This is a genomic window from Pseudomonas sp. Z4-7, assembly GCF_051131965.1.
Lineage (GTDB): Bacteria > Pseudomonadota > Gammaproteobacteria > Pseudomonadales > Pseudomonadaceae > Aquipseudomonas.
Genome location: NZ_CP071642.1, coordinates 4,944,825 through 5,175,510 on the forward strand (window position 1 = coordinate 4,944,825; position 230,686 = coordinate 5,175,510).

Here is a 230,686-nt window from a genome sequence, read left to right on the forward strand (position 1 = left end):
CCGGTATCCGGCATCCACGCGCTGGACAACATCACCGTCAACGACATCCTCGTGCCCCGCAGCGAGGTGGACGGGATCAACCTCGACGACCCTATCGGCGAAATCATCGAACAGCTGCGCCTGAACCGTCGGACCCGCCTGCCGGTGTTCCACAGCGATATCAACCAGGTCGAAGCGGTGCTCAACACTCGCCAGATCCGCCACCTGCTGGCGGACGCGAGCCTGACCAAGGAAGCGCTGCTGAGCGCTTGCCACGAGCCTTACTTCGTCCCCGAGAGCACGCCGCTGCAACTGCAGTTGCTCAACTTCCACAAGCAGCAGCGACGCCTGGGCATGGTGGTGGATGAATACGGTGAAGTACTGGGCATCGTGACCCTGGAAGACATCCTTGAGGAAATCGTCGGCGAGTTCGAAAGCGAGCACAGCCTCGACAATCCTCATGTCCATCCCCAGCCCGATGGCCGCCTGATGATCGAGGGCGCGGCGTCGATCCGCGAGTTGAACAAGACCCTCGGCTGGCACCTGCCTTGCGATGGTCCCAAGACGCTCAACGGCCTGGTCACCGAAGCGCTGGAAACCATCCCCGAAAGTCCGGTCTGCCTGAAAATCGGCCGCTACCGGCTGGAGATCATCGAGACCGTCGACAACCGCGTCAGCCAGGTGCTGGTGTGGCATAACAGCTCGGTGCCGGTGGTTATCTAACCGCCGTACCCGTGGCGAGGGAGCAAGCTCCCTCGCCACAAAAGCTCAGCACACGCTTCAATATTGTGCGCAGGCTCTCTTGTCGATTCGTTAGCCCCCTTCCTATACTCAACCCGCTTACCCAGCCCCGCCCGAACCCAGTGCTTACCCGGCACTCAGACCGTTCCGGGCAGCCCACCGGCAATATCCGCTGTAACCCTGCGACTGTTCCTACCCGAAACAGCGACAGCGCCCCAACCCACATCCCTGGGTGTTCGACCATAATAATTCGCTCCAACGGAGCACATGACTGTCAGGGATAACCGCATGACCACCACCACTTGCAATGACGCCGTGGCGAACCAACCGACCAACTCGGCCACCCGCGTGGCAACCGCGAGTTTCATCGGCACCGCCATCGAGTTCTACGATTTCTACGTCTACGCGACCGCTGCCGCCCTGGTGATCGGGCCGGTATTCTTTCCGCAAACCTCGGGCACGGCACAGATGCTGTCGTCCTTCCTGACGTTCGGCATCGCCTTCCTCGCCCGGCCGCTGGGCTCGGCGCTGTTCGGCCATTTCGGCGACCGGATCGGGCGCAAGTCCACCCTGGTGGCGTCGCTGCTGCTGATGGGCGTGTGCACCACTCTCATCGGCGTGCTGCCCGGCTACGCCAGCATTGGCGCGTGGGCGCCGATTCTCCTGTGCCTGCTGCGTTTCGGCCAGGGCCTGGGGCTGGGCGGTGAATGGGGCGGCGCGGCGTTGCTCGCCACCGAGAACGCCCCGAAAGGCAAGCGCGCCTGGTTTGGCATGTTCCCCCAACTGGGCCCCTCCATCGGCTTCCTGGCGGCCAACGGATTGTTCCTGACCCTGGCCATGACCCTCGACGACGAGCAGTTCCGCTCCTGGGGCTGGCGGATTCCGTTCCTGCTGAGCGCCGCCCTGGTCATCGTTGGCCTTTATGTGCGTCTCAAGCTCCATGAAACGCCGGTCTTCGCCAACGCGGTGGCCCGTCAGGAACGGGTGAAAATCCCCTTGGTCGAGCTGTTCAGCCAGTATTGGGCGCCAACATTGCTCGGCGCGGCCGCGATGGTGGTGTGTTACGCCCTGTTCTACATCTCGACGGTATTTTCCCTGAGCTATGGCGTGTCCACCCTCGGTTACAGCCGCGAGACCTTCCTCGGCCTGCTGTGCTTTGCCGTGCTGTTCATGGCCGCCGCCACGCCGCTATCGGCCTGGGCCAGCGACCGCTACGGGCGCAAGCCGGTACTGGTTATCGGCGGCGTCCTGGCGATTGCCTCGGGTTTCCTCATGGAACCGTTGCTGACCCACGGTTCTACCGCTGGCGTGGCATTGTTCCTGTGCATCGAACTGTTCCTGATGGGCGTGACTTTCGCCCCCATGGGTGCGTTGCTGCCGGAGCTATTTCCCACACACGTGCGCTACACCGGCGCGTCGGCGGCCTACAACCTGGGCGGCATCGTCGGTGCGTCGGCGGCACCGTTCTTCGCCCAGAAACTGGTGGCGATGGGCGGCCTGAGCTACGTCGGCGGATACGTTTCCGCAGCGGCGGTGCTCAGCGTTATCGCGGTGCTGTGTCTGAAGGAAACCCGCCATAACGACTTGAATCGCATCGGTTGAAGCGGTGGCGAGGGACCATTCCCTCGCCACATCAACCTGTCGCCTGCCTGAACGCAGACCATTGAAATAACCCCTGACAATTATCCAGCATTGAAACAACCCCTCACCTGCCCCATCTAAGACCCATACTCCATTGCGCAGGTGCCCCATGAGCGACCAGCACTCGACTGAAGCAAACGACGAATACGCAGACGCCGAACAGATCGAACACACCGTTTCCGGTACGGGCCTGGCCCTGCCCGGCCAGAGCCTGCCGGACAAAGTCTACATCATCCCGATCCACAATCGTCCGTTCTTCCCGGCCCAGGTACTGCCGGTCATCGTCAACGAAGAACCGTGGGCCGAGACCCTGGAGCTGGTGGCCAAGTCCGATCATCATTCCCTGGCGTTGTTCTTCATGGACACGCCCCAGGAAGACCCGCGCCACTTCGACACCTCGAAACTGCCGCTGTACGGCACGCTGGTGAAGGTCCACCACGCCAGCCGTGAGGCCGGCAAATTGCAGTTCGTTGCCCAGGGCCTGACCCGCGTGCGCATTCGCACCTGGCTCAAGCACCATCGCCCGCCGTACCTGGTGGAAGTCGAATACCCGCATCAGCCAAGCGAGCCGACCGACGAGGTCAAGGCCTACGGCATGGCGCTGATCAATGCGATCAAGGAACTGCTGCCGCTCAACCCGCTGTACAGCGAAGAGCTGAAGAACTACCTCAACCGCTTCAGCCCCAACGACCCTTCGCCGCTGACCGACTTTGCCGCCGCGCTCACCTCCGCCACCGGCAGCGAATTGCAGGAAGTGCTCGATTGCGTGCCGATGCTCAAGCGCATGGAAAAAGTCCTGCCGATGCTGCGCAAGGAAGTCGAAGTGGCGCGGCTGCAGAAAGAGATTTCCGCCGAGGTCAACAGCAAGATCGGCGAACATCAGCGCCAGTTCTTTCTAAAGGAGCAACTCAAGGTCATCCAGCAGGAGCTGGGCTTGACCAAGGACGATCGCAGCGCCGACCTGGAACAATTCGAGCAGCGCCTGGAGGGCAAGGTGCTGCCGGCCCAGGCACAGAAACGCATCGAAGAGGAAATGAACAAGCTCTCGATCCTGGAAACCGGCTCGCCGGAATACGCTGTCACGCGTAACTACCTCGATTGGGCAACATCGGTGCCGTGGGGCGTGTATGGCCAGGACAAGCTTGACCTCAAGCACGCCCGCAAGATTCTCGACCAGCACCACGCCGGCCTGGACGACATCAAGGACCGCATCCTGGAATTCCTCGCGGTGGGCGCTTACAAAGGCGAGATCAGCGGTTCGATCGTTTTGCTGGTTGGCCCTCCGGGTGTGGGCAAGACCAGCGTCGGCAAGTCCATTGCCGAATCCCTCGGGCGGCCGTTCTATCGTTTCAGTGTCGGCGGCATGCGCGACGAGGCCGAAATCAAGGGCCACCGGCGCACCTACATCGGCGCCCAGCCGGGCAAGCTGGTGCAGGCGCTCAAGGACGTCGAAGTGATGAACCCGGTGATCATGCTCGACGAAATCGACAAGATGGGCCAGAGCTACCAGGGCGACCCGGCTTCCGCACTGCTGGAAACCCTCGACCCGGAACAGAACGTCGAATTCCTCGACCATTACCTGGACATGCGCCTGGACCTGTCGAAAGTGCTCTTCGTGTGCACCGCCAACACCTTGGACTCGATTCCCGGCCCGCTGCTGGACCGGATGGAAGTGATTCGCCTGTCGGGCTATATCACTGAAGAAAAAGTCGCCATCGCCAAGCGCCACTTATGGCCCAAGCAACTCGCCAAGGCCGGCGTTTCCAAGGGCAGCCTGAGCATCAACGACAGCGCCCTCAAGGCACTGATCGACGGTTATGCCCGGGAGGCCGGCGTCCGTCAGTTGGAAAAACAGCTGGGCAAACTGGTGCGCAAGGCGGTCATGAAGCTGATCGACGAGCCGAAAGCCGTGATCAAACTCGGGCCGAAGGATCTCGAGGCGTCCCTGGGCAAACCGGTATTTCGCAATGAGCAGGTGCTGTCCGGCGTGGGTGTGATCACCGGACTGGCCTGGACCAGCATGGGCGGCGCGACCCTGCCGATCGAGGCAACGCGTATCCACACGCTCAATCGCGGCTTCAAGCTCACCGGGCAACTGGGCGAAGTCATGAAGGAATCGGCTGAAATTGCCCACAGCTACGTCAGTTCGCACCTGAAGCAATTCGGCGGTGATCCGAAGTTTTTCGATGAGGCTTTTGTTCACCTGCACGTACCGGAAGGCGCCACGCCCAAGGACGGCCCGAGTGCCGGCGTGACCATGGCCAGCGCCCTGCTGTCCCTGGCGCGTAACCAGCCGCCGAAAAAAGGCGTGGCCATGACCGGTGAACTGACCCTTACCGGGCATGTCCTGCCGATTGGCGGCGTGCGCGAAAAAGTCATCGCGGCGCGTCGGCAGAAGATCAATGAATTGATCCTGCCGGACGCCAACCGGGGCAATTTCGAAGAGTTGCCGGATTACCTCAAGGAAGGTGTCACGGTGCACTTTGCCAAGCGGTTTGCGGATGTGGCGAAGGTGTTGTTCTGAGGGTCCTGTAGCGCCTGTGCTGGCGCCTTCGCGAGCAGGCTCGCTCCCACATTGGATAAGTGTCGTTCACAGCGTTTGTGATCCACACCGAACCCTGTGGGAGCGAGCCTGCTCGCGAATAGCCTTCAGCATCAACACACCCTCATCTGACACACCCGGTAGCATCTTCGGTTATGCTCGCCGTTCGTCGTGAACGCCGGAGCCCTTATGTCTCTCACCCGCCTGCTCGTACCTGTCAGCCTCGCCTTGTTGAGTGCCTGTGCCATGCAACCGAAACACAACGTGACGGTCGAGAAGCTTAGCCAATGCCCGGTGCAGCTCAATAACGGCCAGAACCTGATCCTGAGCCTGCCGACCAACCCCAGCACCGGCTACCGATGGACGGTTCAGGATTCAGCCGGCGGCGTGTTGAAGGCGTTGGGCCCGGAGGTCTATCGCAACCCGGAAGACGCCGGCATCGTCGGCGCCGCCGGGGTGTCAACCTGGCGCTTCCAGGCGTTCAACGCCGGCACCGGGCGCTTGCGCCTGACGTACCAACAACCCTGGGCGCCTGAAGTACCGCCCGTGGAAACCTTCGACTGCGCCATTTCGGTGAATTGAACGTGGGTTGGCTGATACTCGTGCTGATGGGTGCGGCCACCTTTCTCCACCAAAAACATCACTAAACAGAGATCAAATGTGCGAGCGAGCCTGCTCGCGATAGCAATCTGTCAGCCAACCGAACGACTGGCTGAACCATCGCAATCGCGAGCAAGCTCGCTCCCACAGGTTTTTTGGTTAAAATGCCGGCCTTTTCACTATCCCTGCCGCCGGAACCGTCGTGAGCAAAGAACCCGATCGCCTATTCGCCCAGCCCTTGGCCCAGGTGCCCGACTTCGCCTTCAATGAAGACGTGGTGCGAGTGTTCCCGGACATGATCAAGCGCTCGGTGCCAGGCTACCCGACCATCGTCGAGAACCTCGGCGTGCTCGCCGCACAGTTCGCCCAGCCCAACAGCGTGCTGTATGACCTCGGTTCATCCCTGGGCGCGGTGACCCAGGCGCTGCGCCGTCATGTGCGCACCGACGGTTGCCGGGTGATCGCGGTGGATAACTCGGCGGCCATGGTCGAGCGCTGCCGCGAGTACCTCAACGGCCAGGACTCGATGTTCCAGGAGCTGTTGCCGGTGGAAGTGATCGAAGGCGACATCCTTGCGCTGGCGTTCCAGCCGGCCTCGGTGGTGGCGTTGAACTTCACCCTGCAATTCATCGCACCCGAACAACGCACCGCGTTGCTGACCCGTATCCATCAGTCTTTGCTGCCCGGCGGCGCCTTGATCCTCTCGGAAAAATTGCGCTTCAACGATGCCGAGGAACATGCCCTGCTGACCGACCTGCACGTGGCGTTCAAGCGCGCCAACGGCTACAGCGAACTGGAAATTGCCCAGAAACGCAGCGCCATCGAAAACGTCATGAAGCCCGACAGCCTCGAAGAACACCGCGAGCGCCTGCTGGCGGCCGGCTTTTCGAAAGTCGTGCCGTGGTTCCAGTGTCTTAACTTCGCCTCGTTGATTGCCTTGCCATGATTGATCTGTCCCCCCTCGCCCGCCATCTGGCCGGCACGCCCCTGGCCGACTGGGCCGCGACACTGCAAACGCAGCTCGATATCAAAATGGAAAAGGGCCACGGCGACCTGGAGCGTTGGCAAAGCGCCCTCGATGCGCTGCCGGCCTTGCAGCCCACCACCGTGGATCTGCTGAACGGGCTGACGTTGGACGCAGATTGCTCTGACGAAATCCGCGCCCAGATGCGTACCGCGCTGATGGGTCTTTCTCCGTGGCGCAAGGGCCCATTCGATCTGTTTGGCGTGCACGTGGACACCGAATGGCGCTCGGACTGGAAATGGTCACGCGTCGCCCCGCACCTGGACCTCAAGGGCAAGCGCATCCTCGATGTCGGCTGCGGCAACGGCTACTACATGTGGCGGATGCTCGGTGCCGGCGCGGACACGGTGATTGGCGTCGACCCGAACTGGCTGTTCTTCTGCCAGTTCCAGGCGGTGCAGCGCTACCTGTCACAGCCCAACGCCTGGCACCTGCCGTTCCCATTCGAAGCCCTGCCGCCGGAGCTGGAAGGTTTTGACACGGTCTTCTCCATGGGCGTCTTCTACCACCGCCGCTCGCCGATCGAGCATCTGTTGGCCTTGAAGGACTGCCTGGTAAAAGGCGGTGAGCTGGTGCTCGAAACCCTGGTGATCGAAGGCGACGAACACCAGGTGCTGGTGCCCGAGGACCGCTACGCGCAGATGCGCAACGTCTGGTTCCTGCCGTCGGTCCCGGCCCTTGAGCGCTGGCTGCGCCGCGCCGGGTTCAGCGATGTGCGCTGCGTGGACGTCAGCCTGACGACCGTGGAGGAACAGCGCAGCACCGAGTGGATGAAGTACCAGTCACTGAGTGATTTCCTTGATCCTGCGGACCACAGTAAAACCATCGAAGGACTGCCGGCGCCGATGCGGGCGGTGATTGTGGCGCGTAAGTAAACAGCCCAAGCAACACGACACCCTGGTAGGGAGCAATGGGACTCTAAAGGCTTGCCTATCATTGTGGCGAGGGAGCTTGCTCCCGCTGGGCTGCGCAGCAGCCCCAAACCCGCCAACACGATGCACCTGGAATAACCGGTCAGCAGGTTTTACGACTGCTGCGCAGCCGAGCGGGAGCAAGCTCCCTCGCCACAGGGTTGTGTATTCAATTTTGGGATCTGGCTCGCCTGGCCTTGAAAAACTCGCTCAACACCGCGCTGCACTCCTCTGCCAACACCCCGCCCTCGAACATCACTCGATGATTCAAGAATCCCTGGCTGAAAAACTGCCCCTGGCTCTGCACGATCCCAGCCTTGGGTTCCAGCGCCCCGTAGACGACCCGGGCGATGCGTGAGTGGACGATGAGGCCGGCGCACATGCTGCAGGGTTCCAGCGTCACATACAGCGTGCTGCCAGGCAGGCGATAGTTGTTCACCGCCTGGGCAGCGGCGCGGATGGCGACCATCTCCGCGTGGGCGCTGGGGTCGTGGCCACTGATCGGGCAGTTGAAGCCACGCCCGATGATCTCACCATCCTGCACCAGCACCGCGCCCACCGGGACTTCGCCCAGCGCGGCGCCTTGGGCGGCGAGGGCCAGGGCTTCACGCATGAAATCCTGGTCACGGCTGCGGTCGATGATCCGCGCGGGACGAATCTGGCGCATCACGCCACCTCGATGGCGGCCATCAGGCCGGTTTCCATATGATCGATCACGTGGCAGTGGAACATCCACACGCCGGGGTTATCCGCCACCAGCGCCACCTGCGCCCGCTCGTTCTTGCCCAGCAGGTAGGTGTCGGTGAAATACGGCACGACCTTGTGCCGGTTCGACGCAATCACCTTGAAGCTCATGCCGTGCAAATGGATCGGATGCTGGTACTGGGTCATATTCTTCAATTCGAAAATGTAGCTCTGGCCTTTCTTCAGCGTGGCGATCGGCCGGTCGGCGCAGGTCTTGTCGGTGATGTCCCAGGCCTTGCCATTGATTTGCCACAGGCTCGGCGGCTTGCCATTGTCGACATTGACCGAGACCGAACCGACCCACTCGAAATTGAAGTTGAGTTTCTGCGCATTGGCCAGGTCCGGCTCGGCCACCGGGTTAGGCGGTAGCGCCGGCGGCCACTGGGTCGGTGCGTCATTGTTGGGCACCGAACGCAGAGTCCCCAGGCGCACCGGGCCATTGCGCAACGACAACTCTTCACCGGCCGGCGGCGCCTTGATCGCCAGGCAGATGCGCATGCCCGGGCCCAGCCAGTACTCCTTGCCCAACGGGCGCGGCGCGACGGGATTGCCGTCGAGCGCATAGATCTGCGCCTCGACGCCGGGGATATTGATGCGGTAAGTGAGCGTGTTATCAAGGTTGAGCAAACGCACCCGGGTAATCTGCCCGGCCGGCAAATCAATCACCGCCTGAGGCACGCCGTTGATCGTCGACAGCCGCCCGGCCGTGCCGCCACGCGCCGCCTCGCGGGGGATACTGAACGCGACGAACTCGCCCTGCTCGTCCACATGCCAGCTCTTGAGGCTCAACGTCTGCTCGTATTTGAAGCCGGTAGGCTCACGCTCTTCGATGATCAGCGGCCCCACCAGCCCGCGCCCGAGTTCTTCGCTGCTGTTGACGTGCGGGTGATACCAATAACTGCCAGCGTCCGGCACGCGGAATTTGTAATCGAAGTACTCGCCTGGCAACACCGGCAGTTGCGAGACATACGGTACGCCGTCCATCTCCAGCGGCAAGCGGATGCCGTGCCAGTGAATGGTCGTCGCGACCGGCAAATGGTTGATGAATCGCACCCGCAACCACTCGCCCTGGCGCACCCGCAACTCGGTGCCCGGCGCTGACGGACCAAAGGCCCAGGCCTGGGTCTTGTGCCCGGCCACCAGCTCCACGTCCAGCGGCGCCGCGATCAGTTCATAGTCGTGACCGGCCTCGGCATCGGCCATCTTGCCCAACCAGTACCGCGACGCGCCTCCCGCACCTACGCCAACGACAACAAGACCGGCCAGGCCACCGAGTATTTGGCGACGGGTAAAGGACATGAACGCGACTACCTCTTGAATCTGGGACGGGCCGGTGGGGCCCGGAAAAGGCGAATACGATACACCTGCAATTGAGAAATATTAAGTGAAGGATTGTCGCGGGGCGCGCTCGGGCGATGAACCCCTTTTTCAAACTTGATGTCCAGGCAATGGATTTGTGTTGCTTCGTCCCACCGGAAAATGTTCGGATACCGGTCTAAGCGGGACCGCACGGTATCTTTCATACAAAGGGATTTATTCATGAGCAAAATTGGCGCTTGCATCACTCTGTCTGCAACCCTGGCATTTGCCGTATCCACAGCTTTCGCGGCGGTTCCCACCGATATTTCGGGTGTCGCCCTTGGCTCGACTCTGGAAGAAGCCAAAGATGCGATCATGAAAGCCAACCAGGCCTATACGATCAGCCCGCTGAAAACTGTCGATGGCACCGAGGCCGGCGTGACAGCCGTGACCAACAAGACTCTTGCCCAAGCCGACCAGTTTGCCGCGCTTCAAGACGATGCTGGCAAGGTATGGTTTGTCGGGCATATGAAGCACTACGAAGAAGGGTCGCGTATCCCACTCGACAATCTGGTGGCATCGCTGACCGAAAAATTCGGCCCGACCTCGTTCCGCAATTCCCAGATGGGAGAAGTCATGTACTGGGAGTTTGACCGAAACGGCAAGCTGTATAAGGGTGTAGACCAAGTCTTTAACGACCGTGGCATTGGTCCTTGCGCGCAGGTGCACTTTAGCAATATGCATATTCCTGGCGTTTCCTTCCCTGCACCACAAAACTTCCCATCCGAGTGCAGCCTTCTGATCATGGCTTATTCACAACCTGATCAGGACAAGATGGTGCGTGAGTTCTCTCTGAGCGTAACCGATGTCAAGAGCATGTATGACCAGTTGAATGCCAAAGAGACGCAAGCAAAGGCGGAACAGGCCAGGAAACTGGAGGAAGAAAAATCCAAGGCGGCCAAACCGAACATCTGACCCCCCGGGACGCAAAAGGCCCGCATCATCCGGGCCTTTGCTTTTTTGCTAGCGACTACCGCTCAAAACATTCCCAGTCAATCGTCGTCGGCGGCTTGCTCGACACGTCGTATCTCAGGCGAGACACGCCTTCGATTCGTTGACGAGTTCAGGACTGCCTCCCAACCAAAGCCTCCAGCTCTTTGAAAGCCATGCCAGGCATTCACCGGCCTTCTTTCGCCACGCTGACCTGCAACGCCACCTAGGCCACATCCAATACGTTCCCGGTAGGCGGACAGTTGCCTCTGGCCTGCAGCCGATCAACACGATGCGCAGAGGGCGACTCCTTGAATCTCGAAATTGGCGGGGCTCCTTTCTCCGCTCTTGTGCCGGTAATGGTTCAAGATATGTGAGCAGCCTGACAAACAGGAACAACCTCCCTTAGAATGCCTCCGTGGCTATGGAACACCTTCCTTCTAACCTCCTATGATCTAGGGGTTCCGCTCTCCACACCGCGCCTGCTTCTTGCAGGCGTTTTTACATCGACGCGACGTGACGCTGCCACTCACTCACTACGACGGCCAAGGAAAGACATCAAGCATGGATCAGGAGCTGTTTTTGCGTCGTCGTACAAAGGTTCACGTTCCTGAGGGCACCGGCGGTGCAACTCGCGCTCAGGTCGCGTCGGCTGTCCAGGAAATAGCAGCGTTCCGATGCGTGCTATCGGAGCCACTGATCGAGCAAATCGGCATGCTCTCGGCGGCAGAACTCACGAACTGGCTGCGCGACGTTATCGGAGTGCTTCGGCGACAGACCGGCGCTCATGTGCACCACCAGCCATTTTATCCTGACTTTCCAGAGCAGGTTCTGTCAGCCTCAGCGGCGGAGTTGTACCTTAACGCCGTCATTCACTACCTCACGCTTTGGCGTTTGCCTCCGAGCGAACACTCTCGACCTGTGATGCTTGAAGGAAACTTCATATCCCGAGTTCTCGAACTGGGCAGCGTCTCCGAGTTCGAATCATTGCTCGAGCCGCTGGTTTCATCGCGCACCTCGCTCTCCGAAGTGGAAACAGCCGATGTCGTCTGGTTTATCCGAGCGTACAGAAGCGATGTGTTCCGTCTGCTGCCTGAGGCCGTCCCGTTCCGGGAGATTCGCGCACTGGTTGGCGGCGCATTGCTCCTGCATGTAGCCGGCGATGCACGGGTGGACGTATTCCTGGAACAAAACGTCGAAACGGCGACAGATGTGCTACGACTGGCGGTCGCGCTGAGTGGAGGCGACGTGTCACTGGCGACAGCTTCGTCACGTTTCACAGCGATGAAGCGCGCGACGCGCCGTCTGCTGTTGCGCCTACTCGATCGCGCACCCAACGCCGGGGAGGATGTGATGCGTCATGCCGAACGCTGGAAACGCTTGGCCGAAGTACTGCATCCGGGGGAGTACGCCGATAAGTATCCACGAGCACTCGCCGCCATCACGGCAGCGCGCCGCAACGACCCGCCGGCCTCGTTTGGATCACGTGTCGAAACAATGCTTGCCCAGCGTCAGATCGCCGCGCTTACGCCCTTATTGCAGGAGCGTCCCGGTGAGTTCGCACGACGACTGGATGTGACCTTGCGCCGCGCGACCGAAGCAGACGCTGTACTCGACGCGTTCGAGACCGTCGCGGTACAAGTGTCCACACCTATCCTGTTGCAGCTGCTGGCCCAAGTACGAGCCCCGCGCCCCCTGCCCTTGCGGGCTTTCACGCCGAAAGGGGCGTTGGCCAAGATCTACGGCATCGAGGATCGGCGCGAACCTCTCACACCAGAAGTGTTGGCGCGTGCAGCCCAAATTTGCCAGGACGCTCTCATAAAGCGTTTTGCATCGCTGCTGCCGCTAGGCCGCTGTTTCATCGATCCCGCACTGCGCGAATACAGGGTGCCGCTGGCACAACGTGCCGCATCGAAGTCGCTGCGTACACTGGTGCGAGGCAGCCGGTTGCCTATGCCTGACACGCGTTTCATTCGCCTGTTCCTGTGGTGGAAGAACGGCCGTGAGCGCACGGACATCGACTTGTCCGCCGCATTTTTCGACGCCAATTTCGTGTTCACGCAAACTGTCGCGTACTACAACCTGAAGGGGTTCGGCGGCTATCACAGCGGTGATATCATCGATGCACCCCACGGGGCTTCGGAGTTCATCGATCTCGACCTTGACGCCCTCGTCGAGAAGGGAATCCGCTACGTGGTCACGTCGATCAACTCATTCACCGAGCAGCCGTACTGCGATCTCCCCGAGTGCTTCACTGGCTGGATGGCCCGTGCCGACGTGGCATCGGGTGAAGTATTCGAACCGCGATCCGTGATCGACCGTCTCGATATCGCATCCGACACCGGGATCTGCCTGCCATTCGTGATGGATTTGCAGGAGAGGCGCGTGATTTGGGCCGATCTGGGGCTCACGTCATCGCCGCGGTGGAACAACGTTCAGAACAACCTGAGTGGGATATCGTTGATGCTGCGGGCCTTGGTGCATACACCACGTCCGGATTTGGAGACGCTGTTCGATTTACATGCACGAGCCCGAGGAGAACGGGTGGCTTCGCCACAACAGGCACAGGCGGTATTTGCGCCTCATCAAGGGGTAACTCCGTTCGATACGGACTTGATTCGATCACAATTTCTCTAATAGCTAAGCCAGCCGTTGCCATCCAATCCGGGCGTAACGAACTTCGCATGAAGGGCCTCAGCGGTCGACGGGCTTCCCCGGACGATATCGATCAATCACAGCAACCCCCGCTCCGCCGTCCTCCGCAAACGCCCGCGAGACGGCGTCAACGATTTCAGCCCACACCCCGACCTGTTGCAGGACAGGCATTTCCTTGGCAAGCACATTGCTCAACTCGCCGCGATTCTGCTCGATTGAGCGCAGCACTCGATCCGCCTGGTGATCGGGCATCTCGACCACCTCCTTCAGCACCGCCCGCGCCCGCGCGTGGCTGCGCAGATAACGAGACTCTTCGCGCATCTGCTCAGTCAACGTCCGGCCAATGATATTGGCCAGAAACACGGTATGAGGTCCGAGATCCGGATAACGCCACAGCGGTCGGGCCTGGTCAGCGCCCTGAAAAGAGAAGTTCGACACCACACCATCTGGATAGGTGGCCTGCATGGGCTCGAAGACTACTCGCTCGCGTACAGCCTGCATGAGCGGCTTGGACACCTGGTCCAGCACCCGGTCGTAGCTGCGGCGCTCGCCCACGTCATCTGTAATGACCGCTGAGATCGGCAGAATTACCGGATCCGGAATCGCGCCGTCGCGTCGCAGTACGTCGTTGACCAAAAACCGGTGCACACGACCGTTGCCGTCAGCGAGCGGGTGTATATAGACGAAACCAAAGGCTGCGACTGCGCTGCGCATTACCGGCGACTGGCCCTGCGTCCTTTCGAGGAACACTCCCAGCCCTTCAAGCATCGCGTCGATTTCATCGGCCGCCGGGGCGACGTAATGAACGACCTGCTCGTAGCGCACCGTTTCGCCGACGAAAACCGGAGACTGACGCACGCCGAAGTGAGTGATCGTCGTCCGATCACCGAGAATTTCCTGCTGCAACTCTGCCAGCGCGGCATTGCTCAATGGGACCGCACCTTGCCCTGTACGACGCGCCATTACGTCGGCAAAGCGTTGCACCCGCCCTACCCGGTCGGCCTCGCCTTCGATGGCGAAGCTGGCCTTGCTCTCGCGTAGCGTCATCCAGACCGCCGACCGCATCAGCAGATCCTCGCCGAACTCGTCTGTCAGTTCAACGAACAGGCGTGGAACGTCCAGTTCGACCGCACGCATTACCGCCTCGGTCTTGACCACGCAGGGGCAGAATTCACGCGTGCCGGGCAGGTTGTCATTTACCCGCCAGCGCTGCACTTTCACCACTTGGTCGCGGGATGCCGACACCAGCTTGGCTTCGTCAATGGCATCGACATAATTGCCGCCTAAGCGCTCGGGCACGACCAGAGCGTCTCCGGTCAGCCATTCATATAGAAACGCAGCACGACGCGCGTACTGCCCAGTAGGCTCGACCGTAACCCAGTCCTGGACGAAAACAGGCCCGGTCTTCTCGAACAGACGGGTAAGGAACTCCAGATGCGGGACTTCATGGCGCAGATGGAACTGCAGATGTGCAGCAATCTCCGCATCCGGGCGCATCGCCTCGGTGTAGGTCTCCAGACGAAAGCCATCGGTGACTTGAGTTGCGCGTCGCCCGCCTACTTGACTCATCACTGGCAATCGCCCCAAAGGCTGCACATCATAGATTTGGGCCAGCCAGGCGGCGCCTATCGCGTCTGCGGGCAAATCGGTCATATAGGGCCTCCGCGGACAAGTTGAGTTTTAGGGGCTAAAAAATGATGTCGTGCCGCCTGATCTGGTCAGCTAACGATTAAGATGGGATAAAAACGATTAGATAACAAGATCTGTGCGCAAAAACGATTATTTCCAACAACCGGCTCGTCAGAGCTGAGAAAGAGGCTGAACCCGCCCCTTTCTCCCTCCGATCAAAATCGACGTTGCATCGATTTCAGGACAACAGGGGGGTTACCCCTGTTGAGGTTCCGTTATTCCCACTCGATCGTCGCCGGCGGCTTGCTCGACACGTCATAAGTCACGCGGGAGATGCCTTCGATTTCGTTGATGATCCGCCCGGACACGGTTTCCAGCAGCTCGTACGGCAGGTGTGCCCAGCGAGCGGTCATGAAGTCGATGGTTTCCACGGCGCGCAGGGCCACGACCCAGGCGTAGCGACGGCCATCGCCGACCACGCCGACCGATTTCACCGGCTGGAATACCACGAATGCCTGGCTGACCTTGTGGTACCAGTCGGCCTTGCGCAGTTCTTCGATGAAGATGTGGTCGGCGCGACGCAGCAGGTCGGCGTATTCCTTCTTCACTTCACCGAGGATCCGCACGCCCAGTCCCGGGCCGGGGAATGGGTGGCGGTAGACCATGTCGTAGGGCAGGCCCAACTCCAGGCCGAGGCGACGTACTTCGTCCTTGAACAGTTCGCGCAGCGGCTCGACCAGTTTCAGGTTCATCTCTTCCGGCAGGCCACCGACGTTGTGGTGGGACTTGATCACGTGGGCCTTGCCGCTCTTGGCGCCGGCCGACTCGATCACGTCGGGGTAGATGGTGCCCTGGGCCAGGTACTTGATGTTGTCCAGCTTGCAGGATTCGGCATCGAACACGTCGATGAAGGTGCGACCGATGATCTTGCGCTTCTTCTCCGGGTCGGACTCGCCGGCCAGGTTGTTCAGGAACTGCTCTTCAGCGTTGGCGCGGATCACCTTGACGCCCATGTTCTCGGCGAACATGGCCATCACTTGCTCGCCTTCGTGCAGGCGCAGCAGACCGTTGTCGACAAAGACGCAGGTCAGCTGGTCGCCAATGGCCTTGTGCAGCAGCGCGGCAACCACCGAGGAATCGACACCGCCGGACAGGCCGAGCAATACGTTGTCGGTGCCGACCTGGGCGCGAACCTGGGCGATGGCATCTTCAGCAATCTTGGAAGGCGTCCACAGGGCTTCGCATTCGCAGATGTCGAGGATGAAGCGCGACAGGATGCGGCCGCCCTGCTTGGTGTGGGTCACTTCCGGGTGGAACTGTACGCCGTAGTAGCGGCGATCGTCGTTGAACATGCCGGCGATCGGGCAGCTCGGGGTGCTCGCGAGGATGTGGAAGTCTTCCGGCATCTTCGTGACCTTGTCACCGTGGCTCATCCACACGTCGAGGCCGAACAGGCCGTCGGCGTCGATGTGGTCTTCAATGCCGTCCAGCAGGCGGCTCTTGCCGACCACGTCGACACGGGCATAACCGAACTCACGCAGGTCGGAACCTTCGACCTTGCCGCCCAATTGCTCAGCCATGGTCTGCATGCCGTAGCAGATGCCGAACACCGGTACGCCGAGGTCGAACACCGCTTGCGGGCAGCGCGGGCTGTCGGCTTCGTGCACGGACTCGGGGCCGCCGGCGAGGATGACGCCTTTGGGAGCGAACTCGCGAATCGCTTCTTCATCCATGTCGAACGGATGCAGCTCGCAGTACACGCCGATCTCACGCACGCGGCGGGCGATCAGCTGGGTGTACTGGGAACCGAAGTCGAGGATCAGGATGCGGTGAGCGTGAATGTCGAGGGCCATGACTCATTCTCATGTAGTGAATCAGAAACAACTCGGGGCTGAATGAACAGCCCCGGTGATTAACGTTTTGCTGGAAGCCTTAACCTACACGGTAGTTCGGCGCTTCCTTGGTGATCTGTACGTCGTGGACATGGGACTCGGCCATGCCGGCGCCGGTGATGCGCACGAATTCCGGCTTGGTGCGCATCTCTTCGATGTCCGCGCTGCCGGTGTAGCCCATGGAAGAACGCAGGCCGCCCATCAGTTGATGGATGATCGCGCTCAGGGTGCCCTTGTACGGCACGCGACCTTCGATGCCTTCCGGCACCAGCTTCTCGGCACCCGCGGAGGAGTCCTGGAAGTAACGGTCGGAAGAGCCCTGGGCCTGGGACATGGCGCCCAGCGAACCCATGCCGCGATAGGCCTTGTAGCTACGGCCCTGGAACAGTTCGATCTCGCCCGGCGCCTCTTCGGTACCGGCGAACATCGAACCCATCATCACGCAGTAGGCACCGGCGACGATGGCCTTGGACAGGTCACCGGAGAAGCGGATACCGCCGTCGGCGATCAGCGGCACGCCAGTGCCTTCAAGGGCGGCGGCGACGTTGGCGATGGCGCTGATCTGCGGCACGCCGACACCGGCAACGATGCGGGTGGTGCAGATCGAGCCAGGGCCGATACCGACCTTGACCGCGTCGGCGCCAGCTCCGGCCAGGGCCTTGGCGGCTTCGCCGGTGGCGATGTTGCCGCCGATCACCTGTACGTCAGGGAAGTTCTGCTTGACCCAGCGAACGCGGTCGATCACGCCTTTGGAATGACCGTGGGCAGTGTCGACCACCACCACGTCAACGCCGGCATTGACCAGGGCGGCGACGCGATCGCCGGTGTCCTTGCCGGTGCCGACCGCCGCGCCAACGCGCAGACGACCCTGGTCGTCCTTGCTTGCCAGCGGATAGGCCTTGGCTTTTTCGATGTCGTTGACGGTCATCATGCCTTTGAGGGCGAACTTGTCGTCGACGATCAGCACGCGCTCGATGCGGTGCTTGTGCAGCAATTCGCGGACTTCGTCCTTGCTGGTGCCTTCCTTGACCGTGACCAGACGCTCTTTCGGCGTCATCACCTGGCGAACGCTGGCGTCCAGGCGATTCTCGAAACGCACGTCACGGGAGGTGACGATGCCGACCAAGTCGCCATCGTGCAGCACCGGAACGCCGGAGATGTTGTGCATGCGGGTCAGTTCGAACAGATCCCGGACCGTGGCGTCAGCCTCGATGGTGATCGGATCCTTGACTACGCCAGCCTCGAACCGCTTGACCTTGCGCACTTCGGCGGCCTGCTGTTCGATGGTCATGTTCTTATGAATGATACCGATACCGCCTTCCTGGGCCATGGCAATGGCCAGACGGGCTTCGGTCACGGTGTCCATGGCGGCGGAAACCAGCGGGATATTCAGTTCGATGCCACGGGTGAGACGGGTTTTGAGACTGACTTCGTTAGGCAGTACCTCGGAATAACCGGGCACTAGGAGAATGTCGTCGAAGGTCAGAGCTTCTTGGCTGATACGCAGCATCGCGGGGGCTCCCGAGCGGGAAAATGGAAGCGCGCCATTATACTCATGGACCCCGTCTGGCTCAATGTAAAACTCTGTCTATTATCGGCGGGGTGATTCAGGGGCTGAAACATTTCTGATTTACCAACACATTCCCTGTAGGAGCGAGCCTGCTCGCGATAGCGGTGGATCAGCCAACTCAGTATTGAATGTGCCGCCTTCGCGAGCAGGCTCGCTCCCACATGGGTTACTGCGTTTGCCCTTACAACTCCACCCTCACCCAACTCACCGGCTGGTCCAGCCAATCGGCGAATTCATCGACGAACTCCTGCTTGAACCCCGCCTCCAGCCAGTTATTGAAGATGAATCCCAGGTTGGAGAAGGCGCAGGGTTGCAGGAACAGGAACCCGTTGATGTCATCTTCATGCCCGCATTCAGGGCAGGTGAAGTTGTCGGTGCGACCCGGCATCCACTCCTCCAGGCTTTCGAACAGCGCTTCGCCAATTTCCTTGCGGCACTCGGCGCAGCCGGCCTCTTCAAGAAAGCCTTTGGCCGGCGTGTAGATGCAGCGCTTGGTGATGATCTCCAGGCCGTTGGCCGGTTCGCCGAACGGCAACGCGTCGGGATGCAGGACCACCTGGCGGGCGCCGGGGGCGATGGCGTGAGCCATGCGATTGCCAGTGCGACCGCAAGTGGTCAATTGCTCTTCGACGATGTTCTTGCGCACCAGCCAGCGCACGATCGCCCGAGCCCGAGGCTCGTGAACCGGCAAGGTGGAAATTTTCGGGACGATGATGCTTTGCGAATTCATGGCGAGGCCTGGCTGTTTCCCTGGCGGGTCTTATAAAAGGCCGGCAGCTTAATCCCTGGCCCGGCCAGGTCAAGCACTCAGATAGCGCCCGATCAATGCCAGGCCGCTGGCGAGCACCAGCCAGGTGACCAGTCGCACAAACGCCTCTCGCGACATCTTCATGGTCAAGCGGCGCCCAACCCACAGCCCTAGCGCCATGGCCGGCAACAAACACAGCGCCAGTACCAGCAAGGGTAGCTCGGCATACACCCCGGCGACGATGAACAGGCTCAAGCGCACCACCGTGCTGCAACTGATCAGCGCACTCTGGGTCGCCCGGGCCGCCTCCTTGGATAACCGGCTATTCAAATAAATGGCATATAAAAAGCCACCGCTGCCAAACAGCGCGCCGAACATTCCGCCGACCGTGCCCATCGGCAGCGCCCACAGCGCCGACAGCTGCGTCGGCCGGGTCTTTATCCACAGGCTGTAGACCGCATAGGCGCTGATGAACAGGCCCATCAACAACAGCAACAGGTCGGACTTGAGGTTGAGCAGGAAAATCACCCCGAGGGTGCAACCCACTGCCATGCACGGCAACAACCGCAGCAACTCGGGCCGGGCGACATCCCGACGCGACGGCAACAGGTTGCCGAATGCCGCGACAAAATCCAGTAGCACCAGCAGCGGGATGATTTTCGCCAGCGGCATGTACAGCAGCAGGATCGGCGCGGCCACCAGCGCCGTGCCGAACCCGGCGATGCCGAACACGATGTAGGCCAGGGTAATGGCCAGCCCGATCACCAGCCATTGCGTGGGGGCGAACGCCCACTCACCCAACCACGAGAAAAGATCCATCCGGCACGTCCTTGTTGAGAGCACCGGCGACTTTAGCCAGATTTATTGCGGCATATCCACTATTACCGTGGTGCGCCATCGCGAACACACGGCTTGCCGCAGGCGCCCGCGTGCCAGATGCCCCCTGCGCTCAATGCGCCAACATGTTGTGATGCACGCTGTACATGATCCACAGCGACAGCCCCACCAACAGCGCAATCACCACGGTCGAGAACACCAGGGCCGTCAGGTTCCAGCGTTGTTGCGGTGAGAAGTTCAGGTGCAGGAAATAGATCAGGTGCACAACGATCTGGATCACCGCAAAGATCGCCACGATCCCGGCCGTCATGGGCTTGGGCAATGTGGGATACATCACCAGGGCGAACGGGATAACGGTGAGGATGACCGACAGAACGAACCCGGTGAGGTAGGATTTTGCGCTGCCGTGGCTGGCATCGACGCTGCTCTGATGACTGCTCATTTACATCACTCCAAACAGATAGACCACGGTAAACACACAGATCCAGACCACGTCGAGGAAGTGCCAGAACAGGCTCAGGCAGCCCAGGCGGGTGGCGTTGACGGTGGTCAGGCCGTTGCGTTGCACCTGGAACATCAGCACGGCCATCCACAGCAGCCCCGTGGCGACGTGCAGGCCGTGAGTACCCACCAGCGTGAAGAAGCCGGTGAGAAAGGCGCTGCGGTTGGGGCCGTAGCCTTCGGCGATGAGTTTCTGGAACTCATGGATTTCCATGCCGATGAACGCCAGGCCGAGGACAAACGTCAGGCCCAGCCAGGCCAATACCTTCTGCTTGTTCCCGGCGCTCAGCGCGAGCATGGCGAAGCCGTAGGTGATGCTGCTGAACAGCAGGATGAAAGTTTCCGTGAGGACGTAGGGCAATTCGAAGATATCGGCGGCGCCGGGCCCGCCGGCGACGCTCTGACCGAGTACCGCATAGGTCGCAAATAGCGTTGCGAACAGAATGCAGTCGGTCATCAGGTAGATCCAGAACCCGAACAGGGTCATGGAGCTTGCGTCCGAGTGACCGTGTTCGGATTCCGGCGCGGTGGCGTGTGGCTGAACGAGATTGGACATGGATCAAGCCTCCGCCAGTGCCTTGATACGTTGGTTTTCGATGCGCGCTACCTCTTCGGCGGGCACGCAGTAATCGATGTCGTCATCGGCGCTGCGCCAGATCACCCCACCGATGGTCGCAACCAGCCCGACGATGGCCAGCCACCAGATATGCCAGACCAGGGCGAAGCACATGATCAGGCTGAACAGGCTGATGACCAGGCCCATCGCGGTGTTACGCGGCATGTGGATGGCTTGGAAGTCGGCTTCGACGGCGGTCTTCTGGCCGCGTTCCTTCATGCCCCAGTAGGCGTCGATGCCCTCCACCACCGGTTGTTGGGCGAAGTTGTAGAACGGCGGCGGCGAGGCGGTGGACCATTCCAGGGTGCGACCGTCCCACGGATCGCCTGTCAGGTCACGGTTCTGGTGACGCTGGCGAATGCTGAAATAGAACTGCAGGATCTGGCAGACCACGCCGCAGAGGATAATGCCGACGCCGAGCAACTCCAGCTCCAGCCAGGGCCGCCATTCGGGTACGTCGAAATGGTTGAGGCGCCGGGTCATGCCCATGAAGCCAAGGAAGTAGGACGGCATGAAGGCGAAGTAGAAACCGACAATCCAGCACCAGAACGCCGCCCGGCCCAGGCGATCGTGAAGCTTGAAGCCGAACGCCTTGGGGAACCAGTAAGTCAGGCCACACAGGTAGCCGAACACGGCGCCACCGATGATCACGTTATGGAAGTGCGCGATCAGGAACAAGCTGTTGTGCAGCAGGAAATCCGCCCCGGGCACCGCCAGCAGCACCCCGGTCATGCCGCCGATGCTGAAAGTGACGATGAAGCCGACGGTCCACAGCATCGGCGTTTCGAAGCGCACGCGCCCCCGATACATGGTGAACAGCCAAGTGAATATCTTCACCCCGGTGGGCACGGCGATGATCATGGTCATGATGCCGAAGAACGCGTTGACGCTCGCCCCCGAACCCATGGTGAAGAAGTGGTGCACCCAGACGATGAACGACAGGATGGTAATGACAATCGTCGCCCACACCAACGAGTGATAACCGAACAGGCGCTTGCGGCTGAACGTGGAGGCCACCTCGGAGAAAATACCGAACGCCGGCAGGATCAGGATGTACACCTCCGGGTGGCCCCAGGCCCAGATGAGGTTGACGTACATCATCGGGTTGCCGCCCAGCTCGTTGGTGAAGAAGTGCATGTCCAGATAGCGGTCGAGGCTGAGCATGAACAGCGTCGCGGTGAGGATCGGGAATGACGCCAGGATCAGCACAGCCGTGCACAGTACCGTCCAGGTAAACACCGGCATGCGGAAAAGGGTCATGCCCGGCGTACGCATTTTCAGGATGGTGACGAAGAAATTTACCCCGGTGAGCAACGTCCCGACGCCGGATATCTGCAATGACCATATGTAGTAGTCCACCCCGACCCCGGGGCTATAGGACAACCCGGATAACGGCGGATAGGCGACCCAACCGGTGCGCGCAAACTCGCCGACCGCCAGGGAAACATTCACCAGCATCGCGCCGGCCACGAACAGCCAGAAACTCAACGCGTTGAGGAACGGGAACGCCACGTCCCGGGCGCCAATCTGCAACGGCACGACGATGTTCATCAAGCCCACCACCAGCGGCATCGCCATGAAAAAAATCATGATCACGCCGTGGGCAGTGAATATCTGGTCGTAGTGTTCCGGCGGCAGGTAACCGGGCGAACCGTCGGACGCCATGGCCTGTTGCGTGCGCATCATGATCGCGTCGGAGAAACCGCGCAGCAGCATCACCAGCGCCACGACGATGTACATCACGCCGATGCGTTTGTGGTCCACCGAGGTAAACCACTCTTTCCACAGATAGGTCCATTTGCGGTAGTAGGTGATGGCACCCATGCCGGCCAAGACGACCAGTCCCACCACCGCCAGCGTCCACATGATGATCGGCTCATCCGTCGGGATCGCCTCAAGCGTCAGTTTTCCAAACATGTCCTACTCCTGCGCTGATCTTTGAGTCCCGACGGGAGACCCGATGCTGCCCTGCATGTCGTGCATGCGATGCTCGACTTCACGGGAACGATTCATGCCTTCGTATTTGTCGATAATGCTCTGGAACAAGTCCGGCTGGACCGATGAGTAATGTTCAACCGGGTGCTTGAACGTCGGCTTGGCAAGTCGGGCATAACTGTCCTTGTCCAACCGTCCTTGCCCTGCCCGCACGCCGGCGACCCACTTGTCGAAGCCCGCCGCATCGGTGGCGAGGGTCCGGAAATGCATGTCGGAGAAACCCGGGCCGTTGTAGTTGGCGGCGATGCCCCGGTACTCCCCGGCCTCGTTGGCGATCAGGTGCAGTTGGGTCTGCATGCCGGCCATGGCATAGATCTGCCCGCCCAGCGCCGGAATGAAAAACGAGGTCATGGCGCCGTCCGAGGTCACGCGAAAATTCACCGGTGTGTCCAGTGGCATGGCCAGTTCGTTGACCGAGGCAATGCCCAGCTCCGGATAGATGAACAGCCATTTCCAGTCGGTCGCGATGACCTGCACCACCAGCGGCTTGACGTCCGAATCCAGCGGTCGGTACGGATCCAGCGCATGGGTCGACTTCCAGGTAACCACGCCGAGAATGATGATGATCACCAACGGGACGCCCCAGACCACCGTTTCGATCTTGCGTGAATGGGCCCACTCCGGCGTGTACCTGGCCTTGGTGTTGGAGGCGCGATACTTCACGGAAAAGACCAACGCCATGACGATGACCGGCACCACCACCAGCAACATCAACAGCGTCGAGAGAATGATCAAGTTGCGTTGGTCAACGCCGACCTGTCCCTTGGGATTGAACAACACCATGTCGCAACCGCCAAGCAACAGCATCCCGCCGACCAGCAACAACCTTGATAAATGCCAAGGCAGTCGAGTTCGCATGTCTACGCTTCGCTTATTGAGTGGCTGTCAGTTGCTGAGCGATCTTGTCTTTTATCGACAGACGCTGTTCCTTGAGTCTGCGGATGTCATCATCCTCGACGTTGCCCGCCGATATCGATTCGGCGGCCAGGACCTGGTTATCCACGTCCGTGTATTCGTCCAGCAGCCGAGCAAGTTCCGGGTCTTGCTGGCGACGCTGTTGGACCGTCTCTTTGCTGCAATTCAAATCTTGGTAGAGATCATGAGAAGCAGGCATGGCCTTCTCCTTTAGCAGTGTTGTTGGGTACACGATTTTTAGAATTGCCCCCTCCGGCTAAGTTGAGAGAAACATCCGGAAACGGTGACGAACGGCACTGCCGACAAAAAAAAAGCCCACGAGACGTGGGCAAAAGGGAAAGCTGTTTTTTCGCCTGGGCGGCTCAGGAAGATTGTCTGCCAGCGGCCGGCGACATAGCGGTGGAATCCACCCGCACCGTGTGCGCCTGGTTTACGGCCCGCTCCCATTCCCTGGCATCGTGACTGCAGAAAATCTCGACGTGCCCGTTCTGGACTTGCGCCAACTCGCGAAGGCGATCCTGGTTGCGCATCCGTGCCGAACGGTAGGTGTCCATCATGTATTGGTAGAACCTCAGCCCCGGTGGGCAATGGCGCTCGGGTTGATGGACCTCGTCATGGAAAAAATAGGCATCACCGGCGTGCAGCAGCCAACCGTCCGGAGTGCGCAGGGCAATCCCGGCATGTCCGGCGGTGTGCCCCTGAAGCGGCACCAGGAAAATGTCCTCTTCCTCGGCGCCGATCAGCGCGCGCACCGAATCGAAACCGAACCAGGTATCGCCTTCGGGGGCATAGAACTCCCAGCTATCGACGCCCTGCCACTGCCGCGCCTGGAACCGTCGTCGACTTATCCAGGTGTCGGCGCTGCGGGCCGTCGCCATCTCGTCGCGCATCACATGCACCCGGGCCTGGGGAAAATCCTGGAGCCCGCCGGCGTGATCGAAATCCAGGTGCGTCAGCAGGATGTGCCGTACATCGTTGGCCTCGAAACCCAAGCGCCGCACCTGCTCCAAAGCCGTGAGGCGATGCTCGAACTGGATGTTGTTGAACACTCGAAAGAATCGGCTCAGCCGTTGCGGCGTCTGCACATCCCGCTGGCCAAACCCGGTGTCCACCAGGACCAGGCCGTTGGTGTCGGTTTCAATCAGCAGGCAATGACACACCAGGCACGCCGTCAGCCCCCGGCTGTAACCATCGAATAGCGCCCCGCCTACCGGGCACATGCATCCGCAGTTCAGGTGATGGATACGCATGGATGGCCTCCTTTCGCGGGGATATTTGTCTCTTGAAATCGACTGGAAGCAGGCGCGGTGAATTCCGCGCAGGCGACGGGCGGCGCAACACACAAGCGGTGGGAACGGGCTCGCTCGAAGCAGACGACTCCGCTTGACTGGCGGTACGCAGGAGGAAATTTCTACATACATGGAGATTCGCAAGCGAATCCCCTTATCATGCCGCCCATGATTAAAGATCCCTTTGCCCGACTGGGCCTGGACCGCGAGGTCCTGACTGTCAGCCAGCTCAACGGCCGTGCGCGGGTGTTGCTCGAAGACGTGTTCAGCAACATCTGGGTCGAGGGCGAGATTTCCAACCTCGCCCGCCCCGCCTCCGGCCACGTGTATTTCACGCTCAAGGACAGCGGCGCCCAGGTGCGTTGCGCGCTGTTCCGACAGAACGCCGCGCGGGTGCGCCAGGCATTGAAAGACGGGCTGGCGGTGAAGGTACGCGGCAAGGTCTCGCTGTTCGAGGGCCGTGGCGACTATCAGCTGATCCTCGACACCGTGGAGCCGGCCGGCGATGGTGCCCTGCGCCTGGCGTTCGACGCCCTGAAGGAAAAGCTCAGCGCTGAAGGCCTGTTCAGTGCCGAGCGCAAGGTACCGCTGCCGGCCCATCCGCAACGCATCGGCATCATCAGTTCGCCCACCGGCGCGGTGATCCGCGACATCATCAGCGTGTTCCGTCGCCGCGCGCCGCAGATCTCCCTGACCTTGATTCCGACAGCCGTGCAGGGCCGTGAAGCCACCGCACAGATCGTCCGCGCGCTGAAACTGGCCGATGCCCGAGGCTTCGATGCGCTGATCCTGGCCCGGGGCGGCGGTTCGCTGGAAGACTTGTGGTGCTTCAACGAAGAAGCCGTGGCTCGTGCGGTAGACGCCTGCGTCACGCCCATCGTCAGCGCGGTAGGCCATGAGACCGACGTCTCCATCAGCGATTTCGTCGCCGATGTGCGTGCCCCGACTCCGTCCGCCGCCGCCGAACTGCTCGCACCGGACGCCGGCGACCTGGTGCGCCGGGTCGAAAGCCTGCACCGGCGCCTGGTGATGCGCATGCGCGACCGCCTGATGCGCGACCAGTTGCGCCTCGAAGGCCTCACTCGCCGCCTGCGTCACCCCGGTGAACGCCTGCGCCAGCAAGCCCAGCGCCTCGACGACCTGGACATGCGCATGCGCCGGGCCTTCGAACGCAGCCTCAATACCCGCCGCGAACGCCTGATTCGCCTGGAAACCCGCCTGGCCGGGCAACATCCGGGCCGTCAGCTGGCCATGTTGCGCCATCGCCTCGACAGCCTCGCCGAACGCCTGCCCCGAGCCATGCGCGAAGGCCTGAAAACCCGCCGCGTACAGTTGCACAACCAGATGCAGACGCTGCATATCGTCAGCCCGCTGGCGACCCTTGGTCGCGGCTACAGCATCCTGCTCGACGAACGCGGCCATGCGATCCGCAACGCCGGGCAAACCCGCACCGGCCAGCGCCTGACCGCCAGGCTCGGCGAAGGCGAACTGCTAGTGCGGGTCGAAGACAATCACCTGACACCGGTCACCCTTTCTCTATTGGATTGATTCATGCCGCGATTTCTCGCTCCGCTGCTCTTGCTGTGCCTCGCCGCCAACGCCCAGGCTGACAGCTACATCACTCGCCTGCTGAACAAGCCGGTGCCCGGCGGCGTGGCCGTGGTGGATCTGGGCAGCGCGGCCCAGGCGCCGAAAGCCACGTACCAGGGCAAACCGGTGCTGGTGGTCAAGGAACAGCAGAACTGGCTGGCAATTGTCGGCATTCCGCTGACCGTCCAACCCGGCACCCAGCAGATCAGCAGTGGCGGCGCCACCCAGCCCTTCGTGGTTGGCTACAAGAAATACCCCGAGCAGCACATCACCCTGAAAAACAAGCGCCAGGTCAATCCGGACCCGGCGGATCTGAAGCGCATCGAGGCCGAGCTTGCGGTGCAGTTGAAGGCCTACCGCAGCTTCAGCCCCAATATCCCCAGCAACCTGCTGCTGGACAAACCGGTGAACGGCCCGCTGTCGAGCAAGTTCGGGGTGCGCCGCTTTTTCAACGGCGAAGAGCGCAACCCTCATTCCGGCCTGGACTTCGCCGTGCCCGCCGGCACGCCGATCAAGACCCCGGCCGCCGGCAAGGTGATCCTCACCGGCAACTACTTTTTCAATGGCAACACCGTGTTCGTCGACCATGGCCAAGGCTTCATCAGCATGTTCTGCCACATGTCGAAGATCGACGTGAAGGTCGGCCAGCAACTGGCGCGCGGCACCGTGGTCGGCAAAGTCGGCGCCACGGGCCGTGCGACCGGGCCGCACATGCACTGGAACATCAGCCTGAATGATGCGCGGGTGGATCCGGCGATCTTTATCGGGGCGTTTCAGCCCTGAGTAATTGCGGTGCGGCTACTGGCCTCTTCGCGAGCAGGCTCGCTCCCACAGGGATCCGCGTCGCGCTACGGACCTGATGTGGGAGCGAGCCTGCTCGCGAAGACGGCAGTCGTATCGCCTCCATCTCAGAAATTGCCAAGCTCAAAACATCAACGCAATTTCCATAATATTTAATCGAGAAACCAGCGATTAAATCTCGCAAACCCACCCAAAAACAGAACTTCTCCCAATTTTTCCCGACTGCTTGCAACCCCTCGGCCACGCGGTTAGGGTTGAGGGCATGAAAACCTCTCACACCCTCATTCAGCTTCGCCAGCACCGCAGCCTGTGCCTCGTCAGCGCACGACTGCCGGGCTGAATCGCGGCACCTCGTCCAGGCGTGAAGCCAACCCGTTCGAACCACCGGCAGGCCGCCTCTTTCCGGCCACGACAATAAGGATTTCCCCATGAGCATGCTCAAAGACCCGTCTTCGAAGTACCGCGCCTTCCCGACCATCAACCTGCCGGATCGCACCTGGCCATCGAAGACCATCACCGCCGCGCCGATCTGGTGCAGCTCCGACCTGCGCGATGGCAACCAGTCGCTGATCGAACCGATGGATGCGGCCAAGAAACTGCGCTTCTGGAAAACCCTCGTTGCAGTGGGCGTGAAGGAAATCGAAGCATCGTTCCCGGCCGCTTCGCAGACTGACTTCGACTTTGTGCGCACCCTCATCGAAGAAGGCCACATCCCGGACGACACCACCATCCAGGTGCTGACCCAGGCCCGTGAAGACCTGATCGCTCGCACCTTCGAGTCCCTGCGTGGCGCGAAGAAAGCCATCGTCCACCTGTATAACGCCACCTGCCCGTCGTTTCGCCGCATCGTGTTCAACCAGGACAAGGAAGGCGTGAAGGAAATCGCCGTGAACGCGGCCAAGCTGTTCGTCAAATACGCCGCCCAGCAGCCGGAAACCCAATGGCAGTTCGAGTACTCGCCAGAAACCTTCAGCGCGACCGAACTGGAGTTCGCCAAGGAAGTCTGCGACGCGGTGATCGAAGTGTGGAACCCGACGCCTGAGCGCAAGGTGATCCTCAACCTGCCGGCCACCGTCGAAGTCGCCACCCCGAACATCTACGCCGACCAGATCGAGTGGTTCCACCGCAACATCACCCGGCGTGACAGCGTGCTCATCAGCCTGCACACCCACAACGACCGTGGCACCGGCGTGGCCGCCACCGAGCTGGGCCTGATGGCCGGCGCCGACCGTGTCGAAGGCTGCCTGTTCGGCAACGGCGAGCGCACCGGCAACGTCGACCTGGTGACCGTGGCGCTGAACCTCTACACCCAGGGCATCAACCCTGAGCTGGACTTCTCCGACATCGACGGCGTGCGCAAAGTCGTCGAGGAATGCAACCAGATCCCGGTCCATCCACGTCACCCGTATGTCGGCGACCTGGTCCACACCGCGTTCTCCGGCTCGCACCAGGACGCAATCCGCAAGGGCTTCGCCCAGCAGAAACCGGACACCCTGTGGGAAGTACCGTACCTGCCGATCGACCCGGCCGACATCGGCCGCAGCTACGAAGCGGTGATCCGCGTGAACAGCCAGTCGGGCAAGGGCGGCATCGCCTACCTCTTGGAGCAGGAATACGGCATCAGCCTGCCGCGTCGCATGCAGATCGAGTTCAGCCAGGTGGTACAGCGTGAAACCGATCGCCTGGGCCTGGAAATGACTGCCCAGCAGATCCACGCCCTGCTCCAGCGCGAATATCTGCAAGCCAACACTCCGTACGCGCTGGTCAGCCATCGCCTGCAGGAAGAGAACGGCAACAGCGCCGTGGAAGTGGAAGTCGCCAGCAAGGGCCAGGGCGAGACCAACCTGCACTGGCGTGGCCGAGGCAACGGCGCGCTGGAAGCGCTGGTGGCCGGGCTGCCGATTCCGGTGGAGATCATGGACTACAACGAACACGCCATCGGCGCCGGCACCAACGCGAAGGCTGCGGCGTACATCGAACTGCGCGTCAACGGCGAACGTGCGGTGCACGGCGTGGGAATCGATGAAAACATCACCACGGCGAGCTTCAAGGCGCTGTTCAGTGCGCTGAACCGCTCGCTGAGCCAGCCGGAAGCCAAGGCGGCTTGATCGGTCGCTGAAAAACAAAAGGCCCCGGGGTGTGAACCTCGGGGCCTTTTGTTTGGCTGGTGGTTTGTGCTGTCTGTCAGGGCCTCATCGCGAGCAAGCTCGCTCCCACAATGGTCGGCGTTATGCAAAACAATGTGGGAGCGAGCTTGCTCGCGATAGCGGCCTAACAGGCAACACAAATATCAGGCATGGGTATCGATCGAAACCGTCATCGCCTGCAGCAGCGCGGCCTGAAGGGTCTGCAATGTGGCCTGGGTCCCCATGATCTGGGTCTGGATCGCCATGGCCTGCTGGGCTTTCTGCTCCTCGTCGGCCCGGCTTTTCTGCACGCGGGCCAATTGGGCCTGCTGATCGGCCAGCAACTTTTCGGTCCGCTCGATCTGCTTCTTCAACTGCTCAATGATATTGCTGCCATTGCTGCCGCCAACACCAGCGATATTCGCCCCGCTGGTGTCGACTTTCAGTTCCTTGTCCTTGTCTTCGCCGGTGTCAGGCGATACCACCGGACTGACGGCTTTCTCTTCCTCGGCGCCCCTGATGGAGACTTTGGGGGCCGACAGCGGATATGGGTTTACGGTCGTTGCGCTGATACTGGTCATGGGGACTCCTCCTTGGCTGACCTGTTATCGGCGTGCAATACCGTTCCTTGAGGGCTGAATCGTTTCAATATACGAATTCGAAGCGATCAGCGTCCAGGTTCGCCGGAAAGCGTGTGCGATACGCTGCCAGGTCCGCCGCGCTCAGGCACACCATGAACACGCCGTCGGCCTCGCCGGCACTGAGCAGCGTCTCGCCCTGGAAGTCCAGCACCTGACTGTCACCGGTATAAGCGAAGCCCTTGCCGTCGGTGCCGATCCGGTTCACCGCCGCCACATAGCAGAGATTTTCGATGGCCCGTGCCGGCAGCAGCCGGTTCCAGTGCTGACGCCTGGCGCCCGGCCAGTTGGCGGTATACAGCAACAGGTCGGTGTCCTCGGCATCGCGACTCCACGCCGGGAAGCGCAGGTCGTAGCAGATCAGCGGCCGAATCCGCCAGCCCTTGAGCTCGAACAACACCTGCTGGTCACCCGGTGTGTAATGGTTGTGCTCGCCGGCCATGCGAAACAGATGACGCTTGTCGTAATGCAGCACCTCGCCATCCGGACGCGCCCACAGCAAGCGATTGCGATGGCTGCCGTCGGCGGCCTGGATGATCACGCTGCCGGTGATCACGGCGTCCAGCTTTGCCGCCTGGGCCTTGAGCCATTGGCTGGCGGGGCCGTTCTCCGGCTCGGCCAGGGCCTCGGACTCCATGGAAAAACCGGTGGTGAACATTTCCGGCAGGATGATCAGGTCCGCCCCGCGCGCCTGTTCGAGCAGCGCGTCGAAATGTTCCAGGTTGGCCCGGCGGTCATGCCAGGCCAGCGTAGTCTGGATCAAGGCAATGTTCAGGTTGGGCAACGCGCTCAGATCACGCATAGTTTTTCCGCCGCTTCGCGCAGCGTCTCCTCGCGTTTGGCAAAACACAGGCGCACCAGGCGCTGGCCCTGCGGCGGGTTCTGGTAGAACACCGAGATCGGAATGGTCGCCACGCCGTGTTCGCGGGTCATCCAGAGCGCCATGTCGACGTCATTGAGGTCCGGGCGGATCTGCGAATAATCCACCAACTGGAAATACGTACCGGCGACACGCTTGAAAGTGAAGCGCGACGGCGCCAGCAGATCGCAGAACAGGTCGCGCTTGGCCTGATAGAAATCCGGCAGTTCATCGACATGCTCCGGATGCTCGGCCATGTAGTCGGCCAACGCGTATTGCAACGGTGTCACGCCGCAGAAACTGACGTACTGGTGCACCTTGCGAAGCTCCGCCGTCAGGGCCGCTGGCGCGACGACGTAGCCGGTTTTCCAGCCCGTGACGTGGTAGGTCTTGCCGAACGAACTGACGACGAAGGCACGGCGGTAGAGTTCTTCGTGGGCAAGGACGCTGACATGGGGCACGTCGTCGAATACCAGATGCTCATAAACCTCATCGCTGATCAGGTAGATGTCGCGATCGCGAATCAACGCCGCCAACTGGTCCAGCTCGGCGCGGCTGATCAATGCGCCGCTGGGGTTGTGCGGCGTGTTGAGGATGATCATCCGTGTGCGCGGGCTCAGGGCTTCGCCAAGCTTCTGGAAGTCGATGGCAAAATCATCCAGGCCCAGTTGCACATGTACGCAACGCCCGCCGGCCAGTTGCACGGCAGGTTCGTAGCTGTCGTACGCTGGGTCGAAGACGATCACTTCGTCGCCGCTGTGTACCACCGCCGCGATGGCGCAGAAAATCGCCTGGGTCGCGCCGGGGGTCACGGTGACTTCCTGATCGGCGTCGACGCTGGCGCCATAGCTGCGGGCGATCTTTGCCGCGATCTGCTGGCGCAGGGCTGGCAGGCCGGTCATCGGCGAATATTGATTGTGGCCTTGGGCGATATGCCGGCCCACTGCATCGCGCAGGGCCTGCGGGCCATCGAAATCGGGAAACCCCTGGGACAGGTTCAGCGCACCGGTCTGCGCGGCAAGCTGGGACATCTGGGTAAAAATGGTGATGCCGACATTCGGCAACTTGCTGGTGATCATCGAGGGTTCCCTGGGTCTGCACCCGGCTCTGGCGCGGCGCGGGAGAGGTCGAGGATAGCCCAATCGCCGGGCATGAAAAAGGGTGCCCCGTGGGCACCCTCTTCAATTGTTGCCGAACACCGTGGCGAGGGAGCTTGCTCCCGCTGGGTTGCGAAGCAGCCCCAAGATGTATCCACCACAGCGGTGCATCAGACAAAACGCAGGGGCTGCTGCGCAGCCCAGCGGGAGCAAGCTCCCTCGGCACAAAAGCGGTCCTGAGAAGCCAGGATCAGCGCTTGTCGCGGCGCTTCTTGTCGGCCTTCTTGTGGTGCGACATCAAGCGGCGCTTCTTGTTGACCTGGCGGTCGGTGAGCGTGTTCTTGTTGCCTTCGTACGGGTTCTCGCCGCCCTTGAACTCGATGCGGATCGGCGTACCGACCAGCTTCAAGACGCGACGGTAAGTGTTTTCCAGATAACGAACGTAGGACTTGGGCACCTTCTCGATCTGGTTACCGTGGATCACGATGATCGGTGGGTTGGCACCGCCCAAGTGGGCGTAGCGCAGCTTGATCCGGCGGTTGTTGACCATCGGTGGCGCATGCTCGCCGACCGCGTCTTCGAGGATCTGGGTCAGGCGGTTGGTCGGCCAGCGGGTAACCGCCGACTTGAACGAGTTCTGCACCGAGGCGTAGAGGTTGCCCACGCCGGTACCGTGCAGGGCCGAGATGAAGTGGATGTCGGCAAAGTCGACGAAGAACAGCCGACGCTGCAGTTCGACCTTGACGTAATCGCGCTCGCTCGGCGTCATGCCGTCCCACTTGTTGATCGCGATGACCAGTGCACGACCGGCTTCCAGGGCGAAGCCCAGCAGGTTCAAGTCGTGATCGACCACGCCTTCGCGGGCGTCCATCACAAAGATCACCACGTTGGCGTCTTTGATCGCCTGCAGGGTTTTGACCACGGAGAATTTTTCGACTTCTTCGTGGATCTTGCCGCGCTTGCGCACACCGGCCGTGTCGATCAGCGTGTACTTCTCTTCGTTACGCTCGAAGGGAATGTAGATGCTGTCACGGGTAGTGCCGGGCTGGTCGTAGACGATGACCCGGTCTTCACCGAGCATGCGGTTGACCAGCGTCGACTTGCCGACGTTCGGGCGGCCGATGATAGCGATCTTGATGCCGTCCTTTTCGCTCGGACCCGGAATGCGCTTGGCTTCCTCGCCCTCGGCAACGACTTCTTCCTCGCCCTCTTCCGGCTCGTCTTCATCGTCCTTGGGGAAATCAGCCAGGGCGATTTCAAGCATCTGGGTGATGCCGCGACCGTGGGCACCGGCGATCGGAATCGCCTGGCCCATGCCCAAAGGTGCGAACTCGGCACGAGCCATGTCGGGGTCGATATTGTCGACCTTGTTGGCAACGACGTATGAACGCTTGTTACGTTTGCGCAAATGCTCGGCGATCATCTGGTCGGCGGCGGTAAAACCAGCCTTGGCGTCTACCAGGAACAGCACCACATCGGCTTCTTCGATGGCGAGCAGCGACTGCTCGGCCATTTTTTCGTCCATGCCGTGTTCATCACCGGAGATGCCGCCGGTGTCGACCAGAATATAGGTACGCCCTTGCCACTTGGCCTCACCGTATTGGCGATCACGGGTCAGACCGGACAAGTCGCCGACGATAGCGTCGCGAGTCCTGGTCAGGCGGTTGAACAAGGTGGACTTGCCGACGTTCGGTCGGCCCACCAGGGCGATTACGGGAACCATGCGGCTCTCCACTTCGTTATTTCAGAAAATACAAAAGCCGCTGCGAGGCAGCGGCTGGTGCTCGGGGGCCACCTTGTGAGAGCGAGCCTGCTCGCGAAAGCAGTGGGTCAGTCGACATACAGGCCGCTGGACCAGCGCATTCGCGAGCAGGCTCGCGCCTACAAAGGTGAAGCCGCTTGGGAATTAACCCAAGCATAGTCTTACTTGATGGTCAGGGCTTCCAGTTTGCCGCTGTTGCCATACACATAGATCATGTTTCCCACCACCAGCGGACGGGCACGCAGGCCGTCGCTGTCGATGCGCTCGCGACCGACGAAACGACCGTCGACCTGGCTGAGCAGGTGCAGGTAACCTTCCAGGTCACCCACTGCAACGTAGCTGGAGAACACTTCCGGGGCCGACAATTGGCGACGGGCCAGGGAGTCGTTGCTCCACAATGCGGTAGTGGAACGCTCGTCAACGCCTTCGACGGTGCCCGAGGACAGGCTCACGTAGACGCTGCCGAAACCTTGGGCGACACCGGCGTAGCTCGACGCATCGCGCTGCCACAACGGACGACCGCTTTCCAGGTCCAGCGCCGCAACGCGGCCCTGATAACTGGCGACGTACAGCGTACCGCCGGACAGCAGCAGGCCGCCGTCGATGTCGACCACACGCTCCAGCTCCGAACGACCTTGCGGGATTGCTACGCGCTGTTCCCAGACCGGTACGCCGTTGGAAATATCCAGGGCCACGACTTTACCGGTCGACAAGCCAGCCACCGCGAGGCGGTTGGTGACGATCGGCGCGCTGGTGCCACGCAGGGTCAGTACCGCCGGAGTGCTGTCGTACAACCAGCGCTGGTTGCCGGTAGCGGCATCCAGGCCGATCAGGCGGTCATCCTGGGTCTGTACCACGACCACATCACCGTTGGTGGCAGGCGGCGCGAGGACTTCGCTGGTCACGCGGGCGCGCCATCTCTCTTCACCGCTGCTCGCGTCCAGGGCGACGATCTCGCCCTTGAGCGTGCCGATCATGACCAGCCCGTAACCCACGCCAACGGCGCCGGACACAGGCAGCTCAAGATCCTTTTCCCATTTGACGTCGCCGCTCATGCGATCCATGGCCATGACGACGCCAGTCACGTCGCCGGCATAGAGGGTGTCGCCGTCGATGGCCGGCACCAGCATGTTGTAGGTTTCACCCTGGCCGTCCCCGATGGAGCGGCTCCATTGCTTCTGCAGCACGACTTCTTCTTTGAAATCGGTCAGTTCGGCCGGAGGCAGTTCTTTCTTGCTGTTGCTGCTGCAACCCGCGGCCAGAATGGCCAGGGCCAGCAATGCTGCATGTTTCCAACGGATCACGTCACGCATCCCCTTTGGCCAGGTCGTCCAGCTTGATTTGCAGGCCACCGACTGCGGCTTCATCCGACAGCGCAGCCTTGGCTTTTTGGTAGGCCGCATGGGCCTCATTGGCACGGCCCAGCTGTACCAGCAGGTCGCCCTTGAGTTCTTCGCGGGTCGCCAGGAACGCCTTGTCGGCGTCGCCGTCGAGCAGCTTCAGCGCGTCTTCGGCCTTGTTCTGTGCCGCCAGCACCTGCGCCAGGCGCTGACGCGCGACTTCGCCCAAGGTCGGGTTGGCCGGTTTGTCGACGATGGCTTTCAGCTCGGTGACCGCGTCGTCCAGCTTGCCGCTGTCGACCGCGACCTTGGCCACGAACAGGCTGCCGTACTGGGCGTAGGCGGTGCCGCCGAACTCTTTGTTGAGCTTGCCGGCCAGGTCCGCCACGCGCGCCGCGTCAGGCTTGCCGTCGGGGGTCAGGGTGGTTTCCAGCAGTTGCTGGTAAAGCACCGAGGCACCTTGCGACTGGTTGCTCTGGTATTTCTGGTAGGCCTGCCAGCCGAACACGATGACCAGCGCCAACAGGCCGCCAGTGACCAGCGGCTTGCCGTTGCGCGTCCACCAGTCCTTCAAATCCGCCAGCTGTTCATCTTCGGTACTCGACACCCCAATACTCCTTAATCGCTAAATCGGCTGTTTGACAGCTTCAACCCTGCACGACGCAGGTGGCCAGGTGTGCAGCAAGCGCATCCCAGGCAATGCTTTGTTGTTCGCCCTGGCCACGCAGGGGTTTGAAACCTACCACTTGTTGAGCCAGTTCGTCGTCACCAAGAATCAGTGCGTACAGTGCACCGCTCTTGTCGGCCTTCTTGAATTGGCTCTTGAAGCTGCCGGCGCCGGCGTTGATCTGCAGACGCAGGTTGGGCAACTGATCGCGCACTCGCTCGCTCAGGGCCAGGGCGGCCAGTTCGGCGGCCTCGCCAAAGGCGCAGAGGTACACATCGACCTGGCGGGCCAGTTCTTCCGGCACCTTGTCCAGCGCTTCAAGCATCAGCACCAGGCGCTCGATACCCATGGCAAAACCCACGCCCGGGGTCGGCTTGCCGCCCATCTGCTCCACCAGCCCGTCGTAGCGGCCACCGGCGCACACGGTGCCCTGGGCCCCGAGCTTGTCGGTGACCCATTCGAAGACGGTCTTGCTGTAGTAATCCAGGCCACGGACCAACTTGGGGTTGATCACGTAAGGGATGCCGACGGCGTCCAGACGTGCCTTCAGCCCTTCGAAATGCGCGCGGGATTCGTCGTCGAGGTAGTCGGCCATTTTCGGCGCGTCCACCAGGATCGCCTGGGTCTCCGGGTGCTTGGTATCAAGCACGCGCAGCGGGTTGGTCTTCAGGCGGCGCTGGCTGTCTTCGTCGAGCTTGTCGACATGGGCGGACAAAAATTCCACCAACGCCTCGCGGTAGCGGCCACGGGATTCGCTGGTGCCCAGGCTGTTGAGCTCAAGCTTGACCGCATCGCGCAGGCCCAGCTCGCCCCACAGGCGCCAGGTCATCACGATCAGCTCGGCATCGATGTCCGGACCTTCCAGGTTGAATACTTCAAGGCCGATCTGGTGAAACTGGCGATAACGACCTTTCTGCGGACGCTCGTGGCGGAACATCGGACCGATGTACCAGAGTTTCTGCACCTGGCCGCCGCCGGTGATGCCGTGCTCAAGCACTGCACGCACGCACGCTGCCGTGCCTTCGGGGCGCAGGGTCAGGGAATCGCCGTTGCGATCGTCGAAGGTGTACATTTCTTTTTCGACGATGTCGGTCACTTCACCGATGGAGCGCTTGAACAGCTCGGTGAACTCGACGATGGGCATGCGGATCTGCCGGTAACCGTAGTTATCCAGCAGGCGCGCGACGGTGCCCTCGAAATAGCGCCACAAGGGCGTCTGCTCGGGCAGGATGTCGTTCATGCCACGAATGGCTTGCAGAGACTTGCTCACGTGTATTCCTTAATCTTGCGACTTAACCGCGCGCGATGACCGCTGCGTCGGCTTCGACCTTTTCGGCCGCTTTCTGGCGGATCAGCTTTTCCAGCTCATCCACCAGATTGTCATTCGTCAGTTTCTGCGACGGCTTGCCGTCGATGTAAATCAGGTTCGGCGTGCCGCCCGTCAGGCCGATATGGGCCTCCTTGGCTTCGCCGGGCCCGTTGACCACGCAACCGATCACCGCGACATCCAGCGGCACCAGCAGGTCTTCAAGGCGCCCTTCCAGCTCGTTCATGGTCTTGACCACATCGAAGTTCTGCCGCGAGCAGCTCGGGCAGGCAATGAAGTTGATCCCACGGGAACGCAGGTGCAGGGACTTGAGGATGTCGTAGCCGACTTTCACTTCCTCGACCGGGTCCGCCGCCAACGAGATGCGGATGGTATCGCCAATCCCTTCGGCGAGCAGCATACCGAGGCCGACGGCAGATTTCACCGTACCCGAGCGCAACCCACCGGCTTCGGTGATGCCCAGGTGCAACGGCTGGACGATTTCCTTGGCCAGCAGGCGGTAGGCTTCGACGGCCATGAACACGTCGGAGGCCTTCACGCTGACCTTGAAGTCCGGGAAATTCAGGCGTTCGAGGTGCTCGACATGGCGCAGCGCCGATTCCACCAGCGCGGCCGGAGTCGGTTCGCCGTACTTTTTCTGCAGGTCTTTTTCCAGGGAACCGGCATTGACCCCGATACGGATCGGAATGCCGCGATCGCGGGCGGCATCCACCACCGCGCGCACGCGATCTTCGCGACCGATGTTGCCCGGGTTGATGCGCAGGCAGTCGACGCCCAGCTCGGCCACGCGCAAGGCAATGCGGTAGTCGAAGTGAATATCGGCCACCAACGGCACCTTGACCAGCTGCTTGATCTTGCCGAACGCCTCGGCGGCGTCCATGTCCGGCACGGATACGCGCACGATATCGACGCCGGCGGCTTCAAGACGATTGATTTGCGCGACCGTGGCGGCCACGTCATTGGTGTCGCTGTTGGTCATGCTCTGCACAGCGATTGGCGCATCGCCGCCCACGGGCACGTTACCGACCCAGATCTTCCGGGATTCGCGACGCTTGATAGGAGATTCGCCGTGCATGACTTATTGACCCAACTTCAGGCGAGCGGTCTCGCCACTGGTGAACGGAGCCACATCGACCGGCTGGCCGTTGTAGCTGACCTGCGCGCCACGGGCATAGCCCAGGCGTACGGCAAACGGCGGCCTGCCGTTGACGGACGTGCTGTCGCCCTTGCGCTTGAGGCCGCTGAACAGGACCTTGCCGTTGCCGTCGGTAATCTGCGTCCAGCAATCGGCAGTGAACTGGATCTGTACCTGGCCATCGCCGGGCGCAGGAGCCGGGGCCGCCGGGGTTGCTGGCGCTGCTGGCACGGCCGGAGCGGCCACGGTTGGCGCTGGCGTGACGGGGGCTGGAGCCGTGGGGGTGGTCGGCGCGCTGCCGGCATGGGCCGGAGCCGTCGGTGCGGCAGGCGTTGGGGCTGGCGCGGGAACGGATGGCACGACAGGCTCGGCACCCGCGGCGGCATCGGTCTCGCCGTTATCTTGGCCTTGAGGCAATGCCAGGGCGGTTTCACCCTCGGTCTGCCCTTCGACAACAGCCTGGTCTTCCGGCTCATCCAACGGATGAATCTGGGTGGTGCCGTCAGCGCCTTCGACTTCGACATGCTCAGGGTTCATCGCAACCGGCTCCTTGCTGCGCAAGGAAGCCTGATCCTGCCACCAGACGAAACCGCCACCGATCACCGCGATCAGCAGCAACAGGCTGACGATACGCAAAATGGTGTGGGAGACGCGCACTGGCTCCTCGATACGGCCCAGGCTGTGCACACTGCTGCCCTGGGCGTCGGAACCGGTGTATTGATCGAATTGCTGGACCAGCACGGTCTGGTCCATGCCAAGCAACTTGGCATAGGCGCGGATGTAGCCCCGGGCGAAGGTATGCCCTGGCAATTTGTCGAACGCGCCGGCTTCCAGGTTGCTCAGGGAAGTCACGGTGAGATTGAGCTTGAGGGCCACTTCGGCCAGCGACCAACCATTGCTTTCGCGGGCTTGACGCAGGGTCTCACCGGGATTTACGCGAGTCGCTGCTACAACTTCGGGATGCGCCGCTTTCATCATTGCTCCGACAGGTATTGCTGATATTCCGGCGTACCGGGATAGAGTCTTTTGAGTTGCAGGCCATAACTGGCGGCCTTGTCACGATCTTCAAACACATGCGCCAGCCGAACGCCGAGCAATAGACTACGTGCATTTTGCTCGCTGAGCAGGCTAAACCGCTCGTAATAGTCGCGAGCGGGCACATAATGCCTGTCTTCGTAAGACAACTCAGCCATTTCCAGCAACGCGCGCGGTTGCTGGCGGTTGAGCCGCAGCGCCTTTTCGAGCTGCTGGCGGGCCAGGTCACGCTGGCCGAGTTTCGCGGCGGTCATGCCGAGGTTCTCGAACACCCGCGAACGCTCAGGGTAAAGGGTATCGGCGGCCGCTTGCTCGAAGCGCTCGTAGGCTTCCTTGTAGCGTGCCTGCTCGTAGAGGAAGCTGCCGTAATTGTTGAGGATCCGGGCGTCTTGCGGGCGGGCGGACAACGCCTTGCGAAAGTGTTCGTCGGCCAGTTCCGGCTCCATCTCGGCCTGGAACACCAAGGCCAGCGCCGCATTGGCATCGGCGTCCGAGCTGTCCAGCTCAAGGGCCTTCTTGAGCGGCACCTTGGCCCGTTCGGTCATGCCCTGTTGCAAATAGCCGATGCCCAGCTGCACATAGGCCTCGCGCGCTTCGTCACGGCCCTTGCTGGTTTTCATCGGGTTATAGTCGCCCGACAGAACACAACCGGAACAAAGGCCGGCCAACAGCAACAGCAGCGCAAAGCGCAGGGACATAGAGTTCCTCTCTTAGTGACTGTTCGCAGCGTTCTGTACTGCATCGTCCGCGGCGTTCAATTCGCGCACGGCAATGTAGCGTTCGCTGCGACGGGTGCGATCCAGCACCTGTCCTACCAATTGGCCACACGCGGCATCGATGTCTTCGCCACGGGTGGTGCGCACGGTGACGTTGAAGCCAGCGTGGTGAAGCTGATCCTGGAACCGACGAATCGCATTGTTGCTCGGACGCTCGTAGCCGGAATGCGGGAACGGGTTGAACGGGATCAGGTTGATCTTGCACGGGATGTTCTTGAGCAGCTCGATCATCTCGACCGCGTGTTCAACCTTGTCATTTACGTCCTTGAGCAAGGTGTACTCGATGGTCAGCACGCGTTTTTCGCCCAGGGACGACATGTAGCGCTGGCACGACTCGAGCAGCATCTTAAGCGGATATTTCTTGTTGATCGGCACCAATTGGTTACGCAATGCGTCATTCGGTGCGTGCAGCGACAACGCCAGCGAGACGTCGATGTGCTTGGCCAGCTCATCGATCATTGGCACCACGCCTGAGGTGGACAGGGTCACGCGGCGCTTGGAGATGCCGTAGCCCAGGTCATCCATCATCAGGTGCATGGCGGCGACGACGTTGTCGAAGTTCAGCAGCGGCTCACCCATGCCCATCATCACCACGTTGGTGATGGCACGGTCGACGGTTGCCGGGACGCTGCCAAAGGATTTGTTGGCAATCCACACCTGGCCGATCACTTCGGCGGCGGTGAGGTTGCTATTGAAGCCTTGCTTGCCGGTGGAGCAGAAACTGCAATCCAGGGCACAGCCTGCCTGGGACGAAACGCACAAGGTGCCGCGCTTGCCCTGGGGAATGTAGACGGTCTCGACGCAGCTGCCGGACGCCACGCGCACCACCCACTTGCGGGTGCCGTCGCTGGAAATGTCCTGGCTGACCACTTCGGGGCCGCGAATCTCGGCAACGGCCTTGAGCTTTTCGCGCAGGGCCTTGCCGACATTCGTCATGGCGTCGAAATCGTCGACGCCAAAGTGGTGAATCCATTTCATCACCTGACCGGCACGGAAACGCTTCTCCCCGATCGAGTCGAAGAATTTCTCCATTTCCGGCTGGGTCAGGCCCAACAGGTTGGTTTTGCCGTTCGATGTAGTCATGGATTCACCTTCACTCAAAAGCCTGGGCTTAGCGAGTGGTTACTTCAGTAGCAGAGAAAAAGTAAGCGATTTCGCGAGCAGCGGCGGCTTCGGAGTCCGAACCGTGGACGGCGTTGGCGTCGATGGATTCAGCGAAGTCAGCACGGATGGTGCCGGCAGCAGCTTCTTTAGGGTTGGTAGCGCCCATCAGCTCACGGTTGCGAGCGATGGCGTTTTCGCCTTCCAGCACCTGAACGACAACCGGACCGGAAGTCATGAAGGCAACCAGTTCACCGAAGAAACCGCGCTCGCTGTGCTCAGCGTAGAAGCCTTCGGCTTCGGCTTTGGACAGTTGCTTCATTTTCGAAGCTACAACGCGCAGGCCAGCGTCTTCGAAGCGGGTAACGATCTTGCCGATCACGTTTTTAGCAACGGCGTCAGGCTTGATGATGGAGAAAGTACGTTGAACAGCCATGGTGTAACTCCAGAAACGGTAATTTACGAAAAATTAAACCCGCGAATTATACGCGGGTTCTTGGGTATTGCCTAACCTGCGAGGCGATCAGTCCAATTCTGCGGCCCAGAGCTCCTGAACCGCTTCCAACACCTTCTCGCCGACTCGGCCAGAGGTGGCATCGAAGTCAGGCAGCTCAAGGATCATCTGCTGCAGACGGACGAAACCTAAGGAGTACGGATCGAGACCCTCGTGGGCTTCGGCCAATTCTTCCGCGATGCGTTGTACATCATTCCAACCATAGCTCATGACAGTGTCACCATCAGTGCGGCGCTTCGGCCGCATGGTTAAGTGAGTATCTCGGGATTTCGACGGTCAGGTCTTCAGTGCCGACGATGGCCTGGCAACCCAGTCGCGATTGCGGCTCAAGCCCCCAGGCGCGGTCAAGAAAGTCTTCTTCCAGCTCGTCCGCCTCTTCCAGCGACTCGAAACCTTCACGAATGATGCAGTGGCAGGTCGTGCAAGCGCAAACGCCGCCACAGGCACTTTCCATCTCGATGTGGTGTTCGTGGGCCAGGTCAAGAATGGACGTTCCGGGCTCGGCTTCCACGACCATGCCGTCCGGGCAGAACTTCTCGTGGGGCAGAAAAATCACCTGCGGCATCAGTTATTCCTCGATTTCATTCAGGTTGCGCCCCGCCAGGGCGGCTTTCACCGTCGAGTCCAGGCGGCGGGCAGCAAAGGCATCGGTGACTTGCGACAGACGCTTGGTCTGCTGCTCGATGGCATAGCCATCGGTGCCCTTGATCAATTCGGAGAGTTCTTGCATCTGCATTTCGATGACCATGCGCTCCTCGGCGTCGAGCAAGCGCTCGCCGTCGGCTTCGAGGGCGGCCTGCACGGCTTCGATCAAGCGCTGGGCGTCGACCTGTTGCTCGCGCAGCACACGGGCGACCTTGTCGTCGCTGGCGTGCTGGAACGAATCCTTGAGCATCTTGGCGATTTCGCCGTCGGTCAGGCCGTAGGACGGCTTGACCTGGACGCTAGCCTCGACGCCCGAACCAAGCTCGCGGGCAGAGACATTGAGCAGGCCATCGGCGTCGACCTGGAAGGTCACGCGAATCTTCGCCGCGCCAGCGACCATCGCCGGGATGCCGCGCAATTCGAAACGCGCCAGGGAGCGGCAGTCGCTGATCAACTCACGCTCGCCTTGCAGCACATGAATCATCATGGCCGACTGGCCGTCTTTATAAGTGGTGAAATCCTGGGCGCGGGCGACGGGGATGGTGGTGTTGCGCGGGATCACCTTCTCCATCAGCCCGCCCATGGTTTCCAGGCCCAGGGACAACGGAATCACGTCGAGCAGCAGCAATTCGCCGCCATCGCGCTTGTTGCCAGCCAGGGTATCGGCCTGGATCGCGGCGCCGATGGCGACCACCTGGTCCGGGTCGATTTCAGTCAGCGGCTGGCGGCCAAAGGCTTCGGCAACGGCTTCGCGAACCCGAGGCACGCGGGTCGAACCACCGACCATGACCACGGCCTTGACATCTTCCAGCTCGACGCCGGAATCACGCACGGCACGGCGGCAGGCCTTGAGGCTGCGAGCGACCATGGGTTCGATCAGGGCATTGAAGGCTTCGCGGGTCAGCGTGGCTGTCCACTCGCCGTAAGCGACTTCAACGCTGGCGGCGTCGGTCAAGGCTTCCTTGGCGGCGCAGGCGGTTTGTAGCAGATGGCGCTGGGTACCCGGATCGAGATCAGCGGACAAGCCCGCCTGCTCGATGATCCAGCCGGCAATAGCGTGATCGAAATCGTCGCCGCCCAGGGCGCTGTCGCCACCGGTGGCGAGGACTTCGAAGACCCCGCCGGTCAGGCGCAGGATCGAAATATCAAACGTGCCGCCGCCCAGGTCGTAAATGGCGACGAGGCCCTCGGCATGCTGGTCCAGCCCGTACGCCACCGCAGCCGCCGTCGGCTCGTTGAGCAGACGCAGCACGTTGAGACCGGCGAGCTTGGCCGCGTCCTTGGTGGCTTGGCGCTGGGCGTCATCGAAATAGGCCGGGACGGTGATCACCGCGCCCACCAGTTCACCGCCCAACGCGGCTTCGGCGCGCTGACGCAGGACCTTGAGGATATCGGCGGAGACTTCTACCGGGCTTTTCGGGCCCTGCACGGTTTCGATGAACGGCATGTGGGATTCGCCGCCGACGAAACGGTACGGCAGTTGATCACCCAATTGCTTGACGTCGGACAGACCACGACCCATCAAGCGCTTGACCGACACGACGGTATTGAGTGGATCGGTGGCGGCGGCCAGCTTGGCCGACTCGCCAACTTCGACGCGATCGGCGTGGTAGCGCACGGCAGACGGCAGGATCACCCGCCCCTGCTCGTCGGCCAGCGGCTCGGAAAGACCGCTGCGCAAAGCAGCGACCAGGGAATTGGTGGTACCCAAGTCGATCCCGACAGCCAGGCGACGCTGGTGCGGTTGTGGACTTTGGCCGGGTTCGGCGATCTGCAGTAGGGCCATCGTAATCAGGACTTATCTGTAATCAGGCGTGCGACCGGAGCGGCACTGGGTTAATCGTCGAGGCGCTCTTCCAGCTGGCGCACTTCGTAGGTCAGCTTGTCGAGGAACTGCATGCGCCGCATCAGGCGTTCGGCCTGTTCGCGTTGCGCAGCGTCGTTCCAGCAGGCGGCGAAGCTCTCGTTGAGTTCTTGCTGGGCGTCTTTCAGGCGACGCTTGAAGACCGCGACACCCGCCAGGTCGGCGCTGTCCTGCAGGTCTTCGAGCTCCTCGCGCCATTGCATCTGCTGCAACAGGAACTCGGGATCGTGCACCGTGACTTCCAGGGGCAGCTCATGACCGCTAATGGCGAGCAGGTACCGCGCGCGCTTGGCCGGACTCTTGAGCGTCTGGTAGGCCTCGTTGAGGTTCGCCGACTGCTCGAGCGCCCGCCGCTGCTCAGCCTCGGAGGCATCGGCAAAGCGGTCGGGGTGGACACCACGGGCCAGTTCCAGATAACGCGCGGACAACTGATCGAGGTCCAGCTGGAAAGCAGGCTGCAACTGGAACAACGCAAAATGACAAGGAGTACCCACGAGCAGCCTCAGATATTGAAGCTTTCGCCGCAGCCACATTCACCGCGCACGTTGGGGTTGTTGAACTTGAAGCCTTCGTTCAACCCTTCCTTGACGAAATCCAGCTCGGTGCCGTCCAGGTACGTCAGGCTCTTGGGGTCGATGATCACTTTCTGACCATGACTCTCGAACACCTGATCGTCTTCACCGACTTCGTCGACGAATTCCAGTACATAGGCGAGGCCGGAACAACCCGTGGTGCGAACACCCAGGCGGATACCCTCGCCCTTGCCGCGCCCCGCAAGTGAGCGCTGGATATGGTTAGCTGCCGCTTCTGTCATCTGGATAGCCATGGAAACTCCTTACCGTAACGCGGATCAAATCAAGCCTTTCTTCTGCTTGTAGTCGCGAACGGCGGCCTTGATGGCGTCTTCAGCGAGTACCGAGCAGTGGATTTTCACTGGCGGCAAGGCCAGTTCTTCGGCCAACTGAGTGTTCTTGATGGTTTCGGCTTCGTCGAGGGTCTTGCCCTTCATCCACTCGGTGGCCAGGGAGCTGGACGCGATGGCGGAGCCGCAGCCGTAGGTCTTGAACTTGGCATCTTCGATGATGCCTTGCTCGTTGACCTTGATCTGCAGACGCATCACGTCGCCGCACGCCGGGGCGCCGACCATGCCGGTGCCGACGTCAGGATCCTGCGCGTCCATCTTGCCGACGTTGCGCGGGTTCTCGTAGTGGTCGATGACCTTTTCGCTATATGCCATTTGCTTTAATCCTCATCAGTGGAGCCGCTCTGGTGGCGACTTCTCAGTGCGCCGCCCATTCGATTTTCGAAATGTCGACGCCGTCTTTGTACATGTCCCACAGCGGCGAAAGAGCACGCAGCTTGGTAACGGCCTCGCAGACTTTCTGCGCGGCGTAATCGATTTCTTCTTCGGTGGTGAAGCGGCCGAAGGTGAAGCGGATCGAGCTGTGAGCCAGTTCGTCGTTGCGGCCCAGGGCACGCAGTACGTAGGAAGGCTCCAGCGACGCTGAGGTGCACGCCGAACCGGACGACACCGCCAGATCCTTGAGCGCCATGATCAGCGACTCGCCTTCAACGTAGTTGAAGCTCAGGTTCAGGTTGTGTGGAACGCGGGCGGTCATGCTGCCGTTGACGTAGAGCTCTTCGAGGTGCTCGACCTGCTTGAAGAAACGGTCGCTCAAGGCTTTGATGCGGACGTTCTCGGCGGCCATGTCTTCCTTGGCCACGCGGAAGGCTTCGCCCATGCCGACGATCTGGTGCGTCGCCAGGGTACCGGAACGCATGCCACGCTCGTGACCGCCGCCGTGCATGGTCGCTTCGAGGCGAACACGCGGCTTGCGGCTGACGTACAGGGCGCCGATGCCTTTAGGGCCATAAGTCTTGTGGGCCGAGAAGGACATCAGGTCGACTTTCAGCTTGGACAGGTCGATGTCGACCTTGCCAGTAGACTGCGCGCCGTCGACGTGGAACAGGACGCCCTTGGAACGGGTCAGTTCGCCGATGGCCGCGATGTCGTTGACGGTGCCGATTTCGTTGTTCACGTGCATGATCGAAACCAGGATGGTGTCGTCGCGCAGTACGGCTTCGACCATGGCCGGGGTGATGATGCCGTCTTCACCGGGCTCGATGTAGGTGACTTCGAAGCCTTCACGCTCCAGTTGGCGCATGGTGTCCAGGACAGCCTTGTGCTCGATCTTGGAGGTGATCAGGTGCTTGCCCTTGGTGTGGTAGAAATGCGCGACACCCTTGATTGCCAGGTTGTCGGACTCGGTGGCACCGGAGGTCCAGACGATCTCGCGGGGGTCGGCATTGACCAGGTCAGCGACTTGGCGACGGGCGTTTTCGACCGACTCTTCGGCTTTCCAGCCGAACACGTGGGAACGCGAGGCCGGGTTGCCGAAGTTTCCGTCGACCAGCAGGCATTCACTCATCTTTTGCGCGACACGCGGATCAACCGGGGTGGTCGCAGAGTAATCAAGGTAAATCGGCAATTTCATGGACTCTCTCCTAAATCAGGCTGGCTGGCGTTCCGCGTGCTCTGCGGCAGTCATTCGACGGCGGACGCTTCAATCTTGTCCAGGTGCGGCGCCTTGCCATTGCAACGGCGCTGGTCCTGACGCTGGGCTACTTCTTGCACCTCACGGCGAGTCACAAGGTCGGCCAAGCTGATACCACTCAGAAATTCGTGAATCTGCAGGCTCAAGTCGCACCACAGATGATGGGTCAGGCAAGTATCGCCGCCGTGGCAGTCGCCCAGCCCTTGGCATTTGGTCGCATCGACCGATTCGTTCACGGCATCGATCACCTGGGCGACCTGGATGCCTTGCATCTCGCGCGACAGCTGGTAGCCGCCACCGGGGCCACGAACGCTGGAGACCAGGTTGCTGCGGCGCAGCTTGGCGAACAGCTGTTCGAGGTAGGACAGGGAGATGCCCTGGCGTTCGGAGATATCGGCCAGGGACACCGGCCCGTGCTGCGCATGCAATGCCAGATCGAGCATTGCGGTCACGGCGTATCGGCCTTTTGTAGTCAGTCGCATGGACAATTACCACGAAGTTCGGAATGGGGGCGAGTATGCAATTCCCGAGTATTTAAGTCAAGTATAAGACCTAGTGCTTTACTCGGGTTTACCCGCAAAAGAGCGCGCGCATGATAGCAAAGGCAGGCGGCTAACGACCAGCTGTACCGCGTTATCGTTCTTCGCGAGCAGGCTCGCTCCCACAGGGGCTGGCGGTCCAGTGTGGGAGCGAGCCTGCTCGCGAAGAGGCCTGCCGGGTTTCAGCTAGCCTGGCTTTGGTCCTTGTCCTTCACACACGCAAAGTCTTCCTCGCGCAGTTCCGGCAGATCCTTGGCACAATAATCACTCCCCAGCTCCTTCAGGGCGCCGCACATCCCCTCCAGGCGCCCGTCCACCGCTTGCAGGTGATCGAGCAACTGGTTGATGGCGCGCGCCACCGGGTCGGGCATGTCTTCGCCGACACCGTAGGCATCGAAGCCGATCTTCTCGGCCATGGCCTTGCGCCGGGCGTCCTGCTCTTCGTCCGACTTGACGATGATCCGCCCCGGAATACCCACCACGGTCGCGCCGGGCGGCACGGCCTTGGTGACCACGGCGTTGGAGCCGACTTTCGCCCCCGCGCCCACGGTGAACGGGCCGAGCACCTTGGCGCCAGCACCGACGACAACGCCGTTTTCCAGGGTCGGGTGGCGCTTGCCTTTGTTCCAGCTGGTGCCGCCGAGGGTCACGCCCTGATAGAGCGTCACGTCGTCGCCGATCTCGGCGGTCTCGCCGATGACGATGCCCATGCCGTGATCGATGAAAAACCGCCGGCCGACCTTGGCGCCCGGATGGATCTCGATGCCGGTCAGCCAGCGGCCGAAGTTCGAGACCAGCCGCGCCAGCCATTTCCAACCCATGCTCCACAAGGCGCCGGACAGGCGATGAATCCAGATTGCGTGCATGCCGGGGTAGCAGGTCAGCACTTCAAAGGCATTGCGCGCCGCCGGGTCACGATGGAAGACGCTCTGGATATCTTCACGCAAACGTTCGAACATTTTATACCTTCCGCTTAATCAGCTCGCCACGGGCCGCTTTCTGGGTTTCCGTGAGGATGCCGCGCAATATATTCATTTCCGCCCGGCTCACCGAGCTTCGTCCGTACAACCGACGCAGGCGCGCCATCAAGTGCCGAGGCTTGTCCGGGTCAAGGAATTCGATGTCCACCAGGGTCTGCTCCAGGTGTTCATAAAATCGCTCCAGCTCGTCCATGGTCGCCAGTGTCTCACTGCGCGGCGACGTCGCCTCGAATTTTTCCACCTTGCTGGGCTGGCCTTCGGCTTGCAGCCAGGCCATGCGCACTTCATAGCTCAATACCTGCACCGCCGCCCCGAGGTTCAGCGAGCTGAAGCCGGGGTCGGAGGGGATATGCACGTGAAAATGACATCGCTGCAGCTCTTCATTGGTGAGGCCGGAATCTTCACGGCCAAACACCAAGGCGATTTCCGCGCCCTGCCCCGCTTCCTCGACCACCTTGGTGCCGCATTCGCGGGGATCGAGCAGCGGCCAGGGGATACGGCGGTCGCGGGCGCTGGTGCCGAGCACCAGGTTGCAACCCACCAAGGCGTCTTCCAGGGTGGCGACGACCTGGGCATTGGCGAGAATGTCACCGGCGCCGGATGCCCGCGCGTCGGCTTCGTGATGGGGAAACGAGCGCGGCTCGACCAGCACCAGCCGCGACAGGCCCATGTTCTTCATGGCCCGCGCAGCTCCGCCGATGTTACCCGGATGGCTGGTATTGACCAGGACGACACGAATGTTCTGCAACAAGGGAGGCGCTCTCGAACATATAAAAGGGAGCAAATCTTACCTAAGCACCTACCGTTAAGCTATGAAAGCGAACACCAACCTTCTCCTGTGAAAACTTTCTGATAGAATGCGCGGCTTTCTTTAACAACCTTAGGTGACACATCCATGCAGCCCATGCTGAATATCGCGCTGCGCGCCGCCCGCAGCGCCAGTGAACTGATCTTCCGCTCCATCGAGCGCCTGGATACCATCAAGGTCGACGAAAAAGATGCCAAGGACTATGTGTCCGAGGTTGATCGCGCCGCCGAACAGAAGATCGTCGACGCCCTGCGCAAGGCTTACCCGAACCACTCCATCCTCGGTGAAGAGACCGGCATGCACGCCGGTACCGGCATCGAAGGCGAAGAGTACCTGTGGATTATCGATCCGCTGGACGGCACCACCAACTTCCTGCGTGGCATTCCTCACTTCGCTGTCAGCATCGCCTGCAAGTACCGTGGCCGCCTGGAACACGCCGTCGTGCTGGACCCGGTTCGCCAGGAAGAATTCACCGCCAGCCGTGGCCGTGGCGCCCAACTGAACGGCCGTCGCCTGCGCGTCAGCGGCCGCACCAGCCTGGACGGCGCCCTGCTGGGCACCGGTTTCCCGTTCCGTGATGACCAGATGGACAACCTCGACAACTACCTGGGCATGTTCCGCGCCCTGGTCGGCCAGACCGCCGGCATCCGCCGCGCCGGTGCCGCGAGCTTGGACCTGGCTTATGTAGCTGCCGGTCGTTTCGATGCGTTCTGGGAATCGGGCCTGTCCGAGTGGGACATGGCGGCAGGCGCCCTGTTGATCCAGGAAGCGGGTGGCTTGGTGAGTGACTTCACCGGCGGCCACGATTTCCTTGAAAAAGGCCACATCGTTGCCGGCAACACCAAATGCTTCAAGGCTGTGCTGACGGCGATCCAGCCGCACCTGCCGGCCTCGCTGAAGCGCTAAGCCGCTCGGCTCGAGAGAAGCACCCTTCGGGGTGCTTTTTTTATGCCTGTCACTTTACCCGGATACAGGTAATCCGTGGCGAGGGAGCTTGCTCCCGCTCGGTTGCGCAGCGACCGCAAGATCTTGGGTCTGCTGCGCAGCCCAGCGGGAGCAAGCTCCCTCGCCACGATGGGTTACACCTTGAATATGAAGCAGACTGAGCCACCGCCTTCGCGAGCAGGCTCGCTCCCACAGGGAATACGGGGTGGGCGCGGGACAGAAAATACGGGCACAAAAAAAAGCACCCCGGAGGGTGCTTTTTCATAGCGGTTCGATTACTGGGCCGGTTCGTTCTGGCCCAGGATCAGTTGGCCTTCCTTGCTGACCGGGATCTGGTTGCCCGGGTCGCGGTCCATGCGGACTTTGCCTTCCTTGCCGTCGAGCATGTAGCGAACGTCGTAGCCTACAACCTTGTCGCTGATGTCATTGACGGTGTTGCAGCGAGTCTGGGTAGTGGTGTACGTGTCGCGTTCCTGCATGCCTTCCTGAATCTTGTTACCGGCATAACCGCCGCCAGCCGCACCCGCCACGGTGGCGATCTTCTTGCCGGTGCCGCCGCCGATCTGGTTGCCCAACAGGCCACCGGCCACGGCGCCGAGCACGGTGCCGGCGATCTGGTGTTGATCCTGAACCGGCTTCTGCCGGGTCACTGTCACGTCCTTGCACACTTCACGCGGGGTCTTGATCTGGGTCTTGACCGGTTCCACGGCCAGTACTTGCGCATACTCAGGGCCACTTTTTACCAAGCTGTAGGTGGCGACCGCACCACCGGCTGTTACACCGACAGCACCCAATACCGCACCAACCAGCATCGATTTGTTCACTTGAACCTCCAGGCCATTACAAGCGGAATAATCCGCGCTTCTCCCAGCCTTGGAGCACAAAAAAAGGCGCGAGTTCAACTCGCGCCTTTTGAGCGGTGACGGACGGAAAACCGAGCCTTACGGGCGGTCGTCCACCTCGGTCTCGGTGGCCGCCGGAGGAATCAGGTCCTCGGAACTCAGGTTCAGCCAGATCAGCACCACGTTGGCGATATAGATCGACGAGTAGGTACCCGCCATCACACCGATGAACAGCGCGATGGAGAAGCCGAACAGGTTGTCGCCGCCAAACACCAGCAGCGCGACAATCGCCAGCAAGGTCGAGATCGACGTCGCCATGGTCCGCAGCAGGGTCTGGGTGGTCGAGATGTTGATGTTCTCGATCAACGAGGCCTTGCGCAGCACTCGGAAGTTTTCGCGCACCCGGTCGAACACGACGATGGTGTCGTTGAGCGAGTAACCGATGATCGCCAGCACCGCCGCCAGCACCGTCAGGTCGAAGGTGATCTGGAAGAACGACAGGATGCCCACGGTCACGATCACGTCGTGGATCAGCGAGACAATCGCGCCGACCGCGAACTTCCACTGGAAGCGGAAAGCCAGGTAGAGCATCACGCCGCCCAGCGCCAACAGCATGCCGAGGCCGCCCTGGTCGCGCAGCTCCTCACCCACCTGCGGGCCGACGAACTCGACGCGCTTGACCTGGGCCGGGTTATCGCCACCGGCCTTCTGCAAGGCTTCGGCGACCTGGTGGCCCAGTTGCGGGTCTTCGCCTGGCATGCGCACGAGCAAATCGGTGGTGGCGCCAAAGCTCTGCACCACGGCATCGCTGTAGCCCGAGCTCGCCAGTTGCTCACGCACCTTGGTGACGTCGGCCGGACGCTCGTAGGTCAGCTCGATGAGCGTACCGCCGGTGAAGTCCAGGCCGTAGTTCAGGCCCTTGGTGGCCCAGCTGAACAACGCCAGTGCCGTGAGGAACAATGTGACGCCGAACGCAATGTTGCGAACGCCCATGAAGTTGATTGTACGTAACATGGCAGCCCCTTAAATCCACAACTTCTTGAAGTCACGACCGCCAAAGATCAGGTTGACCATTGCGCGGGTCACCATGATGGCTGTGAACATCGAGGTAAAGATCCCGAGGGACATGGTCACTGCGAAGCCCTTGACCGGGCCGGTGCCCATGGCAAAGAGAATCCCGCCGACCAGCAACGTGGTCAGGTTGGAGTCGAGAATCGCGGTGAATGCCCGGCCGAAGCCTTCGTTGATTGCCCGCTGGATCGACATGCCCGCGGCAATCTCTTCACGTATCCGCGAGAAGATCAGCACGTTGGCGTCCACCGCCATACCCATCGTCAAGACGATACCGGCGATACCCGGCAGGGTCAGCGTGGCGCCCAGCAACGACATCAGGGCCAGCAACAGCACCATGTTCACCGCCAGCGCAACCGTGGCGATCAGGCCGAAGAAGCGGTAGATGGCGATGATGAACAGCGACACGAACAGCATGCCCCACAGGGAGGCATCGACGCCCTTGGTGATGTTGTCGGCACCCAGGCTCGGGCCGATGGTGCGTTCTTCAGCGAAGTACATCGGCGCGGCCAAGCCACCGGCACGCAGCAGCAGGGCCAGCTCCGAGGATTCGCCCTGGCCGTTCAGGCCGGTGATGCGGAACTGGCTGCCCAGTGGCGACTGGATGGTCGCCAGGCTGATGATCTTCTTCTCTTCCTTGAAGGTCTGGACCGGTACGTCTTTCTCGACGCCGTTGACTACCTGTTTGGTGTAGGTGGTGGTCGGCTTCTGCTCGATGAAGATCACCGCCATGCTGCGACCGACATTGCTGCGCGTGGCGCGGCTCATCAGTTCGCCGCCGTGGCCGTCGAGACGGATGTTCACCTGTGGACGACCTTGCTCGTCGAAGCCCGCCTGGGCGTCGGTCACCTGGTCACCGGTGATGATCAGGCCGCGCTCGATCTGCGCCGCCGGACGACCGCCCTCACGGAACTCGAAGCTCTCGGAAGTCGCCTTGGAAGCACCCGGCTCAGCGGCCAGGCGGAATTCCAGGTTGGCGGTCTTGCCGAGGATACGCTTGGCTTCGGCAGTGTCCTGCACACCCGGCAACTCAACCACGATACGGTTGGCGCCCTGGCGCTGGACGATCGGCTCGGCCACACCCAGCTCGTTGACGCGGTTACGCACCGTGGTCAAGTTCTGCTTGATGGAGTATTCGCGGATTTCCGCCAGCTTGGCCGGGGTCATCGCCAGACGCAGCACCGCCTGACCATTGAGGTCGGCCGGCACAATGTCGAAATCATTGAAATTCTTGCGGATCAGGGCTCGGGCCTGTTCGCGGGCATCTTCATCGCTGAAGCCCAGCTGAATGGCACCTTCGAACTGCGGCAGGCTGCGATAACGCACGCGCTCTTTACGCAGCAGGCTCTTGACATCGCCTTCGTAGACTTTCAGTCGCGCGTCGAGGGCTTTTTCCATGTCCACTTCCAGCAGGAAGTGCACACCGCCGGACAAGTCCAGGCCCAGCTTCATTGGGTGGGCGCCAAGATTGCGCAGCCATTGCGGGGTGGTCTGGGCCAGGTTCAGGGCCACAACGTAATCGTCGCCCAACGCCTTGCGTACCACATCCTTGGCCGGCAACTGGTCTTCAGACTTGACCAGGCGCAACAGGCCGCCCTTGCCGTTTTCGGCGATGGACGCAGCCTTGACCTCGATATTGGACGCCTTGAGCGCAGCGCTCGCGCGGTCCAGATCGGCCTGGGTGACCTGCAACGCCGTGCTGGCGCCGCTGACCTGAATGGCCGGGTCATCCGGGTAGAGATTGGGAGCGGAATAAATCACACCGACCGCCAGCACCGCCAGGATCAGTAGGTATTTCCACAGAGGGTATTTGTTCAGCATCACGCCGCCCGCTTATGACGCGGGGCGCCTTGCGCGCCCCGTCGATTGAAGAGAAGTTGTTACTTAGATCGCTTTCAGCGTGCCTTTTGGCAGCGTGGCCGCGATGGCGCCCTTCTGAAACTTCATTTCAACAGTGTCGGACACTTCCAGAACCACGAAGTCATCCGCCACTTTGGTGATCTTGCCGGCGATGCCGCCGGTGGTGACCACTTCATCACCTTTCTGCAGGCTGCTGAGCAGGTTCTTCTGCTCTTTGGCGCGCTTGGCCTGTGGACGCCAGATCATCAGGTAGAAGATGACCAGGAAGCCGACCAGGAAAATCCACTCGAAACCGCCACCCATAGGGCTGGCAGCAGCAGGTGCAGCCGCGTCAGCCATGGCATTAGAGATAAAAAAGCTCATTTAGCACTCCAGTTGCAAATATTGAATCTAGGGATCGGAAAACTCAGTCCAAAGGCGGAACAGGCAACCCGCGCTTGGCATAGAAGGCCTCGACAAAGGCGGCCAATGTACCCTGTTGGATAGCCTCGCGCAAACCAGCCATAAGCACCTGATAATGGCGCAAATTGTGGATGGTATTGAGCATGCTGCCGAGCATTTCGCCGCACTTGTCCAAATGATGCAAATAAGCGCGGGAGAAGTTCTGGCAGGTATAGCAATCGCACGTCGGATCGAGCGGCGAATCATCATGGCGATGGAACGCGTTACGGATCTTCAGCACACCAGTGTCGATGAACAGATGCCCATTGCGGGCATTACGGGTTGGCATCACGCAATCGAACATGTCCACCCCGCGGCGCACACCCTCAACCAGATCTTCCGGTTTGCCAACGCCCATAAGGTAACGAGGTTTGTCAGCGGGCATCTGACCCGGCAGGTAATCGAGCACCTTGATCATCTCGTGCTTCGGTTCGCCCACCGACAGGCCGCCAATCGCCAGGCCGTCGAAGCCGATCTTGTCGAGGCCTTCGAGCGAGCGCATGCGCAAATCCTGGTGCATGCCGCCCTGCACGATGCCGAACAGCGCCGCGGTGTTTTCGCCATGGGCATTCTTCGAGCGCTGGGCCCAACGCAACGACAGCTCCATCGACACCCGCGCCACGTCTTCATCGGCCGGGTACGGCGTGCATTCGTCGAAAATCATCACGATGTCCGAGCCCAGGTCGCGCTGCACCTGCATCGACTCTTCCGGGCCCATGAACACCTTGGAGCCATCGACCGGCGAGGCGAAGGTCACGCCCTCCTCCTTGATCTTGCGCATGGCGCCGAGGCTGAACACCTGAAAGCCGCCGGAGTCGGTCAGAATCGGGCCTTTCCACTGCATGAAATCGTGCAGGTCGCCGTGGGCCTTGATCACTTCCATGCCCGGACGCAGCCACAGGTGGAAGGTGTTGCCGAGAATGATCTCCGCGCCCGTGGCAACGATGTCACGCGGCAGCATGCCCTTGACCGTGCCGTAGGTGCCCACCGGCATGAACGCGGGGGTTTCCACCGTACCGCGGGGGAAGGTCAGACGACCGCGACGAGCCTTGCCATCGGTAGCAAGCAACTCGAAGGACATGCGACAGGTGCGACTCATACGGTTTCCTCGGGCCCGCGTGGCGCGGGGTTACGGGTGATGAACATCGCATCACCGTAGCTGAAAAAGCGGTACCCATGCTCGACGGCGGCCTTGTAGGCGGCCATGGTCTCGGGATAACCGGCGAACGCCGAAACCAGCATCAACAGCGTGGATTCGGGCAAATGAAAGTTGGTGACCAAGGCATCGACCACATGAAACGGCCGGCCCGGGTAGATAAAGATGTCGGTGTCGCCACTGAACGGCTTGAGCACGCCATCGCGCGCGGCGCTTTCCAGGGAACGCACGCTGGTGGTCCCCACCGCCACCACCCGCCCACCGCGGGCGCGACACGCCGCCACGGCATCGACGACTTCCTGGCTGACTTCCAGCCATTCGTTGTGCATGTGGTGATCTTCGATGCGCTCCACGCGCACCGGCTGGAACGTGCCGGCGCCGACATGCAGCGTCACGAACGCCGTCTCCACGCCCTTGGCGGCAATCGCCTCCAGCAACGGCTGATCAAAATGCAGCCCCGCCGTCGGCGCCGCCACCGCCCCCAGGCGCTCGGCGTACACGGTCTGATAACGCTCGCGGTCCGAACCTTCGTCCGGGCGGTCTATATAAGGAGGCAACGGCATGTGCCCGACGCGGTCGAGGAGCGGCAACACCTCTTCGGCAAACTCCAGCTCGAACAACGCATCATGCCGCGCCACCATCCGCGCCTCACCGCCGCCGTCGATCAAGATCGACGAGCCCGGCTTGGGCGACTTGCTCGACCGTACATGGGCCAGCACCCGATGCCCGTCCAGCACGCGCTCCACCAGAATCTCCAGCTTGCCGCCGGAGGCCTTCTGGCCAAACAACCGCGCCGGAATGACTCGGGTATTGTTGAACACCATCAAATCGCCCGGGCGCAAATGCTCAAGCAAATCAGTGAATTGACGGTGAGCCATGGCACCGCTGACCCCGTCCAGGGTCAACAGTCGACTGGCGCGACGCTCGGCCAGAGGGTGGCGAGCGATCAGCGAATCCGGGAGTTCGAAGGTAAAGTCAGCAACACGCATGATGGGGTTCGTCTAGCAGGGCCGGAAAGTCTAGCGGAATTATCAAAAATTCACCATGAAACGTGATTGACCAACGGTAGGCACCTCTCTATACTTCGCCGCCATTGAGCCCTGATGGCGGAATTGGTAGACGCGGCGGATTCAAAATCCGTTTTCGAAAGGAGTGGGAGTTCGAGTCTCCCTCGGGGCACCATCTTAAAAAAAGACCTTGAAATTCAAGGTCTTTTTTTTCGTCTGCAGGAAAGTGGCTTTGCCGCGAGCAACGTAAATCCCACCCCAGGGCGCCCGCTGTTGTAGCGAGGGGATTTATCCCCGCTGGGCTGCAAAGCAGCCCCAAATACCCAACCCCTAATGTAAAAGGATCTGTGGCAAGGAAGAACTGGTGTAGGGAAAAACCCGTGTCGAGGGAGCTCGCTCCCGCTTGAGCGCAAAGCGCTCACAAAAAAGTCACTGCCCACGCCGATACTCCGAATTGCCACCGCCAAGGCATAAACCACCACCCCACCCTCCTCACCCAGTCACCAAGGATTTCACCTCATGGAACTGCTGCTGGAAACGGTCGCTCTTTACTCGCTCAAGCTGGCTTATGAGACGGAGGGTCACAGTCCGATTTTGCGGGATGATCCGTTGATGGGGGGTTGTGATCGGGAGGTTTTTGGGTTGTTGGCGCGTAGAGAGGATATTCAAGGTATTCAGACGAAAGTGCAGCGCTGCCTGGACTTGGCACTGGAGGCAATTGGGGGCAGCAATACGATTTTGGGGCGGGAACTGGGGCGGTTGGCGGCTGAATTTGGCGCTACCCAGACGATGGAGGAGCTTCAGGGTCCGCTTCTCAAACTTAGGGATTACCTGAAAGATATCCAGTGAACCTTTGGGGCGCTGGGGGAAAAGTCCGTTTCTTCTCCCACATAGTGCGCGCCTGGCGCAACCGTAAATATTGGAGAAAAACGCTTTGCTGAAATGGATCTCTGCACTGTTAGATAGAAGCAAAGAGTACGACACTCTGGGTGAGTTAGTGATGGAAAATCGACGCTGGCGCATGTTCGCCAAGGTCGGGTTCACGATACTGACATTGATGCCCATACTCACATACTGCTCATGGATAGCCCCTCGCTTTGAGGACTCGGGCGTCACCAATCCCGCAGTGCTTGAGGTGATCAATAGCGAGGAGTATCAGCAGGCAACCCAGGAAATTTTTGCTCTGCTCGACCTTTATAACCGGGGGGAGATTGGTCTAGATTCGCTACATGGTTTACAGGGCGTTCACCGAGTTGGCGGGGTGATGGTCACTTTTAACCTGAAACTGGTACCACGAGACGAGCCTAGGCAGGGAGGAGGCAGTAAATACAAGCTTGATGGCCAGTACAAAGTTACAGTTGCTATAGGCTATCTGGTTTTGTTTCTGACCATCGAATTGCTTCTGATCGGGATAGCAACCTGCGCAATTTTCCAAGGACCACCAAAAGCGCAACGCAGGCTTGAAGAACAGATATTACAAGATCACTTCTCCCTCGATACGCCTGTGCTACCCGCAACCGTAGAGCAAGCCGATCAGATCATCGAGCGAATGCTGCTGCGTTTTCATCGTTTCGCGAAAGATCTGGAACACCGCCCACGCGGCCGAAAGGGAGTTCAGCTCGACGATGAATACGACGTCCAGTTCCTGGTCAATGCATTGCTAAGATTGCAGTTCGATAATGTAAAACCTGAAGAGCCGTCCCCGAGCATGGCAGCAGGCGCCACCCGCGCAGACTTCCTCCTACCTGAACATGGGCTCTTTCTGGAGCTCAAGATGACGCGCGATGGTATGACTGCAAGATCGCTAGCCGACGAGCTTATTCTGGATATCGCACGCTACCGGGCCCATCCCGAATGCCATGCAATCATTTTCTTCGTTTATGACCCTCGCGGCCTTGTTAAAAACTCTGTGGCATTGCAAACGGAGTTATCGGAAATTGCAGGCGAGCTACCTGTCAGCCTAATCGTTTCGCCTAGCCATTAGGAGAGAGTAGCTCGTGGAGACTGCCCTAAATGCTCAAATACACAGGTACGACGTCACCGCTCGCTCAAGCATGTCCACCAGTTCAGGATCCATGAAGCAATAGTCATCAGGAATATCCAGAACATGCAGCCGCTTGTGCTCAAGCAGCCGAGCGTACTCTGCTCGTAGCCGATGCTCGTGCTTGCGCTCCATTACAAAAATGACATCGGCCCAACGGATATCCGCTGGGCCGATAGGTTTGCGTGCATTGGGGCTGGTGCCCGCCGAACGGGCCTTGAAACCAGGACGCCGACGCCAGATCGACTCCCCGGTAGGGCTACGCCATTGGTTACGACTGCAAACGAACAGGAGATTGGTCACATTTGATCCAACAGTTGGCGAGTCGTGCGAATGGGATAAGTCATACCGAGCTGACGCGCCCGGTGCAGCTTGTCGGCACGGGTGTAGATCAGCTTCCAGTTCTTTTCTGGCTTGAAGTCCTGCGGACTAATCGCTACGCGCCCACCGTGTTTGCAGGACTGTGCGCGTCTCCAGCTACGGATTCTTTTCATGGTCATTTCCTCGTGAGTACCGGGTTCAGCAGCCGCGGTATTACGAGTTGGAGAAATGGTAAGCGTGAATTGGGGTTGTGGCTAGTGTGGGCGGTGTTGGATAGCTGCGTTTGGAGGTCCGTACTGGCTATCGATTCGGGATGCAGACGCAAAAAAGAAGGGACGGACTACTCCCGGCCAGGACTACTCCCAGCCAAGGCTAAGTAAATAAATCCGTCCCCTTTTTCTTAATCTTCTGGACCAGTACGGCTTCAGCTTGAAGCACATCATCAACCTGCTAGACCCACAGAGCACCACACGTCGCCAAGCGTCTACCCGAACAACCGCCACTCGCAAACCACGGGAGCTGAAGACGTACAAAAACCCCAATACCGGAGAGGTCATCGAAACTAAGGGTGGAAATCACAAAGCTTTGAAAGAATGGAAAGAAAAGCACGGTGCCGACGTCGTCGAGGGATGGCTGAAGAAGTAAAATAGCCACACCAAAAAAAGGGCCCATGTGGGCCTTTTTTTACAAAAAACTTACAAGCAACTTGTGAATGGCAGCTTCATAAATCTCTCTTGATGCTTCTCGCTACAACAAATTCAGCTTCACGCTCATACGACTCCGCCATATCACGCAGCGAGGTTGAAAGGCGATGATACCCCGCCTCCTCTAAATCGCTTGCTTTGGACCTGCACCCTTCGGCTAAAACCTTCTCCCCTGCACCCGTGGGATCAACCCAATGTGCTCCGCGCTGATTGTACAAAGCGGTTCTATAACCATCCCTCATGGGCTCTGCATATTTTGCGTTTAATACTGTGGCTACCGAGCGATGAATCCAAAGTCCATCGGGATCCTGCGGTGCATAGATGAGGCAATGGCCGGTCATGGACATTGCCACTTCCAGATGCCCAGACGTGGTGCATATCTCTTTCACGGTGATAATCCAATTCTTGAAAAAGTCTCCGTCAAATTCATCGTCTAGCACCAACCCCGGCAGATGCTGCCAATTATTTAAAAGGCGGTAGGCATTGGTCGCGACCCTTTGCTGCCCTTCATCAAGAGGAGTTGAATCATCAGTCTCGTTCTGATTCTTAGGTTTGAAAACAAGACGTATGACCTCACAGAAAAAATCAGGTTCTTGGGCGAGTTTTTTCCACAAAAAAACAGGTGAGGCATCGCTATGTTTGTCCAGCAATGGCAAGTATGCCCATTCGACACTAATTACATCATTCAAATTCACGCCAGAATGACACTGTAGCGCTTTAATAACTTTCGTAGTCTGATATGAGTCAATAGAACTTTGAGGCTCGTCTGAGCGAAGCGCTGCCAAAAGTGCTTTCACTGCTAATTGAGGATTGAATGGCGATTTTCTATGGATGCAAACACTAATACACCTTAAAGCTGCGTTCGGGCGATCATTAATGATGAGCTTCTCAATGGCAAAATCAATATTTTCAGACTCCTCAAAAAAATGAGCAGATGTGGCCTGCCAATACTCACCATCGTCAGATTCGAGTAATCGCGCCACGTACTCCCAAGTTTTTTCATTGAAAGGTAAATATGATAAGAAAAGCCCCTTGTCAAATGGTGTCCATTTCGATAATTCAAGTTTGTCAACCCAAGGCCAACCTAGCGAGTTAAACCGACTTAACACAAACCCTTCGACAAAACTTACAATCTTGCTATCACTGCTACTTATTAAGTCGGGGAGAATTATCGAATCCACTTGACCAGAAGCAATTTTTCCATATGCGAGCCCCACTCGCCAAGAAGACTTTACAACTAAAGAAAAATTTATGATGGATGCATAACCACCTAAAGTTTCGATTTCGACCAAAGCATTTTCACGCCTTAGACTAAGGCGCTGGCTTTTTTCTTCAAAGCTCCCTTCTTCCTCATAAAAATCAAAATCCCTTTCACTGAATAGGCGGCGATGGATAAAGGCTGGCGATGTTGGAGATAGTTTTTCCGCCGTGCCAGCGATTCTATTGATTCGTCCCAATGACATTGCCCATTCAGAATCAGTAAATCTTCGATGTTTAGAAACGACATCAACCAACTTGTTCCACAAAACAACGATATCGTCCTCAGACAAAAGTGTAAGCGCCTCGCTTTCTAAATAACTTAGAAACCTTTCACCGGCCTCTGTAGGTAGGCGTTCAATGCAATCTAGTACATCTAAAAATCTTGCAGGATCACTTGTCACTTCGTCCACGAGCATATCTGCATATCGTAGAACCTGAGAATGGTATTCTGATGTTCTTACTCCATCCGCCCAGTCATCTGGAATCGTTTCTCTCCACTCAGGTTTCCGAGTGCCCGAAGATGATGAGTGGGAGCTAGGCAAGAGAGCCAATAGAAGCTTCCAGCCCACGATGGGCTGTTCATCTACTATAAGTGATACTGCTACATATCTTTGTTTTAAAGAAGCACATGTTTGTGGATACCAAGGGAGAAAAATATCTCTTAGTGAGTTTGCTGGACGATTTGCCCACTGACCACCTGGGTCAAGCATGCATAATTCTGCAAGGCAACATACCGCCCTATTTAAATAAACAGGATCCCATGCTAACGTCTCTAACGACCACAACAAGGCGCTAATATAAGTTCGACCCGTTATTCCGTCGCCCTCTTGGCGAAACAATATCTCGAGTGGACCATTTTCATGTGCCAATGCATCCTCAACAGCCTTGAGAAAAATACCGGGGGCAGCTTCCGCAAACAAGGGCAATAAATCCCCTAAACTAGCCCACTGCACCCAGCCAGCACCGGATAGCGTTTCATAAACGATACTAGATACAGTTACCTCCGCTTTATTAGGCTTACAAGAAATCAATGCTTTAGCATGATTACCTAATAGAGCCAGGGTTTCGGCCAACCCTCTTCTTAGTTCTTGCGAATGAAGTAAAACCTTTCCGTGGACAGCTGCCGCGTAACGTTCCCCAACAGGAAGATCAAATTGAGGATCTGCCTCTATGAATACCGAAACAGCGACAGTTCTAAAACGCTCGAGATGTTCGTCAAATATTCTTGGACCTAACGCATACCAGCCTTCAAAGCGTAAGCTAAATTTCCAATCTCCATATTGATGAATTAGGGGAGTGCCCGAGGCGAGTGCTGCAATTCGCATTAACTCAATCCACTCCCCGTAAATTTTTCCCGTTAGGTTTTCCACAATAGTACGATCAGCGGAGCATTCATCAGCCCAAGTCCCAAGCATCATCGCAACTGCTAATTCCGATGCGACAGATCCTTCAGCCCATTCAGGCATCGATGAAAGGTTTTGGAGGCACCGGAGTAGGGATCCGAGATTTCCGGCACACTTTTGGGCCAACGAGCGCGCTCGTTCCTCTCCGTATCCCGAGAGAGTGAGTGCTTCTTTAACATCCTGCGAACGAGGATTGGGCAACGACGCACTCGCAGGGTCTGGAATACCGCCCGCGGCGCCTCCAAAAATAACTGCGTGTCCTGCACGCCTTGCCATTTGGATCAACCTGGTGCCTGAATCTCCGCTCAGATCTAGCCCTGAGTCTGCAATCAAGAAGAGTTTTTCTCTCTGAAAGGATAAAGCCTTCCAACTTTCCACCGTCGACACAACGAGACAGCGTCCAGCGGCATCAGCTCTGAACTCTTCACTCTGCTCAGCCAAATATGCAGAGACAAAATCCACAACCTGATCTGGGTAGCGCGTGCTGAGTTTTAATTGAATTGCATTCCCAACAAAAATTTCATGAATTTTTGAGCAGGCTTCATCCCTGCCTGTAAGAAAGACGCGGGGCATCAAGGATGGTGGCTCACCAATAGAGCGAATCGAGTTCCAGCGCTGGTCGGGTGTCTCGATGGCTTGGGGCAACCCATTGATTATATTTGCAAGCCATAGCTCCACCGCCGGGAACTGGCAAATCCAGTCAATTAGCTTTGTGCCGTCAATGACTCTTACTTCGGCCCATTCATCTCTGGCTATTCGATCCTCTAGCCACCGCCCTTGAGCGTCCTCCTTCCAAGTGTGTTCCCAATCCCTTCTGCCAGAGAGGGGCGTGACAAATACAAAGCTCGACTGTCGCCGAATATTTTCGGGGATTGCCTCGACCAAGCCGTTGTAGTCAGCGGTAGCTTTATCACCCGCTTTGAGCCCAGTGCCTACCTCCCAAAATGATCTTCCTTCCGGTACGAACGGATCAAAAGATAGATTCACACGCAACACACCATCCGGACCGTGTTGACCGATGCTATCTCCCAATGGAAACCGGCGCTCCAGCGGGGCCGGACATGACGCAGCCACCAAACGCCAAATTAATTCAACTATTACTCCCTGAGCATCACGAGCGTTTCCACGAACCCATTCGTCCAGCTGATTTTCGGTAAGGATCATCCCTGCCTGCTCCTAGATTTTTTCGCCCAATACTCGATGCCCAATAACGTGCCTCGCATGGAGAGATAGCACCAAGTCCATATAACAACCTAATCAGTACCTCGCACAGGCATTCAGACAAGAAGAACTACCTATAGCGCATACTTGGTAGCAAGGCCAGTGGGGCAGGTGCGAACGAGCTTCTTTTTTCCAAGTCATATGCCTATTTATCGAGAATCCTTACCCCCCTGAACTCCCATCGCCGTGAGTAGCTTCCCTGGAGAGGCCACAACCTGCGTCCCAAACTGTTTGGGGACAATCGGCTGTATAACACTGCACATGTATCTGTCGGCCCTGAAATAGGAAACGTAAGGGGTGTAGATAGCGTGAATGATATCCACGAAGTCGCTGGCTTTCATCACGCGGGGACACTCTTTAAAAGAGTTCTGAAGCGAGTCATAGAACGTATTGATGCAGACATAAAGGCCAGGACAATAATCCTCAATATCTTTTGTGTTATGGCATGCCGATGCACCGGGCACAAGAAGTGTGAGCAAGCGGTTCACTATGTCGATCATTCCTTGCTGTTTCAATTTCTCCCACCTTGTGCCGCTTACGCCTTTAATGGCTGCAGCACGATCACTCTCTGGTAGTCTGGCCATTTGCTCCCGTAATTCCGTGATCGTCACGCCGCAGCTCTCCATCAGTTGCCGAGCAGGACGCCTCACCCATTCCACGATAGGGCCCAATTGCTGATGATGGTGGATAAACCATTGGACCATGTAACTGGGGTCGCGCAGGCTTTCTAGAAAAGCTTTATCGGCTTCCTCCCGAGTCGCTCGGCCTAAAACGTAGTTCTTAAGCACCGCAAAATCACGAGGCCGCATCGGCGCCTTACTGATCAGCTCGCTGTAATCCGCCTGACCGAAGCGTTTTTCAACATCGCCACGAAGTCTGCCATTTTTGTTGGTTGTGCCTGCCTTGACCATCCTCCGCATTTTGCGATTGAGCACATGTTTTTCCATTTCCTGCCGTAATTTTCCAGCAACGTCTAGCTCATCGATAGGGTTCATGAGTGACCCCATTTCTGGAAACCACTCACCATTTCTATCAAGAGCGTTCACAGGTTGCGAGCTTCGCGTGACCAATCTGGAAAGCTCAGCCTTCATAAGCCGATCAAACGAGATCAATGTATTACGTCCGCATAGGTCCACCATCAAGCTAGTGCGCGCCACTGCGGCAGCGGAATACTGCTGATCCAAAGGAGACATCTCTGAGATGTGTGCTCCGGAGAACACGAAAAGAACCTCTCCACTAAGCCTGAGCGCTTTTAGAGTTGCCAAGTGCTCCGCTTCCGACTCACTGAGGTGAGGTTTACTCAACGCGGAGTAATCGCAACTATCGAGATAGACGAGCGTTGGTTTGATAGGCTGCAATCGTCAATGTCCATATGGATTCGAATTTGAACAAGTGCATGCGGTGCACTAGATCTCCTGTGCTGCTATAGACCCTTAAAATAAATGCTTTTGGCCGATAGTAGACCGTGGCAACCTCTGCGTTTAACCGGCTGCAAACCTTTCGCTAATTTTCCTTCGAGCCTGGATTGACTATAGCGTTACACCGCTCGACATCGTTACACCTTACACGCCGGGAGCTTCCATCATGTGTAACTCTAAAATTATCTATTAAATTCAACGGGTTAATCGATTCTGTTACACCAGTTACACCAGTTACACCAGTTATACGACACTCCATAGGTACCTGCCCCGCCCCCCGTAAGCGATGGGGTCCATCAGCGGAGAAATTCCAGCAGGAGTCGGGGTCCCTGAGGCAGTGAGTATCACACGGGGTCGGAAACCCGCGTGATCGTGTTAGCGAAAAAGTGCACAGCTTAGTGAACAGGTGAACCTGGTGAACTGGTGGTTCACCTGAGCATTTGCCCTATCGCTTGGTAGCTCCGCCGGGGACCCTGGGCATTTCGAATGGGTACGGGGCAAAGAACCCGCAGCATCTTGTTAGCGACTGAGTTCTCTACGTCGGTTGACAGGTTGACGTGGTTGACAGCACCCCCAAGGTTGGCCGGGTTCAACCGTTCGCTATCAACAACACAATGGCTCACCTTTACCGTTGCGGTAACGATCCCCTTTTTTCGTCAGGATCCTTTCAATTTCAACGTTGAAATTTCAGTAAGCTGCAATCTCTGTTGCTACCAAGATCCCGCGGGTTTCCGACCCCGTGAACCACGTAAATCCCAGGGTCCCCGGCGTCTTTCCCGCATACGAAATCGACGTGGTGTGCTAAAAATCGCACCCAGCTCGTAAATGGATATTACCGTCCATCCACCTACTTGGAAGAAGGTGCACCATGACTGACTCTCTAGCTGACATCGACGCTTTAGCGTTGAAGTGCAGAGCGGAACGCTCTCGGGACTACATTGCAGAATCTATTCAGTGTTATCGAGCTGGGGCTTATCGCTCCTCCATTGTCCACACCTGGATCGCCGTAGTATTCGATCTGGTGGACAAGATCAGAGAGCTTGCTCTAGCCAACGATCCCATTGCGGTTCGTATCAATGCAAAGTACGAAACCTACATTACCCAGATCAACCAAGGTAATGATCAGGGGGTCAAAAATGCACTTGAGTTCGAACGTACGATTCTGTCGATATGCAGAAGAGAGTTGGATTTTTTCAACCACCAACAAATTACGGATCTTGAGCGCCTGCGTGAAGACCGTCACCAGTGCGCACACCCTTCGTTCCAAAGAGCCGGCGTGCCGCATCGCCCCTCAGCCGAGCTAGCCAGACTACATCTCAGAAACGCGGTCGAACACGTGCTCTCCCAACCTCCGATCCAGGGTCGTCCTGCTATCGCAGAGATCATCACAACCATCGCATCAGAGTATTTTCCTAAAGATCGATATCAGGCTGCGACCGCACTGCGCCAGACACCTTTGGCCAATCCCTCAGAAGCATTGGTTCGGGGACTCGTTGACGAATTAGTATTTAAATACGCTGAGGCAGATAGCCCTTTGTATGGAAAAATTCAGGTCGGGGCTGCCTTATCTTCACTGCTGGATACCCACCGGGACATTGCAGAAACCAGAATTGCCCAAAAAATGAGCACACTTGTTCGCCGTGTTGACGACAACGGACTTCCTGCCGTAGCACGTCTTATTGCGGCAATACCCGAAGCAGTTGCTCTCATCGACGAGGCAGCGCGCCTCCGGCTGCGTGAGTTTGTGCGGGTAGGTCCAGACCTAGACGTTCTCCCAGCAATGGCGGGATTGGGGCGTCATCCGTTAATAACCGAAATTGTCCGAGCCAGGATTCTTCGTTTTGGGACAGGTTTGCTCGTGACCGCTATTCAGGAATACGAGCTCGCTGACCTAGCAAAGGAACGCGTATTTGTCATAATTTCAGAATCCAGCAACTGGCACGAGACGAACGACGTCTTTGATCGGTTGGTTTCGCCTTTGTTTTCCCATCTGACAAGGGATGACATCGAGAGAGTGATCCGCATGCCTACTGAAACGACCGCGGATCTAATTGGCTCCAACAGATTCGAACAATTCATCGACCAGGTAAGTCGCACGGGAATCATCCCAGAAGCAGAACTGGATACGTTACTGGGTAACAATCGCATGGAGTACCTCGTGCGTGAACGGCAACGTGAGCGTCAACGTGTTGTGCCTCAAGCCTGAGTGAGTCAGGAGCTAGCAGCATGTATCCCTACCTGTATCCCTAATAGTATAATTCCGCTACAAGGCACGAATTATATGAAACGCTCGAGTCTCCCTCGGGCACAAAAAAGGTCTTGCCGGGCAAGACCTTTTTCGAATCTAGATTTCGCGTGACGCTACCGCCTACCTCCCCTCAACAATATCCAAAGCCCTATTCGCCAACAGCTCACTCAACTCAATCACCTGCAAAATCCCCAACGCAACATGCCGCCTCGATCCCTCCAGATCAAACGCCAAATCACTGATCATCGCATTCGCCGAAGCCAGGCTCTCGCTCAGATTCGCAAGCAAACACTCCGTATCCACATCAGGATCAATACGAAACAGCGTGCTGGAATTCTCGGACGTTTCGCCCTCGGGCTTGGGTTTCAGGTAGAAATTCAAAGCTCGGTTGGTGGCGTCTTCGAGTTTCTTGTTGCGGGCGGATTGGGCGCGGGATACGGATTCGTCTGCCGCAGGTGGGTTTGGAGTAACTTTTGCCATCGTCTTGCTTCCTGTAGTTGGAGCCATCACCCGCTCGCGACTAAACGATGGGAGGCAGCTGTACGCAGGTTAGTCGACCGGGGAAACAAGAAACCGGCGCGTCCGAGGACGCCCTGCGCACAGCCACCATCGAGTGCAGGATGGGAATCCTGACTGGATGACGCCTTGCACAACCTGTTTCACCCTGGGCGACTAAACCCGATCACTGATGAGCAGTGACAGGACTCAAACTACCGACGCGGCCCGGGGCGCACAAGCCGGCGGATTCTGGCGTAGTTGTAGGTAAAGGCGCAAGGTGATGTGGGCTTACGGGCGGGGGGCGTCCGGTGTCTGACAGCCCCGGCTGACGCGATGGCCATCCACCGCTCCTGATCCATGAGGCAGCACTCCGGTTCGCCTGGGCGGTTATTGTTTCAGGTCTTCAATCAGCTTGCCGACTGCCAGATCGGACACGCGGGAAAACGCCGCGCGCAGTGCTTCGGGATCGGTGGCGTACTGTTCAGGGGTGTAAGCGAGGGTGTTGCTCTCATTGAATGGCGAGATTGTATTGAAGTTGCGCCAAACCGATGTACCGCCGCGCTTCATGAATCCGTTCACGCCGATGACCGGGTAAAGCACGGTGCTGTAGTTTTTCAGGCTCAGCCCCCACTGCATGACCATGATCTCAACGTCGGCGTCCGCTTTCTCGCCTCCGGCCACAAGGGTGAACAGCCCTTCTTGCTTGATGCGCCTTTCGAAGCTTTCACGCACCAGCTTGCCCACATCGATACCGTGGGCCTGCATGTTGTTCAGAATCGCTTGGGAAATATCCACCGTCGCGCCGTCTGCCGCCTTGGTGCCCGCGACCGAGCCGGCGCCGGTCAATGCGCTGGTGGCGGCGCTGGATGCTCCGGCCGCCATGCCGGTTGCGGCACCTGCTCCGGCACCCAAGCCTGCTCCCCAGGCCTGAGTCATGCTGGTGTACTTGAAGTTCTGCACGGCAAAGTACACCGGAAGGATCCTGATGGTTTTGATCTGGTGACGGTCTTCGACACTCAACGACTTGGTGACACACCCGGAAAGCAGGGCGACGGAAAGCAAGGCGAGAAACAGCTTTTTCATGGGAGGGAAAACCGATTACATGGATGAATGAAAGCCCTGGGGTGCAAGACCTACCAGTCTTTCAATAGAGGCGGTCTTCTTCCTTCATCCGATAAATCTGACCGAACGTCATGAAGGAGATCCCGAGAAACACTAACGTCAGCAACACCCCGCCAGCCATGATGATGAAGCCAGAGCGATACGTATGAAGCTCGGTGGCGATGCTGCTGATTCGAGGAAACCAACGTGAGTAAAGCAGCGGAACGTCCCCGCCTACTTCGAACTGATGGTGTTCGTTATAGCGTTGGTCCGCGTAATCGTCTTCGTGGACTTGCTGGTCACTGTCGGTATATCGGTAGTGAATGATCATGCCGTTTTCATTCATCGGAATGCTTTCAAGTTGCGTCACGGTGCCTTTCACCTCGACAGCACTCCATTGAATGGCCCCATAGATGGTCCCGGAGTGTTTTGCCAAGGAGGCCAGGAGCAGCAGCACACAGCAAGCCACGGTCAGCAGAACTATTCGGTTATAGAGATGATCTTTTTCAGCTTCACGTGGGTAGAACATGCTCGATCCTTCGTTTGATGTTTCTTGCGCAACACTATCGGCGTCCGATCCGACTACTTGAATTTTTGAGTTCGTGCTTCGCCCCTTTTGTCAGGGCGCCGGGGATGGGAGATCAGGAGGACTGGTGCTCTTCGGATAAGAAAGATCCCGCTGTACACGCAATGCGGTTCACTTGAGAGAATGATGTACCTGTGGCGAGGGAGCTTGGTCCCGCTCGGCTGCGAACCAGTCGCAACCGGCGGGGGCGTCGTGCCTGATGCTCAGCATTTGGCAGGTTTTGGGCCCGCTTCGCGGCCCAGCGGGAGCAAGCTCCCTCGCCACGGGGTCCGGCGTTTACTCAACTGAGCAGGTAGTAATAAATAGATCTGGTCCCTTTTGGACAGTTTCTGTCAGGCGTTACTGACAGGGCTTCATTTGGCTGGCGTGAGCGGTTGCCCGATGGAGGAAGAGGGGCTGCTGCGCAGCCCAGCGGGAGCAAGCTCTCTCGCCACGGGGTTCAGCGTTTACTCAACTGAGCAGCGTAGTAATAAATAGGTCTGTCCCTTTCTGGACACAGCACCTACCCCGGGCAGCTCAAATGTTCAGGACGAAGCTCAATGGAAAAGAGTGTGGTATTCCTGGCCAGATAGAAATGCTCCTGGTGAAACTTGAACCGACCCATCATCGCCAGGAGCTGCGGTTCCTTGCAGACCAGTTGCTCCAGACCACGCCGTATTCCCGCCTCCATGCTGGCCTTGCGTTCCTCGGAGAGGCTGCTTGCTGCCAAGTCGATCCTGTAGCGGTAGAAGATCGTGTCGCCGTAGATGAAACCGACGTATTCAAGTGTGGTTATCGCATCCACTTGCTTTGGGAGGGTCGCGTCAAACTGGGCGAGGTGCTGGACCAGCTGCGCCTGTTGAGCCACCTTCTCCCGCTCGGCCTTGAGCGCGAAATAGCGTCCAACCCCGGCAATCAGTACCACCGCAGCGATACCCAGATAGAATTTACGCGGGTTGCGCCGCTTCTTCGGCGCTAACTTCATCAACATACTAATGACTCGTCCTGAGCATGAAAAAGTCCCTAGCGAAACCAGGGAACGGCATAGCCTGACACAATCCTCCGACAGCCTATAGCCGTTGCCGCGACAGAATGGTTTTCAAGGCGTCACAAAATATCTCTCCACTCCATCCCCTCCCGCAAAGCCCCCATCCCCTCCAGCAAACGCCCCTCCACTCCCCCACCCCGATAATGCCCACATCCACTCACCCCCAACCGCTGCAACCCGAGCACCGTGTACCTCCCATGAACCTACGCACCTTCATTCGCAGCTATTGCCTCAATTCCAGGCTCGCTACGAATGCGCTGACCCGCCTGCATAAATCCCTTTCTTCCCTGGCCGCCTATCTGGCGCAGCAGGGTTTTGATTCCAGGACTTGGCCCGCGCCCCGTGAGGAAGGCGCGCTGGACCGTTATCTCAGCGACGTTTGCCCGGAGCTGGCCGCGACGGTGTTCAGCCATGCCCGCGACGGGGTGATCATGGTCGATGCGTTCGGTCGGATCATCGGCGTGAACGAGGCGTTTACACGGCTTACCGGTTATGGGCAGGACGAGGTGCTGGGGCGGGAGTTGAATTCTCATCGCATGGTGCGGCGGCTCGCGGCGTTTTATGCGCCGATGAAAAATGCGCTGGATTTCCACGGGCATTGGTCCGGTGAGATTCAAAGCAGCCACAAGGATGGCCGGGAAATGACGTCGCGGATCAGCATCAGTGCGGTACATGACCGTCACGGCAACGTTCAGCACTACGTGGCGCTGTGCAGCGACATGACGCAGATGAAGCAGCGCTTGCAGTTGCTGGAGCGGGATGCGCGGTATGACGCGCTCACGCAGTTACCCAATCGCTTGTTGTTGGCCGAACGGATGCGCCAGGCGTTGGGCAAGGCGCGCTTGCATCAGCAGAAGGTGGCGATCGCATTTATTGACCTGGATGGGTTCAAGGCGCTGAACGACAGCTATGGCCATGACTGGGGTGATCGGGTGTTGCAGATTGTCGCGGCGCGGATCAACGCGACGTTGCGTGAGGGCGATACGTTGGCACGCCTCGGCGGTGACGAGTTTGTCGCCGGGCTGGTGGGTTTGCAGGAGGTGCAGGACAGCGAACCGTTGCTCAAGCGGATGCTGGCGGCGGCGAATGCGCCGATCCTGATTGGTGCGCAGACGGTAGAGATCGCCGCGAGTATCGGCGTGGCGTTTTACCCGGAGCATGGGCTGGAGGTCGATGCGCTGATCAGCAAGGCGGATCAGGCGATGTACCTGTCGAAGAAGGCCGGCGGCAATCGTCTGGCGTTCTGCCCGACGCGGTTCATTTCGGTCAATAGCGAAGTCTGACGGTGGTGCCGAGGGTGCGTTCGCTGCCGGTCATGACGCCGTAGTCCCCGGCGCCGAGCAGTGAATACACGGCGGTGATGTAGTTACGGTCGAAGACGTTGCGCACCCAGCCTTCCACTTCCCAGGCGCGGTCCTGGCTGCGCAGGCCGAGGCGCAGGTTGGTCAGGCCGTAGCTCGGTTGATAGCTGCCTTCGCCACCTTCGAGGGTGCCGTAGTAGCCGGTGCGAAAGCTGTAGTCGATGCCGCTGAAAGCTTCCAACCCGTAGGGCAGCGGATGGGTGTGGTCGAGGCCGCTGCTGAGGTTCCATTCCGGCGCGTTGTAGAGCCGGTCGCCGCTGAGGTCGCAGGTCCACTGGCCCGAGGCCGGCGGGCACGGCGCGTTGGGGAAGCTGCGGTAGCGCGCATCGCTCCAGGCCAGGCCGAGGCGCCCGGTGAGTTGCGACGTGAGTTGCCAGGCGGAATCCAGTTCGATGCCGCGCAGGCGGACTTTGCCGACGTTGATCAGGTTGTCCCGCAGCGGCGGCGCGAACAGCGAGGTCGGCGGGCTGTAGGTGAGCGCCTGGTAGTTGTCGACGTCGGTCTGGTAGACGGCAAGGTCGAGCAATGCGCGCTCGTCCCAGAAGCGCGTTTTCACGCCCAGTTCCAGGGAGGTGGCCCGCTCCGGCTCGAAGGTCGGCGCGGTGAACGGGCCGACCACGTCGAAGTTGATGCCGCCGGCCTTGTAGCCCCGCGACCAGCTGACGTAGCCCATCACCGCTTCGCTGAAACGGTAGCTGGCGCTGGCGAGGCTGGAGACGTTGTGTTCTCCGATCGAGTCCTCGCGGTAATAACCACGGCCGAGGGCGATGTCGCGCAGCAGTTGACCACCGGCCTGGAACACCGGCGGCAAGCCGGTCAGCGGGGCGAGGTTGCTGACGTCGCGGGAGATCCAGCCGTCCTTGCGCTCATGGCTGTAGCGCAGGCCGCCGGTGAGTTCCAGCGGGTCGATCGGGCGCCAGGATAGCTGGCCGAAAATCGCTCGGCTGTCGCCCTTCTGCTCGCCGTCGAAATGTTGTCGGGCGTCGTTGAGCAGCATCGAAGGCACCTGCCTTGGATTGGTGAAATTGATGCCGAAGAGTTTTTTCAGTTGGTCGAGTTGATCGCCGACGAACCAGGGCGCGGCGTCCTTGCCGAATTCGGCATCGATCTCGCGGTCGAGCTGCTGGCGCAGATAGTAGAGGCCGGCGACATAGTCGACGGACGAACCGGCCGTGCCGGACAGGCGCCATTCCTGGCTGAACTGTCGATGGCCGAGCTCGGTTTCGGACTGGGCCACCGCCAGCGCGGTGCTGTCGCCGTCGCGGGTGGCGCGGTAGTCCCAGTCGCGATAAGCGGTGATGCTGGTGAAGCGCATCGTCTCGTCGAGGTTCCAGTTCAATTCCAGCGACACGCCGTTCTGCAGGGTTCGCGGACGGCCCGGCGCGTCGATGCGGGTCTCGCGTTTGTAAGGGTCGGGCTCCGCCAGCGGATAACCGACGAACTGGGCGCGCTTGCGGGTTTGCTGGCTGTATTGATTGGCCAACAGGACGTTGCCGGCTTCGTTTTGCTCGGCGTAGTCGGCGATCAGGCGAGCACTGAAATCGGTGTTCGGCGTCCACAACAGTTGGCCGCGCAGGCCTTGGCTGTCGGCACCGCCGAGGCGGCTGCCGTCTTGCAGGTTTTCGACGCTGCCCTCGGAGGCGCTGTCGAAAACGTTGAGTCGGCCGGCCAGAACGTCGTCCTGCAGCGGCCCGGAAATCGTCCCGCGAAACTCACGCAAACCGCGCTCGCCATAGCTGGCTTCCAGGTTGGCTTCGGGCTGGAAGGTCGGCTGGCGGGTGATGATGTTCAGGGCGCCCGCGGTGGTGTTCTTGCCAAACAAAGTGCCCTGCGGCCCGCGCAGGACTTCGATGCGCTCGATGTCCATCAGCTCGGTGAAGGCCATGCCCTGGCGTGCCTGGTAGACGCCATCGACATAGGTGCCGACGCTGCCTTCCAGGCCATCGTTGTAGGCGGTGGCGCCGAAGCCGCGCAGGCCGAAACCGGCGTAACGGGCGTCATGGCCGGAGACGATCAGGCCGGGCACGCGCTGTTGAATGTCTCGAAGCGAGTGCAGGCCGGCCTCGTCCAGCTGTTCGCCGTAGAGGACGTTGATCGGGATCGGCACGTCCTGCGGGTCTTCTTCGCGGCGTCGGGCGGTCACCGTGGTTTCGTCGAGCGTGAGGGCGCCGGGCGCCTCTTGGCCGGCAGTCGCCACCGTCCAGGGCCATGCCGAAAGACTGCCGATCAGGAGCAACCGGTAACTCAAACCCGGCATCCTAGAACTCCCGAGCCAACGCACGACGCGCCGTGTCCGGGCAGGCCAGTGCCTTGACCCACGCCAGCAGTTCGCGGCTGTCGGCGGGTTTGAGCAGTACCGCGTTGAACTCCAGATCCTCTGGATAATCCTGCGGCCTGCGTGGCGGGACCGCCGAATAAAGCATCACGGGCAGAGGGTGCCGGCGCTTGCGCACTTGTCGCAGCAGTTCCCAACCGTCCATGCCGGGCATCATCTGGTCGCTGATCAGCAGGTCGACCGGTTGTTCCGCCAGGCAGGCCAAGGCCGCTTCGCCGTTGGTCGCGATGCTCACGTCAAAGCCGTAGCCGGCCAGCAGGTCGTAGAGCCACTCGCTGTTCTGCTCGATGTCGTCCACCAGCAGCACATGCTTGCCATGGCCATCAAACGGCGCGGCGTTGTTGTCGACGATGCCGTTTTCGAGGTCGTGTTCCTCGGCGCATTTGAGTTGCAAGCGAAAACTGAAGTGACTGCCCTGCCCGGTGGCCTGGGGTTCGAGGCGGCTGTCCATGCGTTCGAGCAATTGCGTGACGATGGACAGACCAAGCCCGCTGCCTTCGTAGCGCTGCGCGTTGCGGCCGCGGCGGAACGGTTGCAGCAGTTGTTCGAATTCTTGCGGGTCGATGCCGATGCCGCTGTCGATCACGTTGAAGTGCAGTTCCACGGTGCCGGCGGTGGCGCCTGGACCTGCGCTCACTTCGAAGCGGATCTGGCCATCGCGGGTGAATTTTGCCGCGTTCGCCAGCAGGTTCATCAGCACCTGCCGAAGGCGTTTGAAGTCGGCTTCCACCAGCGGCGGCAGGTCATCGGCCAAGTTCGCCTCGAAAGTATTGCCCTGGCGCGCGGCGAGGAAACCCGCCTCATCTGCGATCTCGTGGAGGAAGCCGTACAGGTAGCCCGGTGCGAGGGTCAGTTGCATCTGCTCCAGCTCGCCACGGGAAAACTCGAGCATTTCGTCGATCAGCTCCAGTTGCTGGCGGGCGTTGCGCTCGATCGTCGCTTGATAGTCGCGGTTGGGCCCGGCGTGCAGCAGGCGTGCGTAGTCGATGATGCGCACCAGCGGCGAACGCAGGTCGTGGCTGATCCGTGCCATCAACGCGCTGCGGGCCGCCAGCGATTCACGCAGTTGCGAGGTGCGCAGCGCAACGGTGCTTTCCAGCCGTTCGTGTTCGGCCTGGCGTTGTTGTTCGAGGGTGGACAGGGCGTGCTTCTCGCGATTGCGGCTGCGGGCAACTTCCATGAGCAACGTACACACCAGCAGGACCACGCCGGCCAAGGTGGACGACAAGCTGTACTTGCTTTGCGGCGACTGCCAGGGCAATTGTTCCTGAGGGAAAAAGATCCGCATCAGCAGTTGCCCAAGCAATAGCGCCGGCACCAGCCAGGCCATCCAGCTGTAGCTCAGGCGTGCGCGCCAGGCCATGAACAGCGTGACGAGCAGCACGCCATAAAAACTGAACAGGGCCACCTGAACCATCTGCGCGCCCTGGACCGCATCGACCTTGAGCCACCAGAGCCGGCCGAAGATGCAGCCCAGCAGCGGCACCCAATAGCTCCAAGCGATGATCCTGGGCAGTTGGGATACCTGCAGCAGCACGCGGAAGTAGGCCAGAAACAGGACGAAAGAGATCGCGCTGGCGCAGGTCAGCAGCTCACGCGTCCAACCCAGCGCGCTCGGCCAGTAGATCAAATATCCGTTGAGGATGCAGGTCAGCAGGATATAGCTGAGGACCGCGCCGGCGTTCACGCTGAGCAGTCGCGAACGGAGGATCCCGCCGACGATCAGGCCGAACGGGACGACCAGCAGGACGATGCCGAGGGTGAGCCCGTCGCTCAGGTAGGTCTGTTGCTGACTGCGCAGCAGCGCCGCTTCGGACCACAGTTCCGGCTCCAGCAGCATCTGGAAGTTGCTCGTCACCCGGACCAACACCGTGGTGCGCTGCCCTGCCGCCAACGTTACCGGAAATGCCGGCTGACGCGCCGCCGGCTGCGGCCATTCGGCCAAGGGATAGGCGCCGCCGGCATGGGCGTCATGCCCCGGCTGATAGACGCGAATGTCTTCCAGGCGCGGCGCCCCGACGACCAGCATGCGCGAGCACGCCTCAGCGCTCGAATTGGTGAACTGCCATTTCAACCAGAACGCGGACCGGCTATAGCCCTGGGTCGGCCAGTGCGCGGTTGCAGAGTTGAAATCATTTTCGGGCAGCTGGGCGACTTGTTCCAGGCTCAGATTGGCCTGGGCGTCTTCGAAAATCTGCGCCGAGGGCATCAGGTCCAGTTGGTCAGCCCGGCAGATATCCACAGGCGCCGCGCGCAGCAGGCCTGTGGATAACAACGTTATCGTCAGCAAGAAAAACTGTAGTAGCCGCATCAGGCGCGCCCGGCCGACTCGATTTCGCTGGTGCCCAGGGTCTGCTGGCGAAACTGACTGGGCGTCATGCCGATTCGCTGGCGGAACGCCGTGGTGAAATTGCAGGCGTTGCGAAAACCCACCAGTTCGGCGACGTCTTGCACGCTCATGGCGCTTTCGGCGAGCAGATCCTGGCCGCGCCGCAAGCGGGCGTCGCGGATATAGGCAAACACGGTCATCCCCAGGTGTTCGCGAAAAATCGCCGAGAGGCGTTTTTCATGGGTGCCGACTTTTTGCGCGAGGATGCCGAGGGACGGCATGTCGTCCAATTGGTTTTCGATCAGGCGCATCGCCGCGCGCAGCACGATTTCATCGCCTTGCGGTTCCGGATCGGCCGGCCTTTCGTGGAGAGCCGGTGGTGCTCGCCAGGTCAGTTGCAGGTGGATCTTGATCCGCGCCAGCACTTCTTCGGGGGCGCAGGATTTGGGGATGTAATCGACCGCGCCGACCGTCAGCCCTTCGAGGCGCTCCAATGAAGTATTGGCCGATGACAGGAACAGGATCGGCGTCTGCCGTGTGGCCGGTGCCTCGCGCAACAGCCGGCACAGGCTGAAGCCATCCATTTGCGGCATGTGCACATCCAGCACGATCAGGTCCGGGCGCAGGGCGAGTGCCCGTTGATAGCCTTGATAGGCATCGCTGGCCAGGGAGATGCGCCAGGGCTGGGTCTTCAACAGGATGAGCGTGGCGCGGATGTCTTCAGGGACATCGTCGATCAGCAGAATATGCGGCAACGCGTCGGACACCGCCGAGCCCCCCGCCGCCGCTGCCGGCCTTTCGTATCGTCCGTTGTCCATTCGCCAGGTCTCTTGTTGTGTTCAGCCAGGTCACTGTCGCGAATTGCCAAGCGAGGAATTATGTACCGGGCCGGCAACAAATCGATATAGCGGCAGGTAAAGCGAGAACTGAAGCTATCAAATTTTTGAGGGGCGATAAACGGTCGTACGATTTGGGGCGTTCACTGATGCGGGGGATGCCGTTCGCTAAACCCCGTGGCGAGGGAGCTTGCTCCCGCTGGGCAGCGCAGCAGCCCCAAAGCAGCAAACCCAATTTACCTGACACACCGAGGTGCTGGTTCAGGGGCCGCTTCGCAGCCCAGCGGGAGCAAGCTCCCTCGCCACGGGGGCTTTATGCAATCAGAACGAGTAGCCGATCTGAGCGAGCAGTTGCGGGTTTTCCTGGCGTGTATCGCTTTGCGCTTCGCCGCCGGAGTGGCGCCATGCGACCGTTGCGTCGAACGACAGCTGGCCGTATTGAGCGCGCAAACCGACACCGCCGCCGGAGATGCTGCGGGTGTTTTCCTCATCGGCCCACTCGTTGTGGTTGATGCGCACCTTGCCGGCGTCCCAGAACAGGTAAGGCGTGAGCTTGTCGATCGGGTAGCGAAGCTCGATCTGGGTCAGCATGCCTTCGTCGCCCGAGCCTTCGCTTTGTGGATAAGCGCGTACGCCATCGATACCGCCGAGGCTGAAATCTTCTGAGGAGTCGAGGTTGTCGTTGCTCCACTGGCCGAGGAAACGGGCGAAGAGCGTGAAGTTGGCTGGCAGCGCTTGCAGGCGGGCGAGGTCGACATTCACTTTGCTGAAATCGCCTTCGGTCTGGGCAGTCTGACGGTCGCCTTCGCGCAGGGCCGAATCCAGCTTCAGGTCACCGTAGGTCAGCGTTGCGCCGCCGTAGGTGATGCCGCCGCCGAACAAAGTGTCCCTGACGTCAAACTGCAAGCTGATGGGCAGCGAGTTGCTGCTTTTTTCAAAGCTCAGGCCGAGCACTTCGTATTTGTCTTCAAGGTCCTTGTGCTGGTACTGCCCGGCCAGCATGAGGTTCGCCTGGTTGCTGCGCAGCAGTGGATAGCTCAGGCCGATGCTGCTGACTTCGGCAGTACCGGTCGCACCCAGGTCGGCGAATTCGGCGCCCAGGTCATAAGAGCTCTGGGCGTAACCGACGTTGCCACGCAGGCCAGAGGTGCCCAGTGGCATCGAGTAACCGAGGCTGCCGAAATACAGGTCTTCATCGGTGGCCATCACCGCGGCGCTGACGCGATCGCCCAACATCAGCGGGCTGTTCCAATCGCCTTGTACCGTCAGGCGGTTGCGCCCCGAATAGCGGTTGCCGTGGTTGTCCAGCGTGGCCTTGCCCTCGAAGGCCTCGGTTTTGCTCACCTGGGCATTGAGGTCACCGGTGCCAAGCGCTTCACCCGGACGGATGACCGGACGAACAGCCACGCCCGGCAAGTCGGAGAGCACCAATATGCTGCGCTCCAGGCGCTCACGCTCGATCACGTCGCCCGGCTGCAAGTCATCCAGGAACGGCTGCGCCTGGGCGGCCAGTTTTGCATCGTCGTTGACGGCGGTGACTTTGCCATAGCGGCCTTCGACGACGGCGATGGTCAGCTCGCCTTTTTCCATGCGTTGTGCCGGCAGGTAGGCGCGGGCGAAGGGGTAGCCTTGCTCGCGGTAGTAAAGCGTGACCTGCCGGGCCACTTCGCGCAGCGCATCCAGATCAAGGGCCTGACCGATGGCCGGGGCAACGACGCGTTGCAGGCTGGCCTCGTCGATGCGGGTGTTGTCGGTGAAGCGCACGGCGTTGAGCTGGACTTTGGCGCCGCCGACTTTTTCCTGTGCCGGCTGTGGTGCCTCGACATCCAGGCGAATGCTTTGCGGCAGCTCCTGCTGCGGAATCGGCAGTTCCTGCAGGATTCGGCCGGCGTCGGGAATCGGGCGTGCCGGCAGGGTCGCCGCCCAGGCCGGAGAAGTGGACAACAACGCCAGACCGGCGGCGCAGGACATCAGTTTGTTATGCATTGGATCAATCTCGAAAAATTCGGCTTGCCTGAGCCCATGACCACGTCCGCGGACGTGGCCAGGGGGCTCCTTCAAATGAAAAGGTGGATTTCAGGGTTCAGGGACGCATGGCCAGGCTTGGCAAGCGCACACCGCCACGCACGACGAACACGGTCTGCGGCGGATAGGCCGCACACGCGCCGCCGGCGGATACCCCGCCGTCGGAGCAGACGTTCCCGGCCAGTTCCCGCTCGCTGGCGGTGTCCTCGGCCTGGGCGGCCGAACCGCTATCGCCCGCATTGCTCTTCGCCCGAGTACCGCCCTGGTCCACCAGCAGAAGACCGCCGTCCTCGACGCCGTAGTCAGACCAGTCAGCCGGTTTCGGCTGGGCCGGATCGAGCTCCGGGGCATGCGGCGAATTCTGCTGCGCGCCAACGCGGGTTGCAAAGGCGACGCTCTGCCGGACGGCCTCATAGTCAATGGAGGAGGTCACGGTGAGGTTGGCGTTGGCCGGATTGCTGACGATCAGGTAACCCAGGTCAGCCAGCCCACCGATGTTGATCAGGTGCGAGCCCGGGCCGGAAGTCCCCACCGAGTACAGCGGGTTGCCGAGCATCTGCTTGGTGTCGCCGTTCCACAGACCGTTGGCGTCATAACCGCCGATACCGCCGCCGTCGAAGGTGGTGCTGCCGTCGAACACCTTGGTCTGGGTGGTCGTACCGTTGGTTGAAACCACCAGGGCCGGTTGCTCGCGGTACACGGCATGCACGCCGCTGTTGCCCAACGCCCTGCCGAAGTTGCTCTGCTGCTCGTCGCTGTTGTAGCGGAAATTGCCGCTGCCATTGCCGACCACATCGACCATCCGGGTGCTACCGGCAAGGCTGCCGGTGTAGATCACCGCCCGGCCACCAACGCCGGTAGACACCGTCACGCCGGCATCAGCCTTCACATCACCGCCCGCGGCCACGCCCGCCGAAGCCGATTGACCGGCGTTGAGCACGATCGCATTGGAAGCGTTACTGGTGGTGCTGACGTTCTCGGCCAGGGTGATGTTGCCGGTCGTCGTTACGACCTGGACCTTGCCAGAGTTGCCGATGCCGACGATCTGGTCCAGCTGGGTGCCGTCCAGTGCCGTCTCGGTCAACCTGCCGACGATGACGTCGCTGCGGTTGACGAAGTTGACGTCCTTCGCTCGGCTGGCGATATCGCCGACCCAGTTGCTGGCATTGCGCAGGTCGAAATCACCACCCTTGAGCGCCAGGCCATCGGCGGTGATATTGCCGTTGGCATCCTGGGTGGTCTTGCCGCCGATGTTCAAGAACACATTGCCGCTGGTGGCCAGCCCTTCGTTGATCGCCAGATCGCCTTGGGTGCCGATGCTGACGTCGCCGCTGTTGTTCACTCCAGTCGTGGTTTTGACCAGATTGCCGTTGCCATCGGTTTCAGTCAGCGTGCCGACCTTCAGATTGCCGGTGTTATTGAACGCGACCTTGCCCGCCTCACTGGCGATATCGCCGACCACGTTGCCGTTGTTGCGCAACTCGAAATCGCCACCGTTGAGAGCCAAACCATCGGCAGTGATGTTGCCGTTGCCGTCCTGGGTGGTCTTGCCGCCGATGTTGAGGAACACGTTGCCGCTGGTCACCAGCCCTTCGTTAATTGCCAGATCACCTTGGGTGCCGATGCTCACGTCGCCGCTGTTGTTCACGCCAGTCGTGGTCTTGACCACGTTGCCGCTGCCATCGGTTTCAGTCAGCGTGCCGACCTTCAGGTTGCCGGTGTTGTTGAACGCAACCTTGCCCGCCTCGCTGGCGATATCACCCACTACGTTGCCGTTGTTGCGCAACTCGAAGTCACCGCCGTTGAGGGCGAGGCCGTCGGCAGTGATGTTGCCGTTACTGTCCTGCGTGGTCTTTCCGTCGACGTTGAGGAACACGTTGCCGCTGGTGGCGAGCCCTTCGTTGATTGCCAGATTGCCTTGGGTGCCGATGCTGACATCACCCGTGTTGTTCACGCCGGTGAGGCTGGTCTGCGTGCCGTCGGCATGGGTCGCGGTCAGCGTGCCCACCTTGAGGTCGCCGCTGTTGTTGAAGCGGACTTTGCCCGCCTCGCTGGCGATATCGCCAATCACGTTGCCCGAATTGTTCAACGCGTAGTTGCCGCCCAGCAGTACCAGGCCGCTGGCATCCAGCTTGGCCCCGACGTCGCTGGACTGGGTGGTGTTGCCCCCTACTTCCAGGGTGATGATGTCGTCGGCACGGGTTTCGCCATTGTTGGCGTCATCCCGTGGGCCGTTATCAATGGTGATGCCTTTGGCCAGCGTCAGGTCGTGATCGGTTTTCAGGGTGACCGCCTCATCGGAGGTGATCCCCACGGTACCGTCCACGACGCCCACCGTCAGGTCGCCGTTGCCGGCGAATTTCAGGCTGCCGACATCCGCGGCGATGACACTCACGTCATGCCCGCCCTTGCCCAGGTTGAAGTCACCTTCGCCGCGCAAGGCCAGTTCGTCCGCAGTGATGGTCGCGCCAGTTGCCTGGGTCGCGCCTTTGCCCGCGTCGACGCTCAGGGTCAGGCCCTTGCCGGTGGCGCCGTCCTCATCGCTGCCTTCGGGGTCCTTGAGCGCCAGATTGCCCAGCAGGTCCAGGACGCCGTTGGCGACCAGGGCCAGGTCGTCCTTGAAGGTCGCGCCTTCATCGTCGACGGTGATGTTGCGCGTCTTGTCGTTACCGATGACGACCTTGTCGAAGCCATCCTGGATATTCGCCAAGTCAGCGTCGGACAGCACCAACGGATCGTTAGGCCCGGTCACTTCCGGATCATCGCTGCCGCCCAGGTGGATATCCAGGCCATCGGTCTTCTGCTGCAGGGTGAGGCTGCCGCCACCGGAGACGCTCGCAGCGAGGTCGATTTCGTCGGCGGTCAGGCTGGTATCGCCCTGGGTGACCAAGGCCTGGCCGACGGTGAGGGTGTCGGAGACAAGGTTCAGGTCGCCGGTCTGGGTCATGCCGGCAACCGGTACGCCTTGCGGGTTTGCCGGAGTCTGGCTGTCGGGAATGGTCACAACGCCAACGGTCAGGTCATCGACATCGGCAAAGCTGACCGTGCCGGTGTTGCTGGCGATGGTATTGACGTCGTTGCCGGCGTTGTCCAGGTCCTGGACGGCACCGTTACCCAACAGCACCAGGCCATCGGCAATAATGGCGCCGCCAGCGGTCTGGTCGATCTTGCCGCCATTGCTTTGCAAGGCCAGCACCGGAGCCGGCTTGTTGTCGTCGTTACCGGTGCCCGGTGCATCCGCCACGGTCAGTTGGTCATTGATATGGATGTTGCCGGTACCGGCATCGAGGATCAGGCTGTCGTTGAAGCGGGTTTGCTCGATGACGTTGATGTCACCGGTCATGTCCGCGCCGCCGATCTTGACGGAGGTGAACCCATCGCCCAATGCGCCGATGTCGGTGCCGGTCAGCTCCAACGCTCCGGGGGCATCGCCGGTGCTGCCGCCCACGGCGATGTCTTTGCTCGGGGTGTTGGTTTCCAGAGCGATGCTGCCGTTGCCGGTAACGCTGCCAACGCCACCGTTGAAGTTGATATCGTCCGCCTTGATGGACAGGTTGTTGTCGGTGCTGTTGAGGCTGCCGTTGAACGTGATCGAACTGCCCTGCAGGCCCTTGCTGCCGGAGGTGTTGGTCTTGATGTTGTCGACGTACAACGAGCCGCCGACCTGCTTGCCGGCGGTCTGGTCGAAGCTGCCGGAAACGAAGACGAACTTGTATGTGCCAGCCCTATCAGCCGTTGCCGTGCGGGTTTGCCAATTCACCGCGCCGGTACCGTTACCCGTTTCGTTCAGGATGATCTGGTATTCGCCGGTGTTGACGTTCAACAGATAGCCGAAGACATCGTAGGTGTCGCCGCCCGCGACCGGTTTGTAATCAAAACTGACCGCTTCCCCTGCCGCCAGCGAAACCGTGCCCTCGCTCACGACCGAAGGGCCGCGCATGATGCAGCCGGCGGGCGCGTTGAGGCAGTTGGAATTGTTCTCTGTACCCAGCAGCAGCGCAGCGCCGCCGTCCTTGCCCTGGCCAGCGGCGGCAACCGGGGTGAGCGGTTTGTAGTTCATGTCGCCCTGGTCGCCAGGCGAAACACTCGGCGCATTGCCGTTGGTTGGCGAGGTGGTCGGGAGCGTCGGGTCATCCGGCGATACCACGCCGTCGACCACGGTGACGCCGGTGAAGAACTGGGCGATGGACGTCTGCCAGCCGACCAGGCCGTTTTCGAAGTCGGCGTTCAGGAACTGCGAAGTGCCCAGCTCGACGGCGCCGGTGTAGACCTGCTCGCCGCTGGTGAAGACTTTCGCGCCGTTGATATAGGTTTTGCCGGCGCCGCTGGTGGTCGCGTACAGCGAGCCCAACGCGCTGTTACCGCCGACCATGTCGCTGAAGATGATCGAACCTGAACCGGCATCGACACGCAGTTGGCGGTTGTTGGCTACCGCGTCGGAGTCCACCACGCCGGCAAACACGACGTTGCCGCCGTTGCTTTTCAGGCTCACATCGGTGTTGAGCGCGACTTTGCCGTTGAGAATCAACGCGAGGCTGTTGCCATTGCCGGCGCCACTGGCGTCGATATCACCGTTGAGGAAAATATTGCCGAAGACGTAGCGGCCGGTTCCGCCGTCGTTGTGCCCGGACTGCAAGGTCAGCGTCCGCTCGCCGCTGATGCTCGACGGGGTGTAGTCGCCATTCCAGTGGATGCTGTTGTCAGCCTTGATCGCCACATCGGTGCCGCCGGCCAGGGCCGTATCGATCGCGTTGAAGCCAACCGTGGCTTCTGTCCCGTTGGCGCCGCCGGTCAACCCTCCGTTACCCGGCCCCACCGTGACGCTGTCCGGGTCTAGCAACCACAAGCCGCCCTTGCCGTTTTTAGCCGAAGCATCGGCCGCCTTGCTCACCGCCAGCTTCGCACCGCTGGTCTCGATCTTGCCGCCGTCGCCGCCCTTGGCGCCGCCGGTGGCTTTCAGGGTGCCGTCCACGCGGGTCACGCTGCCCGGCCTCTTGACATCCGACCAGGCCACCACGGTACCGCCCTTGCCGTTGTCGGTGGCCGATGCGTCGAGCACGGCACCTGCGGCGATGGTGGTCTGGCTGGCCTGTTTGATCGACGGGTCCTTGCCTTGCCAGCTGCCGCCCACATTGATTTCGCCGCCACCCTTGGCGCCGGTGGCGTCGAGCACGGCGCCTGCCTTGATCGCCACGCGCTCGCCAGTCACGACGATCTTGCCGCCCTTGGCGGTGTCGGAGGACACATCGATACGCCCAGCGACTTGCACATCGCCATGGTCACCCATCAGCGTGACCAGACCGTTTTCACCGATGTCCAGGGAGCGTGCTTCGATCAACCCGGTGTTGTTGATGACGGTGCTTGCGAGGGTTTCCGCCGCACGGGCGGTCAGCAGGATGCGCCCGGCATCGGCACGAATGGCGCCGCCGTTTTCGATCAACGCTTGAAGCGCGCCTTCTTTCACTTCCAGTTGCACCGGCCCGCCCAGGTCGAGCGTCACGACACTGCCGGCGCCGAGCAGGACATTGCCCTTGTGCGCGGTGATATTGCCTTCGTTGACGATTTTTGCGGCGATCAAGGCAACGGTGCCGCCTTGCGCTGCATTGATGTTGCCCTGGTTGACCACCGAGGCGGCACTGTTGCCACTGAAACGGTAGTTGCCAGCGAGAAAATCTTCGGTGCTCAAGTTGAGCGTGGAGGCCACCAGGCCGCCCACATCAACCTGTGCGCCGGGGGTAAACAGTACGCCGTTGGGGTTGACCAGGAACACCTGGCCGTTGGCTTTCAGCGCGCCCTGGATTACCGATACATCCGAGCCCAGCACACGGTTCAAGGCGACCGACGCCTTGCCAGGCTGGACGAATTCGACGGTGTTGCCTTTGCCGATGGAAAAGCCCTGCCAGTCGATCGCGAGCTTGTCGCTGCCCTGGTGAATGGCCATGTTGTTGCCATTCTGCTGAATGCTGCCGTTACCCGCGACGATGTTGCCGCCGGTGGGCAACGCTCCCGCCGCCGCTACCGAGGCGAAAAGTCCGCCGCCCACGCCGATGACGAGGCTGAGCGAGGTACGGCTTTTATCCTTGCCGTGGCTCTTGACCAACTCGGATGCCACCTGCCATGCGCCCATCACGGCATTCCAGACGACTCGGTAAACTCTGTTCATTTTTGTTCACTCATCCTTAATACGGCGGGCCGTGCCATGACGACCAGGCGGTTCGCTGTCGACAAATCAAATGGAAAAACCGCCTCCGGACGGATGACGGCTCGAAAATCCCACAGTGCTCCGCGCCATCATCTCTGCCGCCTGCGGAGCGCACCTTTGCTTGAGCGCCCGCGGCTTTTGATTGAAGGGATCGAGTGAACTTTTTTTCACAAAGGGTGGGTAAAGTGCGCTGGAAGGAGGCTGGTCGCCTCGTCGTGGGCGACCTATGCTGAGGCGGTCCCACTTCGACAGGCAGACGTTGATGATCCGATGCAAGCGCGCCTACGAAACCGCCAGCGCCGAGGACGGCGTGCGGGTTCTGGTTGATCGCCTATGGCCGCGTAATTGCCGCAAGGATGCGCTGGCGATCGATACATGGCTGCCAGAAGTTGGGCCTTCTCATGAATTGCGCAAGGCGTTCAAGGCGGGGGCGGTTTCGTTTGCCGAGTTCGATGTGGCGTATCGACGAGAGCTGGCGGCCCGGCCGGAACATTGGTGGAAGTTGGTGGATATCGCCAGGGACGGGACGCTGACGTTGGTGTATGCGGCCAAGTCGCCGGTTGAGAATAATGCAGTGGTGCTGGCGCGGTGGCTGGAGGACGAGGTGGAGAAGCGGGCGGATTCGAGTTCGCCGGTTTGTTATCTGGGGGAGTTTCCGGGGCGTTGAGTGGGCCGGGTTGGGGCTGCTGCGCAGCCAAGCGGGAGCAAGCTCCCTCGCCACGGGGTCGGTGGCTGTCCTTGTCACCTGTGGGAGCGAGCTTGCTCGCGATGGCGGTAAACCAGCCGCCATTCAGGTTGCCTGTCCTGCCCCTATCGCGAGCAAGCTCGCTCCCACAGTAGTCTGTGCTCGACCAATCAATCAAAATCGGCTTATTGGTTTGCTTGAGGTTGGTGGTGTGCAGCTGGGATACGCAGAGAAACCATAAGGAAACAGACGTGATGGCAGCTCGTTTTGATCCATTGGTTCATATCGATTGGAAAACACCGGGCAGCGACTTGCTCGGGCTGTTGCAGCATTACTATCCCGACGTCGGTGTGTTTGCCGGCCCGGGGTTCGAGGCGTTGTTGGATGAGCTGTCCAACGAGATGCCCGAGGTCTGCTTCGAGGCGTTGGCACCGGTGTTGGCGGGTCAGGGTTATGACTTGTGGAACCTGGATGCCGGTGGCGATGACTATCGGCCGGTGATTTTTCCTTCCGATCAGCGTGAGGCGTTTGCCCAGCATTGGCAAAGCCCTCGCGGGGAGCCAAGGTTCACGGCGACGTTGATCGAGCCATCTGCGGTAAAAGCACCCAAGCCGGCCAAACCCAAGCGCGGCAAAGTCAAGTGGTTGCAGGAAGTCCATGACTATCCAGGCCCCACCTATGTGCATGAATACAACTACCGCAACGGCTGGGCCGCGATTACAGAGCAGGACGAAAACCGTTGGCTGTGCTTCCTGATCGACTACAACCAATGGCCGCCCGCCGAGCAGGACATGCTCGATCAGCGCACCGATGGCGTGGACGGCGCCGATCTGCGGCTGATCGACGCCAACGCCCAGCGCAGCCTGTGGAGGCGCCAGATCAAACACGGCGATTACAGTGCGGATGATCGGTTCAAATACGAGGTCCTCCGGGGCGATGCCATCAAGGATTTCGGCCCTGCCGAAATGCAATGGCAGGCATTCGAAGAGCCTTGTGTCGTGATGGATGAGGAGATTTTCGAACGTCAGCGCATTTACCAGCCCGAGCATCTGACGCGAATCTGGCGGATCACGGGGGACAGCAGCGAGGTGATCTTCGAGGATTCGGAGGAGCTGACAATCCTGCCCATCGGCCCCCGTCGCTTGCTGTTCATGCAGCACAACGGGAAGCGCTGCTGGGTCTGGAACCTGGACCCGCCGCACCAGGCCGTCCCCGCCAAACCGATGCCAGCCGAAGCCTACAAGCTGCGGCCAGCCACGGCGTATCTGGGCGGTGACGAGATTCTGCTGTTCAGCGAAGGCGCGCGGCAGAACCTCGAGCACGCGGGGTATCAGGAGACGGTGTTGCTGGCGTGGCGCTTCAACTTCATCACCGGCGCCAAGACCCAGGCGACGCTGGACGGCTTCGGCAGTGAGCTGCGCCAGGACACCCGCCTGCTGGTCACCCAGCCCAAGCAGGTGATCACATTGCGCACGTTTCATGGACAACTACACGTCGCGCGTGGGCATGGCGACTGGTGGGTTTGGAGCTATCGCGCCAATACTTTCGGCACACACACGCTGGCGTGGTTGTGGAACCAACGGAGCAACCAGGTGCTTAAGCTGACGTCCAAGGACCTGCCGCGGATCAAACCGGAGATTCGTTATGTGCCGGCGCAGGATCGGTATCTGGCGTTCGAGACGGAGTTTGTGGCGCGCTTGCCGGTATTCAGCGACATGGTCGAGGCTAAGGGTTGCGAAGTGTTGAGCTTCGAGTGAGCCACCGCTGCCGCACCGCGATCCGTTGAACCACATCAATCCCGTGGCGAGGGAGCTTGCTCCCGCTCGGCTGCGCAGCAGTCGCAAACCTGCCGACGTTTTTTTCCTGACACACCGCCAGGGGGCTGCTGCGCACCCCAGCGGGAGCAAGCTCCCTCGCCACGGGGGATAATGTGCTGCCAAGCAACCTGCGAAACCCGCGCGCCGGTGCGACCGGCCAGACATATGCCGCAACGGTCCTTGCATTGCCGGTCATGGAGCGCCTCACCAGAATGGCCCGCCTACTTGAAACGCAAAGGAACGCAATGCGCTTGATAAGGTAGGGGGAAAAAGGCTTTGAGTCGACCGTGGCTGCCGATGTTGCCGCGCTTACGGTCGAAAGCGCGCTGATGAACGGCTTCACCGTCTATGGGCCGGATCAGTTTCGAATACATTCGAGAATCCACGGAGGCATCGATATCGTCAAGGCCGTCAGGAACGGCGACTTGTTATTGGTGAGCATGGCGTTCGTCGGCTCGGGCGCTGGTTCGATGCCGCGCCAGAAACCGGAGCCTGAACCGGTTCGCAGGCGCCCGGAACGATGGCCGCAGCCCAAGCCACGCGAAGACCTGGTGTTTGCCAAATCCTGCAGCGCGGAAAACTGGTGCAACACAGGCGCCGGCACCGCCCGCGAACCGGCCTCGAATTTCGGCCGGATCATGGTGGCGGGCGCCATGCTCATGCCCTCGGCGAGTACCGCCATTGCCTCGGCCCTTGGCGCTGACCTGGCGCTGGGTCGCATCGCCGGCGGCGGGATCATGCAACAGCGCCTGACCTGGGCGCTACGCGGCGCCGGCGGCCCAGCCAGCGTCTTCGTCCTGGGCATGCTCCCGGCCAAGATGAACGACGGCACGCTGTACACCGATGACCAGCTACGCCGCCTGAGCCACGCCACCACCCGCGTGCGCTTCCAATTGCGCCGCGATGCCGAAGGCGTGCTACAGGTATACGGTATCCACAGCGGCCCGTCCGGCGACGACTCGGTGCGCACCGCGCAGGTGACCTGGAACGCCGACCAGACCGCCATGGAAGCCAAGCTCAACGACATCACCCTTATCTGGACGCCCCAGGAGACCCCGCATGGCTCGCTTCCACCGCTGACCTATCCGGAGGATATTGGCAAACAGCTGGACACGATCTTCGTCCATCCGATAGCGGAGGATGTCGACAGCCAGATTGATGGACTGCCGGGGGAAGACATCACGGCCGAAGACTGGATTCTGGTGTTTCCGGCGGATACGGGGCTGAAGTCGCTTTATGTGGTGTTTACCCGGCCTTTTGGTGGGGATCATAGTTATCATCCTGCTCCGAAATTGCTGGCTGCTTTTCCTGATGCTAAACGAGCGAAGAAAATGTCTAGTGTCCAGGGTGGAGGTCAGAAAAGGAGTCGTTGGAAAGACCGTAAAGGCAGGATTTATGAATGGGATTATGAAAATGGAAGAATTGAACTCTACGACAAACAGGGATCGCATCTAGGCGAATTCAACCCCGATACGGGCGAACGCACAAAAGACGCCGAGCCAGGACGAACCACCCCGAAGTGAAGGAGTCGAGCAGTGTATTTAGAAATTACCGGTTTTTTTTCAGAAGACCACGAGGACGATTTTATTCAGTTCGAACTCGACGTGGACTCCAAGTTTGAGCCAGCGATCATGGCTATTTTGGGCTGGGAGAGCTTGGCAGACGAGGTCGTCGGCGAATTGCCCTTAAGCATTGCGCAGGTTCGACAAATAGAACGCGTAATACAGCAACCACTACCTGAAAATCTCGACTTGTTTATCGGGGTACGGGCATAACATTGGGGCTGCTACGCAGCCCAGCGGGAGCAAGCTCCCTCGCCACGATGATGTGCTGGTTAGATCTGCGACAACCCGCGAAACCCGCGCGCGGCGTAATACGACTGCAAGCAATGTGGCAGATAAATACCCGCCATAACGCCATTTCCCAAACAACGTCCCGCCCAGCGCACGGATTAATAAGGAGCGATTATGCATTTGTGTATAAGTGGTTTTTTAATAGACAGTGAGAAAGATGACTCAATTAAATTCGAATTTGTTCCTGACAAAAAATTTAACGATCAAATCGTGCAGCTCTTAGGCCATAAGGATTTTTACGCCATGCCCGCAGGGGAATGGTTGCTTGCGGTGGAACAGGCAGATCAAATATCAGAGCTCATTGGATATTCGTTACCAACAGAATTAAAGCTGTACATCGGAGTCGAGGCCTAGCTCGAAATGGAAGTGGTTCGACAAACAGAGGAAGTTATTTGCCAAACATTGCCTGAAACCTGGACCTTTTTATCGGAATAAGAGCGTAACCCAAGAGCAGCGAAGAGGCGGACGATACATACGAGGTGGAACCTTGAAATACATTGTTGAGGCTTTTGACAGATCGAGCGAGTTCCTGGCTTTTGAGGTTGAGCTCCCCGAAAACTGCGACGTACGACTGAAACAAATCATGGGATGGACGGCGCCCCAGCGTGGCGATGAAGGTTATGACCTGAGCCCTAGCCAAGCCGCGGCTATTGAAGTACTAGTCGGCAAACCATTTTACGACCACGATCATATCTTCCAGCTCACCTGCAACATTGATTGAGGAGATACGTACCGAGTGAATTGAGAAATAGGAGCTCTATGTACATATCTATCAGTGGATTCTTACCGGACGAGGAAGAAGATGATTCGCTTCAATTCGATCTCGATTTGGATGAATCCTTCAACGGTCAAATCGTGCAGCTTTTAGGCCATGGAAGTCTTAACGCAATGGCTAAAGGGGAATGGCTGCTGACGAATGAACAGGTCACAGAAATTTCTAAAATTATCGGCGTACCTCTCCCAACAAATCTGGATTTGTTTATTGGTGTCCTAGCCTAGCTGGCGTCCAGCTACCGCACCGCCTCCCCCTGTGGATAAACATCACTGACATTCAGCGATAACTGCGCAGCCACTTCGTAGCCATCGGCCTTGGTGAAGTTCAACTGGAATTCCTGGTACGCCGGGCCCTTGGTCCAGCGGTTGACTTGCAGGTCCTGATACCGGGAGCTTTCTCCCGGCGCAAGCTGGCCGAACTGTGGATAACCCGCGTCGGCAAAAATCCTGTCTGCATCGAACCAGTCCAGTTCTTTTCCGAGACTCACCGCGGGTCCCACCGCCGCCCACGCCTCTGGCGTGACTTTCTGGCCAACGTCCAGGAAGAGCACTTTGCTTTCTTTCGCAGCGATCAGGAATGGCAAGGTCATCGGCATTCCCGTGGAATCGAGCAGCTTGGATTTCATGCCGATGTACTGCCCGCCGCCCTCCTCTCGGCGCTCCCATATTCGCCAGTCAATGACGCTTTCCGGATTGAAGCTGTTGTTGGTGAGGATGATCTTGTAACGCTGTTTGAAGAGCACCGGGAAGTCGGCGTGGGGCTTGAAGAACGAGATTTTGTCGTGTTCAGCACCGACACGGACGATGATCGGCGTCTTTCGACTGGCGATGCCGTCCTGGTATTGCTGGTAGCTGAAGAACGCGGACGCGATGGAGACGACCAAGGCGAGTGTTGCAATGACATCCGTTCGGGTGAGGGTCTTGAACCATTTGATCATGGGTGGCTTATCCAACACTGAGTGAAGTCCATCGCCTATTTCCCCCGACCACTGCTGCGCGCCGCTGTGGCCGCACGCTCCAGCGCTTCGCTGAAGACTCGCTGCTGGTCGTCGTCGAACTGCGCCAGGAACAATTCGTCCACCGCCTCTTCGTAGATTTTCCACATTTTCTTGCGCAGCACTTTCCCGCTCTCGGTGATGGCGGCGTACGCCCCTCGGCCGTCATCGCTGGCGCGGCTGCGGGTGACCAGGCCTTCCGCCTCCAGGCGGTCCACCAGGCGGGTGAGGTTGTAGCGCTCGATGGCCATGACATCGGCCAGTTCGCTCATCCGCCGGGCGCCGTCGGGGCCGCTTTCCAGGCCCCATAACGCGTCGTACCAGGCGTAGGCCGGCAGCCCGGCGGCCGCCAGCCGACGCTCGATTTCGCGGATCAGGCAACGGTGGGCCCTGACGAATCTGAACCAGGTATCCGGCTCGCTGGATGACATGCAGCACCTTTCTCAAGAAATCGATTTAGTTGCAATTGTAGCGCGCGGCAGGCTAAGTTCTGGCACATAGTTGCAAGTGCAACTACAAAATTCTCGAAGGTTGGCGTCGACCCACGCCCCTTAGTCAGGCACCAAACGACTCGGTGCTGCTGCACTGTCCAGGAGACGACAACGATGGCACAACAATCCATGTTTCTCGACGAGGATCCACAAGAGACTCGCGAATGGCTCGAATCCATTGAATCGGTGGCGAGTGTCGAAGGGCGCTCTCGTGCCCACTACCTGATCGATCAGATGCTTGATTTCGACGCCAACCGCCACGGTGATTTCTACGGGCGCGTGACGACGCCCTACGTCAATACCATCCCGGCCGACCGCCAGCAGCCCTACCCCGGCGACCTGGCCGTGGAGCGCCGGATCAATGCCTATATCCGCTGGAACGCGCTGGCCATGGTGCTGCGCGCCGGCAAACATTCGAACGTCGGCGGGCACATCGCCTCCTACGCGTCGGCGGCGGTTTTGTATGACGTTGGCTTCGAGCATTTTTTCCGTGGTCGCACCGAGCAGTTCGCCGGTGACATGGTGTACATCCAGGGCCACTCGTCACCGGGCATCTATGCACGCGCCTATCTGGAAGGACGCCTGAGCGAAGAACAGTTGGATAACTTTCGCCGCGAGACCGACCGCGACGGCGTTTCGTCCTATCCGCATCCACGGCTGATGCCTGACTTCTGGCAGTTCCCGACAGTGTCCATGGGGCTGGGGCCTATCACGGCCGCGTATCAGGCCCGGTTCATGCGCTACCTGGAAGATCGCGGCCTGAAGGAGCACCAGGGCCGCAAGGTTTGGGCGTTTCTCGGTGATGGTGAAATGGACCAGCCGGAATCCCTGGCGGCGATTTCCCTGGCGGGCCGGGAGAAGCTCGACAACATCATCTTTGTCGTCAACTGCAACCTGCAACGCCTGGACGGCCCGGTGCGTGGCAACAGCAAGGTGATCCAGGAATTCGAAAGCCTGTACCGGGCGGCCGGCTGGAATGTGATCAAGGTGATCTGGGGCAGCGGCTGGGATGCCCTGCTCGAGAAGGACAAGAGCGGCCTGCTGCGCCAGCGGATGATGGAGTGCGTGGACGGCGATTATCAGAACTACAAATCCCAGAACGGCGCCTATGTGCGCGAGCACTTCTTCGGCAAGTATCCAGAGCTGCTGGAGCTGGTCAGCGACCTGAGCGACGACGATATCTGGAAGCTGTCTCGCGGCGGCCACGACCCGGAAAAAGTCCACAACGCCTATGCCGCCGCCATGCGCCACACCGGCGGGCCGACCGTGATCCTGGCCAAGACCGTGAAGGGTTTCGGCATGGGCGAAGCCGGCGAAGGCCAGAACATCAACCACCAGCTCAAGAAAATGGGCGACGACGCGGTCAAGGCGTTCCGTGATCGGTTCGGTCTGGAACTCAGCGATGACCAGCTGGGCGACATGCCTTACCTCAAGCCGGCCGCGGACAGCGTCGAGGCGCTGTACCTGCAAGCCAGGCGCAGCCAGTTGGGCGGCTATATCCCGGCCCGTTTTAATGCCGTGGCGCCGTTGCAGGTCCCGCCTTTGTCGTCGCTGGATACACAACTCAAAGGCACTGGCGAACGGGCGATCTCTACCACCATGGCGTTCGTGCGCATCCTCGGCACGCTGCTCAAGGATCCGAACATCGGCAAGCTGATCGTGCCCATTGTCCCGGACGAATCACGGACCTTCGGCATGGAAAGCCTGTTCCGCCAGATCGGTATCCATTCCCACGTCGGCCAGTTGTATACGCCGCAAGACGCCAGCCAGTTGAGCTATTACAAGGAAGCCCGGGACGGCCAGATCATGCAGGAGGGGCTAAACGAGTCCGGCGGGATTTCTTCATGGATCGCCGCGAGTACGTCCTACAGCACCCACGGCGTGATGACGGTGCCCTTCTACATCTTTTATTCGATGTTCGGCTTCCAGCGCGTCGGCGACCTCGCCTGGGCCGCCGGTGACGCCCGGGCTCGCGGCTTCCTGCTCGGCGCCACCTCCGGCAGGACCACGCTGATGGGCGAAGGCCTGCAACATGACGACGGCCACAGCCATGTGCTGTCCTCGACCATCCCCTGCTGCGTGTCCTACGACCCGACCTACGCCTATGAATTGGCCGTGATCATCCAGGACGGCATGCGGCGGATGTATGCCGAAAACGAAGACATCTTCTATTACATCACCGTACTCAACGAAAACTACGCCCACCCCGCAATGCCCGAAGGTGTCGAGCAAGGCATTCTCAAGGGCATGTATCGGCTCTCGGCGCCTGAAAAGCCTGTCGAAGGCAAGCATGTCCAACTGATGGGCTGCGGTTCGATTCTTCAGGAAGTGGTCGCGGCGGCGCAGTTGCTGGAGCAGGACTTCGGCGTCAGCAGCGAAGTCTGGAGCGTAACCAGCCTGACCGAACTGCGTCGCGACGGCCAGGAAGCCGAACGCTGGAACCTGCTGCATCCCGAGCACGCGCCGCGTATCGGTTATGTGGAAAGTTGCCTGCAGGACAAACAGGGGCCGGTGGTGGTCGCGACTGACTATATGAAGATATTCGCCGACCAGATCCGCCCGTTCGCACCCAATCGACGCTTCGTAGCCCTCGGCACCGACGGTTTCGGCCAATCGGATACCCGTGAGTCATTGCGCAGGTTTTTCGAAGTGGATCGTCACTTCATCGCACTGGCGGCGTTGAAGGCCTTGGCCGATGACGGGAAAATTCCCCGGGAAAAAGTAGCGGAGGCAATCAGGCTCTACGGTATCGATCCGCAAAAGCAGAACCCTGCGAAGGTTTGATTCTGAGCCGCATGGCGGTGACCGTCGGGCACAACCATGCACATTGACCAACGTTGTGGGAGCGAGCCTGCTCGCGAAATCGGTCTGTTAGTCAGCGCAGAGGTTGATGTGGATTCCGTGGCGAGGGAGCTTGCTCCCGCTCGGCTGCGCAGCAGTCGCAAAAAAAAGCGGGGGCCGCTTCGCAGCCCAGCGGGAGCAAGCTCCCTCGCCACATCAGCCCCCCGCCGCTGCAGAGAAGCACTCCATGCGGGCTTGTTCGCGAGCAGGCTCGCTCCCACAGTGGTGCGCGGTTACGGCGCCTTCGACTCCACCACACCCCGGACCCGCTGCTGCATGTTGATCAGATGCAACCGCATCGACGCCCGCGCCGCTTCGCCGTCCCGTCGCGCCAATGCCGCGTAGATCTGCTCGCGTTCACGCACCACCAATGCTCGATTTTCAGTTGCCATCGCTGGCAGCGCCTGCTGGACCACGGCGATCAGGGTATTGCCGACGTGCGCCATCGCGTCGATAAAAAAGCTGTTGCCGGTGCATTGGGCAATCTGCCGATGAAATTCGAAATCCATCCGGGCGCTGTTGTCGTCCGTTGCGTCGGCGGCATTCGCCGCATCCAGCGCTTCGCGTATTGCCAGCAACTGCTCCGGCGTGGCGCGTTGCGCAGCGATGCCGGCCGCTTCCACTTCCAGGCTCAGGCGCAGTTCGATGACGGCCAGCGCGTCATGGGCGCCGCCCTTGATGTGCTTGCCGCCCTGGAAATCACCCGGGCGCGCGGTGTCGACGACGAAGGTGCCGATGCCATGGCGCGTCTCGACCAAGCCTTCGGCCTGCAGCCGCGACATGGCTTCGCGGACCACGGTCCGACTGACGCCGCGCTCCTTGATGATCACCTGTTCGGTCGGCAGTTTGCTGCCCGCCGGCAGCTCGCCTGCGAGTATCTGCTGCGTCAGGTCGACCACCAGTTGCTGAGTCATGCTCAGGCGTCGATCGGTTGTGACACGCTCCATTGCACCTATCCATCAAGCCAGACGATCGCGGCATTATAGCCGCGACCTTGGGCCAAAACTCACTATAATGCCCGCTGATCACACTAGAGCACGCCGATGACGGACCAAGCGTTATCTCCATTGAACAAGCCGCGCCGCCTGGCCGAAACACTGGTCGACCGTTTTGCCCAGCGCATGCGCGACGGCATTCTGAAATGCGGCGAAAAGCTCCCCACCGAAGTGCACATCATGGAAGCCGAGGGCGTCAGCCGTTCGGTGGTGCGCGAGGCGCTGTCGCGCCTGCAGGCGGCGGGGTTGGTCGAGACCCGCCATGGGGTCGGTACGTTTGTCCTGGATATGCCGGCGCCGGAGGGGTTCACCCTCGGGCCGGCGACGATTGCGACGTTGTCGGACGTACTCAATTTGCTGGAGTTTCGCCTGAGCCTGGAAGTGCAGGCCGCCGGCATGGCCGCCGAACGCGCCACGCCCGAAGCCCTGGCCGAACTGGCCCAGGCGCTGGAGGCGTTGCTGCAAGGGCCGGAAAAATCCGGCACCACGATCAACGCCGATTTCCAGTTCCATCTGAAAATCGCCAAGGCGGCCGGCAATTACTACCTGATCGACATCATGAAGCACCTGGGTACAAAGCTGATCCCGCGCACCCGGATGAACTCCGCCTACTCCGGGCAAAGTGATCGCAGCGCCTACCTGCAGGGGATCAACGCCGAACACCAGCAGATTTTCGATGCCATCGCCAGCCGCAATGCCGACGCGGCGCGGGCGGCCATGTACCTGCACTTGAGCAACAGCCGCATGCGCCTGTGTGAAACCCAACAACGCCAGGCGTTCTACAACGAATAACCTTTGTTCCCTGTGGGAGCGAGCCTGCTCGCGAAGACGGGGGCACATTCAATGCTGATGCAAGCGGGCCCACCGCTTTCGCGAGCAGGCTCGCTCCCACCCTGATCTCCAGTGTTCATTGCATTTACATACACAACAAAGCCCCTGTGGGAGCGAGCTTGCTCGCGAAGGCGGCAGCACATCCAACATCACCGCCCCAGACAGACAGCTATCGCGAGCAAGCTCGCTCCCAAAAGTTGATCCCGGTGATCTCGCGACTCAGAAGAAGTTGTATTGAATACCCACCCGCAAGCGCAACTGCCGATCACTGTCCACCGAGTTGACCTTGATGTCACCGACCTCAAAGAACGGTGCCCAACGCTTATCCCACTTGTACTTGACTACGGCATTCTGCTCATAGTCGTCAGTACCGCCGTTGTAACGAATGTAATCGGCATCGAAGTAAGTCAGTTGGTATTCATAGGCCCACGGCCCCTGGTTCGCATAGTTGATGTAGACGTCATAGCGATGGATCGTCTGGTCGTCCTGGCCATTGTCCGGCACGTCGTGATCCACCTTGTCGCGGTCCAGTTTGCTGGCGTCGTAACGGTAACGCCCGGCGATGCTCAGTTCCTTGGTGATCTTGTAGCCCAGGCGCAAGCCCATCTTGTAGGTGGTGGACTCCTCGTCGCTTTCCATGGCGAACGAAGGCGTCAGCGTCCAGCGGTCGTCGATCTTGTGCTGGTAGTTGACGGTGAATTCATGGCCGCTGCCGACAGTGTTGTCGAAGGCGACATCTTCCCGATCCCCGGCGGTCTTGTATTTGAGTTCGCCTTCCAGGCCCACACCGTTATCCAGCCTGATGCCGAACTTGGCACGGTCGGCGTGCATGCGGGTCTTTTCGGCGTATTGATGGCGAACGTTGATATAACCGGTATCGGCCTGAGCGATTACCGAAGTGAACAATGAAGCGATCGACAAAACGGTGAATATCTTTTTCATGTTTTTTATTCTTGTTGGTTGAAATCAATAGTTGGGGTTAACGTCAAATCGCAGGCGAGCGCGTGCGCGCATTGAAACTTGCGGTTCAACGTGTGTGGCGGTTTAAACAGTTACAGCGGCTTGGTTACTTCATACGGCGATGGGTATTCGCTGTAAGTCGCGACTGGCTTGCACCAGCAAACGGGTGTACTCGTGGGCGGCGCCATCGCTCGCCAGCAACTGGCTGTCGAGGGTTTCCACCACCCGGCCCTGTTGCATCACCGCCAGCCGATCACACAAGTGCGCAACGACGGCCAGGTCGTGGGTCACCATCAGGTAGGTCAGACCTTCCTGACGACGCAGATCAGCCAGCAGATTGAGAATTTCCGCCTGCACCGAGACGTCCAGCGCCGAGGTTGGCTCGTCCAGCAGCAATACCCGCGGCCGCAGGATCAGCGCCCGGGCAATCGCCACGCGCTGGCGCTGGCCACCGGACAACTGATGCGGATAACGAAAGCGGAAGCTGTCGTTCAAGCCGACCTTGCGCAGGATCTCGCTGACCTTTTTCCCGCGCCCGTCGATGCCGTGGATGCGCAGCGGTTCCTGCAACGCGGCGTCGATGGTGTAGCGCGGATGCAACGAAGCGTAGGGGTCCTGGAAAACCATCTGCACGGTGCGGTAGTGGTCCAGCGGCAGCTTGCGCGTCACCGCCCTCCCGGCGATTTGCAACCGTCCCGTCCAGTGCTGGTACTGTCCGGCCAGGCAACGCAGCACGGTGGTCTTGCCCGAACCGGACTCCCCCACCAGGCCGAATGCCTCGCCTTCGCCAACGCTCAGGTCGACGTCGTGCAATACCGCGTTCAGTGCCGCGCCGGTGCCAAAACTGAGGTTCAGGCCGGCGATTTCGATCATGTTCATGACAGGCTCCTCAAGCGTTCAACCAACGTGGGTCGCGCTGCAGCACCGGCAGCGTGGCGCGCGGGTGGTCCAGGCTTGGCAACGCGGCCAACAGGCCTCGGGTGTAGGGATGGGTGGCGTTATCCAGGTCAGCGGCGGCAATCGACTCAACCACCCGGCCGGCATACATCACCAGCACGCGATCACAGAAATGCCGCACCAGGTTCAGGTCGTGGCTGATGAAGATCAGTCCCAGGTCACGCTCGCTGACCAACTCCTCCAATACGTTTAGCACCTGCCGGCGCACCGACACGTCCAGCGCCGAGGTCGGCTCGTCGGCGATGATCACCTGAGGATCGGTAATCACCATCATGGCGATCATGATCCGCTGGCCCATGCCACCCGAGACTTCATGGGGGTACAGGTCATAGACCCGTCGAGGGTCTCGAATGTGTACCTTGCCGAGCATGTCCAGCGCCCGTTCCCGGGCTTCGCGATGGGGCACCTTGTGATGGGCGAGATAGGCTTCGGCGATCTGCTCGCCGACTCGCACCACCGGGTTCAGCGAGTACTTCGGATCTTGCATGATCATCGACATGCGCGCGCCACGAATCGCCTGGATCTGCTTTTCGCTGGCCTTCAGCAAATCGATGTCGGCAAAACGCAGGGTCTTGGCGGTGACCCGCGCCGTCGGCGGATGCAAGCGCAACAGGCTGCGGCCGACGGTGGATTTGCCCGAGCCGGATTCACCGACGATGGCGAGTTTTTCCCGCCTCAGGTTGAACGACACATCACGCACCGCCAGGGAAGTTTTGCCTGCGTTGCGAAACTCCACGCACAAATCCTGCACATCCAGTTTTATCTCAGTCATGGGAGGTTCCTCAGGATTGGCTGCGAGGGTCGAGGACGTCGCGCAAGCCGTCGCCCAACAGGTTGAAGGCCAGGCTGACCAGCATGATCGCCGCACCCGGCGCCGCCACCAGCCACCAGCTTTCGAGCATGTAGCGCCGGCCAGTGGAGATCATCGCGCCCCACTCCGGCAACGGTGCCTGGGCGCCGAGGCCGAGAAAACCCAGGGCGGCGGCGGTGAGGATGATGCTTGCCATGTTCATGGTCAGGCGGATGATCACCGACGACAGGCACATCGGGATGATATGGCGCAGGATGATCCGGGTACTCGACGCGCCCTGGAGCTGTACCGCGACGACAAAGTCGGCGTTGCGCAGCGGCAAGGTTTCTGCGCGAGCCAATCGGGCGATCGGCGGCCAGGCCGTCAGCGCGATGGCAATCACCGCGTGCTCCAGGCCCGGGCCAAGCGCCGCGATGAAGGCCAGCGCCAGCACCAGGCTCGGAAACGAGATGAAGATGTCGGTGATGCGCATGAACAGGCTGTCGACCCAGCCGCCGAAGTAACCGGAGATGGTCCCGACCAACAGGCCGATGGGACCGACGATCACCGTCACCAGCAAGACGATGTACAAGGTGATGCGCGAGCCGTACACCAACCGGGCGAACACATCGCGACCGTATTCATCGGTGCCGAACCAGTGCGCGCTGCTGGGCGCTTGCAACGCACCGGCGAGGTTCTGCAGCAACGGGTCGTGACCGGCGATCCATGGCGCGAACGCCGCGACCACCATCAAGGTCGAGACGACGACCAGGCCGGCAAAGGTCATCGGGTTGCGCAGCAGAAATCGCAGCAGCCGGGCGGCGCTGGCAAGCAGCGCTGCCGTACTCGAAGCGGGCAGCGCGGCACTGCCGGCGGCACTGGAAGCAAGAGGCAGATTCATTAGCGAGTCCTCGGGTCGAAGATCTTGTACAGCGCATCGCTGATCAGGTTCAGCGTCACGAAGATGAGGCCGATCAGCAGCACGCAGGCCATCACCGCGTTCATGTCGCCGAGCAACAGACTGCTTGTCAGGTACTGGCCGAAGCCCGGCCAGGCGAACACGGTTTCGATCAGCACCGCGCCCTCCAGCAGTCCGCCGTAGGCCAGCGCGACAATCGTCAACAGCTGCACGCGGATGTTGCCGAAGGCGTGGCCCCAGACGATCTTGCGCTGGGACAAACCCTTGACCCGTGCGGTGATGATGTACTCCTGGGACAGCTGCTCGAGCATGAAGCTGCGCGTCATGCGGCTGATGTAGGCGACCGAGTTGAAACTGAGGATCACCGCCGGCAGCAGGATATGCCGCAGCGCGCTGCGAAAGGCTTCCCAATCGCCGGACCAGGCGGTGTCGATCAACAGCAGCCCGGTGTGCCTCGGAATCAGCCCGTCGTAGGCCAGGCCGATTCGCCCGACGCCACCGGCCCAGCCCAACCAGGCGTAGAACACCAGGAAGGCCATCATGCCGATCCAGAAGATTGGCGTGGAATAGCCGAACAGCGTGATCAACCGCGCGACATGGTCACCGGCGCGGCCCTGATGAGTCGCCGCGTAGACACCCAGCGGCAGGCCCGCCAGCACGCCGAACAGAATGGCCAGGGTCGCCAGTTCCAAGGTGGCCGGAAACACCCGGGCGATGTCGCTGATGACCGGGTTGCCGGTCAGCAAGGCCATGCCGAAGTCGCCGTGGAGCAGGTCGCCGAGGTAGATCGCGAACTGGGTCCACAGTGGCTTGTCCAGGCCCAGCTCCTGATAGACCTGGGCGTAGGCCGAAGCGTCGGCGTCCGGGCCAACGATTGCCAGCACCGGGTCCAGCGGCATCACCCGGCCGATAAAAAAGGTCAGCAGCAGCAACCCCAGCAGCGTTACCGCTACCGAACCGCCGCGCCGGGTCGCCGAAGCGGCCCGGGTTGTCCAGATTGAAAAGGATGCAGTCGACATGTTCATTTCCTGCCTTGGCCTTGAGGCCGTCGATTTCAGCGCTGCTTGTAGACGTCGCGAAGACGCGTGGTGGCGGCGGTGTGGCCGATGTAGTTGCGCACGTCGGCGTGAATCACCACCTCGTCGACCATCTGCGAGACCGGCATGATTGCCCCGGCCTGTTGGTCATAGAGGGTCTGGACCTGGGCGTACATTTGCCGCTGCCGCTCGGGGTCGCGCTCGCGCTCGGCCTGTTCGATCAACTGATTGAGCTGCGGGTTGAAGAACGAGGTGCGCCAGCCCTGGAAGTTGCTCAATTTGGCTTCGCTGCGGTTGTCCGGGTTGTACACCAGGGCCCGCAGGCTCGAATGCGGATGGCGCTCCGCCCCACCACCGCCACGCCCCACGAGGATGTCGAACTGGCGGTCGCGCATCGCCCCATAGATCTGGTTGCCGGTGCCGGTGATGATCGTCGCCTGGATGCCCGCCTGGGCCAGCGTCGCTTGCAGGCTGGTGGCGATGTTGATGAAGGGCGGGTCGGTCAGCGAACGGATGCTCACCTTGAAGCCCTCGGCGTGACCGGCTTCTGCCAGCAGGCGGCGAGCCTCGGCCACGTCCAGGCGATAACCCGGATCGTCCAGGCGTGCCGGCAAGCCCAGTTGCATCGGGCGCTGGTTGATCACGCCGTAGTGCGGCATCACCACGTCGTTAATGCCTTGGTAGTCGATCAGCAGACGGATCGCCTGGCGCACCCGGATGTCCTGGAACAGCGGCTGCTGCATGCTCATCGCCACGTAGTACAGCGTGCCGCGGGCGATGCTCTGGATGCGCACCGCATCCACCTTGCCCAGCGCCTTGATATCGGTGGCCGCCATGCCGCGGGCGACATCCAGGTCACCGCGCTCGACCATCAGGCGCAGGGCCTGGGACTCGGTCATGTTGCGCATGATCACCCGGCGCAACTTCGGCGCGCCGCGCCAGTAGTCCTCGTTGCGGCTCATCAGGATCACATCGTTGGCGCGCCAGATATCCAGCTTGAATGCACCGGACCCGGCGGTGTGCGTAGCCAGCCACGCCGCGCCCTGATCGTCACCCACCTGATGTTGCAAGGCCACCGAGCGATCGACGATGAAAGCACTGGGCGAGGTAGCCAAGGTATTGAGCACCAGCAACGGATCGGTGCTGCGCGGCAACTCCATGACAAAGGTGTGTGGCCCTTCGGCGCGCATCAGTTTGACAACGTTTTCGGCGGTGAAACCGTAGGCCTTCCAGGTCGACGCCAGGGCGCGATTGAGGATGACCACGCGCTGCAAGGACCAGGCGACATCTTGTGCAGTGAGCGGCGCACCGGAGTGAAAACGGACGTCGTCACGCAACTGGAAGGTCAGGCGCATGCGGTCCGGGCTGACTTCCCAGCTTTTCGCCAGGGCCGGCACCAGCGTATCCGGCTGCGCCGCGTCCTGCTCCAGGAGCATGTCGTAGACATTGGCGTTGACCTCGGCCACTTCCAGGCCGGTCGCGGCCGCCGGGTCCAGGGACAGCAGGTTGATCATGCTCATGCCCACCACCAATTGGTCGGCGGGCGTTTCGCCTTGGGCCAGGCTGACGGGCACCTGCACTGCGCACAGGGCCACGATGACACACAGCAGCCTGGTCAGGCGCTTGGGCCAGAGTTTCATGGTTCAGTCCTTTCTTATATTTATAAAGACTTGTCGCCCGGGCCGCTCAGCCTCGGACGTGGTGCGCCATCAGTGTCGAGACAAGGTGTTGGCTTCGATATACGCGAAGTTGATGTCCTCGCCCAACCCCGGCCGATCAGACAGATGCACGTAACCGTCGGTATCCATCGGGTCGACAAGACTGTTGAGGTGTGCCGGCACTTCCTCGTAATCGAGGAACGGGTGCAGCAGGCCGCGCTCGTACCACCGGCAGTTGCTGATCGCGCCCACAACCGCCAGGTTCGCCGCGCCGTTGCCGTGGACCTCGCAATCCATGCCGAACGACTCGGCCAGGTGCGCCACTTTCAGGCAAGGGCCGATACCGCCGACGCCAGCCACGCCGGCGCGCAGGATGTCACAGGACTTCTGTGTCACCCAACTGGCGCGGCTGTGGAATTTTCCGGCAATGCTTTCCGGGCCCAGCACCGGGATGTCCAGGTTGGCGGCCAGCCAGGCGTACGACTCGGCGGAGTCTTCCATCATTGGTTCTTCGAACCAGGCGAAATTGAGTTTTTCCAGGGCCTTGCCAATGGTCAGCGCATCCATGCGGCTGTACCAGTGGTAGCCATCGAGCATCAGTGCGATGTCCGGGCCGACCGCCTCGCGCACGGCGGCGCAGGCCTGGATGTCCATTTGCGGATTCGGCGCGAAGGAGATCGGCGGCATCCAGGTGTGCAGCTTGATTGCCTTGTAGCCGCGCTTGACGAGCTTTTCGGCGAACTGGCCGTACTCATCCGGCGTCGACAGACCGCCCGGCAAATCATCGCCGCACATGGTCGAGCCGTAGGCCAGGACTTTGTCACGGTAACCGCCGATGAGCTTGTGCACCGGCAACTTCAGCTTGCGCCCGGCCAGATCCCACAAGGCTTGCTCAACCAGCGCCAGCGCGCGGTCGGTGAACTGGCCGGCGCTGCCGCGCTGCCAGTGCGCCAGGTCTTGCCAGATGCTCTCACGGTCCATCGGGTCGCGGCCGATCAGCACCTTGCGCACGAACGATTCGATGATGTGTGGACGAATCAACTCGGGCGTACCGAAGGCGTAACCCTCCGAGCCATCGTCGCAGCTGATGCGCAGCAGGGCCATCTTGATCATGACTTCGTCGCCTGGATGGGCGTGGCCGGCGCTGTCCTGGGCGCGGCGCGACGGGGTGGAAAAGATTTCGACGTGAACGCCTGTAATTCTCATAAGAAGGAGCCACCGTGTGGTTATTTTTATTTGTATGTCGTCATACAACATGGCGGATTATTTGTACGTTTACTCGCAGCTGTCAAGCCTGGGCATCAGCTAAATATGAGGTTTTTCGGATCAGCTCTATTTTTGAAAAGATGACGACTTGAAATGTCGTCATACCACGATCTAATAATCAGCTCGTTTCCCTTGGGAAATTCTGGCTACAGTGACGTGGCCCATCTGTGCCCGCCTTGTGGAGACCGGTATGAAAAATTTCACCATCGAGCGCATCGACCACGTCGTACTGCGCGTGACGAACATCGAGCGCAGCCTCGCCTTCTACACCTCGGTGCTCGGTTGCGAACTGAAGAAGCGGCGGGACGATTTGGGGTTGGTCCACCTCGGCGCCGGGGCGTCGATGATCGATCTGGTGGATGTCGAAGGACCGCTCGGCCGTCAGGGTGGCGCGGCGTCGGGCAGGCAGGGGCACAACGTCGATCACTTCTGCCTGCGCGTCGAACCGTTTGACGAACAAGCCCTGCTCGCTCATCTGGGGGCAGCCGGGCTGGATGTCGAGAAGGCACAGATGCGCTATGGCGCGGAGGGGCAAGGCTGGTCGATCTATTGCTTGGACCCGGATGGCAACCAGATCGAGTTGAAGGGACCGGCGCTGGAGCCTTGAGCTCCAGCGGGACTTACGCTGCCGGGGTGCGCTTGTATCGACTCAGACCAAAAGATGCCTGGAAATGACCTTAGAGATTTCGACGATGCCGGTCTTGCCGGTGAATTCGAACTTCACCTTGCCCAAGGACGAAAAATAAATCTCCAGTTCGGAATCCAGGTCGAAGGTGCCGGAGGTTTCCACCGAGTACGCAACGATATTTTTGTAGGGCAGCGAGGTGAAATCCTTCTTGCTGCCGGTAATGCCCTGCACGTTTACCGCGATGATGCGTTTGTTGGTGAACACCACGCCATCACGCATCGACTTGTAGGCGTCGATCACCTGTTCACCGTCCAGCAACAGATCCGAGACGCGTTCGGCGTATTCGTTGTTTTGCTTGAGCTTGAAGAAGCCTTTGTTGTTGAAGTCGATCATTGTCAAATCCATGAAATAAAAAGACGCGCGAATAACGTGTACGACTCGGTCAGATCCTGCTCCTGCGCCGTCGACGCCAGATGATGCCCACCACTACCGCCGTGATCGCCACCCCGATGTTTCCAAACAGCCAGATCGCGAAGTTGCGGCTCTGGTCCGCCTCGCTTTCGTATAACGGTCCAAAGTAGCTTCCGATCAGTATAAAAAACAGATTGAAGGCACCCACGGCCAACGCGACGAACAATAAGACAAACAGGACGCCCTTGATCACGTTCATATGACCTTCCAGAACCAGATGTCCTTGGACTCATGGTAATCGGAGAATGTACCTTCGATGGAGAAGCCCATTTGTATCCGTGGGTAACTCAACCAATCTGTCAGTCGACGGCCATTCCACAGATCGATATGGTCGCCACTGCGGTTGGCAGGGGTTTCATTCGCACGACGCCAGAAATCCTTGAAAAAAATAATGCCTTGCTGCCCTTCAAGGCTGCTCTCGAAGTCCTCGCTCTTGACGATTTTCATGCCTTGCAAGCCGGGAATCCTGGCCCGACTCAAGGCTTTGGCCAGTTCTTCGGCAGCCAGTATGTGCCCTTCGCTCTTGGGGTGTTGCCAACAATGACGCACACCTCTGAGCTGGCCCATGTCGACACCTGCGCGCCGCAGGGCGACGCCGAGGTTGATTGCGCATTGGTCGCTGAAGTTCTTCGAGCCATTGGTTCGGCAGGGGGCGGCATCGCCGAATATTTCCGGATGACTTTTCCACAACTTGTCGAACGTGAACATCCTGCCTCTCCTGAGATTTCTGATCCTGAGGGGCCTAGCCTAGCAGATGACAAGAGCCCCCCATTTGCTCGGTTTTCTTTTCATCAGCGTTTTTTCTCCTAGACTTGCATTGATTCATTTTCGAATCAGTGCGCATGCCAAGCGGTAATGCAAAAGGAATAAACGCAAATGCTCAAGCCCTTATGGAAAGCGCTCATCTGCACCCTGGTTTTTAGCGCACTGGGCAGCGCCTACGCAGCCGCCCCCATCGTGATCAGGTTTTCCCATGTGGTGGGCGAACAGACGCCCAAGGGCCAGGGCGCCCTGATGTTCAAGAAGCTGGTGGAGGAGCGGTTGCCGGGCAAGGTCACGGTGGAGGTGTATCCCAACTCCACACTGTATGGCGACGACAAGGAAATGGAAGCGTTGCTGCTGGGAGACGTGCAGATCATCGCGCGGTCACTGGCCAAGTTCGAGCAGTACACCCGCAAGGTGCAGTTGTTCGACTTGCCGTTCCTGTTCGATGACATTGCCGCGGTGGACCGTTTCCAACAGAGCCCCGAGGGCCAGCAGCTGCTCAAGTCCATGGAGAGCAAGAACGTCACCGGCCTGGCCTATTGGCACAACGGCATGAAGCAGCTGTCGGCGAACAAACCCCTGCGCACGCCCGAAGATGCGCGCGGCCTGGTCTTCCGCGTGCAGACTTCCGCGGTGCTGGAGGAACAGTTCAAGGCGGTGAGTGCCAAAGGCCAGCCGATGATTTTTTCGGTGGTGTATCAGGGCTTGCGAACGGGGCTGGTCAATGGCACGGAAAATACCTATTCGAACTTCTACAATCAGAAACTGCATGAGGTACAGAAATACGTTACCGAGTCCAACCACGGCATCCTCGACTACATGCTGATCACCACATCGGATTTCTGGAACGGCCTGCCGCCGGATATCCGCGGTGAGCTGGAAAAGATCGTGGTCGAATCCACCGCTCATGCCAACAAGGAAGCGGAGCGATTCAATCAGCTGGACAAACAGCACGTCTTGGACGCCAAGACCACTGAGATCATGACCCTCACGCCGCAAGAGCGAGATGCCTGGCGAGAGAAAATGAAACCGGTATGGGCGAAGTTCGAAAAGGATATCGGCCCGGAGCTGATCAAAGCCGCCGAAGCGTCCAACAAGACGCAGTAAAGCCCCGAACTTGATGTCAAAATGCCCCGGCAAGCTGTTTTTCTGCCTAGACTTGCAAGTGTCCCACCGTGCGTCGTGTTTTGAATGAGCCCGCACGTGAAAAACTAAAAATAAAAGGAACCCCCTATGTTTAAACCTATGTGGAAAGCACTCGTCTGCACATTGGCCCTCAGCGCGTTGAGCAGCGCCATGGCGGCTGATCCGGTGGTTATCAAGTTCTCGCACGTGGTGGCCGAACAAACCCCCAAAGGCCAAGGCGCGTTGCTCTTCAAAAAGTTGGTGGAAGAGCGATTGCCGGGCAAGGTTAAGGTCGAGGTGTACCCCAACTCGTCGTTATTCGGCGATGGCAAGGAAATGGAAGCCCTGCTCTTGGGTGACGTGCAAATGATCGCGCCATCGCTCGCCAAGTTCGAGCAATACACCAAGACGGTGCAGTTGTTCGACCTGCCGTTCCTGTTTGATGACATCTCTGCCGTGGACCGTTTCCAACTGAGCCCTGAAGGTCAGAAACTGCTCAAGTCCATGGAAAGCAAGAACATCACCGGCCTGGCCTATTGGCACAACGGCATGAAGCAACTCTCCGCCAACAAACCGCTGCGCGAACCCAAGGATGCCCGTGGCTTGAAGTTCCGCGTGCAGGCGTCTGCCGTGCTCGAAGAACAGTTCAAGGCGGTCAATGCCAACCCGCGCAAGATGAGTTTCGCCGAGGTGTACCAAGGCCTGCAGACCGGCGTGGTCAACGGTGCGGAAAACCCCTACTCGAACATCTACAGCCAGAAAATGCATGAAGTGCAGAAGTACATCACCGAGTCCAACCATGGCTTGCTCGACTACATGCTGATCACCAACACCAAGTTCTGGAATGGCCTGCAGCCGGACGTACGCAGCGAACTGGACAAGATCCTTGTGGAAGTCACCGCCCATGTGAACAAGGAAGCGGCGCAACTGAACCAGAACGACAAGCAGCGCATCCTCGACGCCAAGACCACCGAGATCATTACCCTCACGCCTGAAGAACGCAACGCATGGCGCGACAAGATGAAACCGGTCTGGAAGAAGTTCGAAGGTGACATCGGCGCTGACCTGATCCAAGCCGCCGAAGCCTCCAACAAGGCTCAGTAATGGGTTGGTCGGCGCTGCCGCCGTGGCAGCGCCGGCCTGTCGTCCTCCCTGCAGGAGATGCCATCCATGAACGCCCTTCGGCGCACCTGGGAACATTTCGAGGAAGGTTTCATTGCCTTCCTTCTGGCCGCCATGACGTTGGTCACTTTCGTCTACGTGGTCCTCAACAACCTTTATGCAGTGTTCTACAGCCTTGGCGATAACTGGCCAGCCGCCAGCGAACCGATGTTCGCCATTGGCGACGGCATCATGGGCATGGCCCAGGCCATGACCTGGAGCAGCGCGCTGACCAAGGCGCTGTTTGGCTGGCTGATTTTTTTTGGCCTGTCGTATGGCGTGCGCACGGCCGGCCACATTGGCGTCGACGCGTTGGTGAAACTGGCGAGCAAACCGGTGCAGCGCATTATCGGCGTGATCGCCTGCCTGTGCTGCCTGGCCTACGCCGGGTTGCTGGCCGTGGCGAGTTACGAATGGATCAATACCTTGATGATTGCCCAGATCGGCGCGGAAGACCTCGGCCATTTCGGCATCATGCAATGGCACGTAGGGCTGATCGTGCCGGTAGGTTTTGCCTTGGTGTTTATCCGCTTCGCGGAAATCCTGGTGCGCATCCTGATGAACCGTCAGACAGGCCTGGGTCTTGCCGATGAAGCGGCCGAAGCGATCAAACTGACCGAGATCGAGGAAGACAAGCCATGACCATTGCCTTCCTGTTCATCGCGCTGTTCGTGCTGATGTTCATCGGCGTGCCCATCGCAATTTCCCTCGGGCTGGCCGGTTCACTGACGATTATTTTCTTCAGCCCCGATTCGGTACGCTCCCTGGCAATCAAGCTGTTCGAGACATCCGAACACTACACCCTACTGGCGATTCCGTTCTTCCTGCTGGCCGGTGCGTTCATGACCACGGGTGGCGTGGCGCGACGGTTGATCGACTTTGCCAACGCCTGCGTCGGACACGTCCGCGGTGGCCTGGCGATTGCGGCGGTGCTGGCGTGCATGCTGTTTGCCGCATTGTCCGGTTCCAGCCCCGCGACGGTGGCAGCGGTGGGTTCGATTGCCATCGCCGGCATGGTGCGCTCAGGTTATCCCCAGGCGTTTGGTGCCGGTATCGTCTGCAACGCCGGGACCCTGGGCATCCTGATTCCGCCGTCGATCGTCATGGTGGTCTATGCCGCCGCGACCGAAACCTCGGTAGGCAAACTGTTCATGGCCGGTGTGATACCGGGCCTGCTGCTGGGGTTCTTCTTGATGGTGGCGATCTACATCGTCGCGGTTAAGAAAAAACTCCCGGCGATGCCTCGGGCGACGCTGCGGGAATGGCTGAGCACGGCACGCCAGGCCATCTGGGGCTTGCTGCTGATGGTGATCATCCTCGGTGGGATCTATTCGGGGATGTTCACGCCCACCGAAGCAGCAGCAGTGGCGGCGGTCTACTCAGCGTTTATCGCGCTGTTCGTCTACAAGGACCTGACGTTCCGCGAAACCCCCAAGGTGCTGCTGGAGTCGGCCAAGCTGAGCATCATGCTGATGTTCATCATCGCCAACGCCATGCTCTTCGCCCACGTGCTGACCACCGAGCAACTGCCGCAGCAGATCACTGCGTGGGTGATCGAGGCCGGGCTGACGCCAGTAACCTTCCTCCTGGTGGTCAACATCGTGCTGCTGATTGCCGGTGCGTTCATGGAGCCTTCGGCGATCATCCTGATCCTGGCGCCGATCCTGTTCCCTATCGCCATGAAGCTGGGCATCGACCCGATCCACCTGGGCATCATCATGGTGGTGAACCTGGAGATCGGCCTGATCACGCCGCCGGTGGGCTTGAATCTGTTCGTCACCTCGGCGGTGACCGGCATGTCGCTGACGGCGACCATCCGCGCGGCCATGCCGTGGCTGATGATTCTGCTGGCGTTCCTGGTGCTGATTACCTATGTACCGTGGATCTCGCTCGCGCTGCCTAACTGGTTGGGGATGAGCTGATTATTCCGAGCTGAACATACCGCCCTGTGGTGAGGGAGCAATGCTCCATTGCCGCAGGTGCGCGTGCCCCCTCCCAGCGTACGCATGCGTTATGATCCCTGCTTTATTCTGAAGCAGAGCTTTTCCCACGCATGTTGCCGGCCCCTTCCGATACCCCGATCACCCTCCCCCCCGTCCTTGTCGGCCCGCTCTTGCGACGACTGGAGCCGACGCGGCTGGTGATGTGGCTGGTGGGGACGCGAGCGTTGGCGTTGACGCTGAGTATCGACGGCGTCGGCGACCTGGCGCTGGATGCGTCGCGCTGCACCGTGGTGCCGGTGGGGCAACGAGCGTTTGTGCATTTGATCGATGTGACACTCGATACGCCCTTGCCCCAGGACGTGGCGATTGACTACGACCTGCTGGTGGACGGCGTCCCCATTGCCGAATGGGCGCCGTATCTGTTGTACGGCGACGCAAAGCGTCCGAACTTCATGCTGCATTCGCGCATAAAACAGCTGGTCCACGGCTCTTGTCGTAAACCCCATTTCCCGGCCAATGATGGTCTGCTCTGTGTCGACCGCTTGTTGGCGGAGTCTGCGGAGCAGCGTCCGGCATTGCTGATGATGAGCGGCGACCAGGTGTACGCCGACGATGTCGCCGGGCCGATGTTGCGGGCGATTCATGCCCTGATCGAGCGCTTGGGCCTGTTCGAGGAGTGCCTGGAAGGTGCGGTGGTGGAAGACAGCGCCAAACTCTACCAACACCCGGCCAGTTATTATCACCGCGCGGATCTGTTACCGGCGCTTGAGAGCAACAAAACCCTGCGCGAACGCTTTTTCGGCGGGGCGCGCAAGCCGATCTTCACCAGCAGCAGCGCCGACAACCATCTGGTGACCTTCGCCGAGGTCATGGCAATGTATCTGCTGGTGTGGTCGTCCGTACCGTGGACGCTGATCGATCCGCAACCGCCTGAATTGACCGCCGAACGGCGCCAGCGCTACGACCTCGAACAACAGCGCATCGAGGCATTCAAGACCGGGCTGGATGGCGTGGCACGGGTGTTCGCCCATCTTTCGTGCCTGATGATTTTCGATGATCACGATATCACCGATGACTGGAACCTGTCCGCGCAATGGGAGGAAACGGCCTACGGCCATCCCTTCTCCAAACGCATCATCGGCAACGCGCTGATCGCCTATCTGCTCTGCCAGGGCTGGGGCAACAACCCGGATGCCTTTGGCGAAGTGATCGAGCAGACCGTGGCCTTGAGCGACACCGCCCGGGACCGCTACATCGACAGCGGGCCCCAGGATGCGTTGATCGACACCCTGCTCGGTTTCCAGCAATGGCATTACGTGTTGCCGAGCACGCCGGCGCTCGTGGTGCTCGACACCCGCACCCGCCGCTGGCGCAGCGAGAATAGCCTCAAGCAGCCGTCGGGCCTGCTGGACTGGGAAGCCCTGAGCGAACTGCAGCAGGAACTGCTGGACCATCCCTCGGCGATCATCGTCTCGCCGGCCCCGATCTTTGGCGTCAAGCTGATCGAGACCGTGCAGCGGCTGTTCAGCTGGTGCGGCTACCCGCTGTTGGTGGATGCGGAGAACTGGATGGCCCACCGTGGCGCGGCCCAGGTGATCCTGAATATTTTCCGCCACTCGCGCACGCCGGGAAGCTACGTGGTGTTGTCCGGCGATGTGCATTATTCCTTCGTCTACGAGGTGCTGATCCCGCACCGCAAGGGCGGCCCACGTGTCTGGCAGATCACCAGCAGCGGTATCAAGAACGAGTTCCCGCCGGCGCTGCTGGAATGGTTCGATCGGCTGAACCGCTGGCTCTATTCGCCACGCTCGCCCTTGAACTGGTTCACCAAGCGCCGCAGCATGCGCATCGTCCCCCATGTCCCGGAACATGCCGAAGCCGGGGAACGGCTGTGGAACTCGGCGGGGATCGGCCAGGTGTTTTTCAACGAACAGGGGCAACCGGCGCAGATCTATCAGCACAACGCCAACGGCAAGCCGCCCACGCGCATGCTGGCGCCGAAGTCGCCCTTGAGCTGAACGGCTATTTTTGCGAGCAGGCTCGCTCCCACAGGGATTGGGCAGGGTCAGGGTTCAGAACGCCAGTTGCAGGCTCTGTTGGCCTTCGAGGCTCAGCAGGAACTGTTTGGCGGCAAGGCCGCCGGCGAAACCGGTGAGGCTGCCGGAGGTGCCGATGACCCGATGGCAGGGCGCGATGATCGAGATCGGGTTGCGTCCGTTGGCGGCACCGACCGCGCGCGTCGCGGTAGGTTGGCCGATCTGGATGGCTATGTCGCGATAGCTGCGGGTTTCGCCGAACGGGATAGTCAGCAGAGCCTGCCAGACTCGCACCTGAAAGTCGGTGCCGGCGAAATCCAGTTCAAGCTCGAAACGGCGGCGTTGGCCAGAAAAATATTCCAGCAGTTGACGCTCGGTTTCCTTGAGGGTCGGATGATCACTGTCCTGCTCCAACGGTCCGAGGCGCACCCGGTTGAGCCGCTCGTTCTCCCACAGGATGGCCGCCAGCTTGGTGCCGCGGGCGACAAGGATCAGCTCGCCTACGGGGGATTGGATGGTTTGGTAAAGGGGCGGCATTCAAGTGGTTCCTTGGCTCACGCTCATTGGCTTTTGTGGCGAGGGGATTTATCCCCGCTGAGTTGCGGAGCAACTCATAGCTTGCCACACCGCGCTGTCAGATCTTAGGGTCGCTTCGCAGCCCAGCGGGAGCAAGCTCCCTCGCCACGGGAGTAAAGAACTCAGCCCAACAACCCCAAGGCCTTCGCCCGCGCTACGGCCTGGGTGCGGCGTTCGACGCCAAGTTTGCTGTTGATGTGGCTGGCATGGGTTTTTACCGTGTGCAGCGAGATGAACAACTGCTCGCTTATTTCCTGATTGGAACATCCCTGGGCGATCAGTTGCAGCACTGCCCTCTCGCGGCTGCTGAGGGTTTCGACCGGGACCGAGGGTTCGATCGCTGGCGTCGCGGCCGACGGCAAGCATTCGAGCAAGTGCTGGCGCACGTCACTGGGCGGCGCGTGCAGCAACTGTTCGCGCAGCCATTCACGATGCTCTCCCAACAACCATTCGAAAGGCTGCAACACGCCGCCTATGGCGGCATCGAACGCCTGGGCCAGGGTGCTGCGGGCCTCGGGCTCGCGGCCCAGGCGCAGCAGCAAGGCCACCTTCTGGTTGAGCACCATCACACTGAGCATCTGCCGCCCGGTTTGCTGTGCGTGTTCAAGCAAGGCATCGAGGCGCCCCTCGGCCTGCATCGGTTGGCCCTTTATGGATTCCAGCAACGCCTGCTGCAGCTCGACATGCAACGGCAACTGCGGGTGGAATTCCGGTGGCGCGGCGGCCCGCTCGCCGGTGTAGGTCTGGCCCAGCCGCGCCAGCCAGGCTTCGGCCAGCTCGGTACGGCCCTGCGCCAGCCAGAGCTCGCATTTGACCAGGGTGATCATCGCCAGGTAGTAAACCGGTGGTACATCCCAGATGTGCATCAGGCGCTCGGCCTCGGCCAGCTCGGCGAAGGCCCGGGCGAATTCGCCGTTATAGCCTTCGACCCGGGCAATCACGCAGTGGCCGATCAACACACTGATATCGCGACAAGCCCGGGCTTCGGTCAGGCCGGCCTGCAACCGTGTCAATCCGGCCTGGGACTGCATGCGCAGCGTCAACAGGAAACCTTCGTACAGCACCAATCGCGCGCGCACCGCATACAGCCGTTGCGGCGACAATCCGTGCAGCCGCTGCAGCCCCTGCTTCACTTCATCGAGCGCGCGCAGGATCTCCCCTCGCGCCTGCAACACCCGCGCACGATCGTAATGGGCCAGCGCCTCGAACAACGGATTGCCGACCCGCTGCGCCAGTTCGAGGGAGTCGCGGTTCAGCGCGCGGGCGCGCCACAGGTCACCGTCGGCAATCGCCAGGTTCGACAGGGTGGACAAGCACATCAGGCGCTGGCCATAGCGTTTCTGCGGCAGGCTTTCCAGGGCTTCGGTGCAATAGCGCAGTGTGGCCTCCCGGTCGCCACGCCCGCGGGCGACGATGCCGCTCAGGGCCAGCCACTGGGCGAGCATGGATTTTTGGGCGGTGGCCGACGGCGCCGGCAGGAAGCGACTCAAGTGGGCGGCCAGTTCCTCGGCGGCATCCAGTTGACTGGCCAGGCCCAACGCCCAGCTGTAGAGCACGATCAGCCGTGGGGTGCTGATGAGCAGGCTGTCAGGCAGGTCCATTTTCCAGCGCAGCAACATTCCGACGTTCTGCTCGGCCAGCAGTTGTTCTTCCGAAAGGTTCTGCACCAGGTTCGCCGCCACGTCCAGGTGCCCGGCACGCAACGCCTGCTCCACGGCTTCGTCGATGAGACCCTGGGCATTGAACCAGCGACAGGCGCGCAAGTGCAGGGTCGCGGCCGGCACCATGGCCGGCGCGCTGGGGCGGCTGCGCAACAGGTCGGAAAACAGGTGGTGGTAGCGATACCAGTGGCCGTGCTCGTCCAGCGGCACCAGAAAAACCTGATGGGCGGCCAGGTACTGAAGAATTTCGTGACTGTCATGGGCGTCGCGCACCGCATCGCACAGTTCGCTGCAAAAGCGCTCCTGTGGCGCGGTGTCGTAGAGAAACGCCTGCACCTCGGGGGGCAGGCAATCGATGACTTCTTCGAGCAGATAATCGCGAATCAGCCCTTCACCACCATGCAGGGCCTGGGGCAGCCGGCCTTCGCTACCGGCCTCGGAAGCCGCCAGCAGCCAGAAACGCAGCCCGGCGACCCAGCCTTCGCTGCGCTGGATCAGGCTCTCCAGTGCCTCGCCACGCAGCGAGCTGCTGTGGTGCTGGAGCAAGGTCAACGCTTCGTCATGGGTCAGGCGCAGGTCCTGCTCGTTGAGTTCGAGCAATTGCCGCGACAGGCGCAGACGCGCCAGGTGCCAGTCCGGACGCTGCCGGCTGGTGACCAGCACCAGCAAGCCCTCGGGCAGGTGATTGAGGAAAAACTGCAGGCAACGATCCAGCACCGGGCTCTGGGCCAGGTGGTAATCGTCGAGTACCAGCAACAGCGGGGCGCGGGAGGAGAGGTGGCTGGACAGTTCATCCAGCAAGCCGTCGAGCCACTCCTCGAAAGCAAAGGGCTGGTGCCGCTGGCGCATCTTCAGCAGGCCCAACGCCCGTCCGCCCAGCTGCGCATAAAAGGCCTGGAGCCCTTCGAGCAGCCGCTCCAGGAAGCGGCCCGGATCGTTGTCCCGGGCACTGAGCCCCAACCAGAGACTCCGCCAATGGGCCGGCAGGCTCTGGCAGAATTCCACCGCCAGGGAGCTTTTGCCGAACCCCGCCGGTGCACTCACCAGCAGCAGGCGACCGCCGAGCCCAGCGCTCAGACGCTCGCACAACCGCGGCCGCGGGACGTGACCGTCGGGCAAGGGCGGGCGGTAGAAACGCCCGTCCTGTACCGCGATGGCTGCGCGGGCAGAATCCGCAGGTGAAGACAAATCAGTCATGGCCGGCTCTTGTTGGAATGCGGGTGGCGGCGTTGCAGATGTCCGCAGACTAGCGGTAAACGAGGAGGTATTGAAGGGAGTGCTACAAATGGCTACAAAAAGGCTATAAGTGGTTGGCCGTTATTGTGGCTGGGGAGCTTTTTTTCAGGCAAAAAAACGCCCCGAACCAGCCGGGGCGTTTTTTCGAGGATGCGGCCTCGGGCGGAGCGTTTAGCGGATGCCGTCCTGACGCAGGGCGTTAGGCGTGAAGTCGGCTGTAGTGGCGGTGAAGCCGAAGTCGTAGGCCGATTTTTCTTCGTTCTTCATGCCCAGGGCCAGGTAGCGACCGGACTGCAGGTCGTAGATGGTTTCCAGGGCATACCACGGCACTTGCTTGTCGTAGTAGTTCTCGGCATGGGCCTCGGCTACGCGCCACAGTTGGCCACGGCCGTCGTAGTGGTCGATGACTGCGGCTTGCCAGGTGTCTTCGTCGATGTAGAAGTCACGCTTGGCGTAGATGTGGCGCTGGCCTTCCTTCAGGGTCGCGGTCACGTGCCAGACACGACGCAGCTCGTAGCGCGTCAGGTCCTGGTTGATGTGGCCAGCCTTGATGATGTCCGCGTACTTGAGCTGCGGCGAATCGATCTTGTGGCTGTTGGAGGCGATATACAGCTCTTTTTTGCCTTCAAGCTTCCAGTCGTAGCGGTCCGGCGCACCGTTGTACATGTCCAGGTTGTCGGAGGTACGCAAGCCATCGGCGGCGGTACCCGGGCCGTCATAGGACACTTGCGGGGCGCGACGCACACGGCGCTGGCCGGCGTTGTAGACCCACGCCGAACGCGGTTCCTTCACCTGGTCGAGGGTTTCGTGGACGAGCAACACGCCGCCGGCCAGACGCGCCGGAGCGGTCACTTGCTGCTTGAAGTAGAACAGGATGTTGCCAGGGTTGGCCGGATCGAAATCCTTCATCTTGTCGCGGAACACGAACTGGTCACGGAAGTACACCAGGCTGTAGGAGCCGTTGGGCTGCGGCGTGGCCTGGGTCACCAGGCGCGTCACGCTGCCGCCGCGATAGCGGGTGATGTGGTTCCAGATCACCTCGACGCCACTCTGGGGAATCGGGAACGGCACAGCCGTCTCGAAGTTCTCCAGACCGTTGCCACCGGAGACCAGTTTGGTGTTGACCGCGTTTTTCTTGATGGAGGCAAACACTTCGTCCGGCACGGTAGCGCCGCGATGGGTCGGGTAGACCGGCATCTTGAAGGTTTCCGGGTAGCGCTTGAACATCGCGTACTGGCCGGGCGCAAGCTTGGCCTTGTACTGCTCGACGTTCTGCGCGGTGATGGTGAACAGCGGCTTCTCACTGGCGTACGGGTCGGAGAGGAAGCCTTTGCCGTCGACGCTGCCGGCGTTCTTGGCCATGGGTTTCCAGGCGGAAATCGAACCATCGGCGTTGCCGGCCATTTCGGCGCCCATCGGCGTCAGGCTCTTGCCCAGTTTGTCGGCTTCGGCGGCAGGCACGGCGGCCATGACGCTGGCCGCCAATAGCGACAGCCCCAGCACACCGACTTGCAACAGATTCTTGGTTATTTTCATAGTGTGTCGTCCTGAAATACGGTGCTTAGAAGTTCACGCCGACGCTGAGCGCCAGGAAGTCGCGATCATCCACGGTGCTGAAGTCGCCACCAAAGAAGTTGGTGTAGGCCAGGCTCGCGTTGTAAGTGTTCTGGTACTCGGCATCCAGCCCGAGGCTGACGGCTTTGCGGCCTTCCTCGAAGTTGGCGCCAGGACCTGGCGAGTAACCCTTGACGTCATGGGACCAGGCCACGTTGGGCTTGAGGTTCACACCGGCGAAGACATCCGGGTATTCCCAGATGGCGCGAGCACGGTAGCCCCACGAGGTCGACGTGGTGAAGCCGTCGTTGTTGCAGTTGCTGTTCACCCCGCCGATGGTCTGGCCGCCACCTGCCGCAGTCGAGGCGTTGAGGGTATTGCAGAAGCCGTTGGGCAATTCGCCCGGGCCGAACACCGGATCACGGCCGTAGCGCGCTTCGGAGCGGCTTTCCAGGCCGCCAACGTGGGTCACGCCCAACTCACCGACGAGGGTCAGGCGGCTGGCGCCCATGACCTGGTCGAGAAAGTGGGTGAAGGTGGTCTGGAACTGGGTGATTTCCTTGCGGCGATAGCCATGCAGGTCCTGGCCCGGCGCGCCGTCCAGTACGGAGGCGTTACCAAAGCCCGGAATTGGCGTGACACCGGCGAACAGGATGTCGGTGGTGCTCAGTTGTACCGGAGCGTTCGGCCGATAGCTCAGCTCACCGCTCCACGCGGTGCCGGTGGGCAGCGTGGTGGAAAAGCTCAGGCCATAGAGCCGGATGTCTTCCGGGTACTCGACGAAGTAGTTCGAGTTACCCGCCACGATCACCGGACGCAATGCGGCCAACGGCCCCAGCGGCTGGGTATAGAACCGTGACGCGGCGCCCGTGGCGCTGAAGATTGGCGCCCGGCTGTGGTAGTTCATGAAGTAGGCGCCGAACTCGGTGTCCAGCGGCTCGAAGTTGTATTTGAATGACAGGCCCCACTGGCCGCTGTCACGGGCATCACGGTCGGGACCACGGCGAACCAGCACGCCCTCCTCGTTCACGTTGACGCCCAACGCCGTCAGGGTCGGCAAGGCTGCGCCCGGAATCCGCGAACGTTTGTTCAAGACGCGCAGATTGTCGTCACAACCGTCGGCGATGACGTCCGGCTGCGAAAAGAACGTGCCGCAGTTGTCGACGACAGTCTGGTCCCATTCCAGTTGGTAGAACGCTTCGGCCGACAGATTGTCGGTCAGGCTCTGGGACACATAGAACATGTTGACCGGGATCAGCCCTTCCTTGACCTCGGCACCGGGGCGACGGAACGCGGACACGTCGACCGGGTTGATGGCGTTGATACCGCCCTGGATAAAGGTACTTTCACCCCAGCTGACCACTTGCTTGCCGAGGCGGACCGAGCCCGGCTGATCGGCGATATCGTAGTTGTGGTAGACGAACGCATCGAGGATCTGCCCGCCGGAGGACTTGGCGCCTTCCTTGCGGTTGCTGTCGCTGATGTCCTTGTACAGGCGGTTTTCGTCCTTGAGTTCGAAGTCGTACCAGTACTTGCCACGTACAAACACACCGGTGTCGCCGTACTTCAGCTCCAGGTCATGGATACCCTTGAAGATCTTCGAGAAGGTCTCCCCGCGCTTGAAGTTCAAGTGACCGTCGTCGGAGGTCTGGGACAGGCCCTTGCCACCGTTGTTGACGCCGATCAGGTCGCGGTTGGCCTTGGCCGTGGACCAGCTTGCGCCGACCGACAGGGCCGAGTCGAACTGGCCTTCGACTTCACCGATGTTGAAGCTGACGCCGAATGCCGGGCCGGCGAGCGAAGAGGCAAGACTGACGGCCAGAGGCAGTTTTGCCCGGCGCCAGAAAGTGTTTGCTGAGGTCATCGACGCAACTCCATGTGTTTTATTGTTATGGCAGTGGGCATTTCCGGAAACCCTTCGCCGTGATGGCACGCGCGTCCCATTCCGAAAATCCTTGAGCGGACTATAGCCAGCAGGTAGTACGGCTTGATCCCTCTAAAGTGTGATTTGCAGCCTTCGACCACTCTGGAACAGTCCTTCGCCAGGCCGACGGATGTCGGCACGGCAAGGATGGCTGAAATTTCCGGTTTGACAAGACAAGCGCTTGCCGGGTGGGCCTGCCGTGCCCTTTTCAGGCACGGCGGGTACGCTCAGAGCGTCGAGAGGAAGGTGCTGTTGTTGCTCTGCCATTCGCTGATGTCGACGCGGATGCGCTTCTTGTCGAGCTTGCCGACGCTGGTCTTGGGAATTTCCGTAACAAGGGCGATCTGGCTCGGGATTGCCCACTTGCTCAAGTGCCCCAGCTCGACAAATGGCTTGAGGTGTTCCTTGAGCTCGCGAGCCCCGAGCTGGTGCCCTTCGCGAACAACCAGCAAGGCGAACGGGCGCTCGCCCCACTGCGGATCGGGGATGCCGACCACTGCTACTTCGCGTACCGCCGCATGACGGCTGATGAGGTCTTCCAGGTCCAGGGACGAGATCCATTCGCCGCCGGTCTTGATCACGTCCTTGATCCGGTCGCGAATGTCGATGAAGCCCATGCCGTCGAGCGTGGCGACGTCGCCGGTGTGCAGCCAGCCGCCCTTCCAGAGCTCGGCGCCTTTCTGCGGTTCGTTGAAATAACCTTCGGTGAGCCACGGCGCGCGCAGCACCAGTTCGCCCTGGGTCTCGCCGTCCGCGGGCAGGAAACAGCCCTCGCCGTCGACGATCGCCGCTTCCACCAGCGGCCCCGGCACGCCGGCCTTGATCCGGTAGGTGATGCGTTCGTCTTCACCGCCGGCCATCAGCTCGTCGTTGAGGTGCGCGCAGGATACCAGCGGCCCGGTTTCGGACATGCCGTAGGCGGCGGTGAGCTGGATGCCCTTGGCCTTGGCCGCCTCGTACAGGCTGCGGTTGAGGGCGCTGCCGCCGATGACGATTTTCCAGCCGCCGAAATCGGTTTGCTGGGCGCCCTTGGCGTTGAGGACCATCTGCAAAATGGTCGGCACGCAATGGGAAAAGGTGACCTGTTCCTTGCGCCACAGCTCGACCAGGAACTCCGGATCGTAACGCCCGGGATAGACTTGCTTGAGCCCGAGCATGGTCGCCACGTACGGCAGGCCCCAGGCATGTACGTGAAACATCGGCGTGATCGGCATGTACACATCGTTGGTGCCCAATAGTCGCACGCTGTCGATGGAACCCATGATGGTCGACACGCCCAGGGTGTGCAGCACCAGTTGCCGATGGGTGAAGTACACGCCCTTGGGATTGCCCGTGGTGCCGGTGGTGTAGAACGTGGTGGCGACGGAGTTCTCGTCGAAATCCTGGAAATCATGGGTCGGGCTGGCGGCGGCCAGCAGTTGCTCATACTCGCCCACGAGGTTCGGCAGATCGGCGGTCTTGTCCGCCAGGTCGGTCAGCAGCAGCGTCTTCTTTACCGTGGTCAACTGACTGGCGATCGCCTGGTACAAACCGACGAATTCGCTGTTGACCAGCACGAAGCGGTCCTCGGCGTGGTTCATGGTGTAGAGGATCTGCTCCGGTGACAGGCGCACGTTGATGGTGTGGATCACCGCGCCGATCATCGGGATCGCGAACATGCATTCCAGGTAGCGATGGCTGTCCCAGTCCATCACCGCAACGGTGTCACCGGCCTTCACCCCGGCCTCGGTCAGCACGTTGGCCAGCCGCGCGACGCGCTCGATCAGCGTCGGGTAGCTGTAGCGCAACTGGTCGCGGTAGACGATCTCGCGGGTTTTCTCGTAACGCGCACCGGACATCAGCAGCCGTTTGATCAGCAACGGGTATTGGTAGGCGCCTTCGGCTGGAGGGATAACGCGAGTCTGCAACATAAGGGTCCCTTTTCTGACTGCACGGTCTTGGCTGGAAGGTAAGCACTCTAAAGTGCCTGCCCGCGGATCAAATCAGCCGAAGGAATGATTTGATCCGCCCGCAAATACTAGCCTTGAGCCATCTCAGGGACATGTTCAGACGCGGTCAGTGCGCCTCGGTGAAGGCCAGTTTCACGCCAATGGCCACCAGCACGGCGCCCATGGTCCGGTCGAACCAGTGGCCCATGCGGGCGAAACCGGCACGCACCCGCGCCTGGCTGAACAGCATCGCCACCATGCAGAACCACGCCGCCGTGGCGATCGCCAGGTACACGCCGTAGCCGGCCTGGATCGCCAGCGGCGTATGGGGATTGATCACCACGGTGAACAGCGACAGGAAGAACAGCGTTGCCTTGGGGTTCAGGCCATTAGTGACAAAGCCTGCGGTGAACGCACCGCGAGCGGTACGCTCGCCAGCCTCCTTGTGCAGGTTTTCTCCGGAAGCCTTGGCCGGTTGCGCGCGCAGGGCCTTGAAGCCGATGTACAGCAGGTACGCGGCCGCGGCCCACTTCAGCGCGTTGAACAGCACGATCGATTGGGACACGATCAGGCCGATGCCCAGCAACGAATACCCCACATGCAGGAAAATCGCCGTGCCGACGCCCAGCGCCGTCCAGGTCCCGGCACGTCGGCCATGGGTCACGCTTTCGCGCACCACCACGGCAAAGTCCGGACCGGGGCTGGCGACCGCCAGCAGGTGGATCAGGGCGACGGTGAGGAATTCGGTGAGGTACATGGTGGGCTCCTTGCGACATCTCTTGGTGAATGAAATCCCGTGGCCAGGGAGCTTGCTCCCTGGCCACGATTCATCTGATAGGCTCGCCACATTACGCCTTCGGTTCTTTACATGACAGGTACAGCTGATGACGAACACCGCCCGCGCCGTTTTTCTCGACCACCCATCCCTGGACCTCGGCGACCTGGACCTGGGCCCGTTGCGCGATTGCTTCAGCGAACTGCAATTGTTCGCCGGGACCCGCCAGGACGAGGTGACCGAGCGACTCAAGGGGGCGACGGTGGCGATCACCAACAAGGTAGTGATCGACGCGGCAGCCATGGCCGCCAGCCCCGAACTGAAGCTGATCCTGATCAGCGCTACCGGCACCAATAACGTCGACCTCGCCGCTGCCCGCCACCACGGCATCACCGTGTGCAATTGCCAGGGCTACGGCACGCCGTCGGTGGCCCAGCATACGATCATGCTGTTGCTGAACCTGGCGACGCGCCTCGCCGACTACCAGGGAGCCGTGGCTGAAGGTCGCTGGCAACAGGCTTCGCAGTTCTGCCTGCTGGACTATCCGATTGTCGAGCTGCAAGGCAAGACCCTGGGTTTGCTCGGCCATGGCGAACTGGGCGGCGCCGTCGCCCGGCTGGCGCAAGCCTTTGGCATGCGTGTGCTGCTGGGGCAGATTCCGGGGCGTCCGGCACGGCCGGATCGCTTGCCGCTGGATGAGCTGTTACCGCAGATCGATGCCCTGACCCTGCACTGCCCGCTCAACGAGCACACCCGCCACTTCATCGGCGCGCGCGAACTGGCGCTGCTCAAGCCCGGCACGTTCGTGGTCAACACCGCCCGTGGCGGCCTGATTGACGAACAGGCCCTGGCCGACGCCTTGCGCAGCGGTCACCTGGGCGGTGCGGCCAGCGACGTGCTGAGCGTGGAGCCGCCGACCCAAGGCAATCCCTTGCTGGCCGGCGACATTGCGCGACTGATCATCACCCCGCACAACGCCTGGGGCAGCCGCGAGGCGCGGCAGCGGATCGTCGGCCAACTGACGGAAAACGCCCAAGGCTTTTTCAGCGGTACAGCGCGCCGGGTCGTCAGTTGATAAACTGCCGCACTTTTTTACAAGGAGCAGACCATGGATCCGCGCAGTGAAGTACTGCTTCGTCAGCCCGAATTATTCCAGGGCCCGGTCCTGCTGGCCGGCCTGCCCGCCGACGATCTGCTCGGCCGTTTGCCCGAGGCCCATGGCTGGTGCTGGCATGCCGGCGACCAGGCCGCGCTGGATGCGCGCTTTGCGCAACGTAGCCACTTTGGCGTGAACGTACCCGAGCGGGAATTCGAAACGGCCGTGGTGTTCCTGCCCAAGGCCAAGGACCTGACCGACTACATTCTCAACGCCGTGGCCGCGCGCCTGGCCGGTCGCGAGGTGTACCTGGTGGGGGAAAAGCGCAGCGGCATCGAAGGCGCTTCCAAGCAGCTCAACCCGTTCGGCAAGCCACGCAAGCTCGACAGTGCGCGGCATTGCCAACTGTGGCAAGTCACCGTCGCCAACGCCCCGCAGGCCAAGCCGCTGGAAAGCCTGGCGCAAACCTACGAGCTGCCCTTGGCCGAAGGCCCGTTGAAAGTGATCAGCCTGCCGGGGGTGTTCAGCCATGGTCGGCTGGATCGCGGCAGTGCGTTGCTGCTGGAGCACCTGGACAAGCTGCCCAGCGGCCATCTGCTGGATTTCGGTTGTGGTGCCGGTGTACTGGGCGCGGCGGTCAAGCGCCGCTACCCGCACAATACCGTCACCCTGTTGGACGTGGACGCCTTTGCCGCCGCCAGCAGCCGCCTGACCCTCGCGGCCAACGGGCTGGAAGCCGAGGTGTTGACCGGTGATGGAATCGATGCCGCGCCCATGGGCCTGAACGCAATCCTGAGCAATCCACCCTTCCATGTCGGCGTGCACACCGATTATCACGCCACAGAAAACCTGCTGCGAAAAGCGGCCAAACATCTGAAAAACGGCGGCGAACTGCGCTTGGTCGCGAACAGTTTCCTCAAGTACCAGCCGCTGATCGAGGAGCATCTGGGCACGTGCACGATCAAGGCCGAAGGCCAGGGTTTTCGCATCTACCGAGCCAAGCGTGGCTAAGGCGTTTTTGAAAAACAGCGCTTGCCCAAACGGATTTGCCTAGGCAGAATCCGCTCCGTCCTAGGGGAGTAGTCTCCCGCGAGCGCCATGCTCGCCCGGCATACGTCAACATACTTGGTCAGCAGACCATGGCGTATGCGGCCCAAGCGTCCACGCAGATGGTCGCTGGGTTTGACAAGACCTATGACACGCACACCTTACCCGGGGCGGGAAGGCTGTACGTGTCATAGCCGTGTCGACCCGCCCCTCTTAGGAACCACCTGATGCTGGACTCTTTCCTGGTACCCACCGCCATCGTTGCGCTGGCCGAAATCGGCGACAAGACGCAATTGCTCGCGCTCATCCTCGCCGCACGCTTTCGCAAACCCTGGCCGATCATTGCCGGCATCGTCGCCGCAACCCTGGCCAACCATGCGGCGGCCGGCGCGGTAGGTGCCTGGGTCAGCGGGTTCTTCTCCGACTCGGTGTTGCACTGGATCCTCGCGGCGAGCTTTGCCGCCACCGCGCTGTGGACCCTGGTGCCGGACAAGCTGGACGACGAGGAAGCCAATACGGCTCGCAGGTTCGGACCTTTCCTGACCACGCTGATCGCGTTTTTCCTGGCGGAAATCGGTGACAAGACCCAGATCGCCACGGTGATGCTTGCCGCGCAGTACCCGGAGTTGTGGCTGGTGATCATCGGCACCACCGTGGGTATGTTGATCGCTAACGTGCCGGTGGTATTGGCGGGCAATTTCGCCGCCGAGAAACTGCCGCTTGCCCTCATCCGCCGCCTGGCCGCCTCGGCGTTTTTCATCCTGGCGATCGTCGCGGTGTACAAGGCAATGCAGAGTAGTGGGTGGGTTTGATGACCGCGTCATCGTTCATCGCGAGCAAGCTCGCTCCCACAGGGGCTGCGGGTGTACACAAGAGTGTTCACCGCAGATCATTGTGGGAGCGAGCTTGCTCGCGATGAGGCCAGCCGCGTCACCGCATGACGATGGTTACTTCCTGGCCTGCTGGTAAAGCGGCATCACCTTCGGAATCGCCGCCTGCAACGAGGCGATCCGGCTCGTCGACGAGGGGTGGGTGCTCATGAATTCCGGTGGAGCCCCTTCCGAAGCCTTGGCCATCTTGTTCCACAGGGTGATCGCCGCGTTCGGGTCGTAACCGGCCCGGGCGGCCAGCTCGAGGCCGATCAGGTCGGCTTCGTTCTCGTTGCCACGGCTGTTGGGCAAGGTCATGCCGTAGTTGGCCACGGTGTCGGCCAGCGCCAGGCTGTCCTGGCCCAGGCCGAAAATGGCACCGGCGCCCTGCTTGGCCATTTCGATGCCGTAGGCCTTTGACATCGCTTCACGGCCGTGCTCGCGCAAGGCGTGGGCGATTTCATGGCCCATGATCGCGGCGATCTCAGCGTCGGTCAGCTTCAACTGATCGATCAGGCCGGTATAGAACATGATCTTGCCGCCAGGACCGCAGTTGGCGTTGAGCTCATCACTCTTGATCAGGTTCACTTCCCAGTTCCACTGCGCCGAATCCGGGCGGAACACTGGCGCCTGGGCAATCAGACGGTCGGCAATGACCTGGAGGCGCTTGGCATCGCTGCTAGTCTTGTCCAGGGCACCTTGGGAGCTCGCCTCACCCAACGTCTTCTGATAGGACTGCGCATACATCTGGTTGACCTCAGCGGTCGACAGCATGCTGAACATATACTGCTTGCGTTCCACCCCCACGGCTCCGCCGCTGGTGGTATTGACCGATTGGCAACCGGCGAGCAGCAGAGCCGCGCCCAAAGCGCTCACCATCAAAGTCTTGTTCATACAAAAGAAGCTCCATGGAATCGTGGGCGTATCCTAGGCCCTGATTGGTATCGGCGCCAGATACGAAGCGAGGGATTACGGTTTTTCGGACAAGTCCCCCTTGGCCCGATTGCGACACCGGTCTAGCCAAAACAGTCATCCGACGAACAGTGCCTCATGCCATGCCCCGGAAACGCCGATAAAAAGTCCAGACGTCACTTCCGCGTCCGGAGCCTTTATGAAATTCAGATCGATCCAGTTTTCCGTTGCCGCCCTGGCTGGTGCCATCGTGCTCAGCGTGGTCGGCGCCCTGGTGCTGTACGCATTGTTCGCCGGCGCCCGCACCCAGGACATGGTGCAACAGCGGACCAAGGCGCAGTTCGAGCAACTCATCGAGCAACGCCTCAGTGCGCTGGCCCGCACCCAGGCCAGCCTGATCCAGCGCGAACTCGAAGCGCCGCTGCTGCTCGCTCGTGGGCTTGCCACCAGCAACGCCTTGATGGGCATGAACGGAACGGACGGCAACCCGCAACTGAAGATCCCGCGCGAGCAAATGATCAGCCTGCTGCGTGAAACCGTGGTGCGCAATCCGAAGATTCTCGGTGCCTACATCGCCTGGGAACCGAACGCCATCGACCACGACGACGCCCGTTATGTAGACAGTCAGGTGCGGGGCATGGAAACCAACGGACGCTTCCTGCCATGGTGGTTTCGCAATCAGGACGGCACCCTGGGCCTGGAAAAACTCGCCGACGTGACGGACCAGAAAACGCTGTCCACCGGCATTCGTGCCAGTGAATATTACCTGTGCTCCCAAGACAGCAAAAAAGCCTGCGTGATCGATCCCGCGCCGTACCGCGTCGGCGACACCATGACCATGCTCGCCTCGTTCATCGAGCCGATCCTGATCGATGGCAAGTTCCAGGGCATCGTCGGCGCCGATCTGTCGGTGAACTTCATCCAGGACATGCTCGTCGCCGCCGACGCCAAGCTGTACGACGGCGCCGGGGAAATGGCCCTGCTCGCCAGCAACAACCGGCTGGTGGCCTTCACCAAGGACCCAGGCAAACTCGGCGAGAAAGCCAGCGACCTGCTGGACGCCAACGAACTGGATAACCTGACCCGGCTCGGCATCGGTGAAGTGCGTTACGACATCGACGAAGAACACGGCCATCTGGAGGTGTACATGCCTTTCGGTATCGGCCAGACCGAGGCGCGCTGGACGTTGATGTTGCAGTTGCCGCTGAATGCCGTGATGGCGGATCTGCAAGCCTTGCAGAAAGACCTCGACGATCAGCGCGAAACCGACATCTTCGGCATGGCCATGGTCGGCCTGGCGATTGCCGCGATCGGCCTGCTGGTGATCTGGCTGGTGGGCCACGGTATCGCCCGGCCGCTCAAGCAAATGGTGGCGATGCTCGACGACATTGCCCAGGGCGAAGGCGACCTGACCCGCCGGCTGACCAGCGACCGCGCCGATGAATTGGGGGCCATCGCCAAGGGCTTCAACACGTTCCTGAGCAAATTGCAGGGGATGATCACTCAGGTAGTGACCTCGGTGCAGAGCGTCAGCGATTCGTCGGAACACACCGCCGACATCGCGATCCGCACCAACCAGGGCGTGCACAAGCAGTTGTCGGAAATCGATCAGGTCGCCACCGCCGTGCACGAAATGACCGCCACTGCCCAGGACGTGGCGCGGAATGCGAGCCAGGCAGCCCAAGCCGCCAGCCACGCCGACCAGGCCGCCAGCCAGGGCATGCAAATCGTGCGCGACACTTCCAGTTCCATCGGAGCCCTTGCCGTGGAGATTGGCAAGGCCGTGGGCGTGGTGCAGACGCTGGCCAAGGACAGTGAGAACATCAACGCGATTCTCACCGCCATCCGCGGGATCGCCGAGCAGACCAACCTGCTGGCGCTCAACGCGGCCATCGAGGCTGCACGGGCCGGTGAGCAGGGTCGCGGTTTTGCCGTGGTCGCCGATGAAGTGCGCAACCTGGCGCAGAAGACCCAGCAGGCCACCGAAGAAATCCAGTCGATGATCCAACAGCTGCAGCAGGGGACGCGGGACGTGGTGCGGGTCATGGAAGACAGCCAGCAGCGTACCGATGAAAGTGTGCATCACGCGGCAAAAGCGGCTCAGGCCCTGGAGACGATCACCCAGGCCGTGTCGGTGATCAGCGACATGAACACCCAGATCGCCAGCGCTGCCGAGGAACAAAGCGCGGTGGCCGATGACATCAACCGTAACGTGATCAACATCGGCCAGGTGGCAAACGAAGTGGCAAGCGGCGCCGACGAGTCCAGCGCGGCCAGTGCCGGGCTGACCAGGCTGGCGGAGCAGCAACGGCGGTTGATCAATCAGTTCAGGGTTTGATCCAACGCCGCCATCGCGAGCAAGCTCGCTCCCACAAAATAGATACGGGTCGCCACAAACTTTTGTGGTGCCCTGCATCCCTGTGGGAGCGAGCTTGCTCGCGATGGGGCCGTGCCAGGCTGAATTGCTTCGCCTGACAGAGCGTATTCGCGAGCAGGCTCGCTCCCACAGAAAGGCTGCGGCTCGCCACAGCATTTTGGGTGACTTGCTATTCCCTGTGGGAGCGAGCCTGCTCGCGAAGGGGCCAGTGCTGTCGCCAAAGAACTCAGGCCGGGGTCAGGCATTCCGGCCCATTGAGTTTCGGGTCGTTGACCATGTTCGCCAAAACCCGCTCGCGCAGTTGCCCTGGCTCGCTCGCCAGCAGCCCCTGCAAGGCATGCAAGGGTGTCTCGGGGTCGAGCCACAAGCGCTGGCCCTCTTCATCCAGAATCAACGGTCGGCGCTGACCGGCCGCCGGCTGGGTGATGACCGCCGTGCTCAGCCAAACCTGTTCCTGCACCGGGTACGCTTCCCAGATCGCCGCAAAGAACAGCGATGAGCCCTCCCCCGGCGTCAGCCAGTACGGGCGCTTGCGCGTGCCGCCGCGCCACTCGTAAAAACCATTGGCGGGCAGCAGGCAACGACGCAAACGCAGCGCTTCGCGGAACATCGGTTGCTCGGCCACGGTTTCGGCGCGGGCGTGCGCCGGGGTGCGGGACAGATCGGTCAGCCACGGCGGCGTCAGGCCCCAACGCGCCCGTGCCAGTTCGCGCTGTCCATCCGCGCCGGCGCGCAGCATCAGCACCGAGTCATTGGGCGAGATATTCCATTGGGCCTTCTGGTCGGCAGGGAAGCCGGGCAAGGCCGCGAAAGCGGGGTTCCAGCGAAACAGGGCATAACGTCCACACATGGGGCAACACGACTCTTGTATCAAACGGCCGCCAGCCTAACAGACCAGCGTACCGGGGTAACTGTCAGGCTCATCGCCCGGCACCGGCATCGCGGCATTGTAGGCGGCGATCAGCTCCCGGGCGTACTGCGCCTGCTCGTCCTCCACCGCCAGCCCCAGCAGACCGTACATCGGCAGCTCACCCGCGCCGCCCACCAGATCGCGGCCCACCAGGTGCGCCGTGATGCCTTCGCTGGCGAGCATGCCCTGGAGCAATTCGCCTTCCATCAGGTTTTCCAGCTCGTAGATTCGCTGCATGGCCGCCCCATCATTCGTTTTCGCTGAAGACCTCAAGGTGCCATTCGTCTTCGTGGACCTGCAGGACGAAAGTAATCGGTCGGCAACAGACCTGGCAGTCTTCGATGTAGGTCTGGTCGCCGCCGGACAAATCCACGGAAGACTCCACCTCTTCCCCACAATACGGACATTCATAATGAGCAGCTTCCAGCATCGCGGTCTCCCAAGTGACTTGTGCGTATAATCGCCGGTCTATTTGCAGGGCTATTTTTGCCTGGACTATCTTCCAGGTCGTGCCCCGTCGGTTTTTCGATCGAACCTTTACTTACCCTAGCCGTTTCCAACAAGAGAGCATGATGGGCGAATTCGATGCCATCCGACCTTACAACGACAGCGAAGTCCCAGCGGTGCTGGCACGGCTGCTCAGCGACAAGGCGTTTCTAGATATCCTCACCCACTTCCGCTTCCCGCGCCTGGCCGGCGCTTTCGGCTGGATGCTCAAACCTCTTATAGCGCAGAAGTTGCGTCGAGAGTTCGCCGGTGTGACCTCCGTTGCCACGTTGCAGGACAAAGTCGAGTTCTACGTCGACCACACCATCGAGCGTGCCACCGATGGCGTGACCTACACCGGGGTCGAGCAATTCAAGTCCGGCAATGCCTACCTGTTCATTGCCAACCACCGCGACATCGTGATGGACCCGGCCTTCGTCAACTATGCCGTGTACCACGCCGGCCTGCCGACGCCGCGCATCGCGATTGGCGACAACCTGCTGCAAAAGCCCTTCGTCAGCGACCTGATGCGCCTGAACAAGAGCTTCATCGTGCACCGCTCCATCACCGGTCGCCGGGAAAAAATGGCGGCGTACCAGTTGCTGTCGGCCTACATCAACCACTCGATCCGCAACGATTGCGCCTCGATCTGGATCGCCCAGGCCGAGGGCCGGGCGAAGGACGGTGATGACCGGACCGAGTCGGCGATCCTGAAGATGTTCCACATGAGCCGCAAGGACGAGCCGTTCGGCGAGGTCATCCGCTCGTTGAACCTGACGCCGGTGTCGATCAGCTACGAATATGACCCGTGCGACCAGGCCAAGGCCCGCGAGCTGTACATCCGCGCCACCACCGGCACGTACACCAAGGCGCCCGGCGAGGACGACGTCAGCATTGCCAAGGGCATCACCGGCTACAAGGGCCGGGTCCACGTGAACTTTGCCGCGCCGATCACCGAACTGTTCGAGGACACCAAACAACTGGCCATGGAGATGGACCGGCAGATACTCGGCGGCTATCGCCTGTTCCCGGTGCATTACCTGGCCTACGCGCAATGGGCCGATGCCGACCCGCAGTTGCAGGTTCCGACGGCGGCCGAGGTGTTCGGTGCCGAAGAACTGGCCAAGGCTGAAGAAGAATGGCAGCGCCGGCTGGAAGCCTGCCCGGAGGAACACCGACCGTTCCTGGTGCTGCAATATGCGACGCCGGTGCGGAACCAGTATCGGGTCAGGGCGGGGCTGGCGCTTTAAAGCCGCGCAAGGACGACGCGGAATCTTGTGGCGAGGGAGCTTGCTCCCGCTCGATTGCGCAGCAATCGCAAAACGGTTTGTGTTCAGAGGGGGCCGCTATGCACTGGAGCGCCAGCCGGCCCAGCGGGAGCAAGCTCCCTCGCCACAAAAGCAGTGATCAGAACTGCGTGCTGATCCACGACATCAGCAGCGCCAACCCCAGGCAAGCGAAGCCGAAACGGTAGAAAAACCGGTTCATGCGTTGCGTCGCCAAGTCCAGCAGCGCTTCGAATCGTTCATTGCCTTCGCTGCTGCGCTCCGCAAGACAGGCCCGCGCCCGCAGTTCGCGGCGACGCGTCGCGTGCAGCACCCAGCCACCCGGACAGGCAAACAGCAGCGCGAGCAGGTTGATCAGTTTGGCGGGGTGGGCAGCGAACAGCGAGAACAGTTGCAACGACATCACAAACCTCAAGCGAAAACGGACGCGCTGCGCCCGGAGCCTACGAACAGGGCGCGGATTCTACCGAAAGCCAGTCGCCTTGCGCGGCTTTTTCCGACCGGTAACGATCCCAATGCCCGCAATGCGGTTCACTTAAGAAAAATGATAGACCCGTGGCGAGGGAGCTTGCTCCCGCTCGGCTGCGAAGCAGTCGCAAGCCGGCGGGTGCGGTGTGTCTGATGCTCCGCATTTGGCCGGTTTTGGGGCCACTTCGCGGTCCAGCGGGAGCAAGCTCCCTCGCCACAAGACCAAGTGCAAACCTTCTAATTCTTCTCGTCACGGTTTCGTCATATGGATAGGCCACCCTGTCGCCCTCCAAAACTGTACGGAATCCGTCATGCTGCACGCCGAAAACCAGGATCGTCTCTACCTGATCAGCCCGAGCGATGAACAACAGAACCTTGTCGGCAGTCTGTCCTTCAATGTCCAGGATCGTCATTGGCTGGTGTACTGCGCCCTCGGCGGCCATCAACATGCGGACCTCCCGGAGACAGACCTGCTGACCGGGATCAGCGTGCTGGATTTTTATTCCCAGGCTGCGTGAATCGCGCCCATAAAAAAACCTGTGGGAGCGAGCTTGCTCGCGATGACGGTGGATCAGTCAACATTGAGTTGGCTGAAATGCCGCTATCGCGAGCAAGCTCGCTCCCACAGGGATATCAGACTTGCTGCTTACTCCGCCAACACCTGACCAATGGTCGGGTCCTTGAACAGACGGGTCAGGGCATCGCTCAACACGTCGCTGACCAGCTTGGTGTTGGTGTCCTGGTTCGGCGCCATGCCGAAGCGCTGGTCCAGTGAAGCGCCATAACGACCGCTGTAGCGGCGGTTGGCGTTCTGCACGTCGGAACGAAACGTCGCGCCGATGGTGGCTTCGGTCACGTACATGCCTTCCTTGGGCGACTGGTATTTCAGTTCGGCCAGGGTCACGGTCAGTTGCGGGGCGTTCATTGCGTTCTGCGTCGGGGTGAAGCCCAGCAGACGCACGGCCGCTTCAGCCTGGGCCTGCAATTTTGGCAGGACCTGCGCACCCTGCACCGTGATCACGCTGGTTTCAGGGTACAGACCGCCACGCGTGCCGAGGGTTGGCGACGGGCGACCGTCGACGACCCGTACCACCACCGGCTGGCCGCGACCCACCGGCGCCAGCTGGGCGTTGAGCTTGGGTTCCGGGTTAAGTTGTTGCGGGCTGTGGGCACAGCCGACAAGGGTCAGACTGGTCACGGCGATCAAACCGAACAACAGGCGTTGCAACATGCTCTTCTCTCCAGAATCGGGCACAAACAGGCCGGCAGTATAGCGGTGCGCCATCGCGGCGAACTAGCGTCGCCGCATGAATACTGAAATGTCTGACAGGGGCCGCGGTGGCCGGTTCCTGTCACCGTGTTGTCATTGTCCTTACACCGGGGTGTCATGCCGGGCTGTCAGGCTGGTCTCAAGTTCCCCGGACACGGTATCCGACCATGCGTTTTCTCATCTCCCTGTTTACCCCGCGCCCGCATCACCGCTGCTTCGCCCTGCTCGACCGCAGCGGTCGTTGCCAGGCATTCAAGCAATGCAGCCTGCAGCCCATGGGCGATGGCTGGGTCGAAATCGAAGAGATCCGTCTCAACTGGCTGCATCAGCCGTTGCCTGTCAGCGCCCTGGTACAAGCGCCCCGCGCTCGTGCACGCAGCCGTCAGTTGTTGGCCGTCTGACCGCAAGGCTAATAAAAGTCATAAAACACGACCATTTCCGCGCGTTTCTTCGTTACAATCTCCCCCCGATTATAAGGACGTCTCCTGATCGGGCCCCGCAACGCCGCTGATGCGCTTGTATTGGCACCCCGCACCGCCCACAGAGAGCCGCCCACACAGATCGAGTGAAGCTGGCGCGCTTGCTGTTTCCCTGGCAAATCACTGCTTTTCGCGAATCTGCAGAGCTGTCATTACGCTCGGTCACTGAGCTGTCTGCCCGTTTTGCCTGTCATGTATTACATGAGGGGCATCCAGATCGGGCGCGGTGCCAGGCTGGGACAGCCCTTTTTGAGGTTCACGTCTTCAAAAGAGCGTGAAAAAACGGGTTTTCACAACTTCACAAGAGTGTGGCGAGCAAATGAAGAGTTTTGCGTCTGAACAAGCACCATTGGCGTCTGGAACAGCCCAACGAGACAGGACCGGATATCGCTCAAGAACCGGCGCCTGAAGCCTGTCCGCTACGGATTTGGTTGCACGAACGGATGTCTCGGCCATAAGTCGAATTGCCCGCCCGGCGCTTAAATGAGTTCATGGGACTCTTGAGGCCAGGCTGCATGCATCCGCAGTGTTGCGAAAAATTGCGAAGATTCGGACATGGCGATCCTGGCCATGGATACCTGGGGCGCAACTGACCTGCCCCGCTTCCTGGCCGCTATGCCGACAATTTGGTGCTGCAGATTTTGGAGACGCGTTAAATGGCGCATAACGAAGCAGTCGACGTAGTTCTGGTAGGGGCCGGCATCATGAGTGCCACCCTGGCCGTGCTGCTCAAGGAGCTCGACCCGGCGATTTCGCTGGAAGTCGTCGAGCTGATGGATTCGGGTGCCGCGGAGAGTTCCAATCCCTGGAACAACGCCGGTACCGGCCACGCCGGACTGTGTGAGCTGAACTACACACCCCAGGCCGCCGATGGCAGTGTCGACATCAAGAAAGCCGTGCACATCAACACCCAGTTCGAGGTGTCGAAGCAGTTCTGGACGTACCTGACCAAAAAAGGCACGTTCGGCTCGTCGAAATCCTTCATCGCCCCGGTGCCGCACCTGAGCTTCGTGCAAGGCGAGCAAGGCGTTGAGTTCCTCAGGAAGCGCTTCGAACTGATGCGCCAGCACCATGCGTTCGCCGACATGGAATACACCGAAGACCGCGACCAGATGGCCGAGTGGATGCCGCTGATGATGCCAGGCCGCCCGGCAGACGAAGTCATCGCCGCGACCCGCGTCATGAACGGTACCGACGTCAACTTCGGCGCCCTGACGAACCAGTTGCTCAAGCACCTGGGCAGCGCGCCGGACACCCAGATCAAGTATTGCAAGCGCGTCACCGGCCTCAAGCGCAAGGGCGATGGCTGGACCGTGAGCATCAAGGACGTCAATTCCGGCAGCACCCGTGAAGTCGACGCCAGGTTCGTTTTCCTCGGTGCCGGCGGCGCCGCGTTGCCGCTGCTGCAAGCTTCGGGCATTGAAGAGAGCAAGGGCTTCGGCGGTTTCCCGGTCAGCGGCCAGTGGCTGCGTTGCGACAACCCGGAAGTGGTCAAGCATCACCAGGCCAAGGTCTACAGCCAGGCCGCGGTGGGCTCGCCGCCGATGTCGGTGCCGCACCTCGATACCCGCGTGGTCGATGGCAAGAAATCCCTGCTGTTCGGGCCATACGCTGGCTTCACCACCAAGTTCCTCAAGCACGGCTCGCTGATGGACCTGCCGCTGTCGGTACGCGCCGGCAACATCGGCCCGATGCTGGCCGTGGCCCGGGACAACATGGACCTGACCAGATACCTGATCAGCGAAGTGATGCAGTCCATGGAGCAGCGCCTGGAATCCCTGCGGCGCTTCTACCCCGAGGCGAAAGCCGAGGACTGGCGCCTGGAAGTGGCTGGCCAGCGCGTGCAGATCATCAAGAAAGACCCGAAGAAAGGCGGCATCCTGCAATTCGGTACCGAATTGGTGGCGGCCAAGGACGGCACTCTCGCCGCCTTGCTCGGCGCTTCACCAGGCGCTTCGGTCACCGTGTCGATCATGCTCGAACTGATCGAGCGCTGCTTCCCGGAAAAAGCCAAGGGAGAGTGGGCCGCCAAGCTCGCGGAAATCTTCCCGGCCCGGGAGAAGGTGCTGGAAACCGATGCGGCGCTGTATCGCAAGGTCAACGCGCAGAACAACATCGCGCTGGAACTGGTTGAAGCAAGCAGCGAAACCCAAAGCTACGCTTGATCTCCCGGTTGAAAAAAACGCCCCGTCCTCCATGAGAGCGGGGCGTTTTTTTTGCAGCTTTTCGTGGCGAGGGAGCTTGCTCCCGCTGGCCTGCGAAGCAGGCCCTGTCAGTCAGCCACGCGCCTTGTTGATCAACTCGATGTATTCCTCGGCATTACGCTGGTCCTGGATCAACGCAACGAAATCATTACCGTGCTCGTCCTTGCCGTTGAGGTCATGGCCGGCCTCGACAAAGAACGTCAGGAAGCGCTCGAAATCGTCGACACGCAGCCCACGGTAGGCCTTGATCAGTTTGTGCAGCGACGGCGAAGTGGCATCGACGGGCTCGAAATTGAGGAACAGCTTGATCTGTTCGTCGCCAATCTCGTCACCAATCACTTGTTTCTTGTCTTTACGCATTGCCGGCTCCAGCTCGCACAGTTCACGGGGCGGGCAGTTTACCCCCGGCGGGCCTCGGGGCTCAACGCGGGCGTGCGGCGCCAGTGTGCAGGTCGGCCCAGATATGGCCGTTGGCGTAGCTGAGGAACTGCACGTAGACCGTGTCGTTGCGCAACAGATCGATCACCACCCGGTACTGGGCCTGTGGATAAGACAGCGTCAGGGTCTTGCTCGCCTCATCGAATACCGGTTTCTTCAGGCTTTTGCTTTCGCCATCAAAATTGAGGATCACCTGGCTGATGGTGGCGCCCTTGTTCAGGGGCTTGCCCTTGAGCCGCACCATCAGCGGCGAAGTGACCGGGATCGGCTGCTGGTTGGATGGGCGCTGGTTGCCCAGCACCACCGAATACTCGGTGACTTGCAGTAACTGCTGCTGTTCGGGCTGTTCCTGACGCGCCACCAGGTCATCGGGGGGCAGGAACTGGCTGTGCATCGGCGCGGCCACTGCCAGCAATGGCAGGCCGCAGATCAGCAGCAGAGCGGCACAGCGACGGATCGATACACTCATGACAGGCTCCGGAAGGCATGGCCGGGCACGCTAGCACTCCTTGAAAAAATATGCGACCCGAGTCAATACAGCAGGGCTTGCGGCGCGGCATACTCCGTGAGGCCATCGGTGTCGGCCCGCTGGCATATGCCGTTGTGGCGAGGGAGCTTGCTCCCGCTCGGCGGCGCAGCCGTCGTAAATCGGCTAGCGCACTCCGTCTGAAAGATTTCAATGGCCCATTTTGGGTCTGCTGCGCAGCCCAGCGGGAGCAAGCTCCCTCGCCACGGGTTTATTGTCCAGTCTATGCGAGGAGCATCATGGCCTTCTCCGCCCCACCGCTGTTCGCCGCCTGGCGCCAAGCCTGGCGTGCCGGTTACACCCTTGAGCGCCTGCGCGGCGACCTGGTAGCCGGGCTTACGGTCGGCATCATCGCTATCCCCCTGGCCATGGCCCTGGCAATCGCCGTTGGGGTGCCACCACAACACGGTCTTTACACCGTGCTGGTGGCCGCCCCCTTGATTGCCCTGACCGGCGGCTCGCGATTCAACGTGAGCGGGCCGACGGCCGCATTCGTTGTCATCCTGCTGCCCATCACCCAGCAATACGGTCTGGGCGGCCTGCTGCTGTGCACAATGCTTGCCGGCCTGATCCTGATTGCGCTGGGGCTGATGCGCGCCGGGCGCTTGATCCAGTTCATCCCGTATCCGGTGATCCTCGGTTTCACCGCCGGGATCGGCGTGGTGATTGCGACGCTGCAATTGAAGGACCTGTTGGGCCTGAGCACTGCGGGCCAGGCCACGCATTACATCGAACAGCTCGGCGAATTGATCGTGGCGCTGCCCGGCGCACGGCTTGGCGACGCCATTATCGGCGCGGCGTGTCTGGCCGTATTGATAATCTGGCCGCGCTGGGTGCCACGCGTCCCGGGCCATCTGGTCGCGCTGCTGATCGGCGCGTTGCTGGGGCTGGCCATCGAGCGCGCCGGGCTGCCGGTCGCAACGCTGGGCGAACGCTTCAGCTACGTCGTCGACAGCATCGTCTACCCCGGCATCCCGCCTTTGCTGCCGCGCTTCGACTGGCCCTGGAACCTGCCGAATGGCCAGGGCGGTGCGTTGATACTTTCCTATGACCTGTTCCGCCAATTACTGGGCCCGGCCTTCGCCATCGCCATGCTCGGCGCCATCGAGTCATTGCTCTGCGCCGTGGTGGCGGATGGCATGACCGGGAGCAGGCACGACCCCAACGCCGAATTGATCGGCCAAGGCCTGGGCAACCTCGTGGCGCCGTTGTTCGGCGGCATCACCGCCACCGCCGCAATTGCCCGCAGCGCAACCAACGTGCGCAGCGGCGCGTCATCGCCCCTGGCGGCAATCATTCACAGCCTGGTGGTGCTGGTGGCGATTGTGTTGCTCGCGCCGCTGTTCAGTTATTTGCCGATGGCGGCACTGGCGGCGTTGCTGGTGATGGTCGCCTGGAACATGAGCGAGGCCGGGCATGTGCTGCATACCCTGCGCATCGCCCCGCGCAGCGACGTGCTGGTGCTGCTGACCTGCCTGGGCCTGACGGTGCTGTTCGACATGGTCCTGGCCGTCGCCGTCGGCCTGTTGCTGGCCGCCGGGCTGTTCATCAAGCGCATGAGCGAACTGACCGACAGCGCTGAACTGCCACGCCATGCCCACCAGGCCTTGCTGGACATGCCCGAGCATGTTCGCTGCTACGCCATTCGCGGGCCGCTGTTCTTCGGTGCGGCGGAGAAGGCCCTGGATGTATTGCGCCGCTTCGACCCGGGTGTCCGGGTGGTGGTCGTGGACATGAGCGTCGTGCCAATGCTGGACATGACGGCCCTGGCCGCGCTGGAAAATATCCTCAGGGACTATCGAAAGCAGGGCATCGGCCTGATCCTGGTCGCGACCGCACCGAGGGTACGCCTGAAACTGCGCCGCGCCGGGGTCCATCGCGAGCAGCGGCAGTTGGCGTATGTGCAGACGCTGGAACAGGCGCGGAGCAAAAGTGAGCGCTGGCTGGCCGCGAGCGCAGCGCATTCAAGACTGGTTTGATTGTGTGGCGAGGGAGCTTGCTCCCGCTGGGCCGGCTGGCGCTCCAGTGCGCAGCAGGCCATCTTGCGGTTGCTGCGCAACCGAGCGGGAGCAAGCTCCCTCGCCACAAAAGCGTCCTTGCCACAGGGGATGCCGATCAATCGAACTGAGCGCGCATCCAGGCCTGGTATTGCGCCACGCCGGGTTCACCTTCGCGGGGGGCCCAATGAGCCAGCTCGCCGTCGCCCACCGGCCGGTACGGGCCGGCCTTGCATTCGAACATCAGGCTGTCGGCTTCAAGCACGACCAGGCCGTGATATACCCCGGCCGGCAGGTTGATACCGAGGCAATCAGCGCCGGCCTGGAGGATTCGCTTGTCGATCACCTTCCCGGTTTCATCGAAGATCAACACACCGAGCCGGCCCCTGAGCACCAGCAGGGTTTCCGCCTTGTCGGCGCTCAAATGGCGATGCGGCGGGATGTAGGTAGACGGCTGCAAGCCCACCGCCATGCGATGGCACGGTTCGTCCATCTGGTGAAGGTTGTGGTGTTGCCGTCCACGGGGATTGGCCGCGGCTTTCTCGGCCAGTTCATCGAACAGGGCTTGGTCCAGGAACGTTGGCCGATCCATACGGTTACATCCCCTTGACGGCAAAAATACCATTGGCGTTACGCCAGTAGCCTTTGTAGTCCATGCCGTAGCCAAAGATGTAGCGATCGATGCACGGCAAACCGACGAAGTCGGCCTTCAGGTCGGGACGGGCCTTGCGGTCGTGGTCCTTGTCGATCAGCACGGCGGTATGTACGGCACGGGCGCCAGCGTGTTTGCAGAAGTCGATGATCGCGCCCAGGGTGTGACCTTCATCGAGGATATCGTCGATGATCAGCACGTCGCGGTCGATGAACGAGACTTCCGGCTTGGCTTTCCAGAACAGGTCGCCGCCGCTGGTTTCGTTGCGATAGCGGGTGGCGTGCAGGTAGGAAGCTTCCAACGGGAAGTTCAGGCAGGTCAGCAGCTTGCCGGAGAAAATCAGCCCGCCATTCATCACGCAGAACACCACCGGGTTGCGGTCAGCCAACTGATCGTTGATTTGCGCACCGACACGGGCAATGGCCGCTTCGACTTCAGCTTCGGTGTACAGACAGTCAGCCTCTCGCATGACTTGACGGATATGCTCGAGATCAGCGGACATGGCGCTCTCCAAGGGTGGCGTTTGCGGAAAAGCGGGCAAAGGTACGCATCCCGCCCGGCCAGATCAAGCGTTTGTGGACTAACGTTCTGTATTGTCTATAGGACAACACCCTCGGATAGATTAATCTAGGCCGGTTTTTTTGCCCGCCGCCGGAGCCTTCCCCATGCCCATCCTCGAGATCCGCCACCCGCTGATCAGACATAAACTCGGCCTGATGCGCCGCGCCGACATCAGCACGAAGAACTTCCGCGAGCTCGCCCAGGAAGTCGGTGCCCTGCTCACCTACGAAGCCACCAAGGACCTGCCGCTGGAATCCTACGAGATCGCCGGTTGGGCGGGCACGGTGCAGGTGGAAAAAATCGCCGGCAAGAAGATTACCGTGGTGCCGATCCTGCGTGCCGGTATCGGCATGCTCGAAGGCGTCCTGAGCCTGATTCCGGGTGCCAAGGTCAGCGCCGTCGGCGTGGCCCGCAACGAGGAAACCCTGCAGGCCCATACCTACCTGGAAAAACTGGTGCCGGAGATCGACGAGCGCCTGGCGATGATCATCGACCCGATGCTCGCCACCGGCAGCTCCATGGTTGCAACCATCGACCTGCTGAAAAAAGCCGGTTGCCGGGACATCCGCGCCATGGTCCTGGTCGCCGCGCCCGAAGGCATCCAGGCCGTGGAAGATGCCCACCCCGACGTGACCATCTACACCGCCTCCATTGACCAGAAACTCAACGAACACGGCTACATCATCCCGGGCCTGGGCGATGCCGGCGACAAGATCTTCGGCACCAAGCAGAAGGACGCCTGAGCATGCAGGACGAATTCAACGATCCGCTCTGGCGTCAGGTGCTGTCCGGCGCACAGATGCTGTTCGTCGCCTTCGGCGCGCTGGTGCTGATGCCGCTGATCACTGGCCTGGACCCGAACGTGGCGCTGTTCACGGCGGGCCTGGGGACGATCCTGTTCCAGATCGTTACCGGGCGTCAGGTGCCGGTATTCCTGGCGTCGAGTTTTGCTTTCATCACGCCGATCATTCTCGCCAAGGGCCAGTTCGGCCTGGCCGCGACCATGGGCGGCGTGATGGCGGCCGGTTTTGTCTATACGTTCCTGGGCCTGGCGGTGAAGATCAAGGGCACCGGCTTCATTGACCGGCTGTTGCCGCCAGTAGTAATCGGCCCGGTGATTATTTCCATCGGCCTGGCGATGGCGCCGATCGCTGCAAATATGGCGATGGGCAAGGCCGGCGACGGCACCGAGCTGATTCCTTATCAGACCGCGATGCTGATCTCGATGCCGGCGTTGCTCACTACCCTGATCGTCGCCGTGTTCGGCAAAGGCATCTTCCGCCTGGTGCCGATCATCTCCGGCGTATTGGTGGGTTTTGCCATGGCGTTTTTCTTCGGCGTCGTCGACACCGCGAAAATCGCCGCCGCCCCCTGGTTCGCCCTGCCGGCCTTCACCGCGCCGGAATTCAACTGGCAAGCGATCCTGTTCATCGTGCCGGTAGCCCTGGCGCCAGCGATCGAACACATCGGCGGGGTGATCGCCGTGGGTAGCGTGACCGGTCGCGACTACCTGAAAAAACCCGGCCTGCACCGCACGCTGTTCGGTGACGGTATCGCCACCACCGCAGCCGGCCTGTTCGGCGGCCCGCCCAACACCACCTATGCCGAAGTGACTGGCGCGGTGATGCTGACCAAGAACTACAACCCGAAGATCATGACCTGGGCCTCGATCTTCGCGATCAGCCTGGCGTTCATCGGCAAGTTCGGCGCACTGCTGCAAAGCATTCCGGTGCCGGTGATGGGCGGGATCCTGTGCCTGTTGTTCGGTTCGATCGCGGCGGTGGGCATGAATACACTGATCCGCCACAAGATCGACCTGGGCGAAGCACGTAACCTGGTGATCGTTTCGGTGACGCTGGTGTTCGGCATCGGCGGCGTACTGGTCGGCACCGGTACCGGCCCGGACGACTTCGGCCTCAAGGGCATCGCGCTGTGCGCCGTGGTGGCGATCGCGTTGAACCTGATCTTGCCGGGCAACGATGGCTGGAAGCAGAAGAAGGCGGATGAGCCGCTGATCTGAGTTTTCGTCGTCAGTCAGAAGCTTCGCGAGCAGGCTCGCTCCCACAGGGGATGTTGTGAACACAAACTTTGTGACCACACGCTTTCCTTGTGGGAGCGAGCCTGCTCGCGAAGGGGCCGATGAGATCTACAACGCCAGCGGCGCCCGCTCGCAAAGGGTGCTCAACACCTTCGCCCACTGCGGATCGTCATTGAGACACGGCACCAGTACCAACTCCTCCCCTCCCGCTTCGCGAAACTGCTCGCGCCCGCGGTCGCCGATTTCTTCCAGCGTCTCGATGCAATCGGCAACGAATGCCGGGCACATCACCAGTACTTTCTTCACGCCGCTTTTGGCCAGTTCGTCCAGGCGCGCCTCGGTATAAGGTTCGATCCACTTGGCCCGTCCCAGTCGCGACTGAAACGACACCGACCATTTGCCATCCGCTAGCCCCATCTGCCGGGCGAACAGCTCGGCGGTACGAATACACTGGGCGCGGTAACACGTGGCCATGACTTCCGGCGGCGCGTTCCGGCAGCAATCGGCGTCCTTGAAGCAGTGATAGCCCGTAGGGTCGAGCTTGGTCAGGTGCCGTTCCGGCAGGCCATGGAAACTCAGCAACAGATGATCGTAATCCTTCATCAGGTACGGCTTGGCGCTGGCAACCAGGGCATCGATATATTCCGGCTGGTCATAGAAGGGCTGGAGAATCGAGAACTGCACCTTGAGCTTTTTCTCGCGCACTACCCGCTTGGCTTCTTCGATGACCGTGGTCACGGTGCTGTCGGCGAACTGCGGATACAGCGGCGCCAGGGTGATTTTCGTGTGTCCCTGGCTTGCCAGGCGCACCAGGGTCGATTCGATCGATGGCTCGCCATAACGCATTGCCAGCTCCACCGGGCCCTGGGTCCATTGCGCTTTCATGGCCTGTTGCAGGCGGCGACTGAGGACCACCAGCGGCGAGCCCTCTTCCCACCAGATCGAGGCATAGGCGTGGGCCGATTGCTCGGGGCGCTTGACCAGGATCAGCGACACCAGTAGCCGCCGCACCGGCCATGGCAGGTCGATGACGTAGGGGTCCATCAGAAATTGGTTGAGGTAACGGCGTACATCGGCCACCGAGGTGGAGGCAGGCGAACCCAGATTCACCAGAAGCAACGCGTGATCGGTCATGCAACGTCCTATTTCAAAGGCGACCCGACAAATCTTCCAGGGCCGCAGACAACTCAGTGAACCGGAATGAAAACCCCGCCGCCTGCAATCGGGCGGGCGTGGCGCGCTGGCCTCCCAGCAACAGCAATGACAACTCCCCCAAAGCGATTTTCAACGCAAGCTCCGGCATCGGCACCACGGCCGGGCGATGCAGTACGTGCCCCAGGGCCTTGGCGAAATCTCGGTTGCGCACCGGGTTCGGTGCGCAGGCATTATAAGGACCGCTGGCATCGCTGCGGTGCAGAAGAAAATCAATCAGGGCGATTTGATCGTCGATATGAATCCAGGGCATCCACTGCCGCCCGCTGCCGATACGCCCGCCCATTGCCAGTTTGAACGGCAGCAACAGCCGCGACAAAAAGCCGCCCTCTGCAGACAGGACCAGGCCGGTGCGAACCAGCACCACACGTATGCCCAAGGCTTCTGCACGTTGCGCGGTTTCTTCCCAGGCGATGCACAACTGGCTGGCGAAGTCTTCGCTGACCGGCCCGGATTCTTCGGTCAACTCCCGCTCGCCGCCGTCGCCATACCAGCCCACCGCAGAGCCGGAAATCAGCACCCGCGGTTTCTGTTCGCAACGCTCCAGCCAGGCCAGCAGAACCTCGGTCAGCGTGACGCGGCTGCTCCACAGCAGCATCTTGCGTTTATGGCTCCAGGGCCTGTCGCCGATAGGCGCGCCGGCAAGGTTGACGACCGCGTCCACCGGCTCGCCAAGCTCATCGAGGCTGGCGATACCGCGCACCTGCGCGCCACAGATTTTCGCCACCTGTTCGGGCCGACGACTCCAGACCGTCAGGCGATGTCCCTGCTCCAGCCAGTGCCGGCAGAGTTGACGTCCGATCAAACCAGTACCGCCGGTCAGCAATATGTGCATGAGATGTCCCTCGGCTCGCGTTTTACCTGGCCCATTAGTCTATTTTTATAAGTAGGCATTTTTCATATAGGACAGGGTCTGTACCTAACAATAGGACAACCCGCCAAAACGCGAACGGTAAAACTTATACCAAAAACCAGAATTGTACAGGATTAAACGACGGCGTAGTCTGTACAGAAAGGTAAACGAGGCCCTCATGACTGTACCCATCGCAATCATCGGCACCGGCATCGCCGGACTTTCAGCCGCCCAGGCCCTGACGGAGGCCGGGCATGTCGTTCAACTCTTCGATAAAAGCCATGGCAGCGGCGGCCGCATGTCCAGCAAGCGCAGCGACGCCGGCGCGCTGGACATGGGCGCACAATATTTCACCGCCCGGGATCGGCGCTTCGTCACGGAAGTCCAGCGCTGGCAAGCCAACGGCTGGGCGGCGGAATGGAACCCGCAGCTCTATCACTTCCAGGACGGGCAGATGAGCCCCTCGCCGGACGAGCAGACCCGCTGGGTCGGTACCCCGCGCATGAGCGCGATTACCCGCGCCCTGCTCGGCGAGCTGCAGGTGCAGTTTTCCTGCCGCATCACCGAGGTCTTTCGTGGCCAGGAACACTGGCACCTGCAGGACGCCGAAGGGTTTACCCACGGCCCGTTCGGCCAGGTCGTGATTGCCACGCCCGCGCCCCAGGCCACGGCGTTGCTCGCCGCCGTGCCGAAACTGGCCGGCGTCGCCGCCGGGGTGAAAATGGACCCCACCTGGGCAGTGGCGCTGGCCTTTGAACAACCCCTGGATACGCCCATGGAGGGCTGCTTCGTCCAGGACAGCCCCCTCGACTGGCTGGCCCGCAACCGCAGTAAACCAGGGCGCGATGCCAAGCTCGACACCTGGGTGCTGCATGCAACCAGCGACTGGAGCCGCCAGCACATCGACATGCCCAAGGAAGCGGTGATCGAGCATTTGCACGGCGCCTTCGCAGAACTGCTGCACAGCGCGATGCCCGCGCCGAGCTTCAGCGTGGCCCATCGCTGGCTGTATGCCCGTCCCGCCGGCAGCCACGAATGGGGCGCCCTGGCCGATGCCAACCTGGGCTTGTATGTGTGCGGAGACTGGTGCCTGTCCGGCCGGGTCGAAGGAGCATGGCTCAGTGGCCAGGATGCCGCCCGTCGCTTGCACGCCAGCCTTCAGTGAGCGCATTCCCCAGGCCATCCGCTGCTGTCGCGAGAGGCAGCAGCCGGCGGCAAGGTCACAACGCCACCCTTCGGCCTGGAACAATCGGTTGACTTGTTCGCGTACCGACCTATGATGAAAATATTGTACAAACAATAGTACATGTACAAGATTTACCCAGCAGAGGTCGCCCATGCCCAACGAAGCTATCGCCAAACCGAAAATTGCCATCAGCGCCTGCCTCATGGGCGCTGAAGTGCGCTTCAATGGTGGTCACAAGCAATCGCCGTTGTGCAGCCGCACGCTGGTCGAATACTTCGATTTCGTGCCGGTGTGTCCGGAAGTCGCCATTGGCCTGGGCGTCCCGCGCGAGCCGATCCGGCTGGTTGGCAACCCCGCGCGCCCCGACGCGGTCGGCACGGTGAAGCGAGACCTCGACGTGACCCAGCCATTGGCCGATTACGGTCAACAAATGGCCGCTGAGCTGGATGACATCTGCGGCTATATCTTCATGCAGAAGTCGCCGTCCTGCGGGCTGGAGCGGGTCAAGGTCTACGACCACAACGGCGTCCCGCAGGACGGCGGTGGACGTGGTGTCTACGCCCAGGCCTTTTGCGAGCGCCACCCCGACTTGCCGGTGGAAGAAGACGGCCGCCTCAACGATCCGGTACTGCGCGAGAACTTTCTGACCCGTGTATTCGCCTATGCCGCCTGGCAACCGCTGCGCCGCCGCGGGCTGACCCGACGCGACCTGATTGAATTTCACTCACGCTACAAGTACCTGTTGATGGCCCACAACCCTGAGCAATACAAGGCGTTGGGCAACATGTTGGGCAACATGGGCAAGGCCGATCCGGACGAACTGGGCCAGCGTTATTTCAGCGCGCTGATGGCGGCCTTGAAGAAATGCGCCACCCGACGCACGCACACCAACGTTCTGCAGCACCTGAGCGGTTACCTCAAGCGTGCCATCGATGCCGATGACAAGCAGGAGGTGCAGCACCTGATCGGGCAGTACCGTCTTGGTATCGTGCCACTGGTGGTGCCGCTCACATTGCTCAAGCATCATCTGCGTCAGCACCCCGACCCCTATCTCGCCCAACAGGTCTACCTGCAACCGCACCCAGAGAACCTCAGCTTGCGAAACGCCATTTGATGAAGAACGAACTCGACTCCAGCGCCAGCGAAGACCTGGGCGCCGATTTCGCCAAGGCCCTCGCGCAGGGCTGGCTGCCGATCCGCGAAGTCGCCCGGCAAACCGGCGTCAATGCCGTCACGCTGCGAGCCTGGGAGCGGCGCTACGGGTTGATCGTGCCGCACCGTACGCCCAAGGGCCATCGCTTGTTCAACCGCGAACATGTGCAGCGGATCCTGAGCATCCTCACCTGGATCGATCGTGGCGTGGCAGTGAGCAAGATAAAACCGTTGCTCGACACACCGCAGCCGTCAGGCGAACCGTTGGAAGACGACTGGCAACGTCAGCGCCATGCCCTGATGCTGGCGGTGACGCAACTGGCCGAGCGTCAGGTCGATGAGTCGGTGAACCAGGCCATGGCGCTGTATCCGCCTTGGACTGTTTGTGAACAGTTGCTCCTGCCCTTGCTGGGCGAGTTGCAATTGCGCTGGCAGAGCCAGTTCGGCGCGCAGCTGGAAAAAGTCTTCCTGTACTCCTGGCTGCGCAGCAAATTCGGCAGCCGGATCTACCACAACAACCGCCAGTTGCGCGGCGCACCGCTGTTGATGATCAACCAGTCCGAGGTGCCGCAGGAGCCCCAGTTGTGGCTCACCGCCTGGCTGGCAAGCAGCGCCGACTGTCCCGTGGAGGTGTTCGACGGGCCGCTCCCGGCCGGTGAGCTGGCGTTGGCGGTCGAACGGCTCAAGGCCCGCGGCGTGCTGCTGTATTCGAGCCAGGCACTGAACCTGTCGCAATTGCCCAGGCTGCTGAGCGGGCTCGACTGCCCGATCATCATCGCCGGCCCCGCCGCCTCGATTCACCAGGCCAAGCTGTCTGCAAGCGCGGCAATGAGCAACGTCAGCTGGGCCGAAGACCCGCTATCGGCTCAACGCGAACTGAGCCGCAGAGAACTCCTCTAGTTGGAAAAAACCATGCAATTGATCTGGCTGCGCAGCGACTTGCGCCTGCACGACAACACCGCCCTGGCGGCCGCCGCTGCCCGGGGGCCCTGCGTAGCGGTCTACCTGCCGAGCCCGAAGCAATGGGCGGCCCATGACGATGCACCCTGCAAGATCGATTTCTGGTTGCGCAACCTCGCGACATTGAGCACGGCCCTGGCGGAACTGAACATCCCATTGCTGATCCGCAACACGGAGTATTGGAATCAGGCCCCGCAAGTGCTGGTCACTTTATGTCGCGAGCTGGGCATCGGTGCCGTACACGTCAACGAGGAATACGGCCTGAATGAAACCCGGCGCGACGCCGACGTCGCCCGGGCGCTAAAGGATGAGGGCGTGGAATTTCGCAGCCATCTCGACCAGCTCCTGTTCAAGCCCGGCAGCGTCCTGACCAAGACCGGCAGTTATTTCAAGGTGTTCAGCCAATTTCGCAAGGTCTGCTATAGCCGTCTGCATTTTTCGTTACCGAGCCTGGTGCCCGCGCCTGTTCGGCAGGCACCTACGGCCATCGCCAGCGATCCGCTGCCGACGCAGGTTGAAGGATTCAACCCGCCGAATGCGGACCTGCGCGATCTCTGGCCCGCCGGCGAAAGCGAAGCCCGGCGCCGGCTCGAGTCGTTCGTCGAGCAACACATCGATTACTACCAGAGCGAACGGGATTTTCCGGCCAGACCCGGGACCAGCCAGCTGTCAGCCTATCTGGTGGCCGGCGTGGTTTCACCGCGCCAGTGCCTGCACGCCGCGCTGCAGGCCAATCAGGGCGAGTTCGAAAGCGGAAACGTCGGAGCCGTGACCTGGATCAATGAACTGCTCTGGCGCGAGTTTTATAAACACGTTCTGGTGGGATTCCCCCGCGTATCGCGCCACTGCGCGTTCCGCCCGGAAACCGAGGCCCTGGCCTGGCGCAACGACCCCCAGGCACTGGCGGCGTGGAAAGAAGCCCGTACAGGCTTGCCGATCATTGACGCTGCCATGCGCCAATTGCTGGAGACCGGCTGGATGCATAACCGCCTACGGATGGTGGTGGCGATGTTCCTGACCAAGAACCTGTTGATCGATTGGCGAGAGGGCGAACGCTTTTTCATGCAGCACCTGATCGATGGTGACCTGGCGGCAAACAATGGCGGCTGGCAGTGGAGCGCCTCGACCGGCACCGACTCGGCGCCCTGGTTCCGGATTTTCAATCCGTTGAGCCAATCGGAAAAATTCGACCGCGAGGGGTTGTTCATCAAACGCTGGTTACCCGAACTGAACGATCTCGATAAGCCAGATGTCCATAGCCCGAATACCCGTGGCGATTTGTTTGGCGCGGTGGACTACCCCGCTCCGATCGTCGACCTCAGCCAGTCCAGGGCCCGCGCCCTGGCAGCGTTCAGAAACCTGCCGTCACGGCAGGACGCCGGTTGAGGATTTGTGCGGTGAACGAATAGGGGGCGGCCGACGCGGGCTGCCATTCTCAATAGTATGACGATATAGTCGTTAAAAAATGCGCATCGTCCGGTAAACAAGGAGTGAGTAATGGGTTCGACACCGCCACGGCGATACTGGCTGACCGGCGCCGGTAACGGAATTGGCGCCTCTTTGGCCGAATCGATACTGCGTACCGGCGCCCATCTGGCTGTCAGCTCACGCTTGCCGTGCGATGCGCTTTCGGCAAGATATCCAGGACAGGTCCTGATCGTGGCCGGCAATTTAACCGACAGTCAGGCCGTACGCGAGGCGGGCGAGCGAATCGCCCAGGAATGGGGCTCCCTGGATACCGTGATCATCAACGCCGGAACCGCCGAATACATCAGCGGACAACCCGTCGACCCATCGATCATCGAACACATCGTGCGCAGCAACCTGCTGGCCGCCAGCCTGTGTATCGAGGCGGCCGCACCATTGCTGCGCGCCGGCAACGGGACCCATCTGGTGGGCATCGCCAGCCCGCTGACCTATCTGCCGCCCTCGCAATTCGAGGCCGGGGACCAGGGGATGCGCTTTTTATTCGAATCGGCTCGCGGCAAACTGGCCCGCGATGGCATCGACGTGACCATCGTGCACCCAGGGTTCGACAACTCATCGCCGGCCATCGACGATGGCTTGCCGCCGTCGATTCGCTGGTCTGCTGAAACGGCGGCCCATCACATCCTGACCCAACTGACCGAACGTCCCCTTGAAGTGATCCTGCCCGCCATGACCATGGACCTGCTTTGGCCATTGCCATCGAACGACACGGTGCTGGCGGGCGCGCATTCACGTTCGGACAGTTACCAGTGCCCGATCAAGGGACGCCCCTGAATAGCGCGCTTGCCTTACACTGCGCGCCATGAAGACCATCCCGCTGCACGAAATCCCCGCCCCGGCCGTCACGTGTTCAACGTGTGCGGCGTGCTGCTGCCAACTGGAAGTCATGTTGATCACCGACACCGGCGTGCCCGAGCGCTTCATCGACACGGATGACTGGGGTGGAGAAGTGATGCTGCGTCTTGACGACGGCTGGTGCGCGGCGCTGGATCGCGACAGCATGAGATGCACAATCTACGAAAAGCGCCCGCTGATCTGCCGGGAGTTCGAGATGGGTGCGCCGGAGTGCCTGGAAGAGCGACAGGGCATTGCAACGGCGTACAGATAAAAGAAGCTTTTATGTGGGAGCGAGCCTGCTCGCGAATGCGCTGGGCCAGCCAATATCAACCCGACTGACCCAACGCTTCGCGAGCAGGCTCGCTCCCACTGTGCCCAAGCGTTTTGTTACAGCGGCATTGTGTAATGCAATGCGTAGCTTTCCACACCGTCGTTGGTCGACTTGATGCCGGCGTTGGAATAGTGAGTGGCACGGATGCCGACTTCATGCCCGCCATTGAAGCGCAGGCCAAAGCCGATGCGGTCTTCGAACTGGAACGCTGTGCCGAGCTTGTTGCTTTCGATTTCAGTGTTTTCAAACAGCGCAACACCGACGCCTGCCTCGATGTAAGGCTTCACGTTCTGACCGGCAAACTCATACACCAGGACTGGCGAGAACGACAGGCTGTGGTTGCTCGAAGTTTCGTCCCCCTCCCAGTACGTATAGGCACCGCTCCAGTAACCGGTCAGGCGACCCACGTCGCTCTGCAGCCAGCTCTTGTCCCAATCGAACTGCATGCCCAGGCGATAGGTCATAGTCGAGTCGCCGGTCTGGCCAACCCCGAATTCCACGCCCGCCGCCTGTGCGGTGTAAGTGTGCCCCAGCAACGCAGCCGCAAATGCGGCAAAGCAGAATAAACGCTTCATTAGAAACATCCTTTTCCGACAGCCTTAGTTAGTTTTTCTTACAGAAGACACAGCTATAGAAATCCACGCCAAATCAGAAGTTCAGCACGATTCACATAATTTTCACGTTTTTTTACAGAACGAAGCTTCGCACAATGCCAGACGAATTCCATAGCATCGGTAGGATTTTTCTTAAATGTATCGGATCAGCGCTACTCCAGAATTGAGTTTCGCTGGCAGGCCCGTCAGCCAGTAGCGCCCGCTCCGCCAACAAGCGCTGGAGTTGCCGGGCCACGGCGGCGCCCGTATCGATCAGACTGATATGGGCGGGAATCATCTGTTTGAGCAACGGCTTGAGGAATGGATAGTGCGTACAGCCAAGGATCAGTGTGTCGCAGCCAGCCGCCAGCAACGGGTTGACGTAGCCTTGTAGCAGTTGGTGCAAGGCCGAACTGTGCAGGTCGCCCGCCTCGATCAATTCCACCAGTCCTGGACAGGGCTGCGTGATCACGCGGACATCCGTGGCGAAGCGGTCGAGCAACGCGGCAAATTTGGCGCTCTGCAAGGTGCCAGTCGTTGCCAGCACGCCAACGATGCCGCTTCGCGTCGCGGCGGCAGCCGGCTTGACCGCCGGCTCCATACCAACGATGGGCCAATCGGGGTAGTCGCGACGCAGGTCAGCCACCCCGGCAACTGTCGCGGTGTTGCAGGCCACCACCAGCGCCTTGGCGCCCTCGCGCTGGAAAAAATCGGCAATGACCGCGCAGCGCTGCCGGATGAATTCCGGGCTTTTTTCGCCATAGGGGATATGCCCGCAGTCGCCAACGTACAGCAGCGACTCATTGGGCAACAGCCGACGGATTTCCCCCAGCACCGACAGCCCGCCGACACCCGAGTCGAACACACCGACCGGCGCCTCACGCATGCCGGTTACCGCAGACACCGCAGCACGGATCGCGCTTGACGCGTAGTTCGCGAAAACGCGTGCCCAGGGCATCGATCAGCAGCAGGCGCCCCACCAGGGGCTCACCGAAACCCGCCAGCAACTTCAAGGCTTCCAGCGCCTGGAGACTGCCTACCAAACCCACCAGCGGCCCGAGCACACCGGCTTCGCTGCAGGTCAGTTCGGCTTCGCTGCCGTGACCGTAAAGGCAGTGGTAACAAGGACTTTCAGGGCGACGTGGGTCGAATACCGACAGTTGCCCTTCCAGGCGAATCGCTGCGCCGCTGACCAGGGGCTTGGCGGCGGTGACACACGCCGCATTCACCGCTTCGCGGGTAGCAAAGTTGTCGGAACAGTCGAGAACCACATCCACCGCCGCCACCGCGCCGGCCAGGGAGTCTTCATCCATGGCGGTCGAATGGGAAACCAGGCGAACCTCGGGATTGATGGCGGTCAGGCGACGCACCGCCGAATCGACCTTGGTGAGGCCGACGCTATCGGTGTCGTGAATGATCTGTCGCTGAAGGTTGGTCAGGTCGACCGTGTCGAAATCCGCCAGGTGCAACTCGCCGACGCCAGCGGCGACCAGGTACAACGCCACCGGGGCGCCCAGGCCACCGAGGCCGATGATCAATACGCGGCCCTGCTTGAGGCGCAGCTGCCCATCGATGTCGATGTGCTGCAACAGAATCTGGCGACTGTAGCGCAGCAGTTCTTGATCATTCAGCACGGCAGGCGTCCCAGGCTGATGCGTTCGTGATTACCCAGATCCTTGCGACTGTGGACTTCGGCAAACCCTTGCTTTTGCAACAGACCACGCACCGCCTCGGCCTGGTCATAACCGTGCTCCAGCATCAGCCAGCCGCCTGCCCCGAGATGATCGGGGGCCTGGGCGATGATTGCACGCAAGTCGTCGAGACCGTCCGCCCCCGCCACCAGCGCACTGGCCGGCTCGAAGCGCACATCGCCCTCGGCCAGGTGCGGATCGCTGGCGGCTATATAAGGCGGGTTGCTGATGATCAGGTCGAAACGCTCGCCTTCCAGGGCGCTGAACCAGTGACTGCTGAGCACCGTGACATTGCGCAGGCCCAGGCGCTGGCGATTGCGCTCGGCCAGGGCCACGGCTTCCAGCACCCGGTCGACCGCCGTGATGTTCCAGGCCGGACGCTCGCTGGCCAGCGCCAGGGCAATCGCGCCGCTGCCGGTGCCAAGGTCGAGGACCCGGGCGGGCGTGGCTGGCAACAATGCCAGTGCGGTCTCGACCAGCAGTTCAGTGTCGGGTCGGGGGATCAGCGTATGGGGCGCGACTTCCAGGTCGAGCTTCCAGAAACCCTGCTGCCCGAGAATATAAGCCACCGGCTCGCCGGAGCGACGGCGACGCAAGTATTCGGAAAACAACAGCGCCGCCTCGCTCGGCACGATTCGCTCGGGCCAGGTGTGCAGGAAACTGCGGGATTTGCCCAGGGCGGCGGCCAGCAACAGCTCGGCGTCCAGTCGTGGACTGGGCGAATCCGGCAATTGCGCGGCGCGAAGCAAGCTGGCGATGATGGTCATGGGTTTACCTCTGCTTACTCGCCAATCGCGGCCAGCTGGTCGGCCTGGTATTCAGCGAGCAAGGGCTCGATGACGGCGTCGACACCACCTGCAAGAATTTCGTCGAGGGAATACAGGGTCAGGTTGACACGGTGGTCGGTGACCCGGCCCTGGGCAAAGTTGTAGGTACGGATCCGCTCGGAACGGTCGCCCGAGCCCACCAGCAACTTGCGTTCGCTGGCGATGGCATTGGCGGCGGCGCTGGTCTGCTGGTCGTTGAGCTTGGCCGACAACCAGGCCATCGCCCGCGCCCGGTTCTTGTGCTGGGAGCGCTCTTCCTGGCACTCCACCACGATGCCCGAAGGCAAGTGCGTGATGCGAATCGCCGAGTCGGTCTTATTCACGTGCTGGCCGCCCGCGCCGGAAGACCGGTAGGTGTCGACGCGCAGGTCCGCCGGGTTGATCTCGATGGCTTCCTGTTCGTCCGGCTCGGGCAAGACCGCCACGGTGCAGGCGGACGTATGGATGCGCCCCTGGGATTCGGTGGCCGGCACGCGTTGTACGCGGTGGGCGCCGGACTCGAACTTCAACTTGCCATAGACGTTATCGCCCTCGACCCGGGCGATAACTTCTTTATAGCCACCGTGTTCGCCTTCGTTTTCCGAGAGGATCTCGACCCGCCAGCCGCGACGCTCGGCGTAGCGCGAATACATGCGGAACAGGTCGCCGGAAAAGATCGCCGCCTCGTCGCCGCCAGTGCCGGCGCGGATTTCGAGGAACACGTTGCGCCCGTCGTTCGGGTCCTTGGGCAACAGCATGCGTTGCAGGTTGCTTTCCAGCTCGACCAGTTGCTCCTTGGCTTCGCGAACTTCTTCCACGGCCATCTCGCGCAGGTCCGGATCGCTGTCCTTGAGCAGCGCCTGGGCGCCCTCAAGGTCGCTCTGCACCTTGAGCAACTGCTTGTAGGTCGCAACGATCGGCTCGACTTCCGCGTACTCCTTGGAGTAGGTGCGAAATTTATTCTGGTCGGAAATGACTTCGCCATCGCCCAGCAAGGCGGTCAGTTCCTCGAAACGGTCCTGGAGAATATCCAGCTTATTGAGCAGTGACGCTTTCATTGCGGTTTTTTATCCGATAAGCCATCCGGTGAAGCTTCACCGAGGGCGAAAAGTTCCTGGGCCATGGCCAGCGCATCGAGGCGGCCTTCGGCGGTCAGCTTCTTGAGCTGGACACTGGGCGCGTGAAGCAATTTGTTGGTCAGGCCACGCGCCAGTTGCACCAACACCTCTTCGGCGCTGCCGCCGTTGGCCAGCAGGCGCTGGGCCTTTTGCAATTCTTCGTCGCGCAGCCGCTCGCTTTGCTGACGATACGCTTTGAGCACATCCACCGCCGCCAGCTCGCGCAGGCGCACCATGAAGTCCTCGGCGCCAACGGTGATCATTTCCTCCGCCGCCTGGGCCGCGCCCTGACGGCTCTTGAGGTTCTCGGCGACGACTTCGTGCAGGTCATCGACACTGTAGAGGTAAACGTCGTCGAGTTCGCCCACTTCCGGCTCGATATCGCGGGGAACGGCGATGTCGACCATGAAGATCGGCTTGTGCTTGCGCAGCTTCAGGGCACTTTCCACCGCGCCCTTGCCGAGGATCGGCAGTTGGCTGGCGGTGGAGCTGATGACGATGTCGCTGTGCACCAGCTCGGCGGGAATGTCCGAGAGCAGCACTGCATGAGCGCCGAACTGCTCGGCCAGGGTGCTGGCGCGCTCCAGGGTGCGGTTGGCGACCACGATGCGCTTCACGCCGAGGTCGTGCAGGTGCCGGGCGACCAGGGTAATGGTCTCGCCCGCGCCGATCAGCAGCGCCTGGCTGCGTTGCAAATCACTGAAAATCTGTTTCGCCAGGCTGACGGCGGCGAACGCCACGGACACCGGGTTTTCGCCAATGGCAGTGTCGGTGCGTACTTGCTTGGCGGCATTGAAGGTGGCCTGGAACAGACGTCCCAGCAGCGGGCCAACCGTTCCGGCCTCGCGGGCCACGGCGTAGGCCGATTTCATCTGGCCGAGAATCTGCGGTTCGCCCAGCACCAGCGAATCGAGCCCGGAGGCGACGCGCATCATGTGACGAACTGCCGCATCGTCCTCATGCACATAGGCACTGGCGCGCAGTTCTTCAAGGCTCAGATCATGGTATTGGGCCAGCCAGCGCAGCACCGAATCGGCCGAAACGTGATCCTGCTCTATATAAAGCTCACTGCGATTGCAGGTGGAGAGAATCGCAGCTTCTCGGCTGTCGGTGAGTCGGCAGAGCTGCTGCAGGGCCTCCACCAGCTGCTCAGGCGTAAAGGCCACGCGCTCGCGGACGTCTACTGAAGCAGTCTTGTGGTTGATACCAAGTGCAAGGAAGGCCATTCAAGGTCGCTGGTGGTGACGTGAAGCCGGCAATTGTCCTACTTCGTCAGATTCAGAACAACCACCACCGACTATTGTCACAATTACCTGTGCCTATGAGGCATCCACCGAGACTCGGTTATGTTTGGCCGATGGCTTGTGTCATGATGATCCGACCGCAGGTTAGTCGCCCTCTTCCTATATGAATAGATCTTTCGCGTTGCTCCTCGCTTTTGCCTTCCTCGGCGGCTGCCAGTCCATGGCCCCCGTCTCGACGGACGGTACGCCACCGGTCGAAGACAGCACCCCGGCCCCCGAAAAGCCCAAGGTCTACGGATCGTTCAGCGAAGAAACCATCTTCAGCCTGTTGAGCGCCGAACTGGCCGGCCAGCGCAATCGCTTCGATATTGCCTTGGACAACTATGTGACCCAGGCCGTCAACACCCAGGACCCGGGCATCTCCGAGCGGGCCTTTCGCATCGCCGAATACCTGGGGGCCGACCAGCCCGCGCTGGATACGGCGCTGATCTGGGCCAGGAACGCACCCGACGATCTCGAAGCGCAACGCGCCGCCGCCGTGCAACTGGCGCGCGCGGGCCGTTACGACGATTCCATGATGTATATGGAGAAAGTCCTGCTGGGCAAGGGCGATACCCATTTCGATTTCCTCGCGCTGTCTGCGGCCGATACCGACCAGGAAACCCGCGACGGCCTGATGAAGAGTTTCGACCGCCTGCTGCAGCGTCACCCGAACAACGGGCAGCTGATTTTCGGCAAGGCCTTGCTCTTGCAACAGAACGGCGACTCCCAGGGTGCCCTCACGCTGCTGGAGGACAACCCGCCGGAACCCGGCGAAGTGGCGCCTATCCTGTTGCGCGCCCGCCTTTTGCAAAGCATGAATCGCGGCGATGAAGCCCTGCCGCTGATGGAAAAAAGCATCAAGAAATACCCGGACGACAAACGCCTGCGCCTCACCTACGCACGCATGCTGGTGGAAAACAACCGCATGGACGACGCCAAGGTCGAATTCTCCAGTCTGGTTCAGCAGTACCCTGACGACGACGACCTGCGCTATTCCCTGGCGTTGGTCTGCCTGGAAGCCAAGGCCTGGGAAGAAGCCAAGGGCTATCTGGAGGACCTGATCGCCCGCGAAAGCCACGTCGATTCGGCCCACCTGAACCTGGGGCGCATCGCCGAAGAACGCAACGACCCCGAAAGCGCGCTGATCGAGTACGCCCAGGTCGGCCCGGGTAACGACTACCTGCCCGCGCAACTGCGCCAGGCCGACATCCTGATCGGCAATGGTCGGGCGGCCGAGGCCCAGAGTCGCCTGGCCATCCAGCGCGACACCCAGCCGGACTACGGCATCCAGCTCTACCTGATCGAGGCCGAGACCCTGGCGGCGAACAACCAGAGCGACAAAGCCTGGGCCGTGCTGCAACAAGCCTTGAAGCAATACCCGGACGACCTGAACCTGTTGTATACCCGATCCATGCTGGCGGAAAAACGCAATGACCTGGCCCAGATGGAAAAGGACCTGCGTCTGATCATCCAGCGTGATCCCGACAACGCCATGGCGCTCAACGCCCTCGGCTACACCTTGTCGGATCGCACCACCCGCTACGATGAAGCCAAGGTGCTGATCGAGAAAGCCCATCAGATCAATCCGGAAGACCCTGCTGTGCTCGACAGCCTTGGCTGGGTGAATTTCCGTCTGGGCAATCTCGACGAAGCCGAACGCCTGTTGCGCCAGGCCCTGGAGCGCTTCCCCGACCAGGAAGTCGCCGCTCACCTGGGTGAAGTCCTGTGGGCCAACGGCAAACAGCGCGAAGCCCGGCAGATCTGGAGCAAATTCCTCAAGGAACAGCCCGACAGCCCGATTCTGCGCAGCACCATCAAACGCCTGACCGGATCAGAGACTCTTTAAGCCATGTTTTTGCGCCACTTCATCGTCTTCAGCTTCATCGCCCTGCTCGCCGGTTGCGCGGGCTTCGGCGCCCGCGAGTCCGTCCAGGGCCAAGGCAACCAGGCCCAGTGGCGCGTGCACAAGGAACAACTGAGCGGCCTCGACGGCTGGCAGATCGACGGCAAGATCGGCATTCGTGCGCCTAAAGACTCGGGCAGCGGCACCTTGTTCTGGTTGCAGCGCCAGGATTACTACGACATTCGCCTTTCCGGCCCGCTGGGTCGTGGCGCGGCACGGCTGACCGGCAGGCCAGGCCAGGTTTCGCTGGAAGTCGCCAACCAGGGACGCTACGAGGCGCCCAGCCCCGAGGCGTTGCTGGAAGAACAGCTGGGCTGGAAACTGCCGGTATCGCACCTCACTTGGTGGGTTCGCGGCCTTCCGGCGCCGGACAGCAAAAGCCGCCTGACCCTGGATGCCGACAGTCGCCTGTCCAATCTGGAACAGGATGACTGGCAGATCGAATACCTCAGCTATGCCCGGCAGAACGGTTACTGGTTGCCCGAGCGCATCAAGCTGCACGGCAGCAACCTCGACGTCACGCTGGTCATCAAGCAATGGCAGCCGCGCAAGCTGGGGCAATGACATGAGCGCAACACGCCTGACGCTGCCCTCCCCGGCCAAGCTCAACCTGATGCTGCATATCCTCGGCCGGCGTCCGGACGGTTACCACGAATTGCAGACGATTTTTCAGTTCCTCGACTACGGCGACGAGATCACCTTTGCCGTACGCGATGACGGCGTGATCCATCTTCACACCGAGTTCGACGGCGTACCCCATGACAGCAACCTGATCGTCAAGGCCGCGAAAAAACTCCAGGAGCAATCCGGTTGTTCGCTGGGCATCGACATCTGGATCGAAAAAATCCTGCCCATGGGCGGCGGTATCGGTGGCGGCAGTTCGAATGCGGCGACGACTCTGCTGGGCCTAAACCATTTGTGGCAGCTTGGCTGGGACCTGGATCGCCTGGCAGCGCTGGGCCTGACACTGGGCGCCGACGTACCGGTTTTCGTGCGTGGCCACGCGGCTTTTGCCGAGGGCGTCGGGGAAAAACTCACCCCGGTGGAACCCGAAGAACCCTGGTATCTGGTACTGGTGCCGCAAGTATCTGTAAGTACAGCAGAAATTTTTTCAGATCCGCTGTTGACACGTAACTCGGAGCCCATTAAAGTGCGCCCCGTTCCCAAGGGAAACAGTCGAAATGACTGCTTACCGGTGGTAGCAAGGCGTTATCCAGATGTTCGTAATGCTTTGAATTTGCTAAGTAAATTTACCGAAGCAAAACTCACCGGAACTGGAAGTTGTGTGTTTGGGGGCTTCCCAAGCAAAGCTGAAGCTGATAAAGTCTCGGCCCTTCTGACAGAGACCCTTACAGGGTTTGTAGCAAAGGGAAGCAACGTTTCGATGTTGCATCGCAAGCTGCAAAGTCTGCTCTAAAAGGAATCGAGTGCTGGGCACTCGCAGCAACAGATACAGGGGCGTCGCCAAGCGGTAAGGCAGCAGGTTTTGATCCTGCCATGCGTTGGTTCGAATCCAGCCGCCCCTGCCATTTTCCTATACTCATCCAGGTATACCCTCAGCCTTCAGGTACTGCGCGTGTCCAAGATGATGGTCTTTACGGGGAACGCTAACCCCGATCTGGCTCGGCGTGTAGTACGTCAGCTGCATATCCCTCTCGGTGACATTTCTGTCGGTAAGTTCTCCGACGGCGAAATCACTGCCGAGATCAATGAAAACGTTCGCGGTAAAGACGTCTTCATTATTCAGCCGACTTGCGCTCCGACCAACGATAACCTGATGGAACTCGTCGTGATGGCTGATGCCTTCCGCCGCTCCTCGGCTACTCGTATTACTGCTGTTATTCCTTACTTTGGTTATGCCCGTCAGGATCGCCGTCCGCGGTCCGCACGTGTGGCTATCAGCGCGAAAGTCGTCGCCGATATGCTCACCGTGGTCGGCATCGATCGTGTACTCACGGTCGATCTGCATGCTGACCAGATCCAGGGCTTCTTCGATATTCCCGTGGACAACATCTACGGCTCCCCGGTCCTGGTGGATGACATTGAAGATCAGCGCTTCGAAAACCTGATGATCGTGTCCCCGGATATCGGCGGCGTCGTGCGTGCACGGGCTGTTGCCAAATCCCTGGGCGTGGATCTGGGTATCATCGACAAACGCCGTGAGAAGGCCAATCACTCCGAAGTGATGCACATCATCGGCGACGTCGAAGGGCGCACCTGTATTCTGGTCGATGACATGGTCGATACCGCCGGCACCCTGTGCCACGCGGCCAAGGCCCTGAAAGAGCATGGCGCTGCCAAGGTCTTTGCCTACTGCACACACCCTGTGCTGTCGGGTCGAGCGATCGAAAACATTGAAAATTCCGTGCTGGACGAGCTGGTGGTAACCAATACCATCCCGCTGTCCGCTGCAGCACAAGCCTGTGCGCGTATCCGTCAACTGGATATCGCGCCGGTAGTTGCCGAGGCGGTTCGCCGCATCAGCAATGAAGAATCGATCAGTGCGATGTTCCGTTAAGGGCCCTGCCCTTTCCAGGATGTCTCGTTGACGAAAAGCGCCCCGCCCCGGCATCACCTGTCGGGGCGGGGCTTTTTTGCCCATACCGTGCCTGGCGCTGGTCGCAAACGCCACTCGGTCATGGCTATTTTGGAGATACAACATGAACGATTTTACTCTGAATGCTGAAGTGCGTTCCGACCTGGGGAAAGGTGCGAGCCGCCGCCTGCGTCGTCTCGCAAGCCTGGTTCCAGCTGTAGTCTACGGTGGCGACAAAGCCCCTGAGTCCATCAGCATGCTGGCCAAAGAAGTTGCCAAACTGCTCGAAAACGAAGCGGCCTACAGCCACATCATCGAGCTGAACGTTGGTGGCACCAAGCAAAACGTCGTGATCAAAGCCCTGCAGCGTCACCCGGCCAAAGGCCACGTGATGCACGCTGACTTCGTCCGCGTTGTTGCCGGTCAGAAGCTGACTGCTGTTGTTCCAGTGCACTTCATCAACGAAGCTGCTCCGGTCAAGAAAGGCGGCGAGATCTCGCACGTGACTTCCGAACTGGAAGTTTCCTGCCTGCCGAAAGACCTGCCTGAATTCATCGAAGTCGACCTGGCTGACGCCGAAATCGGCACGATCATTCACCTGTCCGACCTCAAGGCCCCTAAAGGCGTTGAGTTTGTTGCCCTGGCTCACGGTGATGACAAGGCTGTTGCCAACGTCCACGCTCCACGTGTTGCTCCAGAAGCTACTGAAGAAGGCGCTGCAGAGTAATTTCACTCTGTCGCCGGGGTGACCGGAAACATCGCGGACTGGAACGTAGCGAGACAACGGGCAAGAACGCGAAGTTTACTTAACGGTAGATCCGCAATTTTCGTTCGTTGTCGCCATACACCTGACCGCGACATGTTATCCACACTCCAGGAAGGGCCCCTATCGTGACTGCCATCAAACTGATCGTTGGCCTGGGAAATCCAGGCGCTGAATACGAACAGACCCGGCATAACGCAGGGGCCCTTTTTGTTGAGCGCATCGCGCACGCCCAAGGCGTCAGCCTGGCTGCCGATCGCAAATATTTCGGCCTGACCGGGCGCTTCTCGCATCAAGGTCAGGATGTTCGCCTGTTGATTCCCACCACCTACATGAACCGCAGCGGCCAGGCCGTGGCGGCATTGGCCGGTTTCTTTCGCATCAAGCCTGAAGAAATCCTGGTGGCCCACGACGAACTCGATCTGCCTCCGGGCGTTGCCAAGCTCAAGCAGGGCGGCGGCCATGGCGGTCACAACGGGTTGCGCGACATCATCGCGCAACTGGGCAATCAGAATACGTTCTACCGCCTGCGGCTCGGCATTGGCCACCCGGGCGTTGCCAGTATGGTTTCAAACTTTGTCCTGGGTCGCGCGCCTCGCGCCGAACAGGAAAAACTCGATGCCAGCATCGATTTTGCCCTCGGCGTGCTGCCGGATATCCTCGCCGGTGAATGGAACCGTGCGATGAAAAACCTGCACAGCCAGAAGGCTTGACACTTATCCGAGGGGAAACACCATGGGATTCAATTGCGGCATCGTCGGCCTGCCTAACGTCGGCAAGTCCACCCTGTTCAACGCCCTGACCAAATCCGGGATCGCGGCCGAGAACTTCCCCTTCTGCACCATCGAGCCGAACAGCGGCATCGTGCCGATGCCCGACCCGCGCCTGGAGGCCCTGGCAGCCATCGTCAACCCCAAGCGCATCCTGCCGACCACCATGGAATTCGTCGATATCGCCGGCCTGGTGGCGGGCGCCTCGAAAGGTGAAGGCCTGGGCAACAAGTTCCTGGCGAACATCCGTGAAACTGATGCAATCGCCCACGTGGTGCGCTGCTTTGAAGACGAAAACGTGATTCACGTTTCCAACAGCGTCGACCCGAAACGCGACATCGAAATCATCGACCTGGAACTGATTTTTGCCGACCTCGACAGTTGCGAAAAACAACTGCAGAAAGTCGCTCGCAACGCCAAGGGTGGCGACAAGGACGCAGTAGTCCAGAAGGGCCTGCTTGAGCAGTTGATCGCCCACTTCACTGAAGGCAAACCTGCCCGCAGCCTGATGAAGAACATGAGCACCGATGAAAAACTGGTGATCAAGGGCTTCCACCTGCTGACCACCAAGCCGGTCATGTACATCGCCAACGTCGCTGAAGACGGTTTCGAGAACAACCCGCATCTGGACGTGGTCAAGGCCATCGCCGAAGAAGAAGGTGCCATGGTCGTTCCGGTCTGCAACAAGATCGAAGCGGAAATCGCCGAGCTGGACGACGGTGAAGAGAAGGATATGTTCCTCGAGGCCCTGGGCCTGGAAGAGCCTGGCCTGAACCGCGTGATCCGCGCCGGCTACGAAATGCTTCACCTGCAGACCTACTTCACCGCCGGTGTCGAAGAAGTCCGCGCCTGGACCGTTCGTGTTGGCGCGACCGCCCCGCAAGCCGCCGGCGTGATCCACACCGACTTCGAAAAAGGCTTCATCCGCGCTGAAGTCATCGCCTACTCGGATTTCATCCAGTACAAGGGCGAAGCCGGTGCCAAGGAAGCCGGTAAATGGCGCTTGGAAGGCAAGGAATACATCGTCAAGGATGGCGACGTGATGCACTTCCGCTTCAACGTTTGAAATAAAAAAAACACCGCGTGGCAGCAACTGTCACGCGGTGTTTTTTATGGGCGTCAACTCAACAAATGCCATTGATCGACGTCTGGCACCACCCCGATCAGGCCTAATTCGGCGTCGGGAGCCGCAGCGGGAGCAAAGACCATGTTGTCTTCGCCAAGGCTTTCCCGCCAGTCCCCAGCCAGCGCAATCTGGAACGCATGGCCTTGCGCGTCCGCTTCCGCATCCTTCAGGTAAGTGCGGTCCAATGCCTCGTTGTAAACCAACTTCAGCGTCGTGTCCGTCCCCTCTCCGAAGCCGGTATAGCCCAGTGCCGATACATCGATCTTGTCGTCAACCGTAAAGCCTTCGATAAGGTCGGCAAAGCTCTGGCTGTCGGTACGGTAGCTGTCTTCGGTGGAGAGATAGCGGAATACGTCGGCGTTTTCCCGATTGTCCGTCCACAACGAAATGTCGGCCCTGTCTCCGCCGTTGAGACGGTCGGCGCCCGCGCCACCGATGATGACGTCTGCTCCGGCGCCGCCGTTGATACGGTCATTGCCGTCCAGGCCACGGATGATCTCTGACAAGGCCGAACCGGTGATCGTATCGTTGGCAGACGTACCTTCGACGGTGGGCGCGGTAAACACCAGATTGGTGCTGTTCAGTTGCCCTACCAAATTGCCGTCCAGGGACAGTTCAAAGCGTTGCCCGGCGGCATCGGCGTCGTAGCTCTTGAGGTAGGTGCGGGTGCCGTCCGCGCTGGCCTGGATGGCCAAGGTGCCGTCATGGCCGTCGCCAATCCCGGTGAAGCCCAGGCCAATCAGGTCGATGCGGTCCTGTGAGACATCGAAGTCCCGGACCCGGTCGCTGTTGTTCAGCGCAGCCGTGCGGAAACTGTCGCCCAGTTCGGTAAAGCGGAAGATGTCCGCGCCAGCGCCACCTTGCAGAACGTCACGCCCGCCATTGCCCTGGAGCACATCGTCGCCGGCCAGGCCGTGGATGATTTCGGCGGCAGCGGTCCCCCGGAGGATTTCCTCACCGGCGTACCCATCCACATGGAGCTTGCCATCCTGGCTGCCGAAACTGCTGTCCAGACTGCCATCGGCGTTCAAGCGGATGACACTGAAATCGCCGTTGCTCGTGCCGGCTGCCAGGATCCTGCCATCTGCCTGTACCGTCAATGCCACTGGCGTGTCGGCCTCGAAGGTCACCCTGCCGTTATCGCCAAAGTGGCTGTCGAAGGACCCGTCAGCGTTAAGCCGCGCGATGGTGGCCAAGGTACCGCCCTGAGCATGGCCCATGACAACGATCTTGCCGTCAGCCTGAACGGTGACCGTCGAGTCTTCGCCAAAACCCATCGCAGCGCTCAAGTGCAGGACACCGTTGTCACCAAAACGGGCGTCCAATTGTCCGTCGGGGTTGTAGCGCTGTAATGCGAACGTCGGATCACCCGCCCCGGCGGCATTGTAGGCAGCCCCGACCACGACACCTCCATCGGCCTGCACCGCAGCAGAGATTGCTCCGTTGAAATACGGATCTTCGGCAATGTTGACGCTCAGCACGCCCTCGTTGCCAAAGCCGTCGACAAGGGTGCCGTCATCGCCGACCTTGGTGATAGTGGCCTGGTCGAACCCGCGCGCGCTGACCTGGAAGGTGCCGTCCGTGTTGGCCGTCAGGTCGATGTCCTTGAAGTCATGGCTGATGGCGACCGTCACGGCGCCGTTCTGACCAAAGGCTGCATCGCGCGTCCCGTCGCTGTTGAAGCGCTCCACCTGTATGCCGGTGTTCAGCGCGACAGCGACAAGCACCTTGCCATCGGCCTGCACCGCCGTCAGCTCGTAGCGGGACGACGGGGCTATTGTGGCAGGAACAATGTCGACGCCGCCGTCGTGGAAGCCGGTGTCCAGGCTGCCATCGGCGTTCAGGCGGACAACCGAATGGTTCTGCTCGTAGCCGTAGCTTTCCTCGCCTGGCGCGCCGGGATAACCCCATGCCAGGTATTCGGTATAACCGCCAATCAGTATCTTGCCGTCCGGCTGGATAATGATGCTCTGGTTGTCATCGGAATGGCCGGTGAGGTCGACCTGGACAGTGCCCGGGCCCGTTCTCACGATATGGGAACTGGTTCCGGTGCTATCGGTAGTTGCCATGGTTTAATCCTTTAAATGGGTGCTGGATTCGTCACTCTAGTAAAGCGATCAGGGTTTGCACGCCGCCCGAGCATGAGCAAGACCAGTGGTTTTGGTGGCCACTGGCCTCGTCGGAGCTGATCGAGATGATCGCTTTTTTCGGAGATATCAAACGAGCGGCAAGTTCACTTGCGGCTGGAGGAAGACGACCAAAGGAGGCTGATCTGGCGTCGGGGCGTGTTGGTGACCGTGTGAAGGGTGATTCGCCTGTGCGGATTATGTGGCGGCTCCCCCCTCCCATGGAAGGAGCATTGCGCCCGCCTCAGGCCTTTTTGGTCCTCGGCAGGAAAATCGCCAGCACCCCAAGCAACGGCAGGAACGAACACAACCAGTACACATATTCGATGCCACGGATGTCTGCCAGATGCCCCAGCAGCGCGGCGCCGATCCCGCCGAAACCGAACATCAGGCCGAAGAACACGCCGGCAATCATCCCGACGTTGCCCGGCACCAGTTCCTGGGCATACACCACGATGGCGGAGAATGCCGAGGCCAGGATGAAGCCGATCACTACGCTGAGGATACTGGTCCACAGCAGATCGACGTGAGGCAGGATCAGCGTGAATGGCGCCACGCCGAGGATCGAGAACCAGATCACCGCCTTGCGTCCGATCCGGTCACCGATCGGTCCGCCAAAAAACGTTCCGGCCGCTACCGCGCCAAGAAACAGGAACAGGTGCAACTGGGATGACGCCACCGACAGGTCGAATTTCTCGATCAGGTAGAAGGTGAAGTAGCTGGTGAAACTGGCCATGTAGAAATACTTGGAAAACACCAGCAACCCCAGCACCACCAAGGCGCTCAAGACCCGGCCCCTGGATAAGCCGTGGGTCGCCGCCTGGCCTTGCTTGAGCTTGAACAGGTTCAGGTGATTGGCGTACCAGCGGCTGATGCGGTACAGCACGAACAAGGCGAACAGCGCGAATAAGCCAAACCAGGCCACGTTGCCCTGCCCGTAGGGAATGATGATCGCCGCCGCCAGCAACGGCCCGAAGGCGGAGCCGGCGTTGCCGCCCACCTGGAACGTCGATTGTGCCAGGCCGTAGCGGCCGCCGGAGGCCAGGCGTGCCACGCGCGACGCCTCGGGGTGGAAGGTCGAGGAGCCGATCCCGATCAACCCGGCCGCCAGCAGGATCAAGGCAAAACTGCCGACCATCGACATCATCACGATACCGACCAAGGTGCAGATTGTTCCTGCCGGCAAAAGCCAGGGCTTGGGGTGCCGATCAGTGTGATAACCCACCCAGGGCTGCAGCAGCGAGGCCGTCAGCTGGAAGGTCAGCGTGATCAGGCCGACCTGGGTAAACGTCAGGCCGTAGCTTTCCTTGAGCATCGGATAGATTGACGGCAGCACGGCCTGGATCAGGTCATTGATCAGATGGGCCAGCGCCACCGCACCAATGATGCGCATGACTAACGGGCTGCTTTGAGGCGTGGAGGCTGGCGACGTCGTGTCGGCCTGGGTATTGCTGATAGCCATGGGAGTTTCCATACGGCGGATGGGTGCACACGGGCAGGTGCGTCAATGTGCCATTTTTCGGTGCGGCAAGGCTATCCCCTTAGCTTGCTATCTACCTATAAAAAATAGTCGCCGAACAAGGTGATAGCGCAACGCCATGGTCTGAATCTTGCCTTGTTTATGCTCTACGACGCGGCTCCTTACAAAGGGGACCGAGAATGGGAAGTTTCGCTACAGAGCAGGCCCATAGAGCCAGCCTGGGCAAACTTTCGAGGCCTTTTAAAAGGGCACCTGTTTCGACACTTGTGTCGAAACGCACAAAAAGAGTGCGCAGGGTGTCCAGGGGAGTATGGGCATGCAGGCTTTTCTATCACCGGGCATCCGGTTGCTGGGGCATTTTGGTTTCGCCCGTAAATTCCAGTTGTTGTTCCTGTTGTTCATCCTGCCGCTCATGGGCAGCCTGTGGCTGATCGGCCAGGATTACCGGGACAAGCTCAACCTGATTTCCGGGGAACGTGCCGGGGTGCGTCAGTTGCTGGCGCTGGACAACCTGGACAACCTGCTCGCCGCCCAGCGCAATCGCGCGGCGCGCTGGAGAGCAACGGAAACCAACCGCCAACCGACCCCGGCGACACTGGCCGCCATGGCCGCGTTCGAGGCCGTGCAACCGGCGCTCAACCAGGCCGCCAGTGACCTCGGCGCGACCCTGCAAGCCGAAGGCGCGGAGGCCGACACCCTCGCCCGCTATCAGACATTGCAAACCAGCCTCAACGGCCTGGACTCCAAAAGCCTCGGCACCGTCGGTTGGTGGCCGGACGGCTATGATCGTTTCACCGCGGCCCTCGGCGCGCTGCAAGCGTTGCGCGAACAGATCGTCATGGACAATCGCCTGACGCTTGCCTCCTGGCTGGAAACCTATCTGCTGACCCAGATATCGACCCAGCAGACACCCGACCTGATCGAACGCGTCGGCCGCCTGGCCAGCGTTGGCCAGGCCTCGGTGGTGTCAGGCCAGTTCACTTTGCAGAGCCGCCTGCAACTGCGCGACTTGCGCAGCCGCATCGGCGATGCCCGGGACCAGTTGGTCAAGACCGGTGCGCTGCTGGAAACGCGCCTGCCCAGCGAGCTGCAAACCTGGGCCGGCCAGTTCCAGGGCAGCCTGAAAAACCTCGACGGCGGTTTGAAAATCCTCGATGACGGCGTGTTCGGCGGCGCCATCAATCTCAAGCCGGAAGGCTTTGAAAAACAGATGGATGCCCTCCTCCTCGATCTGGCGACCCTGCGCCAACAATCGTTGATCGCGCTGGATACCCGGCTGGAGCATTATCACAGCTCGGCGATCCGCCAATTCACCTTGGTGGCCACCGTGCTGGGCTGCCTGCTGCTGGCCGCGCTGTATCTGTTCATCTGTCTGCAGACCTCGATCCGGCGCAGCGCCAGCGGCATCACCGTGCTGGCCGAAGCCCTGCGTGACGGGAACCTGAGCGTGCAAGTGCCAGTGCAGGGCCGCGACGAACTGGCGGCGATCAGCACCGCTCTCAACGTCGCCGTGGTGCAATTGCGCAACAGCCTGCTGGGCGTCGACCACGAGACCCTGCAACTGAGCGATGCCGTGCGCACCCTCAACACCCATTCCAGCGGAGCCTTGGGCGAGGTCGAGGCACAACAGATACAGATCAGCCAGATCGCCGCTGCCGCGACGCAACTGGCGGCAACGTCCCAAGGCGTCGCGAGAAGTTGTGAACAGGCATCCGACAGCGCCCAACAGACCCGCCAGATCGCCGCCGACAGCAGTCGCGACAGCCAGCGCACCACGGCGAGCATCCAGCAACTCAACCAGCGTCTCAACGAAACCGCCGCGGCGCTGGGCCGGGTCAGCGAGCAGGGTCAGCAGATCCAGTTGGTGGTCGACACCATTCGTGGCGTGGCCGAGCAAACCAACCTGCTGGCGCTCAACGCCGCCATCGAGGCCGCCCGCGCCGGCGAACAAGGCCGCGGGTTTGCCGTGGTTGCCGATGAAGTGCGCAGCCTGTCGCAGCGCACCCAGTCCTCGACGCAGCAGATTGCTGGCACCGTCGACAGCCTGCGCGCCACGGTCAACGAGGCCGTCAGCCTGATGGAAGCCGCCTGCGGCCAGGCTCAGACCGACGCCCAAGCCGTCACCGGGCTTGGCGAACGACTGGGCGAAATCGCCAGCGCCGTGCAAAGCGTCACCGATACCCTGGCGCAAATCGCCACCGCGGTTGACGAACAGGCCAGCACCGCCGACGAAGTCAGCGGCAATATCCAACAGGTGGATCAGGCCGCCATGCGCTTGCTGGAAGGTGCCCGCGCCGTGAACCTGGCGGCGGACACATTGAGCCAAGGCAGCCAGGCCTTGAGCGCGAACACGGGGAGATTTCAACTCGGCTGACAAGCGCTGGCGGCGAGGATGGATAAGCGGTTGAAAGCGCAGAGAAATATTTTTGATTCACGCTTGACACATCTTCGTTACCAGCGAATAATGCGCGCCACTTGGCTACATAGCTCAGTTGGTTAGAGCATAGCATTCATAATGCTGGGGTCCGGGGTTCAAGTCCCTGTGTAGCCACCAAGTCCTGTTCAACGATGTTCTCGAATGTCTTTGAACAACAAGAAGCCCGCCTAGTGCGGGCTTTCTTGTTTCTGGCTGTATCTCCTTCTCCCCTCCTTCGTGTATCCCTCCAAGTTGCAGTGCGGTTATGCAGTCTCCTGGAAATCCATCTCCGGTGGCTGGCGCTGGAAGCCGCCCGTCAGCACCGCCAGGTACACCACGCCGATCGCCAGCCAACTCAGGCCCAGATAGATCGCCAGGTGATCGAGGCTGACCATCAGCCACACATCCGCTGCCAGCCCTATGAACGGGAACAGCAGGAACAATACGAATTCACGCGGGCCCTTCTTTTCTGCGCCGATCCAGTAGTGAAAGATCACCGACAGGTTCACCAGGCTGAACGCCAGGAACGCGCCGAAGTTGATGAACGAGGTGGAGGTGGTGACGTCCAGTTTCAGCGCCAGCAACGCGACCACTGCGCACAACAGGATGCTGTTGATCGGCGTCCCGAAGCGCTCATGCAAGGTACCGAAGAAGGATTTTGGCAGCACACCGTCACGGCCCATAGCGAACAGCAGGCGCGAACCGCTGGCCTGAGCCGACAGCCCCGACGCGAACTGACCAACGATCAGGCCGATCAGGAAGATCGACACGAACAGGTCGCCACCGATATTGCGGGCAATTTCATAGGCCGCCGCATCGACGCTGTCGAACTGGAACGACGGATGCGCGACCTGCACGAAATACGACACGCTGACGAAGATCAATCCCCCGATCAGGGTGATCAGCATGATCGCGCGCGGAATGGTCCGGCGCGGGTCGCGGGTTTCTTCGGTCAAGGTGCTGACCGCGTCGAACCCGAGGAAGGAATAACAGGCGATGGCTGCACCGCTCATGATCAGCGGCATCTGCATGTCACCGTTGAAGAACGGCTTGACCGACCACAACGGTGTGCTCGCATCACCGCCGATGTAATGAACGCACAGCGCAACGAAGGCGATCAGTACCAGGAACTGCACCAGCATCAATAACGCGTTGATACCGTTGGCCAGTTTCAGACCGACGATATTGATCGCACTGGTTATGCCGATGAACAGCAGCACCCAGATCCACTGCGGCACCGCCGGAAATGCGGAATGGAGGTAGGCCGCGCCGATCAGCCAGATCGCCATGGGCAGGAACAGATAATCGAGCAGCACCGCCCAACCGGCGATGAACCCGAGTTTCGGGCTGATCGCCTTGCGCACGTAGCTATAGGCCGAACCGGCGACGGGAAACGCCGCGGCCATGCGGCCGTAGCTCATCGCGGTGAAAAACATCGCCACCAATGCCGCGAGATAAGCGGCGGGGACCATGCCGGCGGTGGATTGAGCGAGGATGCCGAAGGTGCCGAGGACAATGATCGGCGTCATATAAGCGATGCCGAACAGCACCACCGACCCCAATGACAGGGTGCGTTGTAAACGAGCCATGAGCGACTACTCCGAATTATTGGATTTATGGCAGAGCCGAGTTCGGCGCAAGTTTTCGGGTGTTACGTTGTTGTTCTGGTTTTTCTTCAGCAAAGAGATGTTGCTGCTCAGGGCCCCTTCGCGGGCGGGCCCGCTCCCACAGTTGATCTCTGGCGTTCACCCATCCAGTGTGGGAGCGGGCCTGCCCGCGAATGCGTCAGCCCTACCCACACAGGATCAGGATCAACGCGCAGGAATCAGCAGCTCGCGCAATCCACAGGCATGCTCGACAATTTCCCCCGGCAACTTCAGGCGTTGGTCATCCAGATACCGATAATCATGCCGCGCCGCCGTCAGCTGGTTCAGGTCCAGCTCCACCGCAAACTGCCCTTCCTCCCGCCCGGCCTCGAACAACAATTTGCCCAGCGGGTCCACCAACGCACTGCCGCCTGCAAACACCAACCCGCCGTCGCCCTCCTCCACCCGGTTGACCATCAGCGCAAACGCCTGGTTTTCCTGGGCGCGGGCCATGATTGCGGTGCGGTGGGTCGGGCCGTAGGGATCCATGTTGCCGTTGGTGACGATCAGCAGTTCGGCCCCCAATTGCGCCAGGGCTCGGGCGGTTTCCGGGAATTCGATGTCGTAGCAGATCAGCAGGCCGACCCGCACACCTTTCCATTCACACGTGGCGTAACGGTCGCCGGCCTCGAACACCCCGCGATCCGACGCCCACAGGTGTGTCTTGCGATATTTCAGCGCAATGCCTTGTGGCGTGATCAGCAGCGTGGTGTTGTAAAAGCGGCCGCGGTCGTTCTCGGCCACGCCGATCACCACGGCAACGTCATGTTCCCGAGCCGCAGCGAGCACCGCGCTGACGGTCGGTCCGTCCAGCGGTTCGGCGGTTTCTGCCACCGTCTCAAGCGATGGAAAACCCATCAGGTGGGTTTCGGGGAACACGATCATCTGCGTATCGGCGGCACACGCGGCAATCGCCTTGAGCGCGCGTTCGAGGTTGTAAGCCGTGGCGTTATCACGGCCCGCCAACTGGGCGAGTTCGACTTTCATGGGTATCCCTTGTTCTTGATCGGCGGGTAGAAAGATTGCCCGCTCGGTGTCTGTGCGCCAGTATGCGCAGCAAGCCCGCGGCCGGGAAATCACGCCGCTGGGGTAACCCGATAGGGGTAGAGGCATGACACTTTCGCTGGATGACATCGCGTGGCACCGCTCGGTCGGGCAACTGATCGACGCCTTGGACAAGCCCAATTTCTGGACGCAGCTGGTACGGCTGCTGGATCAGTACGTCCCCTTTGACAGTTGGGTGGCGCTGCTTTTCAGTGCCGACCAGCGCCCGCAAGTGTTCGCCGAGTGCCCGGGCGCAGACGGCACCCCCGATCAGTTGTTCCAGGATTACCTGCGCGGTTTGTATCTGCTCGATCCGTTCTACATCGCCTGTCGGGAGCAGTCGCGCACCGGGCTGTATCGCCTCTCGGAAGTCGCACCGGAACATTTCGAGCTGACCGAGTATTACCAACGCTACTTTCGGCTGAATGTGGTATCCGATGAAATCCAGTTCAATTGCCAGCTCGAAGGCGACCGCACGCTGTGCCTGTCGTTGGGCAGCAAGCAGCGCTTCAGTGGCGAGCAGATTGCGCTGCTGTCACTGATCCAGCCCTGGGTACTCGGCCTGTTGCGCCAGCGTCTGCCTTATGAAATCAATGAGGTCGTGGCCCTCGCGCCAGCACCGTCGCAAGTCGACTGGCGAGTGCAGCTGGAAGCGTCAGTGCAGCAGCTCAAAGGCGCGCAATTGACGGCGCGGGAGCTGGATGTCGGGCGCTTGATGCTCAGTGGCTGCTCCAGCAAGGAAGTCGCCCGCAAGCTGGAAATTTCTGTCGAGACCGTGAAAGTCCATAAGAAGCACATGTACAGCAAACTGGGGATCAAGTCCCAGTCCGAGCTATTTTCGATTTTTCTCCAGGCGCAGAATGCCTGACGTGTCTATGGAGCGACGCAGAAAAGCGCTTATTGAAAGAAGCACGCCCTTGCTGATTTGCGCCCCACGTCCCGCATCGCTACAGTCGGCCTCAATATCCCTGGCCCATGGATGGAGCGACACGTGCTTTCAGCCCTCAACCCGAATCTTCATCGCCTGTCAGCCGTTTCGCTGCTGGCCGTCGCCCTGACACTCGTTGCCTGTAAGACGCCGCCCGCCTCCACGACTGCCCCGCCATTACCCACCGCTCCGGAAATCGCTTCCGGCTACCGCACCGACCTGCAGACTCGCCACGCCGACCGGCACATGGCCGCTGCGGCCAATCCTCTGGCGGCCGAGGCCGGGCGGGAAATGCTCCGGCGTGGAGGCTCGGCCATCGACGCGGCGATTGCGATGCAGGCAGTGCTGACGCTGGTGGAGCCGCAGTCTTCCGGCATCGGCGGTGGCGCGTTCATTGTGCTGTGGGACGGCAAGGCGGTGCGCACCTACGACGGTCGCGAAACGGCACCGGCCGGCGCCAGCGAAAAACTCTTCATCCAGACCGACGGCAAACCCATGCCGTTTGCCGCCGCGCAGATCGGCGGCCGTTCGGTAGGCACGCCTGGCGTGTTGCGCGCGCTGGAACTGGCTCATCGCAAACACGGTCGCCTGGAATGGGCGACGCTGTTCGAGCCGGCCATCAAACTGGCGGAACAGGGCTTCAGGATTTCCCCCCGGCTGCACTCGATGATTACCGCCGATACAGCCTTGCCCAGCTCGCCCGAGATGGCCGCCTATTTCCTCAACGCCGATGGCAGCCCGAAAGCGGTGGGCACGCTGCTGAAAAATCCTGCCTTGGCCGGCGTACTTTCGCGTATTGCCCACGAAGGTCCCAGCGCGTTGTATGAGGGGCCGGTGGCTGCGGAGATCGTCGCCAAAGTGCAAGGCCATGGCAATCCCGGCAGCCTTTCGCTGAGCGACCTCAAGGGTTACGCCGCCCGGGAACGCGCGCCGTTGTGCACCGACTACAAGCGCTGGCAAGTCTGTGGCATGGCGCCACCGTCGTCCGGCGGGATCGCCGTGGCGCAGATCCTCGGGACATTACAGGCCCTGGAACATCGCGACAGCCGCTCGGCCCTCGCGCCGTTGAAACCGCTACCGTCAAACAAGCCCGCGGGTATCGAGCCGGCGCCGCAAGCGGTGCACCTGATTTCCGAGGCTGAACGCCTGGCCTACGCCGACCGCGCCCAGTATGTCGCCGATGCGGACTTTGTCCCGGTGCCGCTCAAGGGTCTGGTCGATCCGGCTTATCTGGCCAGTCGCGCGAGCCTGATCGGCCCACGCAGCATCGGTATCGCCAAGCCCGGCACACCGCCGGGTATCCAAGTGGCCTACGCACCGGACCGCTCGCCCCTGCGCATTTCCACGTCGCAAGTGGTGGCGGTGGATGACCAGGGCGGCGCCGTGTCGATGACCACCACGGTGGAGTCGGCCTTCGGTTCGCACTTGATGGTGCAGGGCTTCATGCTCAACAACCAGATGACCGATTTCTCGTTCATACCCGAAGAGAACGGACAGAAAGTCGCCAACCGCGTCGAGCCCGGCAAACGCCCTCGGTCGTCCATGGCGCCGACGCTGATCTTCGATCGCCAGAGTGGCGAATTCCTAGCCGCGATTGGTTCGCCGGGCGGATCGCAGATCATCGAATACGTCGCCAAGTCGGTGATCGGCCTGCTGGACTGGAACCTGGACCCGCAAGCCGCCATCAACCTGCCCAACTTCGGCAGCCGCAACGGCGTCACCGAACTGGAGCAGGGCCAGTTCAGCCCGACGCTGATCCAGGCGCTGAAAGACCAGGGCCACACGGTGAGCGAGATCGACATGACCAGCGGCACCCAGGCGATCGTTCGGGTGCGCAATGCGCAAGGCAAGGCTTCACTGGCTGGCGGGGCGGATCCGCGGCGTGAGGGAGAGGCGCTGGGGGATTGAGCGCGCGGAAATCAGGTAAGGCCCGCTTGGTTTGATGGTGGATGGGATGACGCCTTCGCGAGCAGGCTCGCTCCCACAATGGATCTGCGTGATACCTGTGACAACCCCGGTCAACTGTGGGAGCGAGCCTGCTCGCGAAGGCGGCTCACTCAGCAAGTTCTCAAGTCGACAGCTGATTGGCGAACTGGCTCACCGCATCCACCACCTTTTTCGCCCCGTCCTGGATCTCGACGATGACCGTTCCCGCCTCGGCTGCCAGGGCCAGGCCCTGTTCAGCCTGATGCTGGCCGTCGGTCATCAGCGCCACGGCATTGCGGGCCATGTCCTGGTTCTGGCGGACCACGCCAATGATCTCGTCGGTCGCCTGGCTGGTTCGCGAAGCCAACTGCCGGACCTCATCGGCGACCACTGCGAAACCGCGTCCCTGCTCACCGGCCCGAGCAGCCTCGATGGCCGCGTTGAGCGCCAGCAGGTTGGTCTGTTCGGCGATGCCGCTGATGGTCTTGACGATGGTCCCGATGACCAGGGATTGCTCGTTCAGGGCCTCGATACCTTGACCGGCGGTTTGCATGTGTCGGGCCAGGTCACGCATCACGTCCACCGCCTGGGTCACGACGGTGGTTCCGCGCTGGGCGCTGTTATCGGTCTGCAATGACGTGCTGTAGGCGATGCTGGCGGCTTCGGCGACGGCTTTTTCCTGATTGACCTGATCGGTGATATTGGTCGCGAACTTGACCACTTTGTAAAGGCGCTCGTTGGCGTCGAGTACCGGATTGTAGGAAGCCTCCAGCCATACCTCACGGCCATTGCTGTCGAGGCGCTTGAAGCGGCCGGCGACAAACTCCCCGTTGTTCAGGCGTTTCCAGAAGGTCTGGTAGGCCGCGCTGTTGTACTCCTCGGGTTCGCAAAACGTGCGGTGGTGCTTGCCCTTGATCTGCGCAAGGTTGTAGCCCATGGCATTGAGAAAACGACCGTTCGCTGTCAGGACGTGGCCGCCCAGGTCGAACTCGATCACCGCTGTCGAACGGACCAGGGCGCCGATCAGGTTTTCATGCTCGCGGGAATTTTCGATGGTACGGGTCAGGTCACTGGAGTACATCGAGAAATAGCGGATTCGCCCATTGGCATCCCGTACCGGCTGGAGGATCGAGCGTAGCCAGGCCTCGTCGCCGTTGCCTCGTACCAGGCGAACGGCACCGGAGAAGTGCTCACCGCGGGTCAGCGCGGTCTTGAAACGAATCTGGAATTCGTTGGACCTCAGGTAGGCCGGCACCAGGTCCTCGACAGCGCGGCCAATCAAGTCCTGGCTCTTGTAGTGCATCTCATCGAGAAAGTTCTGATTGACCGATTGCACCCGCCCCTCGGCGTCCAGGGTCAGCGCCAACATCTCTCGATCCAGGCTTTCCTTGACTTGCATGATGCTCGAGAGTTCTTGGCGAAGAGCCAGCAGCTCCTGCTTGAGGCGGGTGTTGAACATGGGCATGCTCCGGCAGGCAGAGAATCTGTTGTGTTCCCATGCCATCGGCTTGGCGATTTGTTTCTGAAGAGTGCCGCTGGTCGGCCTGAAAAATAATCCAGTGGCGCTCGAACGCCGGTCCGGCTTCCACGGTCATTGGAATGTTCCACCGTTGGCGTCCGACCGCTGATGCTTCGTCGCACCAGATACCCATAACCATAAAAACCGAGGTGATTGCCGTGACCACTGACATTGAAGACAGCCGCTCCGCCCGCTTCGCATTGCGCTGCTCCAGTTTCGCCGAGCGCTGGTTTCCCGACTCCTGGGTCTTCGCCGCGCTGGCGGTGCTGGTGGTCGCAATCGCCACGCAGTTCATCGGCGCTACGCCCACGGCAGCGGCGATGGCGTTTGGCGATGGCTTCTGGAGCCTGATTCCGTTCACGATGCAAATGGCCTTCGTGGTGATTGGCGGTTACGTGGTCGCCAGTTCGCCGCCCGCCGTCAAGCTGATCGATCGCCTGGCACGGATTCCAAAAAACGGCCGCAGCGCGGTGGCCTGGGTGGCCTTGATTTCCATGGTCGCGTCGCTGCTCAACTGGGGCCTGTCGCTGGTGTTCGGCGGCCTGCTGGTGCGGGCACTCGCCCGGCGCAGCGACTTGAAAATGGATTATCGCGCCGCCGGTGCCGCCGCCTATCTGGGCCTGGGCGCGGTGTGGGCGCTGGGATTGTCTTCGTCGGCCGCGCAACTGCAGGCCAACCCGGCCAGCCTGCCGCCATCGATCCTGTCCATCACGGGCGTCATTCCGTTCACCCAGACCATTTTCCTCTGGCAGTCCGGGGTGATGTTGCTGGCGCTGATCGTGATTTCGCTGATCGTCGCCTACGCCACCGCTCCAGGGCCCAACAGCGCCCGTGATGCCGCCGCCTGCGGGATCGATCCGAGTTTCAGCATGCCGGCGTTGCAGCCTCGCACCCGTCCAGGAGAATGGCTGGAACACAGCCCGCTGTTGACCATCGCCCTGGTGCTGCTGGCTGCCGGCTGGCTGTTCCATGAGTTTTCCACCAAGCCTGCGATCAGTGCCATTTCCGGGCTGAACACCTACAACTTCCTGTTCATCATGCTCGGCGCATTGCTGCACTGGCGCCCGCGCAGCTTTCTCGACGCCGTGGCCCGCGCGGTGCCGACCACCACCGGGGTGTTGATCCAGTTTCCGCTGTACGGTTCGATCGCCGCGCTGCTGACCACGGTCAAGGGCAGCGACGCGCAGACGCTGGCCCACCATATCTCGACCTTTTTCGTACAGATCGCGTCGCATGATACCTACGCCTTGTTGATGGGCGTCTATTCGGCGGTGCTGGGCTTCTTCATTCCCTCGGGCGGGGGCAAGTGGATCATCGAAGCCCCCTACGTCATGCAGGTGGCCAATGACCTGAACTATCACCTGGGCTGGGCCGTGCAGATCTATAACGCCGCCGAGGCGCTGCCGAACCTGATCAATCCGTTCTACATGCTGCCGCTGCTGGGCGTCCTGGGGCTGAAGGCCAGGGATCTGATCGGTTTTTCCTTTGTGCAACTGCTGGTACACACCCCTCTGGTGCTGGTACTGCTCTGGGCGTTGGGGACTACGTTGACCTATTTACCGCCGGTGATGCCATAAAGCCATAAAAAAGGGCCGATATTTACATCGGCCCACTTCTTCTTCGGCTTCGTCTGTTTCAGTATGGATACACCCTGTTCAAAGGGCTCACACGCTGAAAAGGATCTGAGCATGTCCAAACTCGCCGTATTCTCTCTCGCCGCCCTGGCCTTCAGTGCCGCCGCCCATGCCGCCGACATCGATGTACAACTGGGCAGTACCGAACGTGTCACCCGTCTCTTCGCCTACCCCAACAACTGCAACGTCATCTGTTTTCGCAACTGGACGCTGGAGCAGACCGTCGAGCATTACCTGACCCAAAGCGTTCAGCGCGACGGCTACGGCGCGGCCAAGGTCAGCGTCAAGCGCGATAACGACATCGTCTACGCGAACATCAGCGGAGTCCCGAAAAGCTACGGCCAACCGCTGGCCGCGCTGCTCAACGCCGGAGACCTGGCGTACAACGGCGCGACGAAACTCAACAATGACAAAAAGTGGGCCTACAACTGGTACCTGTTCCTGCCCTTGGGCATGGCCCTGGAAAACCGCAAGAGCGTCGAGTTGCTGCACTTCCCGCCGGATTACTCGCTGACCCAGGCCCAGGATTACCTCGAATCGGCCACTACCGACCGCTGGGCCACGCTGCTGACCGCCAATGGCATCGCCGCCGACCAGACGCCGGCCTACCAGACGATCATCGACATCGCGCCGATCGCCGCCCCGTCCAACGCCGGCCAGGCGCTGGAAGGCGTCTACGATTATTTCAACGACTACCAGACCACCATGGTCAAGCAGGTCAGCCAGAACGCAAGCGGCAATGCACTGCCGATGGTGGCCTTCGGCGCTCCGGTTCGGAACTGGATCAAGACCCAATACGGCCCGACCGTGAATGTGCTCGGCCTGGCGACCATCACACCGACAGAAGGCGTCAAGGTTCCGGTACTCGGCTCCAATCACCCCAGCTATATCTGGTACGCCGCCGACCCTGAAAGCTATGACGGTGACCAGGCCAAGGCAGATGCTGCCGGCTTGAAAGTCATGGGACAGGACCTGAGCGCCGCATGCTGGCAAGCCGGGATGGGCAGCAAGCCCGATACCGATCCGACCCAGCAACTGAACCAATGCACGCAGACCTGGCAGGTTACCCAGAAAGAGAAGACCTGCGAGTTGTTCTATACCTCGATTCGCAAAATGACGCCGGCCGAAGCGGCGACAAAATGCGCGGCGCCGGCGATCAAGTCGCAACTTCAGCAATTGAAGGTGCCTATGCCGCTGCCAGCTGAATCAGTCTGAACCTGACGGAGCCTTCCCGCGTGAGCCTTGGCTGACGCGGGAAAGCGCCGCTGCCGTCAATCAGCGACGATGCTGATCACTGACGTCTACGCTCAGGGCGCGTCTACAGGACGCAAGCGATACTGCGGTGGCAACTGCTCGAAACCGCTGATCGTGGTGTCCAGGCTTTTCCAGCGCCCGTCCTTGATCCCGTAGATGCAACCATGAATGGACAGTTTCTGCCCGCGGTGCCAGGCATTCTGGACGATGCTGGTGTGACCGACGTTCGCCACCTGCTGGATCACGTTGAGTTCACACAGGCGGTCCACCCGTTCCTCTTCGGTCGGCAATTTGGCCAACGCTTCGCGGTGCTCGTAGTACAAGTCGCGAATCGAGCGCAGCCAGCCGTCGATCAGGCCGAGCTGGCGGTCCTGCATCGAGGCACGCACGCCGCCGCAGCCGTAATGGCCGGTGACCAGGATGTGCTTGACCTTGAGCACGTCCACGGCGTACTGGATCACCGAAAGGCAGTTCAGGTCGGTGTGCAACACCACGTTGGCCACGTTACGGTGCACAAACAGATCACCTGGCAACATGCCGACGATTTCGTTGGCCGGCACTCGCGCGTCGGAGCAGCCGATCCACAGGTATTCGGGGGTTTGCTGACGAGCCAGCTTGGCGAAGAAGTCAGGATCCTCCTGCTTGATCGCATCGGCCCAGCGCGCGTTGTTATCAATCAGATCTTGTAATTCATTCATGCTGTCCAGCCTCGATAGAGAGTGCGCAACTGTGACAGACGACCGCCGGTCGAGGTCACGTCGGCAGCGCGTTGGAATTCCTGGCACCGCAGCCGGTCGACTCATAGTAAGGCCCACAGTATGAGGAATTGCCATGAATGATTCACGACGTCCCTACGATGCGGTGCAACCGGAACCCATCGACGACAACGAAGACCGCATGGGCTCGATGCGTGAGCTGGAATTCGATGACGATGAATACGAGGCCAGGATCGGCGACGAGCTGCCTGAAAACGAGCGCGAGCAACTGATACCGGACGAACGTGTGCGCGAAGCAGGCATGACGGGGGCCTCGATGGATGACCGCCAGCCGACCGACGATGATCTGAGCCCCGAGACCCTGATCCGTGATGATGGCGCCAGGGACGCCCTGGAGGCCGGTGAAGGTGAACAGGCCGATTGGGACCTGAGCGTCGTGGATGAAAATGATATCGGCGGCGGCGACGGCCTGGACGAAGCGGAAATGGCCGATATCGACCCGTTGAATGGCAAGCGCTGAACAACCTCGCCAGTCCCTTGTGGGAGCGAGCCTGCTCGCGAAAGCGGTGATTCAGCTAGCATCAATGCTGAATGTACCGCCGTCTTCGCGAGCAGGCTCGCTCCCACATGGGTTCTGTGTCTGGCCAGGATTTGATGTACGCCGCCAGTCCCCTGTGGGAGCGAGCTTGCTCGCGATGGCGGCGGATCAGTTTGCATATATGTGGAATGTACCGCCGTCTTCGCGAGCAAGCTCGCTCCCACATGGGTCGTGGCAGTTCAGTCCACCAAGGTACAGGCCATGACCACCGCATCCTCACGCCCGCCCACCGCCGGGTAGTAATCCCGCCGCCGGCCAATCTCGTTGAAACCATAACGCTCATACAACCGGAACGCCGTGCGATTGCTGTCGCGCACTTCCAGGAAGCATTCGCGTGCCTCCGCCTTGTAGGCAATCGACATCAAGTGTTCCAAGAGCCGCAAACCCAGGCCGCGCCCCTGGTTTTCCGGCTTGACGGTGATATTTAGCAGGTGCGCCTCATCGAGGATGATCTGCACCACGCCATGGCCGACTTGCTGCTGGCCTTCGAACATCAGCCATATCTGGTATTTGCCCAGCCCGTCGAGAAATATCCCGCGGGTCCAGGGATGGCTGTAGGCCGCGTATTCGATCTTCAGTACAGCGTCGAGGTCCGCCTCGGTCATCGGGCGGAACGATACAGCGTCACTCATTCGATTCTTTCCAGCGCGCCATCAGCCGGCGCATGGCTTGCCAGACGTCAGCCTTGTGCCGTGGCGTTTCCATTAACGATTCCAGTCCAGGCAACGCCCAGGCCGAGCCCAGGCCTTCGACCTGCAATTCACGGTTGAACGCTTCGGCATCCGCCTCGCCGGCGAACCTCACTGCCGGCAGGCCGATCAGCCACAGACACACGCACGGTTCATCTTCCAGACGCGCCGAAACAAATCCCTGGACAAAATCCCGCGCCGCCTCCGGCCCCTGGTCCATCGTGCCGCGCGATAACAACGGCCAGCGCACCGGCTCGCCGATGATTTGCGGGCTGTCCGGCAGGCCGGCGGCACGCAGCATGTCCTTGAGCAGCAAGTAGGCTGGATCGCGGCTCTGGAAGGGTTCGCCGGTGGGTAACTCCACCAGCAGCAGGCAACGCCCGGCTCGCAGCAGTTGCAGGGCGAAACGTGGCGGCGGCACCTGTGCAACCTTCACCGGGGCCGGCGCTTCGTCGACCTCTTCCACCGGTTTGGCGTTGGTCCGGGTCGAGGCCAGGCTCGGACGCGGGACTTCGACTTTCGGCCGTTCGACAGCGGGCGCCAACGGTTCGGCAGCGGTCTTGGCGACGGGCGCGGCCTGGGGCGGCGCGACCTCCATCGGCTCAGGCGCTTCCAGCAGCTCGGGCCGCGACGGGGCGGCAAATGGCAATTCGGTACGCGGCAGCCAGTTGACCACCTGCATGGCGGTCAGATAGGCGCGGCGGCGGGACTCGATAAGCAAGGGTCGGCCACTTGTGGAAAACTGAAAGTGGGGAGGATTCTACCGCCCTTCGGCGCGGATCGCTTCCCTGTTGAGCCGATAGTTGAGCGATACCCGACGACAGTCCGTCTCGGGGGTGAATAGCAACCGGCGCGATGCAGTACAATCGCCGCTTTTAATTGCCAACCCGACGGCCATTGCGATGATCGAACCCAAGCGCGTCTTGCGCGCCCTTGCTGAACACTGGGCATTGCTGGAACCTTTGTGCGAGCACTTCGACCAGGGCACCCTGAGCCTCAACGAACTGCGTTCACAACTGGCCGCCCAACAACTGGACAGCACGCCTCAGGACATTACCAACCTGCTGGACGTGTGGATCCGCCTGGACATCCTCGTGCCGGTGGCGAAAAGCCCCAACCGTTTCGAGCTCAACGCCCAGATCCACGACTTCCTCGCCTACCTGCGCCGCGAACATCGCCTGGGCCTGTGCCTGGAAATCGAAGCCTACCTGCGCCACCTCGAGCGCCTGGCCGGTTACATCCAGGACGCTTTCGAGGTGCGCGACGGCAACGACCTGGCCCGCCAGTTGCGCTTGCTGGACATGCGCGTGCGCGACGTCCTGAAGAAGCTCGCCAACGATGAGCAGGCACTGGTGGCCGTGGCCGAACGGGCCAAGACCAGCGATCGACAGATTCCGCTGCGCCAGCGCTACGCCGAAGTACTGGCGACCTGGGACGAATACGTCGAGCCGATGATCCAGTTGGTGAACGCCGACGGCGCGTTCGAGCAAGGCGTGCGCAAGGTCGAGAACGTGCTGTTGCGCATGCTCACCGAACAACAGCGCCTCGGCCACCTCGTCGACGACGACATGCTGCTGCGCACCCATGCACGCATCCTCGAAATGCAGACCAGCGCCCAACTGACCCTGCGCCACGCCCGGGAACTGCTCCTGCCGCTGCGTGAAGAGGCTCGCCGCCACAACGCCGTGACCCGTGGCGCGGCGCTGGCCCTGGCGGCCATTCGCCGCAAGGGCATCGATGCCGTGCCGCAAGCCGCCATGCCGCTGTTCACCCGACCGCAAAGCACCTTCCTGGGCAGCGCCAGCCAGGTCGAAGCCTATGTCTATGCCCTGGCCCGCTTCGAACCGAAACCGGCGCGCTTCCCCAAGTCCCACAAGACCCACAAGGGCGGCGAGGCACCACGGGCTCCGCGCACCGTGCGCGAGATGGTCGAGCGTTGCGAAGACGCCCTGCCGATGCCGGACCTGATGAGCTGGCTGCTGGAGCAAGAACCGGACGGTGCCACCGACGAATTGCTGTACTGGTTCTCGCGCCTGTCGCGGGAAAAACGTTTCAAGCGCGAGCGTCTGGAGCGCCGCGATTACCACACCCATGAGCATCAGGTCAGCCTGCGCTCCTTCGCCCTGCTCTCGGCCGGCAGCGCCGCCGAGGATTCTGCGAGCATCCCCCATGCATCTTGATCTATCCGAACTGTCCCAGCTGGCACCGATCTTTCGCGAGCTGTTCAAGGGTTACCACGTCAGCCGCCGCGACCCGGAGCTGTACGCGCAACTGTCGAACTTCCAGGACCAGTACCGCACGCTGTTCAAGGCCTTGGGCTTCGAACTGGTGTGCGACACCCGCGGCTTTTATTACTTCGTACCCGACTTGGCCGCCGCCGCGGTGAACAAGACCGCCCAGCGCCTGGCCCTGTTCACCTTCATCCTCGTCGAACACCTGGCCGATCAGGGTCGCGACCCAATCGCCGTGCTCGACGGTGGCAGCCTCGGCCGCGATGAGTTGCCGTCGCTGCTGGAAAAATACCGCGACCTGTTCATCCAGGCCGAAGTACAGACCCAGGAAGAGCTGGAAGAAAAAATCATGCGCCGCATGACCCAGCTGGGTTTTGCCAGCGAAGAAAACGGCGTGTATCGCTTCCTGCCGCCGATGCATCGTTTTCTCGACGTCTGCCTGTCGGTCCAGCAGGACCGCGACCTGGCCGCCAGCCTGCACAGCGTGCTGCCGTTGCCGGCGCCGGTACTGATCGACGAAGACAGCGACGAAAAACTGCTGCAGACCGATGACCCGCTGGACCTCAGTGAATTCGACGGTGAAAGTGAAGAAGACGCACTGGCCCGTGCCATTGCCGAAGAACAGGAGACCGACGCATGAGCAAGGAACGCTACGGCATCCGCCGCTTTGCCCTTTTGAACACCGCCGGCTATAGCCTCGGCCTGTTCCCGCTGGAAGAACCGTTATCAGTTTACGGCGCGAACAACCTCGGTAAATCCGCCTCGATCAACGCTTTGCAGTTCCCGATCCTGGCGCGCATGTCGGACATGAGCTTCGGCAAGTACAGCCTGGAGCAATCCCGGCGTTTCTACTTCGCCTCGGACACCAGCTACATCCTCGTGGAAGTTGCCCTGCCCCACGGCCCGCACGTAATTGGCGTGGTCGGTCGCGGCCCTGGCGGCGGTTTCGGCCATCAGTTCTTTGCCTACGCTGGCAAACTGGACTTGGCCCACTATCAGAAAGATGACACTTGCCTGCGCCAGAAAGAGCTGTTCACCAACCTGGAGCGCGAAGGCCTGAAGGCCTACGAACTCAAGCCGGATGAACTGCGTCGTCTGCTGGTCGGCGGACACACCTCGATTCCCCTGGACCTGACGCTGATCCCGCTGCGCTCCACCAGCGAGCAAAGCCTCAAGACCTTCCGCGCGTTGTTCATCAACCTGCTGCACATGCGCGAAATCACCGCCGCCAAGCTCAAGCAACTGTTCCTCGATGCCTTCGAGCACAGCCTGCGCTCCGGCAGCGTGGACTACATAGCCGCGTGCGAAGAAGCCTTCCGCGACGTGCGACGCATGGAACAGGACTACAACTCCCTGGTGGCGGCGGGCCCGTTGGTGGAAGCCTTGGCCAACGGCGTGAAGCAGCGCGATATCCTGCGCGGCAAACTGCATCGCCTGTCGCCATTGCTCGACTCGCTGCTGGGCACCTGGTCGGACTATGCCAGTGCGCGCAAGGAGGAGCTGACCATCCAGGCCGAGCACTACCGCAACGAGCAGGATTCGCTGCAGAACGACCAGCGCGGCGGCACCCAGGAGCTGATGCGCCTGGAGCGTGAAATCAGCGGCATCCAGCGCTGGCTCGGCGAACTGTCGGTGCTCAAGCATCGCTTTGCCCTGGTAGACGACGTCAAGGTCCTGGAGCAGCAACTGCTCGCCGCCAAGGACGCCCACGACGAACTGGCCGGCGCTCTGGCTCAGTCCCGGCAGTTCAGCGCCGAAGACCTGGAAGAGCGCCTGCGGGATCTGGAAAAACGCCTCAAGTCGGTCAAGCAGCAACTCGATCACGCCGACAACAACAGCTACGCCCGCCTGCGCGAAGAGTTCTCCCAGCAGGACGTCGAGCGCCTGATGCGCCTGTTCAACAGCGCTTTGTTCAGCCTGCCGCTGGGCGAACACGGGATCGCGCTGGACGAGAATGGCGAGTGGGTCAAATCCATGGAGCTGATTCTCGACGGCTTCAAGGGCGAGCGCTTCGAAGTGCCGGGCCTGTCCATCGACCTGTCCCACATCGAACCGCCGGCCCTGCAAGCGCTTGCCGACCGCGCCGCGCTGCGCGATCAGAAAGAGCGTCTGGAAAAAGAGCTCAAGCAGCTCAAGACCCAACAAGCCGTGGCCGCCGACCGTGCCGCGAGCAAGACCCAGACCGAAGCGCTGTACCAGCAGGTGCTGGATGCACAGAAAGCCCTGGAGGATTTCCGTCGCACCCAGACCTTGAGTGCCGAGGAAAGCGAGAAACTCGAGCAACTGGCGCAGATGGAAGCCGCCCAGGACGAACTCAAGCGCTCCAGCGATGCCTTCACCGAGCGCGTCCAGCAATTGTCCGCCAAGTTGCAACTGGTGGGCCGGCAGATCGCCGACATGGAAGCCAAGCAACGCACCCTCGACGATGCCCTGCGCCGTCGTCAGTTGCTGCCGGCGGACCTGCCATTCGGCACGCCGTTCATGGACCCGGTCGACGACTCCATGGACAACCTGTTGCCGCTGCTCAACGATTATCAGGACAGTTGGCAGGGCCTGTTACGGGTCGATGGCCAGATCGAAGCGCTGTACGCCCAGGTGCGCCTCAAGGGCGTGGCCAAGTTCGACAGCGAAGACGACATGGAGCGCCGTCTGCAACTGCTGATCAACGCCTATGCCCACCGCACCGACGAAGCCCTGACCCTGGGCAAGGCGCGCCGTGCGGCCGTCACCGACATCGCCCGGACCTTACGCAACATCCGCAGCGACTACGACAGCCTCGAACACCAGTTGGCGTTGTTCAACCGCGAGATCAACAAGCGCCAGGTGTCCAACCTGCAAAGCTTCCGCATCGTCCTGGCGCCGAACAAGGAAGCGCTCAAGCATATCGATCAGATCATCCACAGCGCCGGCCAGTACGAAGAAGGCGAGACGCTGTCGGTGTTCGACCTGAGCCAGAGCGCCGAGCAGGACAACAAGAACGAAGAAGCCAAGGAATATCTGGCGCGGCTGGTGGCGGCAAACCACAACCAGCTCGGCCTCAAGGACTTGTTCGAACTGGCGTTCGAGATCACCAAGGTCAACGGCCAGCCGGTGATCCACACCGATATCGACGGCGCGGCGTCCAACGGCACCACCATGACCATCAAGGCGCTGACCAACATGTACTTGTTGCTGCACCTGATGGACCGCGAACAGGCTGGCCGCGTGCGCCTGCCGTACTACCTGGACGAAGCGGCGGACATCGACGAAAAGAACCAGGCAGCGCTGCTGGAAACCAGCTTGCAACTGGGCTTCGTGCCGATCCTCGCCAGTGTGAAGCCGCAGGTCTGCGCCAGTGTCGCCATCGACCTGGAAGGCGGCAGCGGCCCGAACGGCATCTACATCGACGAGGCGGACTGGAAGTACATCCGTCGCCACGATGCGGTGAAAGCCACGGTGAACGTCCAGGCCGATGAGCCGGAGCTGGATCCGGTCTGAGGTGAATAGCCGGGTATGAAAAAGGCCGCGATCCATTGGATCGCGGCCTTTTTTGTTATCGCATACCCCGTGGCGAGGGAGCTTGCTCCCGCTCGACTGCGCAGCGGTCGCAGGCTTTGGGGCCGCTACGCCCGAGGCGTCGGACCGGCCCAGCGGGAGCAAGCTCCCTCGCGACAGGTGTCACATCCTATAAGCTCACTTGCCGAGCGTGATCTTCGGCGCCCAGGTCAGCCACTCATCTTCAAACTTGTCGAACAGCGGGAACGTCTGCTGCGGTCGCGCCGGGTTGCCCATCCGCTCGCCGTCCGGTGTCGCAAAAGCGATACCGCCCTGAATCAGCGTCTCCAACGACTCGGTCCGCACCGTCGCGCCTTTGAACAGGCCGAAGTCCAGGCCAAAACCGCTGCTGTTCCAGAAGCGAGTGCCACTGCGCACCAACGGCGCATACTTGGGCTCGATCAGGATATGGACCAGCACTCGGTCCGCCGTCTGGCCCAATTCATATCCCGTGACTTTGCCCACCGTCACCTCGCGATAGGTCACCGGCACGCCAATCTTCAACGAACCACGGCGCGCCGCACTCAATACCAGGCTCAAACCAGCCTCCGGAACCGCGCTTTCCGGTGGTTCGGCCAACGCAACAAAGCTTTTCTGTGGACCCTGGCTTTTCACAGCGGGCTGCACTTCAATGTATTGACCGGTCACCAGGGTTTCCAGGTTCGACGTCTTCATCAACCCCAGCTCTGGCTTGACCACCCAGAACTGAGTCCCGGCGCGGGCGATACGCTCCGGCACTTCGGTGATACGCGCGGTGACCAGCACTGACTGCATGTCGGCGCTGAGATCGACGTTCTCGATCTTGCCCACATCCAGCCCCTTGAAACGGATCGGCGTACCGCTGCGCAAGCCGTCGGCGCGATCGACCTTGATCGTCACGACCGTGCCGTTCTGCTGTGCCGCTTCGCGGTCTTCATGCAGGCGGAACCGAGGGATGCGTCTTTTCAACGGTACATTCGGCTCCGGCGTCTCGAAGGCGATCCCGCCGGCCATCAGGCTCTGCAGCGACTCGCTCTTGACCTGTATCCCGCCAGTCAGACCGCCCGTGAGGGTGACGCCGCTGGCGTTCCAGAATCGCGTCGAACCGTTCACCAGCCCTTCGTATTCCTTCTCGATGTGCACACCGATGATTAATTGTTTTTTCTTGCGGGAGAATTGGTAGCTCTGCACCGAGCCGACCTTGACCTGCTTGTAGAGAATCGGACTGCCGACTTCCAGCGATCCCAGATTCTCAGTCAGCAGCACCAGGTGCAGGCCAGGGGAACGCAAGTCCAATGGCGGAGCCTTCGCCCTGGCTTCGAATTCGCGCTGCGGCGCCGCGCCCTTGTCGCCCGGGCGCACGGCAATATAGTTACCCTTGACCAGCGCTTCCAGGCCGGTGATACCCGCGAGGGAAATCGATGGCTTGACGACCCAGAACTGAGTGCCGGTCACCAAGTAGTCCTCGGCCAAAGGATCAAGGGTCAGCTCGGCGCTGGCGCTGGACAAGTCGGGGTCGACCTTCAACGTCTTCAGGCTACCAACCTGGATACCTTTGTACATGACCGGCGTGCGCCCCGCCTGTAACCCTTCGAAATCGCTGAGCTTGACCTTTACCCGGATCCCGGCGGCGGCCGCATCGAAGTCCTCGTACAGACGAAACGGCAGGCTTGGGTCCGTGGGCGGGCTGTCCTTGCGGTTTTCCGGCGTGGCGAACGCGATACCGCCGGCTACGATACTGGCCAGTGATTCACTGCGTACTTTGACGCCCGAAAGGTTGGCATCGATGCTGATGCCACTGGCGTTCCAGAATCGTGTGTGTTTGCGAACCAGGCTGGCGTAGGTCGGCTCGATGAAGACCTTGACCTCGACTGTGCGCTGATCTTCCGACAGGGAATAACTTTTCACCTGGCCAACTTGAATCTGTTTGTAGAAAACCGGGCTGCCACGGTCCAGCGAACCCAGGCGCTCAGCCTTGATCGTCAGGTGCAAACCTGGTTTGGCGTCCGATAGCGGCGGCTCTTCGGCCAAGGCCTTGAACTTGCGTGTCGATTCGCCTTCTCCCGGGCTTATGGCCACGTAGTTGCCTGATACCAGCGTCTCCAGGCCGGTGATCCCGGCCAGGCTCACACTCGGCTTGACCAGCCAGAAACGTGTGCCGGTCTTGAGGTATTGCTCGACGTCCTTGTTCATTTCGACGGTCGCGATAACGCCTTTCGAGCTGCCCTCGTCATCAAGCGTAAGGTCCTTTACCTTGCCCACCGTCATGCCTTTGTAGACGATCTCGGTCTTGTTGACCTGGATGCCCTCACCGCTTTCAAAACGTACGCTGATCTCGATACCGGTCTCGTTATAAGCCCGCCAGCCGAGCCAACCGCCGATGATCAAGGCAATCAACGGCAAGACCCAGATGGCCGACCAGTTCGAAGCCGGTCGGGTTTTAGCAGTAGGCAAATCAGTCATGGTCGTCATCCGACTCCGTGTTATCCCAAATCAGTCGGGGATCGAAGGTAACTGCGGCAATCATTGTCAAAATCACTACGCTGGCAAAGGCGATGGCGCCGAGACCGGCTTCAACACTGGCAAGCCGCCCGAAATTGACCACCGCCACCAGGATTGCGATTACGAAAATGTCCAGCATCGACCAGCGGCCGATGAACTCAATGAAGCGATACATGAGGATGCGCTGACGCGCGGACATTGGCTGGTGCCGTTGCACCGAAAACAACAACAAGGCGAGCCCCACCAGCTTGAAAGTGGGCACGACGATACTGGCAACAAACACCACCGCGGCAATGGGGATCATGCCGTGCTGAACCAGCTCGATGACGCCGGCCATTATGGTGCTGGGCGATCCCTGGCCCAGCGAATTGATGGTCATGATCGGCAGCATATTGGCCGGAATATAGAGAATCGCGGCCGTGATCAATAATGCCCAGGTCCGCATGAGGCTGTTCGGACGACGGGGATGGATGCGTGCGCCACAACGGGAGCAGGTCTGTTTGTCAGCGCCTGCATCCAGTCGATTCAACTCGTGACATTCGACGCAGATCAGAATGCCCGCATCAATCGCCCGCATGAGAATCCTCTCCTGACAGCGCCTGCCAGATCTGATGCGGTGACATCACCACTTCCAGCCAGACCTGAACCAGCAACAAACTGACAAAACACACCAGGCCCAGGCCCACGGTAATAGCCGCCATGTCGGCAAGTTTGACGATGGCAACCAGCACGCCCATGAAATAGACCTCGAGCATCCCCCAATCCCTTAAGTGATGGTAAGTGCGGTACAACAACAAGCCGTAACTTCGCCCGACGTTCCAGCGAATGGTCAGCAGCACAATCAGCTGACAGAGCAACTTGAGCAGCGGAATCCCCATGCTGCACAGGAACACCACCACCGATACACCGTGCATACCGGTATTAAACAGCCCGACCACGCCACTCCAGACAGTGTCCTGGGACGACTGTCCGAGCAGATTGAGTTGCATGATGGGTAAAAAGTTCGCCGGCACAAACAACAGCAAAGCGGCAACTACCAGGGCGAGGCTACGTTCGACCACGTTATGTCGGTGTGCATAAAGTTCGTATCCACAGCGGGGGCATTCGGCTTTTTCGCCGTGGGCCAGCTGTGGCTTGCGCATCAACAAGTCGCATTCATGACACGCCACCAGACCGTCCAAGGGTAGATCTGACAACCTATCGATGTCTGACGGATCGGGCATATAGCGCTCTGGCTCAACTAAGGTGGGGCTATTCTAGTGCTCCAGCTCGAAAATAACTGCGCAAATTTACCACGAGCTTCGGCCGGTTTTATTACAGATAAAAACAAAACCCCTACCTGCGTCAGCAGATAGGGGTTTTGGAATTTAATCTTGACGATGACCTACTCTCACATGGGGAAACCCCACACTACCATCGGCGATGCATCGTTTCACTTCTGAGTTCGGGATGGGATCAGGTGGTTCCAATGCTCTATGGTCGTCAAGAAATTCGGTAGCCAGCGCGTGCCTTGCGGTCACGTTCCAGCGAATGGGTATGCGATAGTTTGTGGGTTTTGACTCGAACTTTCGGTTCATTGCGTCTTCACACACCGCAATCTGGCCTCTTTCGAGTCTACAGATTGCTTGGGTGTTATATGGTCAAGCCTCACGGGCAATTAGTACAGGTTAGCTCAACGCCTCACAGCGCTTACACACCCTGCCTATCAACGTCGTAGTCTTCGACGGCCCTTCAGGGGACTCAAGGTCCCAGTGAGATCTCATCTTGAGGCAAGTTTCCCGCTTAGATGCTTTCAGCGGTTATCTTTTCCGAACATAGCTACCCGGCAATGCCACTGGCGTGACAACCGGAACACCAGAGGTTCGTCCACTCCGGTCCTCTCGTACTAGGAGCAGCCCCTCTCAAATCTCAAACGTCCACGGCAGATAGGGACCGAACTGTCTCACGACGTTCTAAACCCAGCTCGCGTACCACTTTAAATGGCGAACAGCCATACCCTTGGGACCGGCTTCAGCCCCAGGATGTGATGAGCCGACATCGAGGTGCCAAACACCGCCGTCGATATGAACTCTTGGGCGGTATCAGCCTGTTATCCCCGGAGTACCTTTTATCCGTTGAGCGATGGCCCTTCCATACAGAACCACCGGATCACTAAGACCTACTTTCGTACCTGCTCGACGTGTCTGTCTCGCAGTCAAGCGCGCTTTTGCCTTTATACTCTACGACCGATTTCCGACCGGTCTGAGCGCACCTTCGTACTCCTCCGTTACTCTTTAGGAGGAGACCGCCCCAGTCAAACTACCCACCATACACTGTCCTCGATCCGGATAACGGACCTGAGTTAGAACCTCAAAGTTGCCAGGGTGGTATTTCAAGGATGGCTCCACGCAGACTGGCGTCCACGCTTCAAAGCCTCCCACCTATCCTACACAAGCAAATTCAAAGTCCAGTGCAAAGCTATAGTAAAGGTTCACGGGGTCTTTCCGTCTAGCCGCGGATACACTGCATCTTCACAGCGATTTCAATTTCACTGAGTCTCGGGTGGAGACAGCGCCGCCATCGTTACGCCATTCGTGCAGGTCGGAACTTACCCGACAAGGAATTTCGCTACCTTAGGACCGTTATAGTTACGGCCGCCGTTTACCGGGGCTTCGATCAAGAGCTTCGCGTTAGCTAACCCCATCAATTAACCTTCCGGCACCGGGCAGGCGTCACACCCTATACGTCCACTTTCGTGTTTGCAGAGTGCTGTGTTTTTAATAAACAGTCGCAGCGGCCTGGTATCTTCGACCGGCGTGGGCTTACGCAGCAAGTGCTTCACCCTCACCGGCGCACCTTCTCCCGAAGTTACGGTGCCATTTTGCCTAGTTCCTTCACCCGAGTTCTCTCAAGCGCCTTGGTATTCTCTACCCAACCACCTGTGTCGGTTTGGGGTACGGTTCCTGGTTACCTGAAGCTTAGAAGCTTTTCTTGGAAGCATGGCATCAACCACTTCGTCACCCAAAGGGTAACTCGTCATCAGCTCTCGGCCTTAGAATCCCGGATTTACCTAAGATTCCAGCCTACCACCTTAAACTTGGACAACCAACGCCAAGCTGGCCTAGCCTTCTCCGTCCCTCCATCGCAATAACCAGAAGTACAGGAATATTAACCTGTTTTCCATCGACTACGCTTTTCAGCCTCGCCTTAGGGACCGACTAACCCTGCGTCGATTAACGTTGCGCAGGAAACCTTGGTCTTTCGGCGTGGGTGTTTTTCACACCCATTGTCGTTACTCATGTCAGCATTCGCACTTCTGATACCTCCAGCAAGCTTCTCAACTCACCTTCACAGGCTTACAGAACGCTCCTCTACCGCATCACTTACGTGATACCCGTAGCTTCGGTGTATGGTTTGAGCCCCGTTACATCTTCCGCGCAGGCCGACTCGACTAGTGAGCTATTACGCTTTCTTTAAAGGGTGGCTGCTTCTAAGCCAACCTCCTAGCTGTCTAAGCCTTCCCACATCGTTTCCCACTTAACCATAACTTTGGGACCTTAGCTGACGGTCTGGGTTGTTTCCCTTTTCACGACGGACGTTAGCACCCGCCGTGTGTCTCCCATGCTCGGCACTTGTAGGTATTCGGAGTTTGCATCGGTTTGGTAAGTCGGGATGACCCCCTAGCCGAAACAGTGCTCTACCCCCTACAGTGATACATGAGGCGCTACCTAAATAGCTTTCGAGGAGAACCAGCTATCTCCGAGCTTGATTAGCCTTTCACTCCGATCCACAGGTCATCCGCTAACTTTTCAACGGTAGTCGGTTCGGTCCTCCAGTCAGTGTTACCTAACCTTCAACCTGCCCATGGATAGATCGCCCGGTTTCGGGTCTATTCCCAGCGACTAGACGCCCTATTAAGACTCGCTTTCGCTACGCCTCCCCTATTCGGTTAAGCTCGCCACTGAAAATAAGTCGCTGACCCATTATACAAAAGGTACGCAGTCACCCAACAAAGTGGGCTCCCACTGCTTGTACGCATACGGTTTCAGGATCTATTTCACTCCCCTCTCCGGGGTTCTTTTCGCCTTTCCCTCACGGTACTAGTTCACTATCGGTCAGTCAGTAGTATTTAGCCTTGGAGGATGGTCCCCCCATATTCAGACAAAGTTTCTCGTGCTCCGTCCTACTCGATTTCACTTCTAAGATCCTTTCGCGTACAGGGCTATCACCCACTATGGCCGCACTTTCCAGAGCGTTCCGCTAAAATCAAAGAAGCTTAAGGGCTAGTCCCCGTTCGCTCGCCACTACTAAGGGAATCTCGGTTGATTTCTTTTCCTCAGGGTACTTAGATGTTTCAGTTCCCCTGGTTCGCCTCTTGCACCTATGTATTCAGTACAAGATAACCATCTTATGATGGCTGGGTTCCCCCATTCAGACATCTCCGGATCAAAGTCTGTTTGCCGACTCCCCGAAGCTTTTCGCAGGCTACCACGTCTTTCATCGCCTCTGACTGCCAAGGCATCCACCGTATGCGCTTCTTCACTTGACCATATAACCCCAAGCAATCTGGTTATACTGTGAAGACGACATTCGCCGAAAATTCGAATTTCTCAACTAAGAGAACTCACAAATTTTACCTTAGCCTGAGCCGTTACCAGTGAAAGTAACGTCCAGTCTATCTTTCTATCACATACCCAAATTTTTAAAGAACGATCTAATCAAAAGACTAGAAATCAACATTCAGGCACCGTACGGTGGAATGCTCATTTCTAAGCTTTAAACGTTGGTGCCAATCTGTAATGGTGGAGCCAAGCGGGATCGAACCGCTGACCTCCTGCGTGCAAGGCAGGCGCTCTCCCAGCTGAGCTATGGCCCCGTATCGCTACAGGGGACACCATGAAATTGGTGGGTCTGGGCAGATTCGAACTGCCGACCTCACCCTTATCAGGGGTGCGCTCTAACCAACTGAGCTACAGACCCAATCGTCTTCTTCAATGAATCAAGCAATTCGTGTGGGAGCTCATGAAGCCGCTGCGGTCGTCGATTAAGGAGGTGATCCAGCCGCAGGTTCCCCTACGGCTACCTTGTTACGACTTCACCCCAGTCATGAATCACACCGTGGTAACCGTCCTCCCGAAGGTTAGACTAGCTACTTCTGGTGCAACCCACTCCCATGGTGTGACGGGCGGTGTGTACAAGGCCCGGGAACGTATTCACCGCGACATTCTGATTCGCGATTACTAGCGATTCCGACTTCACGCAGTCGAGTTGCAGACTGCGATCCGGACTACGATCGGTTTTGTGGGATTAGCTCCACCTCGCGGCTTGGCAACCCTCTGTACCGACCATTGTAGCACGTGTGTAGCCCAGGCCGTAAGGGCCATGATGACTTGACGTCATCCCCACCTTCCTCCGGTTTGTCACCGGCAGTCTCCTTAGAGTGCCCACCATAACGTGCTGGTAACTAAGGACAAGGGTTGCGCTCGTTACGGGACTTAACCCAACATCTCACGACACGAGCTGACGACAGCCATGCAGCACCTGTCTCAATGTTCCCGAAGGCACCAATCCATCTCTGGAAAGTTCATTGGATGTCAAGGCCTGGTAAGGTTCTTCGCGTTGCTTCGAATTAAACCACATGCTCCACCGCTTGTGCGGGCCCCCGTCAATTCATTTGAGTTTTAACCTTGCGGCCGTACTCCCCAGGCGGTCAACTTAATGCGTTAGCTGCGCCACTAAGAGCTCAAGGCTCCCAACGGCTAGTTGACATCGTTTACGGCGTGGACTACCAGGGTATCTAATCCTGTTTGCTCCCCACGCTTTCGCACCTCAGTGTCAGTATCAGTCCAGGTGGTCGCCTTCGCCACTGGTGTTCCTTCCTATATCTACGCATTTCACCGCTACACAGGAAATTCCACCACCCTCTACCATACTCTAGCTCGACAGTTTTGAATGCAGTTCCCAGGTTGAGCCCGGGGATTTCACATCCAACTTAACGAACCACCTACGCGCGCTTTACGCCCAGTAATTCCGATTAACGCTTGCACCCTCTGTATTACCGCGGCTGCTGGCACAGAGTTAGCCGGTGCTTATTCTGTCGGTAACGTCAAAACAATTACGTATTAGGTAACTGCCCTTCCTCCCAACTTAAAGTGCTTTACAATCCGAAGACCTTCTTCACACACGCGGCATGGCTGGATCAGGCTTTCGCCCATTGTCCAATATTCCCCACTGCTGCCTCCCGTAGGAGTCTGGACCGTGTCTCAGTTCCAGTGTGACTGATCATCCTCTCAGACCAGTTACGGATCGTCGCCTTGGTGAGCCATTACCTCACCAACTAGCTAATCCGACCTAGGCTCATCTGATAGCGCAAGGCCCGAAGGTCCCCTGCTTTCTCCCGTAGGACGTATGCGGTATTAGCGTCCGTTTCCGAGCGTTATCCCCCACTACCAGGCAGATTCCTAGGCATTACTCACCCGTCCGCCGCTCGCCACCAGGTACAAGTACCCGTGCTGCCGCTCGACTTGCATGTGTTAGGCCTGCCGCCAGCGTTCAATCTGAGCCATGATCAAACTCTTCAGTTCAAACATCTTTGGGTTTTGAGAAAACCCTAAACTTGGCTCAGCAATCGTTGGTTACATCTTTGATTTCTCGCGGAGTAACTTGTGATGCTGATAATCTGTTGACTAGCAGTCTGACTCCACAAGCACCCACACGAATTGCTTGATTCAGTTGTTAAAGAGCGGTGGGTTGAGCCTTTCGTCTCAACCGAGGCGCGCATTCTACAGCGCCCCGTGTATCTGTCAAGCGGTTATTTTAAGAAGCTTTCAAAGTTTCGCTTGGAAATCCTTAACAACTTCAACCACTTGCGCTTCCGATCTCTCGTTAGCGGGAGGCGAATTCTACAGCGTTAGTCGCTGCTGTCAACACCTCTTTTTTACCGCTTTCGACCGAGAGGATCGAACCGTCGGCAGCGCCCATCAAACCGGCCTGCCCACTCCTTCCGTGCTTCGATGATCTGAAGCCGCACACTTTCGAAACCTACTTAACTCATTGAAACTCAAGGAGTTTTCCGTTTCGACTGCGCCGGAAGTGGGGCGAATTATAGACATCCAGAATTTGCCGTCAACCATTAATTACGTTTTTGTTGCAGAAGACTCCTTTCGCCCCATCAGACGCGGGATACGCCGCATCACCGCAGGCACCCTGAGCACCAACAGTACCGCACCTATAAAGGCATATATCGCCCACTCCTTCAGATCGGCCCGCACGATCCACAACATATGCAGCAACCCAAGCCCCAATATCGGATAGGCCAGGCGATGCAGTTTCTTCCAGCGCCCGCCCAGTCGCCGCTGGCTGTAGCGGTTGGACGTCACTGCCAGCGCCAGCAAGCCAAGAAAACCGAGCGCTCCGACGATGATGTAAGGCCGCTTGCCCAGCTCCACACCCAGCTGTGACCAATCGAACCCCAGGATGAACGCCAGATACCCGCTCAAATGCAGTACGACATAAGTAAAGCACCACAAACCCAACTGACGCCGGACGGCTATCCACCCCGCCCACCCCGTCAGTTTCTGCAGCGGCGTCATGCACAAGGTAACCAGCAACAGGATCAGCGTCCCCAACCCCAACCGATCCACCAGCACCTTGCCCGGGTCCGGCCCCAGGAAATTCGCCAATGCCTCATAAAGCCAAAGCATTGGCCAGATCGCCGCCGCGATGAATACGCCGATCCGCCACGCCAGAAAACGCATCAATAATCCTTCCTCAGGTCCATTCCTGCATATAAAGAAGCCACTTCATCCTGATAGCCGTTGAACATCAACGTATCGCGAACGTTGGGGCTGAGCAGCCCGCTCGGCAAACGACGCTCCCGCGCCTGGGTCCAGCGCGGATGGTCAACGGTGGGATTGACGTTGGCATAAAAGCCGTACTCATCAGCCGCAATGCTTTGCCAGGTTGTCTTGGGCTGCTCGCTGACCAGACTGATCCGCACGATGGATTTCACGCTCTTGAAGCCATACTTCCATGGCACCACCAACCGCAACGGCGCACCGTTCTGGTTCGGCAACTCCCGCCCGTACATCCCAACCGCGAGGATTGCCAGCGGGTTCATCGCCTCATCCAACCGCAAACCTTCTACATACGGCCAGTCAATCAGGGCAAAGCCTGAACGCTGGCCCGGCATGGCCTTGGGATCCTGCAGCGTCTCGAAACGAATGTACTTGGCCTTGGAGGTCGGCTCGACCTGCTTGAGTAGTGCGGAGATGGGAAAGCCGATCCACGGAATGACCATCGACCAGGCCTCGACACAGCGCAATCGATAAATCCGCTCCTCCAGCTGATAAGGCTTCATGAAGTCTTCCAGACCATAGCGGCCCGGCTTACCCACCTCACCCTCCACGACTACGCTCCAGGGCTCGGTTTTCAACGACCCTGCATTGGCCGCTGGATCACCCTTATCGGTTCCGAACTCATAGAAGTTGTTGTAGTGGGTGGCGTCCTTGAATGGGGTGATCGACTCATTTCCAGCCGTCACCGCGCCCCATTGGGTAGCTGCAACCTTCTCAGCCAACCAGGCCGGCGCCTTGCCTGGCTCGACATTGGGATAACGCGCTACATCCGCGGCGCCGGCCCATCGCGGCAAGCTACCCACGGCGAGGCCAGCCACGGATGCCCCTAGCAACTTGCGACGGGATAGATAGAAGGATTCAGGCGTGACGTCCGATTCACGACTGTCGGACGATTTGGGGATCTTGATCAGCATGACGACTCCGCAGTGTTGGAGGGCAGATGCACCAATAGACTGCGGAGTATGGGGGAAATTAGATTAAGGCAACGTTTAGCGTCGGCGAAGACGCAACAAATATTGCACCGGACCCGACGCAGCATAGGCGAGAAATACCAGCAGCAGGATACGCGGCGGATCGCTGAAGACCACGGCGAACACCAGCACCACAGCCAGGATCGCGACAAACGGCACGCGACCTTTCAGATCCAGTTCCTTGAAGCTGTTGTATTTGATATTGCTGACCATCAGCATCCCGGCCGCCGCCACCAGCAATGCCACCAGGAACGACATTTTCGAGCCCTGGATGCCGTAGTCGCTGAATGCCCAGACTACGCCGGCCACCACGCCCGCGGCTGCCGGACTCGCGAGACCGATGAAGTAGCGTTTGTCAGCGGTGCCGACCTGGGTATTAAAACGTGCCAGGCGCAACGCGGCACCGGCCACATAGATGAAAGCCACCATCCAGCCGACCTTGCCCATGTCGCCCAGCGCCCAGCCGAACGCTAGTAACGCGGGGGCAACACCGAACGCGACCATGTCGGACAGCGAGTCGTATTCGGCGCCGAATGCACTCTGGGTATTGGTCATGCGGGCCACGCGCCCGTCAAGGCCATCGAGCACCATGGCGACGAATATCGCAATGGCAGCCAGGGCGAAATAGCGGCTTGCCCCGGCACTGTCACCAGCACTGAGCGCCGCCTGGGCGCTCATGGAGCTGATGATGGAATAGAAGCCGGCAAACAGGTTCGCGGTGGTGAACAGGTTCGGCAGTAGATAGATGCCACGATGCCGGACCTTACGGCCTTCAGCGTCATGGCCCTCTTCGACGTGTTCATCGATGGGCAACAGGCTTTCGGCGTCAGGAGCCTGGTTCGGCTCGTCGGGACGTTCGCTCATGGACAGTACCTTGCAACGGTGTGAAAAAATTCGACAGGCGTCTGGGACGACGGTTCGGCCGCAAACGATGCAGCTTTATACCAGAAGCCAATGCCCAAACGAAAAAACGCGGCCAGGGCCGCGTTTTTCGATCAAGTCGCGACTCAGTTCTTGGCTTTGTCGACGATCTTGTTGGCACCGATCCACGGCATCATGGAGCGCAGTTGCTCGCCGATGATTTCGATACCGTGAGCGGCGTTGTTGCGGCGCTTGGCGGTCATCGAAGGATAGCCGGTGGCACCTTCGCTGATGAACATCTTGGCGTATTCACCGTCCTGAATACGTTTCAGGGCGTTGCGCATGGCCTGGCGAGATTCGGCGTTGATGACTTCCGGACCGGTCACGTACTCGCCGTACTCGGCGTTGTTGGAGATCGAGTAGTTCATGTTGGCGATACCGCCTTCGTACATGAGGTCAACGATCAGTTTCAGTTCGTGCAGGCACTCGAAGTAGGCCATTTCCGGCGCGTAGCCAGCTTCAACCAGGGTTTCGAAACCGGCTTTGACCAGCTCGACGGTGCCGCCGCACAGAACGGCTTGCTCACCGAACAGGTCGGTTTCAGTCTCGTCCTTGAAGGTGGTTTCGATGATGCCGGTACGACCGCCACCCACGCCGGCGGCGTAGGACAGCGCAACGTTCTTGGCATTGCCGGACGCATCCTGATAGATCGCGATCAGGTCAGGGATACCGCCGCCCTTGACGAACTCGGAACGGACGGTGTGGCCCGGGGCCTTCGGCGCGATCATGATCACGTCGAGGTCGGCGCGCGGCACAACCTGGTTGTAATGGATCGCGAAGCCATGGGAGAAGGCCAGGGTGGCGCCTTTCTTGATGTTCGGCTCGATTTCGTTCTTGTACAGGGCAGACTGGAATTCGTCCGGGGTCAGGATCATGACCAGGTCGGCAGCGGCAACGGCGGAAGCCACGTCGGTGACTTTCAAGCCGTGGGCCTCGGCCTTGGCGACGGTAGCCGAGCCTTTGCGCAGGCCGACGGTTACGTCAACGCCGGAATCTTTCAGGTTGCACGCCTGGGCGTGACCTTGGGAGCCGTAGCCGATGATGGCGACTTTTTTGCCCTGGATGATCGACAGGTCGCAATCTTTATCGTAGAAAACTTTCATGAATTTCCCCTATATCCGGCCATTCCGGCCATTCGCTAATTTGGTTAGATGCTCAGTACTTTGTCGCCACGGGCAATCCCGGTGACGCCACTGCGTACGGTTTCCAGGATCGAGGCAGTTCCGATCGATTGAATGAAGCTGTCGAGCTTGTCGCTGGTACCGGTCAACTGAACGGTATAGACGCTGGCGCTGACATCGACGATCTGCCCACGATAAATATCGGTAGTGCGTTTGATCTCGGCGCGCTGGGCGCCGGTGGCCTTGACCTTGACCAGCATCAGCTCGCGTTCGATGTGAGCGCTCTCCGACAGGTCCACCAGCTTGACCACCTCGATCAGCTTGTTCAGGTTCTTGGTGATCTGCTCGATGACTTCATCGTGACCTACGGTGGTCAGCGTCAGACGCGACAGGGTCGGGTCCTCGGTTGGCGCCACGGTCAGGCTTTCGATGTTGTAGTTGCGCTGCGAGAACAGGCCCACTACACGAGACAGAGCACCCGGTTCGTTTTCCAGAAGCAAGGAAATAATATGTCGCATGATTAGGTACGCTCCGTCTTGCTCAGCCACATATCGCGCATGGAGCCGTCTTTGATTTGCATCGGGTAGACGTGCTCGCTGGTATCGACCTGGATATCGAGGAACACCAGGCGGTCTTTCATGGCGAAGGCTTCTTCAAGCCCGGACTTCAAGTCCTTCAGGTCGGTGATGCGGATGCCCACGTGACCGTAGGCCTCGACCAGCTTGACAAAGTCCGGCAACGATTCCATGTAGGAATGCGAATGACGGCTGCCGTAGCTCATGTCCTGCCACTGGCGAACCATGCCCAGTACACCGTTGTTCAGGTTGACGATCTTCACCGGCAAACCGTACTGCAGGCAGGTCGACAGCTCCTGGATGTTCATCTGGATACTGCCTTCGCCGGTGACGCAGGCGACGTCGTTGTCCGGGAAGCTCAACTTGACGCCCATGGCCGCCGGGAAGCCGAAGCCCATGGTGCCCAGGCCACCGGAGTTGATCCAGCGGTTAGGCTTGTTGAACCGGTAGTATTGCGCCGCGAACATTTGGTGCTGGCCAACGTCGGAAGTCACGAAGGCATCGCCCTTGGTCACTTCGCACAGGGTCTCGATGACGGTCTGCGGCTTGATCACGCTGCCGTCGCCCTTGTCGTACGGGAACAGGCCACGATCACCGCGCCATTCATCGACCTGTTTCCACCAGGCGGCCACGGACTCCTTGTTCGGAGCCTCGCCGATTTCCTTGAGGATGGCGACCATCTCGGTCAGCACGCTCTCGACCGGACCGACAATCGGCACGTCTGCCTTGATGGTCTTGGAGATGGACGCCGGGTCGATGTCGATGTGGATGATCTTGGCGTTCGGGCAGAATTTCGCCGGGCCGTTGATGACCCGGTCGTCGAAACGTGCGCCCACGGCCAGGATGACATCGGCATGGTGCATCGCCAGGTTGGCGGTGTAGCTGCCGTGCATGCCGAGCATGCCGATGAACTGGCGGTCGGTGCCCGGGTAGGCGCCAAGCCCCATCAAGGTATTGGTAACCGGCAGGTTGAGCATCTTTGCCAATTCAGTCAGCGGCGCGGAGCCACCACCGAGGATGACCCCACCCCCCGAGTACAGGACCGGGCGCTTGGCCGCGAGCAGCATTTCGGCGGCCTTGCGGATTTGTCCCGAGTGACCGCGTACGGCCGGGCTGTAGGAGCGCAGCTTGGCTTTTTTCGGATAGATGTACTCGAATTTCTCGGCCGGGTTGGTCATGTCTTTCGGCACGTCGACCACGACCGGGCCTGGACGACCGGACTCAGCCAGGTAAAAGGCTTTTTTCATGACCTCCGGGATTTCCGACGCGTGCTTGATCATGAAGCTGTGCTTCACGATCGGCCGGGAGATACCGATCATGTCGGTTTCCTGGAACGCATCGGTACCGACCATGGTGCTGGGCACCTGGCCAGAGATGATCACCATCGGGATCGAGTCCATGTAGGCCGTGGCGATACCGGTGATGGCGTTCGTGGCGCCAGGGCCGGATGTCACCAGAACCACGCCGGCCTTGCCGGTGGCGCGGGCATAGCCGTCAGCCATATGGGTGGCCGCTTGTTCGTGGCGAACCAGGATGTGGGTCACTTCCGGTTCTTTGAACAGGGCATCATAGACATGAAGGAGAGCACCGCCGGGGTACCCGTAGATATATTTGACGCCTTCGTCACGCAAGAAGCGGACGAGCATCTCACCGCCAGATAAAAGCTCCACGTTGTTCACCTCTAAAACGCCAGAATACCGACCCACGAAAAGGGGACGGGTCTTAATAGGTTTACTTCTCGGCAGAGCATGAGCGACGGTGGTCGCCGACTACGTCAGCACTGACTGAGCAAGTATTGGGATCGTCCCAAGTGTTGCGGGCCTTTCCCACCCAGCGCGAGGTAACGCGTTGCGGGTGTAACAGGTCGGCGCGGATGTGCGCCTCATGATCTGCCGAGTGGGTCTGCTTCTGGCAGTCCCTCTACAGCGGACTTTGGATTCTTCTGTTTCGCCCTCTGCAAGTCAAGTCGTCAATGTGCTTTATTGAAGTAAGCACATGAGAACGCAAGAAAAAACCTTTAAACGGCTACTCTGTTAGCTTCAATTGCGCAACCCAGGACAAGGAAACAGCATGCGAACGATGTTATTGACGGCCTGCCTGCTGGCGGGCCTGAGCCCGATGAGCATGGCCGGCCAGATTTACAAATGGGTGGACGCCCAGGGCGTGACCCACTTCGGCGCCCAGCCGCCGCAAGGCGTAGAGGCGACAACCGTGGGCAGATCCGCACCGCCCGCTCCCAAGCCGGCAGCACCTGTTACCGGCGGTGTCGTCGGCGATCAAAAAGCCATCGACCAACAGGTAAAGCAGCAAGTTGCCGAGCAGGAAGCCCAACTCAAGGCGTTCTGCGAACAGGCCCGAACTAACCTGGCGCAACTGCAGAACAACCCCAGGGTCAGGGAAGACGTGGAAGGCGAAATGCGCCGGCTCACGGATGAAGAGCGGCGCCAGCGCATCGATGAGACCCGCAAGCAGATCGAAGAACACTGCCAGTGAGGGAAGTCAGCGGGCGTCGCTGATCAACTGGTCGAACTGCGCCAGCAACCGCTGCAACTCGGCGCCCTGCCCTGGCCGCTGGGCATAAACCATTTCGGCCATGGCCAGGATGCCCGAGGCGTTAGGCAGTGGCAGGTCGTTTTCCAGGATCGCCTTCATCCGCGGCAGGAAGATCCATTGCAGCCACTGCTCGAAATCCAGGGTATCGACCGCAAACGGCTCGACACTCGCCAGCGCCTCGGCCGAAGGCGAAACGCTGCTCCACCAACCCTGGACGCGCAGTTCGCGCTCGATCAACAGCAACTGATCGGCGATCTGGGGAAAACGAACATCCATCAGAGTGAAACCTTGGCTTTCTGACGGGCCAGTGCGGCGCCAGCGGAGTCGCCTTGTTTCTCGCGGGCCTGGGCAATCAGTTCCCACAGGCTTGCCTGGAGTGCCGGCCGACCGCTGGAGAATGTCAGGCCGCGGCGCGCCAGTTGCTCGGCTTGCGGCGCATCGCCCTGGGCCATGCGTACCTGGGCCAGCCGATAAAGAACCTGAGGCTCGCGCGGCGCGACACGCTGGGCGCGCTCGAGGCTGGAGGACGCGCCGTTGAGGTCACCACCGGCCTGCTGCTGTTGGGCCGTAGTCAGCAGCGCCAGCACCGGACCATCCAGTTGCTCATCGGCGGACAAGCCACCGGAGCTCGCCGACGGAATGCTGCTCGGCGTCGATGGCACGTTGTAGCTGCCCTGGTCGATCGGCGAAGTCTCGATAGGACCCGGCGTGATCGGCCCCGGTGTGATCGGCGTGCTGCTGATGGGTGCCGACGTGGCAGCGCCACCACCGGGCACCATCACCACGACGCCCGTATCACCCTGGGGAATCGCCTGGGTCTGAGCACCCTGCACCGGCCGCTTTACGGTCGTCTGACGGAAGCCGCCATTGGCCGAGACCCGCTCGCTGTTGGAAACGGCGGTACCGGAGTCGACAACCGGAATCGAGCCGCGCTGTACGGTAGAGCAGCCGCTGAGCAAAGCCACGGCGGTTACCGCTGGAATCAACCACTTGTTCACTTGAAACCCTCTTTGCTTAATTCACCCAGTCCTTGACCCAATCCATCACCGATTCGGCTGGGTTCTGGCCGCCACACGCCGCACCGGGCGGCGGTTCGCTGCCGCGAATATACGGCATCTGAACCGCGCCCGGGCAATTCGCGTCGGAGCCCTGCCCGGTGCGTGAATCGACCCAGGCCTGGACGATGTTGTCCGGTTGCGGCATGTCCAGCGGCAACGGGTCGGCCTTGCGCATGAAACTGGTCCAGACCTGCAATGCGCCGGTGGCGCCGGTGAACGGCGTCTTGCCGTTGTCGTCACGCCCCAGCCAGACCACCGCCAGCAAGTCCTGGCTGAACCCGGCGAACCAACTGTCGCGCGAATCGTTACTGGTGCCGGTCTTGCCCGCCAGGGTCAGCGTCCGCGGAAGCACGTTATAGACCGAGCTGCCGGTACCTTCACGCATGACCCGCTGCATGGCGCTTTGGATCAGATAGATGGAAGCCGGATCGAAACGCTGCTGGATCTGGAACGGATAACGCTTGAGCGGCTCGCCGTCGGCGGTCAGCACACTGCGGATGCCACGCATCGGCGTATTGAAACCACCGTTGGCCAGGGTCTGGTACATCGCCGCCACTTCGATCGGGGTCAGGCCACCGGCGCCCAACAGCATCGACGGGAAAGCCGGGAACTCGCGGTTCACCCCCAGGCGCGCCAAGGTCTTGAGCACATTCGGCACGCCGACTTCCAGCCCGAGGCGAGCCGTTGAGAGGTTGTAGGAATGCGCCAGGCCCTGATAAAGGAATACCGTGCCGTGGGGACGACGATCATAGTTTTGCGGCGTCCAGACCTGGCCGTCCGCGCCCTTGACCGAGAATGACTCGTCGGAGAGCCAACTGGTCAGCGTGTACTGGCTCGGTTTTTCCAGAGCGGTGAGGTACACCGCCGGCTTGATCAGCGAGCCGATCGGGCGCACCGCATCCAGCGCCCGGTTGAAACCGGCATAGCTGGCCTGACGGCTACCGATCATCGCCTGGACTTCGCCGGTTTCCGGGTTGGTCACGACCATGGCCGCTTCGACTTCGTCAGAGCCCTTGCGCCCCGCCAGGCGCTTGAAGGTGTCATTGACCGAGGCCTCGGCTTTCATCTGCAGGATCGGATCGAAGCTGGTGAAGATGCGCAAGCCTTCTTCGGTCAAGTCTTCGTCGCGATAGTCTTCGCGCAGCTGACGCTTGACCAGGTCCATGAAGCCCGGGAACGAACTGTCCGCGAGGCTGCCGCGCTTGGTCACGCCCAGCGGCATCTTTTTCGCCGCTTCTACCTGCTCGGCCGTGGCCACGCCTTGTTGCTGCAACAAGTCCAGCACCAGGTTGCGCCGCTCGAGGGCGCGCTCCGGATTGCGACGCGGGTTGTAGGAAGACGGCCCCTTGACCATGCCGACCAACAACGCCACCTGGTGCAACTTGAGCTCGGACAGCGGCTGGCTGAAGAAGAACTGGCTGGCCAGGCCGAAACCGTGCACCGCCCGCTGGCCGTCCTGGCCGACAAAGACCTCGTTGAGGTAGGCCTCGAGAATTTCCTGCTTGCTGTAATGCAGCTCCAGCAACAACGCCATCATCGCTTCGGTGAGCTTGCGGGTCAGGCTGCGTTCGTTGGTCAGGTAGAAGTTCTTGACCAACTGCTGGGTCAGGGTACTGCCGCCCTGGCGCATGTGTCCCGACGAGGTATTGACCCAGACGGCCCGGGCAATCGACTTGGGCGAGACGCCGAAGTGATGGTAGAAATCACGGTCTTCGACGGCGATCAGGGTTTCAAGCAGGAACGGCGGCACCTGATCGATCTTGATCAGGATCCGGTCTTCGAGATTTTTCGGGTACAACCCACCAATCAGCAGCGGCTCGAGGCGCACCACCGACAGACTCGCATTGTTGGCGCCCGTCAGCGCGGCCACATAGTCACCGGAGAAACGCACCCGCACCGGCTGCGCCTGCTCCATGCCTTCATAGAACTGGAAGCCGCGAGTATTGATGTCGATGGTGTTGCCATTGACCGAAGCTGCACCCGGGCCATTGGCCACGCTTTCACGGCGATAACCCAAGGCATCGAGCTCGGTCAGGAAATCCTCCTTGCTGAGCTTTTGTCCGACGAACAGCTCCAGCGGCCGCGCGTAGACCTTGGCCGGAATGGTCCAGCGCTTGCCGGAGAATTTCTCCTGGACCACGGCATCGAGGTAGACGGCAAAACCGGCGAGCACGACAAGGCCCACCAGGCTCAGTTTAAGGGCCCAGCCCAGCCAGGGCCGGAGGCGGCTGGCGGGAGGTTTCTTGGGGGTACGGGGGGATCGGGTACGAGTCATGGCGGCGGATTATACGCACTTTGGCGTGGTTCAACATGCGTCCGCCAAGGTTTGCGTTAGCCTCGCTTGCCGCCATAATGAGCGCCTTGAATTTTCCCGCCTCTGAAGGATCGCCCGTGAGCCAATCACTGATCGCTGCCCTGCAAAACCCGGCCCTTTACCCGCATCCCGTCGAAGGGTTCCAGGTCATCGAAACCCATATTTCCTGGGTGTTGCTCACCGGGCACTACGCCTACAAATTCAAGAAACCGGTCAATTTCGGCTTCCTCGACTTCACCAGCCTCGACGCGCGCAAGCATTTTTGCGCTGAAGAACTGCGCCTGAACCAGCGCCTGACCCAGGACCTCTACCTGGAAGTCTTGCCGATTACCGGCAGCGCCGAAGCGCCAAGCCTCGGCGGTGATGGTCCGGCCATCGAATACGCCCTGAAGATGCGCCAGTTTCCCCAGAGCCAACTGCTCAGCACGCTCCAGGCCAACGGCGAACTGACCACCGCGCACATTGATGAAATGGCCGCGCAGATCGCCCAGTTCCATCTTTCGACGCCCAAGGTGCCAGCCGACAACGCGGCAGGCACGCCGGACAGCGTCATGGCGCCGGTGCGGCAGAATTTCGAACAGATCCGTCCGTTCCTCAGCGACAAGGCTGACCTGCTGCAACTCGAAGCCCTGCAAGCCTGGGCCGAAAGCAGCTTCGAACGCCTCAAGCCGCTGCTGGCCCAGCGCAAGACCGAAGGCTTCACCCGCGAATGCCACGGCGACATCCACTTGGGTAATGCCACCGTGATCGATGGCCAGGTGGTGATTTTCGACTGCATCGAGTTCAACGAGCCGTTCCGTTTCACCGACGTCTACGCCGACACCGCGTTCCTGGCGATGGACCTTGAAGACCGCGGCCTCAAGTCACTGGCGCGGCGGTTCGTCAGCCAGTACCTGGAGCTGACGGGCGATTACCAGGGCCTGGAGCTGTTGAATTTCTACAAGGCCTACCGCGCCCTGGTGCGCGCCAAGGTCGCACTGTTCAGCATGCCCGCCGAAGCCGATCCGGTGCAGCGCGCCACGACTCTGCGCCAGTACCGCAACTACGCCAACCTGGCCGAAAGCTACAGCACCATCCCGTCGCGCTTCCTGGCGATTACCCATGGTGTTTCGGCCGTGGGCAAAAGCCATGTCGCCATGCGCCTGGTAGAGGCCCTGGGCGCGATTCGCCTGCGCTCGGACGTGGAGCGCAAGCGCCTGTTCGGCGAACAGCAAGTATCGAACGATCCACAGGCCGGCATTTATAGCAGCGACGCCAGCTGCACCACCTACGCCCGCCTGCATGAAATTGCCGACGCGATCCTGCACGCAGGTTTCCCGGTGGCAATCGACGCCACCTACCTCAAGCGTGAGCAGCGTGACGCCGCTGCCAGGATCGCCGAAGGCACGGGCGCGCCGTTCCTGATCCTCGACTGCGACGCGCCGCAAGCGGTGGTCGAAAGCCGGCTCGCCCAGCGCCAGGCGGACCAGAAGGACCCGTCCGACGCGAACCTGGCCGTCATCGCCGCCCAACAGGCCGGCCGCGAAGCGTTGACCCCGGCGGAAATCCTTTGCAGCAAACGGGTTCAGACCAACGAAAGCGGCACGCTGGATGTTGTGGTCGCGCAGATCCGCCAACGCTTGCCAGGCCTGTAGGAATTATTTCGGCCGTGAAGCGACGCCCGGCTTCACGGCCGTCAAATAGTGGCACTATACTGGCGTCATAAAACCAGCAGGTGATATGAAATGAGCCACCCCAAGCTTCTCGACACCCCGCTTTATGCCTTGTTGCGCAACGACGATATCGCCGGCTTCAACAGCGAACGGCCTCAGGGGCCGATCGACATGCGCGGCGGCGATTTCCGTGGTCTTGACCTGCGTGAACTGAACGCGGACAACGTCGATTTCACCGATGCCTACTTCCGTTCCGCCGATTTGCGCGGCGTCGATTTTCGTAACTCGTCGCTGGAAGGCGCGAGCCTCGCCCACGCGCAGATTTCCGGTGCCTACTTCCCGCCCGAGCTGTCGGCCGATGAGATCCTGATGTCGATGAATTTCGGCACACGCCTGCGCTACCGCACCCGCTAAGCCTGAAGCAACCGAGGCCCGGCATCGAACAGACCTCCAGCGCCCCCGCCTGCGCTGGACGACGTGCCGTGTTTGTCGTTCTGCACCTATCGTGCGTAATGCATTAGAAGGTTTTGCGTCGATTCCGACCAAACAATCACGCTTTTCCTACTGACCGCTACACTCCTGAGAAGCTTGCCCACTGCACCAGTCGGCCGTCGCAAGGAGGCTCGATGAATGATGAACTGCAACACCTGAAGAATCTGGGCAAGACGTCAGCCCAGTGGCTGCATGCCGTGGGCATCCACAGCGCCTCGGATCTACGCCGCCTCGGCGCGGTGGACGCCTATCGCGCCGTTCGCACTCGCGGGTTCCGGGCATCAAAGGTATTGCTGTATGCCATCGAAGGCGCATTGATGGACATGCATTGGAACGATATTCCCGCTGAACGCAAGGAAGCCCTCAACAAACAGCTGGATGCCATTTCGGCTCGCCACAAAGCCTGACGCACGATTTTTGCCGCCCACATTGCGCCGCCCCATTATTTTTGGCGAATCGAAAAACTTTGTTTGACTTGGAAATGAGAATCGCTATGATTACCACATCCGGTCGCGAGACTGGTCGATATTTGAAAAGCCCTTGGTTCGGACTCTCAGATATCTCCTCATCAGGCTAATCACGGTTATTTGACCCGGCTTTTGCCGGGTCTTTTTTTGCCCGGAATATCACTTGCCTTGTTGTCCACGCATCTGCGCGCAGTAATCCTGAGGCAGGGTGGCCGGGGTGTACCACACATAATCAGCCATGGCCGACGTAACGTTGCTCCCCTCCTCGGCCAGCATCAGCACAACCGGCGCTTCGTTGGCGCCCAGGTCCCGCACATGCAGCGGCACGCCGACGTCTTTTCGCCCATGCCAGGCACCGGCAAACAACAATGCAGGCGTCGGCGCCTTGAGCAACTGCTCCGCCATTCGCCGGTCTCGCTGCTGCTGAACCGCCAGCATCGCCGGCATCTGCGATTCCGGCAACAGGCCGCAATGGGACTCGCGGATCTGTCCCAGCAGCTTTTCCTTCACCACGGACCAATTGGAGCGCTCACCGTCCACCAAAGGCATTTGACGATAAATGCGCTGGATCTCCGTGCGGTCAAGATTGGCCGCCAGCACCGGATAAGGCTGAGGCAAAGCGAACTCCACCACGGCTCCGTACAGGTTCCAATCCCAACCCGGCGACCAGTCCAGCGCGCCGGGCAAATCCTTGGGCAAGGCTGGCAACTGGCGAACCGCGTCGACCTTCGGCTGCTGCTGTGGCGTCAGCATCTCCAAGAGCAAGCTGCCTTGGGCTCGATGTTCGGCCAAGGCCTGGAGCAACCAGCGTTGCAACACATGATGGTCGCGGTTGTCGTGCTGCTCTCCGACCACGACACGCGAGGCCTTCGCCAAGCGCTCGACCAACGTAGGCGACGAGAGGGCCTGGCCATTTTGGAGGTTAAGGATCCGTCCGTTGACCGGAGGCGGCGCGATACTTTGGCAAGCCGTCAACACACTCAAAGCCAGGATCAGGAACAGGCGCACATCTGCATCCTCCAGATTGCCTCAGCGGGCGATGATCAACGGATGCCCGCGCTCCGGATGGGACTGCACTAGCACTTCCAGGCCGAATACCGCTTTGAGCGGCTCCGGGCGCAGCACGTGCCGGGGCGTGTCCAGGGCCACCGGCCGGCCGGACGCAAGCAGCAACAGGCGGTCACAGTAACGCGCCGCCAGGTTCAGGTCATGCAGGATCACCAGCACCGCGGCGCCGCGACCGGCGAATTCACGCACCGCTTGCAGAATGGTGTGCTGGTGCAAGGGATCGAGCATCGAAGTCGGCTCGTCCAACAACAGCGTCTGCCCCACCTCGCCCGGCCACAGTTGCGCCAGCACCCGCGCCAGGTGCACCCGCTGGCGTTCGCCACCGGACAGGGTCAGGTAGTTTCGGCCACACAGATGCGTGGCATCCGCGGCCTGTAATGCCGATTCAACGATCTGCGCGTCCCGCACCTGGCCGCTCTGGTGGGGCAGGCGCCCCATGCCGACCACCTCTTCCACGCGGAATGCAAAATCCAGGGTCGATGATTGTGGCAACACCGCCAGACGACGGGCGCGCTCGGCGCCGCCCCACTGGGCGAGGGGCCTGTCGTCGAGCCAGACCTGACCCCGGGCCGGACGCAACTCGCCACACAAGCCTGCCAGCAGCGTACTTTTGCCCGCACCGTTGGGCCCGAGCACACCGAGCACTTCGCCGGGATTGAGCTGAAAGTCGATGTCCGCCAGTACGGTTTTGCGGCCCCGGAGAATATGCAGGTCATGCGCTCGCAGCATCAGGCACGCCCCCGCAGCAACAGATACAGGAAGAACGGTGCACCGATGAACGCGGTGACAATGCCGATGGGCAATTCCGCCGGGGCCAGCGCGAGGCGCGCCACCAGATCGGCGAACAGCAGCAGGCTCGCCCCGGCCAGGATTGAAGCCGGTAGCAGGACGCGATGGTCGGGGCCCGCCATCAGCCTTACCAGATGCGGCACCACCAGCCCGACAAAACCGATCATGCCCGCAGCCGCCACCGCGGCCCCAACGCCCAGCGCCGTGCAGAACACCAGCTCACGCTTGAGCCGTTCGACGTCAATGCCCAGGTGCGCAGCCTCGGACTCGCCGAGCAACAAGGCGTTGAGCGCACGGGCCCGACGCGGCAACCAGATCGCCACGCCGACGCTGACCAGCAGCAGGGGCCACAAGCGCGCGTAGGTGGCGCCGTTCAGGCTGCCCAGGTTCCAGAACGTCAGGGTGCGCAGGGTCGCGTCATCCGCCAGGTAAGTGAACAAGCCGACCGCCGAGCCGGACAGCGCGGTCAGGGCGATCCCGGCCAGAAGCATGGTCGCGACGTGAGTCTGACCGTTGCGCCGGCCGAGGCGATAGACCAGCGCCGTGACCCCGAGCCCGCCAAGGAACGCACACAGTGACAAAAGATAAGGTCCCAGCGCTTCGGGCAGCCCGCCCAGCATCGAACCGCCGACGATGGCAAACGCTGCCCCCAGCGCCGCACCACTGGAAACCCCGACCAGCCCCGGGTCCGCCAGCGGGTTGCGAAACAGCCCCTGCATCGCCACGCCGGATAACGCCAATACCCCGCCCACCGCCAGCCCCAGCAAGGTACGCGGCAGGCGGATCTGGCCAAGGATCAGTTCGGCCTGTTCCAGGCCATCGGCAGCCACCGGCAAGCCCGACAGGCGCATGGCGGCGCGCAGGGTATCGAACAGCGGCAAGCTCACCGGCCCCAAGGCCAGGGACAACCAGATCGCCAGCAGGCATAGCAGGCCCAGCCCGATGAATAAAGTGCGTGGCTTGACCAGCGCAGTCATGGGGTCTTGACCGGATAAAAACCGTCGGTGAGCTTCACCAGGCTTTGCGGCAGGCGCGGACCCAATCCGCCCACCAGCAGCGTCGGGTCCAGTTCCATGACACGCCCACTCTTGGCGGCCCGGGTCGAGGACAAGATCGGATTTTCCTTGAACAGCGCGGCGCGCGCTTCTTGGCCGGTCAAGGCTCGATCGGCGAAGACCAGCACTTCAGGATTCAAGCTGGCAAGGGTTTCCACGGAAAACGGTTTGTAGCCGCTGTGGGTCGCCAGGTTGTGACCACCGGCCTGCTCCAGCAACCAGTCGGCGGCGGTGCCTTTACCGGCGATCAGCGATTTGCCGCCAGCATTGCCCACCAGCAGCAATACGCCAGGCGCCTTCTGCTTGAGCCGGGCTGCGTTTACGCGGACGGCGTGCTGGGAAAGCCGTTGTCGATAGTCATCGAACAACTCCGCAGCCTTGGTCTCGGCCCCCAAGAGCTGCCCCAAGTGACGCAGATTGGTCTGAAGCGCCTCCAGGCTCGGCGCCGCCGAGAACAACTCGACCGGCACCCCGGCCGCACGAATTTGCGCGAGCACCGGCGGCGGTCCCATTTCTTCGGTACCCACCAGAATTTGCGGCCGCAAGCTCAGCACGCCCTCCGCCGACAGCTGTCGCTGATAACCGATGCTGGGCAGCGCTCGCAACGACTCGGGATGCTGGCTGGTGGTGTCCACGCCCACCAGCTTCGACTCACCGCCGAGCGCACTGACCCACTCCGACAAGGCCCCCCCAGCGCTCACCCAGCGTTGCGGCAGATCGGCCGCCAGCGCTCCCTGGCTGGCCAAAAGGACGACACAGAGCGCAGCAACGCGGAAATTCAAGCGCATCGGATAGCTTCCTCAGAGAAATTTTTCACAGGGCCGAGCCTGGCGACGTATCCTCGGTCACCTGTGAAGGAGGCGCCATTTGATAATTGTTTTCATTTGACCGTCAAGCGCGGAACCTATGCCACATGAATCCCACAGGAGGATTCACAGACATGTCGAGACCCACATGAAATACCTTTGCGCCGCCGCTGAGTTACCGGACAACAGCAGTCGCGGCTTCGACATTGAAGGGCGCAAGGTCCTGGCCGTGCGACGTGCAGGCCAGGCCTACGTCTATCTCAACCGCTGCCCGCATCGCGGCGTGCCGCTGGAGTGGCAGCCTGACCAGTTCCTCGACCCCAGCGCCAGCCTGATCCAGTGCGCAACCCATGGCGCATTGTTCCTGATCGAAAGCGGTGAATGCGTCGCCGGCCCTTGCGCCGGGCAGTTCCTGGCCGCGCTAGACAGCCGGGAGGATGATCAGGGCATCTGGGTCGACCTGTAGCGGTTCAAGCAATACCGGCAGCGGGCGATCCACCCATATCTGCTCCGGCGTCAAGGTGACCCCGTAGGCCAACACTTCCACCCCGGCGGCCACCGCCTCACGCAACGCCGCCGCATACACCGGGTCGATTTCCTGCGCCGGGCGCACCGCGTCGATGCCACTCAGGTTTACGCAATACAGCTGCACCGCCCGTACGCCGTCGCGGGCCAGACAAGCCAGTTCCCGCAGATGTTTGGCGCCACGCAGCGTCACCGCATCGGGAAATGCCGCCACGTTTGTTGCATCGAAACCCAGCGTGACACTTTTGACCTCGACCCAGGCCGAGGTCTGGTCGGCATAGTCGAGTCGAAAATCGATACGGCTGTTCTCCACGCCGTAGGCGACTTCGCGCTTCAGCCCGACAAAACCGTTCAGCTCCTTGATGACACCCGCGCGCAGCGCCTCTTCAACCAGGGGGTTGGCTCGCGCGGTGTTGATGCAGGCCAACCGGCCTTGAGGGGTTTCGCCTATTTCCCAGGTCCCTGGCAGCTTGCGCTTGGGATCGCTGGAGCGGCTGAACCAGACGCGTGCGCCCTCGGCCATGCAATTGAGCATCGAGCCGGTGTTCGGGCAGTGGATGGTGAGCAGTTCGCCGTCAATGGTCTCGATATCGGCGAGAAAACGCTTGTAACGTCGAATCAGTCGACCTTCTTCCAGTACAGGAGAAAAACGCATCAGCCTCGCCAGCTCCGCAGTCCACGTTCGATTCGCGTCACCGCTTCCTGTAGCCGAGGCAGGCTTTGGGTGTAGGCAAAACGCACATGATGACCGGCCTGGTGCCGACCGAAATCCAGCCCCGGCGTGAACGCCACGTGTTCGGTTTCCAGGAAATGCTGGCAGAACGCAAAGGCATCGCCGCCGAACGCGTTGATATCGGCGTAAAGATAGAACGCACCTTCGGGCTCCACCGCGATGCCGAATCCCAACCCACGCAACGCCGGCAGCAGGAAGTCGCGACGCCGCGCAAACTCGGCACGACGCTGCTCGAAAATCTCGATGGTCGCGGGTTCGAAACAGGCCAGGGCCGCGTGCTGGGCCATGCTCGGCGCACTGATGTAAAGATTCTGCGCAAGTTTCTCCAGCTCACTGACCGCCGCCGAAGGGGCCACCAGCCAACCGAGCCGCCAACCGGTCATACCGAAATACTTGGAAAAACTGTTGAGAACAAAAGCATCGTCGTCCACTTCCAGCACACTGGTGGCGTCGGTGCCATAAGTCAGGCCGTGATAGATCTCATCGACGACCAGATGGCCATTGTGGCCTTTGATTGCCCTGGACAACCCCGCCAACTCGTCCCGAGAGAGAATCGTCCCGGTCGGGTTGGCCGGCGACGCCACCAATGCCCCCACGCTGTCTTGATCCCAATGGCGATCCACCAGGTCCGGGGTCAGTTGGTAACGCACGTCCGGCCCTACTGGCACCAATTGCGCAGCACCTTCGATCAGGCGCAGGAAATGGCGGTTGCAGGGGTAGCCAGGATCGGCCAGCAACCAATGCTTGCCCGGGTCGACGAGCAGGGCACTGGTCAGCAACAAGGCACCAGACCCACCCGGCGTGACCAGGATGCGCCGCGGATCGATGTCGACGCCGTGGCGCTGCGCATAAAAGCCGGCGATGGCCTCGCGCAACTCGGGAATGCCGCGGGCTGCGGTGTAACGGGTCTTGCCGGCCGCCAGGGCGGCCTGGCCGGCCTGGATGATCGGCTCGGCGGTAGTGAAGTCCGGCTCGCCGATCTCCAGATGGATGACGTCGTGCCCGGCAGCCTGCAATTCGTTGGCGCGCGCCAACAGCGCCATGACATGGAACGGTTCGATGGCACGGCTGCGTGCGCTGTAGGGCTGGGCCATTGGGGCCCTCCTTCACGAAAAAAGAACCGATTCTACCCAACTCGGGCAGCGGTGCGGGAACGAGCGGGAATACACAATGGTCCTACCGTAGATCGCTGGAAATGGCTCCGGCGATTGGCCCAGGCTTGACTAGAATCAAGCATTGAGCAGGATTGCACCCCCACCGAAGCGAACCCGGCCACGTTTTACAGGCCCCGGCCGCCGCAGGCTCGACAACCGGGAGTAGCGCGGCCCGATTTGATCTGGTAAGTTCGCCCGCTTGCAGCCGCAGGGCCGGCAGGTGTCGGTGATGGAGCAATCCTGCGTAGTGGATTACAAGAGTAGAGGCGGTCCATTCATGCCCACCCAAGCAAAGCAGAATCAAAATCAGTCGCTCAGCGGGTTTGAGCCGTATATCCCACAACCGGGCGAAGAGTACATGGGCGCCCCGATGCGCGCGCACTTCACCAAGATCCTGAACAAGTGGAAACAGGACTTGATGCTGGAAGTCGACCGCACCGTGGACCATATGAAGGACGACGCTGCCAACTTCCCCGACCCGGCCGACCGTGCCAGCCAGGAAGAAGAGTTCGCCCTCGAACTGCGCGCCCGTGACCGGGAACGCAAGCTGATCAAGAAAATCGACAAGACGCTGCAACTGATCGAAGACGAAGAATACGGCTGGTGCGAGTCCTGTGGCGTCGAGATCGGCGTCAAGCGACTGGAAGCACGTCCAACCGCAGACATGTGCGTCGACTGCAAGACCCTGGCGGAAATCAAGGAAAAACAGGTCGGCAAGTAATCGCCGGGGCTGTCACCGAAACGGAGCGTTCATACGCTCCGTTTTTTGTTTGCGATGCTTTCCCCAAGCTTTGGTGCATCCCCTGTGGGAGCGAGCTTGCTCGCGATAGCGGCCTGTCAGACGCATCAATGCTGGCTGATCCCCCGCTATCGCGAGCAAGCTCGCTCCCACAAGGAATAGGCTTTGTTGTCGAGATTGCATTCCTCCTGCCCGGACCCAGTAACATTCGCCTTATGACTGCCTACATCGGACGCTTCGCCCCCACCCCCAGCGGCCACCTGCACTTCGGCTCGCTGGTCGCCGCCCTGGCGTCGTACCTCGATGCCCGGGCCGTCGGCGGGCGCTGGTTGTTGCGCATGGAAGACCTCGACCCACCGCGGGAGGAGCCCGGCGCGCAAGCGGCGATCCTGAATGCGCTGCAAACCTATGGTTTTGAATGGGATGGCGAAATGGTCCGCCAGAGCGACCGCCATGAAGCCTATCAACTGGTCATCGATCGCTTGTTCAGCCAAGGCCTGGCCTACGCCTGCACCTGTTCGCGCAAGCAACTGGAACCGTATCAGGGTATTTACCCGGGGCTATGCCGCAACGCCGGCCACGATACCGAGGACGCCGCCATCCGCCTGCGCGTCCCCGAGCTTGAATATCACTTCACCGACCGGGTCCAGGGCGAATTTCGCCAGCATCTGGGCCGTGAGGCCGGTGATTTCGTGATCCGTCGTCGTGACGGGCTCTACGCCTATCAGCTGGCGGTGGTCCTGGACGACGCCTGGCAAGGCGTCACCGATATCGTTCGCGGCGCTGATCTGCTGGACTCCACGCCACGCCAGCTCTACCTTCAGGAACTCCTCGGGCTGCCACAACCGCGTTACCTGCATGTGCCGCTGATCACCCAGCCCGACGGGCACAAGCTCGGCAAATCCTATCGTTCACCGCCGCTGACAGCGGACCAGGCTACGCCGCTGCTGTTACGGGCATTGCGCGCACTGGGCCAGCAACCGGGCCCGGAACTCTGCGATGCCAGCCCCCGCGAACTGCTGGCCTGGGGCATTCGGCACTGGGATGCGAGCAAGATCCCGCGCGTCCTCACCCTGCCCGAAGCGCAAATACCATGACGGCCCTTGCAGCCTGCCGCCTATCCGTTACCATCGCCGCACGTTTTCGGGCACGCGCATAAACAAAGAGAGGCCGGGATGTACATCTATCGCTTGGTCCTGCTTTTGGTAGTGGGGATCTACCTGTTCTCCCCGGCCATCATGGATTGGTGGATCGATGCCACGGGTGCCTGGTATCGGCCGTATCTGCTCTGGCTGATCCTGATCGTCGTGACCTTCATCCTGCAGAGCCAAAAAGATGCCGATGAGCTTTAGCCTGACCCAGATGATCCTGATCAGCGCCGCCTACCTGGCGGTGCTGTTCGGCGTGGCCTGGATCAGCGAACGAGGCATGATCCCCCGGGCGATCATCCGCCACCCGCTGACCTACACCCTGTCGCTGGGGGTCTACGCCAGCGCATGGGCGTTTTATGGCACGGTCGGGCTGGCCTATCAGTATGGCTATGGTTTCCTGTCCAGCTACCTTGGGGTGTCCGGGGCCTTCCTGCTGGCGCCGGTGTTGCTTTATCCAATCCTGAAGATCACCCGTACCTACCAGCTGTCATCGCTGGCCGACCTGTTCGCCTTCCGCTTTCGCAGCACCTGGGCCGGCGCGCTGACCACGATCTTCATGCTGGTCGGCGTGTTACCGCTGCTCGCTCTGCAAATCCAGGCCGTGGCCGATTCCATCAGCATCCTGACCCGCGAACCGGTGCAACATCGAGTAGCGCTGAGCTTCTGCGCGCTGATCATTCTGTTCACGATTTTTTTCGGCTCCCGGCACATCGCCACCCGGGAAAAACACGAAGGCCTGGTATTCGCCATTGCCTTTGAATCGGTGATCAAGCTGATCGCCATCGGTGGCGTCGGCCTCTACGCGCTGTACGGCGTGTTCGATGGCCCGCAACAGCTCGAGCTTTGGCTGTTGCAGAACCAGACCGCCCTCGCCGCCCTGCATACGCCTTTGCAGGAAGGCCCGTGGCGCACGCTGTTGCTGGTGTTCTTCGCCTCGGCAATCGTGATGCCGCACATGTACCACATGACCTTCACCGAAAACCTCAACCCGCGCTCACTGGTCAGCGCAAGCTGGGGCCTGCCGCTGTTCCTGCTGTTGATGAGCCTGGCGGTGCCACTGATTCTGTGGGCAGGTCTGAAACTCGGCGCCAGCACCAATCCGGAATACTTCACCCTCGGCATCGGCATTGCCGCCAACAGCAAGGCCCTGGCATTGCTGGCCTATATCGGCGGGCTGTCGGCGGCCAGCGGCCTGATCATCGTCACCACTTTGGCGTTGTCGGGCATGGCCCTCAATCATCTGGTGCTGCCGCTCTACCAGCCGCCGGCGGAAGGAAATATCTACCGCTGGTTGAAATGGACCCGCCGCGCGCTGATCGTTGCGATCATCATGGCCGGTTATGGTTTCTACCTGATGCTGGGCGACGGGCAGGACCTGGCCAACCTGGGCATCGTCGCGTTCGTCGCCACCCTGCAGTTCCTGCCCGGCGTGCTGTCGGTCCTGTATTGGCCAACCGCCAACCGCCGCGGTTTTATCGCCGGCCTGCTGGCCGGGATCCTGGTCTGGCTAGTCGCCATGCTCTTGCCGCTGCTGGGCAACCTGCAGGGGTTCTACATCCCGCTGCTGAACATGATCTACGTGCTCGACGACACCAGCTGGCACATGGCAGCCATCGCCTCGCTGGCGGCGAACGTGCTGATGTTCACCCTGATTTCGCTGTTCACCAACGCCAGCAGTGAAGAAGCCAGCGCCGCCGAAGCCTGCGCCGTGGATAACGTGCGTCGCCCGCAACGCCGGGAACTGCATGCCGCCTCGCCCCAGGAATTCGCCACGCAACTGGCCAAGCCGCTGGGCGCCAAGGCCGCACAAAAGGAAGTCGAACAGGCCCTGCGCGATCTTTACCTGCCGTTCGATGAGCGTCGCCCGTACGCGTTGCGTCGCTTGCGCGACCGGATCGAAGCCAACCTGTCCGGCCTGATGGGCCCCAGCGTGGCCCAGGACATGGTCGAGACCTTCCTGCCTTATAAGGCAGGCGGCGAAAACTACGTGACCGAAGACATCCACTTCATCGAAAGCCGCCTCGAGGACTACCACTCGCGCCTCACTGGCCTCGCCGCCGAGCTGGACGCCTTGCGCCGCTACCACCGCCAGACCCTGCAGGAACTGCCGATGGGCGTCTGTTCGCTGGCCAAGGACCAGGAAATCCTCATGTGGAACAAGGCCATGGAGGAGCTGACCGGCATCGCCGCCCAGCGCGTGGTCGGCTCGCGCCTGAGTACCCTGGGCGAGCCGTGGAAAGGTTTGCTGCAAGGCTTCATCGACCTGCCGGACGAGCACCTGCACAAACAGCACTTGGCTCTCGACGGCCAGACCCGGTGGCTGAACCTGCACAAGGCGGCGATCGACGAGCCGTTGGCGCCGGGCAACAGCGGCCTGGTGCTGCTGGTGGAAGACCTGACCGACACCCAGATGCTCGAAGACAAACTGGTCCATTCCGAGCGCCTGGCCAGCATCGGACGACTGGCCGCCGGCGTGGCCCACGAAATCGGCAACCCGATCACCGGCATCGCCTGCCTGGCGCAGAACCTGCGCGAAGAACGCGAGGACGACGGTGAGCTGACGGAAATCAGCGGGCAGATTCTCGAACAGACCAAGCGCGTGTCGCGCATTGTCCAATCCTTGATGAGTTTCGCCCACGCCGGCGGCCACCAGCACAACGACGAACCGGTGTGCCTGGCCGAAGTCGCCCAGGACGCCATTGGCCTGCTGGCACTCAACCGGCGCAATTTCGAAGTGCAGTTCTTCAACCTGTGCGACCCCGATCATTGGGTCGATGGCGATCCCCAACGGCTCGCCCAGGTGCTGATCAACCTGCTTTCCAACGCGCGCGATGCCTCGCCGGCCGGGAGCGCGGTACGGGTCAAGAGCGAAGCCTTTGAACACACGGTCGACCTGATCGTCGAAGACGAAGGCAGCGGTATCCCACAGAACATCATGGATCGATTGTTCGAACCTTTCTTTACCACCAAGGATCCTGGCGAAGGCACCGGTCTGGGCCTCGCACTGGTCTATTCCATCGTTGAAGAGCATTATGGACAAATCACCATCGACAGCCCGGCCGATGTTCAGAGCCAACGCGGCACCCGTATCCGGGTGACCTTGCCGCGTCATGTCGAAGCGACGTCCGCTGTGAACTGAGACCGTCGAGAGAATCGAATCAATGCCGCACATTTTGATCGTCGAAGACGAAACAATTATCCGCTCCGCCTTGCGCCGCCTGCTGGAACGCAACCAGTACCAGGTCAGCGAAGCCGGTTCCGTGCAAGAAGCACAAGAGCGTTTCAGCATTCCAACGTTTGACCTGATCGTCAGTGACCTGCGCCTGCCTGGTGCCCCGGGGACCGAGTTGATCAAGCTCGGCCAGGGCACGCCTGTGCTGATCATGACCAGTTATGCCAGCCTGCGCTCGGCGGTCGACTCCATGAAAATGGGTGCGGTCGACTATATCGCCAAGCCGTTCGACCACGACGAAATGCTTCAGGCCGTCGCTCGAATCCTGCGTGACCGACAAACGGCGACCAGCCAGCCTTCGGAACCGACGAACGGCAAGGCCGCGGCTCCAGGCAAGGCGGGCGCCAGCAACAGCAACGGCGAAATCGGCATCATCGGCTCCTGCCCACCCATGCAGGACCTCTACAGCAAGATCCGCAAAGTGGCACCGACCGATTCCAACGTCCTGATCCAGGGCGAGTCCGGCACCGGCAAGGAGCTGGTGGCCAGGGCGCTGCATAACCTGTCCCGCCGAGCCAAGGCGCCAATGATTTCGGTGAACTGTGCGGCCATCCCCGAAAGCCTGATCGAGTCCGAGCTGTTCGGCCATGAGAAAGGCGCCTTCACCGGTGCCAGCGCAGGGCGTGCGGGCCTGGTCGAGGCGGCGGACGGAGGCACGCTGTTTCTTGACGAAATCGGCGAACTGCCCCTGGAAGCCCAGGCACGGCTGTTGCGCGTCCTCCAGGAAGGCGAGATTCGTCGAGTCGGTTCGGTCCAGTCGCAAAAGGTCGATGTGCGCCTGATCGCCGCGACGCACCGCGACCTCAAGGGCCTGGCGAAAATCGGTCAGTTCCGTGAAGACCTGTATTACCGGCTGCACGTGATTGCCCTGAAGCTGCCGCCACTGCGCGAGCGCGGCGCGGATGTCAACGAGATTGCCAATGCCTTCCTCGCCCGCCAGAGCGCGCGGGTCAACCGCACCGACCTGAAGTTTGCCCCCGACGCCGAACAAGCCATTCGTCATTACGCCTGGCCGGGTAACGTCCGTGAGCTGGAAAACGCCGTGGAGCGCGCGGTGATCCTGTGCGAGAGCCCGGAAATTTCCGCCGACCTGCTGGGGATCGACATCGAATTGAGTGACCTGGACGATGAAGAATTCATCGGCCTGGCCCCTCAACAGGGCGGCGGCGCCAACAACACCAGCCACGAGCCCACCGAAGACCTGTCGCTGGAGGACTACTTCCAGCACTTCGTCCTGGAGCACCAGGACCACATGACCGAGACGGAACTGGCGCGCAAGCTGGGCGTGAGCCGCAAGTGCCTGTGGGAGCGCCGCCAGCGCCTGGGTATCCCACGACGCAAGACCGGCGTTGCCAGCGAGAGCTGAAACACGCAGGTAACACCGCAGGATGTGAAAAAACTGTTACCTCAGTTTTTTCACGTAACAGATGCCGGGGTTTACGGTAACGAAACCCCGGCTTTTTTTCGCCTCGAAAAAACCGCTATAACCATAGAACCCCCGGTTTCGCTGGGCCTGCCAAAAGTTGGCACGCACCCTGCTATAGCTTTGGTACAAGAACAATAACAAGCAATGCACAAGACAATAAAAATAAGACGAATCGACTCACGCACAATAAAAACAAGACGGCGAGAGGCGCAGCTAACTGATTCTTTTGGAGAGGCGTTGTATTTGGGGCTTGCCCCACAACCAGGCCGAGAACAATAAAACTGTCTCAAGACAGGTGCCTGAACTGGTTGGATCGATTGATCACTGCAACACAGCGACCAAAGCAATCCGTTTGCTCTTGGCTCCCGATTGGGAGGGTCACGAAGGGAAACCTCGTGGCGCGGGCACTCAACAAAAACAAAAAGCCCGAAACCAATAATAAAAACAGAGCACGCAACTAATTCTGGGGGAGCTTCGGCTCCCCTTGTGGTTTCTGTCATTCCGCCTTCCCCGCAGCCTACAAGCTCGTCGCCCAAAGCTTGCAGCTCAAAACTCCTGTGTCCTACACCATCCCTCGACTAAATGCTAGAATCCCCGCCCATCATGCGGTCATTCCTCGTTTTTGGCCGAATATTCCTTCAAACAGTGCATCCCATGCTGAAGAAGCTGTTCCAGTCATTCCGTTCTCCCTTGCGTCGTACGCAACACATCCGCAGCACGCCTGAAGTGCTCAACAGCGGCCAGCATTCGTTGCAAAAGGCCCAATTCAGCCGTTACGCGGTGAACATCGTCGAACGCCTGCAGAACGCCGGCTACCAGGCTTACCTGGTCGGTGGTTGCGTGCGCGACATGCTGCTTAATATCACGCCCAAGGATTTCGACGTCGCCACCAGTGCCACGCCTGAGCAGATACGAGCCGAGTTCCGCAATGCGCGGATCATCGGGCGGCGCTTCAAGCTGGTGCACATCCATTTCGGCCGCGAAATCATCGAGGTCGCGACGTTCCGCGCCAACCACCCGCAAAACGACGAAGAAGAAGACAGCAACCAGTCTTCGCGCAACGAGAGCGGGCGCATCCTGCGCGATAACGTCTACGGCACATTGGAGGAAGACGCGCAGCGCCGCGACTTCACCATCAACGCGCTGTATTACGACCCGGTCAGCGAACGCATCCTCGATTATGCCAACGGCGTTCACGACATCCGCAACCGGCTTATCCGCCTGATTGGCGATCCCAGGCAGCGTTACCAGGAAGACCCGGTGCGGATGCTGCGGGCCGTGCGTTTCGCCGCCAAGCTGGATTTTGGCATTGAAAAGCACAGCGCCCTGCCGATTCGCGAACTGGCGCCGATGCTGAGGGAAATCCCGTCGGCGCGGCTGTTCGAAGAAGTGCTCAAGTTGTTCCTGTCGGGTCACGCCGCAGACACCTTCGAAATGCTCGTCGACCTGCAGTTGTTCGACCCGCTGTTCCCCGCCAGTGCCGAGGCGCTGGAATACAACCCGACCTACACCCACACCTTGATCAGCGAAGCGTTGATCAACACCGACCTGCGCATCAAGCAGAACAAACCGGTGACCCCGGCGTTCCTGTTCGCCGCCTTGCTCTGGCCCGCCCTGCCCGCCCGGGTCCTGCGTTTGCAGGAACGCGGCATGCCGCCGATTCCGGCGATGCAGGAAGCCGCCCATGAGCTGATCGCAGAGCAATGCCAGCGCATCGCCATTCCAAAACGCTTCACGATGCCGATCCGCGAGATCTGGGACATGCAAGAGCGCCTGCCGCGGCGCAGCGGCAAACGCGCCGACCTGTTGCTGGACAACCCGCGTTTCCGCGCCGGTTACGACTTCCTGCTGCTGCGCGAAAGCGCCGGCGAACAGACCGATGGCCTGGGCGAATGGTGGACCGATTACCAGGACGCCAACGACAGCGAGCGCCGCGACATGATTCGCGAACTGAGCGGCAAGGATGACGGCGCCAGCGGCCCGCGCAAACGTCGCCGCAGCAGTGGCGCCAAGCGCAAACGTGCCGGTGCGCCAAGCGCCTCGGGCGAGTGATCGATGGAACGCATCTACATCGGCATGGGCAGCAACCTGGCCGAGCCCGCCGAACAATTGCGCAGCGCCGTCGAGGCGCTGGCGCGACTGCCCGAGACGCGATTGGCGGGCGTTTCAGCGTTCTATCAAAGCGACTCCCTGCTCCCCGGCCAGCCTCGCTATACCAATGCCGTTGCGGCGCTGGACAGCGACCTCGCGCCGCTGGACTTGCTCGATGCACTACAGGCCATCGAAACCGGCCAGGGTCGCGAGCGCCTCGAGCGCTGGGGCCCGCGCACCCTGGACCTGGATATTCTGCTGTTCGGTGATCACCTGATCGACGAGCCGCGCCTCAAAGTCCCTCATTACCATATGCACGCCCGAGCCTTTGTCCTGTATCCGCTGGCCGAGCTCGCGCCCGCCGACCTGCGCCTGGCCGATGGGCGTTTGCTCAAGGACCTCCTCGCGGCGTGCCCCTTCGTCGGCCTGGAACGCCTGCCTGCTAACTGACACCAATCCCCTGTGGGAGCGAGCCTGCTCGCGAAGGCGGTGGATCCGTTATCCACATATCCACTGACACACCGCTTCGCGAGCAGGCTCGCTCCCACAAAAAATCCGGGACCAGGCAGTCAGTTTTTAAACACGCCTCCACGCTGAAACGCATCAGTAACCTCGGTAACACCCACCGGTAACACATCCAATTGACTTCCCGGTTGCTCCTCACGACTATAGGCGTCCCGTCGCCGCCAACGCGGCGCTAATGGGCGTAATCCAGGCCTTACAAGCACCACGCATAGAAGGTGCGCCTGTATTCGAGCGCCTAATGAGGACTTTTTCATGCCAGCTATTACCCTGACCACGCTGCAAGGTCTCAAGCAGAAAGGTGAAAAAATCGCCATGCTGACCTGCTATGACGCAACCTTCGCCCATGCCTGCAACGAGGCCGGTGTCGAAGTGCTGCTGGTGGGCGATTCCCTCGGCATGGTGCTGCAAGGTCACGACAGCACGCTGCCGGTGACCACCGCCGAGATGGCCTACCATGTAGCCGCCGTCAAACGCGGTAACACCGACGCACTGATCCTCGCCGACCTGCCGTTCATGGCCTACGCCACCCTCGAACAAACCATGACCAACAGCGCCATGCTCATGCAGGCCGGTGCCCACATGGTCAAGGTCGAAGGCGCGTTGTGGCTGGCCGACTCGATCCGCCTGCTGGCCGAGCGCGGTATCCCGGTGTGCGCACACCTGGGACTGACGCCCCAGGCGGTGAATATCCTCGGTGGCTACAAGGTCCAGGGCCGCAACGAAAACCAGGCGCGGCAGATGCGTGCCGATGCGATTTCGCTGGAACAGGCCGGTGCCGCCATGTTGCTGCTCGAATGCGTACCCAGCGAGCTGGCGCAGGAAATCACTCAGGCGGTAAAAATTCCGGTGATCGGCATCGGCGCCGGTAACGCTACCGACGGCCAGGTACTGGTGCTCCACGACATGCTTGGGCTGTCGATTACCGGCCGCGTACCCAAGTTCGTGAAGAACTTCATGGCTGGGCAAACCACTATCCAGGCAGCCCTGTCCGCCTATGTCGCTGAAGTGAAGGCGACGACCTTCCCTGGCGCCGAGCACGGATTTTCCGCATGAACACCGTCAAGACCGTACGCGAACTCCGCGCCGCCGTGGCCCGTGCCCGGGGCGAAGGCAAACGCATCGCCTTTGTCCCGACCATGGGCAACCTGCACAGCGGGCACATGGCGCTGGTGACCAAGGCGGCGCAGCGGGCCGATTTTGTCGTGGCGAGTATTTTCGTCAATCCGCTGCAATTCGGCGCTGGCGAAGACCTCGACAAATATCCGCGCACCCTCGCGGCCGACCAGGAGAAACTGCTCCAGGCCGGCTGCCATCTGCTGTTCGCGCCCAGCGTAGAGGAGATGTATCCCGATGGCATGGCCGGGCAGACCCGCGTCAGCGTCCCACAGTTGTCCGAAGGCCTGTGTGGCGCCAGCCGTCCGGGGCATTTCGAAGGCGTGGCTACCGTGGTCAGCAAGCTCTTCAACATGGTCCAGCCGGATTTGGCGGTGTTCGGCCAGAAGGATTTCCAGCAACTGGCGGTGATCCGCGCGCTGGTGCATGACCTGAACATGCCGATCCAGATCATCGGCGAGCCGACCGTGCGCGCCGAGGACGGCCTGGCGCTGTCTTCGCGCAACGGTTTTCTCAGCCCCGAGCAGCGCGCCGTGGCGCCCGTGGTCTACCGTGCCCTGAGCCAGATCGCCGAAGCGATCAGGCAGGGGCAACGGGACTTCCCGGCGCTGATGGGCGAACAGCTCAAACAGCTCGAATCCGCCGGGCTGCGTCCCGATTACCTGGAAATCCGTGACGCCAGGACCTTGCGCCCAGCTGTGAGCGAGGATCGCGACCTGGTGATCCTGGTCGCCGCCTTCCTGGGCACCACGCGCCTGATCGACAACCTGCACCTGGAACTCGACACGCCCGCCTGAACACCTCAGCGCCCCTGTGGGAGCGAGCCTGCTCGCGAAAACGGCAGGTCAGTTGGCGCAAGCGTCGACTGATACGCCGCCTTCGCGAGCAGCCTCGCTCCCACAGGAGTATGGGGTGCCTGGCAGACTGTATTTGCAGATCCCGCGCGTATTGCCGCCCCCCAAGCCTTCGGGCAAACTGCCCGCCGTTTGGACCCGACCAGAGGAAACACTCATGCACGCCATCATGCTCAAGGCCAAGCTGCACCGCGCCGAAGTCACTCACGCCGTGCTCGACTACGAAGGCTCCTGCGCCATTGACGGTGAGTGGCTGGACCTGTCGGGCATCCGCGAATACGAACAGATCCAGATCTACAACGTCGACAACGGCGAGCGCTTCACCACCTACGCCATCCGTGGCGAAGAAGGCTCGCGGATGATCTCGGTCAACGGCGCTGCGGCGCACAAGGCCAAGGTCGGAGACCGCGTCATCATCTGCGCCTATGCCCATTACAGCGAAGCCGAACTGCTCAACTTCAAGCCGCGCATGCTCTACATGGCGCCGGGCAACGAACTGAGCCACACCAGCAACGCCATTCCGGTCCAGGTGGCCTGACCGAGACACTCGCTTGGCCCCCTCTCCCCTGTGGGAGCGAGCTTGCTCGCGATAGCGGAGGACCAGTCGAAGAAGATGCCGACTGACATATAGCTATCGCGAGCGAGCTCGCTCCCACAGTTGATCAACTCCGCCTGTCGGCCCCTGTCACCCGCTGTTGTATAAAAAAGTACCGGGAAACTGTCAGACAAAGTCAAGACAGATCGCAACGCGAGGTTTACTGTAGTCGCCCTGCGTCTGGCGATCGTGTCGACGCAGTTGTCCGGACGCCCTTCTCGGGCCGCGCCGGAATTTTCAGTGTTAAAAAGGCCGTTCAAAGTAAAAGGAAACCCGCAGCGATGGCGTATTACCGAACTCCTCACGACGTGACCGCTCTGCCCGCCTGGCAAGCGCTGAATGACCACCGCAAAGCCATGCAGGATTTCAGCATGCGCGAAGCGTTCAATGCCGATCCGCAGCGTTTCAATCAATTCACCCTGTCGAGCTGCGGCCTGTTTCTCGACTATTCGAAGAACCTGATCAACGCCCAGACCCGCGACCTGTTGGTAAACCTGGCCAACGAAGTCGACCTCAAGGGCGCGATCGAGGCGCTGTTCGAAGGCGAAATCGTCAACGCCTCGGAGAACCGCCCGGCCCTGCACACCGCGCTGCGTCGCCCGGTCGGCGACAAATTGCTGGTCAATGGCGTCAACGTCATGCCCGATGTGCACAAAGTGCTGAACCAGATTACCGATCTGGTCGGTCGCATTCACGACGGTCTGTGGCGCGGCTACACCGAAAAACCGATCACCGACGTGGTGAACATCGGCATCGGTGGCTCCTTCCTCGGCCCGCAGCTGGTGTCCGAAGCGCTGTTGTCCTACACGCATAAAGGCGTGCGCTGTCACTACCTGGCGAACATCGACGGCAGTGAGTTCCACGAGCTGGCCCAGAAGCTGCGCGCCGAGACCACGTTGTTCATTGTCTCGTCGAAATCCTTCAATACCCTCGAGACCCTGAAGAATGCCGAGGCCGCTCGTGCCTGGTACCTGGCACAAGGTGGCTCGGAAGCGGAGCTCTATCGCCACTTCATCGCGGTATCGAGCAACAACGCCGCCGCGGTGGCCTTCGGCATCCGCGAAGAAAACATCTTCCCGATGTGGGACTGGGTCGGCGGCCGTTACTCGCTGTGGTCGGCCATCGGTCTGCCAATCGCCCTGGCCATCGGCATGTCGAACTTCAAGGAGCTGTTGTCCGGCGCCTATTCCATGGACCAGCATTTCCAGAGCGCGCCGTTCGACCAGAACATGCCGGTGCTGCTGGCGCTGCTTGGCGTGTGGTACGGCAATTTCTGGGGTGCGCAAAGCCATGCGATCCTGCCGTACGACCACTATCTGCGCAACATCACCAAGCATCTCCAGCAACTGGACATGGAATCCAACGGCAAGAGCGTCCGCCAGGATGGCACGCCGGTGTCCACCGATACGGGGCCAGTGATCTGGGGTGGCGTCGGCGCCAACGGTCAGCACGCCTACCATCAATTGCTGCACCAGGGCACCCAACTGATCCCGGCCGATTTCATCGTGCCGATCGTCAGCTTCAATCCGGTTGCCGACCATCATCAGTGGCTGTACGCCAACTGCCTGTCCCAGAGCCAGGCGCTGATGCTCGGCAAGACTCGCAGCGAGGCCGAGGCCGAGTTGCGCGATAAAGGCGCCAGTGAAGAAGAAGTGCAGAAGCTCGCCCCCCACAAGGTGATCCCGGGCAACCGCCCGAGCAACACCCTGGTGGTCGAACGCATCAGCCCGCGCCGCCTCGGTGCACTGGTTGCGCTGTATGAGCACAAGGTATTTGTGCAAAGCGTGGTCTGGGGCATCAATGCCTTCGACCAATGGGGCGTGGAACTTGGCAAGGAACTGGGCAAAGGCGTCTACAACCGCCTGGTGGGCAGCGAAGAAAGCCCGGCCGAAGATGCTTCGACCCAAGGCCTGATCAGCTACTTCCGCGGACGTCATCGCGGCTGATCGTCCCCCGCTCCTACAGCTCACCGCTGATCCCTGTGGGAGCGAGCTTGCTCGCGATAGCGGTCTAACAGACAACTCCTTTGTTGGATGTTAAATCGTTATCGCGAGCAAGCTCGCTCCCACATTGGCTCCATGTACGACTTGAACTCGATTTTTACTCGGCGCATCTTTATGTCTTGTCGCAAAACAAGAATAAGGAACCGTCATGTTCGATATCAGCCAGTACCCCCACGCCGATGCCGTCCGCCGGGCTGCGCAATTGAGTCAGGACGAGTACAAGCGGCTCTATAAAGAATCCATCGAACACCCCAGCGCCTTCTGGGCCGAGCAGGCCACGCGTTTTCTTGACTGGATGACGCCCTGGCAGACCGTCCAGCGCTACGATTTGAAGAGCGGCGAGGCGAGCTGGTTCGCCGGTGGCAAGCTGAACGTCAGCGCCAACTGCATCGACCGTCACCTGGACACGCGCGGCGATCAGATCGCGATCATCTGGGAAGGCGACAATCCCGCCGAATCGGCACAGATCACGTACAAGAAACTTCACCATCATGTGTGCCGCCTGGCCAACGTGCTGAAAAGCCGTGGCGTGAAAAAAGGCGACCGGGTCTGCATCTACATGCCGATGATTCCGGAAGCAGCCTACGCCATGCTCGCCTGCACCCGCATCGGCGCGGTGCATTCGGTGGTGTTCGGCGGGTTCTCGCCGGACTCGCTGCGCGACCGGATTCTCGATGCCGATTGCCGCACCGTCATCACCGCCGACGAAGGCGTGCGCGGCGGACGGTTCATACCGCTCAAGCGCAACGTCGACAAGGCGCTGGAAAGCTGCCCGGACGTCAGCACCGTGCTGGTGGTGGAGCGTACCCAGGGCGAGGTGGAGTGGGTCGAAGGGCGCGATGTCTGGTACCACCAGGCCATGCACGACATGAGCGACGACTGCCCCCCCGAACCGATGGACGCCGAGGACCCGCTGTTCATCCTCTACACCTCCGGCAGCACCGGCAAACCCAAGGGCGTGCTGCACACCACCGGCGGCTATCTGTTGCAGGCGGCGATGACCTTCAAGTACGTGCTGGATTACCGCGACAACGAAGTATTCTGGTGCACCGCCGATGTCGGCTGGGTCACCGGCCATAGCTATATCGTCTACGGGCCACTGGCGAACGGCGCCACCACGCTGATCTTCGAGGGCGTGCCAAGCCATCCGAGCAGTTCGCGGTTCTGGCAGGTGATCGACAAACATCAGGTCAACATCTTCTACACCGCCCCGACGGCCCTGCGCGCGCTGATGCGCGAGGGCGCCGGGCCGCTGCAGGACACTTCGCGCAAGAGCCTGCGCTTGCTCGGAAGTGTCGGTGAGCCAATCAACCCGGAAGCGTGGGAATGGTATTTCAACGTCGTAGGCGAACAACGCTGCCCGATTGTCGATACCTGGTGGCAGACCGAAACCGGCGGCATCATGCTCAGCCCGCTGGTGAGCGCCCCACGGCTCAAGCCGGGCTGCGCCACCCGGCCGATGTTTGGCGTGCAGCCGGTACTGCTGGATGAAGTCGGCAAGGAGATCAGCGGCGCGGGCAGCGGCGTACTGGCGATAAAATCCAGTTGGCCGGGGCAGATTCGCAGCGTCTACGGCGACCACCAACGAATGGTCGACACCTACTTCAAGCCTTACCCCGGGTACTACTTCACCGGTGACGGCGCCCGTCGAGACGAAGATGGCGACTATTGGATCACCGGGCGCATCGACGACGTGATCAATGTGTCGGGCCACCGCATCGGCACCGCCGAGGTGGAAAGTGCGCTGGTGTTGCACGACAGCATTGCCGAGGCAGCAGTCGTGGGTTATCCCCATGACCTGAAGGGCCAGGGCATCTACGCCTTTGTCACGCCGATGAACGGGGTCGAAGCCAACGACGAGTTGAAGAAGGAGTTGCTGGCCCATGTCAGTAAGGAAATCGGCAGTTTCGCCAAGCCGGAACTGATCCAGTGGGCGCCGGCCCTGCCGAAGACCCGCTCGGGGAAGATCATGCGGCGGATCCTGCGCAAGATCGCCTGCAACGAGCTCGACAGCCTGGGCGACACCTCGACCCTGGCTGATCCGAGCGTGGTGGAGGGTTTGATCGACACACGCCTGAACCGCTGAGACAACATAGACCCCGTGGCGAGGGAGCTTGCTCCCGCTCGGCTGCGCAGCAGACGCAAAATCGCTATTGCCCCTTGGAAAACAGGGGGCGCTTCGCCCCCCAGCGGGAGCAAGCTCCCTCGCCACAAAAGTGCTGCCTGACTCAAACCTGCAGGCGATACCCGGG

198 protein-coding genes, 5 tRNA genes, 3 rRNA genes, 3 pseudogenes and 1 riboswitch (1 of these 210 running past the window's edge) are annotated in these 230,686 nt (G+C 60.6%); of the genes and pseudogenes, 86 read left to right on the forward strand and 123 right to left on the reverse strand.

What is annotated here, in order from left to right:
• The 6 genes from J3P91_RS22175 to cmoB form a co-directional block, all read left to right on the forward strand.
• Window positions 1–702, forward strand: the 3' portion of a protein-coding gene (locus J3P91_RS22175; protein ID WP_434601754.1) for an HlyC/CorC family transporter. 537 nt of this gene lie to the left of the window's left edge; 702 of the gene's 1,239 nt are visible here — the last part of the coding sequence; its start codon lies off the left edge, out of view; it ends in the stop codon at window positions 700–702.
• Window positions 703–1,008: 306 nt separating this feature from the next.
• Window positions 1,009–2,322 (forward strand): MFS transporter, encoded by a 1,314-nt coding sequence (locus tag J3P91_RS22180; RefSeq protein WP_434572018.1) that lies wholly within the window; start codon window positions 1,009–1,011, stop codon window positions 2,320–2,322.
• 148 nt (window positions 2,323–2,470) lie between these two features.
• Window positions 2,471–4,885, forward strand: a complete 2,415-nt coding sequence (gene lon / locus J3P91_RS22185; RefSeq protein ID WP_434601755.1) for an endopeptidase La — start codon at window positions 2,471–2,473, stop codon at window positions 4,883–4,885.
• 207 nt (window positions 4,886–5,092) lie between these two features.
• Entirely contained in the window at window positions 5,093–5,485 is a 393-nt protein-coding gene (locus J3P91_RS22190; RefSeq protein WP_434572015.1) for a protease inhibitor I42 family protein, read from the forward strand.
• Between the two features lie 220 nt (window positions 5,486–5,705).
• Window positions 5,706–6,449: a carboxy-S-adenosyl-L-methionine synthase CmoA gene (gene cmoA, locus J3P91_RS22195; RefSeq protein ID WP_434601756.1), complete on the forward strand. Its 744-nt coding sequence runs from the start codon at window positions 5,706–5,708 to the stop codon at window positions 6,447–6,449.
• Entirely contained in the window at window positions 6,446–7,402 is a 957-nt protein-coding gene (gene cmoB, locus J3P91_RS22200) for a tRNA 5-methoxyuridine(34)/uridine 5-oxyacetic acid(34) synthase CmoB (RefSeq protein WP_434601757.1), read from the forward strand. The genes cmoA and cmoB overlap by 4 nt, the downstream gene beginning before the upstream one ends.
• A 205-nt stretch (window positions 7,403–7,607) precedes the next feature.
• On the opposite strand, the gene tadA is transcribed toward cmoB, so the two are convergent.
• Together tadA and J3P91_RS22210 are read right to left on the reverse strand one after the other, a co-directional pair.
• On the reverse strand, window positions 7,608–8,105 hold the full coding sequence (gene tadA, locus J3P91_RS22205) for a tRNA adenosine(34) deaminase TadA (protein WP_434601758.1): 498 nt from the start codon (window positions 8,103–8,105) through the stop codon (window positions 7,608–7,610).
• On the reverse strand, window positions 8,105–9,481 hold the full coding sequence (locus J3P91_RS22210; protein ID WP_434601759.1) for a multicopper oxidase family protein: 1,377 nt from the start codon (window positions 9,479–9,481) through the stop codon (window positions 8,105–8,107). Before J3P91_RS22210 ends, tadA begins: the two co-directional genes overlap by 1 nt.
• 240 nt (window positions 9,482–9,721) lie before the next feature.
• On the opposite strand from J3P91_RS22210, the gene J3P91_RS22215 reads away from it, so the two are divergent.
• Both J3P91_RS22215 and J3P91_RS22220 read left to right on the forward strand, forming a co-directional pair.
• A complete protein-coding gene (locus J3P91_RS22215) occupies window positions 9,722–10,456 on the forward strand; it encodes a hypothetical protein (RefSeq protein ID WP_434601760.1) in 735 nt (244 codons plus the stop codon).
• 579 nt (window positions 10,457–11,035) lie between these two features.
• Entirely contained in the window at window positions 11,036–13,108 is a 2,073-nt protein-coding gene (locus J3P91_RS22220) for a TerD family protein (RefSeq protein ID WP_434601761.1), read from the forward strand.
• A gap of 57 nt (window positions 13,109–13,165) precedes the next feature.
• On the opposite strand, the gene J3P91_RS22225 is transcribed toward J3P91_RS22220, so the two are convergent.
• The 11 genes from J3P91_RS22225 to J3P91_RS22275 form a co-directional block, all read right to left on the reverse strand.
• The gene (locus J3P91_RS22225) at window positions 13,166–14,779 is read right to left on the reverse strand and encodes a Fic family protein (RefSeq protein ID WP_434601762.1); all 1,614 of its coding nucleotides are present in this window, start codon (window positions 14,777–14,779) and stop codon (window positions 13,166–13,168) included.
• A gap of 251 nt (window positions 14,780–15,030) precedes the next feature.
• Window positions 15,031–16,608, reverse strand: coding sequence for a glutamine-hydrolyzing GMP synthase (gene guaA, locus J3P91_RS22230; RefSeq protein ID WP_305499016.1), 1,578 nt, complete (start codon window positions 16,606–16,608; stop codon window positions 15,031–15,033).
• Window positions 16,609–16,687: 79 nt separating this feature from the next.
• Entirely contained in the window at window positions 16,688–18,157 is a 1,470-nt protein-coding gene (guaB, locus tag J3P91_RS22235) for an IMP dehydrogenase (RefSeq protein ID WP_434601763.1), read from the reverse strand.
• Between the two features lie 241 nt (window positions 18,158–18,398).
• Window positions 18,399–18,947, reverse strand: coding sequence for a sugar ABC transporter ATPase (locus J3P91_RS22240; RefSeq protein WP_434601764.1), 549 nt, complete (start codon window positions 18,945–18,947; stop codon window positions 18,399–18,401).
• A gap of 69 nt (window positions 18,948–19,016) precedes the next feature.
• Window positions 19,017–19,784 (reverse strand): sulfite exporter TauE/SafE family protein, encoded by a 768-nt coding sequence (locus J3P91_RS22245; RefSeq protein WP_434601765.1) that lies wholly within the window; start codon window positions 19,782–19,784, stop codon window positions 19,017–19,019.
• A gap of 130 nt (window positions 19,785–19,914) precedes the next feature.
• A complete protein-coding gene (cyoD, locus tag J3P91_RS22250) occupies window positions 19,915–20,244 on the reverse strand; it encodes a cytochrome o ubiquinol oxidase subunit IV (protein WP_434571998.1) in 330 nt (109 codons plus the stop codon).
• Entirely contained in the window at window positions 20,245–20,859 is a 615-nt protein-coding gene (cyoC, locus tag J3P91_RS22255; RefSeq protein ID WP_434571996.1) for a cytochrome o ubiquinol oxidase subunit III, read from the reverse strand.
• A gap of 3 nt (window positions 20,860–20,862) precedes the next feature.
• Window positions 20,863–22,836 carry a cytochrome o ubiquinol oxidase subunit I gene (gene cyoB, locus J3P91_RS22260; protein ID WP_434601766.1) on the reverse strand — a complete coding sequence of 658 codons (1,974 nt, stop codon included), beginning with the start codon at window positions 22,834–22,836 and terminating at the stop codon, window positions 20,863–20,865.
• Window positions 22,837–22,839: 3 nt separating this feature from the next.
• Window positions 22,840–23,772: a ubiquinol oxidase subunit II gene (cyoA, locus tag J3P91_RS22265; protein ID WP_434601767.1), complete on the reverse strand. Its 933-nt coding sequence runs from the start codon at window positions 23,770–23,772 to the stop codon at window positions 22,840–22,842.
• A 13-nt stretch (window positions 23,773–23,785) separates the two neighbouring features.
• On the reverse strand, window positions 23,786–24,028 hold the full coding sequence (locus tag J3P91_RS22270) for a YdcH family protein (protein WP_434601768.1): 243 nt from the start codon (window positions 24,026–24,028) through the stop codon (window positions 23,786–23,788).
• A 163-nt stretch (window positions 24,029–24,191) separates the two neighbouring features.
• Window positions 24,192–25,079, reverse strand: a complete 888-nt coding sequence (locus J3P91_RS22275; protein WP_434571990.1) for an MBL fold metallo-hydrolase — start codon at window positions 25,077–25,079, stop codon at window positions 24,192–24,194.
• A 207-nt stretch (window positions 25,080–25,286) separates the two neighbouring features.
• On the opposite strand from J3P91_RS22275, the gene xseA reads away from it, so the two are divergent.
• The 3 genes from xseA to leuA all read left to right on the forward strand — a co-directional run bounded on the left by xseA (window position 25,287) and on the right by leuA (window position 29,617).
• The gene (gene xseA / locus J3P91_RS22280; RefSeq protein WP_434601769.1) at window positions 25,287–26,666 is read left to right on the forward strand and encodes an exodeoxyribonuclease VII large subunit; all 1,380 of its coding nucleotides are present in this window, start codon (window positions 25,287–25,289) and stop codon (window positions 26,664–26,666) included.
• A 3-nt stretch (window positions 26,667–26,669) separates the two neighbouring features.
• On the forward strand, window positions 26,670–27,491 hold the full coding sequence (locus tag J3P91_RS22285; protein ID WP_434601770.1) for a peptidoglycan DD-metalloendopeptidase family protein: 822 nt from the start codon (window positions 26,670–26,672) through the stop codon (window positions 27,489–27,491).
• A 446-nt stretch (window positions 27,492–27,937) separates the two neighbouring features.
• Complete coding sequence (leuA, locus tag J3P91_RS22290; protein WP_434601771.1) at window positions 27,938–29,617, forward strand: 2-isopropylmalate synthase; 1,680 nt, start codon at window positions 27,938–27,940, stop codon at window positions 29,615–29,617.
• A gap of 182 nt (window positions 29,618–29,799) precedes the next feature.
• On the opposite strand, the gene J3P91_RS22295 is transcribed toward leuA, so the two are convergent.
• The 22 genes from J3P91_RS22295 to trmJ all read right to left on the reverse strand — a co-directional run bounded on the left by J3P91_RS22295 (window position 29,800) and on the right by trmJ (window position 49,220).
• Window positions 29,800–30,216 carry a hypothetical protein gene (locus tag J3P91_RS22295; RefSeq protein ID WP_434571984.1) on the reverse strand — a complete coding sequence of 139 codons (417 nt, stop codon included), beginning with the start codon at window positions 30,214–30,216 and terminating at the stop codon, window positions 29,800–29,802.
• A gap of 64 nt (window positions 30,217–30,280) precedes the next feature.
• The gene (locus tag J3P91_RS22300) at window positions 30,281–31,075 is read right to left on the reverse strand and encodes an amidohydrolase (RefSeq protein WP_434601772.1); all 795 of its coding nucleotides are present in this window, start codon (window positions 31,073–31,075) and stop codon (window positions 30,281–30,283) included.
• A complete protein-coding gene (locus J3P91_RS22305) occupies window positions 31,063–32,211 on the reverse strand; it encodes a pyridoxal phosphate-dependent aminotransferase (RefSeq protein ID WP_434601773.1) in 1,149 nt (382 codons plus the stop codon). Before J3P91_RS22305 ends, J3P91_RS22300 begins: the two co-directional genes overlap by 13 nt.
• A gap of 268 nt (window positions 32,212–32,479) precedes the next feature.
• The gene (gene der / locus J3P91_RS22310) at window positions 32,480–33,952 is read right to left on the reverse strand and encodes a ribosome biogenesis GTPase Der (protein ID WP_434571979.1); all 1,473 of its coding nucleotides are present in this window, start codon (window positions 33,950–33,952) and stop codon (window positions 32,480–32,482) included.
• A 200-nt stretch (window positions 33,953–34,152) separates the two neighbouring features.
• Window positions 34,153–35,304: an outer membrane protein assembly factor BamB gene (gene bamB, locus J3P91_RS22315; protein WP_434571977.1), complete on the reverse strand. Its 1,152-nt coding sequence runs from the start codon at window positions 35,302–35,304 to the stop codon at window positions 34,153–34,155.
• Window positions 35,297–35,938 (reverse strand): YfgM family protein, encoded by a 642-nt coding sequence (locus tag J3P91_RS22320; RefSeq protein WP_434571975.1) that lies wholly within the window; start codon window positions 35,936–35,938, stop codon window positions 35,297–35,299. Before J3P91_RS22320 ends, bamB begins: the two co-directional genes overlap by 8 nt.
• Before the next feature lie 40 nt (window positions 35,939–35,978).
• The gene (hisS, locus tag J3P91_RS22325) at window positions 35,979–37,268 is read right to left on the reverse strand and encodes a histidine--tRNA ligase (protein WP_305498998.1); all 1,290 of its coding nucleotides are present in this window, start codon (window positions 37,266–37,268) and stop codon (window positions 35,979–35,981) included.
• A 22-nt stretch (window positions 37,269–37,290) separates the two neighbouring features.
• A complete protein-coding gene (gene ispG, locus J3P91_RS22330) occupies window positions 37,291–38,400 on the reverse strand; it encodes a flavodoxin-dependent (E)-4-hydroxy-3-methylbut-2-enyl-diphosphate synthase (RefSeq protein ID WP_305498996.1) in 1,110 nt (369 codons plus the stop codon).
• A gap of 3 nt (window positions 38,401–38,403) precedes the next feature.
• Window positions 38,404–39,435: a RodZ domain-containing protein gene (locus J3P91_RS22335; protein ID WP_434605205.1), complete on the reverse strand. Its 1,032-nt coding sequence runs from the start codon at window positions 39,433–39,435 to the stop codon at window positions 38,404–38,406.
• Window positions 39,435–40,193 (reverse strand): type IV pilus biogenesis/stability protein PilW, encoded by a 759-nt coding sequence (gene pilW / locus J3P91_RS22340; RefSeq protein WP_305498992.1) that lies wholly within the window; start codon window positions 40,191–40,193, stop codon window positions 39,435–39,437. The genes J3P91_RS22335 and pilW overlap by 1 nt, the downstream gene beginning before the upstream one ends.
• A gap of 12 nt (window positions 40,194–40,205) precedes the next feature.
• Window positions 40,206–41,354, reverse strand: coding sequence for a 23S rRNA (adenine(2503)-C(2))-methyltransferase RlmN (gene rlmN / locus J3P91_RS22345; protein ID WP_092202362.1), 1,149 nt, complete (start codon window positions 41,352–41,354; stop codon window positions 40,206–40,208).
• Between the two features lie 28 nt (window positions 41,355–41,382).
• A complete protein-coding gene (ndk, locus tag J3P91_RS22350) occupies window positions 41,383–41,808 on the reverse strand; it encodes a nucleoside-diphosphate kinase (protein ID WP_042727994.1) in 426 nt (141 codons plus the stop codon).
• Between the two features lie 87 nt (window positions 41,809–41,895).
• The gene (iscX, locus tag J3P91_RS22355) at window positions 41,896–42,096 is read right to left on the reverse strand and encodes a Fe-S cluster assembly protein IscX (protein WP_434601774.1); all 201 of its coding nucleotides are present in this window, start codon (window positions 42,094–42,096) and stop codon (window positions 41,896–41,898) included.
• Window positions 42,097–42,109: 13 nt separating this feature from the next.
• Entirely contained in the window at window positions 42,110–42,451 is a 342-nt protein-coding gene (gene fdx, locus J3P91_RS22360) for an ISC system 2Fe-2S type ferredoxin (RefSeq protein WP_434571971.1), read from the reverse strand.
• A 3-nt stretch (window positions 42,452–42,454) separates the two neighbouring features.
• On the reverse strand, window positions 42,455–44,317 hold the full coding sequence (hscA, locus tag J3P91_RS22365; protein ID WP_434601775.1) for a Fe-S protein assembly chaperone HscA: 1,863 nt from the start codon (window positions 44,315–44,317) through the stop codon (window positions 42,455–42,457).
• Window positions 44,318–44,367: 50 nt separating this feature from the next.
• On the reverse strand, window positions 44,368–44,889 hold the full coding sequence (hscB, locus tag J3P91_RS22370; protein ID WP_305498984.1) for a co-chaperone HscB: 522 nt from the start codon (window positions 44,887–44,889) through the stop codon (window positions 44,368–44,370).
• Between the two features lie 8 nt (window positions 44,890–44,897).
• Window positions 44,898–45,221: an iron-sulfur cluster assembly protein IscA gene (gene iscA / locus J3P91_RS22375; protein WP_003185155.1), complete on the reverse strand. Its 324-nt coding sequence runs from the start codon at window positions 45,219–45,221 to the stop codon at window positions 44,898–44,900.
• Window positions 45,222–45,245: 24 nt separating this feature from the next.
• A complete protein-coding gene (gene iscU, locus J3P91_RS22380) occupies window positions 45,246–45,632 on the reverse strand; it encodes a Fe-S cluster assembly scaffold IscU (protein ID WP_003185157.1) in 387 nt (128 codons plus the stop codon).
• A gap of 43 nt (window positions 45,633–45,675) precedes the next feature.
• On the reverse strand, window positions 45,676–46,890 hold the full coding sequence (locus J3P91_RS22385; protein ID WP_434571968.1) for an IscS subfamily cysteine desulfurase: 1,215 nt from the start codon (window positions 46,888–46,890) through the stop codon (window positions 45,676–45,678).
• Between the two features lie 50 nt (window positions 46,891–46,940).
• Window positions 46,941–47,432: a Fe-S cluster assembly transcriptional regulator IscR gene (gene iscR, locus J3P91_RS22390; RefSeq protein WP_030139599.1), complete on the reverse strand. Its 492-nt coding sequence runs from the start codon at window positions 47,430–47,432 to the stop codon at window positions 46,941–46,943.
• A 239-nt stretch (window positions 47,433–47,671) separates the two neighbouring features.
• A complete protein-coding gene (cysE, locus tag J3P91_RS22395) occupies window positions 47,672–48,448 on the reverse strand; it encodes a serine O-acetyltransferase (RefSeq protein WP_434571967.1) in 777 nt (258 codons plus the stop codon).
• 1 nt (window position 48,449) lies between these two features.
• On the reverse strand, window positions 48,450–49,220 hold the full coding sequence (gene trmJ / locus J3P91_RS22400) for a tRNA (cytosine(32)/uridine(32)-2'-O)-methyltransferase TrmJ (RefSeq protein WP_434601776.1): 771 nt from the start codon (window positions 49,218–49,220) through the stop codon (window positions 48,450–48,452).
• Window positions 49,221–49,364: 144 nt separating this feature from the next.
• On the opposite strand from trmJ, the gene suhB reads away from it, so the two are divergent.
• The gene (suhB, locus tag J3P91_RS22405; protein WP_003185165.1) at window positions 49,365–50,183 is read left to right on the forward strand and encodes a type III secretion system regulator SuhB; all 819 of its coding nucleotides are present in this window, start codon (window positions 49,365–49,367) and stop codon (window positions 50,181–50,183) included.
• Window positions 50,184–50,497: 314 nt separating this feature from the next.
• On the opposite strand, the gene J3P91_RS22410 is transcribed toward suhB, so the two are convergent.
• The 6 genes from J3P91_RS22410 to queA form a co-directional block, all read right to left on the reverse strand.
• A complete protein-coding gene (locus J3P91_RS22410) occupies window positions 50,498–51,046 on the reverse strand; it encodes a glycine zipper 2TM domain-containing protein (RefSeq protein ID WP_014336691.1) in 549 nt (182 codons plus the stop codon).
• 117 nt (window positions 51,047–51,163) lie between these two features.
• Complete coding sequence (gene secF / locus J3P91_RS22415) at window positions 51,164–52,078, reverse strand: protein translocase subunit SecF (RefSeq protein ID WP_434571964.1); 915 nt, start codon at window positions 52,076–52,078, stop codon at window positions 51,164–51,166.
• Window positions 52,079–52,087: 9 nt separating this feature from the next.
• A complete protein-coding gene (gene secD / locus J3P91_RS22420; RefSeq protein WP_305498976.1) occupies window positions 52,088–53,956 on the reverse strand; it encodes a protein translocase subunit SecD in 1,869 nt (622 codons plus the stop codon).
• Between the two features lie 63 nt (window positions 53,957–54,019).
• Window positions 54,020–54,358 (reverse strand): preprotein translocase subunit YajC, encoded by a 339-nt coding sequence (yajC, locus tag J3P91_RS22425; protein ID WP_016773317.1) that lies wholly within the window; start codon window positions 54,356–54,358, stop codon window positions 54,020–54,022.
• Between the two features lie 43 nt (window positions 54,359–54,401).
• Window positions 54,402–55,517, reverse strand: a complete 1,116-nt coding sequence (gene tgt / locus J3P91_RS22430; RefSeq protein WP_305501181.1) for a tRNA guanosine(34) transglycosylase Tgt — start codon at window positions 55,515–55,517, stop codon at window positions 54,402–54,404.
• 14 nt (window positions 55,518–55,531) lie between these two features.
• Window positions 55,532–56,581: a tRNA preQ1(34) S-adenosylmethionine ribosyltransferase-isomerase QueA gene (gene queA / locus J3P91_RS22435; protein WP_434601777.1), complete on the reverse strand. Its 1,050-nt coding sequence runs from the start codon at window positions 56,579–56,581 to the stop codon at window positions 55,532–55,534.
• Between the two features lie 108 nt (window positions 56,582–56,689).
• On the opposite strand from queA, the gene J3P91_RS22440 reads away from it, so the two are divergent.
• From J3P91_RS22440 to J3P91_RS22450, 3 genes are all read left to right on the forward strand, one after another.
• Window positions 56,690–56,774 (forward strand) — tRNA-Leu (locus J3P91_RS22440).
• 344 nt (window positions 56,775–57,118) lie between these two features.
• On the forward strand, window positions 57,119–57,448 hold the full coding sequence (locus tag J3P91_RS22445) for a hypothetical protein (RefSeq protein ID WP_434601778.1): 330 nt from the start codon (window positions 57,119–57,121) through the stop codon (window positions 57,446–57,448).
• Between the two features lie 85 nt (window positions 57,449–57,533).
• Entirely contained in the window at window positions 57,534–58,583 is a 1,050-nt protein-coding gene (locus tag J3P91_RS22450; RefSeq protein WP_434601779.1) for a hypothetical protein, read from the forward strand.
• A gap of 33 nt (window positions 58,584–58,616) precedes the next feature.
• Here J3P91_RS22450 and J3P91_RS22455 read toward each other — a convergent pair whose 3' ends face one another.
• Window positions 58,617–58,943: a low molecular weight protein tyrosine phosphatase family protein gene (locus J3P91_RS22455; protein WP_434601780.1), complete on the reverse strand. Its 327-nt coding sequence runs from the start codon at window positions 58,941–58,943 to the stop codon at window positions 58,617–58,619.
• Window positions 58,940–59,134 (reverse strand): hypothetical protein, encoded by a 195-nt coding sequence (locus tag J3P91_RS22460; protein ID WP_434601781.1) that lies wholly within the window; start codon window positions 59,132–59,134, stop codon window positions 58,940–58,942. Before J3P91_RS22460 ends, J3P91_RS22455 begins: the two co-directional genes overlap by 4 nt.
• Window positions 59,135–59,366: 232 nt before the next feature.
• On the opposite strand from J3P91_RS22460, the pseudogene J3P91_RS22465 reads away from it, so the two are divergent.
• A pseudogene (locus J3P91_RS22465) lies at window positions 59,367–59,606 on the forward strand (histone-like nucleoid-structuring protein, MvaT/MvaU family); the annotation flags it as partial.
• A gap of 76 nt (window positions 59,607–59,682) precedes the next feature.
• Here the strand turns inward: J3P91_RS22465 and J3P91_RS22470 are convergent.
• Window positions 59,683–63,492 carry a hypothetical protein gene (locus J3P91_RS22470; protein WP_434601782.1) on the reverse strand — a complete coding sequence of 1,270 codons (3,810 nt, stop codon included), beginning with the start codon at window positions 63,490–63,492 and terminating at the stop codon, window positions 59,683–59,685.
• Between the two features lie 206 nt (window positions 63,493–63,698).
• Window positions 63,699–64,907, reverse strand: coding sequence for a hypothetical protein (locus tag J3P91_RS22475; protein ID WP_434601783.1), 1,209 nt, complete (start codon window positions 64,905–64,907; stop codon window positions 63,699–63,701).
• Window positions 64,908–65,835: 928 nt separating this feature from the next.
• On the opposite strand from J3P91_RS22475, the gene J3P91_RS22480 reads away from it, so the two are divergent.
• Window positions 65,836–67,173: a hypothetical protein gene (locus tag J3P91_RS22480; protein ID WP_434601784.1), complete on the forward strand. Its 1,338-nt coding sequence runs from the start codon at window positions 65,836–65,838 to the stop codon at window positions 67,171–67,173.
• 162 nt (window positions 67,174–67,335) lie between these two features.
• On the opposite strand, the gene J3P91_RS22485 is transcribed toward J3P91_RS22480, so the two are convergent.
• From J3P91_RS22485 to J3P91_RS22500, 4 genes are all read right to left on the reverse strand, one after another.
• Window positions 67,336–67,695 carry a DUF6124 family protein gene (locus J3P91_RS22485; RefSeq protein ID WP_434601785.1) on the reverse strand — a complete coding sequence of 120 codons (360 nt, stop codon included), beginning with the start codon at window positions 67,693–67,695 and terminating at the stop codon, window positions 67,336–67,338.
• A gap of 405 nt (window positions 67,696–68,100) precedes the next feature.
• The gene (locus J3P91_RS22490) at window positions 68,101–68,796 is read right to left on the reverse strand and encodes a hypothetical protein (RefSeq protein WP_434601786.1); all 696 of its coding nucleotides are present in this window, start codon (window positions 68,794–68,796) and stop codon (window positions 68,101–68,103) included.
• Window positions 68,797–68,857: 61 nt separating this feature from the next.
• The gene (locus J3P91_RS22495) at window positions 68,858–69,343 is read right to left on the reverse strand and encodes a hypothetical protein (protein WP_434601787.1); all 486 of its coding nucleotides are present in this window, start codon (window positions 69,341–69,343) and stop codon (window positions 68,858–68,860) included.
• Between the two features lie 559 nt (window positions 69,344–69,902).
• A complete protein-coding gene (locus J3P91_RS22500) occupies window positions 69,903–70,370 on the reverse strand; it encodes a hypothetical protein (protein ID WP_434601788.1) in 468 nt (155 codons plus the stop codon).
• 254 nt (window positions 70,371–70,624) lie between these two features.
• Here J3P91_RS22500 and J3P91_RS22505 point away from each other — a divergent pair, with 254 nt between their 5' ends.
• On the forward strand, window positions 70,625–71,710 hold the full coding sequence (locus tag J3P91_RS22505; protein ID WP_434601789.1) for a diguanylate cyclase domain-containing protein: 1,086 nt from the start codon (window positions 70,625–70,627) through the stop codon (window positions 71,708–71,710).
• On the opposite strand, the gene J3P91_RS22510 is transcribed toward J3P91_RS22505, so the two are convergent.
• From J3P91_RS22510 to J3P91_RS22530, 5 genes are all read right to left on the reverse strand, one after another.
• Window positions 71,694–74,045, reverse strand: coding sequence for a TonB-dependent receptor (locus J3P91_RS22510; RefSeq protein WP_434601790.1), 2,352 nt, complete (start codon window positions 74,043–74,045; stop codon window positions 71,694–71,696). The genes J3P91_RS22505 and J3P91_RS22510 overlap by 17 nt on opposite strands.
• A gap of 1 nt (window position 74,046) precedes the next feature.
• On the reverse strand, window positions 74,047–76,434 hold the full coding sequence (locus tag J3P91_RS22515) for a 7TM-DISM domain-containing protein (RefSeq protein WP_434601791.1): 2,388 nt from the start codon (window positions 76,432–76,434) through the stop codon (window positions 74,047–74,049).
• Window positions 76,434–77,270 (reverse strand): response regulator transcription factor, encoded by an 837-nt coding sequence (locus tag J3P91_RS22520; protein ID WP_434571944.1) that lies wholly within the window; start codon window positions 77,268–77,270, stop codon window positions 76,434–76,436. Before J3P91_RS22520 ends, J3P91_RS22515 begins: the two co-directional genes overlap by 1 nt.
• 339 nt (window positions 77,271–77,609) lie before the next feature.
• Window positions 77,610–79,274: a ShlB/FhaC/HecB family hemolysin secretion/activation protein gene (locus tag J3P91_RS22525; protein WP_434601792.1), complete on the reverse strand. Its 1,665-nt coding sequence runs from the start codon at window positions 79,272–79,274 to the stop codon at window positions 77,610–77,612.
• 97 nt (window positions 79,275–79,371) lie between these two features.
• Window positions 79,372–85,476 (reverse strand): filamentous hemagglutinin N-terminal domain-containing protein, encoded by a 6,105-nt coding sequence (locus tag J3P91_RS22530; protein ID WP_434601793.1) that lies wholly within the window; start codon window positions 85,474–85,476, stop codon window positions 79,372–79,374.
• A gap of 301 nt (window positions 85,477–85,777) precedes the next feature.
• Between J3P91_RS22530 and J3P91_RS22535 the strand changes: the two genes are divergently transcribed.
• From J3P91_RS22535 to J3P91_RS22565, 7 genes are all read left to right on the forward strand, one after another.
• On the forward strand, window positions 85,778–86,182 hold the full coding sequence (locus tag J3P91_RS22535; protein WP_434601794.1) for a DUF488 domain-containing protein: 405 nt from the start codon (window positions 85,778–85,780) through the stop codon (window positions 86,180–86,182).
• Between the two features lie 272 nt (window positions 86,183–86,454).
• Complete coding sequence (locus J3P91_RS22540) at window positions 86,455–87,957, forward strand: hypothetical protein (protein ID WP_434601795.1); 1,503 nt, start codon at window positions 86,455–86,457, stop codon at window positions 87,955–87,957.
• A 347-nt stretch (window positions 87,958–88,304) separates the two neighbouring features.
• Entirely contained in the window at window positions 88,305–89,540 is a 1,236-nt protein-coding gene (locus J3P91_RS22545; protein WP_434601796.1) for an S-type pyocin domain-containing protein, read from the forward strand.
• A 12-nt stretch (window positions 89,541–89,552) separates the two neighbouring features.
• A complete protein-coding gene (locus J3P91_RS22550; RefSeq protein ID WP_434601797.1) occupies window positions 89,553–89,792 on the forward strand; it encodes a pyocin S6 family toxin immunity protein in 240 nt (79 codons plus the stop codon).
• A gap of 192 nt (window positions 89,793–89,984) precedes the next feature.
• Window positions 89,985–90,224 carry a pyocin S6 family toxin immunity protein gene (locus tag J3P91_RS22555; RefSeq protein ID WP_434601798.1) on the forward strand — a complete coding sequence of 80 codons (240 nt, stop codon included), beginning with the start codon at window positions 89,985–89,987 and terminating at the stop codon, window positions 90,222–90,224.
• 133 nt (window positions 90,225–90,357) lie between these two features.
• Window positions 90,358–90,591: a DUF7683 domain-containing protein gene (locus tag J3P91_RS22560; protein ID WP_434601799.1), complete on the forward strand. Its 234-nt coding sequence runs from the start codon at window positions 90,358–90,360 to the stop codon at window positions 90,589–90,591.
• 38 nt (window positions 90,592–90,629) lie between these two features.
• Entirely contained in the window at window positions 90,630–90,869 is a 240-nt protein-coding gene (locus J3P91_RS22565; protein ID WP_434601800.1) for a pyocin S6 family toxin immunity protein, read from the forward strand.
• 11 nt (window positions 90,870–90,880) lie between these two features.
• On the opposite strand, the gene J3P91_RS22570 is transcribed toward J3P91_RS22565, so the two are convergent.
• The gene (locus J3P91_RS22570) at window positions 90,881–91,582 is read right to left on the reverse strand and encodes a hypothetical protein (RefSeq protein ID WP_434601801.1); all 702 of its coding nucleotides are present in this window, start codon (window positions 91,580–91,582) and stop codon (window positions 90,881–90,883) included.
• 35 nt (window positions 91,583–91,617) lie between these two features.
• The gene (locus J3P91_RS22575; RefSeq protein WP_434571933.1) at window positions 91,618–92,070 is read right to left on the reverse strand and encodes a MarR family winged helix-turn-helix transcriptional regulator; all 453 of its coding nucleotides are present in this window, start codon (window positions 92,068–92,070) and stop codon (window positions 91,618–91,620) included.
• A 174-nt stretch (window positions 92,071–92,244) separates the two neighbouring features.
• Between J3P91_RS22575 and aceE the strand changes: the two genes are divergently transcribed.
• Entirely contained in the window at window positions 92,245–94,914 is a 2,670-nt protein-coding gene (gene aceE, locus J3P91_RS22580; RefSeq protein WP_434601802.1) for a pyruvate dehydrogenase (acetyl-transferring), homodimeric type, read from the forward strand.
• A 290-nt stretch (window positions 94,915–95,204) separates the two neighbouring features.
• On the opposite strand, the gene J3P91_RS22585 is transcribed toward aceE, so the two are convergent.
• Window positions 95,205–95,918 carry a FadR/GntR family transcriptional regulator gene (locus J3P91_RS22585; RefSeq protein ID WP_434601803.1) on the reverse strand — a complete coding sequence of 238 codons (714 nt, stop codon included), beginning with the start codon at window positions 95,916–95,918 and terminating at the stop codon, window positions 95,205–95,207.
• Between the two features lie 96 nt (window positions 95,919–96,014).
• Between J3P91_RS22585 and J3P91_RS22590 the strand changes: the two genes are divergently transcribed.
• Window positions 96,015–96,758: a FadR/GntR family transcriptional regulator gene (locus J3P91_RS22590; protein ID WP_434571929.1), complete on the forward strand. Its 744-nt coding sequence runs from the start codon at window positions 96,015–96,017 to the stop codon at window positions 96,756–96,758.
• A 258-nt stretch (window positions 96,759–97,016) separates the two neighbouring features.
• Here the strand turns inward: J3P91_RS22590 and J3P91_RS22595 are convergent, their stop codons facing one another.
• The 7 genes from J3P91_RS22595 to J3P91_RS22625 form a co-directional block, all read right to left on the reverse strand.
• Window positions 97,017–97,739 (reverse strand): oligogalacturonate-specific porin KdgM family protein, encoded by a 723-nt coding sequence (locus tag J3P91_RS22595; RefSeq protein WP_434601804.1) that lies wholly within the window; start codon window positions 97,737–97,739, stop codon window positions 97,017–97,019.
• A gap of 129 nt (window positions 97,740–97,868) precedes the next feature.
• Entirely contained in the window at window positions 97,869–98,636 is a 768-nt protein-coding gene (locus tag J3P91_RS22600) for an ABC transporter ATP-binding protein (RefSeq protein WP_434601805.1), read from the reverse strand.
• A 10-nt stretch (window positions 98,637–98,646) separates the two neighbouring features.
• Window positions 98,647–99,486 (reverse strand): ABC transporter ATP-binding protein, encoded by an 840-nt coding sequence (locus tag J3P91_RS22605; RefSeq protein ID WP_434601806.1) that lies wholly within the window; start codon window positions 99,484–99,486, stop codon window positions 98,647–98,649.
• A gap of 10 nt (window positions 99,487–99,496) precedes the next feature.
• A complete protein-coding gene (locus tag J3P91_RS22610) occupies window positions 99,497–100,405 on the reverse strand; it encodes an ABC transporter permease (RefSeq protein ID WP_434601807.1) in 909 nt (302 codons plus the stop codon).
• Complete coding sequence (locus J3P91_RS22615; protein WP_305498912.1) at window positions 100,405–101,442, reverse strand: ABC transporter permease; 1,038 nt, start codon at window positions 101,440–101,442, stop codon at window positions 100,405–100,407. The genes J3P91_RS22610 and J3P91_RS22615 overlap by 1 nt, the downstream gene beginning before the upstream one ends.
• A gap of 35 nt (window positions 101,443–101,477) precedes the next feature.
• The gene (locus tag J3P91_RS22620; protein WP_434601808.1) at window positions 101,478–103,100 is read right to left on the reverse strand and encodes an ABC transporter substrate-binding protein; all 1,623 of its coding nucleotides are present in this window, start codon (window positions 103,098–103,100) and stop codon (window positions 101,478–101,480) included.
• A 69-nt stretch (window positions 103,101–103,169) separates the two neighbouring features.
• Window positions 103,170–104,324, reverse strand: coding sequence for a mandelate racemase family protein (locus J3P91_RS22625; protein ID WP_434601809.1), 1,155 nt, complete (start codon window positions 104,322–104,324; stop codon window positions 103,170–103,172).
• 250 nt (window positions 104,325–104,574) lie between these two features.
• Between J3P91_RS22625 and J3P91_RS22630 the strand changes: the two genes are divergently transcribed.
• Window positions 104,575–104,991, forward strand: a complete 417-nt coding sequence (locus tag J3P91_RS22630; RefSeq protein ID WP_434571914.1) for a VOC family protein — start codon at window positions 104,575–104,577, stop codon at window positions 104,989–104,991.
• A gap of 42 nt (window positions 104,992–105,033) precedes the next feature.
• Here J3P91_RS22630 and J3P91_RS22635 read toward each other — a convergent pair whose 3' ends face one another.
• From J3P91_RS22635 to J3P91_RS22645, 3 genes are read right to left on the reverse strand one after another with little or no spacing between them, the layout of a single operon-like run.
• Entirely contained in the window at window positions 105,034–105,405 is a 372-nt protein-coding gene (locus tag J3P91_RS22635) for a PH domain-containing protein (RefSeq protein WP_305498907.1), read from the reverse strand.
• A gap of 49 nt (window positions 105,406–105,454) precedes the next feature.
• On the reverse strand, window positions 105,455–105,682 hold the full coding sequence (locus J3P91_RS22640; protein WP_434571912.1) for a hypothetical protein: 228 nt from the start codon (window positions 105,680–105,682) through the stop codon (window positions 105,455–105,457).
• Window positions 105,679–106,191, reverse strand: coding sequence for a type VI secretion system amidase effector protein Tae4 (locus J3P91_RS22645; RefSeq protein ID WP_434571910.1), 513 nt, complete (start codon window positions 106,189–106,191; stop codon window positions 105,679–105,681). Before J3P91_RS22645 ends, J3P91_RS22640 begins: the two co-directional genes overlap by 4 nt.
• A gap of 168 nt (window positions 106,192–106,359) precedes the next feature.
• Here J3P91_RS22645 and J3P91_RS22650 point away from each other — a divergent pair, with 168 nt between their 5' ends.
• The 5 genes from J3P91_RS22650 (at window position 106,360) to J3P91_RS22670 (ending at window position 112,495) form a co-directional block, all read left to right on the forward strand.
• Window positions 106,360–107,355, forward strand: coding sequence for a TRAP transporter substrate-binding protein (locus J3P91_RS22650; protein WP_434601810.1), 996 nt, complete (start codon window positions 106,360–106,362; stop codon window positions 107,353–107,355).
• A 126-nt stretch (window positions 107,356–107,481) separates the two neighbouring features.
• Complete coding sequence (dctP, locus tag J3P91_RS22655; protein WP_434571906.1) at window positions 107,482–108,477, forward strand: C4-dicarboxylate TRAP substrate-binding protein DctP; 996 nt, start codon at window positions 107,482–107,484, stop codon at window positions 108,475–108,477.
• 66 nt (window positions 108,478–108,543) lie between these two features.
• Window positions 108,544–109,176 carry a TRAP transporter small permease gene (locus tag J3P91_RS22660; protein ID WP_434571904.1) on the forward strand — a complete coding sequence of 211 codons (633 nt, stop codon included), beginning with the start codon at window positions 108,544–108,546 and terminating at the stop codon, window positions 109,174–109,176.
• Window positions 109,173–110,456 carry a C4-dicarboxylate TRAP transporter large permease protein DctM gene (dctM, locus tag J3P91_RS22665; RefSeq protein ID WP_434601811.1) on the forward strand — a complete coding sequence of 428 codons (1,284 nt, stop codon included), beginning with the start codon at window positions 109,173–109,175 and terminating at the stop codon, window positions 110,454–110,456. Before J3P91_RS22660 ends, dctM begins: the two co-directional genes overlap by 4 nt.
• Before the next feature lie 131 nt (window positions 110,457–110,587).
• A complete protein-coding gene (locus J3P91_RS22670) occupies window positions 110,588–112,495 on the forward strand; it encodes an alkaline phosphatase D family protein (protein ID WP_434601812.1) in 1,908 nt (635 codons plus the stop codon).
• A 54-nt stretch (window positions 112,496–112,549) separates the two neighbouring features.
• On the opposite strand, the gene J3P91_RS22675 is transcribed toward J3P91_RS22670, so the two are convergent.
• From J3P91_RS22675 to J3P91_RS22700, 6 genes are all read right to left on the reverse strand, one after another.
• The gene (locus tag J3P91_RS22675; protein ID WP_434571899.1) at window positions 112,550–113,050 is read right to left on the reverse strand and encodes a methylated-DNA--[protein]-cysteine S-methyltransferase; all 501 of its coding nucleotides are present in this window, start codon (window positions 113,048–113,050) and stop codon (window positions 112,550–112,552) included.
• Between the two features lie 161 nt (window positions 113,051–113,211).
• On the reverse strand, window positions 113,212–115,947 hold the full coding sequence (locus J3P91_RS22680; RefSeq protein WP_434601813.1) for a LuxR C-terminal-related transcriptional regulator: 2,736 nt from the start codon (window positions 115,945–115,947) through the stop codon (window positions 113,212–113,214).
• A 210-nt stretch (window positions 115,948–116,157) separates the two neighbouring features.
• A complete protein-coding gene (locus tag J3P91_RS22685) occupies window positions 116,158–117,522 on the reverse strand; it encodes a DUF1329 domain-containing protein (RefSeq protein ID WP_434601814.1) in 1,365 nt (454 codons plus the stop codon).
• 25 nt (window positions 117,523–117,547) lie between these two features.
• Window positions 117,548–119,404, reverse strand: a complete 1,857-nt coding sequence (locus J3P91_RS22690) for a DUF1302 domain-containing protein (RefSeq protein ID WP_434601815.1) — start codon at window positions 119,402–119,404, stop codon at window positions 117,548–117,550.
• Window positions 119,405–119,691: 287 nt separating this feature from the next.
• Window positions 119,692–121,374 (reverse strand): fatty acid--CoA ligase, encoded by a 1,683-nt coding sequence (locus J3P91_RS22695; protein ID WP_434601816.1) that lies wholly within the window; start codon window positions 121,372–121,374, stop codon window positions 119,692–119,694.
• A gap of 145 nt (window positions 121,375–121,519) precedes the next feature.
• A complete protein-coding gene (locus tag J3P91_RS22700; protein ID WP_305498896.1) occupies window positions 121,520–122,149 on the reverse strand; it encodes a LysE family transporter in 630 nt (209 codons plus the stop codon).
• Window positions 122,150–122,276: 127 nt separating this feature from the next.
• Between J3P91_RS22700 and J3P91_RS22705 the strand changes: the two genes are divergently transcribed.
• The 3 genes from J3P91_RS22705 (at window position 122,277) to J3P91_RS22715 (ending at window position 125,122) form a co-directional block, all read left to right on the forward strand.
• Window positions 122,277–123,242 carry a 2-hydroxyacid dehydrogenase gene (locus tag J3P91_RS22705; RefSeq protein ID WP_434601817.1) on the forward strand — a complete coding sequence of 322 codons (966 nt, stop codon included), beginning with the start codon at window positions 122,277–122,279 and terminating at the stop codon, window positions 123,240–123,242.
• 33 nt (window positions 123,243–123,275) lie between these two features.
• Complete coding sequence (locus J3P91_RS22710; protein WP_434571887.1) at window positions 123,276–124,274, forward strand: methyltransferase; 999 nt, start codon at window positions 123,276–123,278, stop codon at window positions 124,272–124,274.
• Between the two features lie 50 nt (window positions 124,275–124,324).
• Window positions 124,325–124,447, forward strand: a riboswitch (yybP-ykoY riboswitch).
• A 90-nt stretch (window positions 124,448–124,537) separates the two neighbouring features.
• Window positions 124,538–125,122, forward strand: coding sequence for a TMEM165/GDT1 family protein (locus J3P91_RS22715; protein WP_305498893.1), 585 nt, complete (start codon window positions 124,538–124,540; stop codon window positions 125,120–125,122).
• A 135-nt stretch (window positions 125,123–125,257) separates the two neighbouring features.
• Here the strand turns inward: J3P91_RS22715 and J3P91_RS22720 are convergent, their stop codons facing one another.
• A complete protein-coding gene (locus J3P91_RS22720) occupies window positions 125,258–126,073 on the reverse strand; it encodes a M48 family metallopeptidase (RefSeq protein ID WP_434571884.1) in 816 nt (271 codons plus the stop codon).
• Between the two features lie 1,393 nt (window positions 126,074–127,466).
• On the opposite strand from J3P91_RS22720, the pseudogene J3P91_RS22725 reads away from it, so the two are divergent.
• Both J3P91_RS22725 and J3P91_RS22730 read left to right on the forward strand, forming a co-directional pair.
• Window positions 127,467–127,523: pseudogene (locus tag J3P91_RS22725) on the forward strand (hypothetical protein); the annotation flags it as partial.
• Between the two features lie 201 nt (window positions 127,524–127,724).
• The gene (locus J3P91_RS22730; RefSeq protein ID WP_434605207.1) at window positions 127,725–128,429 is read left to right on the forward strand and encodes a methyl-accepting chemotaxis protein; all 705 of its coding nucleotides are present in this window, start codon (window positions 127,725–127,727) and stop codon (window positions 128,427–128,429) included.
• A gap of 265 nt (window positions 128,430–128,694) precedes the next feature.
• Here the strand turns inward: J3P91_RS22730 and J3P91_RS22735 are convergent, their stop codons facing one another.
• The 3 genes from J3P91_RS22735 to J3P91_RS22745 are packed head-to-tail and all read right to left on the reverse strand — an operon-like array spanning window position 128,695 to window position 129,808.
• A complete protein-coding gene (locus J3P91_RS22735) occupies window positions 128,695–129,318 on the reverse strand; it encodes an SOS response-associated peptidase (RefSeq protein WP_305498889.1) in 624 nt (207 codons plus the stop codon).
• 36 nt (window positions 129,319–129,354) lie between these two features.
• Complete coding sequence (locus tag J3P91_RS22740; protein WP_305498888.1) at window positions 129,355–129,615, reverse strand: putative signal transducing protein; 261 nt, start codon at window positions 129,613–129,615, stop codon at window positions 129,355–129,357.
• Between the two features lie 10 nt (window positions 129,616–129,625).
• The gene (locus J3P91_RS22745) at window positions 129,626–129,808 is read right to left on the reverse strand and encodes a CPXCG motif-containing cysteine-rich protein (RefSeq protein ID WP_434558602.1); all 183 of its coding nucleotides are present in this window, start codon (window positions 129,806–129,808) and stop codon (window positions 129,626–129,628) included.
• Window positions 129,809–129,947: 139 nt separating this feature from the next.
• Between J3P91_RS22745 and J3P91_RS22750 the strand changes: the two genes are divergently transcribed.
• A complete protein-coding gene (locus J3P91_RS22750) occupies window positions 129,948–131,114 on the forward strand; it encodes a 1-acyl-sn-glycerol-3-phosphate acyltransferase (protein WP_305498886.1) in 1,167 nt (388 codons plus the stop codon).
• 157 nt (window positions 131,115–131,271) lie between these two features.
• Here the strand turns inward: J3P91_RS22750 and J3P91_RS22755 are convergent, their stop codons facing one another.
• Window positions 131,272–131,553, reverse strand: coding sequence for a hypothetical protein (locus tag J3P91_RS22755; RefSeq protein ID WP_434571881.1), 282 nt, complete (start codon window positions 131,551–131,553; stop codon window positions 131,272–131,274).
• A gap of 376 nt (window positions 131,554–131,929) precedes the next feature.
• Between J3P91_RS22755 and J3P91_RS22760 the strand changes: the two genes are divergently transcribed.
• The gene (locus tag J3P91_RS22760) at window positions 131,930–132,136 is read left to right on the forward strand and encodes a hypothetical protein (protein WP_434601818.1); all 207 of its coding nucleotides are present in this window, start codon (window positions 131,930–131,932) and stop codon (window positions 132,134–132,136) included.
• A 128-nt stretch (window positions 132,137–132,264) separates the two neighbouring features.
• Here J3P91_RS22760 and J3P91_RS22765 read toward each other — a convergent pair whose 3' ends face one another.
• Window positions 132,265–132,849: a YajG family lipoprotein gene (locus tag J3P91_RS22765; protein WP_305498883.1), complete on the reverse strand. Its 585-nt coding sequence runs from the start codon at window positions 132,847–132,849 to the stop codon at window positions 132,265–132,267.
• Window positions 132,850–133,055: 206 nt separating this feature from the next.
• Here J3P91_RS22765 and J3P91_RS22770 point away from each other — a divergent pair, with 206 nt between their 5' ends.
• Both J3P91_RS22770 and mqo read left to right on the forward strand, forming a co-directional pair.
• On the forward strand, window positions 133,056–133,289 hold the full coding sequence (locus J3P91_RS22770; protein WP_434601819.1) for a hypothetical protein: 234 nt from the start codon (window positions 133,056–133,058) through the stop codon (window positions 133,287–133,289).
• Between the two features lie 734 nt (window positions 133,290–134,023).
• Window positions 134,024–135,532 carry a malate dehydrogenase (quinone) gene (gene mqo / locus J3P91_RS22775; RefSeq protein ID WP_434601820.1) on the forward strand — a complete coding sequence of 503 codons (1,509 nt, stop codon included), beginning with the start codon at window positions 134,024–134,026 and terminating at the stop codon, window positions 135,530–135,532.
• 111 nt (window positions 135,533–135,643) lie between these two features.
• On the opposite strand, the gene J3P91_RS22780 is transcribed toward mqo, so the two are convergent.
• Entirely contained in the window at window positions 135,644–135,931 is a 288-nt protein-coding gene (locus tag J3P91_RS22780; RefSeq protein ID WP_434571877.1) for a PA4642 family protein, read from the reverse strand.
• Window positions 135,932–135,992: 61 nt separating this feature from the next.
• On the reverse strand, window positions 135,993–136,478 hold the full coding sequence (locus J3P91_RS22785; RefSeq protein ID WP_434601821.1) for a hypothetical protein: 486 nt from the start codon (window positions 136,476–136,478) through the stop codon (window positions 135,993–135,995).
• A 296-nt stretch (window positions 136,479–136,774) separates the two neighbouring features.
• Between J3P91_RS22785 and dauA the strand changes: the two genes are divergently transcribed.
• Window positions 136,775–138,514: a C4-dicarboxylic acid transporter DauA gene (gene dauA, locus J3P91_RS22790; RefSeq protein WP_434601822.1), complete on the forward strand. Its 1,740-nt coding sequence runs from the start codon at window positions 136,775–136,777 to the stop codon at window positions 138,512–138,514.
• Between the two features lie 136 nt (window positions 138,515–138,650).
• Here the strand turns inward: dauA and J3P91_RS22795 are convergent, their stop codons facing one another.
• Together J3P91_RS22795 and J3P91_RS22800 are read right to left on the reverse strand one after the other, a co-directional pair.
• Window positions 138,651–139,124, reverse strand: a complete 474-nt coding sequence (locus J3P91_RS22795; RefSeq protein ID WP_434601823.1) for a WbuC family cupin fold metalloprotein — start codon at window positions 139,122–139,124, stop codon at window positions 138,651–138,653.
• Between the two features lie 4 nt (window positions 139,125–139,128).
• Window positions 139,129–139,686 (reverse strand): hypoxanthine-guanine phosphoribosyltransferase, encoded by a 558-nt coding sequence (locus tag J3P91_RS22800; RefSeq protein ID WP_434571871.1) that lies wholly within the window; start codon window positions 139,684–139,686, stop codon window positions 139,129–139,131.
• A 163-nt stretch (window positions 139,687–139,849) separates the two neighbouring features.
• On the opposite strand from J3P91_RS22800, the gene upp reads away from it, so the two are divergent.
• Window positions 139,850–140,488, forward strand: a complete 639-nt coding sequence (gene upp / locus J3P91_RS22805) for a uracil phosphoribosyltransferase (protein WP_434571869.1) — start codon at window positions 139,850–139,852, stop codon at window positions 140,486–140,488.
• 2 nt (window positions 140,489–140,490) lie between these two features.
• Window positions 140,491–141,765 (forward strand): uracil-xanthine permease family protein, encoded by a 1,275-nt coding sequence (locus tag J3P91_RS22810; RefSeq protein ID WP_434571867.1) that lies wholly within the window; start codon window positions 140,491–140,493, stop codon window positions 141,763–141,765.
• 126 nt (window positions 141,766–141,891) lie between these two features.
• Here J3P91_RS22810 and hemH read toward each other — a convergent pair whose 3' ends face one another.
• The gene (gene hemH, locus J3P91_RS22815; protein WP_434601824.1) at window positions 141,892–142,917 is read right to left on the reverse strand and encodes a ferrochelatase; all 1,026 of its coding nucleotides are present in this window, start codon (window positions 142,915–142,917) and stop codon (window positions 141,892–141,894) included.
• 13 nt (window positions 142,918–142,930) lie between these two features.
• The gene (locus tag J3P91_RS22820; RefSeq protein WP_434571863.1) at window positions 142,931–143,830 is read right to left on the reverse strand and encodes a TIGR01777 family oxidoreductase; all 900 of its coding nucleotides are present in this window, start codon (window positions 143,828–143,830) and stop codon (window positions 142,931–142,933) included.
• A 196-nt stretch (window positions 143,831–144,026) separates the two neighbouring features.
• Here J3P91_RS22820 and J3P91_RS22825 point away from each other — a divergent pair, with 196 nt between their 5' ends.
• The 6 genes from J3P91_RS22825 to J3P91_RS22850 all read left to right on the forward strand — a co-directional run bounded on the left by J3P91_RS22825 (window position 144,027) and on the right by J3P91_RS22850 (window position 149,742).
• Window positions 144,027–145,013: an NAD(P)/FAD-dependent oxidoreductase gene (locus tag J3P91_RS22825; protein WP_434601825.1), complete on the forward strand. Its 987-nt coding sequence runs from the start codon at window positions 144,027–144,029 to the stop codon at window positions 145,011–145,013.
• Window positions 145,014–145,185: 172 nt separating this feature from the next.
• On the forward strand, window positions 145,186–146,148 hold the full coding sequence (locus tag J3P91_RS22830) for a YbgA family protein (RefSeq protein ID WP_434571859.1): 963 nt from the start codon (window positions 145,186–145,188) through the stop codon (window positions 146,146–146,148).
• Window positions 146,148–147,086, forward strand: coding sequence for a MerR family transcriptional regulator (locus tag J3P91_RS22835; protein ID WP_434601826.1), 939 nt, complete (start codon window positions 146,148–146,150; stop codon window positions 147,084–147,086). Before J3P91_RS22830 ends, J3P91_RS22835 begins: the two co-directional genes overlap by 1 nt.
• 12 nt (window positions 147,087–147,098) lie before the next feature.
• Window positions 147,099–148,532: a deoxyribodipyrimidine photo-lyase gene (gene phrB, locus J3P91_RS22840; RefSeq protein WP_434601827.1), complete on the forward strand. Its 1,434-nt coding sequence runs from the start codon at window positions 147,099–147,101 to the stop codon at window positions 148,530–148,532.
• Window positions 148,533–148,643: 111 nt separating this feature from the next.
• A complete protein-coding gene (locus J3P91_RS22845) occupies window positions 148,644–149,408 on the forward strand; it encodes an SDR family NAD(P)-dependent oxidoreductase (protein WP_434571854.1) in 765 nt (254 codons plus the stop codon).
• Between the two features lie 28 nt (window positions 149,409–149,436).
• Window positions 149,437–149,742 (forward strand): YkgJ family cysteine cluster protein, encoded by a 306-nt coding sequence (locus J3P91_RS22850; RefSeq protein WP_434601828.1) that lies wholly within the window; start codon window positions 149,437–149,439, stop codon window positions 149,740–149,742.
• 116 nt (window positions 149,743–149,858) lie between these two features.
• Here the strand turns inward: J3P91_RS22850 and J3P91_RS22855 are convergent, their stop codons facing one another.
• The 6 genes from J3P91_RS22855 to hemA form a co-directional block, all read right to left on the reverse strand.
• Complete coding sequence (locus J3P91_RS22855) at window positions 149,859–150,377, reverse strand: acyloxyacyl hydrolase (RefSeq protein WP_434571851.1); 519 nt, start codon at window positions 150,375–150,377, stop codon at window positions 149,859–149,861.
• A 112-nt stretch (window positions 150,378–150,489) separates the two neighbouring features.
• Window positions 150,490–151,281: a glutamate racemase gene (murI, locus tag J3P91_RS22860; protein WP_434601829.1), complete on the reverse strand. Its 792-nt coding sequence runs from the start codon at window positions 151,279–151,281 to the stop codon at window positions 150,490–150,492.
• Entirely contained in the window at window positions 151,274–152,029 is a 756-nt protein-coding gene (locus J3P91_RS22865) for a molybdopterin-synthase adenylyltransferase MoeB (RefSeq protein ID WP_434601830.1), read from the reverse strand. The genes murI and J3P91_RS22865 overlap by 8 nt, the downstream gene beginning before the upstream one ends.
• Window positions 152,023–152,853 carry a peptide chain release factor N(5)-glutamine methyltransferase gene (gene prmC, locus J3P91_RS22870; protein WP_434601831.1) on the reverse strand — a complete coding sequence of 277 codons (831 nt, stop codon included), beginning with the start codon at window positions 152,851–152,853 and terminating at the stop codon, window positions 152,023–152,025. Before prmC ends, J3P91_RS22865 begins: the two co-directional genes overlap by 7 nt.
• 14 nt (window positions 152,854–152,867) lie before the next feature.
• Window positions 152,868–153,950 (reverse strand): peptide chain release factor 1, encoded by a 1,083-nt coding sequence (prfA, locus tag J3P91_RS22875; RefSeq protein ID WP_305498846.1) that lies wholly within the window; start codon window positions 153,948–153,950, stop codon window positions 152,868–152,870.
• The gene (hemA, locus tag J3P91_RS22880) at window positions 153,947–155,236 is read right to left on the reverse strand and encodes a glutamyl-tRNA reductase (RefSeq protein ID WP_305498845.1); all 1,290 of its coding nucleotides are present in this window, start codon (window positions 155,234–155,236) and stop codon (window positions 153,947–153,949) included. Before hemA ends, prfA begins: the two co-directional genes overlap by 4 nt.
• 181 nt (window positions 155,237–155,417) lie before the next feature.
• On the opposite strand from hemA, the gene J3P91_RS22885 reads away from it, so the two are divergent.
• From J3P91_RS22885 to ychF, 8 genes are all read left to right on the forward strand, one after another.
• Entirely contained in the window at window positions 155,418–157,142 is a 1,725-nt protein-coding gene (locus J3P91_RS22885) for a tetratricopeptide repeat protein (protein ID WP_434601832.1), read from the forward strand.
• Between the two features lie 3 nt (window positions 157,143–157,145).
• The gene (gene lolB / locus J3P91_RS22890; RefSeq protein ID WP_434601833.1) at window positions 157,146–157,763 is read left to right on the forward strand and encodes a lipoprotein insertase outer membrane protein LolB; all 618 of its coding nucleotides are present in this window, start codon (window positions 157,146–157,148) and stop codon (window positions 157,761–157,763) included.
• A 1-nt stretch (window position 157,764) separates the two neighbouring features.
• Entirely contained in the window at window positions 157,765–158,616 is an 852-nt protein-coding gene (gene ispE, locus J3P91_RS22895; RefSeq protein WP_434601834.1) for a 4-(cytidine 5'-diphospho)-2-C-methyl-D-erythritol kinase, read from the forward strand.
• A gap of 37 nt (window positions 158,617–158,653) precedes the next feature.
• Window positions 158,654–158,728, forward strand: a tRNA-Gln gene (locus tag J3P91_RS22900).
• A 47-nt stretch (window positions 158,729–158,775) separates the two neighbouring features.
• Entirely contained in the window at window positions 158,776–159,717 is a 942-nt protein-coding gene (locus J3P91_RS22905; RefSeq protein WP_003171603.1) for a ribose-phosphate pyrophosphokinase, read from the forward strand.
• A 142-nt stretch (window positions 159,718–159,859) separates the two neighbouring features.
• Complete coding sequence (locus tag J3P91_RS22910; protein WP_186612429.1) at window positions 159,860–160,462, forward strand: 50S ribosomal protein L25/general stress protein Ctc; 603 nt, start codon at window positions 159,860–159,862, stop codon at window positions 160,460–160,462.
• A gap of 164 nt (window positions 160,463–160,626) precedes the next feature.
• Entirely contained in the window at window positions 160,627–161,211 is a 585-nt protein-coding gene (gene pth / locus J3P91_RS22915) for an aminoacyl-tRNA hydrolase (RefSeq protein ID WP_047735973.1), read from the forward strand.
• 22 nt (window positions 161,212–161,233) lie between these two features.
• The gene (ychF, locus tag J3P91_RS22920) at window positions 161,234–162,334 is read left to right on the forward strand and encodes a redox-regulated ATPase YchF (protein WP_060740647.1); all 1,101 of its coding nucleotides are present in this window, start codon (window positions 161,234–161,236) and stop codon (window positions 162,332–162,334) included.
• Window positions 162,335–162,387: 53 nt separating this feature from the next.
• Here the strand turns inward: ychF and J3P91_RS22925 are convergent, their stop codons facing one another.
• Together J3P91_RS22925 and J3P91_RS22930 are read right to left on the reverse strand one after the other, a co-directional pair.
• Complete coding sequence (locus J3P91_RS22925) at window positions 162,388–164,463, reverse strand: calcium-binding protein (protein ID WP_434601835.1); 2,076 nt, start codon at window positions 164,461–164,463, stop codon at window positions 162,388–162,390.
• Window positions 164,464–164,764: 301 nt separating this feature from the next.
• Entirely contained in the window at window positions 164,765–165,982 is a 1,218-nt protein-coding gene (locus J3P91_RS22930) for an MFS transporter (protein ID WP_434601836.1), read from the reverse strand.
• Window positions 165,983–166,316: 334 nt separating this feature from the next.
• Here J3P91_RS22930 and J3P91_RS22935 point away from each other — a divergent pair, with 334 nt between their 5' ends.
• Both J3P91_RS22935 and J3P91_RS22940 read left to right on the forward strand, forming a co-directional pair.
• Window positions 166,317–168,374: a methyl-accepting chemotaxis protein gene (locus tag J3P91_RS22935; RefSeq protein ID WP_434571833.1), complete on the forward strand. Its 2,058-nt coding sequence runs from the start codon at window positions 166,317–166,319 to the stop codon at window positions 168,372–168,374.
• Between the two features lie 103 nt (window positions 168,375–168,477).
• Window positions 168,478–168,554: transfer RNA gene (locus J3P91_RS22940), tRNA-Met, on the forward strand.
• 125 nt (window positions 168,555–168,679) lie between these two features.
• Here the strand turns inward: J3P91_RS22940 and J3P91_RS22945 are convergent.
• Together J3P91_RS22945 and J3P91_RS22950 are read right to left on the reverse strand one after the other, a co-directional pair.
• Window positions 168,680–170,005 carry an APC family permease gene (locus tag J3P91_RS22945; RefSeq protein ID WP_434571831.1) on the reverse strand — a complete coding sequence of 442 codons (1,326 nt, stop codon included), beginning with the start codon at window positions 170,003–170,005 and terminating at the stop codon, window positions 168,680–168,682.
• 222 nt (window positions 170,006–170,227) lie between these two features.
• The gene (locus J3P91_RS22950; RefSeq protein ID WP_434601837.1) at window positions 170,228–171,049 is read right to left on the reverse strand and encodes a carbon-nitrogen hydrolase family protein; all 822 of its coding nucleotides are present in this window, start codon (window positions 171,047–171,049) and stop codon (window positions 170,228–170,230) included.
• Window positions 171,050–171,173: 124 nt separating this feature from the next.
• On the opposite strand from J3P91_RS22950, the gene J3P91_RS22955 reads away from it, so the two are divergent.
• Both J3P91_RS22955 and ggt read left to right on the forward strand, forming a co-directional pair.
• Window positions 171,174–171,974: a response regulator transcription factor gene (locus J3P91_RS22955; RefSeq protein WP_434571828.1), complete on the forward strand. Its 801-nt coding sequence runs from the start codon at window positions 171,174–171,176 to the stop codon at window positions 171,972–171,974.
• A 111-nt stretch (window positions 171,975–172,085) separates the two neighbouring features.
• Window positions 172,086–173,942 (forward strand): gamma-glutamyltransferase, encoded by a 1,857-nt coding sequence (ggt, locus tag J3P91_RS22960; RefSeq protein ID WP_434601838.1) that lies wholly within the window; start codon window positions 172,086–172,088, stop codon window positions 173,940–173,942.
• Window positions 173,943–174,102: 160 nt separating this feature from the next.
• On the opposite strand, the gene J3P91_RS22965 is transcribed toward ggt, so the two are convergent.
• Window positions 174,103–174,534, reverse strand: coding sequence for a methyl-accepting chemotaxis protein (locus tag J3P91_RS22965; RefSeq protein WP_434605209.1), 432 nt, complete (start codon window positions 174,532–174,534; stop codon window positions 174,103–174,105).
• Window positions 174,535–174,690: 156 nt separating this feature from the next.
• Window positions 174,691–175,464, reverse strand: a pseudogene (locus J3P91_RS22970) (PAS domain-containing protein); the annotation flags it as partial.
• 173 nt (window positions 175,465–175,637) lie between these two features.
• On the opposite strand from J3P91_RS22970, the gene J3P91_RS22975 reads away from it, so the two are divergent.
• Window positions 175,638–177,056: a short-chain fatty acid transporter gene (locus J3P91_RS22975; RefSeq protein WP_434601839.1), complete on the forward strand. Its 1,419-nt coding sequence runs from the start codon at window positions 175,638–175,640 to the stop codon at window positions 177,054–177,056.
• 111 nt (window positions 177,057–177,167) lie between these two features.
• Window positions 177,168–178,328, forward strand: coding sequence for a hypothetical protein (locus J3P91_RS22980; protein WP_434601840.1), 1,161 nt, complete (start codon window positions 177,168–177,170; stop codon window positions 178,326–178,328).
• Between the two features lie 92 nt (window positions 178,329–178,420).
• Here the strand turns inward: J3P91_RS22980 and can are convergent, their stop codons facing one another.
• Window positions 178,421–179,065 (reverse strand): carbonate dehydratase, encoded by a 645-nt coding sequence (gene can, locus J3P91_RS22985; RefSeq protein ID WP_305498811.1) that lies wholly within the window; start codon window positions 179,063–179,065, stop codon window positions 178,421–178,423.
• 133 nt (window positions 179,066–179,198) lie between these two features.
• On the opposite strand from can, the gene J3P91_RS22990 reads away from it, so the two are divergent.
• Window positions 179,199–179,603 (forward strand): serine kinase/phosphatase, encoded by a 405-nt coding sequence (locus tag J3P91_RS22990; protein WP_434601841.1) that lies wholly within the window; start codon window positions 179,199–179,201, stop codon window positions 179,601–179,603.
• A gap of 257 nt (window positions 179,604–179,860) precedes the next feature.
• Here J3P91_RS22990 and rimI read toward each other — a convergent pair whose 3' ends face one another.
• Both rimI and J3P91_RS23000 read right to left on the reverse strand, forming a co-directional pair.
• Entirely contained in the window at window positions 179,861–180,313 is a 453-nt protein-coding gene (gene rimI / locus J3P91_RS22995) for a ribosomal protein S18-alanine N-acetyltransferase (protein ID WP_003205585.1), read from the reverse strand.
• The gene (locus tag J3P91_RS23000) at window positions 180,306–181,091 is read right to left on the reverse strand and encodes an energy transducer TonB (RefSeq protein ID WP_434571820.1); all 786 of its coding nucleotides are present in this window, start codon (window positions 181,089–181,091) and stop codon (window positions 180,306–180,308) included. The genes rimI and J3P91_RS23000 overlap by 8 nt, the downstream gene beginning before the upstream one ends.
• Window positions 181,092–181,272: 181 nt before the next feature.
• On the opposite strand from J3P91_RS23000, the gene mksB reads away from it, so the two are divergent.
• Genes mksB through mksF form a run of 3 tightly spaced genes read left to right on the forward strand, consistent with a single transcriptional unit; the run spans window position 181,273 to window position 186,078 of the window.
• On the forward strand, window positions 181,273–182,550 hold the full coding sequence (gene mksB / locus J3P91_RS23005; RefSeq protein ID WP_434571818.1) for an Mks condensin complex protein MksB: 1,278 nt from the start codon (window positions 181,273–181,275) through the stop codon (window positions 182,548–182,550).
• On the forward strand, window positions 182,540–183,241 hold the full coding sequence (gene mksE, locus J3P91_RS23010) for an Mks condensin complex protein MksE (RefSeq protein ID WP_434558641.1): 702 nt from the start codon (window positions 182,540–182,542) through the stop codon (window positions 183,239–183,241). The genes mksB and mksE overlap by 11 nt, the downstream gene beginning before the upstream one ends.
• The gene (gene mksF, locus J3P91_RS23015; protein ID WP_434571817.1) at window positions 183,238–186,078 is read left to right on the forward strand and encodes an Mks condensin complex protein MksF; all 2,841 of its coding nucleotides are present in this window, start codon (window positions 183,238–183,240) and stop codon (window positions 186,076–186,078) included. Before mksE ends, mksF begins: the two co-directional genes overlap by 4 nt.
• Window positions 186,079–186,273: 195 nt before the next feature.
• Here mksF and J3P91_RS23020 read toward each other — a convergent pair whose 3' ends face one another.
• From J3P91_RS23020 to J3P91_RS23085, 14 genes are all read right to left on the reverse strand, one after another.
• Window positions 186,274–188,577, reverse strand: coding sequence for an MlaD family protein (locus J3P91_RS23020; RefSeq protein ID WP_434601842.1), 2,304 nt, complete (start codon window positions 188,575–188,577; stop codon window positions 186,274–186,276).
• Complete coding sequence (locus J3P91_RS23025; RefSeq protein ID WP_434601843.1) at window positions 188,570–189,193, reverse strand: paraquat-inducible protein A; 624 nt, start codon at window positions 189,191–189,193, stop codon at window positions 188,570–188,572. Before J3P91_RS23025 ends, J3P91_RS23020 begins: the two co-directional genes overlap by 8 nt.
• Window positions 189,180–189,839 (reverse strand): paraquat-inducible protein A, encoded by a 660-nt coding sequence (locus J3P91_RS23030; RefSeq protein WP_434571812.1) that lies wholly within the window; start codon window positions 189,837–189,839, stop codon window positions 189,180–189,182. Before J3P91_RS23030 ends, J3P91_RS23025 begins: the two co-directional genes overlap by 14 nt.
• A 148-nt stretch (window positions 189,840–189,987) precedes the next feature.
• Window positions 189,988–190,103 (reverse strand): 5S ribosomal RNA (gene rrf, locus J3P91_RS23035).
• A 149-nt stretch (window positions 190,104–190,252) separates the two neighbouring features.
• Window positions 190,253–193,144, reverse strand: a 23S ribosomal RNA gene (locus J3P91_RS23040).
• Window positions 193,145–193,395: 251 nt separating this feature from the next.
• A tRNA-Ala gene (locus tag J3P91_RS23045) sits at window positions 193,396–193,471 on the reverse strand.
• Between the two features lie 27 nt (window positions 193,472–193,498).
• A tRNA-Ile gene (locus J3P91_RS23050) sits at window positions 193,499–193,575 on the reverse strand.
• A gap of 65 nt (window positions 193,576–193,640) precedes the next feature.
• A 16S ribosomal RNA gene (locus J3P91_RS23055) occupies window positions 193,641–195,179 on the reverse strand.
• The 16S, 23S and 5S rRNA genes sit together here with 2 tRNA genes alongside, the layout of an rRNA operon.
• Before the next feature lie 552 nt (window positions 195,180–195,731).
• Window positions 195,732–196,352 carry a protein-methionine-sulfoxide reductase heme-binding subunit MsrQ gene (gene msrQ, locus J3P91_RS23060; protein WP_434601844.1) on the reverse strand — a complete coding sequence of 207 codons (621 nt, stop codon included), beginning with the start codon at window positions 196,350–196,352 and terminating at the stop codon, window positions 195,732–195,734.
• Complete coding sequence (gene msrP / locus J3P91_RS23065) at window positions 196,352–197,365, reverse strand: protein-methionine-sulfoxide reductase catalytic subunit MsrP (protein ID WP_434601845.1); 1,014 nt, start codon at window positions 197,363–197,365, stop codon at window positions 196,352–196,354. The genes msrQ and msrP overlap by 1 nt, the downstream gene beginning before the upstream one ends.
• Before the next feature lie 75 nt (window positions 197,366–197,440).
• Complete coding sequence (pssA, locus tag J3P91_RS23070) at window positions 197,441–198,286, reverse strand: CDP-diacylglycerol--serine O-phosphatidyltransferase (protein ID WP_305498795.1); 846 nt, start codon at window positions 198,284–198,286, stop codon at window positions 197,441–197,443.
• Between the two features lie 143 nt (window positions 198,287–198,429).
• A complete protein-coding gene (ilvC, locus tag J3P91_RS23075) occupies window positions 198,430–199,446 on the reverse strand; it encodes a ketol-acid reductoisomerase (RefSeq protein WP_003185459.1) in 1,017 nt (338 codons plus the stop codon).
• Window positions 199,447–199,490: 44 nt separating this feature from the next.
• Window positions 199,491–199,982, reverse strand: coding sequence for an acetolactate synthase small subunit (gene ilvN / locus J3P91_RS23080; RefSeq protein ID WP_003176102.1), 492 nt, complete (start codon window positions 199,980–199,982; stop codon window positions 199,491–199,493).
• A 2-nt stretch (window positions 199,983–199,984) separates the two neighbouring features.
• A complete protein-coding gene (locus tag J3P91_RS23085; RefSeq protein WP_305498794.1) occupies window positions 199,985–201,709 on the reverse strand; it encodes an acetolactate synthase 3 large subunit in 1,725 nt (574 codons plus the stop codon).
• Between the two features lie 400 nt (window positions 201,710–202,109).
• Here J3P91_RS23085 and J3P91_RS23090 point away from each other — a divergent pair, with 400 nt between their 5' ends.
• Complete coding sequence (locus J3P91_RS23090) at window positions 202,110–202,532, forward strand: DUF4124 domain-containing protein (protein ID WP_434571808.1); 423 nt, start codon at window positions 202,110–202,112, stop codon at window positions 202,530–202,532.
• A 6-nt stretch (window positions 202,533–202,538) separates the two neighbouring features.
• Here the strand turns inward: J3P91_RS23090 and J3P91_RS23095 are convergent, their stop codons facing one another.
• Genes J3P91_RS23095 through mrcB form a run of 3 tightly spaced genes read right to left on the reverse strand, consistent with a single transcriptional unit; the run spans window position 202,539 to window position 205,925 of the window.
• Window positions 202,539–202,868 carry a YqcC family protein gene (locus J3P91_RS23095; RefSeq protein ID WP_434571806.1) on the reverse strand — a complete coding sequence of 110 codons (330 nt, stop codon included), beginning with the start codon at window positions 202,866–202,868 and terminating at the stop codon, window positions 202,539–202,541.
• Complete coding sequence (locus J3P91_RS23100; RefSeq protein WP_434601846.1) at window positions 202,868–203,590, reverse strand: tetratricopeptide repeat protein; 723 nt, start codon at window positions 203,588–203,590, stop codon at window positions 202,868–202,870. The genes J3P91_RS23095 and J3P91_RS23100 overlap by 1 nt, the downstream gene beginning before the upstream one ends.
• A 16-nt stretch (window positions 203,591–203,606) precedes the next feature.
• Window positions 203,607–205,925: a penicillin-binding protein 1B gene (gene mrcB, locus J3P91_RS23105; RefSeq protein ID WP_434571803.1), complete on the reverse strand. Its 2,319-nt coding sequence runs from the start codon at window positions 205,923–205,925 to the stop codon at window positions 203,607–203,609.
• Between the two features lie 116 nt (window positions 205,926–206,041).
• On the opposite strand from mrcB, the gene J3P91_RS23110 reads away from it, so the two are divergent.
• The 3 genes from J3P91_RS23110 (at window position 206,042) to J3P91_RS23120 (ending at window position 208,515) form a co-directional block, all read left to right on the forward strand.
• The gene (locus J3P91_RS23110) at window positions 206,042–207,598 is read left to right on the forward strand and encodes an AAA family ATPase (protein ID WP_434601847.1); all 1,557 of its coding nucleotides are present in this window, start codon (window positions 206,042–206,044) and stop codon (window positions 207,596–207,598) included.
• A gap of 90 nt (window positions 207,599–207,688) precedes the next feature.
• A complete protein-coding gene (locus J3P91_RS23115; RefSeq protein ID WP_305498787.1) occupies window positions 207,689–208,030 on the forward strand; it encodes a pentapeptide repeat-containing protein in 342 nt (113 codons plus the stop codon).
• A 212-nt stretch (window positions 208,031–208,242) separates the two neighbouring features.
• Window positions 208,243–208,515, forward strand: a complete 273-nt coding sequence (locus J3P91_RS23120) for a TfoX/Sxy family protein (protein ID WP_039593847.1) — start codon at window positions 208,243–208,245, stop codon at window positions 208,513–208,515.
• Window positions 208,516–208,734: 219 nt separating this feature from the next.
• Here J3P91_RS23120 and J3P91_RS23125 read toward each other — a convergent pair whose 3' ends face one another.
• The 4 genes from J3P91_RS23125 to J3P91_RS23140 are packed head-to-tail and all read right to left on the reverse strand — an operon-like array spanning window position 208,735 to window position 212,275.
• On the reverse strand, window positions 208,735–209,583 hold the full coding sequence (locus J3P91_RS23125) for a ChaN family lipoprotein (protein ID WP_434601848.1): 849 nt from the start codon (window positions 209,581–209,583) through the stop codon (window positions 208,735–208,737).
• A 21-nt stretch (window positions 209,584–209,604) separates the two neighbouring features.
• Complete coding sequence (locus tag J3P91_RS23130) at window positions 209,605–210,372, reverse strand: heme ABC transporter ATP-binding protein (protein ID WP_434601849.1); 768 nt, start codon at window positions 210,370–210,372, stop codon at window positions 209,605–209,607.
• Window positions 210,372–211,355, reverse strand: coding sequence for a FecCD family ABC transporter permease (locus tag J3P91_RS23135; protein WP_434605211.1), 984 nt, complete (start codon window positions 211,353–211,355; stop codon window positions 210,372–210,374). The genes J3P91_RS23130 and J3P91_RS23135 overlap by 1 nt, the downstream gene beginning before the upstream one ends.
• A gap of 50 nt (window positions 211,356–211,405) precedes the next feature.
• The gene (locus J3P91_RS23140; RefSeq protein WP_434601850.1) at window positions 211,406–212,275 is read right to left on the reverse strand and encodes a heme/hemin ABC transporter substrate-binding protein; all 870 of its coding nucleotides are present in this window, start codon (window positions 212,273–212,275) and stop codon (window positions 211,406–211,408) included.
• Window positions 212,276–212,441: 166 nt separating this feature from the next.
• Here J3P91_RS23140 and J3P91_RS23145 point away from each other — a divergent pair, with 166 nt between their 5' ends.
• On the forward strand, window positions 212,442–212,759 hold the full coding sequence (locus J3P91_RS23145) for a Rieske (2Fe-2S) protein (protein WP_434601851.1): 318 nt from the start codon (window positions 212,442–212,444) through the stop codon (window positions 212,757–212,759).
• On the opposite strand, the gene sfsA is transcribed toward J3P91_RS23145, so the two are convergent.
• Together sfsA and J3P91_RS23155 are read right to left on the reverse strand one after the other, a co-directional pair.
• Window positions 212,715–213,473, reverse strand: a complete 759-nt coding sequence (gene sfsA, locus J3P91_RS23150) for a DNA/RNA nuclease SfsA (RefSeq protein WP_434601852.1) — start codon at window positions 213,471–213,473, stop codon at window positions 212,715–212,717. The genes J3P91_RS23145 and sfsA overlap by 45 nt on opposite strands.
• Window positions 213,473–214,645: a pyridoxal phosphate-dependent aminotransferase gene (locus tag J3P91_RS23155; protein WP_434601853.1), complete on the reverse strand. Its 1,173-nt coding sequence runs from the start codon at window positions 214,643–214,645 to the stop codon at window positions 213,473–213,475. The genes sfsA and J3P91_RS23155 overlap by 1 nt, the downstream gene beginning before the upstream one ends.
• Before the next feature lie 337 nt (window positions 214,646–214,982).
• On the opposite strand from J3P91_RS23155, the gene dksA reads away from it, so the two are divergent.
• From dksA to acs, 12 genes are all read left to right on the forward strand, one after another.
• A complete protein-coding gene (dksA, locus tag J3P91_RS23160) occupies window positions 214,983–215,426 on the forward strand; it encodes an RNA polymerase-binding protein DksA (protein ID WP_434571787.1) in 444 nt (147 codons plus the stop codon).
• A gap of 233 nt (window positions 215,427–215,659) precedes the next feature.
• A complete protein-coding gene (gluQRS, locus tag J3P91_RS23165) occupies window positions 215,660–216,541 on the forward strand; it encodes a tRNA glutamyl-Q(34) synthetase GluQRS (protein WP_434601854.1) in 882 nt (293 codons plus the stop codon).
• 78 nt (window positions 216,542–216,619) lie between these two features.
• Window positions 216,620–216,796 (forward strand): hypothetical protein, encoded by a 177-nt coding sequence (locus tag J3P91_RS23170; RefSeq protein ID WP_003176118.1) that lies wholly within the window; start codon window positions 216,620–216,622, stop codon window positions 216,794–216,796.
• The gene (locus tag J3P91_RS23175) at window positions 216,780–219,734 is read left to right on the forward strand and encodes a sensor histidine kinase (protein WP_305498777.1); all 2,955 of its coding nucleotides are present in this window, start codon (window positions 216,780–216,782) and stop codon (window positions 219,732–219,734) included. The genes J3P91_RS23170 and J3P91_RS23175 overlap by 17 nt, the downstream gene beginning before the upstream one ends.
• Window positions 219,735–219,756: 22 nt before the next feature.
• Entirely contained in the window at window positions 219,757–221,193 is a 1,437-nt protein-coding gene (locus J3P91_RS23180; protein ID WP_434601855.1) for a sigma-54-dependent transcriptional regulator, read from the forward strand.
• A 714-nt stretch (window positions 221,194–221,907) separates the two neighbouring features.
• Window positions 221,908–223,305: a polynucleotide adenylyltransferase PcnB gene (locus J3P91_RS23185; RefSeq protein ID WP_434601856.1), complete on the forward strand. Its 1,398-nt coding sequence runs from the start codon at window positions 221,908–221,910 to the stop codon at window positions 223,303–223,305.
• A gap of 3 nt (window positions 223,306–223,308) precedes the next feature.
• On the forward strand, window positions 223,309–223,794 hold the full coding sequence (gene folK / locus J3P91_RS23190; protein WP_434601857.1) for a 2-amino-4-hydroxy-6-hydroxymethyldihydropteridine diphosphokinase: 486 nt from the start codon (window positions 223,309–223,311) through the stop codon (window positions 223,792–223,794).
• Window positions 223,795–224,121: 327 nt separating this feature from the next.
• Window positions 224,122–224,922 carry a 3-methyl-2-oxobutanoate hydroxymethyltransferase gene (panB, locus tag J3P91_RS23195; RefSeq protein ID WP_434601858.1) on the forward strand — a complete coding sequence of 267 codons (801 nt, stop codon included), beginning with the start codon at window positions 224,122–224,124 and terminating at the stop codon, window positions 224,920–224,922.
• Window positions 224,919–225,779, forward strand: coding sequence for a pantoate--beta-alanine ligase (gene panC / locus J3P91_RS23200; RefSeq protein WP_434601859.1), 861 nt, complete (start codon window positions 224,919–224,921; stop codon window positions 225,777–225,779). The genes panB and panC overlap by 4 nt, the downstream gene beginning before the upstream one ends.
• Before the next feature lie 214 nt (window positions 225,780–225,993).
• Complete coding sequence (gene panD / locus J3P91_RS23205) at window positions 225,994–226,374, forward strand: aspartate 1-decarboxylase (RefSeq protein WP_003228271.1); 381 nt, start codon at window positions 225,994–225,996, stop codon at window positions 226,372–226,374.
• 338 nt (window positions 226,375–226,712) lie between these two features.
• Window positions 226,713–228,377, forward strand: a complete 1,665-nt coding sequence (gene pgi, locus J3P91_RS23210; RefSeq protein WP_305498770.1) for a glucose-6-phosphate isomerase — start codon at window positions 226,713–226,715, stop codon at window positions 228,375–228,377.
• 205 nt (window positions 228,378–228,582) lie between these two features.
• Window positions 228,583–230,520 carry an acetate--CoA ligase gene (gene acs / locus J3P91_RS23215; protein ID WP_305498769.1) on the forward strand — a complete coding sequence of 646 codons (1,938 nt, stop codon included), beginning with the start codon at window positions 228,583–228,585 and terminating at the stop codon, window positions 230,518–230,520.
• Window positions 230,521–230,686: the final 166 nt, after the last annotated feature.

Excerpts from the sequence above, each read along its gene's own strand:
- J3P91_RS22180 (WP_434572018.1), top strand. The coding sequence starts at position 1,009 with ATGACCACCACCACTTGCAATGACGCCGTGGCGAACCAACCGACCAAC.
- lon (WP_434601755.1), top strand. The coding sequence starts at position 2,471 with ATGAGCGACCAGCACTCGACTGAAGCAAACGACGAATACGCAGACGCC.
- J3P91_RS22190 (WP_434572015.1), top strand. The coding sequence starts at position 5,093 with ATGTCTCTCACCCGCCTGCTCGTACCTGTCAGCCTCGCCTTGTTGAGT.
- cmoB (WP_434601757.1), top strand. The coding sequence starts at position 6,446 with ATGATTGATCTGTCCCCCCTCGCCCGCCATCTGGCCGGCACGCCCCTG.
- tadA (WP_434601758.1), bottom strand. The coding sequence starts at position 8,105 with ATGCGCCAGATTCGTCCCGCGCGGATCATCGACCGCAGCCGTGACCAG.
- J3P91_RS22210 (WP_434601759.1), bottom strand. The coding sequence starts at position 9,481 with ATGTCCTTTACCCGTCGCCAAATACTCGGTGGCCTGGCCGGTCTTGTT.
- J3P91_RS22215 (WP_434601760.1), top strand. The coding sequence starts at position 9,722 with ATGAGCAAAATTGGCGCTTGCATCACTCTGTCTGCAACCCTGGCATTT.
- J3P91_RS22220 (WP_434601761.1), top strand. The coding sequence starts at position 11,036 with ATGGATCAGGAGCTGTTTTTGCGTCGTCGTACAAAGGTTCACGTTCCT.
- J3P91_RS22225 (WP_434601762.1), bottom strand. The coding sequence starts at position 14,779 with ATGACCGATTTGCCCGCAGACGCGATAGGCGCCGCCTGGCTGGCCCAA.
- guaA (WP_305499016.1), bottom strand. The coding sequence starts at position 16,608 with ATGGCCCTCGACATTCACGCTCACCGCATCCTGATCCTCGACTTCGGT.
- guaB (WP_434601763.1), bottom strand. The coding sequence starts at position 18,157 with ATGCTGCGTATCAGCCAAGAAGCTCTGACCTTCGACGACATTCTCCTA.
- J3P91_RS22240 (WP_434601764.1), bottom strand. The coding sequence starts at position 18,947 with ATGAATTCGCAAAGCATCATCGTCCCGAAAATTTCCACCTTGCCGGTT.
- J3P91_RS22245 (WP_434601765.1), bottom strand. The coding sequence starts at position 19,784 with ATGGATCTTTTCTCGTGGTTGGGTGAGTGGGCGTTCGCCCCCACGCAA.
- cyoD (WP_434571998.1), bottom strand. The coding sequence starts at position 20,244 with ATGAGCAGTCATCAGAGCAGCGTCGATGCCAGCCACGGCAGCGCAAAA.
- cyoC (WP_434571996.1), bottom strand. The coding sequence starts at position 20,859 with ATGTCCAATCTCGTTCAGCCACACGCCACCGCGCCGGAATCCGAACAC.
- cyoB (WP_434601766.1), bottom strand. The coding sequence starts at position 22,836 with ATGTTTGGAAAACTGACGCTTGAGGCGATCCCGACGGATGAGCCGATC.
- cyoA (WP_434601767.1), bottom strand. The coding sequence starts at position 23,772 with ATGCGAACTCGACTGCCTTGGCATTTATCAAGGTTGTTGCTGGTCGGC.
- J3P91_RS22270 (WP_434601768.1), bottom strand. The coding sequence starts at position 24,028 with ATGCCTGCTTCTCATGATCTCTACCAAGATTTGAATTGCAGCAAAGAG.
- J3P91_RS22275 (WP_434571990.1), bottom strand. The coding sequence starts at position 25,079 with ATGCGTATCCATCACCTGAACTGCGGATGCATGTGCCCGGTAGGCGGG.
- xseA (WP_434601769.1), top strand. The coding sequence starts at position 25,287 with ATGATTAAAGATCCCTTTGCCCGACTGGGCCTGGACCGCGAGGTCCTG.
- J3P91_RS22285 (WP_434601770.1), top strand. The coding sequence starts at position 26,670 with ATGCCGCGATTTCTCGCTCCGCTGCTCTTGCTGTGCCTCGCCGCCAAC.
- leuA (WP_434601771.1), top strand. The coding sequence starts at position 27,938 with ATGAGCATGCTCAAAGACCCGTCTTCGAAGTACCGCGCCTTCCCGACC.
- J3P91_RS22295 (WP_434571984.1), bottom strand. The coding sequence starts at position 30,216 with ATGACCAGTATCAGCGCAACGACCGTAAACCCATATCCGCTGTCGGCC.
- J3P91_RS22300 (WP_434601772.1), bottom strand. The coding sequence starts at position 31,075 with ATGCGTGATCTGAGCGCGTTGCCCAACCTGAACATTGCCTTGATCCAG.
- J3P91_RS22305 (WP_434601773.1), bottom strand. The coding sequence starts at position 32,211 with ATGATCACCAGCAAGTTGCCGAATGTCGGCATCACCATTTTTACCCAG.
- der (WP_434571979.1), bottom strand. The coding sequence starts at position 33,952 with ATGGTTCCCGTAATCGCCCTGGTGGGCCGACCGAACGTCGGCAAGTCC.
- bamB (WP_434571977.1), bottom strand. The coding sequence starts at position 35,304 with ATGCGTGACGTGATCCGTTGGAAACATGCAGCATTGCTGGCCCTGGCC.
- ispG (WP_305498996.1), bottom strand. The coding sequence starts at position 38,400 with ATGCACGGCGAATCTCCTATCAAGCGTCGCGAATCCCGGAAGATCTGG.
- J3P91_RS22335 (WP_434605205.1), bottom strand. The coding sequence starts at position 39,435 with ATGAAAGCGGCGCATCCCGAAGTTGTAGCAGCGACTCGCGTAAATCCC.
- pilW (WP_305498992.1), bottom strand. The coding sequence starts at position 40,193 with ATGTCCCTGCGCTTTGCGCTGCTGTTGCTGTTGGCCGGCCTTTGTTCC.
- rlmN (WP_092202362.1), bottom strand. The coding sequence starts at position 41,354 with ATGACTACATCGAACGGCAAAACCAACCTGTTGGGCCTGACCCAGCCG.
- ndk (WP_042727994.1), bottom strand. The coding sequence starts at position 41,808 with ATGGCTGTTCAACGTACTTTCTCCATCATCAAGCCTGACGCCGTTGCT.
- iscX (WP_434601774.1), bottom strand. The coding sequence starts at position 42,096 with ATGAGCTATGGTTGGAATGATGTACAACGCATCGCGGAAGAATTGGCC.
- fdx (WP_434571971.1), bottom strand. The coding sequence starts at position 42,451 with ATGCCGCAGGTGATTTTTCTGCCCCACGAGAAGTTCTGCCCGGACGGC.
- hscA (WP_434601775.1), bottom strand. The coding sequence starts at position 44,317 with ATGGCCCTACTGCAGATCGCCGAACCCGGCCAAAGTCCACAACCGCAC.
- iscA (WP_003185155.1), bottom strand. The coding sequence starts at position 45,221 with ATGGCTATCCAGATGACAGAAGCGGCAGCTAACCATATCCAGCGCTCA.
- iscU (WP_003185157.1), bottom strand. The coding sequence starts at position 45,632 with ATGGCATATAGCGAAAAGGTCATCGACCACTACGAGAACCCGCGCAAC.
- J3P91_RS22385 (WP_434571968.1), bottom strand. The coding sequence starts at position 46,890 with ATGAAATTGCCGATTTACCTTGATTACTCTGCGACCACCCCGGTTGAT.
- iscR (WP_030139599.1), bottom strand. The coding sequence starts at position 47,432 with ATGCGACTGACTACAAAAGGCCGATACGCCGTGACCGCAATGCTCGAT.
- cysE (WP_434571967.1), bottom strand. The coding sequence starts at position 48,448 with ATGTTCGAACGTTTGCGTGAAGATATCCAGAGCGTCTTCCATCGTGAC.
- suhB (WP_003185165.1), top strand. The coding sequence starts at position 49,365 with ATGCAGCCCATGCTGAATATCGCGCTGCGCGCCGCCCGCAGCGCCAGT.
- secF (WP_434571964.1), bottom strand. The coding sequence starts at position 52,078 with ATGTTACGTACAATCAACTTCATGGGCGTTCGCAACATTGCGTTCGGC.
- secD (WP_305498976.1), bottom strand. The coding sequence starts at position 53,956 with ATGCTGAACAAATACCCTCTGTGGAAATACCTACTGATCCTGGCGGTG.
- yajC (WP_016773317.1), bottom strand. The coding sequence starts at position 54,358 with ATGAGCTTTTTTATCTCTAATGCCATGGCTGACGCGGCTGCACCTGCT.
- tgt (WP_305501181.1), bottom strand. The coding sequence starts at position 55,517 with ATGTCCTTCGAGTTGCTTGCTACCGATGGCAAGGCTCGTCGCGGTCGT.
- queA (WP_434601777.1), bottom strand. The coding sequence starts at position 56,581 with ATGCGTGTTGCTGACTTTACCTTCGAACTCCCGGATTCGCTGATCGCT.
- J3P91_RS22445 (WP_434601778.1), top strand. The coding sequence starts at position 57,119 with ATGGAACTGCTGCTGGAAACGGTCGCTCTTTACTCGCTCAAGCTGGCT.
- J3P91_RS22460 (WP_434601781.1), bottom strand. The coding sequence starts at position 59,134 with ATGAAAAGAATCCGTAGCTGGAGACGCGCACAGTCCTGCAAACACGGT.
- J3P91_RS22470 (WP_434601782.1), bottom strand. The coding sequence starts at position 63,492 with ATGATCCTTACCGAAAATCAGCTGGACGAATGGGTTCGTGGAAACGCT.
- J3P91_RS22480 (WP_434601784.1), top strand. The coding sequence starts at position 65,836 with ATGACTGACTCTCTAGCTGACATCGACGCTTTAGCGTTGAAGTGCAGA.
- J3P91_RS22485 (WP_434601785.1), bottom strand. The coding sequence starts at position 67,695 with ATGGCAAAAGTTACTCCAAACCCACCTGCGGCAGACGAATCCGTATCC.
- J3P91_RS22490 (WP_434601786.1), bottom strand. The coding sequence starts at position 68,796 with ATGAAAAAGCTGTTTCTCGCCTTGCTTTCCGTCGCCCTGCTTTCCGGG.
- J3P91_RS22495 (WP_434601787.1), bottom strand. The coding sequence starts at position 69,343 with ATGTTCTACCCACGTGAAGCTGAAAAAGATCATCTCTATAACCGAATA.
- J3P91_RS22500 (WP_434601788.1), bottom strand. The coding sequence starts at position 70,370 with ATGTTGATGAAGTTAGCGCCGAAGAAGCGGCGCAACCCGCGTAAATTC.
- J3P91_RS22505 (WP_434601789.1), top strand. The coding sequence starts at position 70,625 with ATGAACCTACGCACCTTCATTCGCAGCTATTGCCTCAATTCCAGGCTC.
- J3P91_RS22510 (WP_434601790.1), bottom strand. The coding sequence starts at position 74,045 with ATGCCGGGTTTGAGTTACCGGTTGCTCCTGATCGGCAGTCTTTCGGCA.
- J3P91_RS22515 (WP_434601791.1), bottom strand. The coding sequence starts at position 76,434 with ATGCGGCTACTACAGTTTTTCTTGCTGACGATAACGTTGTTATCCACA.
- J3P91_RS22520 (WP_434571944.1), bottom strand. The coding sequence starts at position 77,270 with ATGGACAACGGACGATACGAAAGGCCGGCAGCGGCGGCGGGGGGCTCG.
- J3P91_RS22525 (WP_434601792.1), bottom strand. The coding sequence starts at position 79,274 with ATGCATAACAAACTGATGTCCTGCGCCGCCGGTCTGGCGTTGTTGTCC.
- J3P91_RS22530 (WP_434601793.1), bottom strand. The coding sequence starts at position 85,476 with ATGAACAGAGTTTACCGAGTCGTCTGGAATGCCGTGATGGGCGCATGG.
- J3P91_RS22535 (WP_434601794.1), top strand. The coding sequence starts at position 85,778 with ATGATCCGATGCAAGCGCGCCTACGAAACCGCCAGCGCCGAGGACGGC.
- J3P91_RS22540 (WP_434601795.1), top strand. The coding sequence starts at position 86,455 with ATGGCAGCTCGTTTTGATCCATTGGTTCATATCGATTGGAAAACACCG.
- J3P91_RS22555 (WP_434601798.1), top strand. The coding sequence starts at position 89,985 with ATGCATTTGTGTATAAGTGGTTTTTTAATAGACAGTGAGAAAGATGAC.
- J3P91_RS22565 (WP_434601800.1), top strand. The coding sequence starts at position 90,630 with ATGTACATATCTATCAGTGGATTCTTACCGGACGAGGAAGAAGATGAT.
- J3P91_RS22570 (WP_434601801.1), bottom strand. The coding sequence starts at position 91,582 with ATGATCAAATGGTTCAAGACCCTCACCCGAACGGATGTCATTGCAACA.
- J3P91_RS22575 (WP_434571933.1), bottom strand. The coding sequence starts at position 92,070 with ATGTCATCCAGCGAGCCGGATACCTGGTTCAGATTCGTCAGGGCCCAC.
- aceE (WP_434601802.1), top strand. The coding sequence starts at position 92,245 with ATGGCACAACAATCCATGTTTCTCGACGAGGATCCACAAGAGACTCGC.
- J3P91_RS22585 (WP_434601803.1), bottom strand. The coding sequence starts at position 95,918 with ATGGAGCGTGTCACAACCGATCGACGCCTGAGCATGACTCAGCAACTG.
- J3P91_RS22590 (WP_434571929.1), top strand. The coding sequence starts at position 96,015 with ATGACGGACCAAGCGTTATCTCCATTGAACAAGCCGCGCCGCCTGGCC.
- J3P91_RS22595 (WP_434601804.1), bottom strand. The coding sequence starts at position 97,739 with ATGAAAAAGATATTCACCGTTTTGTCGATCGCTTCATTGTTCACTTCG.
- J3P91_RS22600 (WP_434601805.1), bottom strand. The coding sequence starts at position 98,636 with ATGAACATGATCGAAATCGCCGGCCTGAACCTCAGTTTTGGCACCGGC.
- J3P91_RS22605 (WP_434601806.1), bottom strand. The coding sequence starts at position 99,486 with ATGACTGAGATAAAACTGGATGTGCAGGATTTGTGCGTGGAGTTTCGC.
- J3P91_RS22610 (WP_434601807.1), bottom strand. The coding sequence starts at position 100,405 with ATGAATCTGCCTCTTGCTTCCAGTGCCGCCGGCAGTGCCGCGCTGCCC.
- J3P91_RS22615 (WP_305498912.1), bottom strand. The coding sequence starts at position 101,442 with ATGTCGACTGCATCCTTTTCAATCTGGACAACCCGGGCCGCTTCGGCG.
- J3P91_RS22620 (WP_434601808.1), bottom strand. The coding sequence starts at position 103,100 with ATGAAACTCTGGCCCAAGCGCCTGACCAGGCTGCTGTGTGTCATCGTG.
- J3P91_RS22625 (WP_434601809.1), bottom strand. The coding sequence starts at position 104,324 with ATGAGAATTACAGGCGTTCACGTCGAAATCTTTTCCACCCCGTCGCGC.
- J3P91_RS22630 (WP_434571914.1), top strand. The coding sequence starts at position 104,575 with ATGAAAAATTTCACCATCGAGCGCATCGACCACGTCGTACTGCGCGTG.
- J3P91_RS22635 (WP_305498907.1), bottom strand. The coding sequence starts at position 105,405 with ATGATCGACTTCAACAACAAAGGCTTCTTCAAGCTCAAGCAAAACAAC.
- J3P91_RS22640 (WP_434571912.1), bottom strand. The coding sequence starts at position 105,682 with ATGAACGTGATCAAGGGCGTCCTGTTTGTCTTATTGTTCGTCGCGTTG.
- J3P91_RS22645 (WP_434571910.1), bottom strand. The coding sequence starts at position 106,191 with ATGTTCACGTTCGACAAGTTGTGGAAAAGTCATCCGGAAATATTCGGC.
- J3P91_RS22650 (WP_434601810.1), top strand. The coding sequence starts at position 106,360 with ATGCTCAAGCCCTTATGGAAAGCGCTCATCTGCACCCTGGTTTTTAGC.
- dctP (WP_434571906.1), top strand. The coding sequence starts at position 107,482 with ATGTTTAAACCTATGTGGAAAGCACTCGTCTGCACATTGGCCCTCAGC.
- J3P91_RS22660 (WP_434571904.1), top strand. The coding sequence starts at position 108,544 with ATGAACGCCCTTCGGCGCACCTGGGAACATTTCGAGGAAGGTTTCATT.
- dctM (WP_434601811.1), top strand. The coding sequence starts at position 109,173 with ATGACCATTGCCTTCCTGTTCATCGCGCTGTTCGTGCTGATGTTCATC.
- J3P91_RS22670 (WP_434601812.1), top strand. The coding sequence starts at position 110,588 with ATGTTGCCGGCCCCTTCCGATACCCCGATCACCCTCCCCCCCGTCCTT.
- J3P91_RS22675 (WP_434571899.1), bottom strand. The coding sequence starts at position 113,050 with ATGCCGCCCCTTTACCAAACCATCCAATCCCCCGTAGGCGAGCTGATC.
- J3P91_RS22680 (WP_434601813.1), bottom strand. The coding sequence starts at position 115,947 with ATGACTGATTTGTCTTCACCTGCGGATTCTGCCCGCGCAGCCATCGCG.
- J3P91_RS22685 (WP_434601814.1), bottom strand. The coding sequence starts at position 117,522 with ATGAAAATAACCAAGAATCTGTTGCAAGTCGGTGTGCTGGGGCTGTCG.
- J3P91_RS22690 (WP_434601815.1), bottom strand. The coding sequence starts at position 119,404 with ATGACCTCAGCAAACACTTTCTGGCGCCGGGCAAAACTGCCTCTGGCC.
- J3P91_RS22695 (WP_434601816.1), bottom strand. The coding sequence starts at position 121,374 with ATGTTGCAGACTCGCGTTATCCCTCCAGCCGAAGGCGCCTACCAATAC.
- J3P91_RS22700 (WP_305498896.1), bottom strand. The coding sequence starts at position 122,149 with ATGTACCTCACCGAATTCCTCACCGTCGCCCTGATCCACCTGCTGGCG.
- J3P91_RS22705 (WP_434601817.1), top strand. The coding sequence starts at position 122,277 with ATGACGAACACCGCCCGCGCCGTTTTTCTCGACCACCCATCCCTGGAC.
- J3P91_RS22710 (WP_434571887.1), top strand. The coding sequence starts at position 123,276 with ATGGATCCGCGCAGTGAAGTACTGCTTCGTCAGCCCGAATTATTCCAG.
- J3P91_RS22715 (WP_305498893.1), top strand. The coding sequence starts at position 124,538 with ATGCTGGACTCTTTCCTGGTACCCACCGCCATCGTTGCGCTGGCCGAA.
- J3P91_RS22720 (WP_434571884.1), bottom strand. The coding sequence starts at position 126,073 with ATGAACAAGACTTTGATGGTGAGCGCTTTGGGCGCGGCTCTGCTGCTC.
- J3P91_RS22730 (WP_434605207.1), top strand. The coding sequence starts at position 127,725 with ATGACCGCCACTGCCCAGGACGTGGCGCGGAATGCGAGCCAGGCAGCC.
- J3P91_RS22735 (WP_305498889.1), bottom strand. The coding sequence starts at position 129,318 with ATGTGTGGACGTTATGCCCTGTTTCGCTGGAACCCCGCTTTCGCGGCC.
- J3P91_RS22740 (WP_305498888.1), bottom strand. The coding sequence starts at position 129,615 with ATGCAGCGAATCTACGAGCTGGAAAACCTGATGGAAGGCGAATTGCTC.
- J3P91_RS22745 (WP_434558602.1), bottom strand. The coding sequence starts at position 129,808 with ATGCTGGAAGCTGCTCATTATGAATGTCCGTATTGTGGGGAAGAGGTG.
- J3P91_RS22750 (WP_305498886.1), top strand. The coding sequence starts at position 129,948 with ATGATGGGCGAATTCGATGCCATCCGACCTTACAACGACAGCGAAGTC.
- J3P91_RS22755 (WP_434571881.1), bottom strand. The coding sequence starts at position 131,553 with ATGTCGTTGCAACTGTTCTCGCTGTTCGCTGCCCACCCCGCCAAACTG.
- J3P91_RS22760 (WP_434601818.1), top strand. The coding sequence starts at position 131,930 with ATGCTGCACGCCGAAAACCAGGATCGTCTCTACCTGATCAGCCCGAGC.
- J3P91_RS22765 (WP_305498883.1), bottom strand. The coding sequence starts at position 132,849 with ATGTTGCAACGCCTGTTGTTCGGTTTGATCGCCGTGACCAGTCTGACC.
- J3P91_RS22770 (WP_434601819.1), top strand. The coding sequence starts at position 133,056 with ATGCGTTTTCTCATCTCCCTGTTTACCCCGCGCCCGCATCACCGCTGC.
- mqo (WP_434601820.1), top strand. The coding sequence starts at position 134,024 with ATGGCGCATAACGAAGCAGTCGACGTAGTTCTGGTAGGGGCCGGCATC.
- J3P91_RS22780 (WP_434571877.1), bottom strand. The coding sequence starts at position 135,931 with ATGCGTAAAGACAAGAAACAAGTGATTGGTGACGAGATTGGCGACGAA.
- J3P91_RS22785 (WP_434601821.1), bottom strand. The coding sequence starts at position 136,478 with ATGAGTGTATCGATCCGTCGCTGTGCCGCTCTGCTGCTGATCTGCGGC.
- dauA (WP_434601822.1), top strand. The coding sequence starts at position 136,775 with ATGGCCTTCTCCGCCCCACCGCTGTTCGCCGCCTGGCGCCAAGCCTGG.
- J3P91_RS22795 (WP_434601823.1), bottom strand. The coding sequence starts at position 139,124 with ATGGATCGGCCAACGTTCCTGGACCAAGCCCTGTTCGATGAACTGGCC.
- J3P91_RS22800 (WP_434571871.1), bottom strand. The coding sequence starts at position 139,686 with ATGTCCGCTGATCTCGAGCATATCCGTCAAGTCATGCGAGAGGCTGAC.
- upp (WP_434571869.1), top strand. The coding sequence starts at position 139,850 with ATGCCCATCCTCGAGATCCGCCACCCGCTGATCAGACATAAACTCGGC.
- J3P91_RS22810 (WP_434571867.1), top strand. The coding sequence starts at position 140,491 with ATGCAGGACGAATTCAACGATCCGCTCTGGCGTCAGGTGCTGTCCGGC.
- hemH (WP_434601824.1), bottom strand. The coding sequence starts at position 142,917 with ATGACCGATCACGCGTTGCTTCTGGTGAATCTGGGTTCGCCTGCCTCC.
- J3P91_RS22820 (WP_434571863.1), bottom strand. The coding sequence starts at position 143,830 with ATGCACATATTGCTGACCGGCGGTACTGGTTTGATCGGACGTCAACTC.
- J3P91_RS22825 (WP_434601825.1), top strand. The coding sequence starts at position 144,027 with ATGACTGTACCCATCGCAATCATCGGCACCGGCATCGCCGGACTTTCA.
- J3P91_RS22830 (WP_434571859.1), top strand. The coding sequence starts at position 145,186 with ATGCCCAACGAAGCTATCGCCAAACCGAAAATTGCCATCAGCGCCTGC.
- J3P91_RS22835 (WP_434601826.1), top strand. The coding sequence starts at position 146,148 with ATGAAGAACGAACTCGACTCCAGCGCCAGCGAAGACCTGGGCGCCGAT.
- phrB (WP_434601827.1), top strand. The coding sequence starts at position 147,099 with ATGCAATTGATCTGGCTGCGCAGCGACTTGCGCCTGCACGACAACACC.
- J3P91_RS22845 (WP_434571854.1), top strand. The coding sequence starts at position 148,644 with ATGGGTTCGACACCGCCACGGCGATACTGGCTGACCGGCGCCGGTAAC.
- J3P91_RS22850 (WP_434601828.1), top strand. The coding sequence starts at position 149,437 with ATGAAGACCATCCCGCTGCACGAAATCCCCGCCCCGGCCGTCACGTGT.
- J3P91_RS22855 (WP_434571851.1), bottom strand. The coding sequence starts at position 150,377 with ATGAAGCGTTTATTCTGCTTTGCCGCATTTGCGGCTGCGTTGCTGGGG.
- murI (WP_434601829.1), bottom strand. The coding sequence starts at position 151,281 with ATGCGTGAGGCGCCGGTCGGTGTGTTCGACTCGGGTGTCGGCGGGCTG.
- prmC (WP_434601831.1), bottom strand. The coding sequence starts at position 152,853 with ATGACCATCATCGCCAGCTTGCTTCGCGCCGCGCAATTGCCGGATTCG.
- prfA (WP_305498846.1), bottom strand. The coding sequence starts at position 153,950 with ATGAAAGCGTCACTGCTCAATAAGCTGGATATTCTCCAGGACCGTTTC.
- hemA (WP_305498845.1), bottom strand. The coding sequence starts at position 155,236 with ATGGCCTTCCTTGCACTTGGTATCAACCACAAGACTGCTTCAGTAGAC.
- J3P91_RS22885 (WP_434601832.1), top strand. The coding sequence starts at position 155,418 with ATGAATAGATCTTTCGCGTTGCTCCTCGCTTTTGCCTTCCTCGGCGGC.
- lolB (WP_434601833.1), top strand. The coding sequence starts at position 157,146 with ATGTTTTTGCGCCACTTCATCGTCTTCAGCTTCATCGCCCTGCTCGCC.
- ispE (WP_434601834.1), top strand. The coding sequence starts at position 157,765 with ATGAGCGCAACACGCCTGACGCTGCCCTCCCCGGCCAAGCTCAACCTG.
- J3P91_RS22910 (WP_186612429.1), top strand. The coding sequence starts at position 159,860 with ATGAACGATTTTACTCTGAATGCTGAAGTGCGTTCCGACCTGGGGAAA.
- ychF (WP_060740647.1), top strand. The coding sequence starts at position 161,234 with ATGGGATTCAATTGCGGCATCGTCGGCCTGCCTAACGTCGGCAAGTCC.
- J3P91_RS22925 (WP_434601835.1), bottom strand. The coding sequence starts at position 164,463 with ATGGCAACTACCGATAGCACCGGAACCAGTTCCCATATCGTGAGAACG.
- J3P91_RS22930 (WP_434601836.1), bottom strand. The coding sequence starts at position 165,982 with ATGGCTATCAGCAATACCCAGGCCGACACGACGTCGCCAGCCTCCACG.
- J3P91_RS22935 (WP_434571833.1), top strand. The coding sequence starts at position 166,317 with ATGCAGGCTTTTCTATCACCGGGCATCCGGTTGCTGGGGCATTTTGGT.
- J3P91_RS22945 (WP_434571831.1), bottom strand. The coding sequence starts at position 170,005 with ATGGCTCGTTTACAACGCACCCTGTCATTGGGGTCGGTGGTGCTGTTC.
- J3P91_RS22950 (WP_434601837.1), bottom strand. The coding sequence starts at position 171,049 with ATGAAAGTCGAACTCGCCCAGTTGGCGGGCCGTGATAACGCCACGGCT.
- J3P91_RS22955 (WP_434571828.1), top strand. The coding sequence starts at position 171,174 with ATGACACTTTCGCTGGATGACATCGCGTGGCACCGCTCGGTCGGGCAA.
- ggt (WP_434601838.1), top strand. The coding sequence starts at position 172,086 with ATGGAGCGACACGTGCTTTCAGCCCTCAACCCGAATCTTCATCGCCTG.
- J3P91_RS22965 (WP_434605209.1), bottom strand. The coding sequence starts at position 174,534 with ATGCGTGACCTGGCCCGACACATGCAAACCGCCGGTCAAGGTATCGAG.
- J3P91_RS22980 (WP_434601840.1), top strand. The coding sequence starts at position 177,168 with ATGTCCAAACTCGCCGTATTCTCTCTCGCCGCCCTGGCCTTCAGTGCC.
- can (WP_305498811.1), bottom strand. The coding sequence starts at position 179,065 with ATGAATGAATTACAAGATCTGATTGATAACAACGCGCGCTGGGCCGAT.
- J3P91_RS22990 (WP_434601841.1), top strand. The coding sequence starts at position 179,199 with ATGAATGATTCACGACGTCCCTACGATGCGGTGCAACCGGAACCCATC.
- rimI (WP_003205585.1), bottom strand. The coding sequence starts at position 180,313 with ATGAGTGACGCTGTATCGTTCCGCCCGATGACCGAGGCGGACCTCGAC.
- mksB (WP_434571818.1), top strand. The coding sequence starts at position 181,273 with ATGATCGAACCCAAGCGCGTCTTGCGCGCCCTTGCTGAACACTGGGCA.
- mksE (WP_434558641.1), top strand. The coding sequence starts at position 182,540 with ATGCATCTTGATCTATCCGAACTGTCCCAGCTGGCACCGATCTTTCGC.
- mksF (WP_434571817.1), top strand. The coding sequence starts at position 183,238 with ATGAGCAAGGAACGCTACGGCATCCGCCGCTTTGCCCTTTTGAACACC.
- J3P91_RS23020 (WP_434601842.1), bottom strand. The coding sequence starts at position 188,577 with ATGACTGATTTGCCTACTGCTAAAACCCGACCGGCTTCGAACTGGTCG.
- J3P91_RS23025 (WP_434601843.1), bottom strand. The coding sequence starts at position 189,193 with ATGCGGGCGATTGATGCGGGCATTCTGATCTGCGTCGAATGTCACGAG.
- J3P91_RS23030 (WP_434571812.1), bottom strand. The coding sequence starts at position 189,839 with ATGCCCGATCCGTCAGACATCGATAGGTTGTCAGATCTACCCTTGGAC.
- msrQ (WP_434601844.1), bottom strand. The coding sequence starts at position 196,352 with ATGCGTTTTCTGGCGTGGCGGATCGGCGTATTCATCGCGGCGGCGATC.
- msrP (WP_434601845.1), bottom strand. The coding sequence starts at position 197,365 with ATGCTGATCAAGATCCCCAAATCGTCCGACAGTCGTGAATCGGACGTC.
- pssA (WP_305498795.1), bottom strand. The coding sequence starts at position 198,286 with ATGAGCGAACGTCCCGACGAGCCGAACCAGGCTCCTGACGCCGAAAGC.
- ilvC (WP_003185459.1), bottom strand. The coding sequence starts at position 199,446 with ATGAAAGTTTTCTACGATAAAGATTGCGACCTGTCGATCATCCAGGGC.
- ilvN (WP_003176102.1), bottom strand. The coding sequence starts at position 199,982 with ATGCGACATATTATTTCCTTGCTTCTGGAAAACGAACCGGGTGCTCTG.
- J3P91_RS23090 (WP_434571808.1), top strand. The coding sequence starts at position 202,110 with ATGCGAACGATGTTATTGACGGCCTGCCTGCTGGCGGGCCTGAGCCCG.
- J3P91_RS23095 (WP_434571806.1), bottom strand. The coding sequence starts at position 202,868 with ATGGATGTTCGTTTTCCCCAGATCGCCGATCAGTTGCTGTTGATCGAG.
- mrcB (WP_434571803.1), bottom strand. The coding sequence starts at position 205,925 with ATGACTCGTACCCGATCCCCCCGTACCCCCAAGAAACCTCCCGCCAGC.
- J3P91_RS23115 (WP_305498787.1), top strand. The coding sequence starts at position 207,689 with ATGAGCCACCCCAAGCTTCTCGACACCCCGCTTTATGCCTTGTTGCGC.
- J3P91_RS23120 (WP_039593847.1), top strand. The coding sequence starts at position 208,243 with ATGAATGATGAACTGCAACACCTGAAGAATCTGGGCAAGACGTCAGCC.
- J3P91_RS23130 (WP_434601849.1), bottom strand. The coding sequence starts at position 210,372 with ATGCTGCGAGCGCATGACCTGCATATTCTCCGGGGCCGCAAAACCGTA.
- J3P91_RS23140 (WP_434601850.1), bottom strand. The coding sequence starts at position 212,275 with ATGCGCTTGAATTTCCGCGTTGCTGCGCTCTGTGTCGTCCTTTTGGCC.
- J3P91_RS23145 (WP_434601851.1), top strand. The coding sequence starts at position 212,442 with ATGAAATACCTTTGCGCCGCCGCTGAGTTACCGGACAACAGCAGTCGC.
- sfsA (WP_434601852.1), bottom strand. The coding sequence starts at position 213,473 with ATGCGTTTTTCTCCTGTACTGGAAGAAGGTCGACTGATTCGACGTTAC.
- J3P91_RS23155 (WP_434601853.1), bottom strand. The coding sequence starts at position 214,645 with ATGGCCCAGCCCTACAGCGCACGCAGCCGTGCCATCGAACCGTTCCAT.
- dksA (WP_434571787.1), top strand. The coding sequence starts at position 214,983 with ATGCCCACCCAAGCAAAGCAGAATCAAAATCAGTCGCTCAGCGGGTTT.
- gluQRS (WP_434601854.1), top strand. The coding sequence starts at position 215,660 with ATGACTGCCTACATCGGACGCTTCGCCCCCACCCCCAGCGGCCACCTG.
- J3P91_RS23170 (WP_003176118.1), top strand. The coding sequence starts at position 216,620 with ATGTACATCTATCGCTTGGTCCTGCTTTTGGTAGTGGGGATCTACCTG.
- J3P91_RS23175 (WP_305498777.1), top strand. The coding sequence starts at position 216,780 with ATGCCGATGAGCTTTAGCCTGACCCAGATGATCCTGATCAGCGCCGCC.
- J3P91_RS23180 (WP_434601855.1), top strand. The coding sequence starts at position 219,757 with ATGCCGCACATTTTGATCGTCGAAGACGAAACAATTATCCGCTCCGCC.
- J3P91_RS23185 (WP_434601856.1), top strand. The coding sequence starts at position 221,908 with ATGCTGAAGAAGCTGTTCCAGTCATTCCGTTCTCCCTTGCGTCGTACG.
- folK (WP_434601857.1), top strand. The coding sequence starts at position 223,309 with ATGGAACGCATCTACATCGGCATGGGCAGCAACCTGGCCGAGCCCGCC.
- panB (WP_434601858.1), top strand. The coding sequence starts at position 224,122 with ATGCCAGCTATTACCCTGACCACGCTGCAAGGTCTCAAGCAGAAAGGT.
- panC (WP_434601859.1), top strand. The coding sequence starts at position 224,919 with ATGAACACCGTCAAGACCGTACGCGAACTCCGCGCCGCCGTGGCCCGT.
- panD (WP_003228271.1), top strand. The coding sequence starts at position 225,994 with ATGCACGCCATCATGCTCAAGGCCAAGCTGCACCGCGCCGAAGTCACT.
- pgi (WP_305498770.1), top strand. The coding sequence starts at position 226,713 with ATGGCGTATTACCGAACTCCTCACGACGTGACCGCTCTGCCCGCCTGG.
- acs (WP_305498769.1), top strand. The coding sequence starts at position 228,583 with ATGTTCGATATCAGCCAGTACCCCCACGCCGATGCCGTCCGCCGGGCT.